General features: G+C 37.4%; 208 protein-coding genes, 1 tRNA gene, 2 pseudogenes and 1 riboswitch (1 of these 212 cut by a window edge). Of the genes and pseudogenes, 130 read left to right on the top strand and 81 right to left on the bottom strand.

Annotation, left to right across the window (positions count from 1 at the left end):
* From LVD47_RS12895 to LVD47_RS12865, 7 genes are all read left to right on the top strand, one after another.
* Positions 1-661, top strand: the 3' portion of a protein-coding gene (locus LVD47_RS12895; protein ID WP_236976820.1) for a DegT/DnrJ/EryC1/StrS family aminotransferase. The gene continues 452 nt to the left of window position 1, outside the view; only the last 661 of its 1,113 coding nucleotides appear in the window; the start codon falls outside the window, past its left edge; it ends in the stop codon at positions 659-661.
* A 7-nt stretch (positions 662-668) separates the two neighbouring features.
* Positions 669-2,582 carry a polysaccharide biosynthesis protein gene (locus LVD47_RS12890; RefSeq protein WP_236976813.1) on the top strand — a complete coding sequence of 638 codons (1,914 nt, stop codon included), beginning with the start codon at positions 669-671 and terminating at the stop codon, positions 2,580-2,582.
* A 1,340-nt stretch (positions 2,583-3,922) separates the two neighbouring features.
* On the top strand, positions 3,923-4,132 hold the full coding sequence (locus LVD47_RS12885) for a hypothetical protein (protein WP_236976811.1): 210 nt from the start codon (positions 3,923-3,925) through the stop codon (positions 4,130-4,132).
* 93 nt (positions 4,133-4,225) lie between these two features.
* On the top strand, positions 4,226-4,645 hold the full coding sequence (gene tnpA, locus LVD47_RS12880; protein WP_236976809.1) for an IS200/IS605 family transposase: 420 nt from the start codon (positions 4,226-4,228) through the stop codon (positions 4,643-4,645).
* 200 nt (positions 4,646-4,845) lie between these two features.
* Complete coding sequence (locus LVD47_RS12875) at positions 4,846-5,034, top strand: hypothetical protein (RefSeq protein WP_236976807.1); 189 nt, start codon at positions 4,846-4,848, stop codon at positions 5,032-5,034.
* Between the two features lie 393 nt (positions 5,035-5,427).
* The gene (locus tag LVD47_RS12870) at positions 5,428-6,207 is read left to right on the top strand and encodes a polysaccharide biosynthesis/export family protein (protein ID WP_236976805.1); all 780 of its coding nucleotides are present in this window, start codon (positions 5,428-5,430) and stop codon (positions 6,205-6,207) included.
* A 29-nt stretch (positions 6,208-6,236) separates the two neighbouring features.
* Entirely contained in the window at positions 6,237-8,609 is a 2,373-nt protein-coding gene (locus tag LVD47_RS12865) for a GumC family protein (RefSeq protein WP_236976803.1), read from the top strand.
* Between the two features lie 2 nt (positions 8,610-8,611).
* On the opposite strand, the gene LVD47_RS12860 is transcribed toward LVD47_RS12865, so the two are convergent.
* Together LVD47_RS12860 and LVD47_RS12855 are read right to left on the bottom strand one after the other, a co-directional pair.
* The gene (locus tag LVD47_RS12860; protein WP_236976794.1) at positions 8,612-8,812 is read right to left on the bottom strand and encodes a hypothetical protein; all 201 of its coding nucleotides are present in this window, start codon (positions 8,810-8,812) and stop codon (positions 8,612-8,614) included.
* Between the two features lie 1,986 nt (positions 8,813-10,798).
* Positions 10,799-11,536 carry a tyrosine-protein phosphatase gene (locus tag LVD47_RS12855; RefSeq protein ID WP_236976792.1) on the bottom strand — a complete coding sequence of 246 codons (738 nt, stop codon included), beginning with the start codon at positions 11,534-11,536 and terminating at the stop codon, positions 10,799-10,801.
* Positions 11,537-11,797: 261 nt separating this feature from the next.
* Between LVD47_RS12855 and LVD47_RS12850 the strand changes: the two genes are divergently transcribed.
* Entirely contained in the window at positions 11,798-17,266 is a 5,469-nt protein-coding gene (locus tag LVD47_RS12850) for a proprotein convertase P-domain-containing protein (RefSeq protein WP_236976790.1), read from the top strand.
* Between the two features lie 894 nt (positions 17,267-18,160).
* On the opposite strand, the gene LVD47_RS12845 is transcribed toward LVD47_RS12850, so the two are convergent.
* The 4 genes from LVD47_RS12845 to LVD47_RS12830 form a co-directional block, all read right to left on the bottom strand.
* Positions 18,161-18,634, bottom strand: a complete 474-nt coding sequence (locus tag LVD47_RS12845) for a septal ring lytic transglycosylase RlpA family protein (protein WP_236976780.1) — start codon at positions 18,632-18,634, stop codon at positions 18,161-18,163.
* Positions 18,635-18,804: 170 nt separating this feature from the next.
* The gene (locus LVD47_RS12840) at positions 18,805-19,275 is read right to left on the bottom strand and encodes an RES family NAD+ phosphorylase (RefSeq protein ID WP_255785135.1); all 471 of its coding nucleotides are present in this window, start codon (positions 19,273-19,275) and stop codon (positions 18,805-18,807) included.
* Between the two features lie 302 nt (positions 19,276-19,577).
* On the bottom strand, positions 19,578-19,976 hold the full coding sequence (locus LVD47_RS12835; RefSeq protein WP_236976776.1) for a hypothetical protein: 399 nt from the start codon (positions 19,974-19,976) through the stop codon (positions 19,578-19,580).
* Between the two features lie 307 nt (positions 19,977-20,283).
* Positions 20,284-20,868, bottom strand: coding sequence for an acyl carrier protein phosphodiesterase (locus LVD47_RS12830; protein ID WP_236976768.1), 585 nt, complete (start codon positions 20,866-20,868; stop codon positions 20,284-20,286).
* A 74-nt stretch (positions 20,869-20,942) separates the two neighbouring features.
* Between LVD47_RS12830 and ychF the strand changes: the two genes are divergently transcribed.
* Positions 20,943-22,040: a redox-regulated ATPase YchF gene (gene ychF, locus LVD47_RS12825; RefSeq protein ID WP_236976766.1), complete on the top strand. Its 1,098-nt coding sequence runs from the start codon at positions 20,943-20,945 to the stop codon at positions 22,038-22,040.
* Between the two features lie 672 nt (positions 22,041-22,712).
* On the opposite strand, the gene LVD47_RS12820 is transcribed toward ychF, so the two are convergent.
* Positions 22,713-23,966 (bottom strand): arginine deiminase family protein, encoded by a 1,254-nt coding sequence (locus tag LVD47_RS12820; RefSeq protein ID WP_236976757.1) that lies wholly within the window; start codon positions 23,964-23,966, stop codon positions 22,713-22,715.
* 507 nt (positions 23,967-24,473) lie between these two features.
* On the opposite strand from LVD47_RS12820, the gene ggt reads away from it, so the two are divergent.
* The 11 genes from ggt to LVD47_RS12765 all read left to right on the top strand — a co-directional run bounded on the left by ggt (position 24,474) and on the right by LVD47_RS12765 (position 36,326).
* Positions 24,474-26,177, top strand: coding sequence for a gamma-glutamyltransferase (gene ggt, locus LVD47_RS12815; RefSeq protein WP_236976746.1), 1,704 nt, complete (start codon positions 24,474-24,476; stop codon positions 26,175-26,177).
* A gap of 295 nt (positions 26,178-26,472) precedes the next feature.
* On the top strand, positions 26,473-28,404 hold the full coding sequence (dnaG, locus tag LVD47_RS12810; protein WP_236976744.1) for a DNA primase: 1,932 nt from the start codon (positions 26,473-26,475) through the stop codon (positions 28,402-28,404).
* Positions 28,405-28,471: 67 nt separating this feature from the next.
* A complete protein-coding gene (locus LVD47_RS12805) occupies positions 28,472-29,596 on the top strand; it encodes a tyrosine-type recombinase/integrase (RefSeq protein WP_236976742.1) in 1,125 nt (374 codons plus the stop codon).
* A 177-nt stretch (positions 29,597-29,773) separates the two neighbouring features.
* Positions 29,774-30,637 carry an SDR family oxidoreductase gene (locus tag LVD47_RS12800; RefSeq protein ID WP_236976740.1) on the top strand — a complete coding sequence of 288 codons (864 nt, stop codon included), beginning with the start codon at positions 29,774-29,776 and terminating at the stop codon, positions 30,635-30,637.
* Positions 30,638-30,651: 14 nt separating this feature from the next.
* A complete protein-coding gene (locus LVD47_RS12795) occupies positions 30,652-31,563 on the top strand; it encodes a helix-turn-helix domain-containing protein (RefSeq protein ID WP_236976731.1) in 912 nt (303 codons plus the stop codon).
* Positions 31,564-31,731: 168 nt separating this feature from the next.
* The gene (locus LVD47_RS12790) at positions 31,732-32,121 is read left to right on the top strand and encodes a hypothetical protein (RefSeq protein WP_236976723.1); all 390 of its coding nucleotides are present in this window, start codon (positions 31,732-31,734) and stop codon (positions 32,119-32,121) included.
* A gap of 10 nt (positions 32,122-32,131) precedes the next feature.
* Positions 32,132-32,560, top strand: coding sequence for an SRPBCC domain-containing protein (locus LVD47_RS12785; RefSeq protein ID WP_236976714.1), 429 nt, complete (start codon positions 32,132-32,134; stop codon positions 32,558-32,560).
* Between the two features lie 24 nt (positions 32,561-32,584).
* Positions 32,585-32,926: a hypothetical protein gene (locus LVD47_RS12780; RefSeq protein WP_236976705.1), complete on the top strand. Its 342-nt coding sequence runs from the start codon at positions 32,585-32,587 to the stop codon at positions 32,924-32,926.
* A 10-nt stretch (positions 32,927-32,936) separates the two neighbouring features.
* Positions 32,937-33,272 (top strand): DUF6660 family protein, encoded by a 336-nt coding sequence (locus LVD47_RS12775; RefSeq protein ID WP_236976703.1) that lies wholly within the window; start codon positions 32,937-32,939, stop codon positions 33,270-33,272.
* Between the two features lie 83 nt (positions 33,273-33,355).
* Entirely contained in the window at positions 33,356-35,527 is a 2,172-nt protein-coding gene (locus LVD47_RS12770) for a TonB-dependent receptor (protein ID WP_166143260.1), read from the top strand.
* A gap of 4 nt (positions 35,528-35,531) precedes the next feature.
* A complete protein-coding gene (locus LVD47_RS12765) occupies positions 35,532-36,326 on the top strand; it encodes a cation diffusion facilitator family transporter (protein WP_166143261.1) in 795 nt (264 codons plus the stop codon).
* A gap of 556 nt (positions 36,327-36,882) precedes the next feature.
* On the opposite strand, the gene LVD47_RS12760 is transcribed toward LVD47_RS12765, so the two are convergent.
* Positions 36,883-37,773 carry a helix-turn-helix domain-containing protein gene (locus LVD47_RS12760; RefSeq protein ID WP_236976686.1) on the bottom strand — a complete coding sequence of 297 codons (891 nt, stop codon included), beginning with the start codon at positions 37,771-37,773 and terminating at the stop codon, positions 36,883-36,885.
* Between the two features lie 162 nt (positions 37,774-37,935).
* Between LVD47_RS12760 and LVD47_RS12755 the strand changes: the two genes are divergently transcribed.
* The 11 genes and pseudogenes from LVD47_RS12755 to LVD47_RS12710 all read left to right on the top strand — a co-directional run bounded on the left by LVD47_RS12755 (position 37,936) and on the right by LVD47_RS12710 (position 46,984).
* Positions 37,936-38,781: an aldo/keto reductase gene (locus tag LVD47_RS12755; RefSeq protein ID WP_236976952.1), complete on the top strand. Its 846-nt coding sequence runs from the start codon at positions 37,936-37,938 to the stop codon at positions 38,779-38,781.
* A gap of 20 nt (positions 38,782-38,801) precedes the next feature.
* Complete coding sequence (locus LVD47_RS12750) at positions 38,802-39,950, top strand: aldo/keto reductase (RefSeq protein WP_236976684.1); 1,149 nt, start codon at positions 38,802-38,804, stop codon at positions 39,948-39,950.
* A gap of 11 nt (positions 39,951-39,961) precedes the next feature.
* Positions 39,962-40,945, top strand: coding sequence for an aldo/keto reductase (locus tag LVD47_RS12745; protein WP_369427797.1), 984 nt, complete (start codon positions 39,962-39,964; stop codon positions 40,943-40,945).
* Between the two features lie 2 nt (positions 40,946-40,947).
* Complete coding sequence (locus LVD47_RS12740; RefSeq protein WP_236976680.1) at positions 40,948-41,562, top strand: flavodoxin family protein; 615 nt, start codon at positions 40,948-40,950, stop codon at positions 41,560-41,562.
* A gap of 26 nt (positions 41,563-41,588) precedes the next feature.
* The gene (locus tag LVD47_RS12735) at positions 41,589-42,341 is read left to right on the top strand and encodes an SDR family oxidoreductase (RefSeq protein ID WP_369427795.1); all 753 of its coding nucleotides are present in this window, start codon (positions 41,589-41,591) and stop codon (positions 42,339-42,341) included.
* Positions 42,342-42,351: 10 nt separating this feature from the next.
* Positions 42,352-43,074 carry a carboxymuconolactone decarboxylase family protein gene (locus LVD47_RS12730; RefSeq protein WP_236976676.1) on the top strand — a complete coding sequence of 241 codons (723 nt, stop codon included), beginning with the start codon at positions 42,352-42,354 and terminating at the stop codon, positions 43,072-43,074.
* Between the two features lie 96 nt (positions 43,075-43,170).
* Positions 43,171-44,229 (top strand): annotated as a pseudogene (locus LVD47_RS12725) (alpha/beta hydrolase); the annotation flags it as partial.
* A gap of 24 nt (positions 44,230-44,253) precedes the next feature.
* Positions 44,254-44,613, top strand: a complete 360-nt coding sequence (locus LVD47_RS24090) for a nuclear transport factor 2 family protein (protein WP_369427794.1) — start codon at positions 44,254-44,256, stop codon at positions 44,611-44,613.
* 15 nt (positions 44,614-44,628) lie between these two features.
* Positions 44,629-45,684 carry an alpha/beta hydrolase gene (locus LVD47_RS12720; RefSeq protein ID WP_236976666.1) on the top strand — a complete coding sequence of 352 codons (1,056 nt, stop codon included), beginning with the start codon at positions 44,629-44,631 and terminating at the stop codon, positions 45,682-45,684.
* Positions 45,685-45,695: 11 nt separating this feature from the next.
* The gene (locus LVD47_RS12715) at positions 45,696-46,184 is read left to right on the top strand and encodes a (R)-mandelonitrile lyase (RefSeq protein ID WP_236976664.1); all 489 of its coding nucleotides are present in this window, start codon (positions 45,696-45,698) and stop codon (positions 46,182-46,184) included.
* A gap of 341 nt (positions 46,185-46,525) precedes the next feature.
* Positions 46,526-46,984 (top strand): SRPBCC domain-containing protein, encoded by a 459-nt coding sequence (locus tag LVD47_RS12710; RefSeq protein ID WP_236976662.1) that lies wholly within the window; start codon positions 46,526-46,528, stop codon positions 46,982-46,984.
* 292 nt (positions 46,985-47,276) lie between these two features.
* Here LVD47_RS12710 and LVD47_RS12705 read toward each other — a convergent pair.
* Positions 47,277-48,402: pseudogene (locus LVD47_RS12705) on the bottom strand (IS91 family transposase).
* A complete protein-coding gene (locus LVD47_RS12700; protein ID WP_369427793.1) occupies positions 48,399-49,259 on the bottom strand; it encodes a tyrosine-type recombinase/integrase in 861 nt (286 codons plus the stop codon). Before LVD47_RS12700 ends, LVD47_RS12705 begins: the two are co-directional and overlap by 4 nt.
* Positions 49,260-49,533: 274 nt before the next feature.
* Between LVD47_RS12700 and LVD47_RS12695 the strand changes: the two genes are divergently transcribed.
* Positions 49,534-50,397 carry an alpha/beta fold hydrolase gene (locus LVD47_RS12695; RefSeq protein ID WP_236976659.1) on the top strand — a complete coding sequence of 288 codons (864 nt, stop codon included), beginning with the start codon at positions 49,534-49,536 and terminating at the stop codon, positions 50,395-50,397.
* Positions 50,398-50,494: 97 nt separating this feature from the next.
* Here the strand turns inward: LVD47_RS12695 and LVD47_RS12690 are convergent, their stop codons facing one another.
* Positions 50,495-50,857 carry a winged helix-turn-helix transcriptional regulator gene (locus LVD47_RS12690; RefSeq protein ID WP_236976657.1) on the bottom strand — a complete coding sequence of 121 codons (363 nt, stop codon included), beginning with the start codon at positions 50,855-50,857 and terminating at the stop codon, positions 50,495-50,497.
* Positions 50,858-50,983: 126 nt separating this feature from the next.
* Between LVD47_RS12690 and LVD47_RS12685 the strand changes: the two genes are divergently transcribed.
* The 3 genes from LVD47_RS12685 to LVD47_RS12675 all read left to right on the top strand — a co-directional run bounded on the left by LVD47_RS12685 (position 50,984) and on the right by LVD47_RS12675 (position 53,091).
* On the top strand, positions 50,984-51,775 hold the full coding sequence (locus LVD47_RS12685) for an SDR family oxidoreductase (RefSeq protein ID WP_236976655.1): 792 nt from the start codon (positions 50,984-50,986) through the stop codon (positions 51,773-51,775).
* Between the two features lie 24 nt (positions 51,776-51,799).
* Positions 51,800-52,117: a hypothetical protein gene (locus LVD47_RS12680; RefSeq protein WP_236976653.1), complete on the top strand. Its 318-nt coding sequence runs from the start codon at positions 51,800-51,802 to the stop codon at positions 52,115-52,117.
* 137 nt (positions 52,118-52,254) lie between these two features.
* On the top strand, positions 52,255-53,091 hold the full coding sequence (locus LVD47_RS12675) for a GNAT family N-acetyltransferase (RefSeq protein ID WP_236976651.1): 837 nt from the start codon (positions 52,255-52,257) through the stop codon (positions 53,089-53,091).
* Between the two features lie 285 nt (positions 53,092-53,376).
* Here LVD47_RS12675 and LVD47_RS12670 read toward each other — a convergent pair whose 3' ends face one another.
* The 3 genes from LVD47_RS12670 to LVD47_RS12665 form a co-directional block, all read right to left on the bottom strand.
* Positions 53,377-53,580, bottom strand: coding sequence for a hypothetical protein (locus LVD47_RS12670; RefSeq protein ID WP_236976649.1), 204 nt, complete (start codon positions 53,578-53,580; stop codon positions 53,377-53,379).
* Positions 53,581-53,663: 83 nt separating this feature from the next.
* On the bottom strand, positions 53,664-53,786 hold the full coding sequence (locus LVD47_RS24080) for a group II intron maturase-specific domain-containing protein (RefSeq protein WP_369427790.1): 123 nt from the start codon (positions 53,784-53,786) through the stop codon (positions 53,664-53,666).
* Positions 53,783-54,148, bottom strand: a complete 366-nt coding sequence (locus LVD47_RS12665; RefSeq protein WP_236976647.1) for a reverse transcriptase family protein — start codon at positions 54,146-54,148, stop codon at positions 53,783-53,785. The genes LVD47_RS24080 and LVD47_RS12665 overlap by 4 nt, the downstream gene beginning before the upstream one ends.
* Before the next feature lie 212 nt (positions 54,149-54,360).
* Here LVD47_RS12665 and LVD47_RS12660 point away from each other — a divergent pair, with 212 nt between their 5' ends.
* The 19 genes from LVD47_RS12660 (at position 54,361) to LVD47_RS12570 (ending at position 73,248) form a co-directional block, all read left to right on the top strand.
* A complete protein-coding gene (locus tag LVD47_RS12660) occupies positions 54,361-54,948 on the top strand; it encodes a Crp/Fnr family transcriptional regulator (protein WP_236976645.1) in 588 nt (195 codons plus the stop codon).
* A 157-nt stretch (positions 54,949-55,105) separates the two neighbouring features.
* Positions 55,106-55,882: an alpha/beta hydrolase gene (locus LVD47_RS12655; RefSeq protein WP_236976643.1), complete on the top strand. Its 777-nt coding sequence runs from the start codon at positions 55,106-55,108 to the stop codon at positions 55,880-55,882.
* Between the two features lie 190 nt (positions 55,883-56,072).
* A complete protein-coding gene (locus LVD47_RS12650; protein ID WP_236976640.1) occupies positions 56,073-56,624 on the top strand; it encodes a dihydrofolate reductase family protein in 552 nt (183 codons plus the stop codon).
* A 189-nt stretch (positions 56,625-56,813) separates the two neighbouring features.
* The gene (locus LVD47_RS12645) at positions 56,814-57,191 is read left to right on the top strand and encodes a nuclear transport factor 2-like protein (protein ID WP_236976638.1); all 378 of its coding nucleotides are present in this window, start codon (positions 56,814-56,816) and stop codon (positions 57,189-57,191) included.
* 186 nt (positions 57,192-57,377) lie between these two features.
* Entirely contained in the window at positions 57,378-57,935 is a 558-nt protein-coding gene (locus LVD47_RS12640; protein ID WP_236976636.1) for a Crp/Fnr family transcriptional regulator, read from the top strand.
* Positions 57,936-58,013: 78 nt separating this feature from the next.
* Complete coding sequence (locus LVD47_RS12635) at positions 58,014-58,982, top strand: SDR family NAD(P)-dependent oxidoreductase (RefSeq protein ID WP_236976634.1); 969 nt, start codon at positions 58,014-58,016, stop codon at positions 58,980-58,982.
* A 505-nt stretch (positions 58,983-59,487) separates the two neighbouring features.
* On the top strand, positions 59,488-59,673 hold the full coding sequence (locus LVD47_RS12630; RefSeq protein ID WP_236976624.1) for a hypothetical protein: 186 nt from the start codon (positions 59,488-59,490) through the stop codon (positions 59,671-59,673).
* Between the two features lie 377 nt (positions 59,674-60,050).
* Positions 60,051-61,802, top strand: coding sequence for a helix-turn-helix domain-containing protein (locus LVD47_RS12625; RefSeq protein WP_236976622.1), 1,752 nt, complete (start codon positions 60,051-60,053; stop codon positions 61,800-61,802).
* Between the two features lie 120 nt (positions 61,803-61,922).
* A complete protein-coding gene (locus LVD47_RS12620; RefSeq protein ID WP_236976620.1) occupies positions 61,923-62,504 on the top strand; it encodes a hypothetical protein in 582 nt (193 codons plus the stop codon).
* Positions 62,501-63,529 (top strand): alpha/beta fold hydrolase, encoded by a 1,029-nt coding sequence (locus LVD47_RS12615; protein WP_236976611.1) that lies wholly within the window; start codon positions 62,501-62,503, stop codon positions 63,527-63,529. Before LVD47_RS12620 ends, LVD47_RS12615 begins: the two co-directional genes overlap by 4 nt.
* A gap of 43 nt (positions 63,530-63,572) precedes the next feature.
* Positions 63,573-64,493, top strand: a complete 921-nt coding sequence (locus LVD47_RS12610; RefSeq protein WP_369427789.1) for an NAD(P)-dependent alcohol dehydrogenase — start codon at positions 63,573-63,575, stop codon at positions 64,491-64,493.
* 103 nt (positions 64,494-64,596) lie between these two features.
* A complete protein-coding gene (locus LVD47_RS12605) occupies positions 64,597-65,598 on the top strand; it encodes a serine hydrolase domain-containing protein (RefSeq protein ID WP_236976601.1) in 1,002 nt (333 codons plus the stop codon).
* Positions 65,599-65,618: 20 nt separating this feature from the next.
* On the top strand, positions 65,619-66,164 hold the full coding sequence (locus tag LVD47_RS12600) for a hypothetical protein (RefSeq protein WP_236976600.1): 546 nt from the start codon (positions 65,619-65,621) through the stop codon (positions 66,162-66,164).
* Positions 66,165-66,210: 46 nt separating this feature from the next.
* Entirely contained in the window at positions 66,211-67,263 is a 1,053-nt protein-coding gene (locus LVD47_RS12595) for a serine hydrolase domain-containing protein (RefSeq protein WP_236976598.1), read from the top strand.
* Between the two features lie 637 nt (positions 67,264-67,900).
* On the top strand, positions 67,901-68,962 hold the full coding sequence (locus LVD47_RS12590) for a DUF748 domain-containing protein (protein ID WP_236976597.1): 1,062 nt from the start codon (positions 67,901-67,903) through the stop codon (positions 68,960-68,962).
* 538 nt (positions 68,963-69,500) lie between these two features.
* Complete coding sequence (locus tag LVD47_RS12585; RefSeq protein WP_236976595.1) at positions 69,501-69,845, top strand: YciI family protein; 345 nt, start codon at positions 69,501-69,503, stop codon at positions 69,843-69,845.
* A gap of 3 nt (positions 69,846-69,848) precedes the next feature.
* Positions 69,849-71,135 carry an RNA polymerase sigma factor gene (locus LVD47_RS12580; protein ID WP_236976593.1) on the top strand — a complete coding sequence of 429 codons (1,287 nt, stop codon included), beginning with the start codon at positions 69,849-69,851 and terminating at the stop codon, positions 71,133-71,135.
* Positions 71,136-71,683: 548 nt separating this feature from the next.
* Positions 71,684-72,331, top strand: a complete 648-nt coding sequence (locus LVD47_RS12575; protein WP_236976591.1) for a class I SAM-dependent methyltransferase — start codon at positions 71,684-71,686, stop codon at positions 72,329-72,331.
* A gap of 569 nt (positions 72,332-72,900) precedes the next feature.
* Positions 72,901-73,248, top strand: coding sequence for a TfoX/Sxy family protein (locus LVD47_RS12570; protein ID WP_236976589.1), 348 nt, complete (start codon positions 72,901-72,903; stop codon positions 73,246-73,248).
* Between the two features lie 2 nt (positions 73,249-73,250).
* On the opposite strand, the gene LVD47_RS12565 is transcribed toward LVD47_RS12570, so the two are convergent.
* Both LVD47_RS12565 and LVD47_RS12560 read right to left on the bottom strand, forming a co-directional pair.
* Entirely contained in the window at positions 73,251-75,875 is a 2,625-nt protein-coding gene (locus tag LVD47_RS12565) for a PQQ-dependent sugar dehydrogenase (protein ID WP_236976587.1), read from the bottom strand.
* A 278-nt stretch (positions 75,876-76,153) separates the two neighbouring features.
* Positions 76,154-76,648 carry a hypothetical protein gene (locus LVD47_RS12560; RefSeq protein WP_236976585.1) on the bottom strand — a complete coding sequence of 165 codons (495 nt, stop codon included), beginning with the start codon at positions 76,646-76,648 and terminating at the stop codon, positions 76,154-76,156.
* Between the two features lie 393 nt (positions 76,649-77,041).
* Here LVD47_RS12560 and LVD47_RS12555 point away from each other — a divergent pair, with 393 nt between their 5' ends.
* Positions 77,042-78,199 (top strand): MBOAT family O-acyltransferase, encoded by a 1,158-nt coding sequence (locus tag LVD47_RS12555; protein ID WP_236976583.1) that lies wholly within the window; start codon positions 77,042-77,044, stop codon positions 78,197-78,199.
* 3 nt (positions 78,200-78,202) lie between these two features.
* Entirely contained in the window at positions 78,203-79,558 is a 1,356-nt protein-coding gene (locus tag LVD47_RS12550) for an alginate O-acetyltransferase AlgX-related protein (RefSeq protein WP_236976581.1), read from the top strand.
* A gap of 20 nt (positions 79,559-79,578) precedes the next feature.
* On the opposite strand, the gene fbaA is transcribed toward LVD47_RS12550, so the two are convergent.
* Together fbaA and trxB are read right to left on the bottom strand one after the other, a co-directional pair.
* On the bottom strand, positions 79,579-80,655 hold the full coding sequence (fbaA, locus tag LVD47_RS12545; RefSeq protein ID WP_236976579.1) for a class II fructose-bisphosphate aldolase: 1,077 nt from the start codon (positions 80,653-80,655) through the stop codon (positions 79,579-79,581).
* 26 nt (positions 80,656-80,681) lie between these two features.
* Positions 80,682-81,614 (bottom strand): thioredoxin-disulfide reductase, encoded by a 933-nt coding sequence (gene trxB / locus LVD47_RS12540; protein WP_236976577.1) that lies wholly within the window; start codon positions 81,612-81,614, stop codon positions 80,682-80,684.
* Between the two features lie 150 nt (positions 81,615-81,764).
* Here trxB and LVD47_RS12535 point away from each other — a divergent pair, with 150 nt between their 5' ends.
* Positions 81,765-83,300 carry a S8 family peptidase gene (locus LVD47_RS12535; RefSeq protein ID WP_236976575.1) on the top strand — a complete coding sequence of 512 codons (1,536 nt, stop codon included), beginning with the start codon at positions 81,765-81,767 and terminating at the stop codon, positions 83,298-83,300.
* A gap of 801 nt (positions 83,301-84,101) precedes the next feature.
* On the opposite strand, the gene LVD47_RS12530 is transcribed toward LVD47_RS12535, so the two are convergent.
* Entirely contained in the window at positions 84,102-84,659 is a 558-nt protein-coding gene (locus LVD47_RS12530) for a shikimate kinase (RefSeq protein WP_236976573.1), read from the bottom strand.
* A gap of 19 nt (positions 84,660-84,678) precedes the next feature.
* On the opposite strand from LVD47_RS12530, the gene LVD47_RS12525 reads away from it, so the two are divergent.
* Both LVD47_RS12525 and yajC read left to right on the top strand, forming a co-directional pair.
* On the top strand, positions 84,679-85,152 hold the full coding sequence (locus LVD47_RS12525) for a DUF1573 domain-containing protein (protein ID WP_236976571.1): 474 nt from the start codon (positions 84,679-84,681) through the stop codon (positions 85,150-85,152).
* A 16-nt stretch (positions 85,153-85,168) separates the two neighbouring features.
* Positions 85,169-85,483 carry a preprotein translocase subunit YajC gene (yajC, locus tag LVD47_RS12520; protein WP_236976562.1) on the top strand — a complete coding sequence of 105 codons (315 nt, stop codon included), beginning with the start codon at positions 85,169-85,171 and terminating at the stop codon, positions 85,481-85,483.
* An 88-nt stretch (positions 85,484-85,571) separates the two neighbouring features.
* On the opposite strand, the gene LVD47_RS12515 is transcribed toward yajC, so the two are convergent.
* The 3 genes from LVD47_RS12515 to dnaK form a co-directional block, all read right to left on the bottom strand.
* Positions 85,572-86,108 (bottom strand): RNA methyltransferase, encoded by a 537-nt coding sequence (locus LVD47_RS12515; protein WP_236976560.1) that lies wholly within the window; start codon positions 86,106-86,108, stop codon positions 85,572-85,574.
* The gene (pyrG, locus tag LVD47_RS12510; protein ID WP_236976550.1) at positions 86,086-87,744 is read right to left on the bottom strand and encodes a CTP synthase; all 1,659 of its coding nucleotides are present in this window, start codon (positions 87,742-87,744) and stop codon (positions 86,086-86,088) included. The genes LVD47_RS12515 and pyrG overlap by 23 nt, the downstream gene beginning before the upstream one ends.
* A 250-nt stretch (positions 87,745-87,994) precedes the next feature.
* Positions 87,995-89,920: a molecular chaperone DnaK gene (gene dnaK, locus LVD47_RS12505; protein ID WP_236976548.1), complete on the bottom strand. Its 1,926-nt coding sequence runs from the start codon at positions 89,918-89,920 to the stop codon at positions 87,995-87,997.
* Positions 89,921-90,952: 1,032 nt separating this feature from the next.
* On the opposite strand from dnaK, the gene LVD47_RS12500 reads away from it, so the two are divergent.
* On the top strand, positions 90,953-91,507 hold the full coding sequence (locus tag LVD47_RS12500) for a hypothetical protein (RefSeq protein WP_236976540.1): 555 nt from the start codon (positions 90,953-90,955) through the stop codon (positions 91,505-91,507).
* A 39-nt stretch (positions 91,508-91,546) separates the two neighbouring features.
* On the top strand, positions 91,547-92,584 hold the full coding sequence (locus tag LVD47_RS12495; protein WP_236976537.1) for a hypothetical protein: 1,038 nt from the start codon (positions 91,547-91,549) through the stop codon (positions 92,582-92,584).
* A gap of 605 nt (positions 92,585-93,189) precedes the next feature.
* Here the strand turns inward: LVD47_RS12495 and LVD47_RS12490 are convergent.
* The 3 genes from LVD47_RS12490 to dusB are packed head-to-tail and all read right to left on the bottom strand — an operon-like array spanning position 93,190 to position 96,133.
* Positions 93,190-93,642, bottom strand: a complete 453-nt coding sequence (locus tag LVD47_RS12490) for an FKBP-type peptidyl-prolyl cis-trans isomerase (RefSeq protein WP_236976535.1) — start codon at positions 93,640-93,642, stop codon at positions 93,190-93,192.
* Between the two features lie 20 nt (positions 93,643-93,662).
* The gene (locus tag LVD47_RS12485) at positions 93,663-95,117 is read right to left on the bottom strand and encodes a CCA tRNA nucleotidyltransferase (RefSeq protein ID WP_236976533.1); all 1,455 of its coding nucleotides are present in this window, start codon (positions 95,115-95,117) and stop codon (positions 93,663-93,665) included.
* Between the two features lie 20 nt (positions 95,118-95,137).
* The gene (gene dusB / locus LVD47_RS12480) at positions 95,138-96,133 is read right to left on the bottom strand and encodes a tRNA dihydrouridine synthase DusB (RefSeq protein WP_236976531.1); all 996 of its coding nucleotides are present in this window, start codon (positions 96,131-96,133) and stop codon (positions 95,138-95,140) included.
* 393 nt (positions 96,134-96,526) lie between these two features.
* Between dusB and nhaD the strand changes: the two genes are divergently transcribed.
* Positions 96,527-97,840 (top strand): sodium:proton antiporter NhaD, encoded by a 1,314-nt coding sequence (gene nhaD / locus LVD47_RS12475; RefSeq protein WP_236976529.1) that lies wholly within the window; start codon positions 96,527-96,529, stop codon positions 97,838-97,840.
* Between the two features lie 8 nt (positions 97,841-97,848).
* A complete protein-coding gene (locus LVD47_RS12470) occupies positions 97,849-98,220 on the top strand; it encodes a hypothetical protein (RefSeq protein ID WP_236976527.1) in 372 nt (123 codons plus the stop codon).
* On the opposite strand, the gene LVD47_RS12465 is transcribed toward LVD47_RS12470, so the two are convergent.
* The gene (locus tag LVD47_RS12465; protein ID WP_236976525.1) at positions 98,217-99,287 is read right to left on the bottom strand and encodes a hypothetical protein; all 1,071 of its coding nucleotides are present in this window, start codon (positions 99,285-99,287) and stop codon (positions 98,217-98,219) included. The two genes, LVD47_RS12470 and LVD47_RS12465, sit on opposite strands and share 4 nt — an antisense overlap.
* A gap of 279 nt (positions 99,288-99,566) precedes the next feature.
* Between LVD47_RS12465 and LVD47_RS12460 the strand changes: the two genes are divergently transcribed.
* From LVD47_RS12460 to LVD47_RS12445, 4 genes are read left to right on the top strand one after another with little or no spacing between them, the layout of a single operon-like run.
* The gene (locus LVD47_RS12460) at positions 99,567-99,965 is read left to right on the top strand and encodes a cytochrome c maturation protein CcmE domain-containing protein (protein WP_236976522.1); all 399 of its coding nucleotides are present in this window, start codon (positions 99,567-99,569) and stop codon (positions 99,963-99,965) included.
* Positions 99,966-99,972: 7 nt separating this feature from the next.
* Positions 99,973-102,795, top strand: a complete 2,823-nt coding sequence (gene ccsA / locus LVD47_RS12455) for a cytochrome c biogenesis protein CcsA (RefSeq protein ID WP_236976520.1) — start codon at positions 99,973-99,975, stop codon at positions 102,793-102,795.
* Positions 102,792-103,571 (top strand): Rossmann-like and DUF2520 domain-containing protein, encoded by a 780-nt coding sequence (locus tag LVD47_RS12450; protein WP_236976518.1) that lies wholly within the window; start codon positions 102,792-102,794, stop codon positions 103,569-103,571. Before ccsA ends, LVD47_RS12450 begins: the two co-directional genes overlap by 4 nt.
* A gap of 2 nt (positions 103,572-103,573) precedes the next feature.
* Complete coding sequence (locus tag LVD47_RS12445) at positions 103,574-103,843, top strand: hypothetical protein (RefSeq protein WP_236976516.1); 270 nt, start codon at positions 103,574-103,576, stop codon at positions 103,841-103,843.
* 66 nt (positions 103,844-103,909) lie between these two features.
* Here the strand turns inward: LVD47_RS12445 and LVD47_RS12440 are convergent, their stop codons facing one another.
* Together LVD47_RS12440 and LVD47_RS12435 are read right to left on the bottom strand one after the other, a co-directional pair.
* Entirely contained in the window at positions 103,910-104,977 is a 1,068-nt protein-coding gene (locus tag LVD47_RS12440; RefSeq protein WP_236976514.1) for a 6-bladed beta-propeller, read from the bottom strand.
* A gap of 264 nt (positions 104,978-105,241) precedes the next feature.
* Positions 105,242-105,874 carry a uridine kinase family protein gene (locus LVD47_RS12435; protein WP_236976512.1) on the bottom strand — a complete coding sequence of 211 codons (633 nt, stop codon included), beginning with the start codon at positions 105,872-105,874 and terminating at the stop codon, positions 105,242-105,244.
* A gap of 219 nt (positions 105,875-106,093) precedes the next feature.
* Here LVD47_RS12435 and LVD47_RS12430 point away from each other — a divergent pair, with 219 nt between their 5' ends.
* Positions 106,094-107,389, top strand: a complete 1,296-nt coding sequence (locus LVD47_RS12430; RefSeq protein ID WP_236976510.1) for a NupC/NupG family nucleoside CNT transporter — start codon at positions 106,094-106,096, stop codon at positions 107,387-107,389.
* 3 nt (positions 107,390-107,392) lie between these two features.
* Here LVD47_RS12430 and LVD47_RS12425 read toward each other — a convergent pair whose 3' ends face one another.
* From LVD47_RS12425 to mnmA, 3 genes are read right to left on the bottom strand one after another with little or no spacing between them, the layout of a single operon-like run.
* The gene (locus LVD47_RS12425) at positions 107,393-107,950 is read right to left on the bottom strand and encodes a ribosome maturation factor RimM (RefSeq protein ID WP_236976508.1); all 558 of its coding nucleotides are present in this window, start codon (positions 107,948-107,950) and stop codon (positions 107,393-107,395) included.
* Positions 107,943-108,776, bottom strand: a complete 834-nt coding sequence (locus LVD47_RS12420) for a hypothetical protein (protein ID WP_236976506.1) — start codon at positions 108,774-108,776, stop codon at positions 107,943-107,945. The genes LVD47_RS12425 and LVD47_RS12420 overlap by 8 nt, the downstream gene beginning before the upstream one ends.
* 6 nt (positions 108,777-108,782) lie before the next feature.
* The gene (gene mnmA / locus LVD47_RS12415) at positions 108,783-109,880 is read right to left on the bottom strand and encodes a tRNA 2-thiouridine(34) synthase MnmA (protein ID WP_236976504.1); all 1,098 of its coding nucleotides are present in this window, start codon (positions 109,878-109,880) and stop codon (positions 108,783-108,785) included.
* Between the two features lie 91 nt (positions 109,881-109,971).
* On the opposite strand from mnmA, the gene LVD47_RS12410 reads away from it, so the two are divergent.
* Positions 109,972-110,571: a hypothetical protein gene (locus LVD47_RS12410; RefSeq protein ID WP_236976502.1), complete on the top strand. Its 600-nt coding sequence runs from the start codon at positions 109,972-109,974 to the stop codon at positions 110,569-110,571.
* Here LVD47_RS12410 and LVD47_RS12405 read toward each other — a convergent pair.
* Complete coding sequence (locus tag LVD47_RS12405; RefSeq protein ID WP_236976500.1) at positions 110,541-111,089, bottom strand: phosphatase PAP2 family protein; 549 nt, start codon at positions 111,087-111,089, stop codon at positions 110,541-110,543. The two genes, LVD47_RS12410 and LVD47_RS12405, sit on opposite strands and share 31 nt — an antisense overlap.
* A gap of 38 nt (positions 111,090-111,127) precedes the next feature.
* Here LVD47_RS12405 and glmM point away from each other — a divergent pair, with 38 nt between their 5' ends.
* Both glmM and LVD47_RS12395 read left to right on the top strand, forming a co-directional pair.
* The gene (gene glmM / locus LVD47_RS12400) at positions 111,128-112,513 is read left to right on the top strand and encodes a phosphoglucosamine mutase (RefSeq protein WP_236976491.1); all 1,386 of its coding nucleotides are present in this window, start codon (positions 111,128-111,130) and stop codon (positions 112,511-112,513) included.
* Positions 112,514-112,526: 13 nt separating this feature from the next.
* Complete coding sequence (locus LVD47_RS12395; protein WP_236976451.1) at positions 112,527-113,663, top strand: cysteine desulfurase family protein; 1,137 nt, start codon at positions 112,527-112,529, stop codon at positions 113,661-113,663.
* 8 nt (positions 113,664-113,671) lie between these two features.
* Here the strand turns inward: LVD47_RS12395 and LVD47_RS12390 are convergent, their stop codons facing one another.
* A complete protein-coding gene (locus tag LVD47_RS12390) occupies positions 113,672-114,205 on the bottom strand; it encodes an HNH endonuclease (RefSeq protein WP_236976449.1) in 534 nt (177 codons plus the stop codon).
* 113 nt (positions 114,206-114,318) lie between these two features.
* Here LVD47_RS12390 and ribD point away from each other — a divergent pair, with 113 nt between their 5' ends.
* Positions 114,319-115,347 (top strand): bifunctional diaminohydroxyphosphoribosylaminopyrimidine deaminase/5-amino-6-(5-phosphoribosylamino)uracil reductase RibD, encoded by a 1,029-nt coding sequence (gene ribD / locus LVD47_RS12385; RefSeq protein WP_236976440.1) that lies wholly within the window; start codon positions 114,319-114,321, stop codon positions 115,345-115,347.
* A 97-nt stretch (positions 115,348-115,444) separates the two neighbouring features.
* The gene (locus tag LVD47_RS12380) at positions 115,445-116,002 is read left to right on the top strand and encodes a thioredoxin family protein (RefSeq protein ID WP_236976438.1); all 558 of its coding nucleotides are present in this window, start codon (positions 115,445-115,447) and stop codon (positions 116,000-116,002) included.
* Here LVD47_RS12380 and LVD47_RS12375 read toward each other — a convergent pair.
* Both LVD47_RS12375 and LVD47_RS12370 read right to left on the bottom strand, forming a co-directional pair.
* Positions 115,999-117,555: a helicase HerA-like domain-containing protein gene (locus LVD47_RS12375; RefSeq protein WP_236976436.1), complete on the bottom strand. Its 1,557-nt coding sequence runs from the start codon at positions 117,553-117,555 to the stop codon at positions 115,999-116,001. The two genes, LVD47_RS12380 and LVD47_RS12375, sit on opposite strands and share 4 nt — an antisense overlap.
* A gap of 6 nt (positions 117,556-117,561) precedes the next feature.
* On the bottom strand, positions 117,562-118,455 hold the full coding sequence (locus LVD47_RS12370; RefSeq protein WP_236976434.1) for a DNA/RNA non-specific endonuclease: 894 nt from the start codon (positions 118,453-118,455) through the stop codon (positions 117,562-117,564).
* Between the two features lie 111 nt (positions 118,456-118,566).
* Between LVD47_RS12370 and LVD47_RS12365 the strand changes: the two genes are divergently transcribed.
* The gene (locus LVD47_RS12365; protein ID WP_236976432.1) at positions 118,567-119,373 is read left to right on the top strand and encodes a hypothetical protein; all 807 of its coding nucleotides are present in this window, start codon (positions 118,567-118,569) and stop codon (positions 119,371-119,373) included.
* Between the two features lie 3 nt (positions 119,374-119,376).
* Here LVD47_RS12365 and LVD47_RS12360 read toward each other — a convergent pair whose 3' ends face one another.
* Together LVD47_RS12360 and secDF are read right to left on the bottom strand one after the other, a co-directional pair.
* Entirely contained in the window at positions 119,377-121,350 is a 1,974-nt protein-coding gene (locus LVD47_RS12360) for an OmpA family protein (protein WP_236976430.1), read from the bottom strand.
* A 75-nt stretch (positions 121,351-121,425) separates the two neighbouring features.
* Positions 121,426-124,515, bottom strand: coding sequence for a protein translocase subunit SecDF (secDF, locus tag LVD47_RS12355; RefSeq protein WP_236976428.1), 3,090 nt, complete (start codon positions 124,513-124,515; stop codon positions 121,426-121,428).
* Positions 124,516-124,825: 310 nt separating this feature from the next.
* Between secDF and lysM the strand changes: the two genes are divergently transcribed.
* Positions 124,826-125,287 (top strand): peptidoglycan-binding protein LysM, encoded by a 462-nt coding sequence (gene lysM / locus LVD47_RS12350; protein ID WP_236976426.1) that lies wholly within the window; start codon positions 124,826-124,828, stop codon positions 125,285-125,287.
* A gap of 180 nt (positions 125,288-125,467) precedes the next feature.
* Here the strand turns inward: lysM and LVD47_RS12345 are convergent, their stop codons facing one another.
* Positions 125,468-126,922: a TrkH family potassium uptake protein gene (locus tag LVD47_RS12345; protein ID WP_236976424.1), complete on the bottom strand. Its 1,455-nt coding sequence runs from the start codon at positions 126,920-126,922 to the stop codon at positions 125,468-125,470.
* The gene (gene trkA, locus LVD47_RS12340; protein WP_236976422.1) at positions 126,922-128,265 is read right to left on the bottom strand and encodes a Trk system potassium transporter TrkA; all 1,344 of its coding nucleotides are present in this window, start codon (positions 128,263-128,265) and stop codon (positions 126,922-126,924) included. Before trkA ends, LVD47_RS12345 begins: the two co-directional genes overlap by 1 nt.
* Positions 128,266-128,404: 139 nt before the next feature.
* On the opposite strand from trkA, the gene LVD47_RS12335 reads away from it, so the two are divergent.
* From LVD47_RS12335 to LVD47_RS12310, 6 genes are all read left to right on the top strand, one after another.
* Positions 128,405-128,851, top strand: coding sequence for a low molecular weight protein-tyrosine-phosphatase (locus tag LVD47_RS12335; protein ID WP_236976421.1), 447 nt, complete (start codon positions 128,405-128,407; stop codon positions 128,849-128,851).
* A gap of 281 nt (positions 128,852-129,132) precedes the next feature.
* Positions 129,133-129,648 (top strand): ferritin, encoded by a 516-nt coding sequence (locus LVD47_RS12330; protein ID WP_236976419.1) that lies wholly within the window; start codon positions 129,133-129,135, stop codon positions 129,646-129,648.
* A 51-nt stretch (positions 129,649-129,699) separates the two neighbouring features.
* On the top strand, positions 129,700-131,487 hold the full coding sequence (locus tag LVD47_RS12325) for an ABC transporter ATP-binding protein (RefSeq protein WP_236976417.1): 1,788 nt from the start codon (positions 129,700-129,702) through the stop codon (positions 131,485-131,487).
* A gap of 2 nt (positions 131,488-131,489) precedes the next feature.
* Complete coding sequence (murB, locus tag LVD47_RS12320) at positions 131,490-132,503, top strand: UDP-N-acetylmuramate dehydrogenase (RefSeq protein ID WP_236976415.1); 1,014 nt, start codon at positions 131,490-131,492, stop codon at positions 132,501-132,503.
* A 93-nt stretch (positions 132,504-132,596) separates the two neighbouring features.
* Positions 132,597-133,799, top strand: a complete 1,203-nt coding sequence (locus LVD47_RS12315) for a C40 family peptidase (protein ID WP_236976407.1) — start codon at positions 132,597-132,599, stop codon at positions 133,797-133,799.
* Positions 133,786-135,537, top strand: a complete 1,752-nt coding sequence (locus LVD47_RS12310) for a serine hydrolase domain-containing protein (protein ID WP_236976399.1) — start codon at positions 133,786-133,788, stop codon at positions 135,535-135,537. The genes LVD47_RS12315 and LVD47_RS12310 overlap by 14 nt, the downstream gene beginning before the upstream one ends.
* 45 nt (positions 135,538-135,582) lie before the next feature.
* Here LVD47_RS12310 and gap read toward each other — a convergent pair whose 3' ends face one another.
* The gene (gap, locus tag LVD47_RS12305; RefSeq protein WP_236976397.1) at positions 135,583-136,581 is read right to left on the bottom strand and encodes a type I glyceraldehyde-3-phosphate dehydrogenase; all 999 of its coding nucleotides are present in this window, start codon (positions 136,579-136,581) and stop codon (positions 135,583-135,585) included.
* 191 nt (positions 136,582-136,772) lie between these two features.
* Between gap and LVD47_RS12300 the strand changes: the two genes are divergently transcribed.
* The 14 genes from LVD47_RS12300 to LVD47_RS12235 all read left to right on the top strand — a co-directional run bounded on the left by LVD47_RS12300 (position 136,773) and on the right by LVD47_RS12235 (position 152,678).
* Positions 136,773-136,847, top strand: a tRNA-Glu gene (locus LVD47_RS12300).
* Between the two features lie 449 nt (positions 136,848-137,296).
* Positions 137,297-138,349 (top strand): aminodeoxychorismate synthase component I, encoded by a 1,053-nt coding sequence (locus tag LVD47_RS12295; RefSeq protein WP_236976384.1) that lies wholly within the window; start codon positions 137,297-137,299, stop codon positions 138,347-138,349.
* Positions 138,315-138,914, top strand: a complete 600-nt coding sequence (locus LVD47_RS12290) for an aminotransferase class IV (RefSeq protein WP_236976382.1) — start codon at positions 138,315-138,317, stop codon at positions 138,912-138,914. Before LVD47_RS12295 ends, LVD47_RS12290 begins: the two co-directional genes overlap by 35 nt.
* A 312-nt stretch (positions 138,915-139,226) precedes the next feature.
* Positions 139,227-140,309: a magnesium/cobalt transporter CorA gene (gene corA, locus LVD47_RS12285; protein WP_236976373.1), complete on the top strand. Its 1,083-nt coding sequence runs from the start codon at positions 139,227-139,229 to the stop codon at positions 140,307-140,309.
* 96 nt (positions 140,310-140,405) lie between these two features.
* Positions 140,406-140,945: an inorganic diphosphatase gene (locus tag LVD47_RS12280; RefSeq protein WP_236976371.1), complete on the top strand. Its 540-nt coding sequence runs from the start codon at positions 140,406-140,408 to the stop codon at positions 140,943-140,945.
* 396 nt (positions 140,946-141,341) lie between these two features.
* On the top strand, positions 141,342-141,908 hold the full coding sequence (locus LVD47_RS12275) for a hypothetical protein (protein ID WP_236976369.1): 567 nt from the start codon (positions 141,342-141,344) through the stop codon (positions 141,906-141,908).
* Between the two features lie 44 nt (positions 141,909-141,952).
* Complete coding sequence (locus LVD47_RS12270; protein ID WP_236976367.1) at positions 141,953-142,393, top strand: hypothetical protein; 441 nt, start codon at positions 141,953-141,955, stop codon at positions 142,391-142,393.
* A gap of 36 nt (positions 142,394-142,429) precedes the next feature.
* Complete coding sequence (locus tag LVD47_RS12265) at positions 142,430-142,981, top strand: RNA polymerase sigma factor (protein WP_236976365.1); 552 nt, start codon at positions 142,430-142,432, stop codon at positions 142,979-142,981.
* Positions 142,974-144,197 (top strand): hypothetical protein, encoded by a 1,224-nt coding sequence (locus tag LVD47_RS12260; RefSeq protein ID WP_236976363.1) that lies wholly within the window; start codon positions 142,974-142,976, stop codon positions 144,195-144,197. Before LVD47_RS12265 ends, LVD47_RS12260 begins: the two co-directional genes overlap by 8 nt.
* Before the next feature lie 517 nt (positions 144,198-144,714).
* Positions 144,715-146,814 carry a polyphosphate kinase 1 gene (gene ppk1, locus LVD47_RS12255; RefSeq protein WP_236976361.1) on the top strand — a complete coding sequence of 700 codons (2,100 nt, stop codon included), beginning with the start codon at positions 144,715-144,717 and terminating at the stop codon, positions 146,812-146,814.
* Entirely contained in the window at positions 146,807-148,144 is a 1,338-nt protein-coding gene (gene purB, locus LVD47_RS12250) for an adenylosuccinate lyase (RefSeq protein WP_236976359.1), read from the top strand. The genes ppk1 and purB overlap by 8 nt, the downstream gene beginning before the upstream one ends.
* 206 nt (positions 148,145-148,350) lie before the next feature.
* Complete coding sequence (locus LVD47_RS12245; protein WP_236976357.1) at positions 148,351-149,103, top strand: class I SAM-dependent methyltransferase; 753 nt, start codon at positions 148,351-148,353, stop codon at positions 149,101-149,103.
* Between the two features lie 36 nt (positions 149,104-149,139).
* A complete protein-coding gene (mutS, locus tag LVD47_RS12240; RefSeq protein WP_236976355.1) occupies positions 149,140-151,734 on the top strand; it encodes a DNA mismatch repair protein MutS in 2,595 nt (864 codons plus the stop codon).
* A 53-nt stretch (positions 151,735-151,787) separates the two neighbouring features.
* Complete coding sequence (locus LVD47_RS12235; protein WP_236976353.1) at positions 151,788-152,678, top strand: sugar phosphate isomerase/epimerase family protein; 891 nt, start codon at positions 151,788-151,790, stop codon at positions 152,676-152,678.
* 424 nt (positions 152,679-153,102) lie between these two features.
* Here the strand turns inward: LVD47_RS12235 and hisIE are convergent, their stop codons facing one another.
* From hisIE to rpoN, 9 genes are all read right to left on the bottom strand, one after another.
* Positions 153,103-153,723, bottom strand: coding sequence for a bifunctional phosphoribosyl-AMP cyclohydrolase/phosphoribosyl-ATP diphosphatase HisIE (gene hisIE, locus LVD47_RS12230; protein WP_236976351.1), 621 nt, complete (start codon positions 153,721-153,723; stop codon positions 153,103-153,105).
* A gap of 2 nt (positions 153,724-153,725) precedes the next feature.
* Positions 153,726-154,478 carry an imidazole glycerol phosphate synthase subunit HisF gene (hisF, locus tag LVD47_RS12225; RefSeq protein ID WP_236976342.1) on the bottom strand — a complete coding sequence of 251 codons (753 nt, stop codon included), beginning with the start codon at positions 154,476-154,478 and terminating at the stop codon, positions 153,726-153,728.
* A gap of 60 nt (positions 154,479-154,538) precedes the next feature.
* A complete protein-coding gene (gene hisA, locus LVD47_RS12220) occupies positions 154,539-155,264 on the bottom strand; it encodes a 1-(5-phosphoribosyl)-5-[(5-phosphoribosylamino)methylideneamino]imidazole-4-carboxamide isomerase (RefSeq protein WP_236976341.1) in 726 nt (241 codons plus the stop codon).
* Between the two features lie 3 nt (positions 155,265-155,267).
* Positions 155,268-155,858, bottom strand: a complete 591-nt coding sequence (hisH, locus tag LVD47_RS12215) for an imidazole glycerol phosphate synthase subunit HisH (protein ID WP_236976340.1) — start codon at positions 155,856-155,858, stop codon at positions 155,268-155,270.
* On the bottom strand, positions 155,855-156,994 hold the full coding sequence (gene hisB / locus LVD47_RS12210; protein ID WP_236976338.1) for a bifunctional histidinol-phosphatase/imidazoleglycerol-phosphate dehydratase HisB: 1,140 nt from the start codon (positions 156,992-156,994) through the stop codon (positions 155,855-155,857). The genes hisH and hisB overlap by 4 nt, the downstream gene beginning before the upstream one ends.
* Before the next feature lie 26 nt (positions 156,995-157,020).
* The gene (gene hisC / locus LVD47_RS12205) at positions 157,021-158,067 is read right to left on the bottom strand and encodes a histidinol-phosphate transaminase (protein WP_236976331.1); all 1,047 of its coding nucleotides are present in this window, start codon (positions 158,065-158,067) and stop codon (positions 157,021-157,023) included.
* 27 nt (positions 158,068-158,094) lie between these two features.
* A complete protein-coding gene (gene hisD / locus LVD47_RS12200; protein WP_236976325.1) occupies positions 158,095-159,378 on the bottom strand; it encodes a histidinol dehydrogenase in 1,284 nt (427 codons plus the stop codon).
* Positions 159,379-159,407: 29 nt separating this feature from the next.
* Entirely contained in the window at positions 159,408-160,259 is an 852-nt protein-coding gene (gene hisG, locus LVD47_RS12195; RefSeq protein ID WP_236976320.1) for an ATP phosphoribosyltransferase, read from the bottom strand.
* 841 nt (positions 160,260-161,100) lie between these two features.
* Positions 161,101-162,582 (bottom strand): RNA polymerase factor sigma-54, encoded by a 1,482-nt coding sequence (gene rpoN / locus LVD47_RS12190; RefSeq protein WP_255785125.1) that lies wholly within the window; start codon positions 162,580-162,582, stop codon positions 161,101-161,103.
* Between the two features lie 146 nt (positions 162,583-162,728).
* Between rpoN and LVD47_RS23730 the strand changes: the two genes are divergently transcribed.
* Positions 162,729-162,854, top strand: a complete 126-nt coding sequence (locus LVD47_RS23730) for a hypothetical protein (RefSeq protein WP_255785124.1) — start codon at positions 162,729-162,731, stop codon at positions 162,852-162,854.
* Between the two features lie 9 nt (positions 162,855-162,863).
* On the opposite strand, the gene LVD47_RS12185 is transcribed toward LVD47_RS23730, so the two are convergent.
* The gene (locus LVD47_RS12185; protein WP_236976316.1) at positions 162,864-163,316 is read right to left on the bottom strand and encodes a hypothetical protein; all 453 of its coding nucleotides are present in this window, start codon (positions 163,314-163,316) and stop codon (positions 162,864-162,866) included.
* A gap of 283 nt (positions 163,317-163,599) precedes the next feature.
* On the opposite strand from LVD47_RS12185, the gene LVD47_RS12180 reads away from it, so the two are divergent.
* Positions 163,600-165,939 carry a TonB-dependent receptor gene (locus LVD47_RS12180; RefSeq protein WP_236976314.1) on the top strand — a complete coding sequence of 780 codons (2,340 nt, stop codon included), beginning with the start codon at positions 163,600-163,602 and terminating at the stop codon, positions 165,937-165,939.
* 2 nt (positions 165,940-165,941) lie between these two features.
* Positions 165,942-166,787, top strand: coding sequence for a DUF4249 family protein (locus LVD47_RS12175; protein WP_236976311.1), 846 nt, complete (start codon positions 165,942-165,944; stop codon positions 166,785-166,787).
* Between the two features lie 53 nt (positions 166,788-166,840).
* Here the strand turns inward: LVD47_RS12175 and LVD47_RS12170 are convergent, their stop codons facing one another.
* Positions 166,841-167,638 (bottom strand): DUF4934 domain-containing protein, encoded by a 798-nt coding sequence (locus LVD47_RS12170; RefSeq protein WP_255785123.1) that lies wholly within the window; start codon positions 167,636-167,638, stop codon positions 166,841-166,843.
* On the bottom strand, positions 167,631-167,984 hold the full coding sequence (locus tag LVD47_RS23725) for a 6-bladed beta-propeller (RefSeq protein ID WP_255785122.1): 354 nt from the start codon (positions 167,982-167,984) through the stop codon (positions 167,631-167,633). The genes LVD47_RS12170 and LVD47_RS23725 overlap by 8 nt, the downstream gene beginning before the upstream one ends.
* Before the next feature lie 264 nt (positions 167,985-168,248).
* Here LVD47_RS23725 and LVD47_RS12165 point away from each other — a divergent pair, with 264 nt between their 5' ends.
* The 7 genes from LVD47_RS12165 (at position 168,249) to LVD47_RS12135 (ending at position 177,236) form a co-directional block, all read left to right on the top strand.
* Positions 168,249-171,194, top strand: coding sequence for a SusC/RagA family TonB-linked outer membrane protein (locus LVD47_RS12165; RefSeq protein WP_236976309.1), 2,946 nt, complete (start codon positions 168,249-168,251; stop codon positions 171,192-171,194).
* Positions 171,195-171,205: 11 nt separating this feature from the next.
* A complete protein-coding gene (locus LVD47_RS12160; protein ID WP_236976307.1) occupies positions 171,206-172,537 on the top strand; it encodes a RagB/SusD family nutrient uptake outer membrane protein in 1,332 nt (443 codons plus the stop codon).
* A gap of 100 nt (positions 172,538-172,637) precedes the next feature.
* Positions 172,638-173,267, top strand: coding sequence for a dTMP kinase (tmk, locus tag LVD47_RS12155; protein ID WP_236976305.1), 630 nt, complete (start codon positions 172,638-172,640; stop codon positions 173,265-173,267).
* A gap of 150 nt (positions 173,268-173,417) precedes the next feature.
* On the top strand, positions 173,418-173,999 hold the full coding sequence (locus LVD47_RS12150) for a GNAT family N-acetyltransferase (RefSeq protein ID WP_236976950.1): 582 nt from the start codon (positions 173,418-173,420) through the stop codon (positions 173,997-173,999).
* A 426-nt stretch (positions 174,000-174,425) separates the two neighbouring features.
* Positions 174,426-175,226 (top strand): pyrroline-5-carboxylate reductase, encoded by an 801-nt coding sequence (proC, locus tag LVD47_RS12145; RefSeq protein ID WP_236976304.1) that lies wholly within the window; start codon positions 174,426-174,428, stop codon positions 175,224-175,226.
* A 26-nt stretch (positions 175,227-175,252) separates the two neighbouring features.
* Positions 175,253-176,023 carry a glutamate 5-kinase gene (proB, locus tag LVD47_RS12140; RefSeq protein ID WP_236976303.1) on the top strand — a complete coding sequence of 257 codons (771 nt, stop codon included), beginning with the start codon at positions 175,253-175,255 and terminating at the stop codon, positions 176,021-176,023.
* A 13-nt stretch (positions 176,024-176,036) separates the two neighbouring features.
* Positions 176,037-177,236 carry a glutamate-5-semialdehyde dehydrogenase gene (locus LVD47_RS12135; RefSeq protein ID WP_236976302.1) on the top strand — a complete coding sequence of 400 codons (1,200 nt, stop codon included), beginning with the start codon at positions 176,037-176,039 and terminating at the stop codon, positions 177,234-177,236.
* A gap of 244 nt (positions 177,237-177,480) precedes the next feature.
* On the opposite strand, the gene LVD47_RS12130 is transcribed toward LVD47_RS12135, so the two are convergent.
* From LVD47_RS12130 to LVD47_RS12115, 4 genes are read right to left on the bottom strand one after another with little or no spacing between them, the layout of a single operon-like run.
* Complete coding sequence (locus tag LVD47_RS12130) at positions 177,481-177,750, bottom strand: Trm112 family protein (RefSeq protein ID WP_236976301.1); 270 nt, start codon at positions 177,748-177,750, stop codon at positions 177,481-177,483.
* Positions 177,750-178,400 carry a thiamine phosphate synthase gene (locus LVD47_RS12125; protein ID WP_236976300.1) on the bottom strand — a complete coding sequence of 217 codons (651 nt, stop codon included), beginning with the start codon at positions 178,398-178,400 and terminating at the stop codon, positions 177,750-177,752. Before LVD47_RS12125 ends, LVD47_RS12130 begins: the two co-directional genes overlap by 1 nt.
* Positions 178,397-179,461 carry an AIR synthase family protein gene (locus LVD47_RS12120; protein WP_236976299.1) on the bottom strand — a complete coding sequence of 355 codons (1,065 nt, stop codon included), beginning with the start codon at positions 179,459-179,461 and terminating at the stop codon, positions 178,397-178,399. Before LVD47_RS12120 ends, LVD47_RS12125 begins: the two co-directional genes overlap by 4 nt.
* Positions 179,458-180,183, bottom strand: a complete 726-nt coding sequence (locus tag LVD47_RS12115; RefSeq protein ID WP_236976297.1) for a class I SAM-dependent methyltransferase — start codon at positions 180,181-180,183, stop codon at positions 179,458-179,460. Before LVD47_RS12115 ends, LVD47_RS12120 begins: the two co-directional genes overlap by 4 nt.
* Before the next feature lie 63 nt (positions 180,184-180,246).
* Positions 180,247-180,335, bottom strand: a riboswitch (TPP riboswitch).
* Positions 180,336-180,556: 221 nt separating this feature from the next.
* Between LVD47_RS12115 and LVD47_RS12110 the strand changes: the two genes are divergently transcribed.
* The 11 genes from LVD47_RS12110 (at position 180,557) to LVD47_RS12060 (ending at position 191,097) form a co-directional block, all read left to right on the top strand.
* Entirely contained in the window at positions 180,557-181,612 is a 1,056-nt protein-coding gene (locus LVD47_RS12110) for a DUF4934 domain-containing protein (protein ID WP_236976295.1), read from the top strand.
* Between the two features lie 136 nt (positions 181,613-181,748).
* Positions 181,749-182,354, top strand: a complete 606-nt coding sequence (locus tag LVD47_RS12105) for a short chain dehydrogenase (RefSeq protein WP_236976293.1) — start codon at positions 181,749-181,751, stop codon at positions 182,352-182,354.
* 26 nt (positions 182,355-182,380) lie between these two features.
* Positions 182,381-183,025 carry an SDR family oxidoreductase gene (locus LVD47_RS12100; RefSeq protein ID WP_236976291.1) on the top strand — a complete coding sequence of 215 codons (645 nt, stop codon included), beginning with the start codon at positions 182,381-182,383 and terminating at the stop codon, positions 183,023-183,025.
* A 314-nt stretch (positions 183,026-183,339) separates the two neighbouring features.
* The gene (locus tag LVD47_RS12095) at positions 183,340-184,095 is read left to right on the top strand and encodes an SDR family NAD(P)-dependent oxidoreductase (protein WP_236976289.1); all 756 of its coding nucleotides are present in this window, start codon (positions 183,340-183,342) and stop codon (positions 184,093-184,095) included.
* A gap of 187 nt (positions 184,096-184,282) precedes the next feature.
* The gene (locus tag LVD47_RS12090) at positions 184,283-184,885 is read left to right on the top strand and encodes a TetR/AcrR family transcriptional regulator (protein ID WP_236976288.1); all 603 of its coding nucleotides are present in this window, start codon (positions 184,283-184,285) and stop codon (positions 184,883-184,885) included.
* A gap of 51 nt (positions 184,886-184,936) precedes the next feature.
* Positions 184,937-186,208 (top strand): TolC family protein, encoded by a 1,272-nt coding sequence (locus LVD47_RS12085; protein ID WP_236976287.1) that lies wholly within the window; start codon positions 184,937-184,939, stop codon positions 186,206-186,208.
* A 16-nt stretch (positions 186,209-186,224) separates the two neighbouring features.
* On the top strand, positions 186,225-187,166 hold the full coding sequence (locus LVD47_RS12080) for an HlyD family secretion protein (RefSeq protein ID WP_236976286.1): 942 nt from the start codon (positions 186,225-186,227) through the stop codon (positions 187,164-187,166).
* A 10-nt stretch (positions 187,167-187,176) separates the two neighbouring features.
* Positions 187,177-188,130 carry an ABC transporter ATP-binding protein gene (locus tag LVD47_RS12075; protein WP_236976285.1) on the top strand — a complete coding sequence of 318 codons (954 nt, stop codon included), beginning with the start codon at positions 187,177-187,179 and terminating at the stop codon, positions 188,128-188,130.
* Positions 188,123-188,851: an ABC transporter ATP-binding protein gene (locus tag LVD47_RS12070; RefSeq protein WP_236976284.1), complete on the top strand. Its 729-nt coding sequence runs from the start codon at positions 188,123-188,125 to the stop codon at positions 188,849-188,851. The genes LVD47_RS12075 and LVD47_RS12070 overlap by 8 nt, the downstream gene beginning before the upstream one ends.
* 3 nt (positions 188,852-188,854) lie before the next feature.
* Positions 188,855-189,985 (top strand): ABC transporter permease, encoded by a 1,131-nt coding sequence (locus LVD47_RS12065; RefSeq protein ID WP_236976283.1) that lies wholly within the window; start codon positions 188,855-188,857, stop codon positions 189,983-189,985.
* Entirely contained in the window at positions 189,982-191,097 is a 1,116-nt protein-coding gene (locus LVD47_RS12060) for an ABC transporter permease (protein ID WP_236976281.1), read from the top strand. Before LVD47_RS12065 ends, LVD47_RS12060 begins: the two co-directional genes overlap by 4 nt.
* 107 nt (positions 191,098-191,204) lie before the next feature.
* Here the strand turns inward: LVD47_RS12060 and LVD47_RS12055 are convergent, their stop codons facing one another.
* The 6 genes from LVD47_RS12055 to pfkA form a co-directional block, all read right to left on the bottom strand.
* A complete protein-coding gene (locus tag LVD47_RS12055; RefSeq protein WP_236976279.1) occupies positions 191,205-192,545 on the bottom strand; it encodes an MBL fold metallo-hydrolase in 1,341 nt (446 codons plus the stop codon).
* Between the two features lie 70 nt (positions 192,546-192,615).
* Positions 192,616-193,440 (bottom strand): sulfite exporter TauE/SafE family protein, encoded by an 825-nt coding sequence (locus tag LVD47_RS12050; RefSeq protein WP_236976277.1) that lies wholly within the window; start codon positions 193,438-193,440, stop codon positions 192,616-192,618.
* Between the two features lie 661 nt (positions 193,441-194,101).
* Positions 194,102-194,533: a hypothetical protein gene (locus tag LVD47_RS12045; protein WP_236976276.1), complete on the bottom strand. Its 432-nt coding sequence runs from the start codon at positions 194,531-194,533 to the stop codon at positions 194,102-194,104.
* 297 nt (positions 194,534-194,830) lie between these two features.
* Positions 194,831-195,244 (bottom strand): DUF6691 family protein, encoded by a 414-nt coding sequence (locus tag LVD47_RS12040; protein WP_236976274.1) that lies wholly within the window; start codon positions 195,242-195,244, stop codon positions 194,831-194,833.
* A 12-nt stretch (positions 195,245-195,256) separates the two neighbouring features.
* Positions 195,257-195,832 (bottom strand): YeeE/YedE family protein, encoded by a 576-nt coding sequence (locus LVD47_RS12035; RefSeq protein WP_236976272.1) that lies wholly within the window; start codon positions 195,830-195,832, stop codon positions 195,257-195,259.
* A 384-nt stretch (positions 195,833-196,216) separates the two neighbouring features.
* Positions 196,217-197,194, bottom strand: coding sequence for a 6-phosphofructokinase (gene pfkA / locus LVD47_RS12030; RefSeq protein WP_236976270.1), 978 nt, complete (start codon positions 197,192-197,194; stop codon positions 196,217-196,219).
* A 211-nt stretch (positions 197,195-197,405) separates the two neighbouring features.
* Here pfkA and LVD47_RS12025 point away from each other — a divergent pair, with 211 nt between their 5' ends.
* The 8 genes from LVD47_RS12025 to LVD47_RS11990 all read left to right on the top strand — a co-directional run bounded on the left by LVD47_RS12025 (position 197,406) and on the right by LVD47_RS11990 (position 207,561).
* Complete coding sequence (locus tag LVD47_RS12025) at positions 197,406-197,705, top strand: HPF/RaiA family ribosome-associated protein (RefSeq protein WP_236976268.1); 300 nt, start codon at positions 197,406-197,408, stop codon at positions 197,703-197,705.
* 275 nt (positions 197,706-197,980) lie between these two features.
* Complete coding sequence (locus LVD47_RS12020; RefSeq protein WP_236976267.1) at positions 197,981-198,754, top strand: MlaE family ABC transporter permease; 774 nt, start codon at positions 197,981-197,983, stop codon at positions 198,752-198,754.
* Between the two features lie 5 nt (positions 198,755-198,759).
* Positions 198,760-199,533, top strand: a complete 774-nt coding sequence (locus LVD47_RS12015) for an ABC transporter ATP-binding protein (protein WP_236976266.1) — start codon at positions 198,760-198,762, stop codon at positions 199,531-199,533.
* Between the two features lie 9 nt (positions 199,534-199,542).
* The gene (locus LVD47_RS12010) at positions 199,543-200,517 is read left to right on the top strand and encodes an MlaD family protein (RefSeq protein WP_236976263.1); all 975 of its coding nucleotides are present in this window, start codon (positions 199,543-199,545) and stop codon (positions 200,515-200,517) included.
* A gap of 625 nt (positions 200,518-201,142) precedes the next feature.
* Positions 201,143-202,339, top strand: coding sequence for an NAD(P)/FAD-dependent oxidoreductase (locus LVD47_RS12005; protein WP_236976258.1), 1,197 nt, complete (start codon positions 201,143-201,145; stop codon positions 202,337-202,339).
* Positions 202,340-202,349: 10 nt separating this feature from the next.
* The gene (locus LVD47_RS12000) at positions 202,350-203,096 is read left to right on the top strand and encodes a helical membrane plugin domain-containing protein (RefSeq protein ID WP_236976253.1); all 747 of its coding nucleotides are present in this window, start codon (positions 202,350-202,352) and stop codon (positions 203,094-203,096) included.
* Positions 203,097-203,347: 251 nt separating this feature from the next.
* Positions 203,348-204,373: a UDP-glucose 4-epimerase GalE gene (galE, locus tag LVD47_RS11995; protein WP_236976251.1), complete on the top strand. Its 1,026-nt coding sequence runs from the start codon at positions 203,348-203,350 to the stop codon at positions 204,371-204,373.
* A 161-nt stretch (positions 204,374-204,534) separates the two neighbouring features.
* Complete coding sequence (locus tag LVD47_RS11990) at positions 204,535-207,561, top strand: M1 family metallopeptidase (protein WP_236976250.1); 3,027 nt, start codon at positions 204,535-204,537, stop codon at positions 207,559-207,561.
* A 190-nt stretch (positions 207,562-207,751) separates the two neighbouring features.
* Here LVD47_RS11990 and LVD47_RS11985 read toward each other — a convergent pair whose 3' ends face one another.
* The 8 genes from LVD47_RS11985 to LVD47_RS11950 form a co-directional block, all read right to left on the bottom strand.
* Positions 207,752-208,006: a DUF2061 domain-containing protein gene (locus LVD47_RS11985; protein WP_236976249.1), complete on the bottom strand. Its 255-nt coding sequence runs from the start codon at positions 208,004-208,006 to the stop codon at positions 207,752-207,754.
* Between the two features lie 225 nt (positions 208,007-208,231).
* The gene (locus LVD47_RS11980) at positions 208,232-209,008 is read right to left on the bottom strand and encodes an SDR family NAD(P)-dependent oxidoreductase (RefSeq protein ID WP_236976247.1); all 777 of its coding nucleotides are present in this window, start codon (positions 209,006-209,008) and stop codon (positions 208,232-208,234) included.
* 140 nt (positions 209,009-209,148) lie between these two features.
* Positions 209,149-210,783, bottom strand: coding sequence for a UxaA family hydrolase (locus LVD47_RS11975; protein ID WP_236976246.1), 1,635 nt, complete (start codon positions 210,781-210,783; stop codon positions 209,149-209,151).
* Between the two features lie 54 nt (positions 210,784-210,837).
* Positions 210,838-211,623: an SDR family oxidoreductase gene (locus LVD47_RS11970; RefSeq protein ID WP_236976244.1), complete on the bottom strand. Its 786-nt coding sequence runs from the start codon at positions 211,621-211,623 to the stop codon at positions 210,838-210,840.
* Between the two features lie 2 nt (positions 211,624-211,625).
* Positions 211,626-212,468 (bottom strand): amidohydrolase family protein, encoded by an 843-nt coding sequence (locus LVD47_RS11965; RefSeq protein ID WP_236976242.1) that lies wholly within the window; start codon positions 212,466-212,468, stop codon positions 211,626-211,628.
* Positions 212,455-212,811: an L-rhamnose mutarotase gene (locus LVD47_RS11960; RefSeq protein ID WP_236976240.1), complete on the bottom strand. Its 357-nt coding sequence runs from the start codon at positions 212,809-212,811 to the stop codon at positions 212,455-212,457. The genes LVD47_RS11965 and LVD47_RS11960 overlap by 14 nt, the downstream gene beginning before the upstream one ends.
* A 7-nt stretch (positions 212,812-212,818) precedes the next feature.
* Positions 212,819-213,670 carry a fumarylacetoacetate hydrolase family protein gene (locus LVD47_RS11955; RefSeq protein ID WP_236976238.1) on the bottom strand — a complete coding sequence of 284 codons (852 nt, stop codon included), beginning with the start codon at positions 213,668-213,670 and terminating at the stop codon, positions 212,819-212,821.
* A gap of 151 nt (positions 213,671-213,821) precedes the next feature.
* On the bottom strand, positions 213,822-214,307 hold the full coding sequence (locus LVD47_RS11950) for a hypothetical protein (RefSeq protein ID WP_236976237.1): 486 nt from the start codon (positions 214,305-214,307) through the stop codon (positions 213,822-213,824).
* 52 nt (positions 214,308-214,359) lie between these two features.
* On the opposite strand from LVD47_RS11950, the gene LVD47_RS11945 reads away from it, so the two are divergent.
* Positions 214,360-215,103: a copper homeostasis protein CutC gene (locus LVD47_RS11945; protein WP_236976236.1), complete on the top strand. Its 744-nt coding sequence runs from the start codon at positions 214,360-214,362 to the stop codon at positions 215,101-215,103.
* A 10-nt stretch (positions 215,104-215,113) separates the two neighbouring features.
* On the opposite strand, the gene LVD47_RS11940 is transcribed toward LVD47_RS11945, so the two are convergent.
* From LVD47_RS11940 to LVD47_RS11915, 6 genes are all read right to left on the bottom strand, one after another.
* Positions 215,114-215,734 carry a thioredoxin family protein gene (locus LVD47_RS11940; RefSeq protein ID WP_236976235.1) on the bottom strand — a complete coding sequence of 207 codons (621 nt, stop codon included), beginning with the start codon at positions 215,732-215,734 and terminating at the stop codon, positions 215,114-215,116.
* Positions 215,731-216,216, bottom strand: a complete 486-nt coding sequence (locus tag LVD47_RS11935; protein ID WP_236976234.1) for a TlpA family protein disulfide reductase — start codon at positions 216,214-216,216, stop codon at positions 215,731-215,733. The genes LVD47_RS11940 and LVD47_RS11935 overlap by 4 nt, the downstream gene beginning before the upstream one ends.
* Positions 216,200-219,757, bottom strand: a complete 3,558-nt coding sequence (gene dnaE / locus LVD47_RS11930; protein WP_236976232.1) for a DNA polymerase III subunit alpha — start codon at positions 219,755-219,757, stop codon at positions 216,200-216,202. The genes LVD47_RS11935 and dnaE overlap by 17 nt, the downstream gene beginning before the upstream one ends.
* Before the next feature lie 400 nt (positions 219,758-220,157).
* Positions 220,158-220,391, bottom strand: coding sequence for a hypothetical protein (locus tag LVD47_RS11925; RefSeq protein WP_236976230.1), 234 nt, complete (start codon positions 220,389-220,391; stop codon positions 220,158-220,160).
* 217 nt (positions 220,392-220,608) lie between these two features.
* Positions 220,609-220,944: a hypothetical protein gene (locus LVD47_RS11920; protein WP_236976229.1), complete on the bottom strand. Its 336-nt coding sequence runs from the start codon at positions 220,942-220,944 to the stop codon at positions 220,609-220,611.
* Positions 220,931-221,581: a hypothetical protein gene (locus LVD47_RS11915; RefSeq protein ID WP_236976228.1), complete on the bottom strand. Its 651-nt coding sequence runs from the start codon at positions 221,579-221,581 to the stop codon at positions 220,931-220,933. The genes LVD47_RS11920 and LVD47_RS11915 overlap by 14 nt, the downstream gene beginning before the upstream one ends.
* Positions 221,582-221,906: 325 nt before the next feature.
* Between LVD47_RS11915 and LVD47_RS11910 the strand changes: the two genes are divergently transcribed.
* From LVD47_RS11910 to LVD47_RS11900, 3 genes are all read left to right on the top strand, one after another.
* Positions 221,907-222,347, top strand: coding sequence for a hypothetical protein (locus tag LVD47_RS11910; RefSeq protein WP_236976226.1), 441 nt, complete (start codon positions 221,907-221,909; stop codon positions 222,345-222,347).
* 167 nt (positions 222,348-222,514) lie between these two features.
* A complete protein-coding gene (locus LVD47_RS11905) occupies positions 222,515-223,369 on the top strand; it encodes a helix-turn-helix domain-containing protein (protein WP_236976224.1) in 855 nt (284 codons plus the stop codon).
* A gap of 51 nt (positions 223,370-223,420) precedes the next feature.
* Positions 223,421-225,271 (top strand): ABC transporter ATP-binding protein, encoded by a 1,851-nt coding sequence (locus LVD47_RS11900; RefSeq protein WP_236976223.1) that lies wholly within the window; start codon positions 223,421-223,423, stop codon positions 225,269-225,271.
* 231 nt (positions 225,272-225,502) lie between these two features.
* Here LVD47_RS11900 and LVD47_RS11895 read toward each other — a convergent pair whose 3' ends face one another.
* Positions 225,503-226,612, bottom strand: coding sequence for an AI-2E family transporter (locus LVD47_RS11895; RefSeq protein ID WP_236976221.1), 1,110 nt, complete (start codon positions 226,610-226,612; stop codon positions 225,503-225,505).
* A gap of 113 nt (positions 226,613-226,725) precedes the next feature.
* Here LVD47_RS11895 and LVD47_RS11890 point away from each other — a divergent pair, with 113 nt between their 5' ends.
* Positions 226,726-227,682 (top strand): glycoside hydrolase family 43 protein, encoded by a 957-nt coding sequence (locus LVD47_RS11890; RefSeq protein ID WP_236976219.1) that lies wholly within the window; start codon positions 226,726-226,728, stop codon positions 227,680-227,682.
* A gap of 42 nt (positions 227,683-227,724) precedes the next feature.
* Here LVD47_RS11890 and LVD47_RS11885 read toward each other — a convergent pair whose 3' ends face one another.
* From LVD47_RS11885 to LVD47_RS11870, 4 genes are all read right to left on the bottom strand, one after another.
* Positions 227,725-228,309: a bifunctional nuclease family protein gene (locus LVD47_RS11885; RefSeq protein ID WP_236976217.1), complete on the bottom strand. Its 585-nt coding sequence runs from the start codon at positions 228,307-228,309 to the stop codon at positions 227,725-227,727.
* A gap of 225 nt (positions 228,310-228,534) precedes the next feature.
* The gene (locus LVD47_RS11880; protein ID WP_236976215.1) at positions 228,535-228,999 is read right to left on the bottom strand and encodes a hypothetical protein; all 465 of its coding nucleotides are present in this window, start codon (positions 228,997-228,999) and stop codon (positions 228,535-228,537) included.
* Between the two features lie 448 nt (positions 229,000-229,447).
* Positions 229,448-230,155, bottom strand: a complete 708-nt coding sequence (locus LVD47_RS11875; protein ID WP_236976213.1) for a TIGR04283 family arsenosugar biosynthesis glycosyltransferase — start codon at positions 230,153-230,155, stop codon at positions 229,448-229,450.
* A gap of 17 nt (positions 230,156-230,172) precedes the next feature.
* Complete coding sequence (locus LVD47_RS11870) at positions 230,173-230,574, bottom strand: BamA/TamA family outer membrane protein (RefSeq protein ID WP_236976949.1); 402 nt, start codon at positions 230,572-230,574, stop codon at positions 230,173-230,175.
* Between LVD47_RS11870 and LVD47_RS11865 the strand changes: the two genes are divergently transcribed.
* Positions 230,466-230,686, top strand: a 221-nt coding sequence (locus LVD47_RS11865; RefSeq protein WP_236976211.1) for a hypothetical protein, incomplete at its 3' end; no start/stop codon positions are given. The two genes, LVD47_RS11870 and LVD47_RS11865, sit on opposite strands and share 109 nt — an antisense overlap.

The following is a 230,686-nucleotide window of genomic DNA, read 5'->3' as shown; positions in this document are numbered from 1 at the left end:
AGAACAATATGAAATTCCTGTAATTGAAGACGCTGCAGAAGCCCTGGGGAGCGTGTACAAAGGAAAAAAATGTGGGAGTCTGGGAACCATGGCCATTTACTCTTTCAACGGAAACAAAATCATTACTACATCCGGAGGTGGTGCAATAATCACAAAAGAGAAAAACCTGAAAGAAAAAGCCGTTTTTTACTCCACTCAATCCCGGGATCCGGCTCCCCATTACCAGCACTCGGAAATCGGATACAATTACCGAATGTCCAATGTAGTAGCCGGAATCGGGCGAGGACAAATGGAAGTACTGAAAGCCCGCGTTGCTGCCCGGAGAAGTAACTACAATATTTACAGGGAAATGCTGGACAGCAGGGAATACATAGAATTTACACCCGAACCCGATGGATATTTTTCCAACCGGTGGCTGACGACGATCCTCACACCGTCGTATGAAATAAGGGAATCGATCCGGCTTAGCCTGGCCGAACAAAATATCGAGTCCCGGCCTTTGTGGAAACCGATGCATATGCAACCCTTATTCTTAAAATATCCTAAATACCTCAATGGCGTATCAGAAGACCTGTTTGACAGGGGACTCTGTTTGCCCAGTGGCTCCAACCTGTCAGTACAGGATCTCAAACGCGTCATCGGGGGAATATGTCTTAAATAAATTAAGTATGGAACCGGAAATCAATGTAAAAAAATATCTCAAACAGGAAACGCCCCGCTGGATCATACTCACCATCGATTTGTATGTTACGCTTAATACTTTTGCGTTAGCGTATATAATCAGTAATAAGATGTCATTGGCGGGAATAGAAGATACCTTTCCCTTTTTCCCCCAGGTATTTCTTATCTCACTCACTATTTTCTTAATTACCGGATCCTATAAAGGAATTATCCGTCATACGGGGTTTAAGGACGCAATTAATGTACTGGTTTCCGGGGCATTGGTTGCTGTATTCCTTATTGCCTTATCGCTTATCTTCCGAAGCAATTCTGCTACACTAGTTCTCACCATTCCTATACACATCGTAATTACACATTTTTTGCTCAATACAATGGTTCTCGTATTTCTGCGTGTACTTTACAAAGTTGTGTACCATGGCTATGTAATAAGCAAAAAAGGAGCCAAAAGGACACTGATATACGGGGCGCATGAAACGGGATTGATTACACAACACGCACTGAATAATGACAGTACAAATAATGTAAGGATTGTGGGATATGTGGACCACGATCTAAAAAAAGTAGGTAGCCGGATCAATGGGTTACACGTTTTTAGCGCATTTGATATCGATGAAGGCTTCGTAACCAAGCATAAAATCGATGAAATCATTATTTCCTACCCGCGATTGTCTGCTAATACTTTACAAAAAATAGTTGATTCTTATTCCAAATTACAAGTCCAACTCAAAATTATACCCGCTGTACAGGACTGGTTAAACGGGAATTTTCAGGCGAAGCAAATAAAGGCTATAAAAATAGAGGACTTACTAGGAAGGCCACCAATACAATCAAACCATCCGGAAGTCTACCATCAATTGAAAGGCAAGGTTATCCTTGTTACCGGAGCTGCCGGCTCGATTGGAAGCGAAATATCCAGACAAGTTCACTCCTATCCGGCGAAAACCATAATATTTCTGGACCAGGCCGAATCTGCCTTGTATGAATTGCAACAAGAATGTAAAAGCCATGAAAAAAGCGGAACAGAATGCCTTTTTGTTATAGCCGATGTATGCAATAGCCATAGGCTAGACACTATCTTCCAAAAATATAAGCCGGATATTATCTACCATGCCGCCGCCTATAAGCACGTTCCCCTTATGGAAAACAATCCCTATGAGGCCATCCGTAATAATATAGAAGGAACAAAAATATTGGCGGATATGGCAGTTAAGCACCGGATCGAAAGATTTGTCATGGTATCGACGGACAAAGCTGTAAATCCAGCCAATGTAATGGGGGCAACAAAAAGGGTGGCAGAGTTGTATGTTACCTACCTCAATCGCATGTATACGGAAACTAATTTCATTGTCACCCGGTTTGGTAATGTGCTTGGGTCCAATGGATCGGTTATTCCGATATTCAAGAAACAAATCGAAAAAGGGGGGCCATTAACCGTGACCCACCGGGAAATCACCCGGTTTTTCATGACGATTCCCGAAGCCTGCCAATTGGTAATCCTGGCCAGTAGCATAGGACATGGCGGAGAAGTGTTTGTATTTGACATTGGGGAATCCATGAGAATATATGACCTGGCTAAAAGGATGATTAAGCTCAGCGGATTGCGGTATCCCGAAGATATCGACATTAAAATTACAGGTTTGCGTCCAGGAGAAAAGATTTATGAAGAACTATTTACCGTCGATGAAAATACCGAAAAAACTCAAAATGAAAAGATAATGATTGCCCGTGTATCCAACAACTATCCAATAGATTTCGAGGATAAGATCAACAATTTAGTGATCACAAATCACCATAATGTTTTCGGCCCCATTCATTATAAAGAAATTATTGGGATGATTCAGGATATTGTTCCCGAATATTCACCCAAGAATTCTATTTTTGAGAAATCTCCCACACAATAAATTATTCTGGTGCAGCTAAATGCCTAGGATATTTGTTTAGGTCTGGATTGCATTATTTGCATTCATGCCAGAGATTGAAAGATTCAAAAAAACAAAAGGGCTTTTCCCGAAGGGATGCCTTCGGCAAGCCCGATTTATTATCATCTATTAAATATAAAAATTGGATTTAGGTTAATGGCTTGGCATAGCCACCCCTCTCGGGGAAAGCCATTAAACCCCAAATTCACATTGATAGCCCCGGGCTATAAGCCTCGGGGCAAATAAAATTACAGATATGTTATGAGTAAGATGTCTCGGGGCAAATAATCATCCAGAGATCCCTAAGGAAAACGCACCTGGCAAATAATGATCCAGGAATCACCGAGACAATTTATCATCCATAGCATCCCTTAAAAAAGAAATCGAAAGGCAAAATCAAAATGACCAAACAAGCACTGGAATAAGAGATAAATAGAATATTACTTAGGCTTGTTAGAGAATATTTTTCACATTGCATTGGCATTCATAATCATTCCTAGAATTGTATGATGTGTAAGAATAGTTGACCTTCCGGAATGAATGATTTGCCCTGGCATTCCTGCCAGGGATTAAAGGATTCAAAAGGAATAAAGGGCTTCTAGCCCGAATTATTTACAACATGATCATTAAAAAAATTTAATTAATGGCTTGGCATAGCCACCCCTTTCGGGGAAAGCCATTAAACCTCACATTTACATCGATAGCCCCGGGCTAGAAGCACCGGGGCAAATAAAATTACAGATATGCAAAGGGGAAAAAGCTTCGGGGCAAATAATTACCCAGGCATCTCTTGCGGAAGATGCCTCGGGGCAAATAATTATCCAGAGATCCCTGAGGAAGAGACACCCGGCAAATAATGATCCAGGAATCACCGAAACAATTTATCATCCATAGCATCCCTTAAAAAAGAAATCGAAGGGCAAAATCAAAATGAGCAAACAAGCACTGGAATAAGAGATAAATAGAATATTACTTAGGCTTGTTAGAGAATATTTTTCTAATTGCATTAGTATTCATAATCATTCCTAGTAGTATGTAAATTGCAAAAATGAATGATCGTGAATGATCTTCCCTGGAATAAATGAATTGGCTAGGAATTCAATATTTGCGATGCTATAAATGACTTGCCCTGGCATTCATGCCAGGGATTAAAGGATTCAAAAGGAATAAAGGGCTTCTAGCCCGAATTATTTATAACATGATCATTAAAAAAATTTAATTAATGGCTTGGCATAGCCACCCCTTTCGGGGAAAGCCATTAAACCTCACATTTACATCGATAGCCCCGGGCTAGAAGCACCGGGGCAAATAAAATTACAGATATGCAAAGGGGAAAAAGCTTCGGGGCAAAAGAATCTTATAAGAATCCCCTGAGGAGAAGCACCGGGGCAAAAGAATGCCATACAGAATTTATTTTATGCTATTCTTTTCTGGGAACAAAGGATCTGATTGAATCGATGATTTGCCTTGCCCTGGCATTTATGCCAGGGATAAAAGAAATTCAAAAAAACAAAGGGCTTCTAGCCCGATAATTCGGGGGATTTCCTAAAAGATTATCTTTCGATTAACCCTATTTAAAAATTTTTATACCTTATTAGGATTAAAAATCAATATTATTACATTAAATGTCATACATACGGGTTTGGATTCATGCAGTTTGGGCTACAAAAAAGAGACAACCCCTCTTATTAGAAAACTTCAGGAAAGATATCTTTAACCATATTTATGAAAATTGTCAGGAAAAAGATATTCTCATAGATATAGTTAATGGACATATAGATCATGTTCATTGCTTACTAAGGCTCAAAAATGACCAAACAATTAAGAACACAATCCAATTGATGAAGGGCGAATCTTCCCATTGGATCAACAAACAAAATTTTTTTAATAAAAAATTTAAATGGCAAAGGGGATATTTTGCTGTTTCAGTAAGTGAATCAAATGTACAATCAGTTAGGAATTATATTCAAAACCAGGAGAGTCACCATAAGAAAATGTCTTTTCAAGAGGAATATTCTCAATTTATTAAGGAGGAAGAGTTTTAATTAATATTAATGGCTTGGCACAGCCACCCCTGCGGGGAAAGCCATTAATATTGATAATTTCTATTTATGGCCCCGGTCTGAAGCGCCGGGGCAAATAATCATACAAGAATCCACTGGGGAAAAGAAATAGAAGGGCAGTTAATCATCCAGGGCATCCCATGTGGAAAAGCCGCCGGGTCAAATAAAATAACAGATATGCAATGGGGAAGAAGCCTCGGGCAAATAATCATCCAGGGCATCTATTAGTGAGGAGACACTGGGCAAATAATTATCCAGAGCATCCCCGGGGGAAAAGCCTCGAGACAATTTATTATTCAAGCATCCACGGAGAAGAAATAGAAGGGCAAAATCAAATTAAGCAAACAAGTACTGGAGAAAGAGATAAATAGAACTTTACTTAACCTTTTTAGAAAATACATTTCACAATACATTGGCATTTAAAATCCCCCATTGAAGTATAAGATGTACAAGAATGGATGATCTTCTCTGGATGGATTAATTTGCCCTGGCATAAATGCCAGGGATAAAAGGATTCAAAGAAATAAAGGGCTTCTCCCGAAGGGATGCCTTCGGCAAGCCCGATATACTTAATAATTCCCAAGGGAAATATCCTTTGGAATACTTGAGTAAATTTTAAAATCAAATGTACAATTATCTTTAACTCCTTATTATTTTTTTAATCTTCGCAACGAAATTAGGACGCTATGTATCGTTCCTTTTTTCATCCTAGTTCCCTCCCAATTGAGACGTATAATTAAACCATTGAAGACCAAAAATTGAAAATGATTCAACATCTTTCATTACAACACCTATTTACCAAAACAATAGCAACAATTGGTATAATAGCCATCTTATCAAGTTGTGCCTCACGGGAAGAACTGGTGTACTTCCAGGGAGAACAATTCCGGGACTCTACCTTTTTGAAATATACCCCTACCCTACAGCCCGATGACTTACTTTCCATAACAGTTTCGGCTGCAGACCTCGAAGCTACATTACCCTTTAACCAGGTAAATCCCTATACGGTTCGAGCCGGTCAAAATACCAATAGAGAAATCACCTACCTCATCGATGAAAAAGGAGAAATCGACTACCCGGTATTGGGGAAAGTGCATTTGGCAGGATTAACGCGATCACAGGCCATGGATACGATGCGGAAACAACTCACAGAATATATCATTGACCCTGGTGTAAATATTCAAATCACCAATTTCAGAGTTACTGTAATCGGCGAAGTCCGTAATCCCGGGACATTCACCTTACCCAATGAACGGGTAACAATACTGGAAGCCCTGGGAATGGCAGGCGACCTGACCATTAACGGGGTACGGGACAATGTATTGGTGATACGGGAAGTGGATGGCAAAAAAACCTTTACCCGGGTGGACCTTACTTCACAGGATATTGTAAAATCCCCGGTATACTTTCTCAGTCAAAACGATGTAGTATATGTGGAACCCAACCAGGCACAAATCAATTCTTCCACTTATAGCCGGAACACCTCTATCGTCATTTCGGTAGCCGGATTAATTGTCTCTGTCATTGCCGTTTTAGCCCGGTAACAATATTGCTATTTAAAATCCAATAAGCCTTGCAGAATAATAATAATAATAATAATATATACCGAGACTTCGATTTTGAAGATGATATTAATGTACGAGAAGAAATTGAAAAATATCTCGTGCACTGGAAATGGTTTTTAGTATCGATAATTATAGCCGGTACATCCGCCTATATGTATTTGCGTTATGCAGATCGAGAATATAGCGTGGAGGCAAAAATCCTGCTTACGGACGAAGAATCCAACTCATTATCCAATGAACTGGAAGCCCTTAAAGACCTCTCCATCCTGGGAGAAGGTGGAAATGTCAACATTCATGACCAAATGGAGGTACTGAAATCCAGACGGTTGATGCAAAAAGTCGTAGATACCCTTCATTTAAACATAACCTATTTGAGGGAAGGAAGAATAAAAGAAACGGAAATCTATTCTGCGGAATCACCTTTTACTTTGTACCGGATTGAATCTATAAGCCGATTAACAGAAGCTTTAGATTTTAACGTTGAATTATATGCCTCCAATAAATATCGAATCATTCAGCAAGACAGCATTGTCTTGGATGAAATTCCCCTATACGACACAATTCAATGGCTCGATCAATCAATATCATTACACCCAAATCAAAATTTTTACGATAATCTCGGAGAAAGGGTTCGGGTTAATATATTTCCTATTCAAAAGGTAATAAGTGATTATCGAACTAATATTATCCTGGAACCTACCAGTAAAGATGCCAATGTAATTCGGCTGAGCCTCGTCGATAAAGTAAAAAAGAAAGCGGAGGATATCCTGGATGAGCTGATTCACCAATACAATCAGGACCTGATCACGGACAAAAAAGAAATCGGAGAAAATACGCTGGATTTCATCTCCAAAAGATTGGACATTATAGGAGGAGACTTGCAGTCGGTAGACGCGAATATGGAATCTTTCAAAAACAGGAATGATGTCACCGATGTACAATCAGAAGCCAGTATCAACCTGGAGCGATATGAAGAAAACGAAAAGAAATTACTTGAATTATCCACGCAACTGAGCCTGGTAGAATTTATGGATGAGTACCTGGTCAATAACGACAAAGACCTTATCCCCTCCAATATAGGACTTGATAATGCAGTCATTGGCCAGGCAACCCAAAAGTACAATGAATTGGTCCTTGAAAGGAATAAAATGTTGCAGAGTTCTACCGAAGCCAATCCCCGGGTTCGCAATATCAATCTGCAATTGGATGAACTCAAACAAAGCCTCAAAACCAGTCTCCGTAACTATCGTAAGACAACGGAAATTGCGCTTGAAAAAATAGAAGCACAACGGCGGGAAATAGATGATGAAATACAGGTATTCCCGGGACAGGAAAGGGACTACCGGAATATCTCACGCCAGCAACAAATCGTAGAATCCCTTTACCTTTTTCTTCTCCAAAAAAGGGAAGAAACGGAAATTTCCAACGCTGCTACCCCGGCCAGTATCAAGATTATAGACTCTGCTTACGGAAATAATATCCCCGTAAGTCCCAAGACCAAGATCATTTATCTCGCAGCCCTGATTATTGGATTATTGGTTCCTTTCGGTATTATATATCTGCGACAATTGCTCGACAATAAGGTCCATACGATCAAAGACATCGAGAGCGTTACCAATGCCCCGGTTATCGGCCAGGTACCAATTTCCGAAGAGGTATTGATCCAGGACCAGGACCGCAGCCCGATGGCGGAATCGTTCCGGATCCTGCGCACCAATATCAATTTCTTCCTGACCGGTCAAAAGTCCCTTACCAGCAAGATCTTTATCACTTCCACCATATCGGGAGAAGGAAAAACCTTCGTAAGTCTGAACCTGGCCAGGATCCTTTCCATGGCTTCTTCGGGTAAAAAAGTGTTGGTGATCGAGGCGGATATCCGGAACCCAAAGATATCCAGGTATCTAGATATTGAAAAGTTGACTGCCTCGGCTAAAGGACTTACTCATTTTCTGATGGACCGGGAGTTAACGGAAGAGGATGTAATTCTTCGAGATGCGGGATTTGAATTCGATATCGTTCCTTGTGGTATCATTGCACCCAACCCGTCTGAATTAATTATGAACGGGCGGTTCGCTGAATTAATGGAGTATGCCGAGGGAAAATACGATTATGTGATTGTAGATACCGTGCCGGTGAGCCTGGTAACGGATACGATGTTGATCGTCGACCATGCGGATATGTTTGTGTATGTGACCCGGGCCAATTATCTCGATAAGCGGCTCCTGGATATTCCCAGACGGTTGTACGAAGAAAAGAAACTACCCAACATGTCCATCCTGGTCAATGGTGTAGATGCCAAAAAAGGCTATGGATACGGATATGGATATGGGTACGGATATGGATATATCGATCACAAAAAACCATGGTGGAAAATCTTTTAAGTTTAGGGATATGTGTGTTGAAATGAAATATACGGGTCTCCCCCACCATCAAGGGATGGCTTTCCATTTTCCTCACCGGGAAAGTTCTGGTCGGAAGGATTCCCGATCATTTTCTCACCGCAATGGCGCAGGGAACGCAGAGACCTTCGGTTCTTCCTTTGCGAACTTCGGGGCTCCGCGGTAATTAATAAAATCCAGTTCATTTCCAATACTACAACTTAATTCTATCAAATTAATATCTCACGGAAACACAATATATAAAGTCAAAATAAAACATATATCCATAGATAAAGACAATATAATTTGGATGACGCAGTGCTGTATGGCAGGGATCTACCGGTTCTTATAAGAAATACATCAGTCCTTTTTCTCACCGCAATGGCGCAGAGGACGCAAAGTCTTTCGGTTATTTCTTTGCGCACTTCGGGGCTCCGCGGTAAATCATACAACACCCCTCATTTCCATTCTAATACTTAAAATTAATAGATCAATATCTCACGGAAGCACAAAATAAAAAGTCCAAATAACACATATATGATTAGATGAAGAATATATAATTTGGATGATGCAGTGCTGTATGGCAGGGATCTACCGTGTCTTATCAGAAATATATCAGATCTTTTTTTCACCGCTATGGCGCAGAGGACGCAAAGACCTTCGATTATTCCTTGGCACACTTCGCGACTCCGCGGTAAATAATAAAATACACCTCATTTCCAGTCCAATACTTAAAATTAATAGGTCAACATCTCACGGAATCACAAAATAAAAAGTCCAAATAAAACATATGTGATTAAAAAAGCATATTTAATTTGGCTGACGCAGTGCTGTATGGCAAGGATCTACCGGGTTTTATCAGAAATATATCAGATCTTTTTCTCACCGCAATGGCGCAGAGGACGCAGAGACCTTCGATTATTCCTTTGCGCACTTCGCGGTTAATAACAAAGTATATAACAATAGAACTAAGAGTGCACTAATCATCAATTCGAACTTTAATTCATAGGGTTATTTATATTAAAGTTATGGATCAGGGGGACCTCCGCTGATCCATTTTTTTTATTCCCCAATATGCCTGGGCTTTGAACCATAATAAATAAGTAGCATATTCTACAGAGCTTCACTATGTAAAAACTCCTACTCCGTGATATACTGTGCAATTCGCCACGAAACCCTGTAAATTAATTTTCCCACCGCAATGGCGCAAGGAACGCATAGACCTTCGGTTCTTCCTTTGCGAACTTCACGACTCTGCGGTAAATCATATCACTCTCCTCATTTCCATTCAAATACTACAACATTAAAACATTACCTCACGGAACCACAAAATAAAAAGTTCATATAAAACATATATAATTAGACAAAGACAATATAATTTGGATGATGCAGTGCTGTATGGCAAGGATCTACCGGGTCTTATCAGAAATTCATCAGTCCTTTTTCTCACCGCAATGGCGCAGAGGACGCAGAGACCTTCGGTTCTTCCTTTGCGCACTTAGCGGCTCCGCGGTAAATAATACCACACTCCTCATTTACATTCCAATACTACAACATTAAAACATTACCTCACGGAATCACAAAATAAAAAGTTCAGATAAAACATATGTGATTAGAAAAAGCATATTTAATTTGGATGATGCAGTGCTGTATGGCAAGGATGTACCAGGTTTTATAAGAAATACATCAGTCCTTTTTCTCACCGCAATGGCGCAGAGGACGCAAAGACCTTCGATTATTCCTTTGCGCACTTCGCGACTCTGCGGTAAATAATATAATACACTTCATTTCCAGACTAATACTTAAAATAGTAGGTCAATATCTCACGGAATCACAAAATATAAAGTCCAAATAAAACATATATGATTAGATAAAGAATATATAATTTGGATTATGCAGTGCTGTATAGCAATAATCTACCGGGATTTATCAGAAATATATCAGATTTTTTTTCACCGCAATGGCGCAGAGGACGCAGAAAACGTCAGTTCTTCCTTTGCACACTTCGCGACTTTTCGGTAAATCAAACCTCACTCCTCATTTACATTCCAATACTACAACATTAAAATATTACCTCACGGAAACACAAAATATAAAGTTCAGATAAAACATATACGATTAGAAAAAGCATATTTAATTTGGATCATTGGGTAAAACTCTCAACTACCCCGTACTATCAACCAACTAAAAACTTATCGAACTAACTGACTATTATTCTCCATCAAAGGTTCTACCTTTCTCCAAAATTCCTTCCTCTCCGCTAATTTTTGTATTTGATGTAAATGCCGCTCATGATGTAAATCCGAACCGATGTAATGGTAATACCCCTTTTTCAATAGTTGTAATGCAGTGTTCCTAACTTCTTTCCCGTAGTAATGGCTCATAGACAACATATTTAATTGAAACAGACATCCGGCAGATCGCAATTTCTTGTATTCCTCCCAATCCTGGTGCAAAAAAAAATACCGTTCGGGATGCGCAAGTAAAGGCCGGTATCCAGCCACCTGTATATCTGCAATGGTCTTATATAAATGCATCGGAGGGGATACGAAAGACATTTCTACCAAAAGGATATTTCCAGAGATGGGTAAAAGATCCCTTCTTTCCAGCCTTGCCAAAAATCCCTCATCCATCATATATTCCGCAGCTGCATGCAGAGAAAATCCATCCCTGTTCCGGGTATCCCACTCAGCTTCCAGTATCTCCAGTGTAGCTGCAATATCTGTTGTTGAATTCTCCCAAACCCCTTCCATGACATGCGGGGTAAATACTAATTTACGGATACCCAATTCCCTCAGTTCCTCTAATAAATATATAGAAGTTTCCACGTCCGGTGAACCATCATCTATTCCAGGTAATATATGGTTGTGAATATCGATATATCCCGATGGAAATAATCTCCCCTTCTTCTTTCTAAATATGTTAAGCATTTAACGTATCTCAATTTTTCCTTTTCAAAAGAGTACCCCTGGGGTCAACCTCATACAACTCTTTGTAAACCAATAAACAATTTCAGTTGGGAAGATATTTTTTATTTCCAGCGTTATTCTGCCTATAAAATCCGCTTCAAATATATACGGATTATTACTATTTTTTATTTTTTTTATACAAGGTTTTATAAGGTTTAATAGTTATTAAAGAGTAGAAATTTTAATTTATCATTTATAAATTGCTAAAACAAAAACAATTACATGCGACAACTTTTACTTTTACTTTTTATTGTGGGGGTCGCAGTAACGGAAGGACAGGCACAGTGTAAAATTCAAAGGAATATACCTATTCCAGACAATGGAACCGTCCAAAATATTAAAATTGAAGCCAATTCCTCAAACATTTCCGGGGAATTACTCTGTGGTGTAAGGATTCATTTTGACCATGAATTTGTAGGGGATTTAAATATTGTAGTAATTAGTCCCACTGGAAAAAGGCTCAATCTTCTCCAAAGTTCAAACAATTCCTCCAAAACAGATAATAGTTCCTGGGACATAACTTTTGTACGGGATGAAGGCCAGACTTCCCCCGATGATTTTAAAAAACCCCTGTGGAGCGATAATATCTGGACAACCAATACCCAATATACCGGATCGTACCTGCCTGCAGACCCCAATGGATTTGAGTTCTTTGACTCCGAGGCATCCATCGGGACATGGAACGTCAATATACGCGACGACTCGGAAGGGGGAACCGGAACTTTTTATTCGGTAGAACTCGTATTCTGCTCCCCTACACAATTTTGCCGCCCCTGCAACGAATCCAGGAATCTCATGGCCAATCAAAACCTGGGTAGTTTCTGTGGAGGAGACCAGGCCCTGGAAAGTATATCCCCGCAAACCAATGGGGGAAATATAACCCCTGGATTTACTACTACATATGTAGCTGTTAATGGGAACAGGATAGTGGCTCTGGGCCAACCAATCGACCTTTCCAACCAAAACAAAGGGGACTACAGGATATTTACCATACAACACCGTCCTGAGAATCTGGATGTTCTTCAGTCTGCTCCCAACCTGGATGCCCTCAGGAATTTATTCCACAGTAATAGTTCCCAAATATGCGGGGCCGTATCAGGTAACCATGCCAATATCACCATTCTATCCAATCCCAACCCCAGGGAAGTAACCAGAAATATCTACGGGAAGGATTTCTATATTGTCGATGGAACACGGTATACCTCAGACCAAACCATAACCCAAAACCTCACTGATAAAAACGGATGTGATAGCACGGTTTTATTAACTCTTAATTTCACAAACTACACCGTTAGTTTCAATCAAAGCGCACAATATAGCTGCAACACGACCGATATCGACCTTTCCGTGTCCAATAGCGAAGATTTTCCAGTCCATCGTTGGTTTACCAAAAACGGGCTTATTTCCAACCAATCAGATCTCAAATCAAATTCCATTACCGTACAATCGCCGGGAACCTATTCCGTGGTTTTTGAAATAGAAGATTATCTAGATACCGTATCCCATTCCGTAAGCAGCGCCCCGGGAGTCCCCGTATTCAGCCTGGAAAATTCCTATACCCTCTGTAACAATTCTTCGGTACAGGCAGAACTGGGAACGAATTTTACCAATTATATCGTCATTCCTTCTTCGGGCGTAACGGTAGAACAGAATGTAATAACCTTCGAAGAAGCCGGAGATTACCTGATCCAACTCGAGGGCGAGGAGTGCACAATAGAAAAAAACGTCCTGATCATTCCTTCCAACGAATCGAATTCCGTCCAAATTACAGGGGGACAAATCTTGTGTGATGGGACACCTGCATTATTGGAACCCCAATTGGACCAGGACTACGAAACCTACCGATGGATACTGGATGGTGCAGAAATCGCTTCTACTCCTACCCTATCCGTTACGACCCCCGGAACTTACTTTTTCGAAGCTTCTAATGACGGGGCCTGCGGTCAGTCCGGGTCTGTAACCGTAAGAAATGCCTTTGAAACCGTAGGTCTTGATATCGAAGGTATTGATGCGATTAATTGCCGTAATATCGACTCTATGAATTATCTTAAAGCCTTCTATTCCGGTCCTTTTACGGCTACCTGGACTACGCCTGATGGAAGCACCGTAATGGGGGATTCTGTATTAGTAACTGCAGAAGGTAATTATTCAGTAAATATAGCATCAGGGACTTGTGAATACAGCGCTGAAAAAACCGTTTCCAGAATCGAATCTACCGTAGCATTTAATGTTCCGACTTCGGTCGATCTGGTATGCGATCAACCCACTACACCCGTAGAAGCCACTAATTTCAGCAGCACCTATTATTCCATCCGCTGGCGTGGAACAGGATTGACATACGATGAGAATATAGCCCAGGTCAGTGAACCGGGAAATATTCAGGTCATAGTCACCGATAGCAGCAGTTTTTGCGCAGATTCTGCCAATATCACAGTCAACCAAAATCCCAACAAACCGCTGTTTGAAGATCCGGTTATCCCGGCATTCAGGTGTGATAATACCGGGTCCAGCTTATCCTTTACCGCCCAGGTAGAAAATTGCGACAATTGCACGTGGTCAATTGATTCGGATGCAAACATTACCATTGATCCTACCACCGGAAGAGTAACGGCACAAGAACCCGGAAGTTTTGTTTTAACAGCCAAAAATGAACAGGGCTGCCAAAGTATATTGACGCGTGCATTCCCTGACCAAACCAATGCTACTCCACCCAATATTGAAATTCAGCCGATTAGTTGTACAAGTGAAACAGGAAGATTTGAAATAACGAATATTTTCGATGAAGACAACACCTTACATTACGAAATAATACGATTAGAACAAGAGGACGGAACCATAATCAATGAACCCGAATTCGACGGACAATCGTATGAGACCAATACGCCACAAACCCTGTACCTTCTGTACAGGGAAAATTCGACCCAATGTATAGATACAGCAGAAATTGAAATCATTAATTCCGAAAACGGGCCTTCCATTGAATACGATGAAACCCAAATGATTACTTGCGATAACCAACAGGCTACACTTGCACTTCAAAGCGAACAAATAGAATCGGTGGTTTGGCAGCGAAATGGTATTTCCATAGCTCCTACTGGTAAAAGGATCACTGTGGCAGAGCCAGGAAATTATACATTTGTTGCAACTGATACGGAGAATTGTGACATACCGGGTTCCATAGAAGTCATTGATGGCCGCACTACGCCTGAATTACCCCTACAGGAGGAATATACTATTGCCTGTACGGATAGCCTGTATGGTCTGGAATACGACTTGAACCTGGATTTGCGAACGATAAAATGGCAGGGACCCGGAGGATTTACTTCTTCCGATTCTTTTCCGGATTTACCCGGACCGGGACAATATTTTGTAGAATTGGAAAATACAAACGGATGTGTGAATAACCAATCGGTAATGGTTATCCGGGAAACGTTCTCGCGAGAAGTAGAGATTATTGCAGAAACACTTACGTGTGAAATCAATCCGGGAAAGGCCCACCTGGACAGTTATGAAGACATTCAATCCGTAGCCTGGATTGATGAGTCAGGAAACTTATCGACTAGGGATACTTTTGAGTTTTTTAGCACCGGTACCATTTCTGTAGTGATAGAAAATACAAGGGGTTGCCAAAGATCGGAAGAGGTAATGGTTACTGAAGACCTGGAGACCGTAAATACTGCCATCGAACCCGCAGTCATAAATTGTGACCATCCCGAACCCGATCTAACTATCCAAATCAATGGGAACCCACAAAGAAATGTCATCACGGAATGGTACCTTGACAGCCTTTTTCTGGAAGAGTCAACAACCCTTACAGTAATCCAGCCCGCTACATATACAGCCGTCAGTTATTTTGATAATGGATGCCGGGATACATCCAGTTTTGAAGTAACGGCCAATTTTTCCATTCCCATATTGCGATTTCCAAAAGATACGTTGAGTTGTAGAAATTCAAAATTAAAACTGCCGGATTCTGTGGGGACTCAAGCCCTTCGCTCTACTATATGGACCGGCCCGGAAGGGTTTTCATCCGAAGAAGCCCAACCAATATTTACTACGCCGGGGGAATATTTCCTGGACCTCACGGCGAAAAACGGATGCAAGGATACTGCTACCTTCAGGATAGCCGGGGATCTTGAACCACCGGTGTATGATTCCGTAGGATTCTTGTCACTAAGTTGTACAGGCGGTGAAGTTCCCCTATCGTATGTAACAGAAGATTCAGTGGCTGTTAATTTCTGGCAAAACCCAGCCGGGGATAATTTTGAAAGTCCAACTACTACCATCCGGGATTCAGGAAATTACATTTTGTACCTCGAAGGACCCAACGGATGTTTCAAGATTGATACTTTTCCCGTATTCGAAACTATTAAACCTTCTACAACACTGAATGTTGCAGATGCCAATTGTCGCGATAAAACCGGGAATGCTGGAATTTTACTGGATAATCAATTTCTAACTGCAGAATGGCTCAATCCCGTAAGCCAGGAGATTATTGGGGTTGGAGATTCCATAAATAATCTTGAAATTGGGGTGTATGATGTGCGAATCACCAACAGTCTCAATCAATGTGATTCGATATATACCTTTGAAATCCGCGATGCAGCCACCTTGATGGAACTTGAAATAGCCGTAGATGATTCCTTGCGATGTGAAAAAGACAGTACCAATTTACTATCCCAAATTAGCCCCGTCTCAGATCATTACGTCTATAAATGGACGGAAAGCATAAGTGATGAAATTGTCATATCAGACCAACCCCGCGCCAATAACATCCGTCAGGAAGGAATTTACCGTCTGAGAGTAACTGATACCTCCAATTTTTGTACCATTTCATCGGAGTTTATAGTGGAAAAAGCACCAAACCCCTTACAATCATTTGTACTTTCGATCCAGGAACCGGCCTGCGATATTAATAGACCGGGTACCATCATAATTGATTCTATAAGCGGGGCACTGGATAATGATCAGGTAACATATAGTCTGGATCAGGCTGCCTTTAATCCCCTGGATACTTTCAACCTTATTTATGCCAATCAAAATTATGTAATTACAGGACGGGACCAATATGGGTGCGAACTGGATACCTTGATAAACCTGGAATTAAAAGGGATTATGGATAATGCCAATCCCTTACAAGATACATTAGTCAACAGCGGTGATTCTGTCGACTTCAACCAACCCGGATTTAAAATTATCCCTTCCCCCGATATTTTTACTCTAGATTATGAATGGATTTTGAACCCCGATACATTAGGATGCTTTTCGTGCACGGAACCTGAATTAAAGCAATTATTTAACTCAAGAACTGTAATTACTACTATAACAAATGAATATGGATGCTCGATAAGTGACACATTCAATATAAATGTCAGGCAGGCAGACCTATTGGACGTACCGAATGCAATAATTCCGGAAAGTAGTAATAGTGAAAATAGCCATACCTGTATTTATGCCAACCAGTACATAGAAAATGTAGAATCCTTTATAATCTTCGGAAGAAATGGAGATATCGTTTTCAAGCGGGAAAACATCAATCCGCTCAGGCCAATCGGGGACTATTCCAATTGTTGGGACGGGATGATAAATGGAAATCCTTTACCCATGGGAACGTATAATTATTATGTAAAATATTTAACGGTTTATGGAGAGATGAAAGAGAAATACGGGGATATTGTCCTTTTGCGATGACACCTCTTCCGGAGAAGTCACGCCCCATATGCCTCAAAGGTCAAATAATCCATACTCAACGAATATATCAAATTGCGAAAGGACAGATCTGCGCCTATAAGGGACACATCAAGAGTTTTTTCTCCGGAATTGAATACATATATTTACCCCAATAGGATGCTTCGGCATAAGGATAAAAACCTTACAAAATGACATAATTATCCCCATTGGGATCTCTTAGGAAGTCCGTCAATGGGCTTGACCTGGATTTGTTAGCAGACTACAATCTGAAAATATTGTAGTTTTTCGCAGAAACGGAAAGATAATCTGTGCTAATCAGCGTAGATCAGTGGGAAATATTTGTAATCTAATTCGTTTTATCTATTACCTTGATTGCATTGAGGAATCCTTCCAGGGAGTCCGTGGGACCTGCGGGAGAATACACAAAGGGTTGTACAATGGACAACCCGCAATATCCGGGACGCGATTTATTCGTGCATTGGTAGACCTAAAAACCTTACCTTTAACGTGAGCTCGACGAATAATTGTTCTGGCATTAATTTTGCGAAAAAGGCAAAATTTAATGCCAGAAACGATGCTTTTACTTGTTTTTTCACCCTGGGTTTGGCACCCAGAGTTAGGTATATTTCGCTCTTTCAGAGCTCTTATTTTCTCTGTCGAACTCACATTAACTTTTCCACTATAGCCACTTAATGGCACGCCTTTTAACACAGAATTGGTCGTTCCTATTTCTGTCCCGCTATGGACTAGGTATGCGTAAAAAAAACTTGAAAAAAAACGGTGTGCCGTCAGGTACACTTTAGGGCTAACTCCTTTTACCTTCTGTACCCAAAACTATTACTCTGTAAGTCCATACCACATATGCAGGAGCTAATTCGAACGTATTGAGTCCATTCAAGGAACTTCAATATTCAATGCTTCCGGAATCTCTAGTTGACGCTCCAGGAACCATCGTCTCGCTTCACTGGGCGGAATAATTTTAATAGTTACTTTTTTCAATCCCTTTCGCAGCAATTCAAATTCTTCTGCTGCCCGGTAGCTCAAATCAATAAGCCGTGAAGAATGAGCAGGTAATCGATCGTTTATCTTTACAACAACGGTAGATGACGAATTATGATCTTTCACCCATACCCACGTACCAAAATCCAGCGTTTTGTGGGCAGCCATAAATTTTGTTTTATCGTATAGTTCTCCGGATGCTGTGCGCAACCCGTGCAAGCTATTGTGATAATAACTCGCCAGCCCTTCCCATTCCGTATTTTTCTCTTCGATAGGGTCAAGATGTTTTTCCATCGGGTAATCCTCAGATTCCTTATTGGGAAAACACGCTGATATAAGAATGAAAACTATTATATTTAGATTTGTCATTAGTGAGTTCGGTCGTTCCAGTTTCAATTACTACAACCCGTACAAAGATAATAATGTTCAATTACGACAAAAATATTGCTATAAACTTTCCTTCCCCATTCAACAACTGCCATTTTCAATAATATCTATTCTGTCCGCGATAATCTACCTAATCTGCGGGCTATACAGAATCATCCCCGCTTATCATTTTTAAGTCTTAAATCAATTGGGAATTCAATAAACTCAATCTCTTCTATTTTACCAAAGTCTTTATAAAATAGATTCAGGATAATATTTGATTCTAAACCAACAATTGTAGAGGGTACCCGTAAAGCAAACAAATTCTTTTTTTTGACCAGACTTGTAAAAACCTTCGTTGTTCTAGAAACATATGGATATTGATTCCATCTTTCCGGAAAATCTTTTAACTCTTCCATTGTAAAATCATCTGGAAATTGAATCTTCGCAATTAATATTTCTATTGGTAAATAGGTGATGTTTTCGGAATGAACACAATATTCTAACCACGCTAGTGATATATTTTCAGAACCATAAATTGCTTTTGTTCCTACCTGGCTCCATCTACCACCTACCTTTCCATCCCCTATTCCGGAGAGTGTGGCAACTTTATATTTCACATTAACAACCTTGTAGACAATCATTAACTATAAACACAGCAATTTCTACTGAAAAAGAAAAACCTGGTAAGCATCCGTTTTATATCGTTTTTGTTCACCAGGATGCACCTGGTTTTAATGCTCCCAAGCTATGATAAAAGCCCCCTTTGGGGGTCTGATTATGTTAGAAGGACGCGTAAAACAGGATAGACGACCCCGGAGGGTGTCGGATTACCTGATTTTACTATTTGACGTTCAATCCAACCCAAGAATTGGAAAGGATGATTTGAGAAGAATGGGAGCTTATCCGACCTCTCTGAGGTCGAAACAATCGTTTTGACGAATCGCTAATAGAATCCAACCCCGGGGGGCGGGACAGAGCCCTTCGGGATCCTGTCGCAACAAACAAAATAATAACTCGAACAGGCCAAATGGAGTTTTAACGAAGAAAAATTTTCAGTAGAAATTGCTGCCATAAACATTGTACTGAATTCTAATGGCATCGTTTTCAACCATTTCATAAAGTCTTCCTTAGAATCAAAAACCTCATAACCCAACCCAAATAACTTCGCCAATTCGTAAATTCGCTCCGAGGTTTCTTTACCATAGACCGTTTTCTTTTGCATACTACTAATCGATGACGGAATGATATTCTCCAATTCTTTTTCAGTAGACCCCTTATAATGTATTAATTGCTTCCAATCATCTTTTGTCACACCTTCACTGATACGGGCAATTACTTCCATTTTATACCCAGGAGCATCTTTCGTTTGCAAAACAACCCAGAAAGGTGAGAACTTACCAGGAGGACTATCCAGGTTTTCTCCAATTTTAGCACTATCCTCCCTTATTACACCTATTCTTTTTTATGGATTTCCTGATTTAATTTTGACATTCATAATTGTATGTATAGACATACAATATCTTAACAAAAGCATGAGAAATACGGACTAAACTTACATTCCTATCCAGAACCTCCAGGTTGGAATTCCTATAATTTTCGGCACTATTTGATTGGAATTTTATTAACTTCATATAGTGAACCCAGTATTCCTAATATCGGTCGAGAAAACCTTTGGTCTTCCGTATCATCGCCGGAAAGAAAATGTTAAAATCTCGGATCAGGTCCATTTTCATATGGAGTAAAACATCAGTAGCTTTATCAAATCCCGTTGGATATTTGGCTCTTTGGTCCAAACGATCAAAAGTGTTCCGAATCCCTTCTATGCTAGTATAGGAATGGAGGAAATTATAACGGGTCATGTTATCAACCCGTCTTGTCAATCGAGCGGGAACCATGTCTTTATAAGATAGAATATGTTCGTAATGTTGATTGCAAAATGAGTCGAAGTCTATTTCGGTATACTCGTCCCATAAATGAAATAATATATAATCATAATATATATCCAATACAACACTGGCGTATTTTCCAAAATATGGATGCAAAGACAACACCCTGTTCCTGTTCGTAAGGTTGTGATCTGTAAAATCATCAATATAACGATGCAATGCTACGCCCTTTTGGAGGTTTTCAGGCCATTTCCTGATTTCATGTATGGTCATCATATCCGTCATAAAATTTCCAAACACAATGGAAGGGTCATTATGGGACAAAAATATGTGAGCCAGATAATTCATTCAAATAATAACATTGGTAATCAAAAATTATAAATCTATATTTGCGCGATAATATAAAACAATATAATTGAATTATGGCATTACAATGCGGCATCGTCGGTCTTCCCAATGTAGGTAAATCTACGCTATTCAATGCTCTTACTGCGGCTAAGGCCTTATCTGCAAACTTTCCGTTTGCCACCAAAGATCCGAATGTTGGGATCATTACGGTTCCCGATCAAAGATTGGACAAACTAAAAGAATTGGTTGCTCCACAAAAAACAATCCCTACCACCGTGGAAGTGGTAGATATTGCCGGATTGATAAAAGGTGCCAGCCAGGGTGAAGGTCTGGGGAACCAATTCCTGGCCAATATCAGGGAAGTAAATGCCATTGTGCACGTTTTACGTTGCTTTAAAAATGATAATATTATCCATGTAGATGGAAGTGTTGATCCTGTACGTGATAAAGAAATTATCGATACTGAATTATTACTAAAAGACATAGAAACGGTTGAAAAACGTCTCGAAAGACTTAAAAAGAATGCCAAAACCGGTCAAAAGGAAGCGGTAAAAGCAGTCGAAACTGCCGAAATCATTCTCCAACACCTGGAAAGCGAAAAACCGGCCCGCGACCTGGAATTATCTGAAGACCAGACGGAATTATTAGAAGAAATGATGTTGTTAACCCGAAAACCCATTTTGTATGTCTGTAATGTCGATGAGAATTCGGTGATCAGTGGCAATGAGTTTACTGAAAAATTCAAGAAAAGTATTGAAGGAGAACAAGCTGAAGTCATTTTGGTTTCAGCGGAGATTGAAGCTGAAATAATTCAACTGGATGAACAGGAAGAGCGAGAAATGTTCCTCGATGAAATGGGACTCAAAGAACCCGGAGTCAATCGATTGACAAGAGCATGCTATAAGCTTCTCGATCTAATAACATATTTCACGGCAGGGGAAAAAGAAGTAAGGGCATGGACCATTCTTAAAGGGATGAAGGCCCCGCAGGCTGCTGGAGTAATTCACACTGACTTTGAAAAAGGTTTTATCCGTGCCGAGGTAATACATTATGATGATTATGTACAGTACGGTTCTGAAGCATCAGTCAAAGAAGCTGGAAAATTACACGTAGAAGGGAAAGAATATGTGGTTCAGGATGGCGATGTAATGCATTTTAGGTTTAATGTGTAATAATCAATTAGCCAATTAGGAATTGGCAAAGGAAGAATAAACAATAATTTAAATAGAAATCGACCAACCTATCTCCGGGCCAACGTAAGGACACATCTTGTTTTAACAATCTAGTGTAGTGTTTCGTAAGTTTTTGTAAATAAAATGATAGCCCTGAAAGGGCGGAATATCTCAATGTAGGGTGTAGCCCTACGGCAGACATGCATATCTTCTTCTAAGCCCTAAAAGGGCGAAAGCCAAGAGATTACACCCCTTCAGGACTCTTGGAACATATCCCACGGAGATGGGCTTCACCCATCGTTTTGTGATTGCGCCACCTTCGGGGCTTCACTATATTTCATTACTTAATTATTTATAATGTTTTATGAAACAGAGCACTAGTGTTATGAATTCTAAATACCTATAACTATTGACGGGATTGTCCCAAAGGGATCACTTTGTGGCTAAGCGGCAAGAGCCCCCGAAAGCATTCGGGGGACGTCGATTGGCACCGTAGTGATGCCTCTGGTATATACGGGGAATGCACGATGGATTTGAGTGAATATATTGTTTTATTTAAATATGTACCCACGACAGATCCCAGGGACGGACACAGCTTGTCCTTGTAGTTCCTGACTCCCAGTGAATAATAGATCATTATCCAATTGTACATTGAAAGATTGGATCATTGGTTCAAAGCTTCTCCCTTTCCAGCGGACAGGTCATACAATGCGAGCCTCCCCTTGCACGTGACAGTTCTCCGGAAGGAAGGGTAATGATCGTTTTTTCAATTATTCGGGGATCCAAACCACCCTTTTTACATCGATATATCAATTCTTCAGCCTTCAGGATTGAATACCCGGCGGCAATTAAAGCTTTTTCAGTCAAAGGATTACGATCGTAAGCAATAGCCACACCCGGTTTAATTGCTACAAGGTTACAACCATCAGTCCATTGTTCCCGCTCCTGATAAGGGCTTTCCCCATTTCCAACAAAAATAAATTGGGTATGGGGATTAATCTCTTTCAAAACGAATTCCTGAACCGAATGATAAATTCTTTCAGCCCCGGATTTATGAAAAACGGTTACATAAGAACTCAGTCCTTCATAAATCAGGGGTTTGTAACTCACCAATACTCCTTCATCGATCCAGGTCATCACCGTGTCTATGTGCATATAAGAACGATCCCTGGGGATATTGACCTGGACAACATGGTCAACCAACTCTTTTTGGAAAATAACATCCTTGAGTTTATTAATTGAATATGCATTGGTCCTTTCACTACATCCAATGAGCAGATATTCCTTGTTAATCATCATAATATCCCCACCCTCAATTGATATACTTTCCCCCATACGTGAAGGTGGGAAGACATCAATATCGTTCATATTGATAATTCTCCCTTCGGCAACCCATTCGACGAAGTCCGGATGGTTATAAAAAATAAATTGCGTAATTAAGTTTTCACGAAATCGGGCCTTTTTGGAAGCCTTGGTGACTATAATGTGATCTTTAACTACCGTAGCAATATCCCGGGTAAAAATAAAATTGGGAATAGGATCAAATAAATACCGTTTTTCCCTTTCGTGGTATCCAGAAATAATAGTTTGGGCAAGGTTTTTGGTATTGAGTTCAGTCAAAAGGGGCTTAAAACTCTGGGGCAATTCTTCAAAAGCAAGTATTTCGGAAATAATCGAAATCCTATGCTCCTCATTATAATCCAAAGCTTCTATAAATAATTGTTCAACATCCAACACAAAGTCCTTGCCCATAAACAATTCCAGTACTTCAGTAAAAATTTTATGTTCATTTAATATCCGGGGATAATCTACTATGTCATCAAATAATAATTCGTCAGACCTTCTTGGGCTCACACGACTAATCCCTATGTCAGGTTTGTGTACAAGAACCTTTTTCAAATTATTAATCTCAGAATCTACAAACATATTTCAATTTGACTTTAAATATAACAATATAAAATTAATTTAACGCAATAAAATAGATTTCAAACAACTATATACTCCATTCATGAACCTATCATACAAATATCATAAACACATAAGGAATCTTGTGCCACTCAATAAATCCAGCAATGAAGATCGAATATCAACTTCTGCCCTGCTTTTGGACGATGCAGCCATCCCTTCTGAGATTGTCTGGTTTTGCTCCCTTACTACTCAATAAATTTATTCGTAAATCCATCTCTTCGCGGTTCCTTTCGTAACCAAAAACCACCATTATTCATCAAATCAGCTTATCCCAGGGTCAGGATAAGGTAATATAACTAAGATAAATCCTGGTTCGGCCATACACTTCTAGAGAATACTATGGTAGTGTTGGTATTGTATTTTATGTTTAAAATCTTTTATAGACGCATTACCAGGAGATACGCTACCGCCTGTATGAATATTAAAAAAAATAGTATTTTCCGGGACCTAAAATGAACTTATAATATGAAAAATTATACTCAAAAATCAATAATACTTCTTACGGTTTTACTTTTGTTCAACTGCAAAACAATAGAGCTATCAAAAGAAAAAGCAGGTCATCTCCAGCCGAATGGAATGGTGGTATCGGCTTGTCCTCATGCTTCACAAATCGGAAAAGAGATCCTTCTAAACGGGGGTAATGCCATTGATGCTGCAGTAGCAGTTCAATTGGCGCTGGCCGTATCCTACCCAAGAGCAGGAAATATCGGAGGTGGTGGATTCGCAGTTATCAGAATGGCTGATGGAACAAAAAAGTCACTTGACTTCCGGGAGAAAGCCTCCCGTCACGCCCACAAAGATTTGTACCTTGATTCCAGGGGTAATGTCATAGACGGACTTAGTCTGGAAGGGCATCTGGCAAGTGGTGTGCCGGGTACCGTAGACGGTATGGTGACCTTACATGAATGGGGCGGCAATCTCCAATGGCAACAAGTGGTTCAACCGGCTATAGATTTGGCAATCAATGGATTTCGCATTAGTGAATTACAGGCCCATACTTTCAATCGGTTTTTAGACGACTTTATACGGGTTAACCGACATGCTGTCCATCTGTCCGAAAAAGACCATTGGGAAGAGGGTGATTCCGTCAAATTTCCACAATTGGCTCTAACATTGAAGCGCATTAGAGACCATAAAAGAGCTGGCTTTTATAAGGGCAAAACTGCTCAATTAATCGTACAGGAAATGGAATCCGGTAGAGGATTAATTGATTATACCGATCTTGATAATTATCATTCTAAATGGAGAGCCCCCCTCCAGGCAAAGTATAAAGATTATAATATAATTTCCATGCCGCCACCCAGCAGTGGTGGAATCGCCCTTATTCAAATGCTCAAAGGACTGGAATCCTATAATATAAGTAGAATGGAACATAATTCGACGGATTATGTACACCTTCTTACAGAAGTTGAAAAAAGAGCGTACGCTGACAGGGCAACATTCCTGGGTGATCCGGATTATGCACCTGTCCCAGTGGACATGTTGGTCAGTGACGATTATTTATCCCGGCGAATGGGTGATATTTCATTGGATACCCCTACTCCATCATCAGAAATTAAAGAAGGAAATGTCGAGATTATAGAATCCGTAGAGACTACCCATTTTTCTATAGTTGATAGCGAAGGTAATGCTATCGCCATCACCACCACCATCAATTCCTACTTTGGATCAAAAGTGTGGGTAGATGGAGCCGGTTTTTTTATGAACAACGAAATGGACGATTTTAGCGCCAAACCGGGTGTCCCCAATCAATTCGGGCTCGTAGGAAACGAAATCAATTCCATTCAGCCTGAAAAAAGGATGTTGAGTTCTATGACACCCACGATATTGGAAAAAAATGGTGACTTATACATGGTAGTAGGTACACCGGGAGGTTCTACGATTATTACATCCGTATTGCAAACGATCCTCAATACAACGGAATTTGGAATGACTATGAAAGAGGCTGTCGATGCCAGAAGATTTCACCATCAATGGTTACCTGATGTTATAATTTCAGAAGACAATTCTTTTTCGGATGAAGTAAAAAAAGAATTGCTCGAAAGGGGATTTGCCATTCAGGAAAGGGGAAATATCGGGATGGTAGATGCCATTTTAATCTGGCCTAACCAATTTCGGGAAGGCGCTGCCGATGATCAAAGAGGTGACAATAGCGCCAACGGATATTAAAAGAATTTACAGACGCGTCTATTAATTATGTCCTTTTAGTAATAAACTGGATGGATATGAACAATCTGATGAAGATTTGTTTACATTTCTTATGATAAAGGGAAAAAGAATAATGTTGCTTTCAAACGAAAATCATTTTGAAGGTAAATGTGCAACATCTATCAAAAAAGCAGGCGAAGTATTAAATAAAATTTGAATTTCGGGCACTATAAATGGATTTTCAAACCATCTCTTCATTAAAAGATTGCTAATTTTGCCTTCAGGCAATTGCTAATTGAAAGATAGAACATCTACATTGATATCAAAAAAAACAATAGCAGAGATATTTGACAAAATGGCGGTAGAGGATATTGTCGGTGATTTTGTCCACCTCAAAAAGAGGGGTGTTAATCTATTGGGGTTATGTCCGTTTCACAATGAAAAAACCCCTTCTTTTACGGTATCCCCTTCCAAAAATATCTATAAATGCTTCGGATGCGGGAAGGGAGGAAACGGGATTGACTTTCTCATGGAACACGAAGCCATGTCGTACCCGGAAGCCCTGCGATACGTGGCCCGGATATATAATATTGAAATTGAAGAAGACTACAATAAGGAAGAAGATATCATCGAATTCCAACACCGCGAAGCTCTGCAGATCATCAATAAATTTGCAGCGGAATTCTTTAGTAATGAATTAAACAACACGGACAAAGGCAAAAGTATAGGCCTCAGCTATCTGAAAGACCGCGGATTTATCGAAAAAACAATAAAATCATTCGAACTCGGATTTGCACCCTCCCATCCCAGGGACAAATTAACCACCAAGGCCAAAGAAGCCGGACATAAAGAAGAACGCCTCAAAGAACTGGGACTGTCAAACCAGTACGGGAACGATTTCTTTTTTGACAGGATCATTTTCCCCATCCATTCACTAAGCGGTAAGCCCATAGCCTTTGCAGGCCGGATACTCAAGAAAAATGTAAAGGCACCCAAATACCTCAATTCCCCAGAATCTGAGATATACCACAAGCGCAAGGTTCTCTACGGGATGCACCTGGCCAAAAAAGAAATCCGGGCAAAAGACCTTTGCTTCCTGGTAGAAGGGTACACCGATGTAATGATGCTGCATCAAAACAATATCGAAAACGTTGTGGCTACGAGCGGTACTTCCCTGACCACCGAACAAATACGATTGATAAAAAGGTATAGTAAAAATGCCTGCCTGATATTTGACGGGGACCAGGCCGGGATCAAGGCTTCCCTGCGGGGGATTGACCTGTTACTTGAAGAAGGTATGGATGTGCAGGTATTGCCGTTACCGGAGGAGCATGATCCTGATAGTTTTATCCAATCGGTAGGACACAACCGGTTTACGGAATATTTCGAAGAAAGAGCCCAGGACTTCCTGTTTTACAAAGCCGAACTGAGCAGGCAAACCGCCAAAAATGACCCGGTCAATGCTTCCCAGGCAATCCAGGACCTGGTGACGAGTATATCCAAAATCGAAGATACCATCAAAAGGCACCTCTATATCAAAGAAACGGCCAAATTGATGAGTGTCCCGGAAGAACTATTGCTGGAAGAACTTAACAACAAACTCGATAAACAATTCAATAAAAAAAGGTCTGAAAGGCTTAAAGAGGTTCGTAAGACCAGCCAGGAAAAACGGGAAACCAGCAAAGACAAGAGTAAAGATGCTGCCTCTACCCTTCTCGAAAAAGATATTTTGCGGATCCTGATCCAGCACGGCGAAAAATCCGTGGACGAAGATCAAAACGTAGCATCATTTGTAATAGAAAACATAAGTGATGTCATAGAACTCATTGAAAACGAAAATTTCAAAAAGGTACTAAACATTTTTATAGAGCACTACAATGAATCGAAAGTACCGACATTCGCCTTTTTAACCCAGCAAACTGCACCGGAAATCCGGAAAACGGTAATCGACATCCACGAAGGGAAATACGACAGCCAATACAGTAAAAACTGGATCGATATGTGGGATATGGGATTGCAGACCCAACCCATGCCCGATGAGAATCAAAAGAAGGACGCTTTGGAAGCCCTCATGCGGTTCAAGCTCAATAAAGCTACCAAACTCTGCCGCGAAAACCTGGAACTCATAAAACAATACGAACAGGAAGAAGACGCTGAAGAACTGATGAAGCATTTGCAAATTCAAAAGAAACTAACTGAAATCAGGAATGTGTTTGCGAAGGAATTCAAGACAATTGTGTTGAAGTAATTGGCTAATCCAAAATGAAATTTTTATATTTAGGCTATTATTTAGACTCGACATACCAACATCAAACATGCGCGAACATGACAAAGGACCTGGGAATCGACAACTCCGCATCCAGCCTGTTGTGCATCGCAACCAGAGGGTTTGGTTAGTTACATTTCCTTATAGTACTGAACTATACCATCGCTGTAAGTCATTAGGGGGGCTTTATACGCGGACGTATAAGGGCTGGTGGTGGCCGGCAAATGAAATAAGCAGGAAATCTTTGCAGCATCAATTACTGAAAGGACAGTATACAACAAAAAACAATGGCAATCAACATGAAAATCCGGCTGTAGAATCCAGTATCTCCGCAAAAGTTAGCGATAAAATCCGAAGAATGGAAGTGTGGATGCGACAAAAACGGTATAGTGAGAATACAATAAATGCATATTTGAGTTTTGTTAGACAATTTTTTGCTACACGTCCTGATCTAAGATGGAATGGCATCAAAAAAGAAGACATAATCAAATACAATTTTGATTATTATATTTCCGGGAACAAATCGTATAGTTCCCAAAATCAGTGGATAAATGCGATAAAATTGTACCTTAAAGTTCACGGGCTGGATGTGGGGGAATTGACGGATATCGATCGACCGCGGAAAGAGCACACCTTACCCAATGTATTGACTAAAGATGAGGTAAAGCGAATATTGGTATCTACGAGAAATAAGAAACACAAATTTTTACTATCGATAATTTATGGTGCAGGTTTGAGAATAGGTGAGACACTGAGACTTCGGAAACCCGATATCCGACCTTCTGAAAAATTAATTTATATCCGAAGAAGCAAGGGAAAGAAAGATCGCCGAGTACCATTGTCAATCGCATTAATCAAAATGTACGAAGACTACTGTGCAGGATTTCAACCACACAATTATGTATTTGAAGGTCAAGGTGGAGGTCAATACAGCCATAGCAGTGCCCGAAAGGTATTGAAAAGAGCATGTAAAGCAGCGGGAATAAATTTAAAGGTCACACTCCACACCTTGCGCCATTCTTATGCCACTCATTTATTGGAAAGCGGAGTAGGCTTGAGATATATCCAGGAGATTCTGGGACATAATAGTCCAAAAACGACGATGATTTACACCCACGTAAGTGGACAACAGTTAAGCGAAGTTAAAAGCCCAATAGATGACATGGAAATATAAACAGGAAAAAACTTCCCGATTATATAAAAAAAGTGATATAATCTGGAAGAAAAGTAAGGATATAAACAAGTTGGCGGTAATGTAAAAAAAGCCGAAAACGATTACAACAAGGCAAGATTTGACTAAAATTATCGGCTAAATACTATGGAACTTTGCATAAATCAAAAACAGATAATTATGCAAATATTAGTAACAGGAGCTACCGGAAATCTTGGCAGTTCAGTCATTGAAACATTATTAAAGAATATTCCAGCTCAAAATATCTCTGCCCTTGTTCGAGAAGAAGAAAAAATACAAGGAATAAAAGCAAAAGGAATAACTGTTTTTCAAGGCGATTATGATAATGTGTTCGCTCTTGAAAGTGCAATGGCGAATGTAGATACCGTGCTTTTAATTTCAGCAGGCGACCAAGGTGACCGAATGCAGCAACACAGAAATGTCATTGATACCGCTAAAAAATCAGGAGTTAAAAATATTGCCTACACCAGCAGAGCAATGAGAAATAGAACCACATTGGCTCATCAGTTAATGGAGGAACATTTTCTTACAGAAGATTATATTAAAAACAGTGGACTAAACTATACCATTTTTAGAAACACATTGTATATGGATGTACTCCCAATTTTTGTAGGCAAAAAAGTATTTGAAACGGGTATTTTTCAACCTGCGGGAGATGGAAAAGTTACTTTTGCATTAAGAAAAGAAATGGGCGAAGCAATGGCGAATGTGTTGTCAAATGAAGGTTGTGAAAACAAAACATACAAATTCACAAACAATGAGGCCTATTCATTTTATGATATTGCAAAGGCATTGACAACACTTTCAGGAAAAGAAGTAAAATATCATCCAGTGGATATTTCTACCTTTCAAGAAAGAATGAGACCAACAGGAATTCCAGAACCAATGCTTCAAAAAGTAGTTGAATTCAACACCGATATAAAAAACGGACAGGAAGACGAAATAACCAATGATTTAGAAAAGAAATTGGGTCGCAACCCAACAACGCTAAAAGAAGGCTTAAAAACACTCTTTGAATTATAAAAATAAATTGCACTATGTCAAAACCATATAATATAAAATCTATAACGGAATACCATAAAGTTATGGATTTGCCCAAACCTGAACATCCGCTGATTAGTATAATAAAATTTGAGGATATTAAACGTAATGAAACCAGCCCAATAAACATTACGAATGATTTCTATTCCATCGCTTTAAAAAAAGATTTTAATGCCAAATTAAAGTATGGTCAACAGGAATATGATTTTGATGAAGGCGTATTGCATTTTATGTCTCCAAGGCAGGTTCTTTCTTTTGAATTTAGAACGGATGAAGAATTAAACCATAAAGGGTGGTTATTACTTGTACATTCCGATTTCCTTTGGAACACTCCGCTATCAAAAAAAATAAAGGAATATGAATATTTTGATTACAAAATAAACGAGGCACTGCATTTGTCTGACAAAGAGGAAAAAATGATTATTGGTGTAATGCAAAGTATTACTCAAGAATATCAAGCAAATATTGACCATTTCAGTCAAGATGTAATCATTGCACAGTTAGCGTTATTATTGACCTATTCAGAACGTTTTTACCAACGTCAATTTACTACACGAAAAATTACGAATCACACTATCTTAAACCAATTTGAGGAATTGCTATCGGCTTATTATAGTAAAGGAAATTTAATAGAAAATGCAATACCTACAGTTCAGTATTTTGCAAATGAGCTAAATCTATCTGCCAATTATTTAAGCAGATTATTAAAAACGCTGACAGGACAAAGTACTAAACATTTTATTCAAGATAAAATAATTGATTTAGCAAAAGAAAGACTGTCAACTACCGATTTGTCGGTTAGTGAAATTGCATACGAATTAGGCTTTGAGCACATACAATCTTTTAGCAAATTATTTAAAAGTAAAACTGACTTTACACCTTCTGAATTCCGAGAATCATTTAACTGAAAAAATAAAACACTACCGCCAACAACGTATATAAAAAATAGCGGTTTGGTGCTAACCTGAACCGTTTTTGTTTTTAATTAAGTATCTTGCTTATCGAAAAATAAGAGCATCTAAACCCGCTACTTTTCATATACAAGACCGTTGGCGGTAATTCAAAATCGTAGAGAAATGGAAATAACAAACAAAATTGGAAAAATAGTAGCAGCATATTTGATTGTTACTGGAATGGGGTTTTTAATTTCAAGTGAATATTATTCGCAAATGATTTCTCATCAAGGAACTGATCCCGTTTTAATTAATCTCTCAGGAATGGTTCATTTTTTTATCGGAATGACTATTCTTGTCAATCATATTTTGTGGAAAAACGCTTTGCAAATTATTGTAACGTTACTAGGATTTATGTTTCTCATGAAGGGGCTTTTCCTAATTATATTGCCTGAACTAACCCTTCAGTCAGCGGATAATCCTGCTCAAGTGCCTTGGATAATGTCTATTGGTTTTATTGTTGGCGGGCTAATCATTGGTTACATGGCATTTTCTAAAAAGTATAAATTGTAAACAACCAAACATGAATAGACAATTCATATCTAAATCTTCAATAGAAATAACCACTTCCTCTTCAAGAATATGGGAAGCATTGATAAGACCTGAAATAGCGAAGGAATATTTTTTTGGGGCGGAAATTTTAACGGAATGGAAAAAAGGAAGCCCAATCACATTCAAAGGTGAATTCAACGGCAATAAATACGAAGAAAAAGGAATTATTTTAAATGTTGAACCCAATTCGCAACTTCAATACTCACATTGGAGTCATTTCGATGGATTACCGGACGAACCGGAAAATTATCGGACTTGGACTTTTGATATAACTGAAAAAAAAGAAACAACTCTCTTAACCATTAGTGAAGACAATATCCCGACCGAAAAGCAGAAAAATCGTTCGGATGAATTTTGGAAGGAAGCTCTCTTGAAGATTAAAAAAATTGTTGAAAAATAAAAACTACCGCCAACAACGGGTATAGTGCATGCCCTGCGGGACACGCACCATACCCAAACCGTTGGGGCACATGCAAAAAAGACAACGGACACATTGACAATGACGAGTAACAAAAGGCATATCGTTTTACAAACCGACTTTACGACCGGACTAACTCGACTTGACCAACATTGCAACTGGACAACGACAGAGACGACTGACAAAGAAGAAAAAAGAAAAAGCCCCCGCTTCGCATTTTTGAAAATTTCTGCCAACGCGCATTTGGCACATCCCGCTTTCCCAACACACATAGCCAATACGACAAAAAGCGGGAAGAGCCAAATTTTACCAACGCTCAATCTTGAAAAATTAATCAACTTTGGTTAAATTTGCAACCGTGAAAATTCTCTCAATCATACTTTCAATCTACATCATTGCACTCAATGTGCAGCCAATAATGGATATGGTTGATTTGGGTAACGAAGACATCTGTATCGCATCCATTCACAATTCAGATGCAGAGAACCAGCAACCAACGGAGAATGATGAAGACGGCTGTGATGACCTTTGTAATCCTTTCATGTCCTGCACAACATGCCTCGGATGTACAGTTCCAGTTGCTATTTTATTTTCGGAGCCATTCGAAAATCATGAAATACAACTGACCTTCTACAAGAATTTCCATTCCCTTCAATATTCCGGTTCCATCTGGCAGCCGCCTAAGATTGGATAATGTTTAAAGTGTATTCGGCATAAATGCTGAAAGCGGTGCTACGCACCGCCAAGCTATTTTTTAACATTATCAATCTTAAAACAATGACAACAAAAAGCATTTTGCTGCTATTGGCGGCATTTAATATAAGTTCTGTATTCGCTCAGAACACTTTCGAAGCAATTATAACAGACAGCGAAACTCAGCAACCACTGATTGGGGCAACTGCGGTTTTAAAGGGAACAACCAAAGGCAGCACTGCTAATCTGGAAGGTTTATTGTCAATTGAAAATATTCCTGATGGCAAGCAAATTATTGTCTTTAGCTACATTGGTTATGAAACCAAATCAGACACCTTTAGTTTTCCTCTGACACACACCGAACCTTTTCAAATTGAGTTGAACCCCAAAGCCGGTGAATTAGAGGAAGTTGTTATTTCTTCTACAAGAAGCACCCGAACTATTCAGGAAATTCCTACCCGAATGGAATTCATTGGCTTAGAGGAATTAGGAGAAAAAGCCAATATGAAAGCCGGAGATATTCGAATGCTCTTAAGCGAAAGTACGGGCATTCAAACTCAGGTAACTTCTGCAACATCCGGCAATGCTTCTATTCGTATTCAGGGGCTGGATGGGCGCTATACTCAAATTCTAAAAGACGGTTTTCCGCTTTTTTCAGGTGCAGCAAGTGGGCTGGGTCTTTTACAAACTCCACCACTCGACCTCAAGCAGGTGGAAGTTATCAAGGGTTCGGCATCAACACTTTATGGAGGTGGAGCAATTGCGGGCTTAATAAACCTGATTTCCAAAACACCTTCTGAGGAAAGAGATTTACTTTTTCACCTGGATGTAAACTCTGGGAAAGGGTTTGACCTGAACGGATTTTATTCCAAGCGTTTCGAGAAGGTAGGCACTACCATTTTTGCTTCACACAACAGAAGTTGGGCTTATGACCCTGCGGGAATAGGCTTATCTGCCATTCCACAATACGAGCGTTATGTATTGAACCCAAAGCTGTTCCTTTATTTCAGCGAAAAAACAAAATTGAACTTTGGAGTGAATGCAACAGTGGAAGACCGGTTGGGAGGAGATATTCAATTCATTGAAGGTGAGGGAGACAACATTCACAGCTATTTTGAGGAAAATAATACGCAACGCTATTCCACTCAATTAAGCTTAGACCATAGGACAGGTAACGGATTGTTCAATTTTAAAAACAGCGTAAGTTATTTTAATCGAAGTATATCAGTCCCTGATTATAATTTTGAAGGAACACAGTTAGCCACATTTTCAGAAGCAAGTTACGCCAGTGGCAATGAAAAGTTTGAATGGGTTACAGGATTAAATCTTTGGACTGACCATTTTGATGAAAATCAACTGGACACCTTTCAAACCCGCGATTACAACTTGAACACCCTTGGAGCTTTCGCACAAACTTCATGGAAAGCCACTGAATGGCTAAACCTTGAGACAGGATTGAGAACTGATTATGTTTTTGATTATGGTGTTGTCTTGCTTCCCCGAATTTCTGCTTTATTTAAAATTTCACCAAAGTTATCTTCGCGTATTGGTGGAGGTTTTGGCTATAAGGCACCTACCATTTTCACGGAAGAAAGTGAGCGCATACAGTTTCAAAATGTCTTGCCCATTAGCAGCAATAACAATGAACTTGAACGTAGCTATGGGGGAAATTTTGACATTAATTACAAAACCATTATTGGCGAAGAAGTCAGTTTCAGCATTAACCAACTTTTCTTCTATACCTATCTGGACAATCCATTGCTACTTGAACTACAGACAAGCGGCCTATACCAATTTGTCAATACTCAAGGCTACATAGATACAAGAGGAACCGAAACGAATATGAAGATAGCATATGACGACTTTAAATTGTTCTTGGGTTATACATTCACCGATGCAAGGCTGCATCAAGGTGGCACAGTGAATGAAGCTCCTTTAACTCCAAAGCACCGCATCAATTCAGTGCTATTCTATGAAGTTGAAGAAAAATGGAAAATAGGGTTAGAAGCATATTATTACAGTCCTCAAAAGCTGAGCGATGGAACTACCGGACAGCAATATGTCATTGCCGGATTTATGGCTGAAAAGCTTTGGGAGAATTTTTCCATCTACCTGAATTTTGAAAATTTCCTTGACGCAAGACAAACCCGCTTTGACACAATTAATACAGGCACGGTCACCAATCCTGTTTTCAGGGACATCTATGCACCACTCGATGGTTTTCTTATTAACGGAGGAATTAAACTCAAACTTTAACGGCATGAAGAAAACAGTTTTTAAAATTCAGAAAATGGACTGCCCCAGTGAAGAACAGATGATAAGAATGAAACTGGAAGGGGACGACCAGATAAAGTCTCTTGATTTTGACCTTGAAAATCGAAGGTTAGAAGTTTACCACACCGGGACTTATCAATCTATATTGGCTGCCTTGGAAAGTCTAAACCTGAATACAACGCAAGTTTCTTCCGAAGAAGCGGAATTGGCTCCTAATACACCTTCTGACAAAAAAGAAAAGAAACTGCTCTGGGCAGTTTTACTCATTAACTTTTCCTTTTTTGCCATCGAACTAACCACAGGATTGGTTGCAAACTCAATGGGGTTGGTAGCGGACAGTTTAGACATGCTTGCGGACAGTATCGTTTATGGACTATCACTATTAGCAGTAGGTAAAATAGTTTCAAGAAAGAAAAAGGTTGCAAGGTTTGCAGGCTATTTTCAAATAACCCTTGCTATTATAGGTTTTGTAGAAGTCATCAGACGTTTTGTTGGTGAAGAAAAAATGCCTGACTTCCAAACTATGATAATCGTCTCAATACTCGCATTGATTGCGAATGTAATTTGCTTATTTCTACTTCAAAAGGGTAAGAGCAGTGAAGCACACATGAAGGCAAGTATGATTTTTACTTCCAATGACATCATAATTAATACTGGCGTAATTGCGGCCGGACTTCTGGTGAACTGGTTAAACTCAAGCTATCCGGATTTAATAATCGGGACTATCGTATTTCTTGTAGTAGCAAGGGGAGCGTACAGGATAATGCAACTTTCTAAATAGTGCCAACGCATCAGTCACACACATTGGCTGGCCACTCAGAGCCGACCCGCAGACCAAAGCCAGCCAAAGAGTGTGCCTGCCCAACCCGAGAAAAGAAATTTTCAAAAATGCCCCACGCGCGACTAAAAAGAAAGACAAAACAATAGTACGAACAGACAAGAATAAGACTTTGAGCCGGTTGACACTGTGGACAGAAAACAAAAAGAATGAAAAGCACGATGCCCCAACAAAGTGTATAAGCAATAGCGCGTGAAGTGCTAAATTTAAGGTCGGTGCATTTAATTAACTTTGGTGGTAGCCGGACAGGTAACTGCCTTGAAATCCGCTACTGCTCATACACAGAGCCGTTAGCGGCAATGGTAAAAAAACACAACAAACATCAACATACAAACATCTGACAAACACCAACCACGACAACCAACGACACGAAAAAAATTAAAAAAAAGCCCACCGCACAGGAAAAATTTTTATGCCAACGCAATTGGCACATTTGGGTTTGCCCGACACGCAAACCCAAAAGAGCCAATCAGCCCACGCACAATAAAGACAATCAGACTTAGTTTAAACTTCTATACTCTTTCGGACTTACACCGACTTTCTGTTTAAACAATCGGGTAAAGTGTTGTGGATAGCTAAAGCCCAATTCATACGAAATTTCACTGATAGACTTGCTTTCATCGTGGATACGTTCTTTAGCCACGTTAATGACTTTCGACTGAATATAATCCTGAGCAGACTTACCAGTCTCCTTTTTAATTAAGTCTCCAAAATAATTAGATGATAAATTCAAATGCTCCGCAAAATATTGCACCATTGGGAAGCCGATTTCTGTGGCTTTGTCCGATTTAAAATAATCGTTGAGTAAAATTTCAAATTCTGATAAAATATCAGAGTTTATATGCTCTCGTGTAATGAATTGACGGTCGTAAAAACGGTCGCAATAGTTTAAAAATAGCTCAATATTCGAGGTAATCAATTTTTTGCTGTGCTTATCTACATTCTGTTGTAACTCGAAATTGATTTTGGCAAAACAATCCATTACAATTTGCTTTTCCTTTTGAGAAATATGTAGGGCTTCGCTCGATTGATAATTAAAAAAACTGTAATCGTCCATCAATTTTGCTAATGGTGATCCCAACAACAAATCAGGATGAAATACCAATCCGTGTCCCATTGGTTGGTATTCATCTGTTTTATTCAAAACGTCTATCACTTGCCCGGGCGAGACAAATACCAAAGTACCTTCTTGATAATCATAGGTCTGTTTGCCGTATTTTAAATCACCACATTTTACGTCTTTCAAAAACACGCAATACAAGTCAAAATACATTTTGTTCCCCGTTCTTCTATCGGCTTTTGAAAAATCAATCACGTTTACCAATGGATGAAATGTTTCGTGTTGATTAAACCGATTGTAATCGCTTACAGTTTTAAAATCTAAATCCATTACAGTCTGTTTTAGTGGTACAAAAATACTCAAAACCATTTTTTAAACCACTACGAATTAGCCCAATCAGTAATATTGGTAAGTCCATCCGTAATTGGTATAAGGAAGGTGACCAGAATAAGAGAGACATTTGCATTATAAATTTACAGAGACGAAATGAAAATGAAAAAGATAACACTCAACAACGGAGTAGAAATGCCAATTTTAGGATTTGGTGTTTTTCAAATTCCTGATAACGAAACTGAAAAAGCTGTAGTGGATGCTATTGAAACAGGTTATCGCTTAATAGATACTGCTGCTTCTTATAGAAATGAAAAAGCTGTTGGAAATGCAATCAAAAAAAGCGGCATTCCAAGAGAAGACTTGTTTATCACAACTAAGTTGTGGGTGCAAGATGCAGGATATGAAAAAACGAAAGCAGCTTTTCAAAAATCATTGGATTTATTACAGCTTGACTATTTAGACCTTTACCTCATTCATCAGCCTTTTGGTGATGTGTTCGGTTCTTGGAGAGCGATGCAAGAATTGTATAAAGCGGGCAAAATTAAAGCCATTGGTGTGGCAAATTTCCATCCAGACCGTGTAATGGATTTGATTGCTAATAGTGGTTTTACACCTGCCATCAATCAAATTGAAACCCATCCGTTCCATCAACAAATAGAGACGCAAAAATTTCTTCAAGAAAATAATGTTCAAATTCAGTCTTGGGGGCCTTTTGCAGAAGGGAAAAACAACATATTCCAAAATGAAGTATTAACTGGTATTGGTAAGAAATACAATAAAACAGCTGCACAAGTTATTCTTCGTTCACTAACCCAACGTGGTGTCATTGTAATTCCAAAGTCTGTTAGAAAGGAACGTATGGAGGAAAACTTCAATATTTTTGATTTTGAACTTTCTACTGAAGATATGAAAAACATAGAATCTTTAGATACCAATGAAAGCTTGTTTTTTGACCACCGAAATCCCGTAATGGTAAAATCATTAAGTGAATATAAAATACATTAATAATCTTTAAAGCAATAACTATGAAACGTCGTGATATTCTAAAAACAGCAGGGTTGGCTTCAATCGCTACTGCATTTGCCCCTTCTACATTGTTGGCTTCGTGTGCTAACGAACCATCAAATGGTAAAACAAACAAGAATATATTAGCACCACTTTCAGGTCGTAGAACACTTGGAAAATCATTAGAGGTGTCAAGTATAGGTCTCGGCGTTCAAAATATGAGTCGAAGGTATGAAACCACCATTCCTTTACGTTCCGAAATGCACAATATCATCCGCACAGCTTATGATGATGGAGTAACTTTTTTTGATGCAGCAGAGGCCTATGGACCTTTTGAAGTAGAACGGATTTTAGGCGAAGGCATAAAAGATTTTCGTGATGATATAGTGATTGCTACAAAGTTCGGGTGGAACATTGACCAAGAAACGGGTCAACGATTACCAGGTCTAAACAGTAAACCCGAACATATCAAAATAGTGGTGGAAGGAATGCTGAAACGTTTGCAAACCGACCGAATTGATTTATTGTACCAGCACCGTGTTGACCCAGAAGTACCCATTGAAGATGTAGTAGGCGCCATAAAAGATTTGATGCAAGAAGGAAAAGTATTGCATTATGGACTTTCAGAACCAGGGCTTCAAACTGTAAGACGAGCACATAAGGAACACCCAATAACAGCTATTCAAAACGAACATTCCTTACTTTATCACTGTTCGGATGACGATGTTATCCCACTTTGCGAAGAATTAGGAATTGGCTTTGTGCCTTGGAGTCCATTGGGTGTCGGTTTTTTAACTGGTGCAATTGATGCAAACACAAGGTTTGCTCAAGGAGATTTTAGAGGGACAGAATCTCGTTTTTCCCCAGAAAACTTGCCTAAAAATATGGCATTAGTAAAATTGCTTCAAAAATGGGGCAAAGAAAAAGAAGCAACACCAGCTCAAATTTCATTGGCTTGGTTGTTGGCTCAAAAACCTTGGATTGTTCCAATTCCGGGAGCTACCAATATGGCGCATATGAAACAAAATATTGGCGCCGATGCTATTAAATTATCTACAGAAGAATGGCAACAGTTCAATAATGAATTAAAAAATATAGAAATTGTGGGCGCAAGATTACCAGAATTTGTACTGCAATTTTCAAAAGTTGAAGCACCGCAAAAACAATAACAAATAAGATGATGAAGAAAAGAATATTAGGAAATGAAGGATTAGAAGTATCCGAATTAGGATTTGGCTGTATGGGCTTGACTTTTGGTTACGGAACTGCTACAGATGAAAAAACGGGTGTTGAATTAATAAGAAAAGCTTATGATTTAGGAATTACATTTTTTGATACGGCTGAAGCGTACAGCAAAGGTGGTAATGAAACCTTATTGGGGAAGGCAGTAAAGCCCTTTAGGGAAAAAGTAATATTGGCTACAAAATTCGGTTTTAAAGATGGCGACCCCAATGTTGGTTTAGATAGTTCGCCTAAAAGAATCAGACAAGTCGTTGAAAACTCATTACAATATTTACAAACCGATTATATCGATTTATTATACCAACATCGAGTTGACCCAAACGTGCCAATTGAAGACGTTGCAGGAACAATAAAAGATTTAATCAATGAAGGCAAAGTAAAACATTGGGGATTATCCGAAGCTGGAGTCGATACCATAAAAACTGCGCACAATGAGCAACCCATTGCAGCTTTACAAAGCGAATATTCAATGTTTTACCGGAAACCTGAAAAAGAAATTATCCCATTATTGGAAGAATTAGGAATTGGATTTGTGCCTTTCAGCCCATTAGGAAAAGGGTTTTTAACAGGAGCTATTGACGAAAACACCAAGTTTAAGGATAATGATTTTAGAAATACCGTACCACGTTTTTCAGAAGAAAACCGAAAAGCAAATCAAGCCTTGGTTGAATTGGTAAAACAGATAGCCAAACAAAAACAAGCAACACCTGCACAAGTTGCTTTATCGTGGTTATTGTCACAAAAACCGTTTATCGCACCCATTCCAGGAACAACTAAAATACATCGTTTGGAAGAAAATATTGGAAGTACTTCGGTTGAACTAACTTCTAACGATTTACAGCATATAGAAACTGCTTTAAAAGAGATTGAAATTGTGGGCGATAGATATTCGGGTAATTATAAAAATTTTGTAAATAAATAAAGATGAATTTTTCAAAACCTATTATATACCTTTTTTCTCTATTTCAAATGCTTTGTTTTTCAGCTTGTGGTCAAGAAAAAGATAATCAAGTAACCCCAAAAGGTGATATACTAATTGTTTATCTATCCAGAACAAAAAACACCGAAACAGTTGCAAAAATTATTCAAAAGCAAGTAGGTGGTAAATTGGTAGAGTTAGAATTAGTCAACCCGTATCCGGAAAACTATAAAGAAATTGTAGCGCAGGTTGACCGTGAAAATGAAGAAGGATTTTTACCTGAATTGAAAACTAAAATCAACGATTTGGATAGCTATGGAACCATATTTCTCGGTTTCCCCACTTGGGATATGCAGATGCCACCGCCAATGAAAAGTTTCTTAACCAATAATGATTTAAGCGGAAAAAAGGTCATTCCATTTAACACCAATGCGGGTTACGGTGTAGGAAGCAGTTTTCAAACTGTTGAGGACCTTTGTTCCAATTCAACAATTTTAGAAGGCTATTCTACCAAAGGCGGTATTGAGCGTGACGGAATCTTATTTGTGATGGAAGGTGAAAAATTAATTGAAGTGAGCACCGAAATAAAAGAATGGTTGGAAAGCATAGGAATATTATAAAATTTAGAATATTAATAAATAAAAAAATGAACAATCAAGAAAATATAAAAGGAAAAGTAATTGTCATCACCGGAGCCAGTAGTGGATTTGGAAAGTTATCAGCAGAATATTTGTCTGAAAAAGGAGCTTTAGTAGCATTAGGAGCTCGAAGTACATCCAAAATTGAAGCAATTGCCAAAGCAATTAACGATAAAGGCGGCGAAGCAATAGCGGTAACCACTGATGTTACTGACAAAGAACAGGTGAAAAACCTTGTTGATTCAGCTGTTAAAACATTTGGAAAAATAGATGTTTTGCTCAATAATGCTGGTATTATGCCGCTTTCGCCATTAGAGTATCTAAAAATTGATGATTGGGAGCAATGCATTGATATAAATATAAAAGGTGTATTGTATGGCATTGCCGCTGCATTACCCCATATGAAAGAACAGAAATCAGGACACATAATTAGCGTTTCTTCTGTTGCAGGTCATACCATTAGCCCTGGAGGTGCGGTTTATTCTGCTACAAAGTATTCGGTAAGAGTAATTTCTGAAGCCTTACGTCAAGAAGTAAAACCGTATAATATTCGAACAGGAGTTATTTCGCCTGGAGCTGTAGATACTGCCTTACCAAGTAGTGTAACAGCTGGCGATGTTGCAGAAGGCATTAAGCAATACTATAAAGAAAATGCAATCTCTGCAGATTCGTTTGTGCGTGCATTGGCTTATATGATTAACCAACCTGAAGATATGGATGTGAATGAAATATTATTTCGTCCAACAAGTCAGGAATTATAAACTATAAATTATGAGGAATCAAAAAATTATTCAATATGGACTATTACTATTGCTCACTATATGTTGTCATTCCATAAATGCCCAAACTGTAATGGAAGACAATTCACACTTGACATTAAAACAACAAAGCATTGCTACCATTGCAGCATTAACCGCTAAAGGTGATTGGGATAATTTAAAGACAGGATTATCCCAAGGTTTAGACAAAGGCTTGACTATTAACGAGATTAAGGAAAAATTGGTGCATTTATACGCTTATACAGGATTTCCAAAAAGTATTAGTGGTCTTAAAGTCTTTATTGAAGTATTAGACGAAAGAAAGATCAATGGAATTAGGGATATTCAGGGTAAAGAAGCATCACCTATTGATGACAATAATGATAAGTACGAACGAGGAAAAGCGGTTTTAGAAGAATTGTTACAAAGTCCTTTACCCGAAACACAGCCTGAATACCAGCGGTTTTCATCTGCAATGGATAGATTTCTAAAAGAACATCTATTTGCTGATATTTTTGAACGCGATGTATTGAATTACCAACAGCGAGAACTAACAACTGTTTCAGCATTAATCGCTTTGGGTAATGTTGAGCCAATGTTACGTTCACACTTAAAAATCTGCATTATTCAAGGATTTACCAAAAAACAAATGGAGCATTTGGTTGAAACATTAAAGCCATATTTAAAAAGAAAGAAGATAAAATCTGCTAAAAAAATTATTAAAGAATTAGAATAGATATATCTGTAATATTGGTATAAGCAACTGTAATACATATAAGTATAACCATATTATTATTTCGAAATTTGACATATGAATTTAATATTTAGAAAAATGAAACAAATTATATTATCCCTATTTGCTCTTGGGTTATTCAGCTTTTCCAATGCACAGACTAATGAAAAAAGTTTATTAACCATTCAGAAACAAGGTGTTTTTGCGGTTGGCGGTACTGTTATTGAAGCTGAAGGAACATATAATCCCAACAATCCTAAAACTGAAGGACAGACTTTACACGTTGATCACGCTACGGTACAATATCAAATACCTGCTGATACTCGTAAATTACCATTAGTGTTTTGGCACGGTTTCGGTCAAACTGCAAGAACTTGGCAAACTACAGCTGATGGTCGCGAAGGTTTTCAAACGATTTTTTTAAGAAAAAACTATCCTGTTTATCTAATTGACCAACCACGAAGAGGTCAAGGAGGAAGAAGTCCACAGGAAACTACAATTCCAGCAACACCAAACGAACAGTATTGGTTAGGAATGTTTCGTATTGCCAAGGGTGATGATTATATGCCCAACGTACAATTTGATAAAAGCCCTGAAACCTTAAATCAATTTTACAGACAAATCAGTCCAGATTTGGGAACTATAGATTTTGAAGTCAATACTGATGCGGTTTCAGCTTTGTTTGATAAAATTGGAAATGGAATATTGGTAACCCATTCGCATAGTGGTGGCCAAGGGTGGACAACAGCTATCAAAAACGAAAATATCAAAGCCATAGTATCTTATGAACCCGGAAGTGGATTTGTGTTTCCTCAAGGCGAAACACCTGAAACTATGCAAAGTGCGGGTGGCCCATTGGAAGCTGTAAGCATTTCGAAAGAAGATTTTTTAAAACTCACCAAAATTCCAATCATCATTTATTATGGCGATTTTATTCCTGAAACACCATCCGAATTTTATGGCACGGACAATTGGCGACCACGGTTGGCAATGGCTAAATTATTTGTAGCAACCATCAATAAATATGGTGGCGATGCAAAAGTGGTTCATTTACCCGAAATAGGCATCAAAGGTAATACCCATTTCCCGATGTCAGATTTAAACAATAAAGAAATAGCAAAATTAATGGCTGACTGGTTAACAGAAAATGGTTTAGATAAAACTTCAAATAGTGAAACTTCAATGGAAGAAGAAATTAAAACACTTTCAAAGGCAAAGTGGCAATGGATGGCAGATAAAAATGAAGATAGTCTTTCAAATCTTTTTCACGAGAAAGCAAAATTTGTTCATATGGGCGGCACTTGGGGAACAGAACGTGAGTTACAAGTAATTAAAAGTGGTGGTATTTGGTATAAAAAAGCCGATGTGCACAATGTTTCTGTAGAAATATTTGGCAATACCGCCATTGTTTGGAATGAAATAACACTATTAGCAGTAGTAGGCAACAACGAAGTAAGCAATCGGTTTATGGTGACAGAAGTGTATCAAAAAAATGGTAGTGATTGGAAATTAACCAACTTAACGTTCTCAAAACTGATGTAATTAAAATTTAAAATGATGAATGCAATAAAAAAAATAATACTGACAATGTCGATAATATCCGTTTATACAGCAAATGCTCAATACCATCAAAAGGCAGAAGAAAACCCATTTTCATTGGTCTATGATGGAGCAATTATAGAAAATGTAAAAGGGAAAGTCAATATTTATCCTGTGACCTACAAACTAAACGGAATTGATATTGCTGCCAATGTTTATACACCGGCAAATTATGACGCTTCAAAAAAATATCCGGCAATAACAATTGCACACCCTAATGGCGGTATTAAAGAGCAGACCGCTGGACTATATGCACAAAAATTGGCAGAAGCAGGTTACATAACCATTACAGCCGATGCATCCTACCAAGGTGCAAGTGGCGGTGAACCGCGTCATACAGACAAACCACAATTCCGTACAGAAGATATTCACGGTATGGCAGATTTTATTTCACAATATCCAGGAGTTAATACAAGCCGTATCGGTGCTTTAGGAATTTGTGGTGGCGGTGGTTATACCCTAAAAGCAGTTCAATCAGATAAACGATTTAAGGCGGTAGCAACATTGAGTATGTTTAATTCGGGATTGGTAAGACGTAATGGCTTTCAAAATTCGCAAATAGGAACAATTCAGGAGCGATTAAAAAATGCTTCAGATGCTCGTCAACAAGAAGCTGAAGGTGGTGAAATCCTTTATTCAGGTGTGGCAAGCATCACAGATGAAGAAATTGCAAAAACCACAACTGATTTGTATCGCGAAGGATATGAATATTATTACAGAACCCACGCACATCCAAACTCGACTTTTCTTTACACGACAAGCAGTTTAATGGATTTAATGACTTGGGATGCAACCGACCAAATTGAATTAATCAACCAACCTTTATTGATGATAGCAGGAAGCAAAGCCGATACAAAGTATATGACCGATGAAGCATTTATAAAAGCAACCAATGCAAAGAATAAAGAGTTGTTTTTGATTGATGGTGCAACTCATATTCAAACCTATTGGAAACCTGAATATGTAAACCAAGCAGTAAATAAATTGGTAAGCTTTTATCAAACAAACCTTTAAAACTCAAACTAATGAAGTATCACTTAAACTATATTTTGCTGTTTGCAATTGTGTTTTTTGCAGCTTGCAACAACAATCAGAAAATGGAAGAAAAGAAACTACATAACGAGCCTGCATTTCCAAAAGGAGAAAAGGTTGTGAGTGAAAATTTCACAGGATCTGTTTGGCTCAATTATTTAGCAGAAACCGACAGTATTCATAACGTAAATATAGGTTCAGTAACTTTTGAAGCGGGTGCAAGAACCAATTGGCACTATCACAAAGGTGGACAAATACTTTTGGTAACAGAAGGAAAAGGTTTGTATCAGGAAAAAGATAAGCCGATTGAAATCATTGAAAAAGGCGATGTAATGAAATGCCCACCCAACATAGAACATTGGCACGGAGCTACACCCACCGAAGCAATGACACATATTGCTATCGGGACAAATACAAATATTGGAGGAGCGATTTGGTTAGGTCCAGTTACAGATGATGAATATAATCAACGGATTCAATAATAATACAGACAACGAAAACTCCACCTCACAAGGTCAAGCACATTTGCAAGTCGCACAAGCCAACGCACAGACCAAAACTTGCAAAAGAGCTTGCCTTTTCCCGACCCGGTTAAAATTTTTCCCACCCTTTTTTTTAATTTTTTACCGACTCACAAACCGCACACGGACAGCGAAATGAAGAACCACAGCCGCTAACAGCGTGTATGTGCAATAGCGGGTGAAGTGGAAAATCAACAGTTATCGCTTTTAACTATCTTTGTGCATAACGGAAAGGTAAGTGCTTCTAAATCCGCTACTGCACATACACGCAAAACGTTGTGCTTAATATAAATGAACTCAAAATGGAAAGAATAACTGTAAGATTAAAAATTGAAATCCCATCTGACAAAGCTTTTCAAAAGTTCGTAAATGAATTGAATGAATGGTGGCCAAAAGAATACACTTGGTCACAGGGAGAACTTAAAGAAATCAAAATTGACGGCAGAATGAACGGGCTTTGTACAGAAATTGGCCCAAATGGATTTCGCTGCGATTGGGGAACAGTTTCAGAGTTTATAGACAGCAAAAAGATTAGTTTGAAGTGGCAGATAAGTCCGAAACGAGAGCCTATTCCGAATCCAAAAAAAGCAAGTGACTTACAAGTGAGTTTTGTCGCAAATGGAGATTCAACGATTATTGACTTTGAACATTTCAACTTTGAAAATCACGGAGAAGGGTCAGAAAACTACAGGGAAATGATGAATTCAGAACAGGGATGGGATTACATTTTGAACAACTTTAAAAAGCACTGCGAAAAATAAAAATACTAAGCACAACAGCTAAGTATTCGGCTTGCCGACAGGCAAGAGCTGAATAGTTTGTTGACTGACCCGGTGCTGGGCATTGGAAGAGGGACTTATGGAGAAATTGATGAGTTGTTATAGGCTAAACCTGAAAGAACAGGACAATGATGTTATACAATTCATAGTTTCTGAGACTAAATTTACTCTGATTGATGATCTATGAATTGAATTTAAGGAAGTTTTCTTACATTATTGTTAGGTTTCCGAAGGTTTTGGGCATAGGTTTCTTGTTATTGCAAATTGCAAATTCTTAAGAATAGGGATATTGAGAACGAATGTATACTATTAGAGATTTAGGCGGTGCTCTACCACTAAATTCTGCAATAGTTATCAAAGTACCTTTCTTACATTTGGGGCATTTTCTCAATAAATTTGTTGGTTGTTGAGTTGATTTTTTGTGTATAGATGGCAGTGGTTTTCCATATAGCTGTGCTTGGATCCTGGGTAATTTTGTTTTCTTCCAAGAGCTGCTCAAACAACCATAATGTCTAATACGGGTAAACCCCTTAGGGAGGATATGTAACTGAAATTTTTTGATAAAATCTAGCATGGACAGATCAATGCTTATTTTTTGTGCGCCATTACGATAGTTTTTAGCAGAGAACTTTACTCGGTTTTTATGTTTATTAACCTGTATTATCCTATGGTTTGAGATCGCTACTTTATGGGAGTACCTACCGAGATATTCAATGACATGCTCTGGTTTTCCGAAGGGTTTTTTAGCATAGACAACCCAATTTTTGGAGAAGAGGGTATCATAGGTACATGGATTAATCAACAGGGGAGATTGACGTAATAAATGAACCAATTTTGCGCGGAACATCTTCGATAAAGCTTTTACGGAGAAGAGGAATTTGCGGTTATACTTAGAGTGTTTCCAATTTCCACTTTGAGACACTCCTCCAGCGGGAACAATGCAATGGAGGTGAGGGTGTAGACTGAGATTTTGACCCCAGGTATGAAGGACAGCTATCATACCAATTTGAGCATTGAGTTCCTTTTTGCCGAAGAGGTTGAGCGTCTCCCAAGCTGCTTTGAATAAAAATTTGTATATCAGCCCTGGATGTTTTAAAGCAAGAGGGTTGAGCTCATGCGGTAATGTAAATACAACATGAAAGTAAGGCACAGGGAGGAGTTCGTTTTCTCTAGCAGTGATCCACTCTTCTCTTTTGTGTCCCTGGCATATTTCTACAAGAATTGTAGCTTATGTGTAGGTTACTACAACAATCACTTTGATCTATATGTCCGCCTAACTCGTGTGTTCTACATTTTCTCAAGGCATGTAATGTCCGCAAATGCCAAGAGGTAAAACTAAGCTGCGTAAGGTCGTTTTTACAATGCTGTAAAACCTGTTGAACAGTATGGATCGTTCTCACCAATTAAAAAGTTTGTCAAGCGGACTGTACTTTGGTGAATTCTCATTTTGTGCAACGTGTAGGTAGATGAGCGTTGTTTCTATTCTGGCATGACCAAGTAATTGTTGAATCGTAAGGATATTCAATCCTTGTTCAATGAGATGCGTGGCGTAAGTGTGTCTGAGGGTGTGTGCGGTAAAATGTTTGTGCGTATCGACCTTACTGCAGCACTCTTTTATCAGCCATTGGATGGTTCTTACGGTGATGGGCCTTGGATCACTATCAGGACTAACCTGACTATTAAACAAAAACTTTGAGGGATTACAGATGTCTATATACTTTTCAAGTCCCCTAGAGAGGTGGTCACCGAGGGGGAGGTAACGATCGAACCTACCTTTTTGCTGACGGATGAGGATTGTTTTACGCTCCACATCCACCTCGGATAGGAGGATGTTACATAGTTCATAGCTCCTAAGCCCACAACCGTAAAGAACAGCAAGCATCATGCGATGTCTGAGGTATTTTGGGGCACAGAGGAGTTGTCGCGTTTCATCATAGTTGAGAATGATGGGGAGTTTGTTTTGTCTTTTGATTTGAGGTAGTGCAATTTTTTTATCCGGAAGGTTTAGAACTTTGTAGGCAGATCGCAACCCATAAATAGTATGTTTGAAGAAGCTTTCTGATGGCGTTTGATGTTGGTTTTTACAGTAGTTCAGATAATCCTGAACCTGATCATCACTTAAAGTGCTAGGGCAACAATGATGATAGAGTGCCATATGTGCAAGGCACCTGATGTAATTTTTAAAAGTGGATTTAGCTTTACCTGAAAGTTCAAAGGATCGTTTAAGTTGATCGTGAAGGTAACCGAATTCTGTAATTTCTTTGAGCGCTTGCGCTACAATCGTAGGATTTTTTTTAATTTCATGATACTCAAGTTTTAATGAATTACAAAAATAAAACGATATTACAAAACATGAAAAAGCTCCCGACGAAGGAGGGTTAGTTCAACAATGGCTATAAGTAATTGCTGGTTCTCGCCTACTTCTGAAAATCTTCGCGGATTTTCAGTTTGGTGAGCACTTGCAAAGTTAACCGCCAAACCATACAACTACCCATAGCCGAGACCGTTGTGTACAAGCACAATAAACTAAAATGAATAATGGAGTAATAAATACGAAACTTGGAGATATTGAATACAGTTCAATCGGAAAAGGAATCCCAATAGTATTTGTACATGGCGGACATTCAAATTGCAATGAAACACTTTGTATTAAAGGATTTGATTTAGAAAAATTTCAATTAATTATCCCTTCTCGACCTGGATACGGAAAAACTCCTTTGAATGGCAACCGAACACCAAAACAAGCAGCCGACTTAACAATAGAATTAGCAAACCATTTATCAATAGACAATGTAATTATTTATGGCATTTCAGCGGGCGGATTAACGGCAATTGAATTAGCAAGCAATTACCCAGATAGAGTAAGTAAGATGATTCTCGCATCTGCGATTTCAAAAGAATGGCTTGATAAGCAAGGAAAAATATATAAGACTTCAAAAAAGATGTTCAATCCCAGAATGGAAAAAATTGTATGGGGAATGGTGAGGTTCTTTTCTCGGATTTTTCCAAACATGATTGAAAAGAGTTTTTATCCTAAGTTTTCTAATAATCCAAGCCACAAATTAAAAAAAGATGACGTTACAGAATTGATTTCTACAATAAGACACTACAACTCGAAAACAGGATTTTTAAATAACATTGACCAAAATATCGATGATGAGGTAATTTCAAAAATTAAATGTCCAACTCTGATTATTCATAGTGAGAATGATAGTAGTGTACCATTTGAACATGCCCTACACGCAAATAAAATGATTAAGAATTCAGAGATTGCAAAATTGAATAATGAATGGGGGCATTTATTTTGGATTGGAACTGATTCAATAGAGTCAATAACAAAGACAATAGAATTTATAAAGAGAAACTCCAGCACACACAAAACCTATAAGCAATAGCGTCCTGCGGGACGCTATTGCTTATAGTTAAACCGTTTTGGCTGCACCCCGAACGAAACATCGTGATGACAATAGACAAATGACAGGTTTATTGAACTTATAAATTTTCAGATGTTTGCATAATTACATTTCGTAAGCGTTCTTCATTTTTATCCCCCCAATTTCCTAAAGCTGAAATGACAGGAATGATGGTTTTTCCAAAATCGGTTAGTGAATATTCAACTTTTGGCGGAACAACAGGGTATATTTTCTTTGTAACTAGTTCGTGCTGTACCAATTCCTTCAACTGAATATTTAATACTCGTCTTGAAGCATCGGGTATTTTACGTTGCAGTTCGCTTGGGCGTTTATGACCTTCATTAATAAACCACAGCAAGCGAATTTTCCATTTACCATAAAGTACTTCGCCAATCAGGTCAAGACCACAATTTAAGTTCAACGGAATTTTTCTGTTTTTCATAGTACAAATTTAACTCAATGTACCATAATGTACAATAGGTGAAAAAATTATCCCTATGCAATTCGATATTCCGTACTTGCAAATACAGCTGGTATGTACCAATTTTGCACTTAAATAATTAAACAAATGGAACAAATTAACTTCAATAATGAGTTATCGGGTAAAATAGCCCTGGTAACAGGAGGCACAAAAGGTACAGGAAAAGCAATAGCAGAAAGACTTTCACAAGCAGGTACAAACGTCATTATAACGGCAAGAAATGAACCCGAAAAAGAAAACCAAAATCTACATTTTATTTCAGCAGATTTAAGTAAAGCCGCAGGAACAGAAAAAGTAGTTAAAGAAGTTTTAGAAAAATATGGTAAACTTGACATTCTTATAAATAACCTTGGAGGTTCAGAAACAAAAGGTGGAGGTTTTGCTGTGTTAACGGATGCAGATTGGGAAACAAGTTTACAAACAAATTTACTAGCACCAGTTCGGCTTGATCGTGGATTTTTACCTCAAATGATAGAAAGGAAAAATGGCGTTATCGTTCATATTGCTTCTATTCAAGCACAGTTACCTTTGTACGACAGCACTTTACCCTATGCTTCCGCAAAAGCAGGTTTACTGAATTACAGTAAAAGTTTATCAAACGAGGTTTCACCAAAAGGTGTTCGTGTATTGACTGTTTCGCCAGGTTGGATAAATACCGCTTCGTCAAAAGCAATGATGGAGCGAATAGCCGAAAGTTCAAACATAACCATTGAGCAAGCAACAAAAAGTGTAATGGACAGTTTAGGTGGAATACCTTTTGGGCGACCTGCACAACCCGAAGAAATTGCAGAATTGATTGGCTTTTTAGTTTCACCACGAGCAAATTATTTAACAGGAACAGAATTTGTAATCGATGGAGGAACCATTCCTACTATTTAATAATAATCTCTAAAAATAAAAAAAATGAATTTACCAAAAGTAATAACAGATTTAGTGAAAGCACAAGACAATTTTGATAGTACAGCTTATGCCAATTGTTTTACTGAAACAGCAGTAGTTGTTGACGAAGGAAAAACATATAACGGAAAAAAGGAAATCAAAAGTTGGATTGAAAAAGTCAATAAGGAATACCAAATAACAATGAAACCACTTGAATATTCAGAAACAGCAAAAATTCTTAAAGCTGAAATTTCGGGCAATTTTCCGGGAAGTCCTGTTATTCTATCTTATTATTTAAATTTAAAAACCGAACTTATTCAATCATTAAGAATAACTAGCTGATAAAAAGGGCAGCAGCTAACAATGTATAAGAGCAATAGCGGTTTAATTGTAAAGTTGAACCGATTTTATTTTTAATTAAGTATATTTCGATCCGAAAACAGTACCTTTTAATCCACTACTGCTCTTATACTTGTCCGTTGGCAGCAATTAAAAAAAACGACAGAAACGAGATGATAAGAGAGATAAGATACTCAGACATTGAAGGATTAAACAACCTTCCTCCTTCTGAATGGAAATTTGACTATGAAGCTCTTATCAGGGACTTTATTAAGGAGGACTTTTTTTATGCTTTTACCCAAGTTCATGACAACAAAATTGTAGGGACAGGAAATGTTTTCTTAAAAGGTAAAATTGGGTGGCTTGGAAACATTATGGTGGACAAAGACTGTAGAGGGAAAGGATTTGGATATCTGATGACAAAATTTCTTGTTGATTTTTTAGAAAACAAAGGATGTGAGACACAACTATTAATAGCAACTGAACTTGGAGAGGCAGTCTATAGGAAACTTGGATTTAAAAAGATGACTGAATATCTAAGCTTTGAATCAAAGGTTGACAATGAACTCAGTTTCCCTAATTCAGTAAGAAAATTAGAATTATCCGATTTAGAAAGCGTATCTAAATTAGACTTAGATACAAATTCGGAAGACAGGATTCATTTGATTCAAAAATTTTATACCAATGGGGTCGGTTACTTCAATGACCAAAATGAATTATTGGGGTTTTATCTGCCTGAATTTGGAAGAGGTTTGATTATATCCAAAGATAAGCAAGCGGGAATTGAATTAATTAAACTGAAACATTCTAAGAAAGGAAAAAGAACGTTATTGCCTGTTGAAAATCAAATCGGAATAGAACAATTGGAGAATATGGGATTGTGGAAAGGGGAAAAAAGTTCAAGAATGATTTTAGGCAAAGAAAACAAATGGATTCCAAGCAATATTTATTCGTATGGAAGTGGGTATTGCGGATGAAAAAACAAAAAACAGCTGCCAGTCGAGTAGACGGCTCCGCCCATAATTGAGTGGAATACGCCTCTTGCCACAGGCATCCCTTGCGGCGCACTTACCATCCAATAATTGCTAAGAACAGAGGTTTAGCAGAATGTCAAAACAAACTAGTGGAAGGTTTACCGACCTAAGGTGGGCACTTATTGATTGAGTATAAATACTTATAAAGTGTTAAATAAAATATATGTTAATTCCTTCTTCGTCCGTATGCGAAAACTTTCGGGATACGGACCTTCCCGACGATAAATATCAGAACAGGCCGTATACGGCGGTTCTTCCGATAGCTATCGGAATTGACCTGACTTGTTGGTAATATTCTACCATGGATAAATATATCCTTGCTTTTAATCGTTCTATGGTAACAGTTGTTACTAGAATGGGGCTTTGCGCTATGCGCCATCCGCCCATTCTCGTCCTACTCCATGCATATGCCCTATCTTGGTCTAATCCCAATCGAATTAGATTCTTCCTTTTCCCCCTCCCACCGCTTCGCGGTTCCTTCACTTGAATGTCCCCTGGACTTTCATACTAAGGAATCATTCAGTCATCCAATGATGCCATATACAATATCGCAATCGATTTCTTAGCCATTCTTCCAACTTTTTAAGTTTGGCTTGAATGGATGCTTGTTTGTAGTAATCTATCCACCCTCGAATCAATAATTGATGCGGTGCATTCGTCCATCAAAGTCAATAGGTATAGTCTCTTTGGTTAACATTTTAAGCTTTGCGTTAAAGGTTTTCCATTTAGACTTTTCTACTACCAATTGATATTTCCCTTCTGCCCCCTTTTTATAGGATGATGCAAAGGAATGTCCTAGTAAACTAAAAGTTAGAGGACGACGAATAACACTCTTCTCTCGATTGATAGGTAATCGAAGTTTTTGCATTAAATACAAGTAGAGATTATTCCCTACTCGTTTTGCAGCTTTCTTACTTTTTACATATTCACTAAAATCATCGGCATATCTTACATAACGTAGGTTTCTACTTTCAAGTAATTTATCAAGCTCGGTGAGCAAGATTGGGACATTCTTATAAAAGAACTATATTTATCATTCAAGGCACACACATTGGCTATAAGTAATTGCTTCTACTCGCCTACTTCTGAAAACCCTCACGGATTTTCAGTTCTGTGTATACCTGCAAAGTTCCGTGCTAAACCACGCAACCACTCATAGCCAAAACCGTTGACAAACCACAGAAATCTATAAACAGAAAAAAATAAATTCCAATGTCTGAACTCAAACATCTTTCCTTTGCCCTTTCCGAATTTGCAGGTTTATCTGCAGAAGATTTTGAGATATCCGAGGATTGTTGGCAATTTCAAACCTATAAAAAAGGAGATTATTTTAACAAATACAAAAACGTGTGCAAGTATTTAGGTTTTGTTTTGGAAGGTGTTTTCAGGTCATATATCATTGACAAAAAAACAGGCGAAGAGAAAAATGTTTTCTTCTATTCAGGCAATCAATTTGTCGTTACATTCAAAAGTTTCATCAACCAAGTTCCTTGCGATTATCACACGAAATCTATGACAGACGCAAAAATTTTGTGCATACACATCAACCACCTGATGAAATTATACAAAACATCTCACGCTTGGGAACGGTTCGGCAGAATACTTGCGCAACAAGCTTTTAATGTTGTTATGGAACGTACGGAAAGTTTTCTTTTCAAAACACCCGAAGAACGTTATCTCGACTTAATCAAACAACACCCAAATGTTTTCAACAACATTCCACTCTACCACATTTCTTCCTATTTGGGCATTCAAGGTCCGTCTTTGAGTCGAATCAGGAAACGACTTTCTACCAAATAATACGATTTTAACCCAGGTTAAAGTTTTTACCATTAAGAGTTTAGACCTTTGTATTGTTAAAAATTATTCAAATGAAAATTTATTTAAAGGCAATGGATTGTTGTTGCTTCCCACAAGCATATCAAGCTATGCTCAAAACATTCAAAAAGATTCAACAATGGAAACAAAAAAATCAAAAACAATTATCTTGATTCACGGAAATTTCGTAAACAACGAAACCTGGAAAGATTGGAAAACTTATCTTGAAGAAAAAGGGTACAATGTTTATACACCTGCCAATCCGGGACACAAAGGCAAGCCGGCTGATTTAAGAAAAAATCCACCTTCTACATTACCCCGTACAGACTTTAAAGATGTTATAAATAACATTTCAAACTTGATAGATTCACTTCCTGAAAAACCGTTGGTAATAGGCCATTCAATGGCGGGAATGGCGGTGTTAAAACTAACTGCTTTAAACAAAGTGGCTGCTGCCGTAAGCATAGATGGGGCACCCCCCAAAAATGTGACGCCACCTTTATCTACCATAAAAATGGTTTGGGGCGGATTCGGATTCTTCACAAGCAAAAAATATTATATGGGTACGGAAAAATGGTACAACAAAGCTTTTTTCAACACACTATCAAGAAAAGAACAGAAAAAAATGTTTGAACATTACGCCGTTCCTGAAAGTTTTAAAGTGAGCCGACAGTTGGTTTTTGACAAATACACCAAAATTGACTTCAAAAAACCGCATACCCCCATTCTATTTATCGGAGGCAAAAGCGACCATATCTTCCCACCAAAATTGACCAAAAAAATCGCCCGTAAATACAAAGATAAAAACAGCCATGTGGATGTAAAGATTTATCATGGGAAAAGCCATTTTATTTGCGGTCAAACAGGTTGGGAACAAATCGCAGATGACATCATAAATTGGTATGAGAATCTGTAAAAAATGCACCTAACATTATATCTAAAAAATAGGGGCTAAAGTGATAAAACCAATTGAATTTTCTAAATTTAAGGCCTGTGTTTAACTGAAAAATTAATGCGTAAAACCAACTACTTGTCATATATTTCACTGTTGGCGGTCATTGGATAAACGAGTTACGACAATCAAAAGTTGAATAGATAAAAATAATATGAGGAAAATAATTGCAGCATTAAATATGACACTTGACGGAATTTGCGACCATACAGCAGGAATTCCGGATAAAGAAATACATCAACATTATACAGAATTATTAGGACAGGGAGAGGTAATTCTATATGGTAGAACAACTTATCAACTTATGGAATTTTGGCGAACATTTTTAGAAAATCCTTCCAAAGAAAAATCAATGAACGACTTTGCCATTGCAATTGACAAAATCCCAAAAATTGTTTTCTCCCATACGCTTAAAGATGCAGATTGGGAAAGTGCGAATATAGCAAAACATAACTTAAAAGATAAAGTTTTAGAACTCAAGAAACAAGCGGGTAAAGATATTATTGTTGGTAGCCGCAGTTTAATTATACAACTACTGAAACTTAACTTGATTGATGAATTTCAACTTTGCATATATCCAATGGCGGAAGGAAGCGGTTTGCCATTGTTTGAAGATATAAGTGACAGGATTATTTTTAAACTCGCTAAGACTAAAACCTTTAAAAGTGGTGCTATAATTCTGTATTATCAACCGAAAAGCGAATGACAAAGAAAAACAACGAACTGTTAACAAGAGCTGTAGCAAATGCGAGTTGACAGTTCAAAAATGAAGATATTGTACCAAGTAAACTCTAAGGTAAGTGAACAAGAAAGCTACTCTGAAATCCCGCAACAGCCATAACCAGCCCCGTTAGCAACAAGCTGAAAAACCGTGCTTAAATTAAAAATTATATAAATGACAAAAATTGTTTCAAGTCCAAATTGCGGGAATTCACCAAAAATGGAATTTTTAAAAGACTTCAATATTGCGTTTGCGAAAGGAAACTTGGAATTTATTACCAAAAGTGTAGTGGATGAAATTGAGTGGAATATAATTGGCGGCAAAAAAATTGAGGGTAAAGAAAAATTTACGAAAGAATTGGAAAAAATGAAATCTGAAAAAGCTGCTGAATTAATAATTGACCAAATCTTATCGCACGGAAAAGAAGGAGCAGCAAGCGGAATAATAAAAATGCAAAACGGAAAAAAATATGCGTTTTCTGACTTTTACAAATTTAAAGGAGCAAAAGGCGTGAAAATAAAATCAATTACATCATATATAATCGGAATTTAATCGAAAATGGAAAAAAACCAGTTGTCAACTATGTATAACCGCAGGTTCTTAACCGAAAAACATTATCCTTTAATCCTGTAACTAACGTTTATACGAGGCCGTTATAAACAACTTTAAAAACGAATCCAAAACATTTTTTTGCCAAATGACAAATCCCCGACTGACAGTTGTTCTTAACTTTGCTAAATGAAAGAATTTATCAAATATCTTTTACAGTTTGGAAATTTGAACCAACAGCAAATTCACCTTATTTCAAGCAAAGCTGCTGAATTAGAACTCCCAAAAGATGAATATTTTTGGGAAGCGGGAAAAATGCCAAAGCATATAGGTTTTTTGGTGAACGGCATTATTCGTGTGGCATACTATGACAATAAAGGTGAAGAAATCACCAAATATTTTTTTGATGAAAACCACCTGATAAAAGATTGGGACAATTTTGAAGCAACATTTTATCTGCAAGCCGTTACCGACTGCAAGTTCATCACTTTTACCAGGAAAAATTGGAAAGAACTTTCCGATACCATTTTAGATTGGGACAAAATGATCAACAAAATCATGAACAAGCATCACATGGAAAAATTGGATAAAATAGGTGCCATGATTTCGCAGGATGCTACCACCCGTTACCTTGAATTTTTAGAAAACTTTCCAAACATGGCCAACCGGATTCCTCTTTCTTACATAGCTTCGTACTTAGGCATTACACAATCCTCTTTAAGCCGGATCAGAAAAAATATAGTCTAAAATCGCTTTTTGCCAAATGGCAAATGTTTTTTCTTTTAAGCGTATAACCTTTGTAGTATTAATCAAAAAAGAAAAAACATGCCTACAATTTTAATCACAGGTGGACACAGTGGAATAGGGGCTGAATGCTCAAAACTTCTTGCTTCAAAATATCATTTCAATTTGATTTTAGCAGGAAGAAGTCCTGAGAAAATGGAAACCTTTGCTACGGAACTGCGAAAATCTTACGGAATAAAAGTTAATGTACTTAACATGGATACTTCGTCATTAGCGTCTGTAAGGGCTGGAGTTGATGAATGCCTCAAATTGCTTAATAATGACGAGATTGATTCTCTACAAGCCATTATTTGCAATGCAGGTGTTCGGCTCAACGGAAAAGTTTCTTATACGGAAGATGGTTATGAAACCACCTATGCCACCAACTATTTAGGACACGTTTTATTAGTTGAATTACTTATGGACAGAGTAGCAGAAAATGGACGTATTGTATTTACCACAAGCGGTACACACGATCCCGATACGGCAGATGGTAAAATGATGGGGATTGCCGATAAGGAAACAGCAATAGAATTGGCAAATATGGGTAAAAACAATACGAAACCGATTTCTTTGGGTAAAATGTATGCTACTTCAAAATTGGATATGATTCAATATGCATACGAATTGGACCGAAGATTAAAAAACGCGGGTACTTCTTTATCTTCAATTGCTTACGACCCTGGTGCAACTTCGGGAACCGGTTTTTTACGAAGTATGCCCAAACCGGTACAATGGTTGGCCGGAAGCTCATTGATGCATTGGATCATGAAACGTAATGGGGTAACAATGGGAGATGTGATTTTTTCAGGAAAGTCTCTCGCAAAGGTTGCTGTTGATCTTGCCTATGCAAATGGTTCGGGAAAATATTTTCAATCAAATGACGGGAAATTGATTGAGAGACGCTCTTCGAAATTGTCGTATGACAAGCAACGAGCAGAAAAATTATGGAATGACACTAAAACACTTATCCATTTACAACCTAACGAAGAATCAAAAAAAATTCGCTAAGAAACAACAGTCCACAACATCGGCAATAACAAATGCGGACTGACTGCCTAAAAATGAAGGTATTACAACTTATTAAATTTACGGCAGGCGGGATTTCAAAATCCCACACTTGTCAAATCCAGAACCATTGCCCACAATATGAAAAAATTGCTTCCCTTGATAATTTTGCCTCTGGTTTTTAACAGCTGTAACAAAAAACAGAAACTGAAACAATACGAATAGGGTCGGTTATGAATGATTTTATCTTGAAAAGAGCTAATTCTTTGCGGAATACAGGATGTAGCGCAAAATGAACTGACTGAAAACCGAATGCTAATTGTAGCCTTCCCCTATTTACCATGGACTTGATAAAACTGACAATCGATTTATTTATGCTACAAAACCGAATAAAGTTGGTGGATTTGAAATAAAAGGAAACGTAAATATTAACGGACAGAAAAAAGAGATTACTCAAAACATTACAATTTTGCCTACAGCACAGCCAATTGGATTTAAAACAGAGAATGTGACTGAATTAAAAATTGGCTTAGAAAACGAAATTGAAATAGTAATTGGCATTCCAAAAAAATATCGGACTTTGACTACTATATCAGAGACGTTTTGGATTGACTGGTTGGGTTCGGTAGAGGGAATTACTCCTGACGAAAAAGCAAACACAGGTATGGTTCTCTTTACTTCAGATCAGGTCTAACGGCTTGCACCCTTGGTATTCACTAATATTACCAGGCTAAAACCTGGTAAATAGCAAACTTGCAATTCCCCTGCTAATGAATGCTCTTTCCCATTCATACTTTCTTCGTAATTAGCTATCTTTACAAAGAATGTTTGTCATTCACAGCAAACACAATGTGTATTAAAAAAATAACATAAAAGTACTGGAACAACGTATGAACATAAAAACAAAGATCTTTACTAACAGGGTAAGTCGGTACGTGATAATAAACTGCTTTCCATATACAAAACCGATATAGCTAATTAGAAATTTAAAGCCCTACTAACACGAGTATATTGAATATCACCCCCCAAATATCTGGCAAAACCACCATCGCTATTCTCCCGTTTGTGAATATGAGTGCAAATAAGGAAAATGAATACTTTAGTGATGGGATTACTGAGGAAATAATCAATGCGTTGGCCAAGATAGATGGACTGAGAGTTACTTCCAGAACTTCTGCATTTCATTTCAAAGGAAAAAACATTCCTGTGCGTGAAATAGGCCAGAAACTTGGTGTTTCCACTTTGCTTGAAGGAAGCGTACGGCTTTCAGGTAACAGTATCAGAATAACAGCGCAATTGATTGATGCAGCAGAAGACTTTCATTTCTGGTCCGAAACCTGGGATAGAAAATTGGATAATATTTTTAAGGTTCAGGACGAAATTAGCCTGTTAATTGCGGAAAAACTAAGGGAACAGATCGGTCACTTTGAAATAGAAGAACACACAAAGGCAAGACACACGGAGATAGGTGCATACGAATGGTATTTAAAAAGCAAATCCAGCTTTGCAAAATTTCAGAAGGCTGACATCTTAAAGGCAGTTAATGAAATTGAAAAGGCCATAGCTATCGACACGGAATGCCCTTTTTATCATGCATCCAAAGCTATTTACTACGGGTACCTGGGCCTGGTGAACGCAATACCTGGAAGCGAAGCATTTACAATGTCAAAAAAAGCGGCCTTACGGGCTCTTCAATTGGATCCGACTGATCCTGAAGCAAATTATTCGATTGGGATGGTCCATTATTTTTTCGAAAAAGACCTGGACACGGCGGAATCATACCTTGAGCTCGCTTTGAAATATCGACCTAATTACGTCAACGCCCTTCTGGGTGGTTCGGTAATGGATGTCGTCTCAGGAAATAATGAAAGATCCTTGTATCGTGTTAAGAAGGCCATAGAACTTGATCCTCTCACCTATTCCCACATATATTACCATGCTTCGGCGCTGCAGAGAATGGGGCGATATGAAGAGGCTTTGGTAGAGGTAAATAAACTATTGAAGGTAATTCCCTATCATACTAATTCGTATTGTTTAAAAGGCACTATTCTTAATCGACTGAAGAGATATAATGAAGCGATTGCGCATTTCAAAACTGTTCCGGTATCTACTGAAAATACAACCATCTATTATGCTGGGACTGGAATTGTATACGCCTCTTGTGGGAACCTGGAAAAGGCCAGGGAATACCTTACAATTTGTAGTAAACAGCCCCAGAATTTGCATTTGGCATCTGAGGAAAATCCATCAGTGATAATCAACATTTATCTGGGGAACTTTGAGGTGGCATTTAACGAAATTGAAAAGGACATAGCTGCGGGAAAATACTATCTGAATTTCTATCGTGAAATTCCGGCATTTAAGTTGCTTACCGGTGATCCCCGTTACCGTATCCTGGATACCATTTTCAAATCAGATGGAATAAGCCGGACCGGAAATCCAACCGAAAACTATAGTGTAACAAAGAAGACACTCCTTGACGAAAATCAAATAAAAACGTACAAAAATCAACTGCTTGATTACATGGTCTCCGAGAAACCATTCCTGGATATAAGGTTGAGTTTACGTAAGCTGGCCAAACAGCTTCGAATTTCACCTAATCATCTATCCCTCGTGCTAAATGAAGGACTGGGAAAAAACTTCAATAATTTCGTTAATCATTATCGTATTGAAGAGTTCAAAACAGTAGCGAAAAAACCCGGGCGATCCTACATTACCATTGCCGCATTGGCCTACGAATGTGGATTTAACTCCAAAACGGTTTTCAATACCTATTTCAAACAGGAAACCGGCCTCACCCCAAGTGAGTTTCTAAAAACCTAATATCACCATCTATTTATTCGAGAGAGTTGTTCGGAATTATAAATCCGAACACTTTCCGTGTAATCACGAACCTTTGCTACGGTTAGAATTCTGTTCTTTGTAGTACAAAATCAAACAGGCATGAGGATTATACAAATAGCACCCTTACTTTTGTTACTGTGGTCATTTTCAGTCCGTGCTCAAGAGAGCGACGAGGCAAAAACCAAGTTAAAAGAAAAACTTGCCATCAAACTTGAGTACTTCGGAGAGTTAGTTCTGCATCCGGGCCTGAGCATTGGCTTGGATTACACGGTTAAAACAAACAATTGGGCTACAGTGCATTGGGATATTGACCTTGGCGGGTACTGGCATCGCTGGAACCACACATCGGTTTTTCTCAAGACAACAATTGGTTCCCGGTTAGTAATTGGACCGGTTTTCACTGACATAAATATAGGTATTGGGTATATGCATTCATGGGCTGCCGGTGCCATATATCAAAGAACTGAAGAGCAAAATATAAAGAAAGCAATCAATTGGGGCCATTCTCATTTTATGCCCAATGCTTCTTTTCTGATAGGATGGGATGGAAGAAAAAGAAACAGCCTGCCATGGAGGATCTACCTTGGTCCGGAAATCTATCTACAATCATCATTTAATCACATTTTCTTACCGCATATAGCGGCCAAAATCGGTTTCGCGTATAAATTCAATCAACAATGAAAAATTTAACAATACTCATTTCCATTGCAGTATCCATACTCTTTTCCGCTTGTGAAAAGGAAAGGTTTTACAATGGAGACCACTTTTTCGTTAGAAACGCAGGTGCGGAAATGCCCGTTTATGTAAAGGGCAATATCCAATCAGGTATTTTCATATTATTTCTGCACGGAGGCCCCGGGGGGAATGCTTCCCTGCCTTCATTTATGCCGGTATCCAAAGAACTTGAAAAAGACTATGCCTTTGCTTACTGGGATCAGAGAGGATCCGGCCTCTCAATGGGGAATCCTGATCAGGGTACGTTTACTGTTGAACAATTTGTAGATGACCTGGACCTGGTGGTGGAAACGATTCAACTCAAGTACCATAATCCTCGTATTGTATTCTATGGCATCAGCTGGGGCGGTGCCCTGGGAAGTGCATATCTGAGTACCAAAAACTATCAGCAAAAAATTGACGGTTTTATCTGTATGGACAGCGGTCATAATCTAGTGGAAGGCCTTCCAAAATCTGTGGTGTTTGTAAAAGAATATGCCCAGCAGCAGATCGATCAGGGCATCAATATTGCTTACTGGACAGAAGCTAGAGATTGGTGTGCAACAGTACCTGACATGACCCAAAAAGAAAATTATTTCAGGTATGATGGGTACCTGACTAACACCAATGCTTACCGTAAAGATCCAAACCGGGAGGTGCAAGGGCCACAAGTAGGTGCATTAGGCACAATGAATTCCTATCTGTCTCTTGCCATCTTTTTTAATGGCCAATACCTGAGGCCACGGTTTAACATACTGGAGCTGAACCTGAGCGCTGATATGGCCAGGATTAAAACCCCGACCATCGTGATATGGGGAAGGCATGATGGTGTAAATACCATTGAAATGGGATATGATGCTTTTAACAGTATTGGTGGTTCTGATTTTCAGGAAAAGGAATTGGTAATTCTTGAAAACAGTGCACACGAGGGATATATCGAAGAACAGGAATTATTCGTCCATACCTTCCGAAAGTTTGTGAACGGGCTTTAAGTACCAGGCTAAATATTAAGCAAAAATAATTTAAAACTAAACAATGAAAGCAGTTACTTACACAAAATACGGTCCTCCGGGAGTATTGAATTTGGTTGATATCGAAAAACCAAAACCAAAGCACAACGAAGTACTTGTCAAAATTTGCGCAACTACCGTCACTTCGGGTGATGCGAGATTACGTAGTTCCGATTTTCCTCCGGTTGCATGGTTAATTGTCAGACTATTTTACGGACTATTTAAGCCGAAAAAGGAAATACTAGGGCATGAATTTTCGGGAGTTATTGAAGCTGTCGGTAAAGATGTTACAAAGTACAACGTTGGTGATGAAGTTGTTGGCACCCCAACAATGCTCAATACGGGTTCATACGCCCAATATATTTGCATTCCGGAAAAAAGGAAAAAAGGAGTGCTTGGATTAAAACCAAAAAATATCAGCTTCAATGAAGCTGCTGCTCTGCCCGTTGGAGGAATGACCGCTTTATGGCTTCTAGAAAAAACGCAACTAAGCAAAAGACAACAAGTATTGATTTATGGTGCATCAGGAAGCGTTGGAAGCTTTGCCCTCCAGATTGCGAAAGCAAAGGGTGCATCAGTTACGGCGGTTTGCAGTGAGTCCAATTTCGACATGATAAAATCACTTGGGGCTGATAATGCCATTGATTACAGGAAGGAAGACTATTCTTTGCTTGAAAAGAAATTTGATATCGTTTTTGACGCAGTGGGAAAAACGTCAAAATCAAAAGCAAAGAAAGTATTGAAACAGGGAGGCCGATTTGTCTCTGTAAAGTCAATTACAAGCCCAAAACAGGAACATCTGAATAAGCTATTTACACTTGTTGAAAAAGGAAAAGTAAAACCGTATATAGACAAATGTTTCCCTCTTTCTGAAATTGTGGCAGCTCACGAGTATGTTGATATGGGACGAAAAAAAGGGAATGTAGTCATTGAAATGGCAAATTAAAACGAATTCGTAAAACTGCATCCGATCATGCCCATTTATTTACACTACCAATTAGTTGCTATTCATTTCAAATGATAAAATTCCACATAACAAAAGATATATAATGACGCAAAAAATTCTAATAGCTTACTTGCTATTATTGTCCGGCTGTGAACTGGATCTGCAACTATTACCTGATACTATTGAAACCGAAGTAAATAAATCCATTGAGCGCGGATTTGACGGCATTATTATTTACGTCAATCAGGACGGAAATTCGACTTTATACAGTGCCGGATGGAAAAACAGGGAAGATCTGATCCCGGCTGACCCTCATGCATTGTTTAAAATTGGAAGTATCAGCAAGCTTTACATAGCAGCTGCAACCACTAAACTAATTGCCAATCATCAATTGTCCCCGGATAATACATTAGTCCGGTTTATTCCTGAAACTGCAGGCAGAATTGAAAATGCAGATAAAATTACGCTGAAAATGATGTTACAGCATCGCAGCGGTATTCCGGAATATATTTATCAACCCGACTTCCCAAATAGAGACCCACAAGAGAGCTATATGGAAACTGCCTCCCTCATTTTTGATAAACCTGCTGATTTCAAGCCGGATAAAAAGATTAGATATTCCAATACCAATTACCTTTTAATTGGGGAAATACTGGACAGGACTCTCGGCTATAGCCACCATGAATATATCCGGAATGAGATCCTGATCCCGCTGGGATTAAACAACACCTATAGCCTGTATAGAGAGGCAGATTCCAGTGAAGTGATGAGCGGGTATTATGTAGGTCATGATGCAGATCTGAAACCAAATGATCACACCAGGCCGGGAGGATCTATGGTAGCCTCTGCTGAAGACGTGGGGCTATTTTTACGGGCTCTTATAGATGGTACATTATTCAATGAGGAAGAACAGGCCATTTATTCCTCTGTTTACGTATATGAGCATACGGGCTGGCTGGACGGTTATACGAGTATTGCAAGGTATCACAGTGACACGGATGCAGTGGTTGTCCAATTTGTGAATACGAGTAGCAATGAGTTTTTCTGGCTAAAACTGAAAAGGGTTTACAACAGGATTGTGAAGATACTAGAAAAAGGAAACTAAAATCACCATTAAAGTAAAGTATGAAATACTATCTTTTTTTCTTAATGACCAGCATGATTCCTTTATTTGCTCAATCTCAAAACAGCGCCCCAACCGAAAAATTCGGATTCATAATAAATTCGAGCCTGAACGGAGAGCTTTATCCTATTCGATTGGTCCCGGGTGTAACCTATTATAAAGGGAACAATCAATTCGAAATTGGATTCGGACTACATCCATTTTTTCAAAAAGACCAAAGAATACTAAGTGGTGAATTAAATTACAAGTACTTTCCGAATGGAACAATAAATACATTTAATATGTACCTGATCACCCACTTTTCTTACATCAACAATGCGAGAGACACCTATTTTCCAACCACTTACAACTATCTCTTCCTAAGCGGAGGGTATGGTTTTGAAATCAATGCTTGTAAAGGTGTTTACTTAGGAACGAACATCCGTATTGGAACATTCACATACAATAAAAACACGGAGAACTCATATCTTAACTTATCCAAAATCAATTTGTTTGATGAGTTAGGATTTAATCTTGCTTTTCAATTCAATGTTGGGTATAGATTCTAAACAGACCATTTCAAATATGACATTTTTCGTAATAATTATATAACTAATGAATAAACCAACAAAAAGAATAATCAGGATTTCATTACTGATTGGAACCATAGCCTCAATGTTCTTTGTGCCATGGATTTTAGTTAAAGCCTGGATTTCACCATTGCCAGACACGATTCAAGGACAGTTAGATGAAGCCATTAATCTTGGATTTGATGGAATGATTGTTTATGTGGACCGGTCAGGCGAACCACCGGCATTTTACGGAGCTGGATGGAAAAACAGGGAAAACAAAATACCAGCTGATCCCCACTCATTATTCAAAATAGCCAGCGTCGGAAAATTATATACTGCTGTTGCGATAAGCAAACTGGCATTTGATAAAAGCTTGTCTTTGGATGACACACTTGCGGACTACTTCCCGGAACTTATCGATCGAATAGAATATGCTGATAAAATTACGATAAGAATGTTGGTTCGTCATCGCAGTGGAATTCCTGATTATATCAGAACGCATAATTATTGGGTTCACCCGAAGGATAATGACAAAGAGAGATTAGAACTGGTGCTTGACCAAAAAGCCAATTTTAAACCCGGTACAGACTATGAGTATAGTAATACAAATTATTTATTACTTGCCAAACTCATAGAAAGAGTGACCGGGCAAAGTAAATTTCAATTCATTAAGGAACAAATCTTAGACCCATTAAATCTCAAAAGCACATTTGGCTCTATACATGATGTCGATTTAAACGATGTAATGAGTGGCTATTACATTGGTTATGAAAACGATTTAAAGACGGATGACAATGGTGTAATGTTGGCCACAGCAGAAGATTTGGGTAAATTTATAAGAGCCCTGAATGATGGCACTGTTTTTAAGGATAAAAAAGAACAGGATATCTATACCTCAATATATAAATATGAACATACTGGATTGATTCCCGGTTATCAAACGATTGCCAAATATCATAAAGACATTAATGCAGTAGTTATCCAATTTACCAATACAGTCGTTTTTGACGGATACAACTGGAATTTATCTGAAATAATATATAATAGAATAGTAAAAATACTTAAAAATAAAACCACCCACAATAATGGTAGTTAATACAAGACCTCTCCTACATTTCGAAGAAATATAATGGCTACTCACAATAATCGAAATCCATTCGTTTGTTTGCACCGGATATCAAACACCACAGAAGCATTTACTTAGACAGATTGTCTTGTACTCGACAACACACCAAACCCGCATCTACGAATTGTTTGATAATCTATTGAAAACCTATTTTGAAAATAATATCAATTTTCTATTTGTGGAACGTACCCAATTCGTATAATAATTAACCCCCTGCGGGAGGTTACGTCATCACGCGCTATAACTTTATTCAGATTGGTATCATAATTACAGATTGCACCCAACCTTCGGGCACCAAACACCTAATGAAGTGGAACAAATACTATTAATTAAAATAGCAAATGGTATTTAACTTTGCTATCCCATTTTTTGTATCAAATCCACTTTTATAGTATATTTAAAAAAACTACATTATTCAAAGAAAAACGCATTTTAAACCGCTATTTAATCTAATGGCCAGAAACACTGGTAAAAGGAAAATTGAACCTTGAAACAGCCGACAATGACAATGAATTTTTCTACATTCTTTAGAAGAAGTAGAATCTATATGTCGAGAACTTTTCTAAATATTTTATACTAAAAGCGATAGAATCAACCTTCTATCCATATGAAACGATACAAAGTCCGTATTGGAATTGTCTTGCTTGTCTTGATTGCAATTAATTTTGCTCTAGAACCTGTTGCCACTCATTACGTCAACAAGGTATTGGGTGATATTGAAGGGTATGATGGAGAAGTCAAGGACATTGACATCGCCTTGTGGCGCGGAGCCTATCGCATTGACTCTCTAAAAATTAAGAAAACAGGTGGTGAATACCCTGAGCCCTTTGTCAGTATTCCTGGAATTGATATTTCAGTGGAATGGAGAGCACTATTTCACGGAGCATTAAAAGGAGAAGTCATTTTGGAACATCCGAATTTAAACTTTACGACTTCAGCATCTGGATCTGACGAAGTTCAGGATGGCGGCGGTAACAACTGGCTGGAAACAATTGATGGACTTGTACCTATTCAAATCAACCGCTTCCAAATTCTAGACGGAACAATCAATTACAGGGATTATAGCACAACACCCAATGTCGATATCAAAACTTCCCAAATCAATGCAATTGCTACAAATCTTAGTACGATCCGGGACAAAAAAGATAAGCTACCTACACACATTGACTTTTCTTCACATACAAGTGGTAATGGCAACATATCTGTGGTTATGGACATGAATCTTTTAAAACAAACTCCTGATTTTGACCTGAACTTGGAATTGAAGGAAATGGATTTGACATATTTGGATAATTTCACAAAGGCTTACGGTGGATTTACTTTTGAGAGGGGAAAGATGAATGTATTCTCAGAAGTGTCTATGAAAGACAGTGCGTATGTGGGGTATGTAAAACCATTGCTTATCAATATTGCGGTCGTTGGAAAAGATGAAAATGCCTCTTTATTACACAAAGCATGGGAAATAATCATAGGAACTGTTTTCGAACTTTTTGAAAACCAGAAAAGAGATCAATTTGCCACTAAGGTTCCTTTCGAGGGAGATATCCGGGGTTCAGACGTGGGGATCCTCGAAACCATTGTCAATGTCCTGCGCAATGCCTTTGTTGTTGCTTTTGAGAACCAAATTGATCAGACGATCAGTGTCGAGACAGTGGAAGAGAAAAAATAACGAGGCCTTTAGCCTTCAGTCAACATCTAATTTCGCGGACTCATGAAAGTTCATTGGCATACAATTCATTCCAATTTGATTAAGACAAAATCTAAGATCCAAACAAGGATTAAAAAATAAAACTGCCTATACGCTAGTGTAACTAATTTTGCAGTGAATAGTGATTTGGGCCGTGTTCTTAATACCGTTGGGAAATTGAAAAGACCACTATAAAAATCAATTGAAAAAAGGTGCTGACACCATTATTTATTTAGCTTCTTCGAACGAAATAAAGAACTTCAGTGGAAAATATTTTGTATATAGAAAACAAGCCAAAGTTGCAGATAAAAACTACACAGAAAACAATGAACAATAAGTATGGGATTACTGCGAACAACAAACAAATTTATATGCTTAGTGACAAAATTGATTTTTAAGTACTTCACAATTATACTTCTCTCAATTCCAAACCTGCATAAAATACAAATTGAAAAAAATACAACCTTGTCCCCATTTTAAAAATCCAATCGTCATAAGGTTGAATTAAAAAAATAATAAAATGAAAGAATTTACACTAATTTTCAGACTGAAAGATGTTTCGGATTTCAAACCTTCGCCAGAACAAATGCAGGAGCGGATGAATTGGTTGGCAGGTATTGCGGCACAAAATAAAATTGCGGATAAAGGGAATACACTGTTACCCGGTCCGGGAAGTTCCAAAACCGTGAAACCAAACAATGTGGTAACGGACGGACCTTTCACCGAAATAAAGGAATTCATCAGCGGTTATGTAATTGTTAAAGCCAAAAATATTGATGAAGCCGTAGAAATGGCAAAAGCTAATCCGATTTTTGGCCAGGTCGGTGGAAGCATAGAAGTTCGTGAAGTTTTAAAACGTGATTGATATTTGAATAAAATAAAATTATATAACGATATTTTACCACACTTGTTCCGACAGGAATATGCGAAAATGACGGCTGTTTTATGTCGTCATTTTGGTTTAAAGCACATAGAAATTGCTGAAGACATAGCCAGTGACACGTTTTTAAAAGCTTCCGAACACTGGGCTATTAATGGAATTCCTGAAAACCCCACAGCTTGGCTCTACACAGTTGCCAAAAACAAAACCCGGGATTATTTTAAACATAAATACGTTTTTGATACCAAAGTGAAACCCGAAATAAAAGGGGATCACATCAAACCAGAACATACCTTTGAATTCAACCAACAAATCATTTCGGACAGTCAATTAGCAATGATTTTTGCCGTCTGCAATCCAACGAACAAACCAGAAAGTCAAATTGCATTGGCCCTTCAAATCCTTTGCGGTTTTAGTGTAGAAGAAATTGCCAATGCATTTATCGCCAAACCTGAAACTATAAAAAAACGACTGCTGCGAGCAAGGACCAAACTTCGAAACGAAATTTTTCGATTCGAAAAATTATCCAAAAGAGTTATAGAAGCAAGATTAGACGCCGTGCTGCATACGTTGTATTTGCTGTTTAATGAAGGGTATTTTTCGAAATCAAGTAACCGAGTCATCAGAAAGGAACTTTGTTCAGAATCTATAAGACTTACCTTAGAATTGACTGATAATAAATGGACAAACATCCCTAAAACAAATGCTTTATTGGCCTTAATGTGTTTTCAGAGTTCACGAATCGAAGCACGCATAAACGAAGAAGGTGAAACTGTACTTTTCGACGAACAGGACAAAAACAAATGGGATAAATCACTTATCGAAAAAGGCAACTATTACTTGATTAATGCCACAAACGGACACGAAATATCAAAATACCATCTGGAAGCAGGAATCGCATACTGGCACACAACAGATAACAAGGACCAATGGAAAAAGATATTGTCATTATACGATCAATTAATTGTAATGGAATATTCACCTACAACTGCATTGAATAGAGTATTTGCTTTCTCAAAAATATATGGAAATGAAAAGGCCATACCCGAAGTGGAAAAATTAAATCTTATAAAAAGCAATCAATACTATGAATTATTAGGGTATTTATATACAACATCAGACATCTTAAAAGCAATAGAGCATCACAAAAAAGCTATAAATCTGACAACATCAAAAATGGAGAAACATACATTAAAAAAAGAAATCAAAAGATTGAAAGGAAAGTTGGAAAGAAATGAAATTGTACAGCATACAGACAACAGCAACAAAAGGTAACGTAGAGCTAATACCCAAATGTGAATTGAATTTATATTTTTCAGTTCATTGAAACATCCAAGCCTAGTAATTGTATATTGAATAGAATTTATGGATAAGAGATATCATAAAGGCTATCCATTTTCAAATGAAAAAAGAGATAATAAATATTAATGAAGTATTAGGTAAGCCAATATCTTTAGTAGGTTAACAAGAATTAACGAATGGAAATCAAAAATCATTAAGAGACAAATAAAATAATAATTTTACTAATTCTAATGTCACAGAAAAAAGCTATAAAATTTATGCATAACAAAATTATACTAACAATAGGAAATTTATCCTTCACGAAAAAAGCAATCATGATAGCGATTATAGGGTTTTTTCTTTCAGGAACTATATTTGGATTTTTGATTTATAATAGTATACAATCCCAAAATAATTTCCCTATTTTCTTATCGATCTTGTTAAATGGATTTATTTGGCTGTTAACTTTTAAGTCTTTACAAAAAGAAATAGTTGCAAATAACCTTTAAAGTAGTAACATAGATTAAAATATAACACTAAAAATGACCCCTTATACCATCATGACTGAATTTTGGGAGGCAAGTTTTCAGGATAAACAAACCATGTGGGGATTTGAACCAGCAGATTCCGCTGTAAACACCATGGAATTATTTTATAAAAATAAGATAAAAGAAATTCTCCTTCCCGGATTCGGATATGGACGGAATGCACAAATATTTAAGGACAATGGTATTGAGGTTACTGGAATAGAAATTTCCAATACTGCTATTAACCTGGCAAAAAAACACTACGGAGATTCTGTGAAAGTTCACCACGGCTCGGTAACTGATATGCCCTTTGATCAGACAAAATATGACGGTGTTTTTTGCTATGCTTTAATCCATTTACTCAATACGGAAGAAAGGAAAAAATTAATCAATGATTGTTTTTCACATTTACATTCCGGGGGTTTGATGGTTTTCATAGCAATTTCTACCAATACTCCCTCTTTTGGAACAGGTACTGTAATAAGTAAGAATAGATATTTGACCCCTCACGGTGTGAAATTGTACTACTATGACTCCATGTCAGTGGAAGAAGAGTTTGGTCATTACGGCCTGGAGGGTGCAAAAGAAATAAATGAGCCTGCAAAAAACAAAGGTAACAAACCCTCACAGGTATGTTGGCAGATAATCTGCCGGAAAAAGTAATATTTGAAAATCGGTTTTCTAAAATCCTAAATTATTATAACCTAGTGTACGCAAAAATAAGTTCGTAAATTTTTCAGTTGGAGCCAGCTTACCGAAGACCTGATAATAATACACATCTAAAAAAACATTATCCACTCAAATCCACTGTGCATTCCCATATATACCATACCTATGGCACGGAAATCACCCATTATACCCACTTTCTACCTACTCTCAATACGCGCATGTACGGCACTCTGCGAAAATGTCCCAGCGGGACTAAGCATGGGTAGAAATAGGATAGAGACATTGTATCGCGTACCATAGTACGCTACAGAAGATTCATTGAGTAGGATTTAATCAGAACTGGATTGTTATACCCAAAACCAGGGTTTAACCACATATTGATCCTTTTGGGACAATTGGTTCGAGCTCATGCCAAAGAAATTCCGATAGTGCCAATCCCCTCTATTGAAAACAGATTAACGAATTTAGTTCTTCAGCCGTTAGAAAAAATATAAAGTAGATGCAAGATCAATAGTATGAAGTGATATAAAAAAATTATTTTAAAGGCAATAAATTATTTCAAGATGGCATATAATAAAGAACTTGCTGAAAGAATTAGAAATTCTCTAAACAAATTATCCAATATAGAAGTGGAAGAAAAAAAAATGTTTGGGGGATTGGCTTTTATGGTCAATGGAAAAATGTGTATCAATGCTTCCGGGGATCGCCTTATGTGCCGATTTGATCCGGCAAATGAAGAAATGATATCTCAAAAGTCCGGATACGAACCCATGATAATGAAGGGACGAAAGTACAAAGGGTATTGTTATGTGAATTCAGCAGGCTACATCCATAAAACCGATTTTGATTTTTGGATACAACTTTGTCTGGAATTCAATAAATCGGCCAAGTCCTCCAAGAAAAATGGATAATCTTACATTTTAATAAATCGTAAAAAATTTCTTTCTCCCTGAAAAATCACAGACACAAAATAGCACCCTGGTGATAATTGATTCACAGGAAGTGAAATTTCCTCGCCGGCAAAATCTATTTCCAAGTCCATTTCCATAACCTTCTTCCCTGCGAGGTCATAAATTTCAACATTGGTAGGGACTTCCGTAGAGATAAATTTCAAATTTAATTCATTCCTTGCCGGGTTCGGATATATTTCAAATCCCTGAGATACATTGCCCGGCTCCAGCAAAGCAGGATATAAAAATTCCGGTAGTATTAATTGCCGGTCCATAAAAGAACTGCTCCAGGTTAACTCGCAGGAAGCATTCCAATCACGTTCAAAATATTCTAATACGATGGGATATTTTTTTCCTGCTTCCAATTCTTTAGAACCTTTTCGGGTTCGCTCCCCTCCTTTCTCCCAATCATCAATAATTTTCTCCTGATCTATCCACAGCCTTGCCCCATCATCAAAAATAACGTGGAAAGTATAATTATCAGATACAGGAGCTTCTATAAATCCACTCCAACGAATCGAAAACCCATCCTTGGGCAAGGAATCCGGTGCTGTACTTAACCATCGGAAACTGATGATACTGTCTACTTTGGTATTTACCAATTCTCCCCGGAAATCTCCTTTAGAATCTACAAAATATTGTCCCAATAATCCCTCTCCCTTGCTTTTATCCGTACCGATAAAATGAGCCTTTATCAACTCCGGGTCGTCTTTAGCTTCAAAATCAATAGAATTTTCCGTACTTCCAGAGGCCCATTGATCAAATATATATACGCTATCATCCGAAAATTGGAATAATGGTACACTGGCAGTATGTTTAATTCCCCAGACACTTTTTGTCTCATACGGTGTCTTGTGTAGTCCTCCGTCCAAATTTAATGAGAGACCGGGAGGTTCGGTCTCCAAAAGAACATCGGTTAATTCCGGAAAAACATCTTTGAATGTAGACGTTGAAAACCCTTCTCTATCTTTTCCGTACAGTGTAATTCGGTACCAGACATTGGAAGAAGTTTCACCTACATTCGGAATTGTTATTTCCCCTTCCCTCACACCTTTCATTTCAATAAAAGGATGGCTGTGATCATCGTGGTGGAATTCTATATTCCAGGATAATGAAGAATCCGGTAATTTTCCATCTTCACTATCCTCACCTTTACCCATAAAGGTAAATGTATCACCTGCACGGTATTCATAGGAATCAGATGGTTTTAAAATAGTAAATTGAGGTCGGGTATTGTTGGTCACAAATACGGTTGCTTCTTCTGTCTGTACTTCTCCGAGTTCATTTTTCACCAAACAATAATAAATAGAACCGTTATCTTCCAAATTCACAGGCCCGATATTCAGTGTATCGTGGGTTGTAATACGCAATAGTTCCGAGTCTTTATACCACATATATTGTAAATCTCTACCAAAAGCTTTTACTTCCAGAAAAGATTTGTCCCCGGGAATCAAATACAGATCTTTGGGATCCTGTGACACAAATGGCAACGCAGATCCCCTGTAACTTATCTTATACACCTTTCCCCTATCTGAGGAAGTGTTGTCCGAAAGACTTCCAGTCCCATCGGCATTTCTGGCAGCGTAATAAAGATCCCCGGATGTAGATGTATATAATGCCAACGGTGACACAATTCCATCCGCGAATACGCCTTTATATTGATTTTTCTCCGGGTCAAAACGCCGTATTTGCCCCGTACAATAGTCACTAAAGAAAAGATCTCCATGGTATTCTTCCGGGAAGGATTCTAGTGCAGGTGTGTAAGAAGATATCCCGGTTATTGAACAACCTTTTAACCATTTATTTTCATAAAAGTGAATAGGATCTGCATACGATGGTGGTTGACTGGCACTTGGAATTGGTCCTTCTCCTATATCCCAGCCATAGTTGCCTGCCCTATGAATTTCATTAATTTCTTCCCAGGCATCCAATCCTACATCACCGGCATATATTTTTCCCGTTTTTCTATCCAATGTAGCACAGAATGAATTCCGAAGTCCCATTGCCCAAATAGTGCCATACTGTCCTGAAGTTTGTTCCAAAAAAGGATTATCGACAGGAACAGTCCCATCGTCATTCAATCGAAGAAATTTTCCATTGAAACCATTCAGTCTTTGAGCTCGTTCCGGTTTGTTGAGATCCCCAACAGAAACGTATAATTTGCCGTCGAGACCAAACAACAAGGAACCGGCATTGTGGATATATCCAATCTCATCTGTTTCCAATAGAATCTTTTCCGAACTCGGTAATGCGTAATTACCGTTGGCTACAAAACGGCTTACCCGGTTAACAGATTCTCGCGGAACACTATAATAGACGTAGAAAAAATGATTGGTTTCAAAATCTGGATGAAAAACAAGCCCGGACAATCCACGCTCATTGAGGAAATCAACATCCAACTGCAAAAAAGGGTCCCTAAGTATGCTATCATTTTCTACCAATCGAATGGTACCATTTTTTTCAGCAATAAAAACCCGCCCGTCCGGACTCTCAGTAATAACAGTGGGATCGAGGTTTTCCGCAATTAAAACTTCAACAAACCCTTCGGGAAGATTTGCTGCTTTTATAGAAAAAACAACGAGAGACATAACAAAAAAAAAGAAGAATCTTTGCACTGTTCTTAATGAGTATTGATTAACTATAAAGGTAATATATAAAATTCCTACTCCATAAAATTAAAAAAGCATTAACAGTGTTTACCTGGCTTATTCCGGCTGCTATTACAAATTAACCTTTTCACTTAGAGACTGGAAAATACCTTTACTTATCAAGGATAAACGGATAACAATTTCCGGAGAAAACTAATATCTTCCAATTATTAGTCTCCAAAAACATTTTCATCACTAAACACATTACATTCGTCAACTCACGGCGTACTTTCAATACAATAAAACTCAATCCCTTCCCATGCCGGAGTGTTTACCATATTTTTATTTTTCAGGAACAATTCATTTCCGTCACGCAGGTATGAGTATACCCCGGATATATCAGGATAGACAAGATCTGATAATGAATCTAACCTTTTTATTTCTACCCCATCGGAACCAAAAACCCTGAACCTATATTCTTCCTGTACAAATTGACCTTCCAATCTGTTTATTATAAATTGACAATCCCCCTGAACCTCATCATCGGTTCCCCAATCTTCATTCATGTCAGCTATACAAATATTAAAAATAAATACGGTACCTCTAAAGATAGAATCAATGCCGGCAGAGTCAGAAGGTATTCCACGGGTTTCCACAATCCCGAAAGAAGAATCCAGTTTGTCTTTGATCACATTTTCCTTTTCGCATGAAAAGAAAGCCAGTATTACAAATACAACCAACCAATTAAGAAATAAAAAAGATATTTTAGTCATAAAGACGATAGTTAATAGAAAACAAAATACATGCTTACTAATATAAAGTATACTTGTATATTATACTAATAATTTTGCGTAAATAAAAATTTAATTGATAAATAAGAGCAAATTTATTACACTTGCAAAATGGTTTTCAGCAGCAACCTGTTCATTTTGTACTTTTTGCCTATTTTCTTATTAACATATCACCTTGTTAATAGAAAATATAAAAACTATATAATACTAGCTTTCAGTATTTTTTTCTACAGCTGGGGAGCTCCCAAATTTGTATTAGTTATTATTACCTCTACGATTTTTGATTACTATATCGTCCAAAGGCTCTATTTGAGTCAAAATGCTAACCATCGTAAATTGTTATTAATTATATCACTATTTATTAATCTCGGATTATTGGCCTATTTTAAATACGCCAATTTTTTCGTCTCCAATGTAAACGAAGTCCTCCAATCCCTGGGGTATACCCAGCTGAAATGGACTGCCGTTGTACTCCCCATTGGTATCTCGTTCTATACCTTCCAGACATTAACCTACTCAATAGATGTTTATCGAAGAGTACAAACACCACTTCAAAAAGTATCCGATTATTTACTATATATTATGTCCTTCCCCCAGATGATCGCCGGTCCGATTGTCCGTTTTAATTCAATCGCAGATCAAATCACCAATCGAAAAGAAATAATCGATGATAAACTCAGCGGGTTTTATAGATTCGCTATTGGACTGGCAAAAAAGGTTTTGATCGCCAATGTAATGGCAAAACAAGCAGATCTCATTTTTGACAGTAATTTATCTGAATTAAGTATGGAAATGGCCTGGCTGGGTCTGATCGCCTATACCTTTCAAATATACTTTGACTTCTCCGGTTATTCCGACATGGCTATCGGAATCGGGAGAATGATCGGCTTCAAATTCCCGGAAAATTTCAACTCTCCCTATATTTCGCAAAGCGTAAGTGAATTCTGGAGAAGATGGCATATTACATTGGGTGCATTTATGCGTGATTATTTATACATTCCATTAGGAGGCAACAGGGTATCATCCAAATCCCGTTTGTATTTAAATTTATGGATCGTTTTCCTTTTATCGGGTTTATGGCATGGTGCCGCCTGGAATTTTGTGATTTGGGGAGCATACCATGGTATATTCTTGATACTTGACCGGCTTTTTCTCATTAGAATTTTAAAAAAAACAGGAAAGATTCCCTCCATCATTTTTACTTTTTTCGTCATAATGATAGGTTGGGTATTTTTCAGGCTGGAATCCATAAATGAGATCACTATTTTCCTGAAAACCTTATTTTCTTTCAATCAAACCTGGGATCTCAATATAGATCCCAAATTTGGCATAACAGTTTCGGCTGCTACGATTTTTTCATTTTTAGTAGCTTTCAGACTAGGGAAAAAATTAGAAGCTTTCTTTTTTAAAAAGAAAAAATATGTATTTATACATCATGTCTTTTTATCAATCCTCGCCATTTTTTTGCTCATTTTTTCCATAAGCTCCCTGACTTCTTCCGGATTTAATCCATTTATTTACTTTAGATTTTAACGTATGATGGCAGCTATTCAAAATATTAAATCTAAAAAGAAATTATCATTGCTCCTTCTCATATTGCTTTGCCTGCCATTGTTCCAATATTATACCGGGATCTTAAATATTGGCCCATTAAAGGGTTCATATGACAAACTGGAAAAACCCGATTTCTCCGTACGTAGTTGGTTTAATGGGGAGTATCAAAACAATTATCAGGAATATTTTGATGAAAATATTGGATTCCGGAGTTTTTTTGTCAGGATATACAATCAAGTCCACTACGTATTGTATAATGAAGCGAGGGCGAATGGAATCATTATTGGCAAAAAGAAATATTTATATGCCAAAAACTACATCAGGGCTCATTTAGGCAGCGATTTTATAGGTCGGGATTCAATTAAAGGCAAAGTAGGTAAAATTCAAATGTTGAACGATACCCTTCAAAAGAAAGGTATAGACTTAATTGTTCTCTTTGCCCCCGGGAAAGGGAGTTTCTATCCGGAATTCTTTCCAAAACCATACGATACTATTGCACACGGAGTAACCAATTATGAAGTATATAGAGAAGAACTACAGAAGTCAGATATAAAGTTTCTGGATTTCAATGGTTGGTTTCGAAATATGAAGGATACATCTTCTTATCCGCTTTTCCCAAAAACGGGCATTCATTGGAGTAAATATGGAGAAATTGTAGCAGCAGACTCCATTATTAAATACATCAATTCGATACAAGAGGAATTCATAATCCCTGAGATGGCCATTGAAAGAATCGAAACTTCCCGGAAAATGAGAGATACCGACGATGACATTGAAAAAGGCATGAACATTTTATTCGACATTAAGGATCTTAAAATGGGGTATCCTCAATTTAAGTGGATTGAAACTCCACATACCAATCAACCGAAAGTTTTGACAGTGGCCGATAGTTATTATTGGGGAATGTTTAATTACGGTATTTCCAGGGATGCCTTTAACAACGGCCAATTTTGGTTCTACAATCAAGACATATATCCCAAAAAATCCAAGGAACCATTGAATGTTAAAGATATTAATCTCAAAGAAGAGGTTGAAAAGAATGACATTATTTTATTACTCTCTACCGACGCTAATCTTTACAAATTTGCCTTCGGTTTTATCGAACAATTATTTGATTGTTATTACCCAAATTTCGATGACTTACAGCTTCAAAAGAATGAAGAAAGAATCAACTTCTATATAAATGCTATCAGGGAAACACCCCAATGGTTAAAGAAAGTTACTAAAAAAGCACAAAGCAAAAATATCTCCATTGAAGAGGCTATCAGAGAAGATGCAAAATATATGGTCCGCCAGGAAAAAGAAAAGGGAGACTATTTAAAAGTCTCCCCTGAATGATTCAATATATTTTCTCTTCATTACTTATTCGTACCTACTGCATTCAAATCCTCAAAAGCCTGCGTAAGTCTTTTTCTAAAGGAATCCTCTCCGGAACGCAACCACTTGCGTGGATCATAAAACTTTTTATTCGGAACATCAGGACCATCAGGATTCCCTATCTGAGCTTGCAAATAATCATGATTCTTGGCATCATAACCACGAACTCCATCCCAAAAGGCCCATTGCAAATCGGTATCGATATTCATTTTAATAGCACCGTACCCTATCGCTTCCCTAATTTCTTCCAATGAAGATCCACTTCCACCGTGGAATACAAAGTTAATGGGCTGGTCCTGCTCTAAGCCGAATTTCTCTTTCACATATTCTTGTGAATTTTTGAGAATTACGGGTTTTAATTCTACATTTCCCGGTTTATATACCCCGTGGACATTACCAAATGCAGCTGCCACGGTAAACCTGTTCGAAACAGCAGACAACTTTTCATAGGCATATGCTACTTCTTCCGGCTGGGTATAAAGCTTGGAACTATCAACATCCGTATTGTCTACACCGTCCTCTTCTCCACCGGTAACTCCTAATTCTATCTCTATTGTCATGCCAATTTTTGACATTCGTTCCAAATACGTAACACAAGTCTCAATATTTTCTTCAATAGGTTCTTCAGAAAGGTCCAACATATGGGAACTAAACAAAGGCTGACCTTTTTCAGCGAAATACTTTTCTCCTATATCGAGCATACCATCTACCCATGGTAATAGTTTTTTAGCACAATGATCCGTATGAAGGACGACAGTGACACCGTAATGTTCAGCCAGTAAATGAACGTGAGCAGCAGCAGCAGCGGCACCGTAAACCGAACCTTTTTGATCGGAATTAGCTATACCCTTTCCCGCATAAAACGAAGCTCCCCCGTTTGACAATTGAATAATTACAGGAGCTTCCAGGTCTCTGGCCGTCTCCATAACTCCATTGATAGAATTAGTTCCTATTACATTTACTGCAGGTAATGCAAAATCATTGGTATTGGCATAATCAAATAATTCCGTTACCTCATCACCGTGTAATACACCCGTTCTAAACTTTGTTTGACCCATTTGTAGTTATTTTTATATCATTAAATTTACAATATCCCTTTGCTCACAAGGTATCTTTCAGCATCCAGAGCAGCCTTACAACCCGTACCAGCTGCCGTCACCGCTTGCCTGTACACATGGTCCTGGGCATCACCACTGGCAAAGACACCCGGTATATTGGTCAACGTACTTTTGCCTTCCGTCAGGATATATCCGCTTTCATCCATTTTGAGAAGATCCTTGAATATGCCCGTATTAGGTGTATGACCAATAGCTACAAAAAAACCTGAAATGGGTATTTCGGAAGTCTCCTGTGTTTGGTTATTAACGATTTTCATCCCCGTAACCTCCCCATTTCCTATAATTTCCTGGGCTTCCGTGTTCCAATGTACTTTAATTGCCTTACTATTCAAAACTCTTTCCTGCATAATTTTAGAAGCCCTCATTTCATCCCTCCTCACTAACAAGTGGACCGTCGGACAAAGCTTGGATAAATAACTGGCTTCTTCTGCTGCTGTATCTCCTCCACCTACAACTGCCACTTCTTTTCCTTTAAAGAAAAAACCATCGCAAACAGCACATGCAGATACACCCTTGTTCATAAACTTTTTTTCACTCGGCAACCCAAGCCATTTGGCACTAGCCCCCGTAGCAATAATAACCGAATGTGCCAACACTTCTTCCCCATTATCCAGGGTCAATTTATGTACATCACCAGAAAAATCAACCCCCTGTACCATATTGTAGTTAACTTCTGTTTCAAAACGTTCTGCTTGTTTTCTAAAGTCTTCCATCATTTGGGGTCCCTGTACACCATCGGGGTAACCGGGATAGTTCTCTACCTCGGTAGTGATCATCAATTGACCGCCCGGTTCTGCTCCTGTATACATAACCGGATCCATATTTGCTCTAGCTGCATAAATAGCTGCTGTATATCCCGCCGGGCCGGACCCGATGATCACACATTTTTTCACGTCCATAAATTCTGTATTTTTGAGTGTGTAAAATTAAAATAAATCGTTAGAATCTTACGTTTTGTCGATTTTTTCGTGTAAGATTTCTCATTTTTCATCAATCTGCGAATCTATTCTTACTTTCATTGTTTATTATATTGACTATGCATTAATTATATGCCGGATATATTAAATTTCAACATACTAACGTTTATACCCGCAGTTGGTTTTTTGGGGCTGTGGTTTTTATTTTCGCAAAGTAGGAAATTGAGCTTGCTATTCGGTTTGATATTTTTTGCTTTTCTGGCATCTAATTTTGCCGTCAATTTCCTCAATGGATTCGGACCCTTAAAATATCTCTATTTTTCCAAGAACCTCATTTTACTGGGTGTTTTCGGAGTAATCTTTAAATTATTTAAGCGAAATAAAATAGCACTCATATTATCCATTGCGGGAAGTATATTTCTTTGTTTACAAATCTTTAATATTCATCTTCCTCCTAAGTTAATGCCCGCAGACCTTCAAAAAATGATGGAAAAAGGAGAACTTTTGGTAGAAGTTGAGTTGCATAATATAGATGAAATACAAAAATTACTGGAGCCGCAAAATGGAAGTATCATAAAAGCTTTCAGTCCGGAAGAACCTGATATGGAAATCGATAAGTTTTATATTATTGACCTTCCTGATGAATACTCCCCTAATAAAACCAAATTACTTAAGGAACTTTATGCGAGAGACCTTATCACCTACGGAGAGTATAATGATGAAGTCTCCGTAGCGCCCTTAGAATCCACCGCTAAAAGTAGTCCTTCCAAAAATCTTCTAACGAATGACCCGCTTGCCTCCCAGCAATGGGCATTAAATGCATTGGATGCCAAAAAACTGCATCAATTAATCATACGAAATCAAGACAAAATTAAACGAAAAATAAAAGTTGCTGTTTTGGATACCGGAATTGAAAGTAATCACGAAGATCTTCAAAATGCAGTGACTTCGAATAATTCCGATAATGGCACTGACCCCGTAGGGCACGGGACTCATTGTGCGGGCATTATCGGAGCCAGGACAAATAATCACAAAGGGATATCTTCATTTGCTTTTTATGATGACATTATTGAACTACAATCAATAAAAGTGCTTAACTCCTTTGGATTTGGTACCCAGGCGAAGATAATTGAAGGAATGATCGAAGCTGTAGATGACGGTGCTGATGTTTTATCGCTTTCCCTGGGAGGAATTAGTGACAATGCCAAGCAACTGGCCTATAAAGCGGCTGTTGATTACGCCCGGCAAAAAAATGTTGCCGTAATAGTAAGTGCGGGCAATAGCAGTAGCAGTGCGGGCGGATTTACACCGGCCAATGTGGAAGGGGTATTTTGTATTTCCGCTATTGATGAAAATATGCAATTAGCTTCTTTTTCTAATCATGTGGAAGATATTCCATGGGGATTTTCAGCCCCTGGCGTCAATATTCTTAGCACCTTTAAAAATAACTCCTACAAGTCTCTAAATGGAACTTCCATGGCTGCTCCCTATGTCTCCTCCACAGTAGCTATTTTAAAGGCATTCCATCCCGAACTCACGCCGGAAGGAATATTTGAAATTCTAAAATTCACATCAATCCCCACCAAAAATAAACGGGAAAGTGGCCCTTTGATTCAACCTGCAAGTGCCCTCGAAGCGCTATTGAATAAAATGGAATACCTCAATTGATCTTTTTCAATTTCCAGGAATAGATATACATTCAGTCTCTACAATAATTATGATATTATCTGCCAGTGAAATTAGTTATCGATGCTTTGGTGAAGAAGTGATGATCTAGCCCAGGAGACTATTAGTTGAACTTCCGTTATATTCACCCTTTGTGCAAACATCGGAAGTTGAAAAATACCATATCCCGGGTTAGGGTTAAAACGACGACAAAAAGAATTCGTTGTAAATTTGTCTACTGCCCGTCAATTCGGTAAAGCTTCTAAAAGACAAAAATTCCAAAATTATTTTACCTCATTCGTTTCCCTCCAATAACAAGGCTTCCAAACAATGATCAAAGATTAAACTCATTTAATAGGGACAGGTTCTGGTGGCGTTCATTACAAAATCTCAAATTACCTGGAAAACCCCAACCACTCTACCTACCTATATCATTTTTATTTTACGCCATTCTTTTGACCTACCTTTTTAAATTAACCTGAGCTCGACGAATAGTTATAGGTTCAGAGGGAGCGGAAGGTGAATATACAAGGCAGCTTCCTGAAGCTTTATCGGGATAATGCAAAGGAAGGGAACGTAATAGATTCGGCTTCTCGATCCAAGCTTGAGAATTTACTTTATCGAACACCACTTGAAAACAGTCATCTTCTTCCTAAAAGGGGCTCTAAATAGTCCACTATGTATTCCCGCCTTTTAGTCGAATCTCCCTATTCTCAAGTGCTCTGAATCCTAAAAATTCGTCGAACTCAGGTTAAATTACATATGAATTCGTATATGAAAAGAGCAATATCCTCCTACTATATCTCATCCGAAGTATGGAAAAGAAGAATAAATTATTTCCTTTACCAACTGGGCCAGATTCCCAATATCCGGATTTACAGGATTAAAAACAATATCTGCTTTTAAATAATATTTTTCTCTCTCATTAACTTTTTGTTTTATGTACTCTAATATTTCATCCCGGGTTTTATTCCGGATCAATGGCCTTTCCTCTTTCTCCTTTTCAAGTCTCCGTAGTAATACTATATTTGATGGACGCAAATACAAAGTGGTCCCGGCACCTGACATTACTTCCATATTGTCATAAAAACACGGGGTCCCTCCACCCGTAGAAATTAAAACCGGCGCAGTGGAATGGATATTAGTGGCTATAATTTCATACAATACTTCTCTTTCCAATTCCCGAAAATAGCTTTCCCCCTTTTCACTAAAGATATCTTTGATCTTTGCTCCGTACTTTTTTTCAATTTCTGAATCCATTTCGATAACTTTACCAGTCAAAATTCCGGATACATGTTTGGCCAGATGAGTTTTTCCCGAACCCATAAAGCCAATTAAAAAAACAATAGGAGCTTTGTTCATATTCGCAAATAAAATTCTAATGATTTTAAACCGCAATATATTATTAATACTGCTAATTACAACGGTCTTTACAAGTTGTAAAAATAGTTCAAATCAATCAGAAACAAATAAAGCCGCTAATGATATTTCTTCATCGATTAGCATACCCATGGATGAAAACAAAGCAATTGATACTACAGATGTAGCTAAAGTCCAATTCCAAGCAACGGAAGTCAGCTTTGACACCATATCTCACGGTGATCGGATTACAAAGATTTTCAATTTTACAAATATCGGTAAAAGACCTTTGTTAATTTATGACGTCCGGACTTCGTGTGGCTGCACTGCCGTTGATTACCCAAAGGATTTTATAAGACCGGGGGAAAGTGGGAAATTAGAAGTTACTTTTGATAGCACCGGTAGAAAAGGGTATCAAAATAAATCAATAAATGTTATTGGGAATACATTCCCTACGAGAACCTTATTATATTTGCACGGTTTTGTAAAAAGTTAAATGTAAAAGAAAAAATATGTTAGTATTACAATCAGACGCCAATCCAATAATCTCAATGCTTCCCTTAATAGGAATGGCATTAGTTTTTTACTTTTTATTTATGCGTCCCCAGCAAAAGAAAGCAAAAGCCCAAAAAGAATTCTCCAGTTCACTGGATAAAGGAGAAGTAATCGTAACCGGATCCGGCATAATCGGCCGCATTAATAAAATTGAGGACAATATTGTCACTCTTCAATTGGGAGACAAGACCTTTATAAAAGTGATGAAGAGCGCTATTTCAAAAGAAATGACAGATGCCCTGGAAGGCACGGAGCACGGCAAGAAACTGTAATATAAATTTTCAGGATAAACCTATATTAAAAATAATATTTCTTAAATAATTATCTTTTAATATAGGTTTTAGTTTTCTGCCCGATTGATCAATTCCTGGCTTGTAAAAGTTCCTTTATTACATCCCATATAATAATTCCCGCGGAAACTGAAACATTAAGGGAATGTTTGGTTCCGTATTGGGGTATTTCCCATACTTCATCCAGTAAATCAAGGATGTTATCAGATATTCCAGAAACCTCATTCCCAAAAACAAGGGCCGTAGGACATTTTACTTCCGTCCGGCTTTGCAATTCAATCGATTGATCTGTTTGTTCTATCCCCACACAATAATATCCTTCACTTTTTAACTGTTCTATGCAATCGCCAACTTGAGGCATCGATTCCCACTCGACGGATTCATGCGCTCCAATGGCTGTCTTGAATATTTCTTTATGAGGGGGACAAGGGGTATAACCACAAAGCCATAACTTCTCAATTAAAAAAGCATCACATGTTCTGAAAAAACTCCCAACATTTACACCTGAGCGGATATTATCCAGAACCACGACAACAGGATTTTTATCTTTACTGCGAAATTCATCTACAGAAATCCTGTTCAATTCATCCAACTTCAGTTTGCGCATCGTTGACTTCCTTTAATTGGTCTTTATTATTTTTGCCTTTTTTATTGTCAATAGCAGCTTGGACAAAAGAAACAAATAATGGATGGGGTGTTTCCACTGTACTTTTTAGTTCGGGATGAAACTGGACCCCAACGAACCAGGGATGATCTTCCAATTCTATAATTTCGACAAGGTCTTTTTCTTTGTTAATCCCTACAGGTTTAAAATTTTTTTCTATAAATAGATTTCGGTACTCGTTGTTGAATTCATACCTATGTCTGTGCCTTTCGAATACCACTTCATTTTGATAAGCGGTAAATACTTTACTGTCAGGCGATAAATGACATTGCCATGCACCCAATCTCATCGTTCCACCTTTGTTTTTGACATTTTTTTGATCTTCCATCAGGTGGATAACTTTGTGCTTAGCATTCTCATCAATCTCCCCGGAATTAGCATCTTCAAGCTTAAGAACGTTTTTTGAAAACTCTACTACTGCACATTGCATTCCCAGGCAAATACCAAAAAACGGAATATTATTCTCCCTTGCATATTGAATAGCCTTTAACTTACCCTCGATGCCTCGTTCACCAAATCCAGGAGCTACTAAAATCCCATTAAGCCCTTTAAGCTTCTTTTCGAAATTTTCTTCTTCCAGGTCCTCAGAATGGATACTTTCGACATTTACCAACGCCTCATTCTCCGCCCCGGCGTGAACGAAAGATTCATATATCGATTTGTATGCATCCTGTAATTCGATATACTTTCCAATTAAACCGATCCTAACCTCATGCAACGGATTTTTCAACCTTCCTAAAAACTTCTTCCATGCTGTAAGGTCTTGAATATCATTTTTTTCAAGTCCCAGTTTATCCAACACTGTAGTATCCAAATTTTCTTTCAGCATCAGCAAAGGAACGTCGTAAATCGTATGTGCATCCCTGGATTCTATGACAGAACCTTTATCTACATTACAAAATAAAGATAACTTTTGCCGAATTTCCTCAGTTAGTGGATGCTCAGTTCGACATACCAGAACTTCAGGTTGGATACCATAATTTAATAACTCCTTGACGGAATGCTGGGTCGGTTTGGTCTTTAGTTCACCCGCTGCACTTAAGTACGGAATAAGAGTAAGATGTATGACGATACCATTTTGTTTTCCAAGTTCGTTTCGCAACTGTCGAACAGCTTCAATGTATGGAAGAGATTCTATATCCCCTACCGTACCTCCTATTTCGGAAATAATAATATCATAGTCTTCTTTTTCCAAACCACGGATATACCGCTTGATTTCATCTGTAATATGTGGGATTACCTGGACGGTTTTTCCTAGATATTCTCCAGCGCGTTCTTTGGTTATCACATTCTGGTAAATCCTACCCGTAGTGACATTATTGGCCTGGGATGTCGATATATTAAGGAAACGCTCATAATGCCCCAAATCCAGGTCTGTTTCAGCCCCATCATCGGTTACGTAGCACTCCCCGTGCTCATAGGGATTCATTGTTCCCGGGTCAACATTTATATAGGGATCCAGCTTTTGAATAGTAACTTTCAATCCTCTGGCTTGCAATAATTTAGCTAGAGAAGCTGAAATAATTCCTTTACCTAAGGAAGAGGTAACTCCACCCGTAACAAATATATATTTAGTCATAATTATTGATTGTAATGTTACGGAATGCAAAGTTAGGTAAACTAATTCATAGATTAGATAAGACGACAAAATTAATTTGAAATCCACCAATAAAAAAGGTGTTGGCACTATTGCCAACACCTTTAAAAATTATCTGACGAAGTTTATTTTATTGACGTAACCCCCTCAATTCAAAATATTACCTCTATCACAGAATACTTTCGATTTTCGCATGAAGTGAGGTAAATTCAAACGCTGAATATAAAGTCAGTTACTTATTTTCGTCTACTTCTTCAAACTCTACATCGGTAACATCATCTTCACTGCTTCCCTGATCAGATCCTGCACCTTGTCCAGGATTTTCACCTCCTGCTTCCGGTCCTCCATTCGCTCCATTCGTTGCCTGGTAAATGTCCTGGCTGGCAGCAGTCCATGCAGCCGTTAATTTCTCACTTACCGCATCAATTTTATCCAGATCCTCAGCTTTGTGCGCTTCTTTCAAGTCAGCAAGTGCAGATTCAATTTCAGACTTTTTATCTGCTGGTATTTTGTCACCGTACTCTTTTAACTGTTTTTCGGTACTAAAGATAGTAGCATCCGCAGCATTCAACTTATCAACTCTTTCCTTGATCTTTTTATCTTCGTCCGCATTGGCCTGAGCCTCATTCTTCATTCTTTCGATCTCCTCTTCAGAAAGCCCTGTAGAAGCTTCGATTCGAATTTTCTGCTCTTTACCGGTCCCTTTGTCCTTGGCATGAACATTAAGTATGCCGTTCGCGTCCATATCAAAAGTCACCTCGATCTGAGGAGTACCCCTGGGTGCAGGTGGTATACCATCCAGTATAAACCTCCCTACAGTCCTGTTGTCATTCGCCATTGGTCGTTCACCCTGAAGGATATGGATTTCTACAGAAGGTTGATTATCAGCAGCCGTAGAATATACTTTTGACTTTTTAATAGGGATTGTGGAGTTTGACTCAATTACTACATCATATACCCCCCCCATGGTTTCGATTCCTAAAGAAAGAGGTGTTACATCCAATAACAATACATCCTGAACATCTCCACTCAAAACACCTCCCTGAATGGCTGCTCCAATAGCTACTACCTCATCAGGGTTAACACTCTTATTGGGCTTCTTACCAAAGAAATTTTCTACAGTTTCCTGAATTTTTGGAATACGTGTAGACCCACCAACCAAAATTACCTCATCTATATCACTTGTAGACAAACCTGCATCTTTCAATGCAGCTTTACATGGTTCCAATGCCCTTTGTATCAGGCTATCCGATAACTGTTCAAATTTGGAACGGCTGATTTTCATAACCAGGTGTTTGGGGACACCATCTTTTGCCGTTACGTATGGCAAATTAATCTCTGTTTCTGTAGAAGAAGATAATTCAATTTTCGCCTTTTCTGCAGCGTCTTTCAACCGTTGAAGAGCCATAGGATCTTTTCGTAAATCCATGTTTTCTTGTTCCAGGAAAGTTTCAGCCATATGGTCAATTAGTACACGGTCGAAGTCATCACCTCCCAGGTGTGTATCACCATTCGTAGATTTTACTTCAAAAACACCATCGCCTAATTCGAGGATGGAAATATCAAATGTTCCACCTCCCAGGTCATATACTGCAATAGTTTGATCCTGGTCACTTTTATCAAGACCATAGGACAAGGCAGCTGCAGTAGGTTCATTAATAATCCTTTTAATATCCAACCCTGCAATCTCTCCGGCTTCTTTTGTCGCCTGACGCTGTGAATCATTAAAATAGGCAGGTACCGTAACTACAGCTTCAGTTACATCCTGTCCTAAATAATCTTCAGCCACTTTCTTCATTTTCTGAAGGATAATCGCAGAAATCTCCTGTGGGGAATACATACGATCGTCTATTTTTACCCGCACAGTATCGTTATCCCCTTTTACCAATTCATACGACATGTCCTGCACATCGGATTGCATTTCCTTATAGCGTGCTCCCATAAACCGTTTTATGGATGAAATGGTTTTATGAGGATTGGTTATAGCCTGACGTTTTGCAGGATCCCCTACTTTTCGCTCTCCATTTTCAAGAAAAGCTACTACAGAGGGAGTCGTCCTTCTACCTTCGTCATTTGGAATAACCACCGGTTCATTACCCTCCATCACAGCTACGCATGAGTTGGTCGTACCTAAGTCTATTCCGATAATTTTTCCCATATTATTTAAATATTTTAGATTTATTCAAATGTTAATTACAATCCTACTAATGCAATATAAATGCCAGTAGAAAGAATAAGTACATTTTGACATTCCAACGCTAAATTTCCCCCATTTCCTTGTCATTTATTCAACCCCCCATGACAAAAAGTCACTATTTTGTGAATATTTCATCGAAGCATTTAGAACGCATGACACCGTATTGGCATTTCCAATGATTAATTTAACGTTTGATCGACAGAGAAAATAAAAGCTCCGACGGAGTGCCGCCTTTAGCTTTAGTGGTGGCACAAGGAACGAAGTATAATTAACCCTGCGTGGAAACCCAGAGAGGCAAACAAGTACAATCGTTGATTCTGGAATTGATTTCCACAAAATGATGTCCTGGACATTGGTTTTTTCGCAAAAAAAATTACAGAATCAATTCTTCATTAATTCAGGTTAAATTATAGATTTTATTGTTGGTAATTAGACCTAATAACCGGGGGTTCCTACAATTAGATTTGGGATCGCTATAATTTAATATTCACAGCACGGTATAAATTTACCGGCCAGACCAATCGTTAACCAATATATTGCCAACTAAAATCATTTTAACCTGTAGGCACTTCCTCTACTGGGAGTAGAGAAAATCCTCAACAATAATAAAATCAAGGATCTTCGTTGTTCCCATTGCTCTAAATTGAATCTACAACCCATTCGTAATCGCTAGTCAAACGACTCAACGAAAGCAAAAAGTAATCACAAAACTCAAGGCGACTGACTTATACCTACTTCCTTCTTGATTGCTATTCAAATGTACATATTTGCCTTACTTTCCCCCATTACTTTTCACACGGCCGCTTTCAAATAGTAGTCATTAATCCAAAAAAAGGAACGCTTAATATAATTTTTAGCCCTCGTATATAAAACAATAGTATTAAATCCATAAGTTTATGTGTTTATAAAATTGAATATATTTATTATTACATATAATGTTTCTTGACAGCGAATACTAAATAGTCAGGGCAAATTGTTAAATTAACCAATAATATGAGCATTAACCTTGTAGAAATATTTGACGATCAAAAAAAATTGGATGAAAAATCCAGAGAATTTCTTCTGAAAGCAATAGAAAAAAATAACAAACCGGGATTTGATTACCTGGAATTTAAACAGGCAATGATCCGTTTAAATAAATTGAAGATAGAAGAGTCAATAGCCATTGAATCAGCTTTTGCCACAGCTTCTACAGTGGGGTTGAATAAGGATAGCCTGATAAAAAGTGCAGAATATTATCTTTCGATATTAAAAAATGAATTTAATCAATTCAATACTGCTCTTGAAAAGCAAATTGAATCTAAAATTCATTCCAAAAAGAAACAAAAAGCTACTTTGGAAGAAAAAATAAAGAGTATCCAAAAAGAAATTGAAAACCTCCATAAAAACCTCAAACAACATGAAAATAAATTAAGTAAATTGGATCAGGATACCGCGGAGGCCCAAAAGAAAATAGAAGATACCAGCGAGCGATTCAAGGAAGCATTGTCTACCATTACCAATAGGATCGAAAAAGATATAGAACTTTTTGAAAATAACATTGATTAACTGAGGTCCTTATAAAAGGATTCAAATTATACCGAAAATATGTCTGAATTGCAATCATTTAAAACTGCTAAACCAAAATCATTCTGGAAAAAACCGGAAGGTATTACAGGGGCCCTTTTTCTAGGAGGGATATTACTGGGGGCCGGTTATCTTATTGTGTCAAATATGGCCGCTATCGTTGCTCTTTTCTCCAATGTCCTGTATTTGTCATTGATTATAATAGCAATTGCTGTATTATTATATATGGTTTTAGATCCCCGTATGAGAAATCTTGTATGGTATATGTATAAAAGTATAATGCGTTGGGTCACGGGGTTATTTGTGCAAATTGATCCAATAGGCATACTGAAAAGTTATGTTCAGGATCTGGAAGACAATCTCAAGAAAATGAGCAAGCAAATAGGAGCCCTCAGAGGACAAATGAGAAAGCTCAAAAACCTAATGTCAGATAATGACAAAGAAATAGAAAATAACATGCTCCTGGCACAAAAAGCCAAGGAAATGGGCCAGGACAACCAACTCCTATTAGCATCGCGAAAAGCTGCCAGACTTAAAGAAAGTAACCAAAAATATAATGCTCTTCTCAAAAAAATGAATGTGCTTTACAGGGTTCTATCCAAAATGTATAGCAATTCAGAAATTCTACTCGAAGACACAAAAGACCAGGTAAAACTCAAAGAGCAAGAACGCAAAGCCATAAGGACAAGTTATGGAGCTATGAAGAATGCCATGGATATTATATCAGGCTCCGGCAGCAAACGCGAGATGTTTGATGCCGCTTTGGAAAACATTGCAGATGACCTTGCTAATAAAGTAGGTGAAATGGAACAATTTATGGAGATGTCATCCTCCGTAATGGATTCTGTAGATCTGCAAAACGGGGTATTTGAAGAACAGGGATTAAAGATGCTTGAAGAATGGGAAGAAAAAAGTTCAATAATGTTATTGGGAGATGGGCAACCTAATGAAGATGAAGACTTTTTTGACCTCAATAGCGAAAGGAAAGAAAGAATTAAAATTGAGCGAAAATCAGACAGCAAGGATTCGGACAATTCATACGAAGGTTTGTTTGATTAGAATTTATAAAACTATTTCAAGGGGTAAAAATTTTAAGTACTAAAGGGACAAGCATAAAATATTTACCCAATTATTCTATAGAGGATTTAATAATCATGGGAAGGTAAATGGGAATTTATACATGGGATCCCATATATTATGTCACCTCATCCTGTCAATAAACATCCGATGATAAACACCAATTTGTATTGTTACTGGGGGCTGAAGCACTGGATCAATGGACCACATGTCAAGCTTTAATTCCCCTGGATTTCATAATAGGGAACGATACGGAACTCCATCCCGGCTTCCATATTGCATGTAATGATCCTGAAAATATAAACTCACTGTCACGGCGTCATTAGTTTGCTAAATTCTTTCCCATTCCACCGTCGTAAAAGAACGCAATCTCAAGTTTGAAATATACCGTCAAACCGGAGTCAATATTATTTAATAATTGATCCGGAAACAGATAACCTGGTAAATACCATCTTGAAAATAGTATTTACCAAATAAAAAAATAATAACGAAACGTAATTTGTCATCGTATTAACTGAAGAATGTACAGTTTCCATGAATTCAACCCCAATATTCACTTAGTTACTGGTAGTAAAGGGAACCCCAAACTATTTAAAATTGATAAGCTCAACATCGAAAACCAATACACTATGCGCAGCAATAGGTCCCTGGCTCCTGCTCCCGTACGCTAAATATGAGGGCAAAAACAACTTCCCTTTGCCACCCTCTGAAAAAAGTGGAATTCCAATAACCCATCCCTGAATATATCCTTGCAAATTCTGTCCCTCGATTCGACCAGAATCAAAAACGGTTCCGTCTAATAGATACCCCTGATAGTCAACGGTCACCAAACTATTCGAATGAGGGTGTTCCCCATTTCCTTCCTCTTCAATAAGGTAGTACAATCCGGATTGGTGCTTGGTAGCATCGATATTGTTGGTACTCAGATAATCCATAATAATTTCATCGTCATGCGCTACACGGTCTATTGTTTCCTCTTTTTCACAAGAGGTAAACACCAAAAATCCAAGGGATAAAAAAAGTAAATTTGCTAATTTCATTGATTTAATTAAATAGTTTATTAAGCTTCCCTTTGCTGCAAACCCAGCTCCAGGCCTTTCTCTATCATAAACGTATGGGCATCTTCAAATGTGTTCCCAATTTTTCCATCTAATATCGCTTCCCGTATCGCTGTCTTAATTATTCCTACCGTTTTACCAGGTTTCAGGTCAAACGTTTTCATAATTATATCTCCATCAATGGGAGGTTCCCAATTTCTCAATTGATCTTTTTGCTCCACTTCAAGCATCTTCTCTCGCACACGCTCATAGTTTTTACGGTACCTGGCTACTTTCCCCTGGTTCTTGGACGTAATATCGGCTTCGCAAAGGATCATAAGATCATCTATATCTTCTCCTGCCTCAAAAAGTAATCTGCGTACTGCTGAATCCGTTGTATCCTCATCTACAAGCGCAATCGGCCTCAGGTGAAGACGAACTAATTTGCGAACAAATTTCATTTTATGATCCAGTGGTAATCTCATTCTTCGAAAAATAGGTTTTACCATTCTTCCGCCTACCACTTCATGTCCGTGAAAGGTCCAACCTACAGATTCTTCATACCTTTTCGTTTTGGGTTTTCCAATATCGTGCAACAAGGCAGCCCACCGTAGCCACAAATCTTCTGAATTCTTTGCTACATTGTCCACGACTTCAGCCGTATGGTAAAAATTATTCTTATGTCCTTTCCCATTCTTAAATTCTACTTCGTTCATCGCTGACAATTCGGGCAAAATATGTGTCATTAAACCTGTTTCCTCCAGTAATATCAATCCGATAGAAGGGGATTCCGAAGCCATTATTTTATTAAATTCCGCACTGATTCGCTCATTACTTACTATGTCAATTCGACCCACATTTTTACGTATTGATGCCAACGTAGCCTCCTCAATTGTAAAATGGAGTTGGGAAGCAAATCGAATACCTCTGAGCATTCTCAAGGGATCATCCGAAAACGTCTGGTCGGGATCAGCAGGTGTTCTAATGATCTTATTTTCAGCATCTAATACTCCATCGAAAGGATCTACAACATCCACTTCAATTGGCCCTTCGGATGTATCATTAGAATTCGAATGCAAATCATTTAACGAGATTCCTAATGCATTAATCGTAAAATCTCTTCTCCATTGGTCGTCTTCCAATGTCCCCCTGCTTACAAAAGGTTTGCGGCTATCAGGGGAATACGATTCTTTCCGTGCCCCGACAAATTCAATTTCATAAGGGCCATAATTGACCATAGCTACCCCAAATTTACTATAGGTGGACAACTGATTTTCCATTCCTATTTTACGAGCAAAGAGTTTAGCAAGTTCCACCCCGTTATCTTCACACACGATATCAATATCCACGGAAGGACGCCCCAGTAAACGGTCCCGGACAAATCCTCCAATGACAAAAGCCCTTGTCTTTAATTCGACAGTACACTTTGCGATATTTCTGAATAGAGCTACTTCTTCTTCCCGGAGTGCGATTCTCATCAATGTATCTGTTCTCAAAATTATGCAATGACAGTATTTTCTGAATAATTTTCTTTAATCTCATTGAGAATTCCATAAAGAACTTCAGGCTCCAATTCATTTACCAATAAATTCCTGTAATTCTTTATACCCGGCAGGCCTTTAAAATAATTGGTATAGTGCCTTCTCATTTCCAGAATTCCAAGCCGCTCCCCCTTCCATTCAATGGAAAATTGAAGATGTCTTTTAGCCGCATTGACTCGTTCCTCAATCGTAGGTGGATCCAATAATTCCCCGGTATTTATATAATGCTTGATCTCGCGGAATATCCAGGGATTTCCAATACTTGCTCTACCAATCATCACACCGTCAACTCCATATTTATTTTTATATTCTACCGCCTTTTGGGGACTATCTATATCACCATTCCCAATGACAGGAATATGGATTCTGGGATTTTCTTTCACTTTAGCAATAAGGGACCAGTCGGCTTCACCTTTATACATTTGTTTACGCGTCCTTCCATGGATACTTATAGCTTTAATTCCCACATCCTGAAGTCGTTCTGCAACCTCTTCGATATATTTAGTAGAATCATCCCAACCCAATCTTGTTTTTACGGTAACTGGTAAATTGGTTGACCTGACGATAGTTTCCGTAAGCTTCACCATTCTGGGAATATCCTGAAGAATACCAGCACCCGCCATTTTACAGACCACTTTCTTGACAGGGCATCCAAAATTAATATCTAAAATCTCCGGTTGGGCTTCTTCAACAATTTCAGTCGCTTTTCTCATATGTTCTTCATCGCTTCCAAAAATTTGAATACCAATAGGTCTTTCATTATCGTATATATCAAGCTTTTGAACACTTTTATGAGCATCTCTTACCAGGCCTTCTACGGAAATAAATTCGGTATACATCAAGTCACACCCCTGTTCTTTACACAAAGCCCTGAATGGTGGATCCGATACATCTTCCATGGGAGCCAACAATAATGGGAAATCAGGTAGTTCTAGATTACCGATTTTTGTCATATTTTACTTTTTCAATTGCAAAAGTAAAAATTTTAAAGAAAAAAATTTGCTTCTGTCAACACTTCTTCACCTTCTTTGTCACCGATATGTAAAATATTCATTCACCATGAAAATTTATTACGTCTTACCTATTGCATGGTAACACGAATCAGGGCTCGGCAGATAGCTTTCTTTCTGACAGTGATCTGTATTTACCTTACCAAAATTAATTAGAAGAAAATTAGAGTACCTATTTCATATCAAAAGAAAATAAATTTACTGTATATTGGACCTTTGGTTTACCAAATGAATTTTCAATTATTTAATAATTTTTTTGTGTCATTCATACGGTATTATTCAATATTTTTCTTTCTTTAGCATTTTTTTACAATTAGATTTCAAAATTAAATAGGAATGATTTCTGCTGTTATAGCTTGTTTTGTTATAGGTTATTTACTTATCGTATTTGAGCATCCGTTAAGACTTGACAAAACTGTTCCGGCCTTGCTCATGGCATCAATTACGTGGGCATTATTATCACTTGGCCATATGGATACTTTTATCCATAGTGAACCGCATTCATTAAAGGAAACGCTATTATATCACCTGGGTAAAACGTCAGAGATTCTTATATTTCTTATTGGCGCAATGACAATAGTGGAAATTATTGATCTACACCAGGGGTTTGACATATTAAAAGATCTGGTAACCACCAAAAGCAAAAAGAAACTACTTTGGATAGTATGTGGACTGGGATTTATTCTTTCTGCCATCATTGATAATTTAACAGCTACTATTGTATTGGTCACCCTACTCAGGAAATTGGTCGTTGATAAAAATGATCGTCTATGGTTTGTCAGTATGGTCGTCATTGCAGCAAATGCCGGCGGAGCCTGGTCTCCTATCGGGGATGTCACAACTACAATGTTGTGGATTGGGAATAAAGTAAGTACCTTAATGCTTATTGAAAAACTCATAGTTCCTTCATTAATTTGTATGGCCGTTCCTACATTTGTAGCATCATACCTTCCGGCTTTTCAAGGAAAATTGAATGAAACGGATCTGGATGAAGAAGAATCAAAAAATACACAAAAGCTACTTTCGAGCAGGACAATATTAATACTGGGACTTTCTATGATAGTATTTGTTCCCGTTTTTAAAACCATTACTCACTTGCCACCTTATCTCGGAATGATGTTGTCTTTGGGTGTTGTTTGGTTGGTTTCTGAATACATCCACCCGGAAGAAGACTTTAACGAAGATAAAAGGCATCTTTATTCAGCACACAAAGCCTTATCGCGCATAGAGATGTCCAGTATATTATTTTTCCTGGGGATTTTAATGGCAGTGGGAGCCCTTGAGTCGGTTGAATTATTGCAAAACCTGGCTGAATGGTTGGATAAAATTATTCCCAATAGAGAATTTGTAGCAATATTTCTCGGGGTATTTTCGGCCATTATTGATAATGTACCATTAGTAGCTGCATCTATGAGTATGTACACGCTTCCACTGGACCATGATATCTGGCATTTTATAGCCTTTTCTGCCGGTACAGGTGGAAGTATGCTAATAATTGGTTCAGCTGCTGGTGTTGCTGCGATGGGAATGGAAAGGATTAGTTTTATTTGGTACTTGAAGAAAATAACCTGGCTTGCGGCTATAGGCTTTATTGCAGGTTGTGGTTTTATACTGATAGAAGACCATTTCCTGGGGGCATTATTCCACTAATTGCGTATATGAAGATTATTTTTACTTGTATATTCCTGTCAATATTTGTGTTGACCATTTCGTGTAGTGATTCGGAAATGGGTGAAGAATTATCGGGACAATGGAAGGCCAATACAATTTCTGTTTCGGGGGATTCGGTCCAACACCAACTAAGTAATAAAATTGAATTGGATCTTAATTATCCCGAATACAAGTTTTCGAATGGACAGGTATCTGAAGAAGGATCATATTATATTAAGGATCAATTTTTAAATCTCGAGAAAGGAACGGATACAGTAAAAAATGTCCGTAAAATTGAGATATTAAAATTTTCCAACGATAGTCTGGAATTATTACTTATAGATCCAGCATCCCAACGGAAAGTACTCTTTATTCGCTAAATGCCCATTGAAAAACTAGTATAATCGGGAGATATTGAAAAAAACAAGAATTTCCAGCTTGTTAATGAAGGCAAGGTCATAAAGGAATACTTAGCTTCAATATTCCTTCTTTGTATATCTACTAATGATAGTATATCTACTTCTTTTTCTTCAATTTTAGAAGTAATAATGCCTTTGAATAAAGAGAAAATAGCCTTTTGAAAAAACCCAATACCTTCAATTGTTAGATTCGCCACTTTTATCTTTATGATTCCTTTATCTGAGATAACTATGTGACCAATAACGCTTACTTTCTTTTTACCATTCACCTGATCAAGAATTATCTTACTTAGATTGGTATCCAGTATTTCTATAGTTGACAAAGTAAACTGTTGATTTTGTACCTCTATAACCCCGGGACCATTTTCCAAGGCAATATTGATCATGTATTGTGTAGGAACATTTATTTTCATCCCAGCCATATATGCCGGTACCGGTAATATGGGTAACGGCTCTTTTAACCTTGTAAAATCAGCAGATAATACCATAAAATCTCTAGTATTCTCCACTAAAATCAGGGAAATATCATAGGTATCATATCCCCAAAAGCTTTTATCGACAGCCAAATACAGTTCCTTTAGAAAATGACTAATCATTCGTTTAATTCCATTTTCCGCATTTTTCAGTAATTGATCCTTATACTTTGCAGCTAGAATATTTAATGTATTTGAACATTTTATGCTGGTATCGTTTACAATAACAATAAGATCATCCCCCAGCACAAGATCTCGGAGTTCAAAGGGTATTATTTTTCTGGTTTTTTCCCATTTTATAACTACTCCGATGCTACCCTCCACGGCCACCGCCAATTCAGTGTTTACAAATGTAAAAGTTCCCGAAATTTGAAAGTCATCGATTACATTACGATCATTCTCTCCAGAAGGCCACCGCACTTCCTTTACAGAAAAACCCATTTCTCCATTTACATCAGCTACCATCCAATTGGTTTTGTCCGCGAATGTATCTGTTATCCATTTGGAAAACTTGCTTTTATCAATTCTAATTTCGAACTCGGTTATATCAATCATATGAAACGAATTAACGATTTTTTTTTGTAACAAACTATCCTCTCAATTAAATAATCCACTGGATAACAATTTCAAAGGTGGGATGTTAACAATTTTAAGGACTTTAATAAAGGGGAACAGGTTGTGCAGCATCAGCGCAATTTGATTCGAGGTTATTGATTGCATGAGGATCTCATTTTTAAGACCAAATTAACGATTAACGAATGCTTTTTATAAGATAGTTCTTCCTGTAATTAACTAATTCATTGTACCTTTGCGGGAAGGAAATGATAAAATATCATGAGAAAAATTCATATAGCAGGAATAGGAGTTTTAGTGGTTGCTTTGACGTTAATTTTTACAGCATCAAAGGATTTTGCATCTTATGCATCTTTTGAGGATGCAACTAATTCCACTTCTGAGGTAAAAATTGTTGGTCAACTGGCAAAAGACAAAGAGATCTATTACAATCCTGAAGAAGACCCTAATTATTTTTCTTTTTATGCGACTGACGAAGACGGGATCACGCGTAAAGTCGTATTGAATATGGCAAAACCGCAGGATTTTGAAATGTCGGAACAGATTGTAGTTACGGGCAAAATGGAAGGTGAAAACTTTTTGGCCAGTGATATTTTATTAAAATGCCCATCCAAGTATAAGGAAGAAGAAGTGTATTTAAGAGCTGAAAATCAATCCTGATTAATCTATGACAGAAAATGTGGAGTATATAGGTGAACTTCTCTGGCCGGGGGAGTTGGGTCATTACCTGCTTATAACTGCCTTTGTAGCAGCGATCGTGAGTGCTATTTCCTACTTTGCAGCTACCCGAAACGAAGAAGATTCGGAAAGCTGGAAAAAACTGGGGAGGTATTCATTTTATATTCACGGTATAAGCATCATTGGGGCAATAGTTATCCTGTTTGGTCTTATGCTCGGTAGACATTACGAATATAATTATGTCTATGACCACGTATCGGACAGCCTCCCATTCAAGTATATGTTTTCCGCTTTTTGGGAAGACCAGGAAGGGAGTTTTCTCCTTTGGGCTTTTTGGCAAATTATAGTAAGCATTGTATTTATAAAAGTTTCCTCCAAATGGGAATCGAGTACGATGTGGATCATGGCACTAATACAGGTTTTTTTAAGTAGTATGGTATTGGGGTTTGTCGTAGGTGACGGGAAGATCGGTAGTTCGCCTTTTAATTTGTTACGGGAAGAAAATGTAGCTCCAATATTTTCAGACCCGAATTATTTATCGCAAATTAATGGACGCGGATTAAACCCTTTACTCCAAAACTATTGGATGGTCATCCACCCTCCTACCCTGTTTCTGGGATTTGCCCTCTGCAGTGTACCTTTTGCCATAAGCACCGGATCCATACTGATGAATAAATTTACAGAATGGGTATCGGTTGGATTAAAATGGGCCTTGTGGGCAGGTGGTATCCTGGGTATAGGAATTTTGATGGGTGGTGCATGGGCCTATGAAGCACTATCATTTGGTGGATATTGGGCATGGGATCCGGTGGAAAATACTTCATTGGTGCCGTGGTTATTAATTGTAGCGGGAATTCATGCAAATGTAGTGTCTAAAAGCGTAAACCGGTCATACAAGTTGGGCTTTTTGATGTATGCCCTTACTTTTCTAATGGTCCTGTATTCTACTTTCCTGACAAGAAGCGGTCTCACAAGTGAAAGTTCTGCCCATGCATTTACTTCACTGGGTATGGAGACCCAACTTATTTCTTTTATCTTATTTTTCCTGGGATTAACGGTCTTTACGTACTTTAGAAAGCGAAAACTAATTCCTACCCAAAAAGACGAAGAACCATTTTGGTCCAGGGAATTCTGGATGTACCTGGGATCATTTGTGCTTATATTGTCTACTATCCTGATAACATTTACTACCAGTATCCCGGTATTTAATAAAATAATAGATTTTGTCGGCAACCTATTGAATCAAGACCTTAGTCAATATCACAGGACTACCCCACTGGATCCAATAGCCCATTATAACAAATATCAAATGTGGATCGCCGTACTAATCGGATTAATGTCTGGGACCTCACAATTCCTCCGGTATAAAGAGAAAAATTTCAAGAATAGACTTAAAAAAATAGGTAAAACACTGGGAATAAGCTTACTTATTTCTATTCCTATTGCATACTTCGGACTGAAATGGGTCGGGGGACAGGGAATAGGTTATGCCCTTCTTATTTATGCAGCTACATACGGTCTTCTCTCGAATGCAGCATTTTTATTTGTAGGGTTTAAACCCAATGCTAAAAAATTGTCTTCCGTTCTTTCTCATATAGGCTTTGCCATAATGATATGGGGTGTAATGGCTTCCGGTCTCAAAAAACACTACATTTCTACCAATCCCTTTATTATGCGGGAATTAGTAGCAGACCAGGAGATGGCCGAAAAGAATATCATGCTTTTTGACGATGTACCAATGGCAATGAGTAACTATGATGCCATTTTTTATCAGGATACACTGATGAGAAATGAAAGGTTTTATCAAATTAAATTTGTTGAAAAAGATCAGAAAGGCAACCCGGTAGATTCATTTGAGTTATCTCCGTCAGCCGTTTATAATCAGGATTTTACAGAAGTCGTTTCCTTTAATCCTTCTACAGACCGAAGGTTGGGTAAAGATATATTTACGGCTATAAAAGCGCTGCCAAGGGATGTCATGAATGCGAATGAGGCACGAAAACTGGAAGATAGTCTTTACTATGAGGAATACAATATTAATATTGGTGACACGGTATTCCTAAGAAGACACACAGCTGTTTTAAAGGATATTTCTTTTAATCGGCTTCACGAAGACTACACCAGGGATTCATCAGACATTGCTATAGGCGCAACCTTACTTTTTGAAGATCCCGAAAACAACATTTCCCACCTGGCAATTCCGACCCTGGCTATTAAAGAACATAAATTTGTAGCCCACTACCCGGCCCGATTTAATGAATTTAAAGTCAAAGCAAGGCTGGGGGATGCATTTGTAAATATTTTATATCCCAAGGACGAGGATCTTGAATATCACAAAGTGGTTCTTACAAAAGGAGAAACCATTCCTTTTAGTCCTTATACAATAACACTCAACGGTTTGAATAAGGAAATTAGTCATCCGGAATATCAGTCAGAGGAAGGGGATATAGCTGTTCAGGCGGAATTAATTATTCGAGACAGAAATGAAAACATCACTGACATTCTGGAACCAGTATTTATTATTCGTGGAAATAGTCCTCACTATATAAGAGATTATAAACCAAGAAGTGGATTAGCCGCCAATTTTGTACATATAGATCCGGCGACAGGCAAAATGGAATTCGCTATAGGCGAAAACCATTGGCGCGATAAGCCGGTATCAATCCGAATCGCTGAAGATGTTCCCAGAAATGATTTTCTGGTTCTTGAGGCGATCGTATTTCCAGGGATTAATTTATTTTGGCTCGGTAGTATTCTGATGTTAAGTGGATTTTTCGTATCCTTATATGTACGAAGATCAAATGCAAAATGACTGAGAATAATACAATAGGGATTATAGGACATGGAAATGTAGGAAAACATTTGACGATAGCTTTACATTCATCGAAAGCAAAAGACATCGTTAAAGTTTATAATAGAAGTATAGTTCCCGGTCCGCTTCAGGTAAAAGGGGTTCCCTACTCACAGGATTTAAAATCTGTTGCGAATGTAAGGATTTTAATCGTCTGTGTGAAAGATGAAGCAATCATAGAGATGTTGGAACGGATAGAAGATATTGTTTCACCGGAAACTATTGTTTGCCACTGCTCGGGAAGTATTCCCTCTACCGTCATAAAACCTTACTTCGAAAACTACGGCGTATTTTACCCACTTCAGACATTTTCAAGTAATAAAGATGTAGACTATAGTGAAATCCCCTTTTTTATCACAGGAGGCAATTCCTATAGTGAAGAAGCACTCAGGTATTTGGCTTCTAAAATATCACGAAGGGTAGATATTATTTCCGACGATCAACGGGTATCAATGCATATTGCCGCTATTTTTGCGTGCAATTATGTTAATGCAATGTATAGTATCAGCCACAAATTGTGTAAAGATTTTAATATCTCGTTTGATAATTTAAAACCATTAATCTATGAAACAGCTGATAAAATAAAAACATTGAACCCAGCTGAAGCTCAAACAGGTCCTGCTATACGAAGAGATTGGGACATTATTTACAAGCACGAAGATTTTCTGGAAAACTATGATAGCAACATTCGCGCAATTTATAGAGAAATGGCTGATTATATTACCAAATTTATTTGAGAATGCGAATTATTGGACAAATAGACCATCCACGAATTAAAATTACCTTATTCAATCAAAACGATAAACTATCTGTAAAATTTGAAAAAAGCCAGGCAGAAATCATCCTCAAGTTCCGGGAAGAGCAGTCAACCGTTCTCAATAATCTAAAAGCTGATTCCCCAGAGAAAACCTTTCAATTTATAGAAGGAAAACTGGATGAAATACTGAACTTCAAAAATCGCTTTGAACCTCCAATCACGGAAGATGAAGATATCCTGGAAATAATTTAATTCCAGTGTATCAAATTTCACATCTATACTTTCAGCTTGTAATTAGGATTCATCCAAACACTACTATTAGACCCTTTCCAATTTTACGGGATACGTTTTCTCCGAAGCCCACTGGGGGACATAAATACTTTCATCATCGTCTACACAAACATCGTGGGGATGCATAAAACCCAAAAATGAACGATCTTTTCTTTGCTCCTGTAATTCCCCATTTTTATAAATTGGTTCTGTACCGCCCGGGGAAGACACCACTTTATCATTTTTATCGAGTACTGTGATATATCCGGAATTAGGATAAGATTGGGTAGTACTTCTATATACAGCTCCATAAATATGGTCACCTTTTAAAACCGGTCTGCAAATAAATGATCCGGGCAAAGGAATCGTAGACAGATATTTACCGTCAAGTGTAAACCGTTTTAATTGCATATGGGATCGATCTGTAATTAGCAACGTGGGGTCATTGGCATTTCTTGTATCCACCAGGATACCATGACAACAATTAAAGGTTTCCTCCGATTCACCCTTTCCACCAAAATGTCGTATATATTCCCCATCATGGTTGTATTGTATAATAAAATTGCTTCCGTATCCATCAGCTATATAAATATCTCCGTTTGCCGGATTAATAGCAGTTTCTGTAGGTACAAACTTACCGGGGTATTCGTATTCTCCGGTTACCCTCGGATAATCTATTACCATAATCTCATTCCCCTTAAGATCTGTTTTTATAACCTGGTTTCTTTTTGTATCTGTCAAAAATAAAAATTCTTCACCTCCTTCATTACTCAATGTCAATCCATGTCCTCCGGGATAACTATGCCCCCAGGTCTCCAGAAGTTTTCCAGATTTATCATATATTATAATGTTATTTTTTGTTTCATTAGTGAGTAATATCAGTCTTCCCTTACTGTCCTGCACCATTTCATGGCAATCGTTTACTGGATTCTTCCCTGCGTCGAGTATCCCCCAACCTTTAATCACTTTATAGGTGTGATCACCATGGCCTAATTTTATATCCATTACTATATTAAATTTATTTATGATGTTAAAAGGTGAAATAAATGCACTGGCAGCCGTTAAACCAGCTGAAGTCTTAATAAATTTTCGTCTAGAATTTATATTTCCATTCATATAAGAAAATTGCTATTTTATTGAAATACAATATAAAAAATAATACCATTTTTAAAAAGGGAAAGTAATTATACTGACAATTTTTCAACTATTAAAATTAATCAGAGATAAGATTTGCGAAGCAGAATGGCATTAAAAAGAATGTATATAAATTCAGCCTATTTCTTGCAATGTGTGCTTGGCCTAAAATTAGCTTTGAATACACTTTTATTAATAAATTGTATTGGATGAATTTTTTGAAATACCCCTGGCTTCATACAACACCTATTTACTCCCTGAAGAATCCTTTATTTTTTGTTTAATATAAAGTTTTACAACATCCAAACCGGAATCATATCTGGTGGTGTTATTAATTACCATATCAACTTTATCATAATAAGGTTCTATGTAAGCTTTATAGGCAGGGAATACATGGTGTTCGTATCGATAAAGAACATCTTTAAGTGGATAGTTTCTTTCCATTTGGTCCCTGATAATTCTTCTGGATAGTCTCTGGCTATCCGTAGCATTAATAAAGATTGACAAATCCAGGATATCCCATACTGGTGCATGTGAAAATAAAAATAATCCCTCAGCAACAATAACAGGAGCGGGTACAAACTTTAGTTCTCGACTTTTTGCTTTTGGGTTATTGAAGGTATATTCATTCCTGGATACCGTTTCACCCCTTTGCAATTTACGAAGATCATCCGTAAACTCATCTAATTGGATACTGAACGGAAGGTCAAAATTTTTAATCCCATTACGGTCTTCCTTTTGGACTTCCCTTCTTTTATAGTAATTGTCCTGAGAAACAAAACATACTTCCTCCTCTGCAAATGAATTTTTCAGATCCTCGAGAAATACGCTTTTTCCAGAACCACTTCCACCAGATATTCCTATAATCCATGATTTCATATAACTTCAAAATTTGATTGAAGAAACAAAAATTTATTAATATTTTTTTCAATTTGCCGGGCGAACGAAAAAAGGAATTTGATTTTCCAAATATATTCACTAAACTGCAAAATATTATTGTGTCAAATTCAAATCTTTACAGACTGATTGTATTGACAATGTATTAAAATTATTAACTATCATTGAAATGGTGGCGACCCTGCGCACTTAAATTGTAATATGGATCTAGAAAATACTCTAAGAGGACTCCTTGGAATGGCATTTTTGTTAATCGTTTGTTTTTTATTGAGTAACAATAGAAAAGAGATAAATTGGAGGTTAGTCATCACGGGATTGGCTTTACAATTCATTTTGGCAATATTATTAATTCATGTTCCATTTATTCGCAACATATTTCAAATTATCGTCGACTTTTTTGTGCTTATGATCGATGCTATAACTGAATCCTCTATATTCTTATTTGGGGATTTGGCAGAACCGGGAGGAAAGTTTGGTTTTGCATTTACTATTTTACCTACCATTGTATTTTTCTCTGCATTATCCTCACTTTTGTATTATCTGGGGATACTACAAAAAGTGGTTTATGGATTTGCATGGGTAATGAATCGCACGATGCAAATGTCAGGTCGTGAAAGCCTTGCTGCTGCTGCGAATGTATTTATCGGTCAGACGGAAGCTCCATTGGTCATCAAGCCCTATTTGGAGAAAATGTCTAAATCGGAAATAATGTGCCTGATGACGGGTGGGATGGCTACCATTGCAGGTGGTGTATTTGGAGCATACATGAGTATGTTGGGTGGTGATAATATGGAAGAAAAAGCTACCTTTGGAATGCATTTACTCACCGCTTCCATTATTTCTGCACCAGCGGCTATCATTGCCGCTAAAATGTTGTTCCCAGAGCCCAAAATTAATGCCGTGGATAAAGAACTTTCAGTTCCTAAAACGGAGGCTGGGAGTAATGTATTGGATGCTCTCACAAACGGCACCACGGACGGGTTGAAATTGGCCGTTAACGTAGGGGCAATGCTTCTGGCATTTATGGGCTTTGTTTTTCTGGCCAATAAAATATTTTATGCGTTCGGTGATTGGACTACCCTCAATGAATGGGTCTTTCGTTCGACAAAAGGAAAATTTGAAAGTTTTTCCCTGGAATATGTATTCGGTCTTATTTTTTCACCTGTTTCCTGGCTTATAGGAGTGCCCTACAGTGATATAATGGAAGTAGGTCAGATGTTGGGTGAAAAAACGATATTAAACGAATTTTTTGGTTATTTCACCCTTACAGAAATGAAAGCTGCAGGGGTGCTTCAGGAAAAAAGTATTATAATCGCTACTTATGCGTTATGTGGATTTGCGAACTTTGCATCAATAGGGATCCAAATTGGTGGAATCGGTGCAATTGCACCCGGTCAGCGAAAAACATTAACAGAATTGGGAATAAAATCACTCATCGGAGGTACTATTGCTTGCCTTATGACGGCTACTCTTGCCGGAATGCTGGGAGTCGTATAAACTTCACTCTTCTTCATCCGGGATTATCCCTTCGGGCAGATCCATTACTATCTGCTGTTCGTCTTCACATATATCTATAATAAATTGTTCAACAAGTGGAACCAAAAAATTTTGTCCACTGTGGTCTATCACATTTGCCATAAATCCGGAGGGGTATTCTTCCATAGACAAAACTTTTCCTATCACTTTTTCCCCTTTTTGTTCAACAATGAAAAACCCATTAATATCCCATCTCTCGGGATTGGTTATTAATGTCGTCAATAGATCTTGAGGAATAAAATTTCTCCGATAATACATTTCACGATCTGTCAATACAACTGCTTCTTCTTTTGAAGAAAATGCCTCCACCTTAATTAATACAGGATCGTTTTTCATTTGACGTTCCTCTATAAAATATGGAACAAACATGCCATCGACCTTTATATAAAAAAAACGAAGATTCTTGTGAAAGTAGTCTTCGAAATCAGCGTCCAACACCACCTTGAAAAACCCATTCACCCCTGATAAACCAGCGATAAAACCAATTTTAATAAAATCCTTTTCCAGTAACAATTTATTCAATGGATATCAGTTTTTGCCGGTAAATATATCCGCGCTCAGCATTTTGGAATATCGTTGTAGTATCACAAAACATCTGAAATTCATTTACACTGGAGGAAGCACATATAGATGTCAAATTATATTCTTCCTTCATTACCAACCCCTTGTCCGGAGCATACCACTCATTCGCCAATTCGTAGAAAAGTTGTTTTTCTGGCGGGAATAACAACGGATTCCCATTCATATCCATACTTTCAAGGGTAGAAGTATCATGTTGATTTATTTGTATCACCTCATTATAGACTGTTCCCTCCACTTCCAAAGTACCATTATCTTCCACCAGAATATAATTCCAGTTTTCATATGGCTTAATAATCTCCCCTTCCACAAATATCTCCACAGCACTCTTATCAAATAAAGCGGTTCCCTGCCATTCGTCGTATAATTCAAGGGAAGAACTCAACGGGATAAAAGTAAGGTTCCCTTCCTTTTTTTGTAGTCTCCCCTCATTCTTTCTTTCCAAAACCAATCGCTTGAATTCATATTCACTTTCCTCGGAATCAGCAGTCAGTTCCTCAATAACATACCAATCAATTCCATTAATAGAAGATTCCTCTTTTATGATTTGTTTCAAAAATAACTGAGTCGTATCAATAACAATCTCTCCAACTTCACCATTAAAATCATACGTTATTGAATCGACTTTAAATAACCTTTCCATTCCGGATTCGATAGGGTAATAGCGATCAACCAATAGTTGACGCGGCTCTATATTGCGATCTTCCGTACAGCTAACAAAGACCACCACACACAAGAGAACGTAAATAATTATCGCTATTTTTTTCATAAAAAACTAAACTCCTTTGTATATAACTCCGCCTCCGATCACATCATCACCTTCATAAAAGACCGCTGATTGTCCCGGGGCAATGCCTCGAACATTTGACAAAAATTCAACATCGAGGGAATCATCCTGACATTCATTAATAACAGCTAAAGATCCTTTATCATTGTATCGAATCATAGTAAATAGTTCTGAATTAACAGGAAATTTTTTGTACTTCATGGAATTTATCCTGTGAACTTTCATTCCATTTTTGATTAAATCATCCTGATCTCCCAACACTACCGTATTGCTTTCGGGCAATATATCCGTCACATATTTAGGTTCACCAAAGGCCATTCCCAATCCCCTTCTTTGGCCAATAGTAAAAAAGGGATATCCTTTATGAGAGCCAATTACTTCACCTTTTACATCCACAAATTGACCACCAGCTACCTTTTCTTCCAGTCCGTCCACCCTATTTTTTAGAAAGTTATGATAATTATTATCAGGCACAAAGCATATTTCGTAGGATTCAGCCTTTTTGGAAAGATCAGTATATCCCATATCTTCCGCTACCTGTCGTACCTCCGGCTTCGTTAGATCCGCTAATGGAAAAAGTGTACGCGACATACATTCCTGGCTCAATCCCCAAAGGACATAAGATTGATCTTTATTTAAATCTTCGGCACGTGAAACATAATAACGCCCATTATCTTCATTTATCCTGGCATAATGTCCTGTAGCTATATACTCGCAATCCATAGCATCAGCTCTTTTAAGTAAAGCCTCCCACTTAATATGTGTATTGCAAAGTATGCAAGGATTCGGAGTTCTTCCATTCATGTATTCATTGACAAAGTCATCAATTACATAATCACCAAATTCATTTCTTATATCGATAATAAAATGATGAAAATCTCTATCCACTGCTACCTGTCGTGCGTCATTGATACTATCCAGGCTACAACAACCAGTCTCCTTTTTATGGCCTCCAGAATTTGCATAATCCCATGTTTTCATAGTGATTCCCACTATCTCATACCCCTGGTCCTGTAACAACATAGCGGTTACGGTAGAATCGATTCCCCCGCTCATAGCTACTAAAACTTTTCCATGTTTACTCATAATCCCAATTTAAATGCAAAATTATTTAAATTTTATCAACTTTTTGTGCTACATTTTAAGAGTTCAAACGTTTTTCTACAAACACAATGGGATGAAAAGGGTTTTACTATTACAGTTTTTTTTACTATTCGCCATTTTTTCATACGGCCAATCATTATTAAAGGACTGGTCTGTGATTGGTAAAGTAGGTTTCAATGCCCTTGACCAGAGTTCCAGGACTGAGGCTGTTATCCCGAAAAGTGCCTTGGGTTATCAAGTAGGAATAGATGCAATTAAACAAGGAAACATAATAAATTACAAATTTGGCTTTCTGTACCAGTCTCATGAAATTATTGATATTAAAAACAGGCAATCGGCTATCATTTCCTCCATTGAAACTACCGGGCGAAAATTTCGGAGAATTAAATTAACAGGTGGAGCCACTTATAACATACTCAATTATGATTTTTTAAATATTGGTGTTGGTACAGACCTGGGATACAATATCGGTATAAATCAACCCAAACAAACATACCTGGAATATCTAAATTCAGTGGAACTGGATTACCTGTCCAGTATTTTTCACTTATTCTTTGATATAAAGAAGATCCATATAGGAGCAGCCCTTGAAGGTAATCTTATAAGTTTTGGTCAGGATCTTTCACCTTTCCAAAGCAAAACTTATTCTTTGAGCCTCGGATATATTTTTTGATAGAGGAAATAGGTTCCCATCGCCACGGCTGTCCCTAATAAAAATCCCGTCAATACATCAAAGGGATAATGTACCCCCACAAAAATCTGGCAAAATCCGATCATAAATGCCCAGAATATCAACCACCATCTTTTGTTCCCCCAAACGCCCAATAACTGAAACCAAAACACTGCCAACCCCATATGATTGGTAGCATGGGAACTGGTAAAGCTATATCCACTGCCACAATGAACCCGCTCTTGCACCTGCATAGTTCGGCAAGGTCTTACACGCTCGACATTTTTTTTAATCAATTGAGAACTGACGGTATCACAAATACCAACTGTCAACAAAGTGAATAAAATAGGAAGCCAGGAACGCCTTCCCCATCGATATATAAAAAATGAAATCATAAAAATATACAAGGGAATCCAGGTAAACTTATTACGGACCAAAACCAAAATCTGATCAACAAATCCAAGTTCCAGACCATTAATTAATTTAAACAATTGTGTATCGAGATAAAGTAAAGAATCCATTACATTTGCAATATTTGAAACAAAAATAGGTAAACAAAGTGACTTTAATTAAATCAATATCTGGATTTAGAGGGACAATTGGCGGAAGTGTAGGAGACAACCTTACTCCTATTGATATCGTGGAAAATACAGCAGCTTTCGGGCAATGGGTTCTCAATAAAGCAACGGGAAAAGCATCAATTGTAATCGGCAGAGATGGAAGGAATACTGGCAAAATCGTCAGTGATTTGGTAACCGGAACACTACTTTCCATGGGTATCGATGTCATTGATACAGGGCTAACGACTACGCCTACTCTCGAAATGTATGTAAGAAAAGTAAATGCAGATGGTGGCATTATTTTTTCTGCATCTCACAACCCTATGAACTGGAATGCACTAAAATTACTGAATTCGGAAGGCGAATTTATTTCCAAGTCTGACGGAGAGGAATTGCTGCAATTAATTGTTGACCGTAAAATAGATTTTGTCGATTACGCATCAATTGGGAAACTAACAAATTCAACAGATTCTATTGATTACCATATATCAAGAGTTTTGGAACACCCCTGGGTTCTAAAAGATGAGATACGTAAGAAAAAATTTACCATAGTAGTCGATTGTATTAACAGCACAGGTTCTATTTCCCTTATCCCTCTCTTAGAAAAGTTACATTGCCATGTTATAGCAATAAATGATGATATAAGCGGGAAATTCTCTCACGATCCTGAACCTCTGGAAAAGAATTTATCGGAATTAATACAAACGGTTGTGCGTGAAAATGCAGATCTGGGAATTTCCGTCGATCCGGATGTGGACCGTGTAGCTTTCATTCGCGAAGATGGTAAAATGTTTGGCGAAGAATATACTATTGTAGCTATTGCTCAATACTTATTACATAAAAATCTAATAACCAATACAGTATCTAACCTATCATCTACCAGGGCTTTAAGTGATATTACTAATAAATTTAATCAAAAATATCACGCAAGCGCTGTCGGTGAAGTGAATGTAGTAGAAATGATGAAAAAACAAAAGTCCCTATTCGGAGGGGAAGGCAATGGCGGTGTAATTGTTCCCGAATTACATTATGGGAGAGATGCACTTATTGGAACAGCCTTATTTTTGAGTGGAATGGTTCATTTTGATATCACACCATCCGACTGGAAACAAAAACTTCCTCAATATGAAATGGCCAAAGAAAAAGTAAAACTTGTAAAAGGTATTAATCCGGACGATATCCTTAAAAAGTTAGAAAGGGAATACCAATCTGAAAGACTCAATACCATTGATGGTCTGAAAATAGAATTTGAGGATCATTGGGTTCACATGAGAAAATCAAATACAGAACCTATAATACGGATCTATACTGAAGGCAAATCCAAAGATAAAGCACAAGCTGTAGCAGATAAATTTAAACAAAAAATAATGTCATTTGTAAAGTAAAAAATGATTAAAAATGAAGTCAATATATTTCGATAATGCGGCATCTGCACCCATGCTTGAAAGTGTGGTTCAATCCATGTCGCAAGTCTTAATGGAAATGACTGGTAATCCTTCCGGCACTCATAAGCACGGTAGAAAATGTAGGGCGGCTATAGAAAAATCGCGAAAATCGATTGCCGAGAATTTCAATGCATCAATTGGTGAAATTTTCTTTACTTCAGGAGGAACCGAGTCCAACAATACAGCACTTAATTGTTCTGTCGATCAATACGGGGTCCAAAGGATTATTACTACCCCTATTGAACATCCCAGTGTCCTTAACACCCTTTCCTTTCTTAAGACAAAAAGAGGAATTCAAGTAGAATTTTTGGCTGTAGATAATATGGGTAGAATCGATCTTGCAGAACTTGAAAATAAAATAAATGCTCAAAATGACCGTACGTTAGTATCGATTATGCATGCTAACAATGAAATTGGAGTTATTAATCCAATTGCAGAAATAGGTGAAATATGCAAAAGCAACAATATTTTATTTCATACTGATGCCGTACAGACCGTGGGACACTTACCCATTGATTTGAATTCAATGTATATTTCATTTCTTTCGGCCTCGGGTCATAAATTTCATGGTCCTAAAGGTATTGGATTTTTATATGTCAACAGTAATAATATAATTCAACCTTTTATTAATGGCGGAAGTCAGGAAAGAAATGTCAGAGGCGGTACAGAAAACCTTGCAGGGATTGTCGGAATGGCAGAAGCACTTGAATATTGCAAAAATAATCTTGATAAAAAAAGGCAACATGTCGTTGCTCTCAGGCAATATTTTATTGAAAAAATAAAAACAGCATTACCTCCGACGGTCAAAATAATGTCAATGGAAGATCCTGAAGATTGCCTGTACACCATCCTGAATATTATGGTACCGCAAACTGCAAAAAGTGACCTCTTACTAATGAATCTGGATATTGCTGGCATATCAGCATCCGGAGGAAGTGCCTGCAGTTCGGGAGCCGAAAAAGGATCGCACGTAATTGGTGCTATAACCAACAATAAACAGGCTGGAAAATCAGTACGATTTTCATTTTCATTTCTAAATACTACAGAGGAAGTAAGTCAAACAATTGAGGTACTCAAGAAAAGCCTGTAAAATCAAGACTATTTTTTCCTGATTTTGTTGAGTTTTGCATTATCTCCAAAGTTAGCATATGATTTTTCATTATATGCTTTTGCGGCTTCTTCGGCAGTCTTAAACATCCCTATATGTACAGCTTTACCATTCAGGTAAATGATAGCTCGATACTTATCTTTTTCTTTATACACTCCTTTGTATCCGCTCTCATTGGTTATTTTCCTGAACCTACTGGCCTTGGAACGATTTCTCCATTCCAAATTCTCAAGCCTACAATCTAATTTATTGCCATTGACAGCACCTACCAGATTGTTTTTGGGATTATCATTTTGGATAAACCTTTCAGCGATTAATCTGTGAGGATAAATAGTTTCGACTTTGTAGGTTCCATCTGCTGTACGCCAGGATTTTTGAAATACTGCGCAACCTGATGAATGCATTCTCAAGTTATCGAGAAATTTGATTTTAGTCAAATACTCGTCTTGTAATAGTTTTTCGTAAACTTCTCCGTCCAACAAAACGAATTTGTCGGCATTACTTAATTTAATCTTATAAAGCACTTTTCAAATTTTATGATTGGGGTTTATTACCTTATGATTTTTTTGTGAAAAGTTTCCAATTAAGTTATTTTTGGTCAATCTCAGTGGTTAAAGATACAAAATATTTACATAATATGCAAATAGATACCGAAATGCTCCTTTTTCGAAGGGCATCAGAATTATCCTGGCGTGCCACAGGCCGTACATTAACGAACCCTCGTGTAGGTGCCATTATTTTCGATGAATCTACAGGATCCATTACCAGCGAGGGTTATCATGAAGATTATGGACATAATCACGCAGAAATCAATGCCCTGCAAAATTGCACCAAACCGGCTAATAAATCTATTATTGTAAGTTTAGAACCATGCAATCATTTTGGGAAAACGCCCCCTTGTACCGAAGCAATTGCCAATTCAGGAATAAAAAAAGTATATATTGACTTGTTAGACCCCAACCCAAGTATGAAAGGTCAATCCATCCCCATTTTAAAAGACAGGGGCATCAAAGTGGAAAAACCTTTTAAAAGTAATTTGGGTACTAAAACCCTCACTCCTTTCTTCATCCAGCAAAAAAACAAGCGCCCCTATATAATAATTAAGATGGCTATTTCCTCAGATGGTTTCATTGCCAGACAGAATAAAGCTTGTAAGATCACCAATTCCATCACCGACCGTTGGGTGCACCGCTGGAGAAACGAGACCGACGCCATATTAGTAGGTACAAATACACTAAATATCGACAATCCTCAATTAACAAGTCGGTTCAATAATCAGAAAAACCCTGTCCGTATACTAATAGATGAAAAGGATACCATCTCCCCTGAATTAAAGGTATTTCAAATAGAAGGTCGAAATATATTATTTACAAAGTCAAGTAAAAAGGATTTTCCAAATACAAAAATTATCCCTACTTTGGACTTTAGTTTTAAACATATACTAAAAGAGTTATTTCAAAATAACATCGGGACGATTCTAGTGGAAGGCGGAAGAAAATTAGTAAACAACTTATTAAATCAGAATTATTGGGATGAGATAAGAATCATCCAAAATGGAAATTTAGAAATCAATGATGGAGTCAAGGCTCCCGTGTTCCAGGGTCTCGGAAAGATCGTTGGTCAGAAAAAATTAAGTGATGATGTAATAACGTTTATAGAAAGGTGAATTTCCGTTAAATTTAATTTAAAGTGAACGACCAGATTGTAGAACTATCAACTGATTTGTGTATTTTTGAATTAACCAAAATGATTAGAGGGAGTTTATGATATCAAAAATTATAAACATTAGTTTAGTTTTTAGCGTATTTATTTCGCCCATTTGGAGTCAAAATCAAAGTGATATTCATTGGATGGATATCGAAGATGCATTGCGACTTCAAAAAGTTGAGCAAAAGAAGATATTAGTAGAAGTCTATACTGATTGGTGTAAAGTTTGCCATAAACTAGATCAAATTTCGTTGAGCCAACCACAAATAGCCAATTATATAAACGAATTCTACTATCCCGTTAAATTTAACGCTGAGTGTGAAAAAACCGTATATTTTAGAGGCAAAAAGTATGGTTTCGTCGAGACCGCCAACAGTGGTTACCATGAATTTGCTTATAAAATCACTCACGGTAAGTTAAATTACCCATCTCTGGTGTTTTTGGATAAAGATTTGAGCGTCATTCAACCCATAAGTGGTTTTCAAGGTCCCGATAAATTGATGAAAGTATTGATTTATTTTGCAGAGAATTATAATAAGACTACTCCTTGGAATGATTTCAATGCCAAATATAATTCAATGATATACAATTCTTCAGTAGGAAGTAATAACTAAAAGAACCATCCCTTACTTTTAGAAGACCTCTTATTCCCCAATCCCAATACACCTAATATTCCGCGAACAATTCCTCTAGAAACTTCTCTCGTAATTTGTTTGCCGGCATCTTCCAGTGTTTTTTCAAAATAGGTTTGCGTAGGTTTTTTGTATCTTTTTGATGTCTTGCGCGGAACTTGTTCCAAACGCTCCTCCTTCGCTTCAGCCATCTTTTCAGAAAGTATTTCATATGCACTTTCTCTATCAATGATCTGGTCGTATTTAGCAAATAAATCAGAACTTCTTTCTACATCCATAAGTTCATCATTGCTCAAAATATCCATTCTACTTTCAGGTGCCCTCATCATTGTTCTCACAAGTGGCGTAGGCCTACCATCTTCATTTAATACCGTCACCAGCGCTTCACCTATTCCCAGACGGGTCAAAACCTCTGAAATATCATAATATGCTGAAATGGGGAAGTTTTTAGACGCTTTTTGAATATCTTCCCTATCACTGGCTGTAAATGCCCGCAAAGCATGTTGGACTTTCATTCCCAGTTGACTCAATACACTTTCTGGAATATCGTTGGGATTTTGGGTCACAAAAAATACCCCAATACCTTTGGACCGGATCAACTTAACTGTCGTTTCAATTTGGCGCAATAATTCTTTGGAAGCGTCTTGAAAAATCAAATGGGCCTCGTCAATAAAAAGGACTAATTTAGGTTTGTCAAGATCACCTTCCTCCGGAAATGAGGAATATATTTCAGCCAACATCTGCAACATAAATGTCGAAAACAACTGGGGACGGTCCATTAAATCCATTAACCGCAAAATAGAAATATAGCCATTTCCATTGCTGTCCAACCTACATAAGTCATCTACTTCAAAAGACGGTTCTCCAAAAAAAATATTAGCCCCTTGTTGTTCCAATGTAATTAACTTTCGAATAATAGCTCCCACTGAAGCTCCGTGGATTCTACCGTATTGAATTTGCAACTCATGCTTTCCTTCTCCTGACATCCAAAGTAAAGTCTTCCGAAAATCTTCCAGGTCAATAAGTGGTAGATTATTATCATCACAAAATTTAAAAACAACCGTAACTATACTGGATTGTGTATCATTTAATTCCAAAATCCTTGAAAATAAGATTGGCCCAAACTCAGATAGTGTAGCCCTCAATTTAATTCCTGTTGTTCCTGATAAAGTCAATAATTCAACTGGAAATCCATGAGGATCATACGACAATCCTATCGCATTCTGACGTTCATCTATTTTTTTATGTCCAGCATTGGCCTTAGCCAAACCACTCAAGTCTCCTTTAATATCCATCACAAGGGAGGGGACCCCATTGTTGGACAAATGCTCGGATAGCACCTGAAGAGACTTCGTTTTACCGGTACCAGTAGCACCAGAAATCATTCCGTGCCTGTTGAATGTGCTCAAAGGAGCCTTAACTAACAGATTTGTGATACATTCATCCCGTAACATAGCACCACCCAATATTAGTGAAGATCCTTCAAAGGTATATCCATTTCCAATCTCTTCCGCAAATTTGTTATTTATTGCCATTCCGTATTATCTTTTATTCCAAATATTAATCCGTTCTCTATATCTATCCTGGTCAAAATTCCAATTACTAATCTTTATACCACTTTCAATTTTAATCTCCAGATCAGCATCAAATAAATTGGAATAAAAATTATAACCCAATTCATCCTCCACCTCGTCAATGGTCAAAGCATATTCTTCCAACTTTCGATCCGATTTCTCATTGGGTATTATAAATCCAATTGCATTAATCCCTGGATTACCCATCTCTAATATTACTTTAAAAAATGCATTGGGAACTTCCACACCATTTTCACCAATCGTTTCTCTCTCTCCCCCCTTTGACAACATGGGACCCGTTACTATATACAACCGATGATGGATACGGGCCCAATCCCTGACATTTTCTTCCAATTCTCTCCAAATCCCTCCATTAAAATAATATTTTTGGGGACTTATATTACTCATTAGAAACGTTTCTTCATTTACTTTACGATTCCAAACTCTGTCCGCCGAAGGCACCAGGTGTCCTTTTGTATAGCCTGAATTTTTGTAATCATAAAACTCTGCACTACCGGTAGAAACAGTGGTATCTTTTTCAAACCAATCGGTTCTGCCCACAGAAGGGCGATCAAGCTCATCTTTAGTTAGTATATAAGCCACCCAGTTGGGTTGTTCGGATCCTTCGTTATAATCTAACATAAAGGTGCTGTGATGTACTTCTTCACCTCTTATTTTAGGCCAAAATCCCTGTTCATTACCTTCAGATTTTAACATACTCTTTTCACTGGGAGATTCTACAGAAACAAATTTCCTTATTACTAAAACAATTGCAAATAAAATAGCAATCATCAAAATCATCCGCAACATATTTCCTCCCCCGGATTTTCGATTCCCAATATGTCTGCTTTCAAAAGTCATTTACCATATATATTACAAGTACGATTGCAAAAGTAAAATAATTATTCAGTCAATTGAAAAGGTTAAAAACAATAAAGCAAATAAATGTAAGATTTTTACTATATTATATAGATGACCAACATATTAAATATTTTCATTATACTTTTATCACTTTCGGGATTAAACGGTCAAAATAATATTACGAAATTTCGATCCGCTTACCAACACGGTTTAAATAACACTGATCTTTTATCTAATTCAAACGATGTATCCGCTATAAATCCTAGTATTATTCCCTTCCAAAACAAAAAGTTGATCGCTATTAATTCATCGATGATATATTCAGATTTTGGAATTGCCAGTTATTCAATAGGTGCAAGCATCCCATTTTCAAAAGTATATGGATCCTCCCTGCTCATCTTTGGATATGGGAACAATACGTTCAAGCAAAACTCAATAGCTGCCTCCTTTTCAAGGATACTCAGTAGACATCTGTCGATTGGAATACAACAAATACTCCAAAACAGAAAAATTAAAGGAAATTCTTCCAGTTATTCTGCTACTACTTCCATCGCTATCACTACTCGTTGGCATAACTGGGGCCTGGCATTAGTTACCAGTGGCTTGCTTCCGATAAATGTAAACGAAAATCAAATACCAACTTTGAAACTTGGAGTATTCTTATCAATAGTAGATAAAACAAAAATACTTGCGAGGGTAAAATATTACTCAAATAGTCCCATCTCACCTTCACTCGGATTAACTTTCCCATTGCTCGTACAAAAGCTATTTTCTACAATCGCGGTTCAACTAAATCCAACCCTCTATTCATTTGGAATAAACTTCAAAATTAGAGACCGTCTCAAAATATGTATTAGTGATCAATACCATTTTCAATTAGGTCATTGGCCGGCGGCAGGTATTGAGTATGATTGGTAGGTGTTATTCCAGTACTTTAAACGCCGTCCGCCTGTTTGCCTGATGTTCGTCTTCTGTACAATCCTCACAAATACAATTGACTACCGGATTTGTTTCACCATACCCCTTAGGTTGAAGTCTCTCCGCCGAAACCCCTTTATCTATTAGGAAACGAACCGCCGATTCTGCTCTTTTCTGAGATAAATCAATATTATAATCGTCTTCACCCCTACAATCTGTATGAGATGTTAATTCAATTTTGATATCCGGATTATTCTGAAGAAGAGTCGCTAAACTGTCCAGGACCGGCCTTGCATCCGGTCGAATATTCCAACGATCATAATCATAATAAATATTTTCTAGAATAATTTCTTTATTTTTCACTATTGGATCCATTACCTTTCTATAATGGTATGTTATTACATTTCCGGATGTGTCGGGTTTCTTTAATTGTTCGAAACTTACCATATCTCTATATCTGAAATACCCATCCTTAATAAATTGTGCCGGAATAGAATTCAATTGGTAATCCATTACCACCTCTCCATTTAGATTAGTCTGCATAATTGTGTCACTACCATCAAATAAACGGGAGGTTACTTCAACATCTTCAATTGGGAATAGCAATTCCTTACCTAAATTATCATCTTGCTTAGGGGAAACTACTCGAATCTTCAGCTTGCTGATATACTCAGTTTCTTCCTCTTCCACAGGAATAATTTCTTCTTCCAATATATGCCTGAAAATATAAATATCATCACTGCCATTTCCTTCCTTTCTATTACTATTAAAATATGCAGAAACTAAAACATCATTCCGGGGAGAATCAAACGGTAGATATTTAAAATCATCATAGGCCGAATTAAGCGGCGGGAGCATATTCTGCGGAATTATATATTCTCCGTTGACAACATACGTCTTGTACAAGTCCAGTCCACCCATACCAGGCCTATCAGAGCTAAAATACAATGTGTCTTTGTACAGAGTAGGATAAAGCTCATTTGACTCGCTATTAATCCTTCCATTATTCAAAGGAACCGGCTCCGTCCATTCCTCATTTACATAGGTTGTAGTAAACAAATCATACCCTCTGGCATCTTTATCAATATCTGAAGCAAAATATAATGTATTCGAATTGGGGGCCAAATAAGGATGAAGGAAATTTACATTTGGTTTTGTAAAAGGCAATGCAACCGGATCCGTCCAAAGTCCCTCTTCATCCTTCACAATATAATAAATCTTGCAATAGACATCGTACTCTTCATTTTCAGATTTACATCTCGTGAATACCATTAAGTCATTATTGACACCTATGGTCAAATCAGATTCGTGCTGGTCAGAATTAATATTCCCTTCATTAAAAGGGTCAATGGTATTGTTCAATGATTCGTAAAGATCGTAAAATTTCCTACCCGTCCATGCATAATAATTACGTCCTTCGCTTTCATCTCTATCTGATGAAAAAATAATATGATTAGAATTTAAAATTGAATTTATAACATCAGACTTAGGTGTATTCAGTGCGCTGTAGTTTTCGACCTCCAGGAAATCCTTGCTTTTCGCATCAGTTAACCATTCCTGGGCTACCCTACAAGAAGCAATTTCTTTCTGAAACCTGTTGTAATCCTGAGTTTCATCAGCCAGTATTTGATAAGCAGCTAATGCTTCACTATAATTTCCAATTTTCTTTATGCTTTCTGCATATTTTAGCAAAGCCTGTAAACCGTATTCATCTTCATAGGCTTTAAAGAACCATTTACTGGCGTCAGAAAAATACCCAATGTGATCATAGGAATCTCCCAGATAAAAAGCTATTTCACTTTTAACTTCCTGCGGTCTTGCATTTTCATATTCTACCAGAAAAAATTGAATCGCCTGGGCGTAGCGTTTCCGTTCATAGGCAGTTTTCCCATCTGCGATCTTTTCAGTTGTGACACAACTAAAAACCATTGACAGCAAAAACAAGGTTAATATACCGATATATTTGCTTACATACATCTACTAAAAATAATAAAAAAAGGGTAAAGCATCTATGCTTTACCCATTATAATATCATTAAATCTTTAGTATATTTTATACTTCAGCTGGTTGAGCTTTCTTTTTCTCTTTAGCTGTTTCTTTATCCTTTCCTGCCCCCAATAGGTCATATAATATCGGAGATGCAATAAATACAGAAGAATACGTACCAAAAATTATCCCAAAAGTAATAGCGAAAGCAAAACCCTTAATGCTACTACCTCCAAAAATCAATAGTAATAAAATAACCAATAAAGTAGTACCAGATGTAATCAACGTACGAGCCATCGTACTGTTAATCGCATCATTTATTAATTGATATCTGGATTTTTTCGAATAACTATTAAAATTCTCCCGAATACGGTCGTATACAATGACTGTATCATTCATGGAATATCCAATCACAGTCAAAAGGGCAGCTATAAAAGCCTGATCAATTTCCAGTGAAAAGGGCAAAATACCTCTGAATAACGAAAATATCCCCAGAATAACTAATGTATCGTGAAAAATAGACATCACAGCTCCCAAACTATATTGCCATTTGCTAAAGCGTATAAATATGTACAAAAAGATGGCGATCAAAGCAAATATAATAGCCTTCCAGGAACTGCTGGCAATATCATCAGCAATTGTAGGCCCTACCTGGCTGGAACTTATGATATGGGTTCCCGCCCCATCCGTAGCTTTGAATTGATCGATATTCAAGTTCCCCCCTACAACGCTGTTTACACCTTCGAAAAGCTTTTCCATTACGCGGGCAGGGGCATCGTTAGCTACATCATCTACCAGGTAAGAAGTAGTAATATTAAATTGGTTTCCAGCATCGATAGATTTAACAATTGGAGCTCCTTCAAAAGGACCTGTCAAAGCTTCCGTCAAATCAGCAGACGAAACATTCACTTCATGGGGAAACTCAATATTATAAGAATATCCTCCTTTAAAGTCCACGCCCAAATCCCATCCTCTGGTAAATATAGATATCAATCCAAGTACGGATAATACAATAGAGAATATATATGCTTTTTTTCTTTTACCTAACCAGTCAATATTGAGATTAGCTAAAACACTTTTAGTACCGGCCCGCCAAAAACCAATCAGGCCATTTCCCCGACTGTTATAATAATCAATAACCAATCTGGTCAACCATACAGCCGTAATAAAGGAGAAGATAACACCCCAAATTAATACCACGGCAAATCCTTTTATCGGACCGACACCGAAATAAGCCAAAATAATAGCTGTAATCAAGGTAGTCACATTCGCATCAATGATTGCAGAATACGAATGTCTAAATCCATTTTTGACAGCATTTAGCACGCTTTTACCATCTCTCAGTTCTTCGCGTATCCGCTCATAAATAATTACGTTGGCATCCACCGCCATACCTATAGTCAGTACAATACCTGCTATACCTGGTAAAGTCAGTACCGTTCCGTAGGAAGCAAGTGCTCCAAATATGAAGAACAAATTCGAAAACAACGCAATAATAGAAACCAATCCACCGCCGGAATAATAGAAAATCATGAACACCATTACCAATAAAAATCCACTTACCAGTGAAATGATACTCTTCCGTATATTATCCTTACCAAGAGATGGCCCTACTAAAGCCTCCTGGATGATTTTGGTCTTGGCCGGTAATTTACCCACTTCCAAAACATTTGCAAGGTCATTACCTTCCTGGACCGTAAAATTACCTGTAATAGAGCTATTTCCTCCCGTAATAGGTTCATTAACCCTGGGAGCCGAAACAACCTCATTATCCAGCACAATGGCTATTTCCCTATTGTTTTGGGCAGCTTTGGTAGTCATATCACCCCATATCCGGGCACCCTGATTATTCATCTTCAAAGTGACAGCTACTTCATTACTTATCGGATCAGGAGCAGCTACCGCATTTACAACCTGCTCTCCGGATAAAGGAGCCTCAGCACCTGCCCTGCCTTTTTTAATAGCATACAATGAATACATATTGGTACTCTCCCCTGTCTCATAATTTCGGGTGGGTTCTGACCCCCATAAAAATTCAAGATCTGATGGAAACATTGATTTTATTTCCGGCATTGCCAAATACTCGGAGATAATATCCCTTTTATTTTTCTCAGCTTGCCCCATTACAGCCAGACCTGATGCGCCGCTAAAATTAGGGGAAAACAAATCGAATAAAGGACCTCCCTGGAATGGATTTTCCTGAACAGGTACGTCGACTATTTCAGTTGTTGAATCACCTGTAGGGTTTCCGAGACTATCCAACACAGCGGTCTTAATTGTATCTTTTCGCATCTTGGGTTCATCCGCCAGGTCCGTAGTATCACCCGATTTAATACTGCGAAGTTTTTCATTCGCCTGACTCAAGGTCTGTAAAAGATTATTATCAGAAATACGGTATACTTCCCAAAATTCAAGATTAGCCTGGGCCTGAAGATAATTACGGGCACGTTCATAATTTTCGACACCCGGTAATTCAACAAGAATAATGTGGCGGTTTTCATCTAATGATACATTCGGTTGAGTAACACCAAATTTATCTATACGGTCTTGAAGTCTTTTATAGGTAAGTTCTACCGTCTCATCAGCTCTTTGCCTTAGCACTGCGATTACTTCCCCATCACCGGAACTGAATGTTAGATCCTCATTGAGGATTTCATTCCGCGCAAAAATATTTGCCAATGACTTTTCTCCGCTAGAAATATTCCAGGCATTTGAAAATGCCGTCATATAATCCGTACCATTCTGTAACATTGCCGTTTCAGCATCCTCTAATGCCTGTCTAAAGGTAGGATCAGTGCTGTTTTGAGATAAATTCAATAACAGGTCTTTAATATCTACCTGCAAAAGGGCACTCATCCCTCCTTTCAAATCAAGCCCCAGGGCCAACTGTTGACTTTTCAGCTCCTCATAGGTATAATCTTTAAATAAAGGAATACTGAAAATCTTTTCGCTTGACATTGAATCCAGATAAGCAATTCTTGCATCCTTCCTGGCCGCTAATTTTTCTTGTGGATCAGAGATGGATTGAGACACATTCTCTGCATATTCTTCTGCTTTATTCTCTACTTTCCACGTAGGGAAGATAAGTATGTATTGAAACAAACATACGATAGCGAATAAAATCAAGAAAAATTTAATAACTCCTTTTGCTTGCATGTTATATATTAACTTTTATTCTAATAACGCATAAAAACTGCGCAAATATAAGGTTTAGCACGAATTATTCATACGAATTATGTGATTAATGCCCCCCTCTTTGACAAAATTATTGATTTTCAATAAAATATACCAATATTTTGAATGTAAAAACAATCTTATTGGCTGTGAATGTCCGCAAGTAAAGGTGTTAATAAATCTTTATGAATAATCTGGTTATTGAAAATTAAATAAAAAGTTTTCTTATATTCAACCAATCAGATTAATCCTCAATACATCAATTATTTAATCATTTAAACATTTAATTAAAATGGGAATATTTTCATTTCTAAAAAAAGCTGGGTCAAGCCTTTTCAAAAAAGATGATACTAAATCAGAAAAAGAATTAGCTGAACAAAAAAAGCAAATCCTTGAAAAAACGGTTAATGATCTGGGGTATGAAATTGACAATTTTTCGCTTGATGTAACCGGTGATACAGTTACGGTATATGGAAAAATTGATTCACAGGAAGAGAAGGAAAAAATAATTCTTGCACTGGGTAATGTAGAGGGCATAGCCTCAGTAGACGACAGAATTAATGTAGTGACGCCAAAACCGGAATCAACCTTTTATGAAGTCGTTAGTGGTGACTCTCTTTCAAAAATAGCTAAATTGCACTATGGCGATCCAATGAAGTACCCATTGATATTTGAAGCAAATAAACCTTTGTTAAGTGACCCGGATAAAATTTATCCCGGACAAGTTCTCAGAATTCCGCCTTTAAATGAATAACAACTTTCAATAAGAAAATAAGAGCTTGATTTGACGAGAAGGATGGATGAGCAGATTGCATAACAAAATTTGATTACTACCTTTCGCCTCACCTTAATTTTCTGTTGTTCCTGCCATCATCAAAATGTCAACAAACTCAATATTTCAAACGGGCTGTTCGATTATTTCGAACAGCTTTTTTTAATGACTTCGCCAGAAAAAAGGCGTAAGAATCACATATATGGTAAAAAGTTCCAACCGCCCCAGCAACATAAGAAACGACAAAAACCATTTTATAAAATCATTAAATCCATCAAAATTATCCACAGGCCCCACTTCTCCAATACCCGGTCCAACATTACTCAAACTGGTGGCTACCGCACCTGAGGCCGTAATCAAATCAACATCTGCAGATACCACAATAAGAGTACCGATAACAAATGTACCGATATATAATAATAAAAACACTAGAATGTGAGTCAGCACACGGGGCGGAACAATTTTCTTATTAATTTTCAATCGGATCATAGCCCTTGGATGTAATAGCCTTTTGAATTCCAATATTGAATTTTTAAAAAACACGATATGGCGGATCAATTTGATCCCACCCGCAGTTGATCCTGCACATGCGCCTAAAAACAGCATGACAAAAAACAATAAGGTCAGCCCTTCTGTCCAGGATGTATAATCAGCAGTGACAAATCCAGTGGTCGTAACTATAGAAATAATCTGGAAAGAAGCTTCTCTAAAAGATTGTTCCAATGGTATATCGGTTACTCTGTAAACCTGAATAGTAACTACTAAGATCAGGGAAAAAACAATGATACAATATCCTTTTAATTCATCGCTTTGAAATACTTGTTTCAATTTTCCCCGTAATGCCAGGTAGTGAAGGGAATAGTTAACACCCGCTAAAAACATAAAAACAATTATAACATACTGAATTCCGGTACCATAATGTGCCACGCTCGAATTTTTGGTACTAAAACCTCCTGTAGCCATGGTAGTAAGGGCGTGGTTAATACTGTCAAACCAATTCATACCAAAAATTCTCAGTAAAACGGAAAGTATAACCGTTAATCCCAAATAAATAAACCACAACGACTTTGCGGTATCCTTAATTCTGGGATGCAACTTTTCTGAAGTTGGACCCGGTGCTTCAGCAACGAATAATTCAATGCCACCAATCCCCAATAGTGGTAACAGTGCTACAGTCAATACAATGATCCCCATTCCTCCTATCCATTGGGTAAAACTTCGCCAGAATAATATATCCTCCGACATACTCTCAATATCGTTGAGAACGGTAGCTCCCGTTGTGGTTAATCCGGACATCGTCTCAAAAAAAAGATCTGTTGCCGAATCAAAAACACCTGACAACAAATAGGGTATTGAGCACGCAATCCAAAGGGTAATCCATGCCAGTGCCACGATGAGATACCCCTCCCTTTTATTTACATTTTTATCTTTATTTTTTGAACTGAGTTTCAAAATGACACCGAGAATAATACATATTAAGGAGCTACTGACAAATGTATCAAGATGAGTGGTTTTGTAGTAAATTGAAATGGGTATACAAAATGAAATTGAAATGCCGATTATAAACAGCAATGCACTAAGGACTCGCAAGATTGCTCCAAAACGAATTCTACTCATTATCTAAACATCTTTTCGACCTTCCCAATGGATTCCGGCTCTGAAAATACAATAACTTTATCTCCCAATTTCAACTGGAAATCACCTTTAGGGATATAGCCTTCTTCATTTCTGATCACACCGGCAATAAGAGCTTTCTCCGGAAAATTTAATTTACTTAATGGTTTTCTGGTAAGTTTATTCTCTCTACTTACATTAAATTCAATAATCTCAGCATCTACACCGTGAAGGCTCGCAATCGCTTCAATCTCCCCTTTCCTTACAAATCGAAATATGTTATTTGCAGCGACCAGTTTAGTATTGATCAGAGTATCAACTCCCATATTCTGTGAAAGCCTTATATAGTCAGCGTTGTCAACCAATGCTATTGATTTAATCGAACTATCACAATCTTCAGCCATCAATGAAGCAATTATATTGGACTCGGAATTAGGTAATAAACTTATTAGGGCATCCATTTCTTTCAGACCTTCTTCTTTAAGAATTTCCAGGTTAGTAGGATCTCCTTTAATCACCAGTGAGTGGTCGAGATTTTCTAAAAGCATCTTACAATTATTCTTATCCGATTCCACAATCGTCACATTATAATCTTTTTCCAACATACTGGCCGTCAATCGGGTGACCTCTTCACCTCCCAAGATCATTACATTCTTTACCTTTTTTTTCATTTGACCCGCAAAAGCTGAAACTTTATCAATCTCTTCTTTTTTAGCCATTAAATATATGTGGTCTTTAGGACGTACTATTGTCGAACCTCTTGGCCGAATGGTATTATTACCACGTAAAATCGCTATAGGACGGAATGGAATATCCGGAATAAGCTTATCAATTTCAAGTATATTCTTTTTCGCCATAAAAGAATGCTCACTTACTGTCAATCCAATAACAGATAATTTTCCTTCTTCAAATTCGAAAATATCGGTTAATGCTGTCTGCTCCAACAACCTACTTATTTCTTTTGCCAAAAGATAATTTGGGGATATCATAGTGTCAATCCCCAATTCGTTGAAGATATTACGCTGGTTTTCATCTAAAAACTCGGGGTTCTCAACACGTGCAATAGTCTTTTTTGCCCCCATCTTTTTAGCAAGTATTGCAGAGACAAGATTGGTATGTTCCGAAGTTGTCACAGCCATAAATAAACTCGCTTTATGAACTTCGGAATTGGCAAGAACAGACCTAGAAGAAGCATCTCCTTTGATCGGGAGTATGTCCAATTTATTAAATGCGGAGTCCAAAGCTTCTTGATTGGTATCTATTAGGATTGTTTCGTGATATTCATAAGATAATAATTTCGCCAGGTGATACCCGACCTCTCCGGCACCAGCAATTACAATCTTCATATTTTATTAATTTTATCCATTTGATCAGTTCAAGTTAGTATCCATTATCATATTTATCTTTGTCCCTGAAAAATGAATACATTGCTAATTTTAATATTGCAATAAATTATGCAAATTTATATTAAATTTTATTTGAACAATGAAGATTTTAATGATATGTCTTGGCAATATATGCAGATCACCGCTCGCTGAAGGAATACTCCGGGATAAAATAAATAGAAATAATTTGGAATGGGAGGTAGATAGCGCAGGAACCAGTGGCTGGCATAACGGAGAACTTCCGGACTCCCGATCCATAAATGTGGCTCTGGAAAATGGAATAGATATCACAGGCCAAAGATCTCGAAAAATCCGATCCATTGACATTGATAATTTTGATTTACTCCTGGTGATGGATGAAAAAAACAAACAAGACGTCCTAAAGTATTGCCAAAATGAAATCGAAAGGAAAAAAGTTATAAAAATCATGAGTTTTACTGGGCAACAATCTGATGTACCAGACCCCTATTTCGGTGAATTTGGATTTGAAAACGTCTTCAATATGCTTGACGAAGCTTGTGAATATATTATTAAAAATTATATGTAAACAGGTAATAACCGGGATATTAAAAGAAGGAATTACTATCGTGATAGGCCTGGTGCATTGGCACATGAGATTGGATTATATAATAACGAAGCCGTAAGAGCAGTAAAATCTAATATCAGTTAAAAACCTAATAAGACAGGTTCTTGGGGAAAGCGAATGCAACCATATTCTAAATGTATTATCTAAAATAAGTCTTAAAACAGATTCTTATATTTATTAATTTTATTAAAACAAGTGACGGTGTTTCGTCATTATATTTACAGTTAATCAAAAGATAAAATATGATAAGCAAAGAAATGCAATCGAGATTAAATGATCAAATACAAAAAGAAGGAAATGCAAGTTTCCTATACTTATCCATGTCTGCCTGGTGTGAAGACCAGGGATTAAACGGGTGTGCCAAATTTATGCGAAGACAATCGGATGAAGAGCATATGCACATGATGAAACTCATTGATTATATGTTTGAAATGGATGCCAGGGCCATAATATCATCCATTGATCAACCACCATCAGAATTTGACGATCCAAAATCTTTATTCGAAGAAGTTCTGGAACACGAAAAAAGAGTTACCCAATCCATCAACGAACTGGTAGAATACTCAATGGTGGAAAAAGACCACAGTACTTACAATTTTCTCCAGTGGTATGTAGAGGAACAACGCGAAGAGGAAAATTTAATGAGAAGTATACTTGATCGTATTTCCCTGATCGGAGATGCACCTCAAAAACTGTATTTTATTGATAAAGAATTGGAAGCAATTAACAATGCTGTAGAAAATTCAGAGGAGATTTAATGGAATTTACCCTATCTATTTTTACATTGCAGGTTTTTTGAATGATTGATTATGGCGGGTCGATTAAAAATAGAAAGGGAAATGCTAAAAAGGGACAAACTCAGAACCTTTTTTAGAGTTTTCAAATACATGAAATCCTACCTGGGATATTTTATCTTCGGGATGACAATGCTTGCACTATCAAGCATTATGATGATGGTATTTTTGTTTGTTGCAGGAGAAATGGCTAATGCAGCGAACGGAGAGTCCCGTTTCGATTTATCAGTATCCCAGTTTGGTTGGGTTTTTCTAGTTTTACTTGTTGCTCAGGGATTATTTTCGTACCTGCGAGTAGTGTCTATGGCTGTAGTTAGTGAAAATGGAATGGCCGATTTACGGAAAGCTCTTTTTAATAAAATAGCCACATTGGGAATCCCTTACTTTGAAAGTGTCCGGATTGGTGAACTTACATCGAGAATGACCAATGACATCGAAAAATTACAATCTGTATTTTCTGTTACCATAGCAGAATTTTTTCGACAAATAATTACACTAATAATAGGTATTGGGGTCCTGGCCTGGCTAGCACCTCAATTGTCTTTGATTATGTTGATCAGCGTACCTGTCATAGTGTTGATTGCTCTTTTCTTCGGCCGTTATATCCGCAAACTTTCCAAAGAAAGACAAGAAAAAATTGCCGGAGCAAACACTATCGCTGAAGAAGTATTACAGAACTTCCAAATCGTAAAATCATTCACCAATGAATATTTCGAATCCCTCAGATATGGAAAATCAATAAGTGAAGTGGTCACTATTTCTATCCGATTTGCCAAATGGCGGGGATTATTCTTCATGTTTATTATCACCCTTTTATTCGGTGGCATCTTCTTTGTCCTATGGCAAGGGGCAATGATGGTAGAAACCGGAGAAATGAAATTAGGGGACTTATTTTCTTTTATCATGTATACAGGAATGATTGGAGGTGCAATTGCGGGTTTGGGAAGTCTGACCACAGAACTGATAAGTGCAGTAGGAGCCACTGATCGTGTCTTTGAATTAATGGACCAGGAATCCGAAGTGCAAATTGACGCAAGCAACCATACCAATACCAGGTTTGAAGGACATGTAGTCTTCCAACATGTATCATTCAGCTATCCCTCCAGGCCAGATGTCAAGGTTTTGGAATCAATTGACTTAGATATCAAACCCGGTCAAACAATAGCCCTCGTAGGACCTTCAGGAGCGGGAAAAAGTACCATTACATCTCTCCTTCTGAATTTTTATAAATATGATTCCGGGAATATAAAAGTCGATAATATAGACCTGAACAATATTCCATTAAACGATTTGCGAAAAAATATAGCCATTGTACCACAAGACATAAGTCTATTTGCAGGGACAATACGAGAAAATATCCTTTATGGAAGAGCATCAGCATCAGAAGAAGATATAATAAATGCCGCCGAAAAAGCCAACGCGTTGGAATTCATCAATTCCTTTCCGGATGGACTTGATACCATTGTTGGTGAAAGAGGAGTAAAAGTTTCAGGCGGTCAACGGCAACGCCTAGCTATCGCACGAGCTATACTGAGAGACCCTTCTATCCTTATCCTTGATGAAGCTACCTCAAGTTTGGATGCGGAATCGGAAAAACTCGTACAAAATGCATTGAACACATTGATGAAAGGGCGGACTGCTATAGTTATTGCCCATCGTCTATCTACTATTAGGAATGCCGATAAAATTTACGTCCTGGAAAAAGGAAAGATAAAAGAATCTGGCACCCATGAAGAGCTTATGGAAAACCCGGATGGCTCATATAATCACCTGGCTCGGCTGCAATTAGAAACAGAAAATTAATAATGCAGGTCAATAAAAACGTATCACTACAGGCTTACAACACCTTTGGCATTAAAACAGCCTGTGGAGAATTAGTGATTCTGGAAAGTAAAGCAGATATTGAAAAAGCATTTGACCTATTCCCACAATCAATTATCATTGGTGGAGGTAGTAATATTTTACTTGCTAAAAATCCCATTCATTCCGTCATTTTAAATCGTATTACCGGAATAAAAATAATATCTGAAAATGATAAAGGAGTACAAGTATCCGTTGGCTCCGGTCATAATTGGCATGAATTCGTTCGTTGGGCGGTAAGCCAAAATCTAGGAGGAATAGAAAACCTGTCATTAATACCCGGGACCGTCGGCGCAGGCCCTATACAGAATATAGGAGCATATGGTACAGAAATTAAAGATGTCCTGGAAAAGGTTGAATTCTATGATTTTGAAAAGAGAAAATTTCGGTCCTTATTGCCAGAACAATGTCATTTCGGTTATAGGGATAGTGTATTTAAAAATCATCTCAAAAATAAAGGGTTTATTTCTCAAGTCTTTTTCAACCTTACTAAGTCTTCTTATTACGAAGTAAACCTTTCGTATAAAGGACTTACGGATTATCTGAATAATTTGAATATAAAATCTCCTACTATTACTGAGGTCAGTAACGCCGTTATAAGCATCCGCCAATCAAAGCTCCCGGATTGGAAGGAATTGGGAAATGCAGGATCATTTTTCAAAAATCCAGAAATTAATATTGATTTATTCAAAAAAATAAAACAATCATATCCGGAAGCTCCCTCCTATCCAATTGACTCTAAAACCATTAAGATACCAGCAGCTTGGCTAATTGAAACCTGTGGATTTAAAGGGGTACAATACGGCAATGTAGGTTGTTATTTAAATCAACCCCTTGTCATTGTGAATTATGGTAATGCTTTACCTGCTGAAATCATTGATTTAAAAAACCATATCCAAAATCAAGTACTTGATAAATTCGGTATTGAATTGGTTCCTGAGGTGACTATTGTCCAATAATTGGAGAAAGATCTTTTATTTGTTTTGGGGTAATCTCTTAAATTTATTATTTATACTTTACCTTTAAAGCTCATTGATTTCAACCATTATTCTATGAACGTCTCCATTCCATTAAATTTGTACTCGTTTAATTCCTTAATTCTTATCTGCTTTTTATTTTTGCTGAGCAGTTGCAACCCTTCTGAAAAAACAGGTATTGTTCCTGTCCAAGGAAAACTAGATAACCTTAAAAAAGAATACGTACCCGATCGCCGAGTTCAGATATTTGATTTTGAGATTTCAAAAGATGGAACCCGAGTTATCGGTTCGACTTCCAATGAAGAAGCCTATCAACAGGTAATCGAACTCAAAACCTTTTACCCTAATATCAACCTCGATTCATTTTTTCTCTCGACCCCGCTTGGACAAGCTCTTGTGAACGTTTCAGTCTGTAACCTTCGCTCTCTGCCAAAACATTCCGCGGAATTAGTAACGCAAGCATTATTGGGCCAACCTATGACAATATGGAAAAAAGAAGGAAGCTGGCTTTATGTCCAAACGGTTGAAAAATACTTAGGATGGGTAGATGCTGGTGCCATAACTGAATTATCCAAAAAAGATATGGCTACTTATGGAACCAAAAATAAGGTGATGTTTACAGATGATTTCGGTATATGTATTGAAAAACCGGAAAACAGTAGTGGCGTTGTATCTGATATTGTAGCCGGGAATATTCTTGTCCAATCAGGTTTACAATCGGGCTTTTATAAGGTTGTGTTTCCGGACGGAAGACAGGGTTATATACCCTCCCATTCTGCCAACCCTGTCCGCGAAATTCTCAACAACCCGGTTCCAGACTGGGCAAAAATCGAAAAAACCGCCAGGCGGTTTATGGGAAGACCATATCTTTGGGGAGGGACATCAGGAAAAGGTGTCGATTGCAGTGGATTCACTAAAATGGTTTACTATCTGCATGGTTTACTATTACCAAGAGATGCTTCTCAGCAAGTTCATTCCGGAAAAGAAGTGGCCATTGACCATCTCGAAAACCTGCAACCTGGAGACTTCCTGTTTTTCGGAGAAAAAGGAAAAAATGGGAAGAACGATCGTGTAACTCACGTTGCTATCCATTTAGGAGATGGCAAAATAATTCATTCCTCAGAAAAGGTCCGTATAGAAAGTATCAATCCCGGAGATGAAGACTATAACCCTTATCGCAAAAAGACTTTACTTTCAGCAAAGCGAATGATTTCCAATGGTATTATAAATAATGGAGTCTTAAAACTTGATGAAAATGAAATGTATGACGTTTTCTAATTATTCGTGGTTATCTATTTTCATTATCCTTCCATTTCAAATGATCAATGGTCAAACTAATTCCTATTCTTCAATTAATCAATTCATTCAAACAGTTGAATCGACGGATTCGCCTTTTCAGATTGAAGCAGACGATTTATCAGAATTCACAATTCAAATCTACTGGATTAATACTGACCGAAGATATACTGATTGCTTTGTCGACAGGTTGGAATCATATATTGATGCCGGAAAAATTGACCTGGAATACCGATGGACCTGGCCTACAAAGGATACTCAAAATTCATTAACCATTTTTGTCATAGATCCGGAAACAGAAATTCCGGATACAATTGTTCAGGATCGTGCCTTGATAATCTCTGCAGGAAAAAGGCTTAAATCCACTATTCCCCGACAAATACCCTCATATTCGATAGGAGACAATTACAATGGATTTATTTTTGATCTTCTTGCCCAGTACTTATTTAAAGGTATTCGCATAACGGAGAAAAGAACGTTAGCGACAGATACAAGGCTTTCATTTCTTTCCCCTGGTTACATGGGGCTGGATAGTCAATGGCTCAATTTTCAATTGGATTCAATTCTTCAATCAGGAATTGATTCAATGGCTTACCCTGGTGCTGAAATAGTTATAGTCTATAAAGGCTCAGTTATATATCAAAAATCTATTGGATACCATTCTTATGATAAGAAATTTCTAGTCCGTGACAGAGATCTGTATGATCTGGCGAGTGTAACCAAGGTGACTGCAGGTGTAAGCTCTTTAATGTCATTATACGATAATGGGGAATTTCATATCAATGAACCGTTAAAAACGTATTTTCCCTTTCTGGCCCACTCAAACAAGGGCGACTTATCCATGAAACGAGTTCTTACCCATAGCGCCGGACTCAAACCTTATATGGTATACTACAAAATGGCTGAATCCAACAATGGGAAATTTCAAAAGCACACATTGTCTCCCACCCGGCACGGTGAATTTTCATATCCCATAACGGACTCAATTTATGCTTCTGATAAATTCAACAAATTCATTTATAACGCCATTGATACTTCCGGTCTGAACCCCGGAAATAAATATGTTTATTCTGGCCTTTCCTTTTTATTATTTCCTGATTTGGTAAAAACCAAAACCGGAAATACTATTGATCAATTTTTATATACCACGGTTTACGAACCTATGGGGGCCCATAAAATAAAATATAATCCGTTAAGTTACTATCCATTAAATCACATGCCTCCAACAGAAATGGATAATTTCTGGCGAAATCAATTAGTACGGGGCAAGGTCCACGATGAAGCTGCAGCTGTTTTGGGTGGTGTATCCACCAATGCCGGTTTGTTTTCCAATGCACTGGATTTAGCAAAATTAGGTGAAACATGGAGAAGAAAAGGGACATACGGAGGAAGACAATATTGGGAGACTGCTACTTTAGAATTGTTCACGAAATGCGGTTATTGTGAAGAAGGTAATCGCAGGGCACTTGGATTTGACCGCCCACCTTTACCCAAAAGCGATTATTCCAGTTATATGTCTCCGCTAGCTTCACAAAGCAGTTATGGACACAGTGGGTTTACGGGCACTATGATCTGGATAGATCCTGAATACTCATATACATTTGTTTTCTTGAGCAACCGGGTCCATCCTACCCGTTCGAATACCAAATTATACTCGCAAGATATCAGATCCAACCTACACAGTGTGTTATATGAAGAACTAAATAAAAAGAGCCGTTAGAAAAATTCCAAACGGCTCTTTTTGTTTTTATAATTACTGCGGATATTATTCTGTAACTAATTTAACTGCTAATTGGCCTAATCGGGTAGAATATCCCGCTTCATTATCATACCAACTTACTACTCTTACAAATTCGTCATCTACAGTTGTCAATTCGGAATCAAAAATAGAGGAATAGGTAGAACCTACAATGTCACTAGATACAATTGGATCTGTCTCAAACTTAAGGATTCCTTTCATGGGGCCCTCAGCTTGCTTTTTAAATATTTCATTCACTTCTTCTGCAGAAGTCTTCTTCTCTACTTTCACTGTTAAATCAACAATTGATCCGGTTATTGTAGGCACTCGAAATGCCATTGCCATAATTTTGTCGCCAATCTTAGGATATACCAACCTTACAGCCTTTGCAGCTCCTGTGCTTGTAGGAACAATATTTTGTGCTGCAGCCCGGGCTCGTCTAAGGTCTCCATGCGGAGCATCCTGAATATTTTGATCCGATGTATAAGCATGAATGGTGCTCATACTACCGAGGATAATACCAAAATTTTCATCCAATGTTTTTACTACAGGTGCCAAACAATTGGTCGTACAAGAGGCATTAGAAAATACCGTTTCTTCCACATCAATTTCATCGTGATTAACACCTAAAACAATGGTTTTTACATCTCCGCCTTTGGCAGGAGCAGATATTAATACTTTCTTTGCACCGGCCTCCAAATGCATAGATGCTTTAGACCGGTCTCTAAAAATACCTGTACATTCCAACACTAAGTCTATACCAAGATCTTTCCATGGCAATTTCGAAGGATCTCGCTCAGATAATGCTACAATTTTATTCCCATCTACAAAAATATTTTCATCATCTGCTTTTATATCATGGTCTAATGACCCATGGGCAGTATCGTATTTCAGAAGATGGGCCAACGTAGCATTATCAGTCAAATCGTTAATAGCTACTACATCAACTTCGTCATTATCCAATAGACTTCTGAAAGTCAATCTTCCAATTCTTCCAAAACCATTAATTGCAATTTTTTTAGGCATAAATTTCTTTTTTTATTTCAAAAACTCAGTGAATGTAAAATTTGGAATTCCTCCCAAAAACAAGCCGTAAAGGTAGTTAATTTTTTATTAATTCAGCCGCCCAAAAATTTTTGCAAGAAAAATGAATATTTTTTTTGGAAGTAAAAATTTCCTTATATATTTGCCATCGCTTTTGAAAGATATGGTAACACGGCCCGTTCGTCTAGGGGTTAGGACGCCAGGTTTTCATCCTGGTAACAGGGGTTCGATTCCCCTACGGGCTGCCAACGGGAACTACCCTGATTTCTTCACTGAGATCAGGGTTTTCTTTTATCCTTTAATTTTTTTGCTATAATTTTGTACTTCCATACTGAAGGGCCGTTTTGGTAATATTTGGGTTGCTAAAAAACTAGATATAATTTTGCCTTAAGCATAATGTATGGTCACCCGCTGACAATATTTCTAGTTGAGATTTTTTTTTATCAGTTTTATAAGCGCAATGATTGGTTACTATGCCAATCATATACGAGAAGTCTGATAAACTCCAGGTAAATAGTAAACTCTTTCTGTATACCATTGAAGGCAATTAAAAGGTAAAGTACACAGTACAAATTGAAACTTTTTCAGTAAAAATTTGATTCCATTGTGTTAAACTACCTTTATTCATGATTTTCTCACGAATAATAGCATATTTGTACCCCAGAATGAATTTTCAGAGTCATAAATCAAAAAGATTGTGAACATAACCCATTCAAAGGAATCAGCTATATCCAATATCAACAAATTATCTGCTGATAATAAGGCGTTCTTCTTTATGATCAATTATGATCAAAGCAAAACTATTGTACTTCCTATATCTGAACTCAAGAATCAGAGAAAAATCCAATTTGCCGTACCGGGATTTGATAGCAGTGTATTAAATACTAATGCCATATCCATTGCAGGAGAAAAAGAATCTCTAAATCAAGGAGAAAAAGAAGTTCCTGATTTTTTCCTGGATTCGACCCCACTCGATTTTGAGGATTATGCAAAGATGTACCTAAAAGTCAAGAATGAAATTGAAAACGGCAACACTTACCTGTTAAACCTTACGACTCAAACACCGATATATACTAATTTGGGTTTGCAAGACATATATAAGCACGCAACCGCTAAATATAAACTATATTACAACAATCAGTTCACCGTATTTAGTCCAGAGACATTTATTACCATTAAAGACGGTATAGTAAAAACCTATCCGATGAAAGGCACAATAAATGCTGATCTACCTAATTCGAAGAATCAATTGGCAAACAATCGCAAAGAAATGGCAGAACATGCTTCCATTGTTGATCTTTTGAGGAATGATCTCGGATCTGTTTCAAATAACATTAAAGTAAATCGCTTCCGATATTTTGAATATATCAGCACTTCCCACAAAAACCTATGGCAGGTGAGTTCTGAAATCCAGGGAGAATTACCCAAAAATTATAAAAGTTCGTTGGGGTCAATTATTTTTAAACTTCTTCCTGCTGGTTCTGTAACCGGGGTTCCCAAACAAAAGACACTGGAGATCATTAAAGAAACAGAAGGATACGATCGCGGTTTTTATACTGGAATTTTTGGTTATTACGATGGTGCGAACCTAGAATCTGCTGTAATGATTCGTTTTATTGAAAAAATAAGAAATCAATTGTGGTATAAAAGCGGAGGCGGTATACATGAATTAAGCAATCCGAAAGAAGAATACGAAGAACTTATTAATAAGATTTATGTCCCGATTCCTGGAAAGTATTTGTATAAATAAGAAAATAGCGGAAAATCTTCCCCTTCATCAAGCAAGAATGAACCGGACCATCCGGGATCATTACGGCCCGAATGCTACTACTCCAAACCTCCGTGAAGTAATCAAAGCAAACTACCTCGATCCTGACGTCAGATATAAGTGCAGAATTCTTTACGACCGGGAAATCTCCCAAATAGAATTTCATCCCTACGTGGCTAAATCGATAGATACTCTTGAATGCGTGATTAATAACACCATTGATTATAGCTATAAACTTACTGACCGAAAGGTTCTAAACAATCTCAAGGCAACCTCCGGGGCCGACGAAATTATAATTATCAAAAACGGCCTTATAACTGACAGCCGTTACTCAAATCTTGCATTTCTTAAAGATGGATCATGGTACACTCCCTCTACCCCACTTTTAAAGGGAACGAAAAGACAAAAATTAATCAAAGAAGGGATGTTACATGAAACTCTTTTAAAAAAAGAGGACTTAAATTCTTTTGAAAAAGTAAAATTAGTCAATGCTATGTTGGACTGGGGAAAAGCACCGTCTATCCCCATCAAAAATATAAAAATATAAAACAAAAAGCGGGAATATCCCCAATTGGATATCCCGCTTCCCTACTTCAAACAAATCGCCGAAAAAATGTTTTGTATTTTGTTATAGTAGTAACATCAAAAATTTATGAGAAGTTGTATTATTTTTAATATTTCTTTCTTAAAGTCTCCTTAAAAATCAAGTGTTAAAGATTCAAAATGAAACATTTGTCTATAATAAAATGAATTTCGTCGGTGAAGCAATGCTATTAATGCATATCAAGAAAAATTGGATATTTTATTCAGCAATAAATTAAAATTAATACTATCAGATTTAACCGCAAAACCATTTTCAATGTCACTAATCAGGTCAACAAAACGCAAAAAGTCCGCAAGTAATAAAATAGGATTACCTCCGGGGTCGCTCGTATACGTCGGTAAAGATTCCAATGAACCTACTCAGATAGAATTAATACAGTATGATGAAAACGAAAGTGTCAAAACTGAAATTCAAAAAGTAAAAGAGCTAAAATCATTTATTACTGATAAAAAAGTTAACTGGGTAAATATCGATGGGATACATAATATTGATGTAGTGGAATCAATAGGGAAAATTTTCAACATTCATCCTTTGGTACTCGAAGATATCCTCAATACGGACCAAAGGCCGAAATTTGACATTTATGAAGACTATTTCTTCGTCAGCCTAAAGGTGGTAACCAAGAGCGATTCCGATGCCAATGTGTACAATGTCGAACAAATAAGTTTTATCCTGGGAAATCAATATCTTCTGTCATTTCAGGAAAAATCCGGGGACATTTTCGGGCCTGTTCGGGAAAGATTAGAACTTCCCATCAGTAGAATTAGGCACAGCAGGGAAGATTATTTATTATATGCCTTGATAGATTTAATCGTTGATAATTATCTTTCCGTCATTGAAAACGTAGGAGAAAAAATCCAATTTTTAGAGGCTCGAATTTCAGATAATCCTAAAGAAAAGCATTTAAAGAAAATTATGATCCACAAAAAGAATCTCTTGGATCTCCGGCGGATAATTACGCCATTAAAAGAATCCCTATTCAAAATGCAGGGATATGAAACCTCTTTTATTGATCCTAAGAATGAAATTTTCTTCAGGGATGTTCACGACCACATCAACACTATTCAAGAATTGATTGAAATATACTTCGAAATAAACAAGAGCCTCAGGGAATTATACATGTCCAATATCAGTATGAAGACTAATGAAGTGATGAAGTTACTAACCATAATAAGTACACTTTTTATCCCTTTGACATTTATTGTTGGTGTATACGGTATGAATTTCACCAACATTCCCGAACTGGACAACCCCAATGGATATTTCTATGTTTGGGGTGTTATGATCGTAATTACTCTGATCTTGATATACTATTTCAAAAGAAAAAAATGGATTTAGTGTTTTGCATCAAATGAAATTTTATTTTGAATTATCGAATTATAATTGCGAAAAATTTTAGATATTTGCAGTCATTTTCTATTAAAACAGATAATTATGTTCAATCCCTGGCACGAAGTAAATATTGGCGACAAAATTCCCGAAATGGTAAACGGGATAATTGAAATTCCAAGAAACAGTCGGGCCAAATATGAATTGGACAAAGACAGCGGTTTACTTCGCCTTGACAGGGTGTTGTATTCTTCCGTCAATTACCCGGCGAATTACGGTTTTATTCCACAGACCTACTGTGAAGATCGCGATCCATTGGATATACTTATCTTGTCGCAAATGGATATTGTCCCCATGTGTATAGTAGAGTCCAATGTAATCGGTGTTATGCGCATGCTTGACGGTAATGAAAAGGATGATAAAATCATAGCGGTAGCCTCTAACGACAAAAGCGTAAGCCATTACAACGATGTATCCGAACTACCCGACCACTTCTTTCTCGAACTACAAAGTTTTTTCGAAGACTACAAAAAACTCGAAAATAAAACCGTAACAGTTGAAGATTTTCAAAACAAGGATGTCGCCCTCGAGGTCATAAATGACGCCATTAATCTTTACCAAAAACACTACGGCGGGAAACTATGATTCTATTCTACACTAAAAATATGTTTAGGGCAAAATTTAATTGATAGTGGGCAAGCCAAGTACATTGTGGTAAACCTTTGTTTCCGACGCTGACAGGTCTTTTGACGCTGTCAGCGTTAAAAGGATTAAACCCGTTAGCGTCCGTAGGTCCTGACGGCGTTAATTAAATCAGCGACCTTTAATTTAATAATATACGAAGCATCCCAACCAATATTTTAGTCGAAAGAACTATTTAACACTTTAGCAACAAATCGCTATAAACCTGCATAGAGTGGCAATACAGGCGTTTGAATCCGCACAAATAAAAAAAATAAACTTATCCACCAACCTTCGGTAATTCACCTCCGTCTTACTTACAAAATTAAATGACAAAATCAATCAGTTGAAAATCATAAAATGAATAAGATAATTGGCATTAATATTTTGGGGTTAATACTATTATTTAGTTGTGAAGCGGAAAACATAATAAAAGACAAAAGGGAGTACCGGGAAAATGACAAACCAGAAATCCCCTCTGCTAGAGAATTAAACATGAATGGCGATACTCTTGTGGACTTTACTATAGAATATGGTGAAGGAGTAGCGGATGGTGTTGACACATTTTACTATTTTATTACTGGTGGAATTCATCCGGAAGGGACTAATGAAATACTTCGACAAGAAAACTATAACCTCCTATTTTCTAAAGCCGGAGATACTATTTTTAGAGAATACAGCGACAAAATTTGGGAAGGTCAATTTTCAAGTCTAATCTCTATTACTTCAGACTTTAGCTATTGGAATAACGAATGGCGGATTGGCCATAACGATACAGAAGCAAATAATTTCCTGGTTTTTAAAATAAATAATATTACACCGTCTCTAATCGGCTGGATGAATATCAATTTAAACCCCCAAACCGGAGAGATAGATATCATTGACTTTAACTCTTCTCATCAATCAACAATGATCGTGGGGCAATAAGAGCATTTAATAACTAAATCAATTTTTTAACTAAATCAATTTTTATGAAATTTAATTTTTTAAATTCGGTGTTGATCGTTTTTGGATTAACTTTTGCTTTAGCATCTTGCGATAAGGATGAAGACAACAATCCGGACCTTCCGTATGATGATGTATTTGGTACCTGGGAATGGATTTCTACCTCATTGGAGTCCGGGGAAAAGATTATTGCAGACTCCGTAGAATATACACAAAGTCTGGAAATAACACAAGCTGAGGTATATACCTGGACGCTAAGTGATTCTACGGTTACTGATTCAGTTGTTTTTACTTCCGATTTTGAAATATTCCAGGATACCATCAATTCTGAGGACGATGCGGAATATTTCTTTGATTTTGATGTCAACACTGCTGAAGATCAATCGTTCTATATAAAGAGTCAGGATACCTTGTATCTCGAGGATCAATGTGATAATTGTGATTCTCATATCTTTGTACGGAATTAGATTGTTTAATTACGCCTCTTTTGAGGCCTACAATACATGTTTGGAAAAAGGAAAGGTACTGAAATAGACAAAATTATTAATGGTTGCATCAAAAACGACCGAAAAAGTCAAAAAATACTGTATGACCAGTATTTTGAGAGGCTCTATGAACATTGCCAATCCTATAGATTGTCGGAAGTGGACAGCATTTCCCTTATTAATGCTACCATGTTGAAAGTGTTTCAAAACATTCAATCCTTTAACCGTCAAGGGGCATTAGGTAGCTGGATACACATGATACATAAAAGGGTTATTCTTGACCATTTCCGACAATTAAATCGACAAAAGGATATCCACAATCCCGAACTGGTAACACTCAATGGATCCACATTCGACGAAAATAAATCCTGGTCAGATATTGAATACATCAAACAAGCAATGAATGATCTACCCAAAAAATCACAAAAAGTACTTAAATTATATGCTATAGAAGGGTATAGCCACAAAGAAATCGCAAAAAAACTCAAAATAAGTGAAGGAACTTCAAAATGGCACTTGAATAAGGCGAGACATTTAATGTCTGAAATGCTCAAAAAAGACAATGAATAAAAAAGATAAAATAGAACAACTTAAGAACCAGGGATGGGAAAATATGGAATCGTTGTTAGACGAGCACCTTCCCGAAAATAATACCCGGAGAAAAGGAGGCATTTGGTGGATAGCTGCCGCCTCTGTTCTCCTCTTGATCGCCATTCCTTTTTTAGTATACCGCAACCAGGAAACAACACCACCTTCATACACCTTTACCAGTAAAGACATTCTCTCTACCGAAAATAATACCGATAAAAGTATTCGACCATCCACTCCAATTACTAAAGACATCAATGAATCAGATTTTTCCGGCAACAACCCTCTCTCATTTCCTTCCCCTAAAAATGAAGATAGAGAATCCGATGATGTAAGTATTGTAGATCAAAAATCACCTCTCCCTGAAAGCAGCGATATCGCTTCAAATACAATAAAGGGCCAACAAGTCAAAATTTCACCATTAGAGAAAAATACCAGCCCATTGCAAATAAAAGAAAGTGGAATCGCGGAAAATTGGAGGAATACCGATTATCAACCAACGGCTACCGGTTCAAAAGGTTTGACCTATCTACCGACCCCATCACCTAATATACATTACTTCCAACAGCTAAATGTTGAACAGAACCCGGCCACATTTGATATTTCGGGTAAATCAAAGACCTGGAATTTGCGTGCCATGGCTTTTGCAGAATCAACCTGGGCATTTGCTGATAATTTCGGTTTTCTTTCTTTAGGGCCTGGAATAGTATTAAAAAAAGGGAAATGGACAGGAAAGTTGGCTGCAGGCTTTTCCCTCCCACTACCTGCTAGAAAGTCTATTTCTTCTGTAGAAAGTAATTTTAGCGAGAAGTATAACTTTAGTAGCCCAGAATTTGATCAAAATAATGTTACCCAGGGCAATTCAAGTTCGATATACCAACGACACTATCAATCCAAACCCGGTTTCACAATCCGGGGCTCACTTCAATATCAGGTAATTCCACAACTGAGCATTGGAGTTAAAGTTGGACACTTTTTGTTTAAGTATAATTACGAACAAACGGCATCAGGCAACCAGATCCCCGCTAAAATCTCGACACAGCCTGAATCTCAAAATAGCATTTTATATTCAGGCCTTTCTATGAATTACCATTTAAACAGTCATATATCCATTAGTATTGGAGGAAATTTGTTGAATATTGACGATATGGAAAATGCGTTTTTAGTACCTGCTTTTGGATTGCAATATGTATTATAAATCACCAAAATACATTAATTACATTTCATTTCTCTTCACTACACAATTACGCTAAAAATCTACGAGTATTGTAGAAGTAAGCAAAAGGCATGAATGATCTAAGTTTCTAGAAAATTTTAGGATTCGTAGCACCTGAGAATTAAGAAGGTTCGACGGAAGGGCACAAATACTTTGTGGCTTTTAGAAGCTCCTATCGGCATAAAGATCCCTATTTTCAAGTGATGACTCCATAATCTTAATTATCTAGCTTGGACTGAGAAGTGGAATCCGCTAAATTGCTGTATGTTGATAAAGTAAAGGAACCTAGTGGATTAATTTACTTGCCTACTGGGTTCTCCGAACCTATAACTATTCGTGGAGCTAAGCGTAAATTATCAATCAACCATAAGTACCCAAAGCTGTCTACCATTTTCCTACTGGACGATTTTACAATACATTAATAAAACATTAGGATTATCTGAGAATTGGAAAAATTCCCGTTTTTATTGTATTTTCCAACTCTTTAATTTTGACCTACATGAAAGAATCACAAATTGTCAACAGGGATGTCAGTTGGTTGTCCTTTAATGCCAGGGTATTGCAAGAAGCGAAAGATCCCCTTAATCCCCTTTTTGAAAGAATTAAATTTTTAGCGATATATTCATCTAATTTAGGAGAATATTTTGCCGTACGGGTTTCTCAACATCGAAATCTATTAAGACTGGGGAAAAAAGAGAAAAAAGAATTTCATCTCGAGACGATGGATGTGCTGGACCAGATGCTGGATATTGTTACAGAACAACAAAAAGAGGTGAGTCGCATTTTTGATGAGGAAATCGTTCCCGACCTCCAAAAAGAAGGCATCAGGTTATTGCGTAGACTGGACCTTAATGAGGAGCAAAAGACATTTGTGGAAGACTATTTCCACCAATATATGCTGCCATATGTCCAACCCGTTTTATTGGTCAAGGATATGGTTCGGCCGTTTTTAAACAACGCCGAATTGTACCTCGTCGTAGATATGAAAGAAAAGATCAAGGTCGAGAAATCTAAGCCGAAATCACAATACGGAATTGTAAAAATCCCTTCCGATCACCTTGGACGTTTTATCCAACTTCCTTCGAAAAAGAACTTACACGACGTAATCATCATAGATGATGTGGTACGTCATAGTATCTCCTGGCTATTCCCTGGTTATGATATTATTGATACATATTCCATAAAGCTCACAAGAGACGCAGAACTATATATCGACGACGAGTTTTCAGGAGACCTGATATCAAAAATAAAAAATAGCCTGATCAAAAGGAATATTGGTCCTGCATCACGATTAGTATACGATCGGGATATGCCCAAAAAATTGTTAAAGTACCTTCAATCTGTACTGGAAATAGAAGACCTTGACCTCATTCCTGAAGGAAGATACCACAATAATTTTGACTTTTTCAAGTTTCCCAATTTTGGAATGGAACACTTGAAACTAAAGCCATTGGAACCGCTGGAATACTCTCCTCTTGAACACAGTGAAGATATCTTTGAGACCATGAAGGAAAAGGATCATCTGGTAATGTTCCCTTTTCATAAGTATGAGTCTGTCGTTAGATTATTCGAAACTGCAGCCGAAGATCCGACAGTTACCCATATAAAAATCATCCAATATCGGGTAGCACAAAATAGCCGGATCATGAATGCATTGATGAAAGCCTCGGAATCCGGGAAAAATGTATCTGCCTTTATAGAAGTAAAAGCGCGTTTTGATGAAGAAGCCAATCTCAGTTGGGGTGAAAAGCTGGAAAAGGCAGGAGTCAAAGTCCATTACAGTTTCCCGGGACTCAAAGTCCATTCTAAAAGTACGCTTATCAGAAGAATAGAAAATGATGAAGGTGTATTATACTCATATCTCAGTACCGGTAATTTCAACGAAGACACAGCTCGTATTTACAGCGATTTTGGAATGTTCACAGCTTCTAAAGAGATTTGCCAGGAAGTATCACGGTTATTTTCTGTACTGGAGACGGTACGCCTCCCCAACAGGGCCTTCAAACACTTACTGGTCGGTCAATTTAACTTAAAAAATTCACTGATCGAGTTCGTTCAAAATGAAATAGAGGAAGCTGAAAAAGGAAACAAGGCAGAAATTTTTATCAAGGTAAATAGCCTGCAGGACCAAGAGATGATAGATCTGTTATATAAGGCATCAGAAGCCGGAGTAAAGGTTCGAATAATTGTACGGGGCATTTGTTGTCTGATTCCAGGGGAAAAAGGATTTAGTGAAAATATTGAGGCCATAAGTATAGTCGACAGGTACCTGGAACATGCCCGGGTTTTCATATTTCATCATAAAGGAGAACCGAAGATGTATTTTTCATCCGCAGACTGGATGACCCGAAACTTGAATTACCGAATCGAAACGGCCATTCCCATTTATGATCCTTCCATGTTCAAGATCATTCACGATATTATGGAATTGCAATGGAGCGATAATGTAAAGGCAAGAAAAATTGATGGTAAAGGAACAAATATGTACATTCGCAGGGAAAATGACATCCGGATCCAAAGCCAGGTGGAGACGTATTATTATTTTAAAAGACTAGAAGAAGAATATCAACATTCATTAGAAGTAGAACAGAATGAGTAATTTAACCAATATTTCACCAGTAGACGGGCGGTATGCCTCGAAGACAAGCAAACTAAAAGATTATTTCTCTGAATATGCACTTATCAAATACCGTGTAATTGTAGAATTAAAATATTTTACCGCCCTTACCCGACTGCCAATAACCACACTTTCAAATTTCACCACCAATCATTTAAATACTATTGAGAAATGGATAGAAGAATTCTCGGAAAAGGATGCTGCTGAAATTAAAGAAATAGAGAAGATTACCAACCACGATGTCAAAGCTGTTGAGTATTGGATAAAAAAACAATTTGATAACCAACAATGGGATAACTGGAAAGAATACATTCATTTTGGATTGACGTCGCAAGACATTAACAACACCTCAATTCCTATGATGATCCAGGATGCCATCAATAAAGTATATGTACCCCAATTGAACGATATTATTGTCCAATTGGTAAATAAAGCTGGAGATTGGGAAAATATTCCTATGTTAGCTAAAACTCACGGACAACCGGCATCACCCACTAAATTAGGAAAAGAATTCCAGGTCTTTTTGTATCGATTAAAAACCCAATTATCTACTTTGCAGAATATACCTATTTCAGGGAAATTCGGGGGTGCTACCGGCAATTTCAACGCCCATAAAATTGCTTTCCCCGAAATAAATTGGCCTGAATTCGCTAACGGATTTTTGCAAAATGATTTGAAAATTGAAAGGCAACAATGGACCACTCAAATCGAGAATTATGACAATATGGCTGCACTATTTCAAGGTATTAGCCGTATTAACACTATTCTGATCGATTTATGCCGAGATATTTGGCAATACATATCACAGGATTATTTCAAACAAAAAATTGTTGCCGGAGAAGTAGGATCTTCAGCCATGCCCCATAAAGTAAATCCAATTGACTTTGAAAATGCAGAAGGAAATCTCGGAATAGCCAATGCATTATTCAATTTCCTGGCAGAAAAATTACCTATTTCCAGGTTGCAAAGGGACCTCACAGATAGCACAGTAACCCGTAATATCGGTGTCCCATTTGCACATTCAATGATTGCCTTATTGTCTCTAAAAAAAGGCCTCAGTAAAATAATATTAAATCAAGGGGCTCTGGAAAAGGACCTCAATGATAATTGGGCCGTAGTAGCTGAAGCTATTCAAAATATTCTAAGAAGGGAGAACTATCCAAACCCGTATGAAACCTTAAAGGAATTGACAAGGACCGGAAATAAAATTACCGAAGAAACCATTCAATCTTTCGTTGATAATTTGAAAATTAGTGAAACGGTAAAGAAAGAAATAAAAAGTATTACACCTTTTAATTACACTGGGTATTAATCCAAATTAATTAAACTAACACATTAAATAAATCATCATAAATAATTAAAAATAAACATATTAAAACAAGTAATATGTAGTAATCATTGATTGAATATTTCAATAAATTTGTGACAAAATCTTCAATAAAATCTATTTTCACTAACCATAAATATCCCAGGTTTTTACTTAGGTATCCGGGAGTTATCCATTTGCATTATTGTTTCTTGCAAATACTCTATACAAGATCACGTATATCCAAAAATACCTTACGGAAAGAACTTTTAAAACTATCGGAAGGTGATAATATCCTGGATTTAGGTTGTGGAGAAGGGCAATATATTGTTCCATTTTTACAAAAGTATAAGGGGAATTTTTTTGTAGGAGTAGATATCTCAGATGCTCATATTGATTTTCTTACTGCTTATATTAAAACCCGGTCTGTAAATAATTTTTCGGTACTGAAAATCGACTTAGATAGAGATGCTATTCCTTATACTGAAAAGTTTTACGATTTGATTCAAATGATCGGCACCTTACAGTATTTAAATCAGCCTTTACATTTCCTTACCAAAGTCGGTCAGTTACAATCTCCCGGACAGAAAATTATTATTTATACTCCTCTGCAAAACCGTATTGAACTTCCTTTTTACCGGCTCATCAAGGATAAATTTTCGCACTATGATAACTCTCAAAATACCTACACCCAACTCTCTCACCATAAACTTATTGCCACTCTTCGCTCCAGTGGCTACCACATTATAAAGGAGAAGTTTTGCTACGGAAAGATCGGAAGATATGGATTAGAAATTTACAATACCTTACTTATCTTATTCCTGAATTCGAATTTCATATTTAAATTATTCATATTTTTATTTTTTATCATTTTGGCCCCGATCTTTGTAACTTTACAGGTTTTGGATCAAATGTTTCCACCTAAACAAGGAAATAGTGTATTATTAGTGGCAGAAAAAACATAACCATTGGCAAATAAAAGTCAGAAGAAAACCCCGCTCATGAAACAATATGGGCAGATAAAGGCGAAATATCCGGATGCCATCCTTTTATTTCGGGTAGGCGACTTTTATGAAACTTTCGGTGAAGATGCTATTAAAACGGCCAATATTCTCGGGATTGTTTTAACCAATCGAAATAATGGTGGGTCAAAGATTGAACTTGCCGGATTCCCCCACCATTCTCTAGATCTTTATTTACCAAAACTGATCCGGGCAGGCTTCCGGGTTGCTATTTGCGACCAACTTGAAAAACCCTCAAAGGAGAAAAAAATTGTAAAACGCGGCGTAACTGAATTGGTCACTCCAGGAATTGCTGTAGACGAAAAGTTATTAGAAAACCACACCAATAATTTCCTTGCTTCCATTTACAAGGATAAAGAACTTTTTGGAATTGCCTTCCTTGATATATCTACGGGAGAATTTTATCTGGCAGAAGGAAACCGCTCGCACATTGACAAACTCCTCGAGTCCTTTGCCCCGTCTGAAGTAATTTATTCCAAGGAATTTAAACACGAGATCCATGAATGGCTAGGCGATGAATATTATACGTATGGTATTGACGAATGGGCATATACTTCAGAATACACGCGTAAAAAACTTTTAGATCATTTCAAAACCATTAATTTAAAAGGGTTCGGAGTAGAAGATGCTCTTGTCGGTCAAATTGCAGCCGGTGCTGTAATTCACTATTTAGAGAGTACTCAACATCATGATTCCAGCCATATTTACAAAATTCAAAGAATCCGGGAAGATCATTCCGTCTGGCTTGACCGATTTACCATGCGCAACCTTGAATTGTTGTACAGTAACCACCCTACGGGTATTGCTTTACTGGACGTAATGGATAAATGCAAATCACCGATGGGGTCTCGTCTGATGAAGAAGTGGATTGCTATGCCACTTACGGACAAAATTACTATTGAAAAAAGACTCGATGCCGTCACAGCTCTTCGAGAAAAAGAAAAAGTACGAATAGGGGTAAATGAATATCTAAAATGTCTCGGTGATTTTGAAAGGCTGGCTTCCCGGATTGCATCCTATAAAATAAATCCCCGGGAAGTGAATCAGCTTAAGTCAGCACTGTCTTCTCTGCCGGAAATCATTACACTAATTAAAGACCTTAAGTCTGACTTAATTGAAGGTATCCGTGACCAGATTAATCCTTGTCCTGACCTCGTCCAAAGGATATCAGAACAACTACAGGAGGAAGCTCCTGCCCAGGTCAACAAAGGGAATATAATCGCCACCGGATTCAATAAAGAATTAGATGACCTGCGGTATATTATCGAAAATAACCAGAGCATACTGCTTGAAATTCAGCAAAAAGAAGCTAAAAATACAGGGATAACCAATCTCAAACTCGGATTTAATAACGTATTTGGCTATTATCTAGAGGTTACCAACAAATATAAAAATCAGGGATTGATTCCCGATAACTGGATTAGAAAGCAAACCCTTACCAACTCTGAAAGATACATTACTTCCGAACTAAAAGATATAGAGGATAAGATCCTGGGTGCGGAAGATAAGATCCTGGAATTAGAGGAAAAACTGTACAGAGATTTGGTAGAACACCTTCAGAAATATCTGGAAACAATCCTATCCAATGCCAACCTTATAGCCCAATTAGACTGTCTTATTTCCTTTGCCGAAATAAGTCTGCTAAATCAATATAATCGGCCAGAAATTGAAGAAAATCTTATCATAGATATTAAAGAAGGCAGACATCCGGTCATAGAACACCAGTTACCCGCTGGCGAGAACTATATTGCCAATGATTTATACCTTAACAATGATGACCAACAAATCATTATGATTACCGGACCCAACATGTCCGGGAAGTCAGCTATCTTAAGGCAAACAGCTCTAATCTGCCTTATGGCCCAAATGGGAAGCTATATACCGGCCAAAAGCGCATCTATTGGAATAGTGGATAAAGTTTTCACCAGAGTAGGTGCATCTGACAACCTGTCAAAAGGGGAATCTACATTTATGGTGGAAATGATTGAAGCAGCGAATATTATCAATAACCTGTCAAGTAAGTCCCTGATCCTCCTGGATGAAATCGGCCGGGGGACTAGCACCTATGACGGAATTTCGATTGCATGGGCTATCTCCGAATATTTACATGAAAACAATATAGCAAAGCCCAAAACCTTATTTGCCACTCACTATCATGAATTGAATCAACTCGAGGACATGTATCCCCGAATCAAGAACTACCATGTATCAACCAGGGAAATAAACGATAAAATTATTTTTCTTCGCAAATTAAAACCCGGCGGGAGCGAACATAGTTTTGGTATACACGTTGCACAAATGGCCGGCTTACCGAAAGAAATTATCAACAGGGCACAAGCTATTCTCGGTAAAATGGAAGAGAACCAATTGACAGGTAAGGAATCAAAAAACCCCAAAAACCTATCCTCTATCAAAAAAGCCTCTGCGGATAATTTTCAATTACAAATTTTTGACCTGAAAGATGAATCAGCCATGAGAATCAAAGAATCTTTGGTTCAACTCGATATTAATTCTTTATCTCCTATAGAAAGTCTTTTAAAAATAAAGGAACTTAAAGAAATGATTGACAACTAATGAATTCATCTGTATTTATTTAGGTATTTTTATAGATTGCCAATATTAATACCATGAAAAAGACTAAGATCCATTTATTTCTTTCCATACTTATTGTATCCTATCCGGTTTTTCGATTTTCCACCCTGGCCCAACCTTTAAACTCAAATTGTTACCAACTAAAGTCAAGCCTCAATGCATATTCTTTCCATACACCACTTTCTGAAGGGGAAATGGATCTTTTTGATTTAATTGACTATTGTGCAGAGCAAAAATTTGATGCTGTAGACATTACGGGTTATTATTTCCCGGGTTATCCCGACATACCTTCGGATGAATACATTTATGCGGTAAAAAATCATGCATTTAAAAGAGGCGTTGAAATAAGTGGAACGGGAATACGGACAGATTTCACAATACCGGATTCGAGAAAACGGAAAGAAAATATAGAATTGGTTAACAAATGGACCGATGTAGCAGCCAAATTGGGAGCCCCTGTTCTACGAATATTTGCCGGGCATGAGGTGCCTCCGGAATATTCTAATAAGGAAATAATGAAATGGATGATACCGGACATTAAAGAATGTGTCAACATTGGGAAAGAAAAAGGTATTATTATTGGAATGCAGAACCACAACGGATTTATCAAGAATGCCGATCGAATCATTGAAATTTGCAGAATAATCGATTCTGACTGGTTTGGTATTGTATTAGATATTGGTAGTTACAGACAAGGAGATCCCTACGACCAAATTACACGATCAATACCGTACGCCGTAAATTGGCAACTCAAGGAAAAAATGTACGAAAATGGGAAAGAGGTCAATACCGATATCAAAAAAGTAATTGATATAATACGCGAAAATTGCTACACAGGATATATCCCCATTGAGACCCTTGGCCCCGGTGATCCGCAGAAAAAAGTTCGTATAATGAAAAAAAGGCTTGATTTTGTCTTAAACTAACGTGAGTTCGACAGAGAAAATAAGAGCTCTGAAGGAGCGAAATATACCTAACCCTGGGTGCCAACCCAGGGTGGAAAACAAGTAAAAACATCGTTTCTGGCATTAATTTTGCCCTTTTCGCAAAATTAATGCCAGAAACGATTATTCGTCGAGCTCATGTTAAACTAACATCACAACAGCGCTATACACAAATCCGGGTAAATTTATACTTATTTAAAAAGGATCATATCAATATATAATACAGAGCTATTCACAGAGTAATACAATACTCTTCTAGAAGTTCCTTTCCTCTGCACCCAAAGAACTAAGGAAGTTTCAGCAGCAAAGACACCTTTGTAAACTTCGTGTACTTTGTGCTAAAATTTAATCTTACTTCATTTGTATTCAAAACTAAAATTGGCATCTTCAGTTTCCCCCCACCCAATCACTTTTTGTGGCGTTCCTCTAAAACCTGGTAGATTTCGCTCAGTGGAATTCCTTTTTTTGCCAGCAATACGGAGAAGTGATAAAGAAGATCTGCAGCCTCGCCCTTAAATAATTCCCGGTTATCATCTTTGGCTTCTATCACCAATTCAACGGCTTCCTCTCCCACCTTCTGGGCTATTTTATTGATTCCCCTATCCAAAAGCTTGTTGGTGTAGCTCCCTTCTTTCGGGTTGTTTTTTCTATCGACGACAATGGCTTCCAATTTACCAAGGTTAAATGAACCACCTTCCGGCAAATCGAAACAATTTGCAGTACCAGTGTGACAAACCGGACCAGTGGGTCTGACCTTGATGAGCAATGAATCATGGTCACAATCAAGGTACATAGACTGGAACTTCAAATAATTACCCGATGTCTCCCCCTTTGTCCATAATTCATTTCTCGACCTACTAAAAAACGTAACTAAATTACCCTCCAGTGTTTTATCTACGGAGGATCTATTCATGTAACCCAACATAAGTACATCTTTCGTTTCGGCGTGTTGAACTATGGCAGGAACGAGTCCGTCCATCTTAGCAAAATCGATTTTCTCTATATTTGTTTTAGTTATTTCCTGCATAATTATCTAACGATTACATTATTTGTTTTCAAATACTCTTTTAATTCAGGGACCGGGATTTCACCAAAATGGAAAATCGAAGCAGCCAAAGCCGCATCAGCTGCATTGGCATCAAACAATTCTTTAAAATGAATTTTGGCACCCGCACCTCCGGAGGCTATAAGAGGAATTCTTACTTGTTGGTTCATCTCCAATAATGCTTCTATAGCAAATCCTTTTTTAGTCCCATCGTGATCCATAGAAGTAAATAGAATTTCTCCCACCCCCCTGTTCTCAGCTTCTCTTACCCAGGAATATAATTCTTTCTGCGTAGGCATAGTCCCCCCGGCAGTATGAACTATCCATTCCCCATCAATATTTTTGGCATCTACGGCTAATACAATACATTGCGACCCAAAAGCTTTGGCGGCCTTGTCCAATAAATCAGGATTTCTTACAGCTGCTGAATTAATTCCTACCTTATCGGCACCATTTTCAAGGGCAACAGAAATATCATCCACAGCCCCGATTCCCCCACCAATGGTAAAGGGAATATTAATTTCCTTAGCTACTTTCCGGGCTAACTCTGCGATCGTTTTGCGCTTTTCCTGCGTGGCTGAAATATCTAAAAATACTAATTCATCGGCACCTTGCTCACTGTACTGTTTTCCTAATTCAACAGGATCCCCAGCATCTCGTAAAGATTTGAAATTTACTCCCTTTACCGTCCTTCCGTCTTTTACATCCAGACAAGGTATTATTCTTTTTGCTACCATATTATTTAATATTCAATGTACACATTACGGGGAAACTAAATTTATAAATAAATCTTATAGCTATTCATAAGATATCCAACTTTGCAATTCCTCCAGTGCTATCTTTCCCTCGTAAATAGCTTTACCAATTATCACACCTTCACATCCCATATCTCTAAGCGGTGGCAAATCCCCTATGCCGGAGACTCCACCACTGGCAATTAATCGGACCCGGGGTTCTTGATGGATAATCCGTTGGTACAGTTCTGTTGCAGGTCCTTCCAGCATACCGTCCTTTTCTATATCGGTAGACAATACATAAATCGTTCCCTTTTCCGAATACATCCTGATGGCATCTACCACGTCAATATCCGTCTCTTCCAACCATCCGGTCAATGCAATTTTTCCATACCTCGCATCCGCTCCCAAAACGATTTTTTCACCGCCAAATTCATTCAAGATCTCAAAATATATATCGGGTTTTTTAAAAGCCATACTCCCAATGACAGCTTGTCTCCCCCCACTCTCCAAAATCCTGGCTACATCTTCCCGGCTTCTTACACCACCACCGAAATCCACCTTCAAACTTGTCTGTGATACTATATCTTCGAGTATGGAATAATTTATGATTTCGCCCGCTTTTGCTCCGTCCAGGTCTACGAGGTGAAGATATTCAATACCTGCCGCTTCAAAAGACTTCGCCACCTCAACAGGATTCTCATTATAAATCGTTTTTTTATTGTAATCACCTTTTTGCAAGCGTACACATTTGCCGTCAATAAGATCTATGGCAGGAATAATTCTCAATTCTTATAAATTTATAAAGTTATTCAAAATAATTTCACCTTGCTCTCCGGATTTTTCGGGGTGGAACTGAGTAGCCATAAAATTATCATTACTCAAAACAGAAGTAAATGGGAGACCATAATCTGTTGTTCCAATGGTAGAATCGGAAATTTCAGCATAGTAACTGTGCACAAAATAAAAATATGGTAAATCCTCTAATCCTTTTAATAGTGGATGTTCCGAACAAATCACTGTATTCCATCCCATATGGGGAACTTTCAGCCCATTTTCTTCGGGAAACCTTTTAACATCTATATCGAATATACCCAAACACCCGACATCTCCTTCTTCCGAATGCCGACACATAAGTTGAAGCCCCAGACAAATTCCCAAAAATGGATTTTCAAATTCCGAGATGGCATCCGATATATGAGTTTTCCTTAAATAGTCCATGGTAGTACCCGCTTCTCCAACACCCGGAAAAATCAATTTTTCAGCATTACTTATCTTGTCCGGGTCATTAGTCAGTTCTGGTTCTACCCCCAGCCTCTCCAGAGCAAAAAGTACAGACCTGATATTCCCCGCATTATAATCAATTACAGTAATTTTTTTCATAAACTTCCTTTGGTACTGGCTAAAGTCAAATCATTTACATCTCTTTTCACTGCAGATTTCAAAGCCCTGGCAAAGGATTTGAAAATTGCCTCTATCTTATGGTGTTCGTTTTCTCCTTCTGCAAAAACCTGCAAGTTAACCCCGGCCGTGTCAGAAAACGATTTGAAGAAGTGAGAAAACATTTCAGTCGGCATTTTTCCAACCATTTCTCTTTGGAATTCCGCCTCCCATATAAACCAGGGGCGGCCCCCAAAATCAATTAATACCTGGGCTTTACAATCATCCATTGGTAAGGCAAAACCATACCTGGCCATACCTACCTTACTTCCTATAGCTTTTGTAAAAGCTTCTCCCAGGGCAAGCCCTGTATCTTCGATAGTATGATGCTCATCAATATCCAAATCTCCGTCTACCTGTATTTTCAAATCAATTCCCCCGTGCCTGGCAATTTGATCCAGCATATGGTCAAAAAATCGGATACCTGTATGTATGGTCGCACTTCCCCTTCCATCAAGGTTTAGTTCGATTTGAATCCTTGTTTCATTGGTATTTCGCTGATGTTTCACTTTTCTCGGAATAGCCACCAGGTAATCCCTGATTTCTTTCCAGCTCTGAGCTTTTAACAAAAGTGTGTGTATAATCTCATGATCTTCCAGGCTCCCATCTTCACTTTCATCGGCTGATTTTCCCAATAAGATCCCTTTTGCTCCCAGATTTTTGGCCAAAAGAATATCTGTATAGCGATCCCCTATAACAAAGGAGTTTTCCAGGTCATAATCCCCATTTAAAAAATGCTTCAGCATACCTATCCCAGGCTTACGGGTATCTTTATTCTCAGAGGCAAAGCTGCGATCAATATGTACTTCCCTGAAATTGATTCCCTCATTTTTCAAAGTAGTAACCAATAAGTTTTGAGGCCCCCAAAATGTGGACTCCGGGAAAGAATCAGTCCCCAACCCATCCTGGTTGGTAACCATTACAAGTTCATAGTTCTTTGTAGCCACAATATCCACTAGAGCAGATATGCACCCGGGAACAATTTCAAACTTCTCAAAGGAATCAACCTGATAATCCTCAGGTGGCTCTGTTAATAATACGCCATCCCTGTCAATAAACAATAATTTCTTCTTATTCATATCTGTATATTCAACCCTCGACTAAATTATTGCTTATCGAGAATTTTCATTTCTTTTAAAAATACTTCGTTTTCCCTTTCAGTTCCAATTGTCACTCGCAAACAACCTTCACATAAAGGAACATTACTGCGATCTCTGACGATAACACCCTTTTCCTGCAAAGATTTGAATACATTCCTCGCATCCTTACATTTAATAAGTAAAAAATTAGCTTCTGATGGGTATATTTTTTCTACAATATCCAATTCCTCCAACCTTTCGATTACTCTACCCCTTTCTTGTTTAATCTTACTAATTTCTTTTCTAACGTCATCAATCTTCCTCAATTGATTCAGGACAAAATCTTGTGAATACGAATTGATATTATAAGGCGGTTTTACCGCATTCATAATTTCTATAATCCATTGCTGTGCAAAGGCCATTCCGATTCTCAAACCGGCAAGTCCCCATGCTTTACTAAAAGTCTGTAATATGATAAGATTTTGGCGCTCTGGAACAAAACTTTTCATTGAAACTTCATTCGAAAAATCAATGTAAGCCTCATCAACCACTATCATACCTGGAAACTTGTCTAATAGTTCCAGAATCATTTGAGGATTTAAGGTATTGCCGGAAGGATTATTGGGGCTACACAACCACAAAATTTTGTCACTTTTCTCCTCAACAGCTAAAATCGCATCTACATCCAACTCAAAATCCGGTGTTAAGGATACATTTTTTATTTTCACATTGTTAATATCCGCCGCGACCCTGTACATACCATAACTTGGCTCAATAGAAATCACACTATCTTTTCCCGGTTCACAAAATATGCGAAAAAGAATATCTATGGCTTCATCACTGCCATTCCCCAAAAATATAGATTCCTCTTTTACACCTTTTACCGCACTTATTTTCCTTTTCAACCTGGTTTGCAAGGGATCAGGATAGCGATTATAAATATGGTGATCGTTTGGATTTTCATTTGCATCTAAAAAAATATCCGCATGTCCTGAAAATTCATGACGGGCAGAAGAATAAGGTTTGAGATTTTTGATATTATCTCTTACCAACGATATATATTTATTTTCCATAATACGTAAAATCTAATAGTTAATCCCTTATTCAAAAACCTTCCCTAATCTGATCAATACAGCTCTTTTATGAGCTTCTAACTCCTCTGCTTCTGCCATCGGTGAAATAACCTTTTCCAACCCCTCCAATCCGGACCTGGATATTTCCTGAAAAGTAACTTTCTTTACAAATGAATCCAGGGATACACCTGAATAAGTCCTGGCATATCCATTTGTCGGAAGGGTATGGTTGGTACCGGATGCATAGTCACCGGCACTTTCAGGTGTAAACGGACCTAAAAACACAGATCCTACATTTACTATGTCATTAATTCCCTGACTCAAATTTTTGCGCTGGATAATCAGGTGTTCCGGAGCATATTCGTTAATCACCTCAATAGCATTCTCAGCATTAGCTATTATAATTCTGCTATTTTTCAACACTTCTCTGGCAATCTCCTTTCTCGGCAAAGAACTCAACTGTAGTTCCACTGCTTCCTGGATTTGGGTGGCAAAATGCCTGCTTTCACATACCACCATTACCTGGCTATCAACTCCGTGTTCTGCCTGAGCCAGTAAATCGGAAGCAACGAACGAGGGATTCGCACCATCGTCACACCAAACTAATACTTCAGAAGGACCCGCAGGCATATCAATAGCTATACCTGATCGCTGGACCAACATCTTTGCGCAGGTGACATATTGATTACCGGGGCCAAAAATTTTATCCACCTTAGGTATGGATTCCGTACCAAAGGCCATCCCTGCAATGGCTTGCGCTCCCCCTACGCTGTAAATATTATTAATTCCACAAAGTTCAGCAGCGTATAAAATAGCCGGATTAATCTTTCCACCCTTGTCCGGAGGCGTACACAACACTACCTCTTCACAACCAGCAACCCTGGCAGGAACTCCAAGCATCAATACTGTTGAAACCAGTGGTGCTGTACCTCCGGGAATATATAATCCCACTTTCTCTATCGCACGATCCTCACGCCAGCAAAACACTCCAGGCATAGTTTCAATTTTTTGAGAATCAGATTTTTGTGAATGATGGAAAGTAAAAATATTATTATAAGCTTTTTGAAGTGCTTCTCTGAGTTCTGCTGATACCCTGTTGGTATAATCTTTAACCTCGGATTGCAAATATTTCAATGAATCCAGTTCTACACCATCAAATTTCCGGGTAAAATCGATCAAGGCCTCGTCGCCTTTTTCCCGGACAGTATCCAGGACTTTTTGCACTTTACCTTCTAATTCCAACGCTTCATGGAGGGGCCGTTTAACCAACGCTCCAAGATCCTCTGTACCCGAATACCCTGATATCTTCATTTTACCAATTGATTTGTCGTCAAGAACATTTACAAAACCATTTTTTCGATCGGTACGACCAATAAGCTTTCAGCACCGTTTTCCTTTAACTGGTCAATTACTTCCCAAAAATCATCTTCCGATACAACGGAATGAATGCTGGACCAACCATCCTCTGCCAATGGAAGGATAGAAGGACTTTTCATACCCGGAAGAATATCAATAATAGCGTCTATTTTATCATTCGGGGCGTTTAGCAATATATACTTACTTGTCGATGCCTGGTGGACGGCATTAAGCCTGAACAAAAGCTTTTCCAATAAACTTTGCTTTTCCAGGTCCAACGTGGGATTACTTATCATTACCGCCTCAGACTTCATAATCACTTCCACTTCTTTCAACCCATTACTCAATAAAGTAGAACCGGTACTTACCAGGTCACATATACCCTCGGCCAAACCTATTCCGGGGGCAATTTCCACAGATCCCGAAATCGTATGTATACCAGAATCAATTCCATATTTTTTCAGGTACTTTGATAAAATTACCGGATATGAAGTGGCAATATCTTTACCTGCCAGATCCTGGATACCATCATAATTCATATCTCTCGGGATAGCTATCGAAAGACGGCATTTTGAGAACCCTAAATTCCGCGAAATCACTACATTATTTTGGCCTTCCTCGACAACATTTAATCCCACTATACCTACGTCTGCTATGCCATCCTGAACATATTCAGGAATATCATCATCCCTCAAATAGTAAATATTCGCCGGGAAACCGGAACTTGGAGAAATCAATCCCTTTCCACTTGAACTAAAACGCAGCCCGCAGTCCCTTAGTAACTTTATAGAATCTTCACTCATTCTTCCTTTCTTCTGAATCGCAATGTTTAACATGTTCTTACTAGATTTTTATTATTGTTTTTTACTTAAAGGACTGTCCTGATAATCTGGGTAACAAACAGTAATTCAAGAATTATAAAAAGACTTTTTAATATAACTCAAAAAAAAATGGCTTATCAACACTCTTGTGATAAGCCTATATTAAACTTTTTTAAATACACGTGCTTATCACCTATCCTCAAAGGAAATGATGAGTATGATGATGCAATGTGTAATTAAGATTATTCATAATTTCAGCCCAAATATACAAAGGCACTTTAATTTTCAATAAGATTTATAAAATTTTATTCGTTGACTCCTTTAATTTATTCATTTACTTCTCTTAATATCAGTACAAGCAAAATTCTTTCATCGTTAACAAGTATACATTTTTGATTTGCTGAGGGTCAAAGATTTCCCTTTATCAGGATTGAATTTTATAGGAACTGTATAATTAATTTTACCTTTTTATTAGATATTCCTATCACGGTCAACTTCATCCTCAGATTGAAATGTTGAATAACTCACGTAAGCACCAACCACATGTCAAATTTATCTTTTTAACTCCAATAATATCTCTTATTGCTGGTGGTTGTCGCACTTACCCCGACACATCATCACAGGTAAACATTTAAGAATTGAAACCATTTTATGGCATCCCAACTATGACGTCTCACCGGACAAAGGCTTTCATAAGACTTCTCAAAGACTTAAGAATTACAATTCCCCTTTGTGTACTAAACCTGATTCCTTCTCCAGAAAGGTTGAAAAGGGAAATGCTCTTTTTTCACAAAAAACTAAAACTAAAACAATTGATACGATTACAGGGCCATTCTATTTCTCATACTTATTAGCCTTACAATTCCTTTCGCAATCTTGCCACCGGAATATTGAGCTGTTCTCTGTATTTGGCAATTGTCCTACGGGCAATTTCATACCCTTTTTCCTTTAATTGTTTCCTCAGCTTTTCATCGCTCAGTGGTTTCTTCTTATTCTCGGCATCAATAATATCAGATAGAATCTTTTTAACTTCCAAGGTAGATACTTCCTCGCCTTCACTATTTTGAATGGATTCAGAGAAAAAATCACGCAGTTTTTTGGTCCCAAATTCTGTTTGGACAAATTTACTGTTTGCCACCCGGCTAATTGTAGAAACATCCAGTCCCGTCATTTCAGCGATATCCTTTAATATCATGGGTTTGAGTAGTCGCTGGTCATTGTGCAAAAAATAATCATATTGAAATTGCAATATAGCATACATCGTTCGGTACATTGTATCCCTCCTTTTGGAAATAGCATCTATAAACCATTTGGCGGAATCAATCTTCTGCTTTATAAATAGTGCTGCTTCCTTATCTTTACTTTTTACACTTCCCGACTTTTTACGGTGCTTATATGAAGTGAGCATAGCTCTGTATTGATCACTGATCCTCAAGTCAGGAGCATTCCTAGAATTGAGAGACAATTCCAATTCTCCGTTATTATTAGTGATTATAAAATCGGGAATTATATAATGTGTCCCCTGCTTTCGGTCCGGAGCATACCCACTTGCCGGTTTCGGATTCAATTTCAATATTTCTTCAAAGGCATCCTTTAATTCCTCTTCCGTAATGTCAAGGGCGTTTATCAGCTTTGAAAAATGTTTTTTTGAAAATTTGTCAAAATGTTTATTCAAAATTTTAAATGCAATTTTCATACTTACATTTCCCGGATCTCTCTTAATCCTTCGACGCAATTGAATTTCCAAACACTCCTGAAGGTCCCTCGCAGCTATCCCCGGGGGATCAAAGCTTTGAATTTTTTCCAGCACCTTTTCGATCTTTTCCGAGGACGTCACTATATTCTGGGTAAACATGAGATCATCAACCAGCGCATCCGGATCACGTCTTAGATACCCATCCTGGTCAATACTCCCTAAAATTTGCAATGCGATAGAGTACTCTTCCGGATCAGACAGCGAAATCATACCCAATTGTTTTTCCAGGTGATCATGCAGGCTGGAAACCACTTCCAGTGGTCTGTGGTTTTCTTCTTCCGAATCCTGTGATTTATTTTGATTCCTGTAAATAGTCGGATCGTCTTCCTCGTATTGATTTAAATATTCATCTACTTCAAAATCTCCGTCGTCGTTATTTTCCTTTCCTTCCAGTTCATCATTTTCATCGTATTCCCTTTCTTCGATTGTCGTCACTCCCTCTTCTAGTGCGGGGTTACTTTCCAATTCCTCTTTGATTCTTTGTTCAAGGGCCACAGTAGGAATTTGCAACAATTTCATCAGCTGAATTTGTTGGGGAGAAAGCTTTTGCGACATTTTTTGACTCAAGCTCTGCCTTAACATAGGTTGTATAATTTGTTATTGCAATAATATCAAAAAAAATACATATTATGAATTTTTATAATATTATATTTTCATTGATTTATTCACAATTCAATTTGCGCATTACATTATAATGTACTTATTTTGCAGAAAATTGTTTAAAAATTATGGATCACATAAAAAATCAGGGAAAGAAAGGTAGGTTTGTAATGTGGATAATTATTGTATTTATCCTTCTGGTTCTTTTATTCACCTGGATATATAAAATGAATATGCACGATGTACCGGCATAAGGCGTTAAATTATCTTTTCTTAAATTGAAAAGATAATTCACCATTCGGTTCTGAAACGTGATATTTAAAGTTTTTACGGGTTAATTTTGAAATAAACCCATAAAAACCAAAGGCGTCCTGGTATATAGGATCGTAAAAGTGCATTTCAATATAGAATTCCACCTCTGAATCATTATCACCAAAGTCATAATTTTTCTCCGCTACTACTGACCAATTCCCCACAAATTCGGTACCGATGTCTGCATCGTAATAAACCACCCGGTAATCCGGTAAAAACTCAAATTCATCACCAAGGTAATCATCTGAAATATTATCCCTGAACCAGGCTCCATGTTCTTTAAAGGTAACTTTTTCAACAGACCATAATCCGATCAATTTATCTTCCTTTTTATCAACGAAAAAATCGACACTACAAGAAGAAAACAATAGAACCAAAAATAAAATTGTAAAATTCAACCTCATACCAACTTTTATTACAAATTAAAAACTAAATTAAAACTTACTACCATATTAAATCTATTTATCAAATTTTTAACCGGAACAACCTGATTCGATCCAATTTCTAATTTTTCTTAACAGAATTTAATTGTCAAACATATATCGATAATAACTATTTGTTAATCGATTTTTATAATAAAGTTATGATCCGGAAAATATCTTTATTGCATCGAACAATAATACACTATCATATATTCATAGAATTGAGAGATAGGTGAGATCTATTGAAATCATAAAATCAGTTGAATTGAGGTCAAGTTTTTGGAGTACAACGTGGGTTAATATTGCACTAGTTTTTATACCAGGGTTTATTTGGAGCCAACACTCAAATTTATTCGAAGCATCTATATTAGACAAAAGCACTGGGGAACCACTGGAGTCTGTTACCATTTTTATCCCCTCCAGCGGGACGGGTACAGTTACAGACAGTACCGGATTCTTTTCTTTAAAATTAACGAATGATTGGCCGATTGAAATTAATCTATCATATATTGGGTATGATTCAAAAACGCTCCTTCTCAATAAAGAAAACTATCAAAAAATAGAAACTATTTACCTCCAATCAAGTAATCTTGAGTTGGAGGAAGTCGTCATAGGAGCTAATTCTGTACGGGAAAAATTCAGGAGCACGAATACAAGTGTAGAAACAATAGATGCCAAACAAGCACGGGTATTGCCGGCGTTGTTCGGAGAAGTGGATATAATCAAGACGATCCAATTGAAACCTGGCATAGCTTCCGGATCCGAAGGGAGTTCAGGACTTTTCGTCCGTGGGGGAAATGGAGATCAAAATCTTATTTTATTGGACGGTGTGAATATTTATAATCCCAGCCACCTCTTTGGTTTCTTTAGTACGTTTAATAATGACGCTCTCAGTACAGTAGATGTTTATAAAGGTGGATTTCCGGCCCAATACGGAGGTAGGTTATCATCAGTAATTGATATAAAAACCAAAGACCTTCAAAAGGATTCAATCTCCGGTTCTGGAGGTCTTGGACTAATTAGTTCGAGATTGACCATAGATGGCCCCCTATTCGAAAATACCAGCTTCCTTGTATCTGGAAGAAGAACCTATGTTGATATTTTTACCGAATTAGCTAATAAAATTAATGAAAATAATGAGAACTTCTCTCCGATACCCCGATATAGATTTTATGATTTAAATGGAAAAATCACCTCCCGAATAGGGAAAAAAGACCGAATTACTTTCAGTGGATATACCGGCGCCGATGTTTTTAGTTTCAACAATGATTTATTTAATATGGATTTTAATTGGGGAAACAATGCGGGCTCTTTGCATTGGAATCATTCATTTTCCAATACACTATTCTCAGATGTAGCTGTTACATATACAGATTATGAATACACCATTGCCAATGCTTTGGATGGGTTTGATTTCAATTTAAGTTCACAAATAAAGGACCTGGGAATGAAATGGGACCTTTTTTATGAATGGAACAATCAATTGTGGCGAGGGGGTATTCAAGCTATTCACCACAGATTTAAACTGGGAAGATTCAAGTTTGGCAGTACGGACGATGATATCAACTTTTCAGCAGGATCCGAACCCGAAGGAACTGAAATAGCAGCTTTCCTGGGAAATAAATTTTCACTTCTTCCCATATTGAGTATGGACATTGGAATAAGATATTCGGGATTCATTCATAGCGAAAAGTTTTATCAAAATATCGAACCTAGAATAGCTGCTAATGTAGAAGTTACAGACCGTTTTAACATTAAAGCTTCTTACGCACAGATGAATCAATATGTTCACCTGGTATCAAATAATGGATTGTCCCTTCCTACTGACCTATGGTATCCTTCCACTGACAATGTAAAACCCCAAAAATCAGAACAAACCGTCCTGGGTTTTAATCTTTTACTCGATAAATCCCTACTTCTTACCAATGAATACTATTATAAAAAACTATACAACCAAATTGAATTAAAGGATCACGCACAGATCTTTGTCAATGACCAAATAGAAGAAGAATTCACCTTCGGTGACGGATATGCCTATGGCACAGAAATAGGACTTGAAAAAACGGCAGGGAAATGGACTGGGTGGATCGGATATACCCTGGCATGGGTCCGCAGGGGAAATTTTAAAGATATACAGGAAGGAGATTATTTCCCTCCCAAGTATGACCGCAGACATGACCTCAGCATAGTATCAACCTGGAAGATAAATGATAAATGGAATATATCTACTACATTTGTTTATGGATCGGGAGACAAATCCTGGCTACCGGCTGGTAGATTCTTTTTACAGGGGGTCGATGGCAGTGGATCGTTTCCGGCAGTACCTATTTATACAGATAGAAATACAACCTCAGTTCCCAATTATCACAGAATGGACCTTTCAATAGAACGTTCCTTTAAAGCGAAATGGGGTAAACATAGCCTCAACCTCAGCATATATAATTTATATAATAGAAGAAACCCTTACTTCTTGTATCTGGACACTGAATTGAAAAGTTTATCCAGTACCTCGGACGATAATTTAAATGTTCCGGTAAGCGTATCTGCTAAACAAGTTTCATTATTTCCTATAATTCCAAGTCTTAGTTGGAATTTTAATTTTTGAAAATGAAAAAATTATTTTTATTTATTATCATAACACATTTTTTCTTCTCTTGTAATCTTGAGAAAGAGATTGAAATAGAAATACCAGAATTCGAACAGGGATACGTTGTTGAATCATATATCCAACCCGCCCATGAATTTGCGATGCTTATAACCAAAAGTTCAAATTTTTTCGAAACTTTTGATTCAAATAACCTTTCTCTTGAAAACTTTAGAGAAATTTTATCAGATAATGTATCGGGAAATATCAAAATTAATAATCAAAGGTATCCCCTGTACAACGAACTGAAATTTATTCCGTCCAAAGAATTAATATACAATTATACCATCCGCGAAAAAGTCCAGTTCCAGGAAGGGGATATAATAGAACTTGAACTGGATTTTCCAACGGGTGAATCAGTATTTTCATCAACTATTATCCCGCAAAGAGTTGACATTGATAGCGTAGAGTTAATTTATAATGATGAGGGAGTTGCGAGAGAACTAACCTACATTTCCACAGACTCAACTATTACCCAATATTTTAGAAGACAAGTGGTAAAGAACAATACCGACAGTTCTTTTGTATTCCAGGATTTTACATTGGACAACAAAACTTCCGACAATGGAAAATTAGTTTTTGGTTCGGGATACGATTATTACCCCAACGATACCCTAATTAGTAGATTTTACCACATAAACAAAGAATACTTTGACTTTCTAAACAGTGTAAACGGAAGTGTAAGTGCCAATACCAATCCTTTTGGCCAACCCGGTAGAATTTACTCTAATATTACAGGGTCCAGTAAAGTAATCGGCATTTTTACAGGCATAAATAGATCTGAAATTGAAAAAATAATAGAGGAATAATTAATTCCGCATCATAAAAAACCCATGAATAATCCGGGTTAAACAACTAGTCCCTAATCCATTATCTGCGCAATTATCAAAAAATTGTTATCATCTTCTCCGATCTTATCCAATTCCTTTTCGATGATTGGAAACGATTCACAATTCCCCAATAATTTTTTTAAGCAAGGAATCTTATAATAATCCCCTTCCAAAATTACCTTGTTCCCATACGTTGAAAGTGGCCTAATGCACCTTACTTCCCGCGGATTCATATAAGTTGTACTTTTTCCCTTTGATTTATGGTAATAGCTAAGGTATCCGGCGCCATCATATAAATACCTCAAATAAATACGTTCCTTATCCTCCAGATAAACAATATCAAAAACATATTTTTCATTTGAATTGGACATTACGTCACCGATTTTTGAAGCGATAGAAGCCCCAAAGTCCAACGTGTAAATGGGCTGTAATTTCATCCCTTCCACCCTGAAAATTGAATCCGACCAGGGCTTGTAATACCCCACCGTATCCTCAAGAGTATTAAAAAAATGGTAAAAGCTACCAAAAATACCGGATGAACGTTTTTCAAATGGTATATACGAAGCCAGTAATTCCATATCCTTTGAATAAATATGAAAATTCCGAAATGACTGATCCTTTTCCTCACTGACCATATTAGCAGCATCTACTATATAAGTATAGTCGTCACCCGGACCTCCCAATTTTCCCAACTTGAAAAACCTCATCCCGAAATCTACGGGAAATTCCTTAATAAGTTCACCATCAAAAGAATAATGGATTATTTTCCGGTTGGCCACATCAGAAACGACAATTTCTTCTTTATCGGATAAAATATCAAAATTACCCATATGCCCATATTCCCCCCGGTCCGTCCCCCGTAGCATCTAGCCGTCCCAATCCCTTTCCTGTACGGTCAAAAATAAATATTATATCCCCGTTATGCGGTCGTACAAAAAACCGGTTATTCCTGAAATATACTTTGGCGATATCCCCCAACATATAATTATCATTACTTTCCAATGGAATAATCTTGACATTGGAGAAGTTAATCTCTGTGTATGGCAGGGCCTTGTTCAAAGGCATATGGATCATCTTTGGCTCCTGAGAATTGATTTGCCCATTAACAATATTTTCCTGATTGCAGGAAATCGTATTTAACACAACAAGGGAAAACAGGACCAAGGAGTATTTCATTGAACGGATTATGTATATATAGATATATTACTTTCTGTTTAGGTAAGTTACTAATTTATGGTTGTATTACAGCTAGAACTCCACTTCTAATTCTCGACTACATGATTCTTTTACAAGATTAGTAATAAGTCACACCAAATTTGAATTGAAATTCACAAATTGTTAAAATTGTTATTTAAATCTAAAAATTATTAAATTTATAATTATAGGACAGGATAAATTACTCTTTGGAATTAGCTCACTTAATTGAAAAAAGATTGTATTATGATCAACTCTATTGGTATACGCAATGCATTCTCGACATTATTATTCACCGCAATATTATCGGGGATGTATGCCCAGGAAATTTCATGGGCTATTCAAGGTAAAATAACGGATACAGAAGGTACTCCATTAATAGGTGCTACAGCACAAATTGAAAATCACCCATACGGGAATTCTACGGATATAGATGGATCATATAGTCTGGAGGGCTCCCTTCCTGAAGGGACTTACAACCTGGTGTTTTCTTACATTGGGTACAGCACGAAAACCAGAAGTATTACTATCACTTCCGAAAATAATTCTTTTAGCGAAGATGCCCAATTGTCTGAAGATTTTTTAAAAATGGACGAAGTGGTTATAACCGGTACTTCCGGAGCTACTGCGAAGAAGAATTTGGGAAATGCCGTTTCTACGGTTGCCGCTGAAGAACTTGAAAAAACCGGAGCTACAGGGATAGACCAGGCATTATCAGGAAAATTACCTGGTGCCCTGGTTAATCAAAATTCGGGAAACCCTGCCGGTGGTATTAGTATAACGCTCCGTGGTAACAGTACCGTATTGGGCAGCTCGGACCCTCTATATATAATTGATGGTGTTATAGTAGATAATAGTTCCCTGGAATTACTGGATCTCGGTGGATACACACAAAATCGACTGGTCGATCTTAACCCGGCTGATATTGAAAACATAGAAATTATAAAAGGAGCCGCAGCGGCAGCTATATACGGTTCCCGTGCCAGTAATGGGGTTGTTCAAATATTTACCAAAAGAGGACAAACAGGAGCTCCTACGATAAATTTCAAAACTTCTTTCCAGGTTAACCAACTCAGAAAAGCCATTAAAGAGAATATGGAGTCAATGGCATTCGAAGAACCGGGTAATAGCAACAATCCCAACCTGATCCCTACGGAGAGATACAATATGCAGGATTTGATTTTCCGAACCGGTGTAGGGACCAATAACAACATCTCCGTATCGGGAGGCAGCGGGAATACCAGGTATTATGCCTCCGCGTCTGCGCTATATAATGAAGGGATCATAGATAATTCTGACTTTACGAGGTATACTTCTCGACTTTCACTCGACCAGGTCCTCAACAGCTGGCTATCCCTGAGTTTGGGCTTAGGTTACACGCATAATAATAGTTCGGAAGTACCCAACGGTGGTTTGAGCGAAGTTTACGGAGCCCTTACCGGCTTCAATTTCAACAATAATAATTATGATCCCAGGCCGGATGCCGATGGAAATTATACCTCACCGGCCGGATTTGTCCCTAATCCTCTGGAAGTAATTAATACCTTTGATTTCGCTCAGAAAACCAATCGCTTTCAGGGGAATGTCCAGCTTAAAGCTACTCCCTTTACAGGATTTAGCACAGAGCTGATCCTGGGGCTTGACCAATATACCCAAACCGGAGACGGATATATCCCCGTTCGTTCTACCGTCAAACCCACAGGATGGATACGATCTGCCATAGCCAATAAGCAATTGCTTAACGCAGACCTGAATTTGAGGTATGTATTTAACCCCACTGGTAACCTTAATTCCATAAGCCAAATGGGCTTTACTTTGCAAACGGACGACCTCCGGACGTTGATTATGACAGCTGATAAACTCTCGCCGGTAGTCAATACCACAGACGCGGGAACAGTTATCAGCAGAGGTGATAATTATTCCAAAAGAAATATCCAGGGAGCTTTTGTTCAACAAACCTTTGGCTATGATGAAAAGTTTTTTGTCACCGGGGCCATTCGCGTTGATGCAGCCTCTACTTTTGGAATCGATGAAAGGACACAGGTTTACCCCAAGGCATCATTGTCTTATCTTATCTCTGAAGACCTCAATCTTACAAATAGTCCTATAAGTAGTTTGAAGTTGAGAGCATCTTATGGTGAATCCGGAAACCTAACCGCGCTTTCAGCTTATGAACGCCTTTCAAATTACTCTCCTATGCCCATAAATGGACAAACAGGCCTCGTGCCATCGGCAAGGTTGGGGAATTCCACACTAAAACCCGAAAGGCAGCGGGAATTAGAATTTGGAATAGATGCGGGTTTCTTTAACAACAGATTGGGATTAGAGTTTTCCTATTATGACGTTGATGTTACGGATCTATTATTACTTAGAACCCTGGCTCCAAGCACAGGATTCGAAACACGTTTGGAAAACGTAGGAAATATGACTAATAAAGGAGTAGAATTGTTAATTCGCAGTCAACCCGTAAAAACCGGTGATTTTGAATGGACAAACTCTATAACTTTTTCATCCAACAGGAACAAAGTAGACGGAATCGAAGGAGGTCAAATCGCCCTTCCTAAAAGTTTTGGTGTTTCCGTAGCCAGGAACGGGGAACCCCTCGGAGTTCTGGACGGTTTTTATTATGCACGCAATGAAAACGGAGAGATTCTTTTAGATGACGATGGTTTGCCCACCCGTGCGGTTGATGAAAACGGGAATATTGACCGTAAAACCATAGGTGATCCCAATCCGGCTTGGACCGGTTCATTTATCAACAATCTCTCCTATCAAAATTGGTCGTTCCGTTTTCAACTGGATGCTGTTCAGGGTTTTGATGTATTCAACTTTACGGACCGCGTAAACAGTCACCCCAACTTTGGTGGTGGTTTCAGGGATGCGCAGGAAGTTAGAGGAGAATTGCCCCGAGGATACAACTTAGTGGCGTATAATATTTGGGACCGGTACATCGAGGACGGTTCCTTCGTCAAAATTAGGGAATTATCGTTGAGTTACTCCATCACACCCAAATCAGCGTTGTCCAGGCTTACGTTTTCCCTGATAGGAAGGAATATAGCCTCGTTTGACAGTTATTCGGGTTGGGATCCGGAAACCAGTGCTTCCGGTCAAACCAATGGTGTCCGGGGATTTGATTTTAATGAAGTACCCATTCCCAGGTCTTTTATTTTTTCCATAAACGCAAAATTCTAAAAATGACAGCCATGAAAAATCTAATATACACCTTCTTGACTCTATCTTTTTTATCCCTGTCCATCGCTTCATGTGACCTGGATCTTACGAATCCCAATGCCGCTACTGAAACCCAGGTCCTTAATACAAAGGATGGACTGCTGGCCCTGGCTGTAGGAATCAATCAAACATACTCAACATTAGGGTTGGGGTCCGCTATATTGACCCCGTCAGTTACTACCCGTGAAACAGCTATTATGACAACGTTTGCTAATCTTGAAGAGCTCGAAGCAGGAGGACAACGGCTATCCGGTGAAAACGGATATACTGTGCGATTATTCACCCGGATAATGAAAGCCAAGGGAATGGCAGAAGATTTACTGGAAAATATAGACAATGTATCTATGGATCCCGGTACAGCAACTGGTCTTCAGGGATGGGGAGGCCTTTTCCGGGCAATTTGTCTCGGTGATCTGGCCAATCATTTTGATATGGTTGCCATTGAAAACAATGTCAACAATGAGGCGGTTTACAGTGATCGAACAGACGCATACAATGAAGCTGTTAATATTTTGACCACTTCCATTTCTTCACTACAATCGACTCAACTCACCAACGAATTTAATTCTATTGTCAGTCCTGGCATCGATTTACTCAATTCAAGCAGGCTCCTCCTGGCGCGATATCACCTATTCCTTGGCAATTATGATGCAGCAATAGAAACTGCTAATCAAGTGAATTTGTCTTCAAAGTCAGAATTCCAGTTTGACGGACAAAACCAAAACCCTGTCTTCATAGGAATGTTCGATGGCACAGTCAGTTACGCCCCAAGGGCAGATTTTGGTTTACCTGAAGGACTCAAAGTAAATCCTGAAGACCAGAGAATCTCATTCTGGATTGACAAAACCCAATCTGCGAACTCCCTAAATAACCTTCCTATAGCTACAATGATTGCCCCTTTTTACAATACTAATACTTCTCCAATACCTGTATATCGGCCAGGTGAAGTTTTGTTAATATTAGCGGAAGCATATGCCCGAAAAGGAGAAGTGGAACAAGCAGAAAATTACATAAACCGGGTAAGACAAAAACAACCCTCAGAAGATATTTATGGTCTCGGGGCAGGTCTACCTGATGAATTCACCTCGGAAGGGGACCAACAGGTCCTACTTAATGAAATATATAAAAACAGGAGATTGGAACTCTTTCTTACAGGGATGAGTCTGGAGGACAGTCGCAGATTTGAACGTCCGCAACCTTCTGCCGATCCCTCATTGACAGCTGAACGCAACCGGAATTTCTATCCATATCCTGAAAATGAAAGGCAAAATAATGAGAATACCCCGAATAATCCGGAGATATAGATATATTGGAGCCAGAAGACCGAAGAAGGAAGCCTGAATCTGACTTCCTGCTTTTATCTTTTTCACTATCTTCATCCCATTATTTTGGCAAAAATTATTCATGAACAAGCATAAGAACTTTTTTATAGCCCTTGAAGGGATTGATGGAAGTGGGAAAAGCACGCAGTTAAAATTATTATCAGAAGCATTACAGGAGAAAGGTCATAAAATATACTCCACATGTGAACCTACGAAGAGCAGGATTGGACAGATTATCAGGGATGCTTTTACCCACAAAATTGAACTTGACCACAAAGTCATAGCCGGGTTATTTGTAGCTGACCGATTAAACCATTTGCTGGATAAAAATGAGGGTATCATTACAAAACTGACTGAAGGTTACACAGTAATTACCGACAGGTATTATTTTTCATCTTACGCTTATCAGGGTGTCCATGTTCCTTTAGACTGGGTCATCCAGGCCAATGCTATGAGCGCCGAACTAAAAAGGCCTGACTTAAACATCTATGTAGATATCGACCCCGCAACGAGTATGAATCGACTCCAAAAAACCAGAGAGTCCATTGAATTGTATGAGACCTTCGAAAATTTGCAAAATGTAAGGGACAAATACCTTGAAGCCATTAATAAGCTCAAAAATCAAGAGGAAATTTTTATAGTAGACGGAACAAATCCCCCAAAATCAATAACTAATGCCATTATGGAAAAAATCAATTCACTTACTGTATAACCTGAAATCGAGTAAAAATTTAAATGATACTTTTCTATGAGTTCTATCATGATCACAATTATTCATAAATTTCTCATAAGAAATTTTAGATAAGCAGGTTAAAATTATTTTCAAAGTAATATCTTAGAAAAAAGAATTGATTTGGAAACGATGGGTATTCAAAGGTTAAACCACGCAAGTTTTCCGGTTCTTTCAACAGAAAGATTGGTTTTAAATCAGGTTCTGTACAGCGATATTAATGCCATTAAAGACTTGGCCGGCCATCCCAAAATTGCAGAAACCACATTGAATATACCGTCCTCTTATACAATACAGGATGCCACGAATTGGATAAACGGTATTTATGAAGGATACAAAAAAAATACACAAATCACATTTGCCATTCGTACAAAACATTATCTGACTCTAATGGGTGCTATTAGTTTGAAAATCAACCAAAAATTCAATAATGCTGAAATTGGCTACTGGGTAGGGGTACCCTATTGGAATAAGGGATATGCAACGGAAGTTTTAGCCCGGATCATCCGCTTTTGTTTTGAAGACCTTCTTCTGCATAAAATATTTGCTACTTACCTTGCGCACAATGAAGCGTCCGGGAAAGTTATGCGCAAAAACGGTATGGTCCGTGAGGGCGTATTGAAAGACCATATTAAAAAAGGGGAAAAATATTTCGATCTAATTCAATACCGACTCACGAAAAGTGAATTTCAAACTATTTCGGAAATGGAATAAATAGAAAAGTCCCGTCCAGCAAATCTATCAATTTGGCATATTTTAGTCACCATTATACTATTACCTGACATAATTTCCGATTTAAGACGCTTTGGCTGAAAAACAAAAATTTAATTTTAAAAAATTACTATATTTTAACACTGGTAAAATTTTATTGGGAAATATTCGCTAGCAACACGGATTAGCAACACACTTATAAATCACTAAATATCAATAATTTAATCACTGAATATTGTATAGTACTTTTTAAATTTTAGCTCCGATCCTGCCATGCATATAAAAGAAATTTAGATCGGAATAATACCAATTCAAATTACATTTACCAGCCTCACGCATGATATTTGCGCCCTTTATTACAAAAAAATTAATTATAATGTCAGAAAGTGGTCATTATAAAAACTCAAAAACAAATCAAAACCTATTAAAATGAAAGTATTAGTTATCGGAGCGGGTAATATGGGATTAACATATGCCACAGGTATTGCAGAATCGAAAACAGTTAAACAAGAGGATCTGATGATTATGGATGCTGCTCCTGATAAAATTGAATCTCTCAAAAAGCTAGATTATTTTGATGTATACGATAAAATTGAAGATTGCATCGAAAAAGCAGATATTGTTTTAATAGCTGTAAAGCCATACCATGCAAAAGATCTTTTTGCCAGCATTAAAGATCGGGTTAGAGATGACCAGATATTCGTATCTCTAATGGCTGGAGTTACTATAAAAACCATACAAGATCTCCTGGGGATCAGCAAGGTAGTAAGAACCATGCCCAATCTTCCTGCACAAGTAGGAAAAGGATTAACTTCTTTTACCGGATCTGATAAAGTATCCAAGGTAGAATTAGAATCTGTTAAAAAACTATTGGATACTACGGGAATATCCCTTGCGGTTAAAAATGAAAAATTTATTGATGCTTCTACAGGTATTTCCGGAAGTGGCCCGGCATATGTTTTTTATTTCATGCAGGGAATGATTGATGCAGCACTCAATATGGGATTTTCATCAGAAGAAGCAAAGCTACTTGTAAAACAAACTTTTGAGGGAGCTACTGAGTTATATAGTAAGTTTGATCTTTCACCTGAAGAATGGATGGACAGAGTCGCATCGAAAGGGGGAACTACCCGAGCTGCTTTGGATTCCCTGGAAAGTAACAATGTTGGAAAATTTATCAAAGAAGCCGCATTTGCAGCCTATAATCGTGCTGAAGAGCTCGGTAAATAACTTTTAATATTTAAATTTAAATATATATGTACAAAAAAAGGATAGTCATTAAGGTGGGTACGAATGTAATGACCAATCGGGATAACCGGATCGTAAGACCGGTATTACGCGGACTGGTCAGGCAAGTTGCAGAATTATACGAAGAAGATGTTATGAGCGTCCTTATATCTTCGGGATCCGTCATTGCAGGAAAAGAAGTTCTCGGTGAATGCAACACTGAGGACCCAACTAAAAGAAGACAAGTGTTTTCGGCCATCGGCCAACCCAGAATGATGCGATTATATTATAACTTTTTTCGGGACTACGGAATGAAATGTGCACAGGTATTGGCTACCAAAAGAGATTTTAATCCTGGAATGCACCGTGAAAATATGATCAATTGTTACGAAGGATTGTTAGGAGAGGGAGTAGTACCTATTGCAAATGAAGATGATGCCGTATCTGTGACCAGGTCCATGTTCTCCGATAACGATGAATTAGCGAGTCTGGTAGCAGAATTAATACAGGCTGATATGTTAATTATCCTGACGGATATAGACGGTTTATATACAGGACATCCTGATGCCGATGATACTGAAATAATTAAGAATGTCAAGATTCATCACGATGTTGAAAAATACATTCAAAAAAATGAAAAAGGAGAGGCTGAAGGCCGTGGTGGAATGGAATCTAAATTAAAAATAGCCAAACATACTGCTTCAAAAAATATAACGACATACATAGCAAACGGCAATACCGAAAATATTATCATCGATATTGTCAATGGAAAAAATGTAGGAACAAAAATTACTAGGTAATAAAATTTACATAATGAAACTTATTCAGACTGAAGTAAAAAATAATACCCTCAAATCCATGATGAAAATTCTGGACAGGGATAGAGATAAAATAATAAATGCTAATAAAAAGGATCTGGACTCGTTTGACAAATCAGACAGAGCCATGTATGATCGCCTGATTGTAGATGACAAAAAAATAGACGGGATGATCCAGGCCGTAAAAGAAGTCATGGAACAGGATGATCCCGTCGGCAAAATAAAATCAACTGTTAATCTGGAGAACGGACTTGAAATAACAAACAGGACAGCACCTTTTGGCACAATAATGATCATTTATGAATCCAGACCTGATGTTACCATAGAAGCTGCAGTACTGGCATTTAAAGCTAATAGCAAAATACTTCTTAAAGGAGGGAAAGAAGCCAAAAACAGCAATCTTGTTCTGGTCGATTGTTGGCACGAAGCATTGAAAGAAAACGGGCTTTCTACAGATTGGATACACTTGTTGACATTTAACAGGCAAGAAACACAAGAATTCTTAAAAAATCCAACTGAGAGGTTAGACCTTATTGTACCCCGGGGAGGAGAAAGGCTTATAGCCTTTGTCAAAGAACATGCAGAATGTCCCGTTTTGGTAAGTGGACGGGGAAATAATTTCCTATACGTTGCTGAAGACGCTGACTGGGACAAAACCCTGAACGTTGTGGTCAATGCTAAAACCCATAAAATCTCAGCCTGTAATGCTCTGGATAAAATTCTTGTAAATAAGAACCTTCCCGACTACGAAAATCGTCTTAAAGAGCTTAGAAAAGCACTGGAAGACAATAAGGTGGAAATTTTGGTTGACGACAACGTACACAATGTATTGGGTGACCTTTCTACAATTCCAAATGAAGATACCTGGTACGAAGAATTCCTTGCGCTTAAAAGTTGTATCGGAGCTGTAAGCAGCTTGAACGAAGCGATTGACAAAATCAACAAGTATTCTGGAGGTCATTCAGCTACAATAATGACTTCAGATAAAAATGATGCACTTAACTTTATGGAGCAAATTGATGGTGCTGCCGTTTACCATAATGCTTCCACTCGATTCACAGATGGTGGCCAAATGGGGGTCGGCGCTGAATTAGCTATCAGTACGGATAAATTACACCACCGAGGTCCACTGGGATTAGAACAATTAGTGACCAACAAATATTATGTATTTGGAGATGGTCAGATCCGGGAATAATTAAATTGTCAAGAATATTTATGGGCTTTTTTGAAGCTAATACCTTTGAAAGAGCCCTTTTTTATTTATCGCAGATTAGGGTAAATCGTAGCCTTTCCCAATTTGAAAGTAACAGCACCCTCTCCCAATCCTTGCTGCATCCTTCTTCCCCGGGCAGAAGGAATTGAAGATTTGTGCGATTGAACATTGTTGGATTGAAAGATTGGTCATAGACTTATTGAAGATTGCATGATTGACCAATTGTCTACCCTTCTTCCAATAATTCAAACTTTTTACTGCTATCGTTCAAGCGTAACCCCCATTTCTTCAAAATTGGTTCTTCCAGCTTTCGTTGTCGATACTCATCCGGAGTCATTATCGGTACTCCCTGTACAATGGGATAAAATCTCTCACATTCAGGGCAAGTCAACATCCCTTCAATAATCGATGATTCAGTATCTCTTACAAAAACTTCTAATTCAAGGTCACTTTTGTCCTGGGGACAACACAATTTATGTAAAAATTCTTCTCTCATTACATTCCTAATTTTTCAAATGATTTCTGATACTCCTTAATACTATTTTCAATATTCTCACTATTTAAAATACCTGATATAACAGCCACACCATCGAATTTCCAATCTGACAACGTGAGTAAATTATCCGAATTGATACCTCCTGAAATGAAAATAGGTATTCGAAGTTGTTTTGCAGCATAATGAACGGTACCAGAGTCTATAATTTCACAATCACCAGCTGAAGAAGAAGGGAAAATGGAGCAAAATGATATGTAATCGACATTCGTTTCACCTGCTTTTTCTACGCAAACTTTATTATTACCACAAGTAATCCCAATAATTCGCTCCTCTCCTATTTCATCCCTGATTTCTTCCAGATTTTCCGGAAATTGATCAAAATGTACACCTTCAAATGAAAATTCCTGCAACCATTCCCAACGATTATTAATTATTACAATACAGTCAAATTGAGAGGTAATAGATAAAAGTTGTGTGATAAAATCATAGATATCTTCTTCATCGTCGAACAACGTCCAATGGTCCCATATCTGCAAAATCGCAACACCATTCGAAAGTGCTATCCTTACCTTTTCAAATAATTCTTTACGAGGTAAAGAAGGATCAACCACCAGATACAAGCCTTTCAAAAATTTCTTTTTTTTCGTCATTGCAACCCCATTTTCAATGCTTGAAAAAAAGCGCCCCAATAGGGGTCAGAATCCAAGGGCTCGAATTCTTTACGCTGATTATTTTCAGAAACAAAAAATATACCTTTCCGATCCGTAAACTCTCCTATTTTACAGGAATGTATTCCAGCTTCCATAAGACCATTTATAAGTTCATTAGTACATTGAGAAGATACAGACATTATCATAGATCCTGCCCCCACACAAAAACGGGGATCAATAGCAAATAATTTCCCAACTTCACTGACTTCTTCCCTCTGAAGGATTTTATCTAAATCCAGATTAAATCCACATCCCGAAGCCATTGCCATTTCATATACAGCCCCGACGATTCCCCCTTCGGTGGCATCATGCATCGCAAATAATTCTCTCTTTGGCTCCAGAAGTTCGGAAGCCAGTAATGCCTCTTTTAATGATGAGGTCTTGTAAAAGTTTTCAGCTGCCTTTTCCTGGACAGTAACTCCACAATTTTCTACTACATGTAGTGGAAAAGAACGGGCCAATATGGAAGTCGCGGTCAGTCCTGATCCTTTCGTCATTATAATATCACTTCCGGGTTGTGCTCCACTACTAACTAAAATCTGGTCCAGCGGTGCTTTCAAGATCATGGTACCCCCACCGCAAACTGTGGAATGCTGCCCCTCTATCTTACTACTATGCCCGCCGGTAATGCTGACACCAATATCGTGGCAAAATTCATGTATATACTTCCAATATTCATTAAATAAATCCATGGATAAAGAAGTGGGTAGGTTGAGTACAAACTGCGCATATTGTGGGGCAAATCCACTCGTGGCCATATCATTGACGATAAGGTGTACAGACAACCATGCTGAAGCTTTCATTCCCAATGAGGGTATAAGAGATAAAGGATCACTGGAAAGCACCAAACCTTCATTATTTCCCAAATCAACAACTGATGTATCAACACCAAACTGAGGACCGGTAATTACTTCTTGTCTCTTTCTACCGGTTCTTTCGAAAATCAGAGATTTGAAATCATCATTGGAAATTTTACCTGCACTCCATTCCATTTCACTCATGATACATCATTTAATCTTACATGCAGACCAAAGAAGTCTCCATACGGCTGATTCCATTCCTGGACCGGGAACCATTTTGGCAATCCCGTAGTTCGCCAGGTAATGGTATAATCTCTTCCATTGAGTGCTTCTTCGATTATTGAAATCAGTTTTCGGGGAGTATAAAAAGTAGCTGTAATATAAAATGGATTTTGACCGAAAGTTTGTTGAATTCTTCTCCGGACAACTTTAGTCGAATTGCGGTTCATCATACCAAACACCATTCCATACTTACCTACCCTAGCGGCCTCCCTGATCACTTTGACCGGGTCTTTATAATACTCGAATGTCGTAATAAAAGCCAGGGCATCAAAAGTGTGATCCTTAAAGGGCATATGGTGTGAATCAGCCAACACTACATCGCCTTCAAATAAATGAATGGCTTGTCCCAACATAAATGGGGAGATATCGCCACCTGATGCTTTGATGCCAATATCCTTCCACCAACGGGTAAATCGACCGGTTCCGCATCCAAATTCCAGCAGGGTTTCTACCCTTTCGTCCTGTTTGATCAAATCTCCAATGACTTTTTTCTGATATACTTCGGCTCTCTTATATCGTCCTTCATACCATTGTTCGTATGTGTCCGTATATTCACGGTTAAAAAACCATTCCTTCCTTCCTTGCCAATTAGTCAAATCGCGGTTTATAGCGTCAATTGGTTTATCTGATAACTCAGTCATATCTCTGTTTTATATCTTACATAATATAGCTGACTGGATGATCGAGTATAGAGAAGTTTGAATAGCAATACTACTAAGCATTCCCTACGCTGGCATTATCCAGGTCAGGTCACGGGTATTATCTCAGCGCAATGGCACCCCGAGCTCAAAGCCAATATTACAAAAAAGTATATGATTTAACAACCCTTTAAAGGACAATTACCTTTCCAGCTCGTTTTGAAAGGTAAAACAATACTATATTCTGTATATAGATATTACAATCTTCAAACACCTGGCTTTTATGAATTCACCTGCTTTCCTGATCGTCGTCACTTTCGTTATCTTCCTGGCCTGTCAACCCGGTTCCAATACCTCAAGTGTAAAAAACGGCCCAATGAAAATTTCAATCGAGGTACCGGAAATTTCCGAATCGGAGAAAATGACCCCATCCACATTTTTCCAACCTTCCCAAACCATTGTGTTGAAAATGAACCCCAAAATGCCTCTACAAAGCATTGGCAAATTTGAAAAATTCAACAATCATTGGATAGTATTAGATGCCGTACAAAACTACATCTTCAGGTATGATTCTTCAGGGATTATGGTCAACAGGATCGGCGCGATAGGGAATGGTCCTGGTGAATACCTGGAAATAACAGACTTTTCAGCTCAAAATGATGAAATCGTTATTTATTCCAATAGTAGTCGGAAAATTATACATTACAACCTCAAGGGGAAAGTCACAAAAGAGCTATCGGTCCCTTTCTTTGCCAATCAAATTGAAATTCTGGATTCTTTTTACATTTTAAATACTGGGACTTCCAATCCGGACGTACCTTTTGATATACTATGCCTGGACCGGGCAGGGAAAGTATTAGACTCCTTCCACAATAACTCTCAAATCACGTTGCAATTAGATTTTTCGTCTTCAGGTTTTCTACATAAAAACATGGAGGATCAGATTCGTTTTCTCCCTACCTTTGGCAATACCGTTTATAATTTGAATTCTGAAACTAAATTTAAACCCTACCTGACCATTGATCTGGGACCAAATGAAATCGATTTTACTAAATTTGAAAGTATGGATAAATTTTTAAATTCCTATTTCAAATATACCTGGCTATCAAACCGCTATTTTGAAAACAAAGCAATGCTTTTATTCTATTACATGGAGGATAAAAGGATCAAATATGCCATTCATAAAAAAGGTGAATATAAAATCTACACAAGGGATCAAATAAAAGAAGTAGACCAATTCAAACCTATTTCTGTGTTAAAGTCAGGATATATCGATGATCAATATTTCTATTCTACCTATTTCATACGACCGGAAGACTACCAATGGATTTACACCACCATTGACTGGCCACAAGAAGTAAATTCTGATACTGAAAAGAAAAGTTTTATAGAAAAAGCCGATGCAATTATTTTCAAATATAAAATTCTATAATTAAATAGGAGTATAAGATTTATTGGCTTAAAAAAAAGCCACTGCTCCATACAACGGTCAAAATTATGTTGGACCACTGCCTTCAAAACATGTTGCACAATTTTTTGTTACCCCCTGTAAACAAAAGCATCTAAAAATGAAAATACTACTTGTAGGTGGGAATGGAACCATCGGAAAAAGAATTGCGGAAAGATTGAAATCAGATCATGAATTAATCATTGCCGGCAGGTCCACGGGCGATATAAAACTGGACATGAGCAATGGAAATGATATTGACCAGTTATTTCAAAAGACAGGTAAGATCGATGCTTTAGTCATTACAGCCGGATCTGCACCTGTAAAGCCGCTTGAAGAACTCTCCTTTGGTGATTTTCAACAAGGGTTCGAAAGTAAAATGATGGGGCAAATCAACCTTGCCTTGAAAGCAATCCCCAATATAAAACCCGGGGGCAGTATAACCCTTACCTCTGGTATACTTTCTCATGATCCTATCCCCTATGGCACAGTTCTCAGTACTATTAATAGTGCGGTTAATGGTTTTGTAATCGGATCCTATGGAGAACTACTTTACAAAGGGATACGTATCAATGCCGTAAGCCCCGCTCTGGTAGAAGATTCAGCGGAAAAACTATCTGAATATTTCCCAGGACATACACCTGTTGGAATGAAAGAGGTGGTAGATGGATACATTAAAAGTCTAAAATCCAATATTACCGGCAAAATCCTAAATATCCCTGCATAATTTTTTAGTCAAAAAAATCAGTTAAAATGAATGTTTTAGTGGTAGGTGCCAATGGCCAAATCGGAAGTATATTTCTGGAAAAGATAAAAAGTAATACTAATTTTGAGGCCACAGCGATGATACGCGACCATAATCAATCAAAGAAATTCAAAGATTTGGGTATTCCAACATTAATAGCCAATCTTGAATGGGAAGTTGATGAATTGGAAAAAATAATAGGTGGTTTTGATGCAATAATATTTACGGCCGGGTCAGGAGGAAGTACAGGATCAGATAAAACGTTACTCATTGACCTGGACGGAGCGGTAAAAATGATGGAAGTAGCTGAGAAAAACAATATCCATCGTTTTGTAATGGTGAGTGCACTTGGTGCGAATTCAAGAAAGAGGTGGAATGATGCCCTTCGCCCTTATTACGTAGCAAAACACTATGCAGATGTCATTCTTAGTCAAACCAACCTGGAATATACAATAGTACGTCCAGGAAGATTACTCAATGAAAAAGGAACAGGTAAAGTAGAAGTCTCCTCAAAATTAGAAAGGTCATCCATACCCAGGGAGGACGTGGCCGATGTATTAATTGAGGTACTAAATAATCAAAATACTATCCGAAAGTCCTTTGATCTGGTTTCGGGTAAAAAAACAATCTCAGAAGCACTTCAGAATATTTAAATAAAGCCCTTGTTTAAATTTTCATAACGGGGGGGTAAAAGAACAAATTTCATTTTAGACTAGGCTGATTTTAGTGATAAATGCATGGACATTTATTAAAAAAATCAGATAAAGTATTAAATATAATTTGTCTTTTATATCCCACTAATGGTTTTTCCCAAAGAAATACTTTTGGCATAAACAAGCTCTGATACTGCATCTTGCTCTTTCTCTGCATTTAATAATGACTATCATCAGAAGGAGTGACGATAATCATTTGTTACTTATGTCTTCCAATTTACATTTATAATCATTAAGTAATTAAATGAGCTAAGATGGGATTATTAAATGATAAAATTGTATTGATCACAGGAGCGGCTTCAGGAATCGGAAAGTCCATTGCTGAAAAATCACTGGAAGAGGGAGCATTCATTGCAGTAGTTGATCAATTTTACGATGGATTATCATCGGCAAAAGATTCCTTTAATAAGTATGACACAGAAAAAATTATTTTTCTTAAAGCAGATGTTTCTCATCCGAAAGAAGTAGAAAAAACAATTCAAAAAACTGTTGATCATTTTGGAAAATTAGATATCATCGTCAACAATGCAGGTATTGGGGGTGAAATCAACCCAACTGGTGAGATGAGCAACAAAGGTTTTGAAAAAACGATTCAAATTAATCTTTTAGGTGTATTCTATGGCTCAAAGTATGCTATTAAGCAATTTGAGAAACAAAAAACTGGTGGAGTAATATTAAATATGGCCTCCATACTCGGAGCGGTTGGGTTCAGGAATTCCGCAGCCTATGTTGCAGCAAAACACGGCGTAGTGGGGTTGACAAAAACAACAGCACTTGAGTATGCTGATAAAAAAATACGGGTAAACGCTATTGGTCCAGCATTTATCAACACTCCGCTGTTAGATGCATTGGATGAAGCGAATAAACAACAATTAGTTGCTCTGCATCCTATGGGAAGGTTGGGTGAAGCTATGGAAGTAGCAGAACTGGCGGTATGGCTCATTTCTGAAAAAGCTTCTTTTATTACCGGAAGCTATTACCCAATCGATGGAGGTTACCTGTCTCAATAATTTATAATCCCTATATAAATAATTAAGAATGTGTTTTCAGTTTATAGTGTTAGGGTGCACTATAATATTTCCCGGGCTCTCCGATCGGAGGGCCCATTTCAATAATAAAAACAATTTTAATCATCTGATTAATTAATTTGATTAACACAAAAAAGTTTATTATAATTGTGAGGGCCAATTACATACCATGTCAAAGAAGGACACAAACACGGAAGATAAAATCCTGAAAGCAGCCAATAAAGTATTTACCCAAAAAGGGTTTGCTGCCACCAGGACACGGGATATTGCTGCGGAGGCAGGGATAAATCTTGCCTTACTTAACTATTACTTTAGGAGCAAAAAAAAGCTTTTTGACATCGTCATGTTAGAAAATCTAAAAAAATTTCTTGTCGTAAATCTCAAAGATATCTTTAACAACGAGAAGTTATCCATCAACCAAAAAGTCCAGGAAGTTGTATCAAAATATACCATACTACTTAAATCCAATCCAGACCTACCTATTTTTATTCTGAATGAGATAAAAAATAATCCACAACAACTTGCTCAGAATTTGGGCGCCAGGGAAATTATTTTCCAATCCCATTTTTTTAAACAACTACAAAGTCAAACTACAGTCAAGATCAGCCCTAAACAAGTAATTATAAATATTTTGGGCCTTACCCTATTCCCTTTTATAGCTAAACCTCTCATAAAAAATATAATGGATATGGATTCTGAAGATTTTGATGATTTTGTGGATGAACGAAATCACCTCATCCCCATTTGGATTGATGCCATATTGAAAGAATAAAATTTTTTGCATTTAAATTAATCAATTGTTTAAATCAAAATAATAAATAAAATGATTAACAAACTATATATCACTATTCTCACGCTCCATTCATTTTTCTCATTTTGTTTCCAGGGTGGCTGTCAGGAATTAACAATAGAAACCTGTTATGAAAAAGCAAGATCAAATTATCCACTCGTTAAAAATTTCGATTTAATAGAAGAAAGTAGATCCTATACAGTAGAAAATATAGCTAGAATGAGATGGCCAACTATCTCATTTTCAGGACAAATTTCTTACCAATCAGATGTCACAGAAATACCTATTGATCTCCCCAATGTCAATATACCCGCCCTCAACCGGGATCAATATCGTTTGTACGCAGATATTAATCAACCAATTACCAAACTTTTCATTACGCCAATACAGGAACAATTACAAAATAATATTACTAATATCAAGAAAGGACAACTCGAATCCGACATTTATACTATTAAATCCAGGATAAATGAATTGTATTTTGGAATATTATTAGTGGACGAAACGATCAAACAATCTTTATTGACTAAAAAGGATATACTTACAGGTATAGAAACCACCAAAGCAGCAGTCAAAAATGGGGCTGCTTATCAAAGTAGTTTGGACCGACTCAATGCTTCACTTCTGGAAATAGACCAGAACTTACTCGAACTCAATGAACAACGTTCATCTTTCATAAACATGTTATCGCATTTTATTGGGGAAGAAATACCTCTTAGCATTTCACTAATAAAACCTGATCAATTACTTGAAAAGAAACAGATTGTCAGGCCCGAAATACAAGTTTTTGAAATGCAAAAAGAAAATAACAAATTGCGCAGTGAACTTTTACAAACTAAGACTTTGCCTCAATTTTCATTATTCCTCCAAACGGGAATTGGACGCCCTTCTCCAGTCAACCTATTAGATAACAACTGGTCCACATACTTATGGGGCGGAGTACGCTTTCGGTGGGATATTGGAAACTTCTACACACAAAAAAATAATTTTCAACTATTAGCAGTCGACAAAGAAAATATCCGTGTACAAGAAGAAACCTTTTTATTCAATACAAAACTCGCTATAGAAAAAAATAGAAGTGAAATCAAAAAACTCAAATCGCTCTTACATACAGACTCTAAAGTCATAGAATTGAGAAATTCTATAAAACTCACCATAGAAACACAATTGCAGAACGGAATAATAACTGCAAATGAATATTTAAAGGAAGTATATGCAGAAGAAAAAGCCCGTCAATTAAAATCTCTTCATGAGATCAAACTCATAATGAACCAATATTTATTACAAACCACAATTGGTAAATAACGATAAACCATAAAAAATGAAATTAAGAATAATAGCTCTTTCCGTTTTGATTGTAACAAATTCCTGCAAAACTAAAGAAAAAGACTATGACGCTACGGGTACTTTCGAAGCAGTAGAAATTATTATTTCATCTCAAGTAAACGGCCCGATTCAAGAGCTAAGCGTACGAGAAGGAGATTTGTTACCACCAGACAAAAGGGTGGGTCTGATTGACACCACAGCACTCTATCTGAAAAAGCGTGAAGTAAAAGCAAAACTAGTTTCTATTGGCAGTAGATTACCCAATATAAGTAAACAAACTGAATACCTCAACCAAAAAGCTAAGGTCGCCAAAACCAGATTACAACATTTAAAAAATGAAAGAGAAAGAATGAAAAATCTGGTAATCGCGAATGCCGCAACGATGAAACAATTGGACGATATGGAAGCACAAATTGAAGAAACCATCCAACAAATACAATCTATTGAAAAACAACATCAATCGATGATTTCTGCTTTAACAACCCAATCAAAAGGAATTAAAAGCGAAATAGAACCATTAAAGATTCGACTTCAACAAATTCAGGACCAAATGGATCGCTGTAAAATTATCAATAGAACAAATGGAACTGTATTGACCACCTATAGGGAACAATATGAAATGGCGACTTTGGGAACACCCATATATAAAATTGCCAATCTCTCAACTATGTACCTTAGGGCATACATATCGGGAATTCAGCTCCAACAGATCCAATTAAATGACAACGTAGATGTGAGAATTGATGACTCGAAAAATGCCAAAGAATATAAGACTTACAATGGCACCATTTCCTGGATCAGTGATAAAGCAGAGTTCACTCCTAAAACCATTCACACGAAGGAGGAAAGAGAAAATCTCGTATATGCTATAAAAATCAGGGTGGTTAATGACGGCTATATCAAAATAGGAATGTACGGTGAAGTACTTTTCCACTAAATATCTTATGATGACAGAACCCATAATAACAGTAGAAAAACTATCGCGTACATTCCAAAAAGGGAAAGTCAAAGCGGTAAAAAATATTTCATTCTCAATAAACAAGAATGAGATATTTGGCCTGATAGGACCAGATGGAGCCGGGAAAACAAGCATCTTCAGAATCCTTACCACCCTCCTGCTCCCCGATACAGGCTTTGCTCACATAGCCGGTTATGACATGGTAAAAGAGTATAAGAAAATACGACAAATAATCGGTTATATGCCAGGAAAATTTTCATTATATCAGGACCTGACCGTAGAAGAAAACTTACACTTTTTTGCTTCTATTTACGGAACAAACATCGATGAAAATTACCATTTGATTGAAGATATCTACAATCAGCTTTCTCCCTTTAAAGATCGAAAAGCCGGAAATTTGTCCGGAGGAATGAAGCAAAAATTAGCATTATCCTGTGCTCTGATTCACAATCCGACTATAATGTTTTTAGATGAACCAACCACTGGCGTAGACCCTGTTTCACGAAAAGAATTCTGGGTTATGCTAAGTAAACTTAAAAGGAAAGGAATTACCATCCTGGTTTCCACACCCTATATGGATGAAGCCAGTCTATGTGACAGGGTCGCACTTATTCAAGATGGCAACATACTTTCCATTGATCAACCGGGAAATATTACAAAACAGTTTCCCAGATCTTTATATTCCATAAGAAGCAATCAAAAAGGCCGTATTATCAATTATTTAAGGATGTTCAAAGGGATTTACAACTGTTATGTTTACGGGGAAAATATACACTTCAATTTCGAGAAAGAAGACCACAGGGAAATGCTCGTAAAGCTTAAGAAAAATTTACAACATAAAAATTTATTCGACGATACTATACGAATTGTCGAACCATCTATCGAAGATTGTTTTATTGAAATGCTATCTGGGAGAAAAAGTAACGCTATCGAAAATGGATGAATTTGCCATCAAAGCACAAAATCTGACAAAGAAATTTGGAAATTTTATCGCTGTAAATTCCATTTCTTTTGAAGTTAAAAAGGGAGAAATATTTGGATTTTTGGGTGCTAACGGGGCGGGTAAAACAACCGCGATGAAAATGTTGTGCGGGCTATCTATTCCCACGTCCGGAACCGCAAAGATTGGAGAATTAGACGTATATACCCAAAAAGACAAAATCAAATCGCGTATTGGGTATATGAGTCAGAAATTCTCTCTCTATGATGATCTGACGGTATTAGAAAATATCATGTTTTTCGGAGGCATATACGGTCTTCGGCGATCTCTACTCCAAGAAAAATGTAAAAACCTACTAAATCGCTTAAACCTGAATCGCCAAAGGAATCATTTAGTCCATTCTCTTCCTTTGGGTTGGAAGCAAAAACTGGCATTTTCAGTAGCAGTTATTCATGATCCTACAATTGTTTTTTTAGATGAACCTACAGGAGGCGTAGATCCCCTGGTACGTCGTCAATTCTGGGATCTGATTTATGAGGCATCTGACCGGGGAATAACCATTTTTGTAACTACTCACTATATGGACGAAGCCGAGTACTGTAATAGAATTTCCATCATGGTAAACGGACGAATCGGAGCATTAGATACACCGCATAATCTCAAAGTGGAATACGGTGTCACCAGTATGAATGATGTTTTTTATCAACTAGCAAGAGGGAAATAGCAAATGAAAACTATAAAGTTCAGACAATTCACCAGTTTAATCAGGAAGGAATTTTACCATGTCTTCAGGGACAAAAAGACGATGTTAATTTTATTTGGAATGCCGGCAACCATGATTCTTATTTTTGGATTTGCCCTCACGAATGAAATTAGAAACACGTCGATAGTAGTAATTGACCAGGCAAATGACAACCATTCAAAAAAACTGACACAAAAGATATCCACCAGTAATTATTTCACTATTGTTGATAAACAATCAGATCCGAGACGTAAAAATATAGAGCAATATTTCCAAAAAGGAAGCATCAAATTAGCGTTAATAATCCCCAATAATTTTTCCAGCGAAATAGAATCCCACAACACATGTAAAATTCAAATAATTGCCGACGCTACTGACCCTAATAACGCCAATGTTCTCACGTCTTATATGACGTCTATTATTAGGAATTATGAAAGGCAAATTTCAGGAATACCCAATTCAAACTGCAATATTATACCTGAAATAAAGATGTTGTATAATCCGAAACTGAAAGGGGCACCCAATTTCGTTCCAGGAGTTATTGCACTGGTCCTTATGCTTATTTGTGTAATGATGACTGCCATTTCAATTGTCCGTGAAAAGGAAATGGGCACGATGGAGGTTTTGTTGGTATCGCCATTTCGCCCCTTTCTAATTATACTTTCCAAAACGGTTCCCTACCTACTCATTTCATTACTTAACATTATACTCATTTTACTACTAAGTGTATTTGTATTGCATTTACCAATAAAAGGGAACCTGACGTTTCTTTTTATTGAAAGTGCTTTATTTATAATAACATGCCTGACGCTTGGTATCTTTATATCCATTAAGGCCAAATCCCAACAAGCAGCCATGCTCATTTCTTTAGTGGGGATGTTTTTACCCACAGTCCTTTTCAGTGGTTTTATGTTTCCCATAGATAATATGCCCTTAATTCTCCAATTCATATCAAATCTGGTTCCTGCAAAATGGTTTTACACAATTGCCAAATCCATAATGATACAAGGCTCTCATTTTTCTGCGTTGTGGACAGAAACGTTGATACTTACCGCCATGACTGTACTACTAATGGTTGCCAGTTTAAAAAACTTTAAAGTAAGACTTGAACCATGAGAACCATTATTATATTGTTGAGAAAAGAATTTCGACAGATCTTAAGAAATCCGGTTATACGGGCTATGATTCTTATAATGCCAATAGTACAACTTATAGTCCTACCTTTTGCTGCTGATTATGAAATGGACAACATACAACTCGGGATTATAGACAACGACCATTCTTCTTTTTCCGAAATGCTTATTACCAATGTAACCTCATCAGGCTATTTTCAGGTATCCAAAATTTCCAATTCATACAATGAAGCGTTTAAATCAATCGAATCGGGTACATCAGATATTATCCTTGAAATTCCAAAGAACTTTGAGAAAGATCTTTTCCGCGAAGGGAAACAGGCATTATTTATAGCTCCCAATGCAATCAATGGATCGGAAGCTTTGCTTGGGTCTGCCTATCTCCGACAAATTATTCAAGATTTCGAAGGAGATATTTGTCCTGATGTTATGGTTCTGGGATCTATTGATAAAAATAGATTGGAAATTACATCATCGAATTGGTACAACCCCAGTCTCGATTACCACTTATTTATGGTACCAGGTATTTTGGCAATATTAGTTACTATGATCGGTGGCTTCCTTTCAGCCCTTAATATTGTCAAAGAAAAAGAAGTCGGAACAATTGAACAGATAAATGTTACACCCATCCGAAAACACCATTTTATTTTGGGGAAATTAATACCTTTTTGGATACTGGGTAATATAGTATTTACGCTGGGAACATTAATTTCGTGGTTGGTATATGGCATAACTCCGGAAGGAAGTCTAATTCTATTGTACTTTTGTATAGGTGTTTTTTTACTGGCAATTTTGGGGTTGGGTTTTTTTATATCCACCTTTTGCAACACCCAACAACAGGCCATGCTTATTATGTTCTTCTTTATGATGATTTTTATATTAATGGGAGGATTGTTCACACCCATCGAAAGTATGCCTAATTGGGCCCAAGTCATAACCTATTTTAACCCGTTACGCTACTTAATTGATATTATGAGAATGGTAGTATTAAAAGGTAGCGGATTCCACCATGTAGCATTTCATTTAATAATCTTATCCATTTTTGCAGTTGTTTTTAATTTTATGGCTGTATTGAATTATAAAAAGACAAGCTGATTCAATCTTACTAAAAAAGTCGGAAGCTTTAACTCGATTTACGAGATTTACTGCTCCCGACTAAGAAAACACCTTAATACCTCTGCTAAACCTTCATCTAGTATTAATTACTTAAATTCATTTACGGCATCACTAAGATCATAAACTTCACGTCCATTCATTCTTCCCTCCAAAATACTGGATCCGGCAGCGCTTCTATATCCACCTGCGCAATGGACAACTACTGGCTTATCTCCTTTAATTGAATCAACATTTTCTCTCAGTTCCGAAAGTGGAATATTAATGGCTTCTTCGAATATTTTTCCTGCCGCAACTTCCGATTTATTGCGAATATCTACTATTGTAAATTTGTCAGTATTATTTTTAAATTCCTCCAGTGAAAGAATCGGACTTTTTTCACCCTCTTTTGACTCATAAACCAAAGCACCTTCAATTAGGGTTTCATATCCTATCTTAGCAGCTCTATAAATCGTGTTCTCCAGGTTTGTTTCGGAATCTGCCACCAAATAAAACGATTCCTCAGGACTAACAATTGACCCCAACCAGGTTTCAAATTTACCTCCCGGAGTATTTTGAATATTAATTGCCCCGCTTAAATGCCCTTCCTTGAAGTCTTTCTCGCTTCGAGCATCAATAATCACTTTACTAACATCAATATCATTTATATTTTTTATCCGGGGCACCTCTTGAATACCCGTTTCCATTCCAGCCACTCCCTTTCTATTTAATTCTACGTCATATGGGAAATATTTGGGTATAAAAGATTGTCCTTCCAGAAAGCTTTCAATAAAAGTCTCTTTATCCTTTAATGAAAAAGCCCAATTCTCTGCTTTTTGCTCTCCAATGGTACTCGACAACTTATCACTTAAGTTCTTGCCACATAAGGAACCTGCTCCATGTGCCGGATATACTATGGTGTGATCGGATAATTTAGCAAACACATCGTGAAGGGTATCGTACATCATGCCAGCTAGTTTTCTTTTGTCAAGTTTAATATTACCTGCACCTTCCCTCAAATCGGGCCTTCCCACATCACCGATAAAAAGTGAGTCTCCGGTAAAAACAGCGATTTCTTTATTACGGGCATCAAGTAGAAGATATGAATTATGATCGGGAGAATGACCTGGTGTAAACAATGCCTTCATGGTCAAACTTCCAATATTTACTTCATCATTGTGCTCCAAAGAGGTAAAATCATAAGCAACCCCGACTTTAGGATTTATATAAATAGTAGCTCCAAACTTTTCCTTTATTTCTAAATGACTACTTGCAAAATCAGCATGTGGATGAGTTTCAAAAACAGCAACTATTTCCGCATTATATTTTTTTGCAAAATCAACATATGGTTTAATATCCCTCCCGGGATCAACCAATGCTACTTTCCCATCGCTTTCTATAGCATAGGATCCATGTGCAAGTGCCTTATCATAAAATTGTTCAATACTCATTTCTACTTTACTTTTTATAATTTACGTAATATTAATATCTATTTCTTCAAAATATTGTAACAAATGTTACCTAACCATTCAATAACAACTCTTTTATAATCATATATATTCCCATAGCCAAAACGAACCAACCAAATCCTTTTTGCAATTTTTTCCCATCAATTTTAGTGGCCAGAAAACTTCCGAAGAATATTCCAATTGCTGCAATAGTAGAAAAGGTTAATAAAAATCCCCAATCAATAGGTTGGTCAGCCTGGACATCTCCCATAAAGCCAATTAAAGATTTTATTGAAATTATAAATAAAGAGGTTCCCACTGCAATTTTCATAGGTAACTTGGCAAACAGAACCAAAGCTGGAATAATTAAAAAACCTCCCCCGGCACCAACCAGCCCGGTAACAACACCAACAATCATCCCTTCTAATATGATCATAGGAAAATTAAAAACCGGTTTAGTTTCATCTCCGGTAACGTCAATTTTTTCCTGCGAAGCTCCGTTTTTAATCATACTGTACGCTGCTACAACCATTAAAATAGCAAACAACAATAAGATCCCCATATCCTTCTTCAGTATAAAATCCCCCATGTTAATTAAAGTCTCAGGAATTGAGGGCACAATCACAAGCCTTGTAAAATAAACTGCTATAAAAGCCGGTATCGCAAAAACAAAAGCAGTTTTATAATTAACCATTTTTTTGCGGGCATAATTTACACCTCCGACAAAAGCGGCCACTCCCACTACAAAAAGCGAATATGCAGTAGCCAAAACAGGTTCGATATGTAATAAATATACCATGACCGGGACTGTAAGAATAGATCCCCCACTTCCAATCAGTCCCAGGGAAATTCCTATTATTGCTGCACTAATAAAACCTATTATTTCGATTATCGACATGATACTATGTTTAATTGATATGTCAAATGTACTAGGACTTTCTCTGGATAGACGTAACAATTGTTACAATAGATCCAAAGAGAACCTATGACTTTTAACTCGAAGTATGAGCAAAATAATTCCAACATTTGATCCATGCGACGATGTCCAGGCCTGATGCGAGGCAAAACGACAGAACCTGTAAGATTCTATAATTGCACATTATATAACCATTTCTCCGTATTAGGTCACTCCCTATATTGAAGAAACTAATATTTATCTCATAATAACTGATCCCGGTTATGTCAATGTTTGCAAAACCTTGGTATGTTGGTATTCTGGCAAATACTCCTGTGATCACCATTGATCGACATGAATATTTCCAGGATTTATATGAATAAATCGGATTAAAAAAAAAGAATGAACACATTGCTCATTCTTTTTTTTGCCAAATTATGACCTCATAGGTCGATTCGGACTGGTTTCCGCAAAGAATTATGGGCACAGATATGACAATACCTACTACTCCTTTCCTAAATATGGGGTTTTCTCATTATATCGAATCGGTCAGATTTATGATCAGTAGCCTATTAAAACTCACAGAAATTCCATATTGTAATGAACCCGTTATATTTTCATTTAGATAAATAGATTAGCAATTAAACCTAGGATAGCCAACCTGTCAAAAGACATCTTTAACTGTATACGTCATATCATTAAAACTAAAAGCTTCCCCTTTTGATTTCCCCTTCATTTTTTCGTAGAGGGGCGCTTTTTCGGAAATTCCAAAATATGTTGTTCCATTGGATTCGAATTTTTCAATACTTACCGAGGGGAAAAAATTCATTTGGTCAGTCACTACGATGGAACCTAATTGTATTTCATCAAAGACTTCCTCAATATTCAGGCTTTTTAATACGTCCATTTCTATGATTACAAAGTTTAATTCCTGTTCGTAGCTTTCGACCAATTCCTGGTTATCTGAGTGAATTTCATCCTCTTCTACTTTATCAGATTGAAGATATTCGATCCTACTTTTGAAATCATCAATAATTTCCTGCTGCCTTTTAACGGCATCTTGCAATACTTCTCTTTTTAACTGTAATTTGTCCATAAATATGAATTTTAGCACAATTTGAAATATTATAAAATTCCTTACAATGACAAGCATCAATAGGTATTATAATCGTGATCAATATTGATTATGGCCGAAACATAAAAATCTGACCGGTTTCCAATAAAAGATATTACTAATTAACCAGTGCACATCCGGTAACTCCGTAACTGTGGCTACCCTATATCTGCATTAGGTTTTCTTTTTGCTTAGACATATTTCTATTTTCTTGGACCGAACCGAACAACCTTTCAGGTCTCGGGTAAATTATTTAGTTAATGAATACTTAATGATATTTTAATGAGGGATCTTATCCCGAACCACTCCATACGTATATGTGCCCAAAATGGCGGCAAGTATGGGAATAATCAGAACCGAATAACCCGACCCCAGTAAGATAAACATAGGTCCCGGACAAGCGCCTAACAAAGCCCATCCTAGTCCAAAAATAATACCTCCATAAAGGTACCTGGGGATACTTAGTTGCTTTGGAGGAATAACAATGGTCTCACCATATAGTGATTTTAAATTTGTCTTCTTTACGATTGCTATAAATATAATCCCTACTAATACGGCAGAACCAATTACACCATACATATGAAAGGACTGAAATTTAAACATCTCATATATTCTATACCACGAAATAACTTCCGCTTTCGATAGTATAATTCCAAAGAATACGCCTAAAACCAAATACTTTATAAATTTCATACAATATTATATTTAAAGTGAAAGTATAAAAGGAAGCAAAAAATAGGTCATTACTAATCCCCCTATGAAAAATCCAACTACTGCAATAAGTGAAGGTAATTGAAGATTACTTAACCCACTTATGGCATGGCCAGAGGTACATCCTCCAGCATATCTAGTACCAAAACCGACAAGAAATCCTCCGACTATAAATATGAGAAAACCCTTCAAGGTAAAAAGGGTCTCCCAGTTAAAAAGAGAAGTAGGATTAATACCATCTTCTGGAGAATACACCTTCAATTCCACGAGTTCTTTAATGGTTTTTTCATTCAATAATATTGGCAAATCGGAGGAAAGATACTCCGAAGCTAGAAAACCTCCAATAACAGTACCTCCCAGAAAAACCAGATTCCAAATCTGGTCCTTCCAATTAAAATCAAAGAAAGAACATTGTTTACCTCCTATGGTCATTGCACACACCGTTCGGAAATTACTGGATATTCCAAAAGTATTTCCAAAATAAATTAAGAGTCCCATGATCAATGCAATTAATGGTCCTGCTACATACCAGGGCCATGGTTGGCTTAGAATTTCTACTACTTTATCCATATAGCTAGTTTGTTTTAAAAATGAAGTGTAAACATAACCACTGCCACTGCAATAAATTTGTAACTATTGTTACACTCATTTCACAAACTAAATCATGATCAAATTGTATAAAATTTGTTCAATTGAGTTGCTATAAAAGACCAATAGAATAGACCAACTACTAAAGGGCCTATTCTCAAACCATTAGTATCCGAATATATTTTCAATTAAATGGATCACTCCACCAATTCTCCCTTCTCTTTCCATTGAATCAAAAGAGTAAGAATTCTAAGATTATGAATTGGCACTTAATCCATTTCATAATATCAGGTACCCTTTTCTATATTTAGACAGGCAAGTATCCTAAAAAAGCAATGGATTTCCCATTTATTACTATTTCATGGACTATGTAATTAATATCTCTAATAATTGAAGGGATTTACTGTCTATATCCATACTTCTCTTTTCCACACTGGTCAGAGGGGTATAGGCGATTTTTTTATTAACTATTCCGACCATGGTATTTCGCCCCCCTTCCATGACTGTTTCTATAGCAGCATGTCCCAATCTAGTGGCTAAAATTCTATCAGAAGCCGTTGGTGATCCTCCCCTTTGAATATGCCCCAATATGGATAGCCGCACATCTTTTTCCGGACAAAGTTTTTTAATACGCTCGGATATTTGGAAAGCACCACCGCTTTCATCGCCTTCTGCCACTATGACGATTAGAGATGTTTTCTTTCGATCCCATCCCCTAACAAAACTGCGTTCCAAATACGAAAAATCTGCGGTTGTTTCAGGGATAAGAATTCCTTCAGCTCCACAGGCCATTCCAATATCAAACGCCAGGTATCCAGCATCTCTTCCCATAACCTCCACTACAAAAACACGATCATGAGACTCTGCTGTATCTCTGATCTTATCAACTGCTTCCATAGCCGTATTTACAGCCGTATCAAACCCAATACTATAATCCGTCCCCGTCACATCATTATCTATGGTCTTGGGAATACCAACAATCGACAAGTCTGCATATTCTTCCGAAAGGATACTGGCTCCCCGTAAAGAACCATCTCCTCCGATAACAATGACAATGTCTATCCCCTTTTCCTTCAATTGAAGATATGCACTTTTCCGACCTTGTGAAGTCCTGAATCTTTTGCTTCTGGAAGACTTGAGAATAGTTCCTCCCTTCTGAATTATATTCCCGGCAGATTCTGAATTCAGCTCTATGAAATCTCCTGAAATCATTCCTTCGAATCCGTACCTAATCCCGGCAACTTCTATCCCATACCATGTAGCCGTACGAATTAAAGACCTGATACAAGCATTCAGTCCCGGTGCATCTCCACCTGAAGTCATAATAGCTAATTTTTTCATCATTTTTATATAACGTATATATGTAAGCAAAAAATAATACACAAAATGATCAATATCATCCCTGCGTAGAATATTGATCAATGGATAAAGACTCTCAAATAAATAGTTTTGACATAACGAAAAATATAGCAGCAAATAGCATTAATTTCTAATCCTTGGATTTGGATTAGAGTGATCTAAAGATATCAACAAAACATTATAAATCAATAACAAAATGACAGTAAATATTCAATTCATCAAGAGCGAAACTAATACGTATTTAGAAGAAATGGTCACAAAGCACCTGGATAAGTTGAGTCAAAAATATGAATGGATTATAAGGGCGGAAGTATTTTTCAAAAAAGAAAAGGGAACATATGGTAAAGGGAAAATTTGTGAAATTCAATTGAGTATTCCCGGTAAAGATATTTTCGCTTCTTCTGATGAAACAAGTTTCGAAGCAGCTATTGCTGAGACAGTGCAAGATCTTGAAAGACAACTCAAAGTTCGGAAACAGGTCATGTACAATCGATAATTCCCGGGAACGAAAACTAATACAAAAAGACGATATCAGATGTTCTATTCTTCAGCTTCGGATACGGTGGATCCATGTTCGGAAAAGGAGTTTATTAAATCAGATATATTCCTAATATCTGACCGTAAATAAACAGACCAAATACAAAAGTGTAAACAAGTTTGATTGGAAGCGCTACTGATCATAATCATCAAAGTGATGTATGAAAATCATTTTCAATTATTTCATTTAGTGATAAATTAACAGCCATTACTACCTAACCTAATAAAAAAGCATTGAGATTTATTATTGTCAGCGCACGTATTTATTTTATCACAATCGCCGAATTATTTCATTTTGGAGTCCGGTTTATAAAAGAAGTAGTCCGACCACCGTTTGAATGGAAAGAAATCGCCAGACAAAGTTACCTCCTCGGATTTCTATCTTTGGGCCTGGTGAGCATTACTGCTTTCATTCTGGGACTGGTTCTTACTATTCAATCTCGCCCGACCTTGGTCGAATTCGGTGCTGAATCATGGCTTCCCTCAATGGTGTCATTATCTATTATCAGGGAAATAGGCCCAGTGATCACAGCCCTTATTTGCGCTGGAAAAATAGGTTCGGGCATAGGAGCGGAACTTGGATCTATGAGGGTTACTGAACAAATTGACGCCATGGAAGTATCAGGTACTAATCCCTACAAATTTTTGGTGGTTTCAAGAGTAATTGCTACGACTTTAATGCTGCCCCTTTTGGTCATTCTGGCTGACACCATTGCATTAGCCGGATGCTTTACCGCTATCAACCTAAAAGATTCAATCAGTTTTCCTTTATTTTTCAGGCAGGTTTTTGTGGCATTGAATTATACTGATATATTCCCATCCGTTTTTAAAAGTATATTATTCGGTTTTTTTATTGGGATTATTGGTTGCTTTATGGGCTATCAAACAAAAAAAGGTACAGCGGGAGTCGGCCGGTCCGCCAATTCAGCCGTTGTCACCTCATCACTCGCAATATTTATAATAGATTTAATCATTGCTCAGCTTAGTGATCTGCTTTTTGAATTATAAAGATTATGGCACTCATCCAAAATATCAAGCTCACTATGGATTTAGCCAATGCTGATATTGCAATTCATTTAAAAGATTTGCATAAATCATTTGGTGATAAACACATTCTCAATGGATTTAATTTAACATTAAAACGGGGCGAAAATGTTGTTGTTTTAGGTAAGTCAGGGAGTGGAAAATCAATTTTGATTAAATGTATTATTGGACTGGTTCCACCCGATAAAGGAGAAATAGAAATATTCGGACAGAACACACTCAAATTATCGCCCAAAGACATGGATATAATAAGAAGTAAAATGGGCTTCTTGTTTCAATCTAATGCTCTTTATGACTCCATGACTGTAAGGGAAAACCTTGAATTTCCACTGAAAAGATTAAGGATATCAAAATCAAAAGAAAATATCAATTCAATGGTGGAAGAAGCTTTGACCAACGTAGGATTGCCTGATGCTGTCGATCTAATGCCTGCTGAATTATCAGGTGGGATGAAGAAACGAGTTAGTATCGCGCGCACCCTGATTATGAAACCCGAAATTATACTATACGACGAACCCACTACCGGCCTGGACCCTATAACTGCCAAAGAAATCACCAACCTTATGCTGGAGGTACAAAAAATTTATAATATATCTTCTATTGTTATCTCGCATGATATACGATGCATAGAACTAATTGCTGATCGAATTGTGATTTTAATGGACGGAATTAACTATGCACAGGGAAGTTTTGAAGAACTTTCTCACTCCGACGATGAAAGGGTGAAATCATTTTTTCTATAAATTACCATTATGATAAAGGAAAACATACAAAACATATGGCTCGGAATTTTTATCGTGACCGGAACTTTTCTTTTAATAGCCTCTATGTACTTCATTGGCGCGAGACAAAATATGTTTGGATCCAATTTCCAACTTAATGCAGTGTTTCAAAATGTAAACGGGTTGCACAAAGGAAATAACGTAAGATACAATGGTATAGAAATCGGTACGGTCAAAGACATCATAATTGTAAACGACACATCTATAGAAGTACAAATGACCATTACTGAGGATATACAACAATTTTTAAAAAAAGATGCCGTCGCATCCATTGGAACAGACGGTTTGATGGGAAACAAATTAATAAATATCAGTCCTGGAACAGAATCCACCTCTTCTATCAAAAACAACGATTACCTGCCCACCCGCAAAATCTTTAGCATGGACAATGCATTGGAAAAACTGGAACAGACCAATTCTAATTTGCTTATGATCACCACCGAATTGACCCGGGGTATAGCAAAGATCGGGAATAAAGAAAGTATAATTAATACCTTATTGACCGACACTGTATTAGCAATACAATTTGAGCAAACAATATCCAATCTTAAAGAAGCCAGTGTACATTCACGTAAAATATCCAGTGATCTGGAGTATAAACTCCGCATGATAAATAACAGTGAAGGCTCGTTATTGGCACTTCTTAGTGATTCCACCATGGGTGCTGGAATATTAAATATAATTGATGAAATCAAAATAGCTAGTGCCAATACTAAGAATATTTCCAGTGATCTTGATTCACTACTTACTGATTTTAACCTGAATGAGCAATTTTCTAATCTCATTTCTGCGGACCCTAACCTAAAGAACGATATAGAATCCAGTCTGAAAAACATTCGGGAAGGAACCGAATCTTTCAACCAAATAATGGATGCCATAAAAGAAAGTTTCTTATTCAGAAAACACTTTAAAAAAATGGAAGACCAAAAAAAATCAATTGAATAAAAAAGAACAAAAATGACACCTCTTTATACAACAGGGATCTTTCCATTGCACAAGAATTTTTGAATTCTAATTTTGTCAAGCACTTCTATTTTACCAGATAATTGACCTCTTCTGTATAATATCTTAGGGGAAAAGAATTCACCCGCCGAGTATAATAAATACTCATGCTGGGTCCTCTCATATCCGACCGAATTCACAGTACATTATTTTCATTAGTAAAACTTACATCCTTTTTAAAATTGGGGCATAAATCTCAAATCATATCAAATAATACCCTTACTATATTACATAAATTTAGCTTTACAATCCGGTTTCATAAAGACCATCCACCACTTCAAACAAAATTTATAATCGTTCACTTCTAACAGTAGCATACAACATCACAACCATCAATAAGGTATACCCAACTTCCTTAAATAATACAGGAAAATATTTTCAAATAAACCAAATGGTAAAATAGTTGATATCAAGAGGATAAAAAATCTAAAAAGAGGATTTCAATCAAATAGAACAAAATTCCACTTTTTATCCTGAAAAAGATCTAATGTGACATTTCTTACACACCCTCAAAAGCTATCAACTTATATTTAAGTAATAATCATAGTTTTCAATAAAAAATGTTCACATGAAAAATCACTATCAGATTCTCATTGTTGGGGGCGGAAATGCAGGAATTTCCGTTGCAGCACAACTCCTTCTTAAAGATCCCAATCTAGACATTGGAATTTTAGAACCTTCAGACAAACATTACTATCAACCCGCATGGACATTGGTGGGAGGAGGACAATTTAATGTGGCAGATACGGTCAGGGAACAGTCGGATGTAATGCCTGATAACGTGGAATGGATTCGGAAATACGCTGATACTTTTACACCCGAAAAAAACACGGTTATTACCCGTGACCAAATAGCCTTTACTTACGATTACCTGGTAGTCAGTCCAGGTATTCAACTTCGATGGGAATGGGTGGAAGGTCTTCAGGAAACGCTGGGTAAGAACAATGTATGTAGTAACTATTCATTTGATCAATGCACTTACACCTGGGATGTCGTTAAAGATTTCAACGGCGGTACAGCTCTTTTTACCAGTCCCGGGACTCCTGTCAAATGTGGCGGAGCTCCACAAAAAATCATGTACCTGGCCAGTGATATATTTAATAGAAAAGGTGTTTTAAAAAACACCAATGTAGAATTCTGTAACGCAGGAAAAGTTATTTTCGGAGTAAAAAAATATGCCAAAACATTACAAAAAGTAGTTGATAATTACGGAATAAAAGCCAATCATAGACACGACTTGATAAAAATTGACGGGCCCAATAAAAAAGCCACCTTTAAGGTGACCGATTCCGAAGGAAAAACATCAGAAGTAGTAAAAGATTTTGACTTAATACATGTAACCCCTCCCCAGAGTGCCCCTGAGTTTATTATCCATAGTCCTTTGGCAGATGAAAAGGGTTGGATTGATGTCAATAAATATACTATGCAGCACAAAAGATACAACAATATTTTCGGACTGGGAGACGCTACTAATACACCAAATGCCAAAACCGGTGCTGCGGTCAGAAAACAAGCCCCGGTAGTGGTGCAAAATCTTTTGGCTTTAATGAACAACTTACCTTTACCTGCCCAATACAATGGATACGGATCATGTCCACTTGTAACTGGAATTGGGAAACTTATTCTGGCTGAATTTGATTATGAGGGCCAACCAGCGGAATCATTCCCTTTTGACCAGTCTCAGGAACGATTTAGTATGTACATGTTGAAAAAGAATGTCCTTCCATGGATGTACTGGAATAAAATTTTAAAAGGAACCGCTTAAAATCCTGAAAATGAAAAATGAAAAACCTGAAATAATAATAGAACAAAAGGTTCTTCTATCTCAGATATTAGAAAAGTTGAATGAAATGGATCATAAGATCCAATCGCTTTCAAGTATCGTTGACAGGGTACCGGAAATAATCTCGGATATAACAAATACCATGGATCAATATGCCACCCAAATTCAACTTCAAAACCAGGATCCGGAAAAAAGAATTGAAGATTCCCTTACCTTATTGAATCGACTTACACAAACAGAAACAATTTCTAGATTACAAATATTGCTTGATCTTTCGGAACAATTACCGAATGCGGTAAGTGATATGGCCAACATCTTTGATTCCTTAATGAGACAAGCAAGTGAAAAAGGAATCGATGTAGAAGAAAGATGTAATAAAGTACAAAATCTACTTGAGACTGCTTCATCCCCGGAAGTACTGGACTTCGCCTATCAGGCAATAGAGACTACAAAGCAGAGTGAAGATATAATTACGTTTGCAGTCGACCAGGTAGATGACTGGATGCGTTTTCTAACAGACAACGGCTTGGACATTAATACATTGGGAAAGGAGGGCACACAGCTCCTATCAGTTTTATACAGCGCTTTTAATGAAACTCTTCAAAAACCTATTCCACGGGTAAATGCTTTCGGAGTCCTTAAAGCTATGTCCCACTCCGATTTTCAAAAGTTTATTGGTTTATTAATAGAAACAGGAAAAAAAATAGGTAAAAACCTTCCCGATTCAAAAACTTCTTGAAACCACAGGCTCAATTATTAATTACACCGTAATTATTTAATTACAATGTCAATCAAACATATTAAAAAGTTAATAATATAATTTCAGACGTATGTTTTTGAGTAGGTTAACAAAAGAGTAATGGCAAAAATACTTATGAATTAAACCAGGAAAGGATTTAGAACCAGAGCTCAGGTTAATAGATTTAAAATATCATGAAATGAAAACAAAATCTATTACCTTCACCTCCTAACCAAAGTATATATTCTACTATGCAAAAAGTATTAGTTACAGGAGGCTGTGGATACATAGGCAGTCATACTATTATTGATCTTTTAGAATCTGGTTTTCAAGTTTTTTCAATAGATAATTATAGTAATTCCTCTTCAAAAACCCTGGATCAGATCGAAGCTGTGACCGGAAAAAGGATAAAGAATTATGAAGTTGACCTTCGAAATAAGCAAGACCTATTTGACGTATTGGAAAAGGAAGGAGAAATCGCAGGAATCATTCATTTTGCAGCGCTAAAAGCTGTCGGTGAATCTGTTGATAAACCCTTATTGTACTATGATAATAATCTCAATGGAATCCTAAATATTCTTGCAGCTCAAAAAAAATATAATATTCCATACCATATATTTTCTTCCTCTTGTTCGGTATATGGTAATGCAGATGAATTACCGGTAACTGAAAACACACCAGTAAAGGACGCAGAATCTCCTTATGCCAGGACAAAACAAATGTGTGAGAATATAATACAGGATTTTACCGTACCAAACAAAAATTTTCAATTCATTCTACTTCGATATTTTAATCCTGCAGGTGCTCATGAATCCGGTTTAATTGGTGAATCACCGGTAAATAAAGCGGCCAATTTAGTACCCGTTATCACAGAAACCGCCTACGGACTTCGTGAATCAATGATGGTTTTTGGGAATGATTATGATACCAGAGATGGTAGTTGTATCCGTGATTTCATCCATGTTATGGATTTGGCACACGCCCATACTTTATGCTTGCAATACTTGTTGGAAAAAAAATCCACAAAACCATGGGATGTATTTAATGTAGGCACAGGAAACGGAATTAGTGTTTTGGAAGCTATAAATGCATTTGAAAGTTCAACCGGACAAAAACTTAACTATTCTATCGGAGAGAGAAGGCCTGGTGATGTAATTTCAGTTTATGCAAACAAAAATAAAGCAGAAAACCTTCTCGGGTGGACACCATCAAGGAGTATAAAAGACATAATGAAAACAGCATGGGACTGGGAAAACGCAAGACGAAAAGAAGTTTAACAATTAGTTAAACCTAAAACTAAACTGCTAATATTTCCGTATAATAGATAGGCTTTCATTTAACCGACTTCTATTTGAAGTTACTTAGATGGCATAAAAGATTATAAAATAAGGTTTGAAGAAAAGTACTTCACCTTGAGTTCTAAGACCAAAAATATAATATGAAAAGGATACTATTTTCTTTCATTCTAATTTGCAATGTTGCCATTTTTTCATATGCTCAGGATTTTCAACAGCGAGCAGACTATACAATTTCAGTTTCCCTGGACACTGCTAATAAAATTCTGTCAGGAGATGTAATTTTACAGTATACTAATAATTCTAATTCCAGTCTGGATGAATTGTATTTTCATCTGTGGATGAATGCCTACAATTCCAAGTCCAGTTTTTTTTCCAGACAGAACTTGGCGGGAAATGATAGCAAATTTTATTGGGCTGATGAAAATGAAATGGGCGGATATAAGAAAATTGAATTTTCCAATGGCAGTAAAGAACTGAACTGGACATATTACAAAAACAATGAAGAATACGTTGAATTAAAATTAAACGAGCCATTGCTGCCTGGACAAACCCGCTCAATTCATATTTCTTTTGAAGAAAAGATCCCTTATATCTATTCCCGTGGAGGGTGGGCCAAGGATTTTTTCGCATTAACTCAATGGTTTCCGAAAGTAGCTGTATATGATACTGACGGATGGCACACATTCCCTTATCTGGAAATGGGGGAATATTACTCAGAGTTTGGTAACTACGACGTAACCATAGATACACCTGACAGCACTGTTATAGGTGCAACAGGAGTTTTGACCGGGACTGACACACTGGAATCGGGGAGAATTATTAGGAATTATAAAGCAGAAAAGGTTTTGGATTTCGCATGGTTTTACGGCCCTAATATGATCGAAAAAAGGGGATCAATAACACTGGATAACGGACACAAAGTGGATTTACATTATTACGCTCCCAAAGGGTATCCACTAAACAATATAAAAGTCGCAGATACATTAGTTCCGCAAGTAGAAGGCCAGGTAAATAATAATTTATCTCCTGTTGAAATGATGGCAAGAGGTGTCAGGTTCTATTCAGAAGAGGTAGCTCCCTATCCTTATCCTCAGGTCAGCGTAGTTATTGGTCCATTAAATACTGGCGGTGGTATGGAGTACCCTATGATCACGTTGGTAGCTCCGATGAAAGACCCTGAAACACTAGATCGAACCATTACGCATGAAATAGGGCACAATTGGTTCCAGGGGATACTGGGATTTAACGAAAGAACTTCACCGTACCTGGACGAAGGAATCAATAGTTTTTATGAGAATAAATATATGAAAAAGTTTTATGGAGAAAGGAAGCAAGACTTTCAAATTATGGCAGCCCGAACAGATTTGAACTTTGACCAGCTATTGTATCTGGGAAGTTACGAAAGGGGTGAAATAGTTCCCCTCAATAGCCATACACATGATATGACCATGATGCAATACTACTTCAATGGCTATATGATCCCTCCATCCCTATTCAAAAAACTGGAGGAGGTAACCGGCACCGATATATTTAAGCAAAACATGCAAGAGTTTTACCAAATCCATCAATTCGGCCACCCAAAGATCCAAGACCTTCGCCGTATTTTTGAAAAAGAAGGAAAAGATTATAGTTGGTTTTTTGAAGATATGATATCATCCGTCAAATCATATGATGTAGGCATTAAAGACGTCCAAACCAGAGGGGATAATTACAGTGTAACCCTAAAAAATACAGGTGAAATAAAAGCACCTGCAGTATTAAATATTTACGATGGACCTGAAATCGTGAAGAGCATTTCTGTAGAAAAATTTAATACTGAAACCACTGTTACCGTTCCTATTGACGACTACGATTATTTTGAAATAGATGCCGAAATAGCTATAGATCAAAGCCCCGAAAATAATCAATATGCCTTCGTACCTGAAAGAAAGCAAAAATTTCTCAACCCTGTACTCGGTTTAAATAATCCCGGGATTGACAAAGTTTGGTGGTATCCAATCCTCAATTACAATTACCCCTCCGGAATGATATTTGGAGCGGGTTTGCACAATATTACAGTTCCGGGAAACAATTTTGAATTTTACATTAATCCGGGGTTTGGCATTAAAAGTGCAGAAGTTGTAGGACTGGCGGGAATGGAATATTACAAACCTAGTAACAATAAAAAATTACGTTATTTCAATGCAGGTTGGTCTGCCAAAAGATACACATATTTGCGGAATGAAGAATTGGATTATAATTTAAACTATATAAGAATCAATCCTCACCTAAAATGGTCATTCCAGGCCAATGACAGCTTTAATCCGTGGTATAAAACCCTTACGTTTTCTGCCCCCATAGTCAGCCAGGAGTTACCCAGGTTTGACTCGGAAACGGGTAGTTTTTCCAATAAAGAAAATATTTACAGGGTTATTCCCCGCGCAGAATTTACCATACAAAAATATTCACCTGTCAACAATGTTGAACTTAACTTACTGGCAGAATATCAATCCTACGAAGGCTTTAATGATGGAGAAAATGAAAACTATTTAAAGACCACCGTAGAATTAATAACTGATTATGCTTATGCCCCGGGGAAAAAGATCAATGCCCGTTTTTTCATTGGTGCTTTTCCCGTTAATAGTGCCAGGGATATTGGTTCTGTTGCCAACGAATACGTTCAAGGAACCTTTGCTATGTCCAGTCAGGGCTACAACGACTACGCATTCGATGGATACTTCCTGGACCGATCCGAAAGATCTCAAAACATTCTTTCACAGCAAATACGCCAAAACGACGGAGGATTTAAAGATTTTTTAGGTTCTTCTTATGCACAGGTAGTGGGTAATAGCAATTCATTTCTGGCTGCAGCCAACCTGAGTCTAGATATACCTTTTATGCCCAAGAAGATTCCCTTGAAACCCTATTTTGATATAGGTGTATATGACGATGCAACTCCCACAGGTGAAGGCATGAAACTATTATTTAGTGGAGGTATTATGTTTGGAAAATCCAATTGGCCTGTTTCTATCTATTTACCTTTAGTCTATTCTGGTGAAATAGGAAATATTCACAAAGAAAGAGGAAATATTTGGAAGCGTATTACCTTCAAAATGGATTTAGAAGATTTCGGTCTTTCCCAAAAAGCAAGAGATACTAAATTGGAGAAACTAGGTATTTTCCAGTAACAATTGTAGTTCTTCTTCAATTTGAAAAAGGAGGCAGTATAACCTTGATTTAATTTTGCAAAGATGATGCAAAGACATAGTCACATTAGAACCGTGAGGATGATTTCTAGCAAAGCATCGTACTCAAACTCAAGTAGTCTATATCAGAAAAGACTTTTTATATAAATAGCAATTCATAGGCTATTTTCAATTATGCATCTTTCTTAAACCAGGTTCGAACAGATCCCCTGGGCAACATTTGCCAAGCTCTTTCGTGTAAATAGTATAGAATTAACTTGGAAAACACCTCTATCCCTCCTATTGAAAGAGCAAACTTCCAGTTCCCAGTGATAAAGTAGGAAATTATCATTGTATCCAACGTACCCAATACCCTCCAGGTCACACCTTTAATAAAGGATCGAACATGGGACTCTTTGGCTTTTTTGGGGAGAGATTGTTCAGCCATAAAATTTTGTTTAAAGATATCTATAATAACCGGGAAAAAGTAGAAAAATTGCACCTGGTACCACGAATTATACCTCATTCATTGATGACACATCTATTTATGATCGGATCACAATCATTCCCTAAGTTATTACTGGAAATTTATGATTGATAAGCCCCGCTGAACAGTGTCTAAACCAGCATCTGGTCCCGCATACATCCAGATGTACATATTTCTTGCAGCACACTAGCTGTTTAGTTTAATAAAACCACCATCTATTGGATAATCAGTGCCTGTAATAAAACCGGCATCATCACTACACAAATAAATAGCCAACCGAGCAATTTCTACCGGATCGGCCATCCTTCCAATGGGTTGCGTTCTTGATAATGCTTCAAACATTTCTTCTTCCTTTCCGGGATAATTTTTAGCAATGAAACCATCGACAAATGGGGTATGAACACGCGCAGGTGATATAGAATTACATCGAATACCTTTGTCTATATAATCCTTAGCAACAGAATACGTCATTGTCAATACAGCCCCTTTGCTCATACTATACGCAAATCTATCACTTATACCTACCGTAGCGGCAATGGAAGCCATATTCAAAATTACGCCACCGCCAGCTTCTATCATATTTGGCAATACAGTATGGATGCAATTATAGACACCTTTAATATTGACATTATATATCCGATCAATATCTTCTTCTGTGGTAGAAAGGGCATCTCCTACGTGAGCAATACCAGCATTATTTATAAGAATATGAATTCTGCCACTTTTGTTAACGATCTCTTCCATACAAGACCGAACTGTGGTTTGATTGGAAACATCACACTCCAAACAAGTAATCTCTTCCTGAGTAAACCCTTTACTTTCTATTTTTCTATTACCTTCTTCCGTTTTCACTTCCAACATATAAACTTTAGCTCCTTCTTTCGCAAATTCCTCCGAAATCGCCCAACCAATTCCACTGGCACCTCCGGTAATCACTACATTTTTATTATCGTATTTTCCCATAATATAGAGTTTTGAGTAATTAAAGTTTTAAGTGACTGAAGTACATACAGTTTCGAATTACTATAATTTAACGAACTCAATTCGGTAATGATACTTCACTGGTTTTATTCCATTAAAGGGGATTCATAGTTCTCCATATGCTACAGACTGACACCTCTTCTCCATGGTATAAAATCGTCTTGACCTAATAATTCAGCCTTAGTTTTTTCCCGACCACTTGCCACTTCTATTATCTTTGTAAATAAACGCTCGGCAACCTCATCCAAACTTTCCTCACCTCTTATAATACCTCCAGTATCAAAATCGATTATATCAGGCATTTTCTCTGCCAATTGTGTATTAGAAGAAATTTTCATAGTTGGAGAAATGGGATTTCCTGTTGGTGTTCCCAATCCAGTGGTAAATAAAATCATATTGGCTCCACTTCCCGCCAATCCTGTAGTAGATTCTACATCATTTCCAGGTGTACAAAGCAAACTCAGTCCATTTTCTTTTACTTTCTCCGTATAGTCCAATACATCGTTAACTGGAGACCTTCCCCCTTTCTGTGCAGCACCAAGAGATTTAATGGCATCAGTAATCAATCCATCCCTAATATTTCCCGGTGAAGGATTCATATCAAACCCACTACCCACTTCGTTTGCTGAAGCATTATATGACTTCATTAAAAAAGTAAATTTTTCAGCCAACCTGTCATTGACCATTCTGTTGACTAAATCTTGTTCGGCACCAAACAATTCGGGAAATTCCGACAACATTACCTTACCATCGAGACCGGATAGATAATCTGCCACCCTGCCTACTACTGGATTCGCCGAAATTCCGGAAAAACCATCACTACCTCCGCACTCCATCCCCAAACACAGATGCGATAAAGATGACGCTTTTCTCTTTATTTTATTTGCCTGTCGAAGACCATCCATCGTTTGCTCAATTACATCGTATAACATCCTGTCTAAGCCCTGATATTTTTGTTGCTCGAAAATTAACAATGGCTTATCAAATGATGGATTTCGTTCCTCCAGCACCTCCTTAAATAATTGTACTTGTAAATGCTGACAACCCAAACTCAATACCGTAACACCAGCAACATTGGGATGATCTGCATATCCAGCTAACAACTTTGCCAGTACGACTACATCATCATGAGTACCTCCACATCCTCCCTGATGAAGTAAAAACTTAATACCATCCACATTTTCAAAAAATGGAGATTGATCGTTTTCAATTAGTTGACCATTACTACTTTCGCCAGAAATGAGGCTTCGAACGAGTGCTCTGTATTTATTTTCCTTCTTATAACCTAGCTCTGTTAACAAGGCCTCTTTAATAACTTCTAAATTGCGATTCTCACAAAAAACCATGGGGAAAAACAGCCAATAATTCCGGGTTCCCACACTCCCGTCATTTCTTTGATATCCATCAAAAGTTAGGGATTTAAATTCTTCAATACCGGAAGGTTTCTCCCAATAAACTTCATCTATATTCCTCTTATAATTTTCATTGGATGCATGATGGATATTGTTTTCCGTAAGTAAGGCTCCTGCCATTAAATTTATATCGGCAATTCCGACCAAAACGCCATACATGATAATTTCATCTCCCACATTTAGGTCCGCCACAGGAAATTTGTGTTTAGCAGGAATATCTTCAATTAATCGAACCCTGTGGCTTTCGTAGATAATTTCGGTACCTGCCTTAAGGTCTTCCAATGCTACCAACACATTATCGCCTGAATTGATTTTTAGTACTTTATTATTATATGATTCTTTCATATGGAATATTACCTTGCAATGTATTACCAGAATTTAATGAAAATGCATAAATAATCACTGAATTGCCCTGTCAAGATGGGTATATCCTCCATCAACATATAAAATCTGGCCTGTAGTATGTCCTGAAGTTTTGTTGGATAAAACAAAGGCTACCATATTTCCGATCTCCTCCGAAGTTGTAAATCTGTTCTCAAAAGGAATTTTACCAACAATGGACTTCAATTTCTCATTTGAATTGGGCAAGGAATTTATCCATTTTTCATACAATGGTGTCCATACTTCTGCAGGTATTACACAGTTCACCCGGATACTATAGGGCAACAATTCCACTGCCCATTCACGCGTCAAACCATTCACCGCTCCTTTTGATGCGGCATATCCCGACGTACGCCCTTGTCCGGTTTCGGCCACCTTGGACCCAATATTTACAATATTTCCTTTGGTTTCCTTTAAGTAAGGTAGTGCCTTCTGTACAATCGAATAAAAATGAGTAACATTTTTATTGAATGATGCTACAAATTCTTCCGGGCTTCCATCTTCCAATGAAACACCATCATTTACCCCGGCGTTATTGACAATGCCATCAATCCTCCCAAATTTACCAGCAACATATTCTACCAATTCACCACATTTCTCAATATCCGTTAATTCAATTTGAAAATGATCGGCTTTTCCTCCTTTAGAAACAATCTCTTCCACTTTCTTTTGACCATCGGCCTTATTCCTGCCGGCAATTATTACCTGGGCCCCTTCTTCTGCTAAAATAGCAGAAATAGCTCCCCCTATTCCTTTGGACCCCCCTGTGACGATAACTACTTTATTCTGTAATCCTAAATCCATTTTTATTCATTAATATTTTTTAAATAGAATTCTTCAGCAGACCGACTAAGTATATTTTTTTGGTCTTCCAGATCCCAATTTTCCATATATTCCATTAAACTTTCCAATACTTGACTATACGTTCCTGCAACCAATGCCACTGGCCAATCAGAACCAAACATTAACCGATCGCTTTTAAAAGATTCACATACTATATCTAAATACGGTTTGATGTCTTCAGCAGACCAATCTTTCCAATCCGCTTCTGTTATCATACCCGAAAGTTTGCAATAAACCTGTTCATATTGGGCAATCTCATTAATTAAAGCAGCCCAACCATCAATATATCCCAGTTTTATATACGGTTTGGCAATATGGTCAATTACAAATGATTGCTCCGGATACAGTTTTATTAGTTCAAGGGCAGAAATTAATTGATGGGGATAGATTAAAATATCGTATGAATACCCCCTTTCGAAAATAATTTCCAACCCTTTTCGAAAACGCTGATCGAGCATAAACAAAGGATCCGATTCTCCCTGGACAATATGTCTGAATCCAACTAAAAGTTCTTCATCTCTAAACTCGTTAAGCTCGTTTTCAAGATTATCACCTTTTAAGTCAATCCACCCTACGACTCCTTTGACTAAATTGTTTTTTTTGGCTAGGTCTAATAGGAATCGTGTTTCATTCAAACTTTGATCGGCTTGAACGGCAATAGTACCATCAACACGATTTTTTTCTAGAATGGGCTTTAAGTCTGAAGGCAAAAAATCTTTTTGAATCACTTTCATCGTATCATCGATCCAGGCATAACTCACAGGATCGTACTTCCAAAAATGTTGGTGCGAATCAATTATTTTCATCCCCCCCTGTTCTGTTTGTAAGAAAAATACGATCCATCAACACCCATTTCTCTCCTTTCATACTTCCGGGTATTTGTTGCTGATATTTCCACATCAATTCTTCCCACTCTATCACTTTGGGATTATTAGAATCCATTTCACCTTTCTTTTCGAAAGTAAAATCATTATCTGCCCAAATAATCATAAAAAGTCTGTTCCCGAACCTAAAAATCTCCATACTTTCAATTCCACTGTCATGGATACTTTCAAGAATTTCAGGCCACACATCCTGATGATATTCTTCATATTCAGCAATTAACTTGGGATCATCTACTAAGTCAAGTGCCAGACAATACCTTTTCACTGCTTCACTATTTACCTGAGTAATTAATTACTTTTTGCTTACTGGTTCCCAATCCTTCTATTCCCAATTCCATTACGTCACCGTCTTTAAGAAAAACAGCAGGATCAAGTCCCAATCCCACTCCGGCCGGTGTTCCTGTAGAAATAATATCACCTGGCTCCAGGGTCATAAACTGACTAAGGTAATGTATGATATAAGGGACTTTAAATACCAGGTCTTTAGTGCTACCATCCTGGTACTTATGACCGTTCACGGAAAGCCATAACTTTACGTCCGACAAGTCAGGTAATTCATCCTTTGTAGAGATCCAAGGTCCTAAAGGTGCAAAAGTATCACAACTCTTCCCTTTTACCCATTGGCCACCTCTTTCTAATTGAAAAGCACGCTCACTTACATCATTGTGCAAAACATATCCTGCAATATAATCTTCTGCATCTTTCTCATCAATGTAGGAAGCTTCTTTTCCAATGACGACGGCTAATTCGACTTCCCAATCCGTTTTAGTACTAGTTTTGGGAATTACAACATTATCAAATGGGCCACAAACTGAACTACTGGCTTTGAAAAAAACAACAGGTTCCTTGGGAAGTTCCATACCTGATTCAGAGGCATGGTCAGCGTAATTGAGTCCAATACAGATCAACTTCCCCGGCCTGAATACAGGAGCAGCCCAACGCACATTTTCAGGAATTTCAGGAAGGTCTTGTTCTGCCAATATATTGGCTAGGGAATCTAATTTTCCAGAGCGGAAAAAATCAAAATCAAAGTCCTTTATTACAGAACTTATGTCGTATCTCTTGTTATCTACCAATACACCCGGTTTTTCCTGGCCGGGTTCTCCAAAACGGATTAATTTCATGACGTGTAAAAATATAATTAGTTATAAAATTCAATCAATTCACTGGATAAACATCTAAGAAATATGGTTTTTCATTAGATGATTGTCAAGCATCGTCCAAATTAATTAAATAATTTTCTCTTTACCATGAAAAGCCATCAATTTATAAAAATTACTTTATTTGGGATGCTATGCCGTATAATTTCCTGGCTTCATCCAATGAATACACTCCCAGCATTCCAGGTTGAATAATTATCTCCTTCCCGGCTTTGACCTGTACATATCGAAAACCGTAGTTTACTGTTGTAGAATCCAATTGGAAAGAATAAATAAATCCATTTTCATCGTCTTGTACAAATTCTTTGAAATACGGATTTATTCTAATCACTTCCCTGTAATCTTCGACTGCTGCCTTTTGATTTCTGAAGGCATCCGAATAAAATAATTGGATATTATATCCATCATCTCCTTGCAAACTGACATCCTTTTGAATGCCCAGATCAGTAGAAGATACTTCAACACTATCCGGAGCTTTAATTTCCACAGGAATACCATAAGAGATCAAATCTTTATATTTATACGATTTCTCATTATCCGATGTACAGGAAATCAAAAAAACAAAAATTATTATATTAAAACTCCCGATTGTGTACCTCATACGATATTAATTATTTAGTTTGGCAAAGATTAAAAATTTTTGCGACTCTACTATGAAAATTGAAATAGCTGCAAATTCTTTTGAATCGGCACTAATCGCCGATAAAGCGGGTGTTGACCGAATAGAACTCTGTGCAAACCTGGAATTGGGAGGCACAACACCCACACCTGGGCAACTTATCTGTGTCAAAGATAACCTTAATATTCCTGTTAATGCATTAATCCGACCACGTGGTGGAGATTTTATCTACTCCGAACTTGAATTTAAAGAAATTTTAGAAAGTATACGGTTTTGTAAACAAATTGGAATAAATGGAGTAGTAATTGGTTTTCTAACTATTGATGGAAAAGTTGATTTGGACAAAACCCTAAAGGCAATGGAACAGGCCAAAGGAATGGATATAACTTTTCACAGAGCTTTTGACCAATGTATGAATCAGGAAAAATGCCTGGAAGATTTGATCACACTCGGTATTCCCAGGGTATTGACTTCAGGTGGTCAAAATTCAGCACCTGAAGGAATTAAAAAAATTAATAAGCTCATCGAACTGGCTGGTGATGATATTATTATTATGCCGGGTGGCGGAGTCAATGAAAACAATATTTTGGATATCGAAACCTATACAGGGGCCAAGGAATTCCATATGTCTGGTAAAAGTGAAATCAAAAGCCCTGTAGAATATAGAAACAAAGCATTAGAACTTATCAATAAGGACGATATTCATGAGTATAATTACCTTCGTAGCAACTACGAGAAAATCCTTCGAATAATGGATAGAATTAACAACCGCAAATAGTCCTAGAATACTATGTTCTCGGTTTGATAGTACATCCAATGGCCCTGGTTTCTTTTGTTCCGGGGGAAGATCCACTTTGTATGGCAGAAATGGCATCTTCAACATACCTAATTTCGACACCATCCTCACTCTGGGGATTATCGTCTATAGCACCAATATATTGTAATTTTTTATCCCCGTCCAAAACATATACCTGGGGAGTTTTAGTAGCTCCAAATTGAGCATGAACACCTTCTGTATCCACTAAATAAGGGAATGTATATTTTTTCTCATTCGACCGTTTAGCCATTTCATCTTCACTATCCCCTGGTTTAAGAGCCGGGTCATTGGAATTAATAGCCAGCAATGGGAATCCTGCATCTGAATATTTATTTGCAAGGGTCATGATTCGGTCTTCATATAGTTTTGCATACGGACATGTATTGCAGGTAAAAACAATAATATATCCTTTAGATCCACTATAATCACTGAGCGAAATTGACTTACCATCAAATGTGCTCAAAGTAAAATCACTAACAACTTCCCCCAATTTATAGGGTTCAACATCCTGGTCCAAAGGACTAAAAAAACCACTGATTCCCGCAATCCCCAATCCTAACACACCTAAAATACTTACAATTAATGTTTTCATAGTTTACCATTTTTTGAAAAATTACTGATCTCTTCTGAAGTAGTAAACACTCCTTCATGGAAAAATCGTTCCCCGGGTGTATGAACTTCTGTGGCAGGGATAGCTCCCGACCAATTTTCATTGACCTTGGGAATCCATTCATTCACATCTGGATCTACCAAAAGATAGATATCGTGTTTTATACCTTCCTTGATAATATACGGAAAAAGCTTACTTTTCATTTGCGTATCAAAATCAAGACTTACTAATAGAACTTTTACCTCCGGATGCCTGTTAGCGAACTGTTCAATAACGGGTAACTCTTCCACACAGGGTTTACACCATGTTGCCCAATAGTTAATTAAAATAGTGTCGTGAGACATTTGCTCCAGCTGGGCGGATAATTCATCGAAACTAACTTGCCCTTTAAAAGAATCTGGTTGTTGCCCCTGTCCTAAGAATGGAATAATGATAAAAATGAGTAATCTACCTACCATTGCCATGTAAAATAACTTTATACGTATGCCCTTTATGACCCAATTCCTGTAAAAACTCATTGTCAACAAGCACGCCATTTTCACGAGGTTGAAATCCAATGGTTACATCTTTCCTTTCTTTATCGAAAACGGTTAATTTAACTTTTTGTTGTCCAGTGTAAGTATCAATTAAACTTTGAATTTCATGGACATACACTTCATTTACCTCATCAATAGGAACGAATAATTGAACACCTTTAATCGAATTACTAGCCACTTCCCGCAACAAGTCCACCGTTTCAATTGAATGCCTTAGTTCGCCCGAACGCGTAGTCTTAAAAGATACAGTCAGATGTAAAAAGTTCCCGGTTTCAAACAGACCTTTATTATTGAGGAAGGTTTTTCCACCAACAAAAAATTCATAACTTCCACTAAAGTCCTGAATTGTAAATACACAATAATCCAATCCTCTTTTACTAATACCTGATCGAGAAGCTGTTACCAGGCCTCCTATTTTAAACCTTCTACCCGCAGACATATATTCCTCCATCATTTTCAGGTCACAATCCGTGAGCTCCTTCAACAACTGGCTCACCTGATCCAATGGATGCCCACTGGCATATATGCCTACAATTTCCTTCTCTTTATCTAGCTTATACATTAATTGCCAGGGCTCGGCATTAGGAGGTTCTGGCGCTTGAAGTGTTACGGTTGATTCAAATCCAAAAAGGGAGTTTTCCATTGAATTTTTTGCATCTCGAAACATATTCCCATAGCGAACAAGATGTTCAATAAATGTTTCATATTTATCTGAAGACTCAAAATACTGAGAACGGTCAATTTCCGAAAATGTATCCAATGCTCCACCGTAAACCAAATTTTCGATACTTTTTTTATTAACAGTTCTCAAATTTATCCGCTTGATAAAATCTTCAATATTTTGAAATTTTCCATTCGCTTGCCGTTCGTCTACCAAAGATCTTGCAGCAGATTCTCCCACGCCTTTAAGACCAAATAACCCAATTCGGATATTCCCATTCTCATCCACATCAAAGTTTAGTGCACTTTCATTGACATCAGGCCCCAATACTTTTATTCCCATGGCACGACACTCTTTAAGGAAAAATTCGAGTTTCGTAATATCGGAATAGTTATGCATCAATACAGCTGCCATAAACTCAGCGGGGTAATGCGCTTTCAGGTAAGCCGTCTGGAAAGCGACAATGGCATAACATGTCGAATGAGATTTATTAAAAGCATACGAAGCAAAAGCTTCCCAGTCTTTCCATATCTTTTCCAGCACTTTCTTGGGGTGTCCATTGGCTATTCCGCCTTCCAGGAATTTGGGTAACAATTCGTCGATTATCTTTTTTTTCTTTTTCCCCATGCCCTTTCTCAACATATCTGCCTGTCCCTTGGTAAAACCGGCCAATTTTTGAGACAACAACATCACCTGCTCCTGATATACCGTAATTCCATACGTCTCTGCCAGGTATTCTTCCATTTCCGGCAAATCATAGGCAATTTCCTCCCGTCCGTGCTTACGCTCCACAAAGTTAGGGATATATTGCATAGGGCCCGGTCGGTACAAGGCGTTCATGGCAATTAAGTCCCCAAATTTATTGGGCTCCAACAACTTAAGATTTTTCTGCATCCCCGGGGACTCATATTGAAACACACCAACCGTTCTCCCTTTTTGGAATATCTTTTCATATGTCAATTCATCGTCCAACGGGATTTCATCAGGATCGATTTTTACTCCCCTGTTCTTTTCAACTAACCGAATGGCATCTTTTATAATCGTAAGGGTCTTCAATCCCAAAAAATCCATCTTCAGCAGCCCTGCATTCTCTACTACAGAGTTGTCAAATTGTGTCACTAGCAAATCCGAGTCTTTGGCTACTGAAACCGGTACAAATTCACGGATATCAGAAGGTGTAATGATTACCCCACAGGCGTGAATTCCAGTATTACGCACCGAACCCTCCAGATTTTTTGCTGTTCGAAGCATTTCACCTATCACACTGTCTTCTGCCGCTAACTCCCTGATCTTTTTAGCCTTTTCCAGATCATCCGGTGATAAATCGCCACTTATTTTACCATCAATTTTCCCCTCTTTCAATACCCTTTCAAGACTAGCTTTCGGATGGGATGGATAGGACTTCGAAATAATGTTGACTTCATGTAGCGGTACGTCTAGAACCCTGCCTACATCCCGTATTGACATCTTCGCGGCCATCGAACCATAGGTAATAATCTGAGCCACTTGATTACGGCCGTACTTATCCACCACATAATCAATAACTTTATTTCTCCCCTCATCATCAAAATCAATATCGATATCGGGCATGGAAATACGCTCAGGGTTTAAGAATCTCTCAAAAAGAAGATCATACTTAACGGGATCCACATTGGTAATTCCCAGGCAATACGCTACAGCAGACCCTGCAGCAGATCCACGTCCCGGTCCAACGGACACACCCAAATTTCGTGCTGTCGAAGTAAAATCCTGGACAATAAGGAAATAACCGGCATAACCACTTCCATTAATTACACTTAATTCAAAATCCAGGCGCTCACGAACAATTTCATTCAACTCTTTATACCGGATTTTCGCCCCCTCATAAGTTAAATGCCGCAGGTAGTCTTCCTGGTTCGAAAATTGAGAAGGCACTGGAAACGCCGGCAATAAAATATCTCTCGCCAGTTTGAGCGGTTCAACTTTATCGTAAATCTCAAGGGTGTTATCCATAGATTCCGGTATATCGCCGAAAAGCTTCTCCATTTCTCCTTTTGTCTTGAAAAAGAAATCTGAGCTCGGAAACTTAAACCTGCTTTCTTCCTCCGCTTTATTCCCTGTATTAATACACAAAAGTATATCGTGCGCTTTCCAGTCCTCCTCCTCAACATAATGTGAATCATTGGTAGAAATTATTTTCACATTGTACTTCCTTGCCAACCGTATTAATTCCTGGTTCACATCCTCCTGGCTCATTCCGATCCCATCGATATTTTCTAATCCCCTGTGCCGCTGCAACTCGATATAATAGTCCTCTCCAAATAGATCCAACCACCACTTCAGCAATTCTTCCGCTTTTTCCAAATCCCCGGATAAAATCGTTTGGGGTATTTCTGCACCGATACAACAGCTCGTAGCAATTACACCTTCGTGATACTTAACCAATAATTCCCTGTCAATCCGCGGAAAGTCATTGTACAGACCTTCCATAAACCCCAAACTACAAAGCATCGACAAGTTGCGGTATCCCTGGGCATTTTTAGCCAATAACAATTGGTGAAATCTTTTGTCCTTCTCCCCTTTCTTTCTGGAAAAAGATTTCCTATGCCTGTCATCAACCAGGTAAAATTCACATCCGATAATGGGCTTAATTCCCCTTTTCTCTGCTTCAGATACAAACTTAAATGCGCCAAACATATTACCGTGATCGGTAAGTGCCACCCCTTTTTGTCCATCCTGTAGGGCTTTATCCATCATCAGGTCGATCTTGGAAGCACCATCTAACAGTGAAAATTGAGTATGGCAATGTAAGTGCATAAAATCCGGCATAATCTCGATATGTTTTAGAATTCAAATATATGAAATATTATATATGAAAACGGTAAACTAATGCATTCACTTATCAACACCTGATATCAAAATTCGTTGCACCCCATCCACTTTTGTAAGAGGATAATCTTGATAACACTCACTCTAAAATTACAAATGTACAATTTGACATAGGTCAATAAATAAACTAATTATTAGATAATATCTTTTGTCAAAAAAGATCTACTTGTAGTTTAGGACAATGTGTAAAAAATGAAGTCTAAAAATTTAGATTTTCATTAAAAAAAGTTCTTCTGTAAAATAAATATCTTAGAACAAACTTGCTTTTACATTTACAAAGGATTGCTGATAGATTGAAATCAAACATTCAGTCATTTATTAAAGAAAAAGCATCGAAACATTAAAAGAAGGGTGTATCTATTTTTCCATATATGATCTCTTTAATCCTATCATCTAAAATTAGTATTATATTAAGGGTTATTATAACGAAGACCATCAAAAGGACCATTAAAATATTACGCTGTTGTTTGCCAGAAGCTTTTTTACCTGTTTTATACTGATAAAACTGGGTAATCAATAGTAAAATCATTCCAATAGGAAAAGTAATCTCTCGAATAACATCACTCAATTCCATATGTATTTAATTTAAAGAAGTGAATTGGTTAACAGTCAGGACAATACTTAACAGCATAATCTACGGTCTCTACATATGAACTCGCTGCACCTACAGTCGAAACAACTCCAACTACCGGTACAGTTGCTGTAGCAACAGTTAATACGACTGTATCAGCTATTCTTGCGGCATGCTGCCAGAATTGTCATTTCTTTTTACAAAAAAATCTTCTAAAAAGTTATTCTGTGGATCTCTCTTTGCGCTTCAGGAAAAAATACTTCAACATTCCCGGAAGATGGTAGATCAAATAAAACAAAACCATAACAGAAAATCCTCCTAATAAAACAACTATTAAAATCTCTCTGGAAAAATCTTTCATCATTATCACAATCGGAGAAAATAAAATAAAAGTCATAATTAAGATAATAGCCCATTTTCTTGTTATAAAGATGGATTTTCGCTCTCCTGTTTTATAGCGATAATACTCTATAAAAAAATAAATAATAATGGCAATAGGCCATGCAATATCCATAATAAAATCCTTCCAATCTAAAACTAAATCAACAAGCTCCATTTTCTTTACAACATTTTATTGCATAATGATAGGTTTCAACCAATGATCCTGCAGCTCCTACAGCGCCTATCCCGGTTGATGCTGTTGCAGTAAGGAGAGCCGTATCAGCAATTCGTGCAGCATGTTGCCAAAAACCACATTCTTTTGCACTAAATAAAGTTGCCGCAACTCTAAAAACACCCCTGGTTATTTCATTCGCACTGGCTTCAGCATATTTATACATTCCTATTGCTACATTTATTCTGTTTTCCGGATTAGCAATATAAATTTGGTGTATCTGTAGGGTGCTAATATACCTATCGATTGTACCTTCCTCAGCATTAAATATCGATTCGATTTCGCTTACGGTTACATTGGATAGATCGTCTGGAGGAATACTCTCTAATTCCTTTACCCTGTTAAGATATTCTTGCATCCCATCTCTAGTCATTTCATCCATGAAAATCCCAATAGCTTTTCCCACCTCAAGAGCAATTTTGTCGTTGAAATTTTGCAAGTCTGCTTCACTAATTTCATATAATTCCGCTTGCCAATTTGGATCAGCAGTAATTTCTCTTTTTTCACAGCTTACGAATACGGTCAAAAAAAGAAATAGAATAAAAGGCATGCTCTTCTTTGGCAAAGTTGAGTTTTTCACATTACAGTATTTACATTATAACAATTCCTCTATAATAAAATTATTTTTGCTAAATAAATTATTACTAAAGAATATTTTATAACAAAATCGTAAAAAAGCAAAACACCCATCCTAATTAAAACATACCCATCTTTGAAGACACTATAAAAGCAATAGATATATTCTGACCGATTATTCTAAAAACACCTTGTAAATTAATAAAAAACTAACTCGTATCCATTTTTAGCACTTTTATAGTCCCTTTTTCATCCGTTTGTTTTTTGCAAAACAATGAAAGTCAAAATAACTTTGGATTACATAATTCAAACGAAAAAAGCTTATGGTCATGAAAACAAAAATTTTATCCATTTTACAGGTATCGATTTTGATGTTCCTTTCTACACTATCTATTACCGCCCAACATTCATCTTTCAATCTTAACAGGGAAATTCAATTAACAGGAGAATCAAATACTTTCGAAATTTCAATTCCAATTGCACCAGGTCTCAAACAATTAGGAATTACTGTTTCCAGCTCAATTTGGCAGGGAGATATTTCTATTGAATTATATGACCCCCGAAAAAAGAAAATTGGAAATTATTCTGTAGGGACCCAAGTAGATGATAAAACAGACCCTGAAAAAAGTCGCTTTAGTAAACCAAAGGAAACGGTTGAAGGGAGAATTGTAAAAGTTTTCGAGAACCCTATACCAGGTGATTGGAAAGTAACAATAAAAACAGAAAAAAGTAAAGGACATGTCAATATATCAACAACATCAAATGAATAATTTATAAAAGATATTATATATTTATAAGTATGTGGATATATATCAGAGGTGTATCAGTTCTCCTTATTCCAATTTTTCTCACCACAAATATTCAATGTCAAATAACAGGACAACTTGACGTGGACTCCAGCTGGCAAAAATTTGTCTTTTTGAGTCAAATACCCAGTATGAATGATATGTACACTATGTCAAGCAATATGATCATTGACAAAGTAAGGATTGACAGTCAGGGCTACTTTTCAATAAAAACAACATTCCTGCCAAAAAAAGACGGGCTTTACAGGATACACCTTTCCAAAGTGGGTAGTCCTCCTGCTTCTTTAATTATAGGTGGCCAAGATGAAAATCATCTATTTATTATGGCTCACCGTCATTCCCAATTCAATATTAAATCCTTAGGTAGAACTGCGACCTTGTTTGATAGCCTGGAAATCACCAATTCACCAGACAATGACAAACTACTCATGATTAATAAAATTACCGAACTTGAGGAAAACAGGGAAATCACCGGCACCCCGTTGAAAAGAGATTTAATTTCCAAAGCCGTCAATGAAAAACTCCGAACCATAGCGGATACCTCTGAAAACCCGCTGGTTTCTCTATACGCCATATACCAAAGTAGTTTTGAAGCCAATTATACTGCTCACAGAGAGTTCTATGAGCAATATTTACAAAAATGGGAAAATGAAAAATCACTGTATTTTGATATATTTAGGAAACAAATAGATTTACGAAACCCTGCTCATAGCCTACATTATGTATGGATCGCCTTACTATTTTTCGGAATTGGAATATTGACGACTTTATATATTTTTCCAACAATCAAACGCAAACATCCTATTCATGATCTCAGTATACAGGAGCGAAAAATATTCAAACTTTTGCAGTCCGGAAAATCAAATAAAGAGATTTCGGAGGAATGTAACATAGGTATTAGCACGGTTAAATCTCATGTAAGTAATATTTACACCAAACTCAACATAAAGTCAAGGAAAGAAGCCATGGATATCAATCATAAATAAAATTACCCCCTTCTTAAACCATTTTTTCTTTCTATCGTCTATATATCTTACATGAGTGTTCACCGAATCGAAAAAACAAAATTATCCTTTTCAGATCAATGGAAAGCGCTGGGAAATCTCCCCAAATTTATTCGTCTAATTTGGAATACGAATAAGCAACTTACGGTTGCGAATATTATCCTTAGAGTAATAGCATCTGTATTACCATTAGCCATCCTATTAGTCGGGAAAGAAATTATTGACACCATTGTATGGTTGATCGACCAACCTGATTCTGACAAAACCTATCTATGGCGATTGCTATTCATAGAAGGAGGCCTGGCGGTCCTGCAAATTCTTCTCCGTCAGGGAATCAGTCTGATAGATGGTTTATTGGGAGACTTATTCAGCAACAAGGTTTCTGAAGATATCATCCACCATGCAGCATCCCTGGATCTATACCAGTTCGAAAATGCCGACTTTTACGATAAAATGGAACGGGCACGGCAGCAAACAACCAGCCGTACCATACTACTATCCCTGGTGCTAACACAATTACAGGAAATTATTTCTCTAATTTCATTGGGAGTAGGACTGGTACTTTTTAGTCCGTGGCTAATTCTACTGCTTATAATCGCTGTGATACCATCTTTTATCGGAGAATTGCATTTTAATATGCGTACATATTCTATAACTCGTTCCTGGACCCAGGAACGACGAGAGTTGGACTATTTGAGATATCTGGGTGCTTCGAATGAATCAGCCAAGGAAGTTAAAATTTTCAACCTGGCCAATCACCTGGCCCGGCAATTCAGGATTTTGGCTCATAAATATTACGAAGTGAACCGGAAATTAGCAATAAAAAAATCTACCTGGGCCGGTATTCTCTCTTCAATCGGGACTATAGCCTATTATGGAGCCTATATCGTGATCATTCTCCAGACGGTCAGTGGCACGATCACACTAGGTACCTTGACTTTCTTATCGGGATCATTTAAAAAAATGCAATCAGGTCTTCAAGGTATTATGCTCAGATTTTCCCAGATATCTTCCCATTCCCTTTACCTGTCAGACCTATTTGATTTTTTTGCAATACAACCCAATATAGTTGATAAAGAAAATAAGCAACCTTTTCCTGCACCCATAGTGAAAGGATTTCGATTTGAAAATGTCAGCTTTCGATACCCAAATACGGATAAATATGCCATTAAAGACTTATCTTTTACTCTCGCTCCCAACGAAAAAATTGCACTGGTAGGGGAAAACGGCGCCGGGAAAACAACGCTGGTCAAATTATTGGCCCGACTATATGATCCCAGCGAAGGAAATATCTTTATTGATGACATAAATCTAAAAGATATAGACCTATCTGATTTACGACGCAATATTGGTATTATATTTCAGGATTATATACGCCTACACTTTACGGCCAGAGAAAATATTTCTATCGGTAATGTAGAAATTATGGATAGCAAAAATGGTGATACCGTTGAATGGGATACTCGGATAGAAAATGCTGCTGAAAAAAGTTTGGCGTCAGAAGTTATTTCTTCGTTACCCGGGGGATTGGATCAAATACTCGGCAGGCGATTCGAAGATGGGATTGACCTTTCAGGAGGACAATGGCAGAAAATCGCATTAGCACGGGCCTATATGAGAGATGCCAAAATTATAATACTTGACGAACCCACTTCAGCTTTGGACGCCAGAGCGGAACACAAGGTCTTTGAACGATTTACTGAACTTATGGATGGCAAATCCGCTGTAATAATCTCACATAGATTTTCTACTGTCCGGATGGCAGATCGAATTCTCTTTTTAAATGACGGTAAATTAATAGAGGATGGATCGCACGAAGAACTTATGATTCGCAATGGCATGTATGCAGAATTATATTCCCTGCAAGCAAGAGGCTATCAATAATCTACCTGCAAAAGATTCCTTTAAAAAGTTGACATGTTTTCAGCTAAAATACAACTATACATAGCGCTGATGTCTTGCATTCAAACTTGACAAAAGGGAATATTTACCAATTGATAATTTCTTATAGAATAATGAAATAGAATACCACTTTTATATCAATGGAATGGAATCAAAATCCATAACTGAATCTTACAGTCTCAGAAATAATAAGTGATTAGAGCCTTAATAGTTTTATTTTTCCCGGTTTCTATAGATCCCTGGGATCGTCCATTTCCGTCTTCTTTTACTTTTTCTCACTTTGGATAAATGATGATCAGAAGGTTCTCCTAAGACGAACCCAATAGCCTGCCAATCCTCACTGGCATCAAATACGACCTTTATCACCGCCACCAGTGGTAAAGCTAAGATTAGTCCCATTAAACCGAAAAGCATCCCCCCTAATAAGAGGGAAATAATTGCTGCCATAGGGTTGATACTCACTTTTCCCCCGACTATATTGGGCGTAATAAAATTTCCTTCAAAAAATTGTACAATCTGAAACCAAATGATCACTCCCAATGCGTACCAACCGTTGTCCATAGTAGCAAGGGCAAATAAAGCGGGTAAAATGGAGCCTATAGCGATCCCAATATAAGGGATCAATAACAACAAGGCGGCAAGAATCCCAAAAAACCATGCATATTCTATACCCAAAATCAATAGCCCAAGGGTATTGAGTACCGCGACGATGGCCATTACTGTTACGAGTCCTACAATATAGCTTTGAATAACATAATAGATCCTTACCAATACCCTGTGAACTTTATCAGATTCTATATGATCAAAAGCCCGATAAAAAAATTCAACGAAGAAATCACGGAAATATAAGATAAAGTATATATACAGGGGCATCAACACAAAATTCGCTAAAGTAGACCCCGCTGAGCCGAAGAAACTCGTGAGATATGAGGTGGCACTGGAGATCATATTCTGCGACTCCTTTTTCAACCAATCCCACATATCCGTAGGCTCAAGACCAAATTGATTTAAAAAAAACTTCTCCAACGCATTAATCGCTTGGGTATATTTTTCCTGAAATTGATAATCGACTTTTCCAATTACGATTACCTGGTTGACGATAAACCAAATTAATCCGGCCAAAACCACAATAGAGAATACAACGGAAATAATAGATGCCAAAGCCCTCGGGATTTTCAACTTTTCCAATCTGGCTGTCAAGGGATAAAGGACTATTGAAGTTAGGATTGCAAAAAGCAATGGCACAAGAACCCCCTGGAGTATATACATAACTCCTATTGTAACTACTGCAATAAATAATTTGGAAGCAGTTTTGCTCGCCATATATTAAATACTTCAAGTTTTAAATGTTTAAAGGTATAATATTCCCACTAAATCCTTATATTTTTAAAAAATTTCAAGTGTAATTTCTCATTCACAAAAGGAATCTTATTAAGATGATATATTTCAGGGCATTACCTTTATTTCTTATAACTTCATTAATTGTGTCACATTCTTCATTTTCTCAGGGTGACTCTGCGTATATTTTTTCATATTTTATCAACAATGGGGAAGATGGTTTGCACCTGGCTTATAGTAAAGATGCATTACACTGGCTCCCTATCAATGACAATGAATCTATTTTGACACCCGTGGTGGGGAAAGATAAGCTAATGAGAGATCCCTGCTTAATAATCGGTAGAGATGGCTATTTTCATATGGTCTGGACAGTAAGTTGGGGAGAAAAAGGGATAGGATATGCCAAATCCAAAGACTTGATTAATTGGTCCGACCAGCGATTTTTACCCGTCATGAAACACGAAGAAGAAGCTTTGAACTGTTGGGCTCCGGAATTATTTTATGATGAAATATCTGGAGAATATATGATTTATTGGTCAACCACCATTCCGGGAAAATTCCCTCAAACTGACCATACCGGAGACAAAAATTACAATCACAGAATGTACTACACTACCACAAAAGACTTTGAAGACTTTTCTCCTGTAAAACTCTTATTTGATGACGGTTTTAATGTAATTGACGGAGTGATAAAAAAAGTAGGAGGAGAATTCTATATGATTGTGAAAGACGAAACCAAGAGACCAACCCCCATGAAAAACCTTCGGCTTACGAAAAGTCTATATCTCCATAAAGGATATTCTAATGCAAGTCAACCTTTTTCGGTGAACTGGGTAGAGGGCCCAACGATTATCAAATTAATCCATTCAAATGAATGGATCTTGTACTATGATGAATATACGCGCCATAAAATGGGAGCTCTTAAAACAACCAATTGGCAAGACTGGGAAAATATTTCCGACCAGATTTCCTTTCCCAAAGGATTGCGACACGGCACCGCTCTCAAAGTTCCCAATTCTATTTTAAATAATTTAAAAAGACACTACCGGAAATAACCCTTTTCTAGATTAATTTACTTTCGATTAAGGATTTAAACCTTACGATTCCTTGGATCTTCTTGATATTTCGTCTCTGATTTTCGCCGCTTTTTCATAGTCTTCTTTTTCAATGGCTTCATCCAGCATTTTGTTCAAAGTATCCATAGAATAGGATTCCAACCCCTTTTTACGAGATTGTTGACTGTGCGATACCTTTTCTTTTTTAGCTTCATCGCCCTCAAGAATCACTCCAGCATTCTCCAAAATAAACTCATATGTAAAAACGGGACAGTTAAATCGAACAGCAAGTGCCAAAGCATCTGAAGTTCGCGAATCAATTTCTATAACTTCTCCATTTTGCTCACAAATTAGTTTTGCGTAAAATACTCCGTCTAACAAGTCATTTATAATAATTTCTTTAAGATTAACCTTGAAGGTATTAAGTGTATTCTTAAACAGGTCGTGAGTTAAAGGACGTGTGGGAGTCATTCGCTCCATAGCAACGGCAATAGCCTGCGCTTCAAAACCTCCTATTACAATCGGCAACCTTCTCATCCCCTCTTGTTCCCCAAGAACCACTGCATAGTTATTTGATTGTGTAACCGAATGAGACAAGGCGATTATATCCAGTTCTATTTTCTTCATATTACCTAAATATATAATATTAACGCCAAAAATAAGAAAAATACTTTTCGCATTAGTATATTATCAAATTCCTTTCAAAAGTATCCTAAAACTAATTCTATTAGCAATACAAAAGATCATGGAATTTGTTGGAAGAAAATACCTTATTTTTAATTAAACTAAGAGTAATAAATCTAATTAACATAAAACGTGGTTACACTACACCGGAATATACTTTCAAACGCATTATATATCCAATAGTCTTCGAAAACCCAACGTTTCGTTAATTGAAATCACTTCCTGTACATCTTTAAAACGAGGATTTAATGAATGAAAATTAACCATTTTCGTGGTTCCGTCTTTCATATAGAAAAACACTTTTGAATAATTAGCATTTACACTATTAACCCGGCTTAAATCTACTTTATCTTCAGGCCCAGAGTCCAATTTATAAAAGACATTTTCTCTATCCCATCTTATATAAAACTGAGACTTACGCTCTTGATCGTAATAGACCAAAATCATTGAAAGAGTAAATAAAAAGGAAAAGACAAACCGGTAATCTCCAAGCTCAAATGGGGATCGGAAACCCGAGAGCAAAATAGATCTCAATTCTACCAGCCCCACAATAAATGAAGCAAAAATTAAGAATAGTATCACTCTGCGAACCCATCTATGAAAAATTCTGGGACGAATAATATGCTCTTCCATAACACAGATTTTAAATTAAACAATCAGACTTTCATAAAATAGTATTTTAATTTTATAAATTTAAATTATTTAACATTAAAATACATAATTGTGTTTATTTTCAATCAAAAAAACCAACATATAAATCAATGACAAAATTTAAAATCAATATTAAAACATACACTTGAATGTAGTTATAGGAAAAACGATACCTATGACCGGCTTGAAGTCATAGCCAAAAATGGTATTATTACACGAAGACGAATGAAGTTCAGCAAAAAATAGCCACCTTGATTAAATAATAATAGGATCTTTATGAAAACAAAATTACCATTGTCAAATGAGTTGGCAAGTACATCTCTAATGGATATGGAGGTATATTGAAAAATGGTAGCTGCTGATATTTACAGAAAATAATTATTGTGTCCCGTGTTTCCAGTATCGTGAATAAAATAAATTTAGGTTCCCATTAATGGCGGATATCATTTAGCATCCGTTGATATGTATTGGTCAATTGTTCTTGACTATAGCCAAGACGGTACATATTATATACTAAAATATTGGCACATTGCACTTTCAAATAGGAATTTTGATTGTATTTACGGGTACTGACTTTAATATCGTTATTTATCACCTGGAACTTACCATAATTTTTTAACCTATCTACAATATCAAAATCTTCCATAATTGTAAAGTTCTCATCGAAACCTCCAATTTCTTCAAACACACTTTTAAATAAAAAAAGGCTTTGATCTCCCCCACCTGTCCATCCCATATTGAATTTTGAGAGAAATCCATTTAACTTCATTAAGACTGGACCATCCTGAAAATCCATTTTGAAACAACCGGCGTCAAATCCCTGCAAGAGAGAACTGTAAATATCTTCGATAAAAGTCTCCGGAGGTTTCGCATCTGCATGAAGGAAATACAAAATATCTCTTGAAGCCTTTTGAGCACCTAAATTCATTTGAGCGGCCCTTCCTTTCCCCGAACTGTAAATTTTTACCGGGAAATCCTGGGCAATTGCGACGGTAGAATCATCACTACCGCCATCTACCAAAATAATCTCAGCCTCTTTTCCATGGGCCATGAGATATTTTAATTGGTCAGCAATCCCTTCCTCCTCATTTAGGACAGGTATAATAATGCTCACCAACGTATTATATCTACTTTCCACTTTATTACTTTATTCCATTAAAATGCTTCCAACACGGTCAAATAAAATTGGAACTCTTCACCATGCGCGATATCAAATCTAATATTAACTCTCTTTTCGCGGTTCAAAATATACCTTATCCCTGCTCCCCCAGCCCATTTCAAAACCAGATCATAATCTTCAAAACTAAAAACATCACCCGTTGAAATAAATGGAGCCATAAAAAACCGCTTAAAAATGGGTATTCTTAGTTCACATTGTATAGCCCACAGATTATTACCTCTATATCTCCCTTCATAAAACCCCCTCATAATTTTATTGCCACCCAATAATGATAAATGATAAAAAGGCACTTCCCCTATCCGATAATTCATCACAAACTGGCTGGCAATTATCCATTGATTATTTAGAGTCGAAAAAGTACGTAAATCTGAATCAATTGCTACAAAATTATAATCAGAACCAACAATTTTATCAGCAATTTCTACTGAAAGGATTTAGTGAGGGAGTTATTCAATTTGGACAAAAAATTCTTTGGCGACCACCCGATGC

The organism is Membranihabitans maritimus, from assembly GCF_021729145.1.
GTDB lineage: Bacteria > Bacteroidota > Bacteroidia > Chitinophagales > Saprospiraceae > Membranihabitans > Membranihabitans maritimus.
This window is presented reverse-complemented; position numbering and strand designations above follow the sequence as displayed.

Bases quoted from the DNA above. Each gene is read 5' to 3' on its own strand.
- LVD47_RS12890 (WP_236976813.1), top strand. From the start codon at position 669: ATGGAACCGGAAATCAATGTAAAAAAATATCTCAAACAGGAAACGCCC.
- LVD47_RS12885 (WP_236976811.1), top strand. From the start codon at position 3,923: ATGCAAAGGGGAAAAAGCTTCGGGGCAAAAGAATCTTATAAGAATCCC.
- tnpA (WP_236976809.1), top strand. From the start codon at position 4,226: ATGTCATACATACGGGTTTGGATTCATGCAGTTTGGGCTACAAAAAAG.
- LVD47_RS12875 (WP_236976807.1), top strand. From the start codon at position 4,846: ATGGGGAAGAAGCCTCGGGCAAATAATCATCCAGGGCATCTATTAGTG.
- LVD47_RS12870 (WP_236976805.1), top strand. From the start codon at position 5,428: ATGATTCAACATCTTTCATTACAACACCTATTTACCAAAACAATAGCA.
- LVD47_RS12860 (WP_236976794.1), bottom strand. From the start codon at position 8,812: ATGAACTGGATTTTATTAATTACCGCGGAGCCCCGAAGTTCGCAAAGG.
- LVD47_RS12855 (WP_236976792.1), bottom strand. From the start codon at position 11,536: ATGCTTAACATATTTAGAAAGAAGAAGGGGAGATTATTTCCATCGGGA.
- LVD47_RS12850 (WP_236976790.1), top strand. From the start codon at position 11,798: ATGCGACAACTTTTACTTTTACTTTTTATTGTGGGGGTCGCAGTAACG.
- LVD47_RS12845 (WP_236976780.1), bottom strand. From the start codon at position 18,634: ATGACAAATCTAAATATAATAGTTTTCATTCTTATATCAGCGTGTTTT.
- LVD47_RS12840 (WP_255785135.1), bottom strand. From the start codon at position 19,275: ATGATTGTCTACAAGGTTGTTAATGTGAAATATAAAGTTGCCACACTC.
- LVD47_RS12835 (WP_236976776.1), bottom strand. From the start codon at position 19,976: ATGGAAGTAATTGCCCGTATCAGTGAAGGTGTGACAAAAGATGATTGG.
- LVD47_RS12830 (WP_236976768.1), bottom strand. From the start codon at position 20,868: ATGAATTATCTGGCTCACATATTTTTGTCCCATAATGACCCTTCCATT.
- ychF (WP_236976766.1), top strand. From the start codon at position 20,943: ATGGCATTACAATGCGGCATCGTCGGTCTTCCCAATGTAGGTAAATCT.
- LVD47_RS12820 (WP_236976757.1), bottom strand. From the start codon at position 23,966: ATGTTTGTAGATTCTGAGATTAATAATTTGAAAAAGGTTCTTGTACAC.
- ggt (WP_236976746.1), top strand. From the start codon at position 24,474: ATGAAAAATTATACTCAAAAATCAATAATACTTCTTACGGTTTTACTT.
- LVD47_RS12805 (WP_236976742.1), top strand. From the start codon at position 28,472: ATGCGCGAACATGACAAAGGACCTGGGAATCGACAACTCCGCATCCAG.
- LVD47_RS12800 (WP_236976740.1), top strand. From the start codon at position 29,774: ATGCAAATATTAGTAACAGGAGCTACCGGAAATCTTGGCAGTTCAGTC.
- LVD47_RS12795 (WP_236976731.1), top strand. From the start codon at position 30,652: ATGTCAAAACCATATAATATAAAATCTATAACGGAATACCATAAAGTT.
- LVD47_RS12790 (WP_236976723.1), top strand. From the start codon at position 31,732: ATGGAAATAACAAACAAAATTGGAAAAATAGTAGCAGCATATTTGATT.
- LVD47_RS12785 (WP_236976714.1), top strand. From the start codon at position 32,132: ATGAATAGACAATTCATATCTAAATCTTCAATAGAAATAACCACTTCC.
- LVD47_RS12770 (WP_166143260.1), top strand. From the start codon at position 33,356: ATGACAACAAAAAGCATTTTGCTGCTATTGGCGGCATTTAATATAAGT.
- LVD47_RS12765 (WP_166143261.1), top strand. From the start codon at position 35,532: ATGAAGAAAACAGTTTTTAAAATTCAGAAAATGGACTGCCCCAGTGAA.
- LVD47_RS12760 (WP_236976686.1), bottom strand. From the start codon at position 37,773: ATGGATTTAGATTTTAAAACTGTAAGCGATTACAATCGGTTTAATCAA.
- LVD47_RS12755 (WP_236976952.1), top strand. From the start codon at position 37,936: ATGAAAAAGATAACACTCAACAACGGAGTAGAAATGCCAATTTTAGGA.
- LVD47_RS12750 (WP_236976684.1), top strand. From the start codon at position 38,802: ATGAAACGTCGTGATATTCTAAAAACAGCAGGGTTGGCTTCAATCGCT.
- LVD47_RS12745 (WP_369427797.1), top strand. From the start codon at position 39,962: ATGAAGAAAAGAATATTAGGAAATGAAGGATTAGAAGTATCCGAATTA.
- LVD47_RS12740 (WP_236976680.1), top strand. From the start codon at position 40,948: ATGAATTTTTCAAAACCTATTATATACCTTTTTTCTCTATTTCAAATG.
- LVD47_RS12735 (WP_369427795.1), top strand. From the start codon at position 41,589: ATGAACAATCAAGAAAATATAAAAGGAAAAGTAATTGTCATCACCGGA.
- LVD47_RS12730 (WP_236976676.1), top strand. From the start codon at position 42,352: ATGAGGAATCAAAAAATTATTCAATATGGACTATTACTATTGCTCACT.
- LVD47_RS24090 (WP_369427794.1), top strand. From the start codon at position 44,254: ATGGAAGAAGAAATTAAAACACTTTCAAAGGCAAAGTGGCAATGGATG.
- LVD47_RS12720 (WP_236976666.1), top strand. From the start codon at position 44,629: ATGAATGCAATAAAAAAAATAATACTGACAATGTCGATAATATCCGTT.
- LVD47_RS12715 (WP_236976664.1), top strand. From the start codon at position 45,696: ATGAAGTATCACTTAAACTATATTTTGCTGTTTGCAATTGTGTTTTTT.
- LVD47_RS12710 (WP_236976662.1), top strand. From the start codon at position 46,526: ATGGAAAGAATAACTGTAAGATTAAAAATTGAAATCCCATCTGACAAA.
- LVD47_RS12695 (WP_236976659.1), top strand. From the start codon at position 49,534: ATGAATAATGGAGTAATAAATACGAAACTTGGAGATATTGAATACAGT.
- LVD47_RS12690 (WP_236976657.1), bottom strand. From the start codon at position 50,857: ATGAAAAACAGAAAAATTCCGTTGAACTTAAATTGTGGTCTTGACCTG.
- LVD47_RS12685 (WP_236976655.1), top strand. From the start codon at position 50,984: ATGGAACAAATTAACTTCAATAATGAGTTATCGGGTAAAATAGCCCTG.
- LVD47_RS12680 (WP_236976653.1), top strand. From the start codon at position 51,800: ATGAATTTACCAAAAGTAATAACAGATTTAGTGAAAGCACAAGACAAT.
- LVD47_RS12660 (WP_236976645.1), top strand. From the start codon at position 54,361: ATGTCTGAACTCAAACATCTTTCCTTTGCCCTTTCCGAATTTGCAGGT.
- LVD47_RS12655 (WP_236976643.1), top strand. From the start codon at position 55,106: ATGGAAACAAAAAAATCAAAAACAATTATCTTGATTCACGGAAATTTC.
- LVD47_RS12650 (WP_236976640.1), top strand. From the start codon at position 56,073: ATGAGGAAAATAATTGCAGCATTAAATATGACACTTGACGGAATTTGC.
- LVD47_RS12645 (WP_236976638.1), top strand. From the start codon at position 56,814: ATGACAAAAATTGTTTCAAGTCCAAATTGCGGGAATTCACCAAAAATG.
- LVD47_RS12640 (WP_236976636.1), top strand. From the start codon at position 57,378: ATGAAAGAATTTATCAAATATCTTTTACAGTTTGGAAATTTGAACCAA.
- LVD47_RS12635 (WP_236976634.1), top strand. From the start codon at position 58,014: ATGCCTACAATTTTAATCACAGGTGGACACAGTGGAATAGGGGCTGAA.
- LVD47_RS12625 (WP_236976622.1), top strand. From the start codon at position 60,051: ATGAGTGCAAATAAGGAAAATGAATACTTTAGTGATGGGATTACTGAG.
- LVD47_RS12620 (WP_236976620.1), top strand. From the start codon at position 61,923: ATGAGGATTATACAAATAGCACCCTTACTTTTGTTACTGTGGTCATTT.
- LVD47_RS12615 (WP_236976611.1), top strand. From the start codon at position 62,501: ATGAAAAATTTAACAATACTCATTTCCATTGCAGTATCCATACTCTTT.
- LVD47_RS12610 (WP_369427789.1), top strand. From the start codon at position 63,573: ATGAAAGCAGTTACTTACACAAAATACGGTCCTCCGGGAGTATTGAAT.
- LVD47_RS12605 (WP_236976601.1), top strand. From the start codon at position 64,597: ATGACGCAAAAAATTCTAATAGCTTACTTGCTATTATTGTCCGGCTGT.
- LVD47_RS12600 (WP_236976600.1), top strand. From the start codon at position 65,619: ATGAAATACTATCTTTTTTTCTTAATGACCAGCATGATTCCTTTATTT.
- LVD47_RS12595 (WP_236976598.1), top strand. From the start codon at position 66,211: ATGAATAAACCAACAAAAAGAATAATCAGGATTTCATTACTGATTGGA.
- LVD47_RS12590 (WP_236976597.1), top strand. From the start codon at position 67,901: ATGAAACGATACAAAGTCCGTATTGGAATTGTCTTGCTTGTCTTGATT.
- LVD47_RS12585 (WP_236976595.1), top strand. From the start codon at position 69,501: ATGAAAGAATTTACACTAATTTTCAGACTGAAAGATGTTTCGGATTTC.
- LVD47_RS12575 (WP_236976591.1), top strand. From the start codon at position 71,684: ATGACCCCTTATACCATCATGACTGAATTTTGGGAGGCAAGTTTTCAG.
- LVD47_RS12570 (WP_236976589.1), top strand. From the start codon at position 72,901: ATGGCATATAATAAAGAACTTGCTGAAAGAATTAGAAATTCTCTAAAC.
- LVD47_RS12565 (WP_236976587.1), bottom strand. From the start codon at position 75,875: ATGTCTCTCGTTGTTTTTTCTATAAAAGCAGCAAATCTTCCCGAAGGG.
- LVD47_RS12560 (WP_236976585.1), bottom strand. From the start codon at position 76,648: ATGACTAAAATATCTTTTTTATTTCTTAATTGGTTGGTTGTATTTGTA.
- LVD47_RS12550 (WP_236976581.1), top strand. From the start codon at position 78,203: ATGATGGCAGCTATTCAAAATATTAAATCTAAAAAGAAATTATCATTG.
- fbaA (WP_236976579.1), bottom strand. From the start codon at position 80,655: ATGGGTCAAACAAAGTTTAGAACGGGTGTATTACACGGTGATGAGGTA.
- trxB (WP_236976577.1), bottom strand. From the start codon at position 81,614: ATGGACGTGAAAAAATGTGTGATCATCGGGTCCGGCCCGGCGGGATAT.
- LVD47_RS12535 (WP_236976575.1), top strand. From the start codon at position 81,765: ATGCCGGATATATTAAATTTCAACATACTAACGTTTATACCCGCAGTT.
- LVD47_RS12530 (WP_236976573.1), bottom strand. From the start codon at position 84,659: ATGAACAAAGCTCCTATTGTTTTTTTAATTGGCTTTATGGGTTCGGGA.
- LVD47_RS12525 (WP_236976571.1), top strand. From the start codon at position 84,679: ATGATTTTAAACCGCAATATATTATTAATACTGCTAATTACAACGGTC.
- yajC (WP_236976562.1), top strand. From the start codon at position 85,169: ATGTTAGTATTACAATCAGACGCCAATCCAATAATCTCAATGCTTCCC.
- LVD47_RS12515 (WP_236976560.1), bottom strand. From the start codon at position 86,108: ATGCGCAAACTGAAGTTGGATGAATTGAACAGGATTTCTGTAGATGAA.
- pyrG (WP_236976550.1), bottom strand. From the start codon at position 87,744: ATGACTAAATATATATTTGTTACGGGTGGAGTTACCTCTTCCTTAGGT.
- dnaK (WP_236976548.1), bottom strand. From the start codon at position 89,920: ATGGGAAAAATTATCGGAATAGACTTAGGTACGACCAACTCATGCGTA.
- LVD47_RS12500 (WP_236976540.1), top strand. From the start codon at position 90,953: ATGAGCATTAACCTTGTAGAAATATTTGACGATCAAAAAAAATTGGAT.
- LVD47_RS12495 (WP_236976537.1), top strand. From the start codon at position 91,547: ATGTCTGAATTGCAATCATTTAAAACTGCTAAACCAAAATCATTCTGG.
- LVD47_RS12490 (WP_236976535.1), bottom strand. From the start codon at position 93,642: ATGAAATTAGCAAATTTACTTTTTTTATCCCTTGGATTTTTGGTGTTT.
- LVD47_RS12485 (WP_236976533.1), bottom strand. From the start codon at position 95,117: ATGAGAATCGCACTCCGGGAAGAAGAAGTAGCTCTATTCAGAAATATC.
- dusB (WP_236976531.1), bottom strand. From the start codon at position 96,133: ATGACAAAAATCGGTAATCTAGAACTACCTGATTTCCCATTATTGTTG.
- nhaD (WP_236976529.1), top strand. From the start codon at position 96,527: ATGATTTCTGCTGTTATAGCTTGTTTTGTTATAGGTTATTTACTTATC.
- LVD47_RS12470 (WP_236976527.1), top strand. From the start codon at position 97,849: ATGAAGATTATTTTTACTTGTATATTCCTGTCAATATTTGTGTTGACC.
- LVD47_RS12465 (WP_236976525.1), bottom strand. From the start codon at position 99,287: ATGATTGATATAACCGAGTTCGAAATTAGAATTGATAAAAGCAAGTTT.
- LVD47_RS12460 (WP_236976522.1), top strand. From the start codon at position 99,567: ATGAGAAAAATTCATATAGCAGGAATAGGAGTTTTAGTGGTTGCTTTG.
- ccsA (WP_236976520.1), top strand. From the start codon at position 99,973: ATGACAGAAAATGTGGAGTATATAGGTGAACTTCTCTGGCCGGGGGAG.
- LVD47_RS12450 (WP_236976518.1), top strand. From the start codon at position 102,792: ATGACTGAGAATAATACAATAGGGATTATAGGACATGGAAATGTAGGA.
- LVD47_RS12445 (WP_236976516.1), top strand. From the start codon at position 103,574: ATGCGAATTATTGGACAAATAGACCATCCACGAATTAAAATTACCTTA.
- LVD47_RS12440 (WP_236976514.1), bottom strand. From the start codon at position 104,977: ATGAATGGAAATATAAATTCTAGACGAAAATTTATTAAGACTTCAGCT.
- LVD47_RS12435 (WP_236976512.1), bottom strand. From the start codon at position 105,874: ATGAAATCATGGATTATAGGAATATCTGGTGGAAGTGGTTCTGGAAAA.
- LVD47_RS12430 (WP_236976510.1), top strand. From the start codon at position 106,094: ATGGATCTAGAAAATACTCTAAGAGGACTCCTTGGAATGGCATTTTTG.
- LVD47_RS12420 (WP_236976506.1), bottom strand. From the start codon at position 108,776: ATGAAAAAAATAGCGATAATTATTTACGTTCTCTTGTGTGTGGTGGTC.
- mnmA (WP_236976504.1), bottom strand. From the start codon at position 109,880: ATGAGTAAACATGGAAAAGTTTTAGTAGCTATGAGCGGGGGAATCGAT.
- LVD47_RS12410 (WP_236976502.1), top strand. From the start codon at position 109,972: ATGAAAAGGGTTTTACTATTACAGTTTTTTTTACTATTCGCCATTTTT.
- LVD47_RS12405 (WP_236976500.1), bottom strand. From the start codon at position 111,089: ATGGATTCTTTACTTTATCTCGATACACAATTGTTTAAATTAATTAAT.
- LVD47_RS12395 (WP_236976451.1), top strand. From the start codon at position 112,527: ATGAAGTCAATATATTTCGATAATGCGGCATCTGCACCCATGCTTGAA.
- ribD (WP_236976440.1), top strand. From the start codon at position 114,319: ATGCAAATAGATACCGAAATGCTCCTTTTTCGAAGGGCATCAGAATTA.
- LVD47_RS12380 (WP_236976438.1), top strand. From the start codon at position 115,445: ATGATATCAAAAATTATAAACATTAGTTTAGTTTTTAGCGTATTTATT.
- LVD47_RS12375 (WP_236976436.1), bottom strand. From the start codon at position 117,555: ATGGCAATAAATAACAAATTTGCGGAAGAGATTGGAAATGGATATACC.
- LVD47_RS12370 (WP_236976434.1), bottom strand. From the start codon at position 118,455: ATGACTTTTGAAAGCAGACATATTGGGAATCGAAAATCCGGGGGAGGA.
- LVD47_RS12365 (WP_236976432.1), top strand. From the start codon at position 118,567: ATGACCAACATATTAAATATTTTCATTATACTTTTATCACTTTCGGGA.
- LVD47_RS12360 (WP_236976430.1), bottom strand. From the start codon at position 121,350: ATGTATGTAAGCAAATATATCGGTATATTAACCTTGTTTTTGCTGTCA.
- secDF (WP_236976428.1), bottom strand. From the start codon at position 124,515: ATGCAAGCAAAAGGAGTTATTAAATTTTTCTTGATTTTATTCGCTATC.
- lysM (WP_236976426.1), top strand. From the start codon at position 124,826: ATGGGAATATTTTCATTTCTAAAAAAAGCTGGGTCAAGCCTTTTCAAA.
- LVD47_RS12345 (WP_236976424.1), bottom strand. From the start codon at position 126,922: ATGAGTAGAATTCGTTTTGGAGCAATCTTGCGAGTCCTTAGTGCATTG.
- trkA (WP_236976422.1), bottom strand. From the start codon at position 128,265: ATGAAGATTGTAATTGCTGGTGCCGGAGAGGTCGGGTATCACCTGGCG.
- LVD47_RS12335 (WP_236976421.1), top strand. From the start codon at position 128,405: ATGAAGATTTTAATGATATGTCTTGGCAATATATGCAGATCACCGCTC.
- LVD47_RS12330 (WP_236976419.1), top strand. From the start codon at position 129,133: ATGATAAGCAAAGAAATGCAATCGAGATTAAATGATCAAATACAAAAA.
- LVD47_RS12325 (WP_236976417.1), top strand. From the start codon at position 129,700: ATGGCGGGTCGATTAAAAATAGAAAGGGAAATGCTAAAAAGGGACAAA.
- murB (WP_236976415.1), top strand. From the start codon at position 131,490: ATGCAGGTCAATAAAAACGTATCACTACAGGCTTACAACACCTTTGGC.
- LVD47_RS12315 (WP_236976407.1), top strand. From the start codon at position 132,597: ATGAACGTCTCCATTCCATTAAATTTGTACTCGTTTAATTCCTTAATT.
- LVD47_RS12310 (WP_236976399.1), top strand. From the start codon at position 133,786: ATGACGTTTTCTAATTATTCGTGGTTATCTATTTTCATTATCCTTCCA.
- gap (WP_236976397.1), bottom strand. From the start codon at position 136,581: ATGCCTAAAAAAATTGCAATTAATGGTTTTGGAAGAATTGGAAGATTG.
- LVD47_RS12290 (WP_236976382.1), top strand. From the start codon at position 138,315: ATGTCCCGATTCCTGGAAAGTATTTGTATAAATAAGAAAATAGCGGAA.
- corA (WP_236976373.1), top strand. From the start codon at position 139,227: ATGTCACTAATCAGGTCAACAAAACGCAAAAAGTCCGCAAGTAATAAA.
- LVD47_RS12280 (WP_236976371.1), top strand. From the start codon at position 140,406: ATGTTCAATCCCTGGCACGAAGTAAATATTGGCGACAAAATTCCCGAA.
- LVD47_RS12275 (WP_236976369.1), top strand. From the start codon at position 141,342: ATGAATAAGATAATTGGCATTAATATTTTGGGGTTAATACTATTATTT.
- LVD47_RS12270 (WP_236976367.1), top strand. From the start codon at position 141,953: ATGAAATTTAATTTTTTAAATTCGGTGTTGATCGTTTTTGGATTAACT.
- LVD47_RS12265 (WP_236976365.1), top strand. From the start codon at position 142,430: ATGTTTGGAAAAAGGAAAGGTACTGAAATAGACAAAATTATTAATGGT.
- LVD47_RS12260 (WP_236976363.1), top strand. From the start codon at position 142,974: ATGAATAAAAAAGATAAAATAGAACAACTTAAGAACCAGGGATGGGAA.
- ppk1 (WP_236976361.1), top strand. From the start codon at position 144,715: ATGAAAGAATCACAAATTGTCAACAGGGATGTCAGTTGGTTGTCCTTT.
- purB (WP_236976359.1), top strand. From the start codon at position 146,807: ATGAGTAATTTAACCAATATTTCACCAGTAGACGGGCGGTATGCCTCG.
- mutS (WP_236976355.1), top strand. From the start codon at position 149,140: ATGAAACAATATGGGCAGATAAAGGCGAAATATCCGGATGCCATCCTT.
- LVD47_RS12235 (WP_236976353.1), top strand. From the start codon at position 151,788: ATGAAAAAGACTAAGATCCATTTATTTCTTTCCATACTTATTGTATCC.
- hisIE (WP_236976351.1), bottom strand. From the start codon at position 153,723: ATGCAGGAAATAACTAAAACAAATATAGAGAAAATCGATTTTGCTAAG.
- hisF (WP_236976342.1), bottom strand. From the start codon at position 154,478: ATGGTAGCAAAAAGAATAATACCTTGTCTGGATGTAAAAGACGGAAGG.
- hisH (WP_236976340.1), bottom strand. From the start codon at position 155,858: ATGAAAAAAATTACTGTAATTGATTATAATGCGGGGAATATCAGGTCT.
- hisB (WP_236976338.1), bottom strand. From the start codon at position 156,994: ATGAATAAGAAGAAATTATTGTTTATTGACAGGGATGGCGTATTATTA.
- hisC (WP_236976331.1), bottom strand. From the start codon at position 158,067: ATGGAAAATAAATATATATCGTTGGTAAGAGATAATATCAAAAATCTC.
- hisD (WP_236976325.1), bottom strand. From the start codon at position 159,378: ATGAAGATATCAGGGTATTCGGGTACAGAGGATCTTGGAGCGTTGGTT.
- hisG (WP_236976320.1), bottom strand. From the start codon at position 160,259: ATGTTAAACATTGCGATTCAGAAGAAAGGAAGAATGAGTGAAGATTCT.
- rpoN (WP_255785125.1), bottom strand. From the start codon at position 162,582: ATGTTAAGGCAGAGCTTGAGTCAAAAAATGTCGCAAAAGCTTTCTCCC.
- LVD47_RS23730 (WP_255785124.1), top strand. From the start codon at position 162,729: ATGGATCACATAAAAAATCAGGGAAAGAAAGGTAGGTTTGTAATGTGG.
- LVD47_RS12185 (WP_236976316.1), bottom strand. From the start codon at position 163,316: ATGAGGTTGAATTTTACAATTTTATTTTTGGTTCTATTGTTTTCTTCT.
- LVD47_RS12175 (WP_236976311.1), top strand. From the start codon at position 165,942: ATGAAAAAATTATTTTTATTTATTATCATAACACATTTTTTCTTCTCT.
- LVD47_RS12170 (WP_255785123.1), bottom strand. From the start codon at position 167,638: ATGGGTAATTTTGATATTTTATCCGATAAAGAAGAAATTGTCGTTTCT.
- LVD47_RS23725 (WP_255785122.1), bottom strand. From the start codon at position 167,984: ATGAAATACTCCTTGGTCCTGTTTTCCCTTGTTGTGTTAAATACGATT.
- LVD47_RS12165 (WP_236976309.1), top strand. From the start codon at position 168,249: ATGATCAACTCTATTGGTATACGCAATGCATTCTCGACATTATTATTC.
- LVD47_RS12160 (WP_236976307.1), top strand. From the start codon at position 171,206: ATGAAAAATCTAATATACACCTTCTTGACTCTATCTTTTTTATCCCTG.
- tmk (WP_236976305.1), top strand. From the start codon at position 172,638: ATGAACAAGCATAAGAACTTTTTTATAGCCCTTGAAGGGATTGATGGA.
- LVD47_RS12150 (WP_236976950.1), top strand. From the start codon at position 173,418: ATGGGTATTCAAAGGTTAAACCACGCAAGTTTTCCGGTTCTTTCAACA.
- proC (WP_236976304.1), top strand. From the start codon at position 174,426: ATGAAAGTATTAGTTATCGGAGCGGGTAATATGGGATTAACATATGCC.
- proB (WP_236976303.1), top strand. From the start codon at position 175,253: ATGTACAAAAAAAGGATAGTCATTAAGGTGGGTACGAATGTAATGACC.
- LVD47_RS12135 (WP_236976302.1), top strand. From the start codon at position 176,037: ATGAAACTTATTCAGACTGAAGTAAAAAATAATACCCTCAAATCCATG.
- LVD47_RS12130 (WP_236976301.1), bottom strand. From the start codon at position 177,750: ATGAGAGAAGAATTTTTACATAAATTGTGTTGTCCCCAGGACAAAAGT.
- LVD47_RS12125 (WP_236976300.1), bottom strand. From the start codon at position 178,400: ATGACGAAAAAAAAGAAATTTTTGAAAGGCTTGTATCTGGTGGTTGAT.
- LVD47_RS12120 (WP_236976299.1), bottom strand. From the start codon at position 179,461: ATGAGTGAAATGGAATGGAGTGCAGGTAAAATTTCCAATGATGATTTC.
- LVD47_RS12115 (WP_236976297.1), bottom strand. From the start codon at position 180,183: ATGACTGAGTTATCAGATAAACCAATTGACGCTATAAACCGCGATTTG.
- LVD47_RS12110 (WP_236976295.1), top strand. From the start codon at position 180,557: ATGAAAATTTCAATCGAGGTACCGGAAATTTCCGAATCGGAGAAAATG.
- LVD47_RS12105 (WP_236976293.1), top strand. From the start codon at position 181,749: ATGAAAATACTACTTGTAGGTGGGAATGGAACCATCGGAAAAAGAATT.
- LVD47_RS12100 (WP_236976291.1), top strand. From the start codon at position 182,381: ATGAATGTTTTAGTGGTAGGTGCCAATGGCCAAATCGGAAGTATATTT.
- LVD47_RS12095 (WP_236976289.1), top strand. From the start codon at position 183,340: ATGGGATTATTAAATGATAAAATTGTATTGATCACAGGAGCGGCTTCA.
- LVD47_RS12090 (WP_236976288.1), top strand. From the start codon at position 184,283: ATGTCAAAGAAGGACACAAACACGGAAGATAAAATCCTGAAAGCAGCC.
- LVD47_RS12085 (WP_236976287.1), top strand. From the start codon at position 184,937: ATGATTAACAAACTATATATCACTATTCTCACGCTCCATTCATTTTTC.
- LVD47_RS12080 (WP_236976286.1), top strand. From the start codon at position 186,225: ATGAAATTAAGAATAATAGCTCTTTCCGTTTTGATTGTAACAAATTCC.
- LVD47_RS12075 (WP_236976285.1), top strand. From the start codon at position 187,177: ATGACAGAACCCATAATAACAGTAGAAAAACTATCGCGTACATTCCAA.
- LVD47_RS12070 (WP_236976284.1), top strand. From the start codon at position 188,123: ATGGATGAATTTGCCATCAAAGCACAAAATCTGACAAAGAAATTTGGA.
- LVD47_RS12065 (WP_236976283.1), top strand. From the start codon at position 188,855: ATGAAAACTATAAAGTTCAGACAATTCACCAGTTTAATCAGGAAGGAA.
- LVD47_RS12060 (WP_236976281.1), top strand. From the start codon at position 189,982: ATGAGAACCATTATTATATTGTTGAGAAAAGAATTTCGACAGATCTTA.
- LVD47_RS12055 (WP_236976279.1), bottom strand. From the start codon at position 192,545: ATGAGTATTGAACAATTTTATGATAAGGCACTTGCACATGGATCCTAT.
- LVD47_RS12050 (WP_236976277.1), bottom strand. From the start codon at position 193,440: ATGTCGATAATCGAAATAATAGGTTTTATTAGTGCAGCAATAATAGGA.
- LVD47_RS12045 (WP_236976276.1), bottom strand. From the start codon at position 194,533: ATGGACAAATTACAGTTAAAAAGAGAAGTATTGCAAGATGCCGTTAAA.
- LVD47_RS12040 (WP_236976274.1), bottom strand. From the start codon at position 195,244: ATGAAATTTATAAAGTATTTGGTTTTAGGCGTATTCTTTGGAATTATA.
- LVD47_RS12035 (WP_236976272.1), bottom strand. From the start codon at position 195,832: ATGGATAAAGTAGTAGAAATTCTAAGCCAACCATGGCCCTGGTATGTA.
- pfkA (WP_236976270.1), bottom strand. From the start codon at position 197,194: ATGATGAAAAAATTAGCTATTATGACTTCAGGTGGAGATGCACCGGGA.
- LVD47_RS12025 (WP_236976268.1), top strand. From the start codon at position 197,406: ATGACAGTAAATATTCAATTCATCAAGAGCGAAACTAATACGTATTTA.
- LVD47_RS12015 (WP_236976266.1), top strand. From the start codon at position 198,760: ATGGCACTCATCCAAAATATCAAGCTCACTATGGATTTAGCCAATGCT.
- LVD47_RS12010 (WP_236976263.1), top strand. From the start codon at position 199,543: ATGATAAAGGAAAACATACAAAACATATGGCTCGGAATTTTTATCGTG.
- LVD47_RS12005 (WP_236976258.1), top strand. From the start codon at position 201,143: ATGAAAAATCACTATCAGATTCTCATTGTTGGGGGCGGAAATGCAGGA.
- LVD47_RS12000 (WP_236976253.1), top strand. From the start codon at position 202,350: ATGAAAAATGAAAAACCTGAAATAATAATAGAACAAAAGGTTCTTCTA.
- galE (WP_236976251.1), top strand. From the start codon at position 203,348: ATGCAAAAAGTATTAGTTACAGGAGGCTGTGGATACATAGGCAGTCAT.
- LVD47_RS11990 (WP_236976250.1), top strand. From the start codon at position 204,535: ATGAAAAGGATACTATTTTCTTTCATTCTAATTTGCAATGTTGCCATT.
- LVD47_RS11985 (WP_236976249.1), bottom strand. From the start codon at position 208,006: ATGGCTGAACAATCTCTCCCCAAAAAAGCCAAAGAGTCCCATGTTCGA.
- LVD47_RS11980 (WP_236976247.1), bottom strand. From the start codon at position 209,008: ATGGGAAAATACGATAATAAAAATGTAGTGATTACCGGAGGTGCCAGT.
- LVD47_RS11975 (WP_236976246.1), bottom strand. From the start codon at position 210,783: ATGAAAGAATCATATAATAATAAAGTACTAAAAATCAATTCAGGCGAT.
- LVD47_RS11970 (WP_236976244.1), bottom strand. From the start codon at position 211,623: ATGGATTTAGGATTACAGAATAAAGTAGTTATCGTCACAGGGGGGTCC.
- LVD47_RS11965 (WP_236976242.1), bottom strand. From the start codon at position 212,468: ATGAAAATAATTGATTCGCACCAACATTTTTGGAAGTACGATCCTGTG.
- LVD47_RS11955 (WP_236976238.1), bottom strand. From the start codon at position 213,670: ATGAAATTAATCCGTTTTGGAGAACCCGGCCAGGAAAAACCGGGTGTA.
- LVD47_RS11950 (WP_236976237.1), bottom strand. From the start codon at position 214,307: ATGAGGTACACAATCGGGAGTTTTAATATAATAATTTTTGTTTTTTTG.
- LVD47_RS11945 (WP_236976236.1), top strand. From the start codon at position 214,360: ATGAAAATTGAAATAGCTGCAAATTCTTTTGAATCGGCACTAATCGCC.
- LVD47_RS11940 (WP_236976235.1), bottom strand. From the start codon at position 215,734: ATGAAAACATTAATTGTAAGTATTTTAGGTGTGTTAGGATTGGGGATT.
- LVD47_RS11935 (WP_236976234.1), bottom strand. From the start codon at position 216,216: ATGGCAATGGTAGGTAGATTACTCATTTTTATCATTATTCCATTCTTA.
- dnaE (WP_236976232.1), bottom strand. From the start codon at position 219,757: ATGCCGGATTTTATGCACTTACATTGCCATACTCAATTTTCACTGTTA.
- LVD47_RS11925 (WP_236976230.1), bottom strand. From the start codon at position 220,391: ATGGAATTGAGTGATGTTATTCGAGAGATTACTTTTCCTATTGGAATG.
- LVD47_RS11920 (WP_236976229.1), bottom strand. From the start codon at position 220,944: ATGGAGCTTGTTGATTTAGTTTTAGATTGGAAGGATTTTATTATGGAT.
- LVD47_RS11910 (WP_236976226.1), top strand. From the start codon at position 221,907: ATGAAAACAAAAATTTTATCCATTTTACAGGTATCGATTTTGATGTTC.
- LVD47_RS11905 (WP_236976224.1), top strand. From the start codon at position 222,515: ATGAATGATATGTACACTATGTCAAGCAATATGATCATTGACAAAGTA.
- LVD47_RS11900 (WP_236976223.1), top strand. From the start codon at position 223,421: ATGAGTGTTCACCGAATCGAAAAAACAAAATTATCCTTTTCAGATCAA.
- LVD47_RS11895 (WP_236976221.1), bottom strand. From the start codon at position 226,612: ATGGCGAGCAAAACTGCTTCCAAATTATTTATTGCAGTAGTTACAATA.
- LVD47_RS11890 (WP_236976219.1), top strand. From the start codon at position 226,726: ATGATATATTTCAGGGCATTACCTTTATTTCTTATAACTTCATTAATT.
- LVD47_RS11885 (WP_236976217.1), bottom strand. From the start codon at position 228,309: ATGAAGAAAATAGAACTGGATATAATCGCCTTGTCTCATTCGGTTACA.
- LVD47_RS11880 (WP_236976215.1), bottom strand. From the start codon at position 228,999: ATGGAAGAGCATATTATTCGTCCCAGAATTTTTCATAGATGGGTTCGC.